Below are 230,686 nucleotides of genomic sequence, written 5' to 3'. Positions count from 1 at the left end.
CCGGATTTCATCCATCATTTTTGGCTGCTCAAACTGATCTTTCAGGGCATTTTTTACAGCCTCACTCTGGCTGATTTCAATGACAGATTCTTGCATCTTCTCTACAAAAGGTTGTTTCAGTGGTTGCAGGGCATCGGTACCACCAAACATAGCTAACATCCCACCGAATGGTGAGTTAGCAATTACTTCCACAAGAGCATCGAATGTCGGGTTGAAGTCGATACACTGGATAACTGGTTGCAGATCAATTTTAATATTGCCGGCCATCTCTTTATTCAGAAAACGGTCGATGTTATCACCGGTAAAAAATTGTTCCATCATCAGGGTCTTGATGGCTGTTTTAAATTCCTCGAAGCGAGCCGGGATAACCCCAGAGCCATAAAGCCCCGGGACTTTCTCAAACAACATATGAATGGCAAGCCAGTTAGTAATGGCTCCGGAAAAGGCAAATAGCCCGGCGTAAAGAACCAGCTGACTGTCAGTCTGATAACCTGCTGCAAGCAGCAGGATTGCGATGATATTGGTAAGGAAACTTTTGTTCATGTTCAAGCCGTTATCTGATTAGATGAAAATTGATGAGATTTTAGAAAAGATAATGGGATAAAGGAAGGGGGTAACGCTCTGTGGCTGCTCAGTTTCTCGTTTGAGTGATGGGATAATGTGCAGTTACGTTTTTATTTTTTCTCAGCAAGAATATTCCCAATCATTACTTATGCCCCGGTTATACCAGGGCTTTTTTAGTATGAGAAAATGTATAGAGTTATTCAATATTAAAGTATAGATGAACACATGGACTGTTCGATATCTGCGATTAAATCAGTGACTGATTCTAAACCAATATGAAAACGTATCATCTGGCCGTGGTTACTCCAGTTAGTTTGAGTTCTGATAGCTACAGGATTGACAACAGACGCTAGGCTTTCAAAACCTCCCCATGACGCACCTATGCCGAACAGCTGTAAATTATCGACAAAAGCTACGGCTTGTTCTGCAGTTACGGTCTGTTCAAACTCGATAGTGAGCATACCATTAGAGCCAGTAAAGTCCCGTTTCCATATATCGTGTCCTGGGTGATGGGGAAGTGCTGGGTGATAAACAGTTTTAATAATGTCTTTTTGCATGAAAAAATCTGCAATAGTGAGTGCGCTTTGTTCGTGAGCCCGGAGTCGGATATCTAGAGTCCGCATTCCCCTAAGAACTAGATAGGCGTCATCAGGAGAAGTCGTCATCCCCAGAACTTCTGAGGCATTTCCAAAATTTGAGAATTCCTGTTCATTACAAACTACAGCTCCCATGACGACATCAGAATGACCACACAGGTATTTGGTTGCCGCTATGATTGAAATATCAGCACCATGCTTGAGAGGGTTAAAAAAGTATCCTGAGCCATAGGTGTTATCAATGGCAACAGGTACACCATATTTATGAGCGATGGCTGTAATTTTCGGCAAATCAATCAGTTCGTATAGTACTGATGCTGGAGATTCACACAACACCAGACAGGTTTCCGGACGAATTTTTTTATACAGATCGGAACAGTCTGCATTTAAGAATTCAATCTCAGTATTGTATTTTTCCAGATACGTGTCACAGATTTGTCTTACTGGAGCATAAATGCCATCAGTAATTAGAATATGACCGCCGTTTTTAGCATAGTGAAGTAAGACTGTTGCAAGGGCGGCTAGCCCTGTCGGAAATAATTGAGTCCGGTAGCCACCTTCCAGAGTCGTAATCATATTTTCTAGTTCAATATTAGTTTGTGTCCCTCTTGCGCCATAGCTTAATACTCGTTCAGTTTTACGTGCTTCGCGGTAATGGTTCCATGTGGCTGTATCTTTAAATAGGATAGTACTTGCCCGCATTACAGAAGGGTTAACAGGGTATCCTGTTGTTGTATCATTTATTTGTCGTCCACAATGAATCAGGGCTGTTTTTTTAGTTGTCATATAATGATCCTATTAATTATTTTCAGCAGAACATAGATGAATATTGGTACGGGTTTTATTTATAAATTTCATTATTGGTAGTAATGTAAATAAAATGCTGGCTATCATTAGACTGGCGCTGATGGGGTGATTGTAAAAATCAAAGAATATTAATAAATTTCCATCAGAAAGTGTCATTGAATTTGAAAATGAATCTTCTAGTTGTTCTCCTAAAACTAAGGCAAGAATAAGTGGGGATGTCTGTATGCTAAACTTATTAAGAAGATAACCAAATATTCCGGATGCTACTGCAACCCATATGTTGAAAATAGAGTTACCGTCAGCATAAGCACCACTTAAGCATAGTAATATAATGGTTGGAACCAAAACAAATTTAGGTAGCTTGTAAATTAATCCAGAGACATATTTTACTACAACAATCGCGAAAGGTCCCATCACGAGATTAGCAACAAAAAATGCACAAATTATCATCCATGCAATATCTGCGTTGTTCATAAATAGAAGGGGGCCGGGCACCATGCCATGAATCATCAGAGCGCCAATAAATAGTGCAGAAACTGAGTTTCCCGGAATACCGAGTGCCAATAGTGGTACCATAGAGCTTGCCACAACGGCATTATTAGCGGCTTCGGGTGATGCGATACCTTCTGGTGTACCTTCTCCCCATTCAGTGGCATTGTTATTTTTAGAAAATTTATGTTTATATCTATTTGCGGCCTGATTATAAGCAAGATAAATAGCCATAATCATTCCTGCACCAGGCAGGACACCAACAACGTTACCAATAGCGGAAGCTGTGCACCAGGTTGGTAGCAGGCGTTTAATTAGTTGAGAGTCCGGTAGCAGGCTTCCTTTGATTCGGGGGATCTCTTTTAATGCTTGCTGATTTCTTTTTGAACTAAGAATGTCTTCTACCAGTTCAAGAGCAGCAGTAATGCCGAATAAACCAACTAACATTGGCACAAAAGGGACGCCCTCATATAGGTTTGGGTTATCAAAGGTAAAGCGTGGATAACCGGTTTCGAGGCTCAGGCCCACAGTTGCTATCATTAGCCCCAGAATTCCGGAAAGGAAGCCCTTCAGAACATTTTTTTCCAGCATTCCGATTACGGCTGACAAGCCAAGAACGCAAAGAGCGAAGTTTTCTACATAACCGAATCGGAGAGCAAATCCAGCTAAAGTGGGTGCAAAAAACAGGAGTACCAGTGAAGAGGTTAATCCCCCGAAAACAGAGGACGAAACAGCAATAGAGACAGCGGTATTGGCTTTGTCTTTTCTTGCCATTGTATTTCCGTCAACAGCGGTTAATACAGCTGATGCGGTTCCCGGTACCTTGAGCATAATTGCTGGAATCGAGCCTCCGACTGCTGTTGCACAATATACTCCGACCATTAGAGCCAAAGCTGATCCTGGTTCTAGGGCGAATGAGAAAGGCAAAAATACAGCAAAGGCAATATTTTCATTTAGACCCGGAACTGAACCAATAATAAGTCCTAAAAATACCCCTAATAGTAAAAATGCTATTGTGATTGGGGCAAATAAAGTTGAAAAACCGAGTAGAATAGTATCCATAATATTATCCTGCCTTTACATTAAAAAGTGTTCTGTTAGCGTATTTAATGGAAGAGGAACATCGAAGATGACTCCGAATAGAATAAAAACAGAAAATACAATTAAGGTGGTGATTTTAATATTATTTACCTTATTTTTTTCGCTAATAAATATGAGTATTAAGAAAACAGAAATAAGACTCGATAATAGATAACCAACGTTAAGAGAGAGAAATGTTACCCATATACACATTAGACCGATAATCAGGAAAGGGCCTCTTATTTTAACCAGTATTTCTTTGATATTTTCTTGTTTTTTGCTTTTATTCTTCATGGCTTGAATTATAAAAGACAGACCTAAAATAATAATCAGAGCAGACAGCAGCATAGGATACGCTCTGGATGTAGAATCAAATCCCTGACTCTGACCGTAGCTCCATCCGCCACATAACATTAAAAAAAGACCAAGCCAGATATCTTTTGACTGTAGTGGTTGCATCCTTTCCTCCTAAATCATTAAAGGGGCACGGATAACCCCGTGCCATATATTTATTGCTATTCTGTTTTTGCGATTTTCTTAATCAGGCTTTCTGTTAAGGAATCATAGCCATCGATAACGGCTTTGTATCCGGATGCATCCTGATATGACAGAGGGAAGCCTTGAGCCTTCATTTTCTGAATATAACCCGGGTTTTGGTTTACTTTACCCATTAAATCAGAAAGATAGGTTACAATTTTTGGTGAAGTTCCTTTAGGAACCGCCCAGCCACGGAATGTTGCCCATTCGTTGACATTGAGTCCGCTTTCCTTCCAGGTTGGAATATCAGGCTGGTCAATCATTCGCTCTGGAGTTGCGATTGCCAGTAAGCGAATTTTACCTGCATCTATTTGTGGTTTGGCTTCACCATATGGCCAAAGCGCTGCATCGGCATGCCCACCAAGTAGAGCTTGTAATTGTTTACCAAACCCTTTGGTATGGATGAATTTAAGATTCAGACCCGCATTTTCGATGATAGCCATGCCGGACAGGTGGTGAGACGTGGCGTTTCCTGCTTCAGTAATGTGAATATCTTGTTTTTTTGCTAATTCGATAAACTCTTGTATGTCATCAATATCTGAATCGGATGCTACTGCGATTACTTCTGGATCGTAGTTGTAGAGTGCGACAGGTTCGAAATCACTGACTTTATACGCAACCGGTTTTAACTTTGGGTTGGTGACTACGGAGCTTGTCATTGCCAGAATCGTGTAACCATCAGGTTCTGCTCGTGCAGCATAGGTCTGGCCTACCACCCCGCCTCCACCGGCGCGGTTCTCAATTTTTATTTTAGTGTCATTCAGTTCTTCATTTGCGTATTCAGCAATAATCCGGGACGTTGTATCAACACCGCCCCCAGGAGTGAATGGTACAATAATACGAATATCTTTGGACGGATAGTCGGCAGCCTGCGTTTGCGAGAATAGAGTGCAAGAGATGGCAATAGTGAGAATTTTGATGATTCCTGCTTTTTTCATTACGATTTCCTTTTCGTTTCATTCAATGAAATACGTTTGGTCTGATGACACTCTAGCATTAAGGAAAAAATAATTTCAATAGAAAATTTGGATATATTTACATCACCCAATTTTGGTGCGCTTGTGTTATTTTGGTGCGAAATAATATTTTTTATATTAAATGCGGAGTTAGAGAGATATATTCATATTAAGAGCAACAAGAAAGAATTTATTTGGTGCAGAATATGTTTCTTCGATCTGATTAGATAAATGATAGATTTTTCTTAGGCAACGATAAAACGTCAGCAGATATATAAATGTTATCTGCTGAGCTTTGTATAAAGATTAAGCTTGTGTGTGCAGTCCTCCCCGGATCATTTCGGCACATATCAATTGATAAATATCCGCCATCCGTTCTTCAGATAGTCGGCTGATTACTCCGGCAACCACGATGGCTCCTTCGAGTTTTCCATTCGTACCAAAGACAGGGACGGAAATAGAAGTTTGTTCTGATTCTCGTTCACCAGCGGTAACACAATACCCTTTTTGCCTGATGTCCTCTGCTTTTGTCGTTTTTTTACCGAGATAGTAACGTAGGATATGGGAGGCCGAACCACCTTCGCTAAGAGGAATACGATCACCGATCAAAAAACGATGCTGAATGACACGGTTGGAGTTTCTGGCGTAAATACACAGCCTGTCATCACCTTCGTCGACATAATAAGCGACGCTTTCATTGATACTTTCGCTGATACGTCGGACGACAGCTTCAATCTGTTCAGATGATTCAAACAGTGCGTTGTAACGAGCCCCTAATCGGCTGGGAAGTATTCCTACTGAGTAAGTTCCATCGTCATTTCTTACGATGTAATGATAATCTTGCATCACTGCGAGTATGCGCAGTATGGTGGATTTATTCAGTTCAGTGCTTTCCGCAATATCTTTCAGCTCTAGCTTTAATTGACTGGAAGTAAAACAGTTCAGAACCAGCAATCCTTTTTCTAATGCGCCAATGGTGCTTTTTTCTGTTGTCATTGTGATTTTACCTGGCAAATAACATTTCATCATACAGAATCCAAACAGTGACTACCACCTGAGAAATATTGCAGTAGGAGTAATCATAGGGTTTATGGTGAAAAGTATCAGGATACATATTGCTTGGTAAATTCGATAAATGCTCTGTCAGCGTATGACAGGTATGCATTTTTTCTCCATGCCAGCGCCAGATCTAGATTCACCGTAGGATGGAAAGGTATTCCTGTTACTCCGGGTTCATTATCGGTAACGAGTTTCAGCAGAGCTGTAATAGCATGTTGGTGTCGAACCAGACTTAATATCATTGACAATAAGTTGGTTTCGTAAGCGATGTCAGGCTCAATATTCTCCTCCCGACAGGCGTTATCCATGAATTCCCGATGGAAATATCCAGGCTTGAACATAACCAGCTCATGGGAAAAAAATGTCCGGAAATCGATCTGTTTGTGCCCAGCTAAAGGGTGATTATTACTAACTGTCGCCACCATTTGAGAGGAGAACAGTGGGTCTGTTTCCAGACTATTCGGAACATCCTGATTAAGGATTACACCGATATCCAGCTCACCATCTAATAACATTTTTCGGACTGACTGTATCCCGGCATCAACAACGGATATCTTCAGGTGAGGGTGTGTCTTTTTAAAGGCCATGATGACCTGAGGGAAAAAATAGGAACCCATCATGCTTGGAGCACCAAGCCGGACTTCCCCTTTCATCAAACCTTTCATTTCATCAATGGCTAATCTAGCGTCTTCTACTTGTTGAAGTATCCGAACGGCGTGTTCGTAGAGTACTTTACCCTCGTCAGTCAGATTCGCTTTGCGCTCATCCCGCTTAATCAATTGTACTCCTAGCTGCTGTTCGAATTTTTTTATAGAGATGCTGAGTGCAGGCTGTGCGATATGCAGTTGTTGTGCTGCATGAGTAAAGTTGCTCACGTTAGCCACAGTAACGAAATGTTTTAACTGGCGTACATCCATAATAAATAAAATATATCACATCGATAAGTTTAATATATTTTATTAATTTAGTGGCTGTTGATAAATTTGTCCACATTCTTATGTAGTAACGGAAAATTATTATGGTTGGTACAGGTTCCAGGCATTACCGGGTTATCGCTTTATGCTTGGCGTTCGCGTCATTTATTGTGTTTTGTAATATTTATCTTTTTCAGCCAATGCTTCCGCATATGGCAGAGCATTATCAGGTATCATCAACCATAGTGAACTGGCTATTTGCTGCTGCAACGTTGACTTTGTCGATCGCATTACTACCCTGGGCGATAGCTTCAGAAACTTATGGCCGTCGCCGTATCATGTTAATTGGTCTGATGATGTTACCTTTTCTGGAAATTAGCATGGTATTTGCTGATTCCTGGTGGTTTTTAGTATTTGCCAGAGGCTGTATCGGAATAGCGGCTGCTGCATTTAATGCTGTTGCGGTTGCATATATGGTTGAAGAGTTGACACCGGATGCTTTTGTGAAAGCGATTGGTATGTATATTGCGGCTAACTCTTTGGGAGGGATTAGTGGTCGCTTGCTAGGCGGCATCATGACAAGCCTGTTAAGCTGGCAAATGGCTGTGATAGTGATGGCTGCGGTCAGTGTTGTTGGTGCTATAATGGTGTTCTGGTTATTACCAGAACAGAGAAACTTTAAACCAACTAAGAGAAAGTTATCACTGCATATGCAGTCGATTCTGGAAAATTATTCTAACCCTATTCTCAGTTTAGCCATGCTTATTGGAGCAATTAATTTTGCTCTGTTTGTAAACCTATATTCCGTTATGGGCTTTCGTTTAGCTGCCGAACCTTACTCCTTACCTGTCGGTTTAACTTCATTGATTTTTATATGCTATCTGGGTGGGACGGTCAGCTCTAACATGACAGGTATCTGGAAGAAAAAATACAGCTCTATGACGGGGATGGTACTTGGAGCATTAATCAGTATGTCCGGTATGATTATCGCAACTATTGAGAGCATTCCGGCAATGTTAGCTGGTTTGCTTCTAATTAGTTTTGGTGCTTTTTTTACCCATACGCTTGCTTATGGATGGGTTGGGCAACATGCAATAAAGGCAAAGGCGACAGCAACGGCTCAATACTTGGTGAATTATTATATTGGGGGAAGTGCTGGTGGTTTTTATCTATTGTTCTGTTGGCAGCAAGGTGGCTGGGAGGTGGTCGCTCTTGGAGGCGGTGTACTTTATGCATTATTGTTTATCGTGGTCTGGTTGCTCTGGCGAATTGAATTGAAGGCCAATAGAGCACAGCATATACCTGTTGAGATTATTTAAATTTATAAATGGGATGTTGCTTAAATCGACATCCCATCCATGTCTGCCATTGGATTACACTCGAATTCTGCGGCTTAGCAACATAGCGATAAAAATCAGACACACTACCGCATAAAGCGCATTTACCAGGCCAAATAACTCAGAGCCAAAACCAACCAAGGCCGGACCGGCTAAGACCCCTATGTAAGCAATGGTCGAAACAGCCGTTACTGCTAAGGATTCCTTCATCACATTTTGTTTTCCGGTAGCAGAGAACATGATCGGTACTATATTTGAGCAACCAATGCCAATTAAGGTATAGCCAATTAAAGTGCTTTGCCAGTAATCAAATGAAAGGCTGACGAAGAAGCCAAGCATTGCGGTTGTTGTTCCCAGAATTATCATGCGCTTTGCACCGATAAAACTAACAGCGCGGTCACCCAGTAACCGGCCAATGGTCATCGCTACTGAAAAACAGGCTACCCCTAATCCAGCTGAAGTCGCAGGAATAGAACGGTATTCGCTTAGGAAGATCCCACTCCAGTCAAGAACGGTACCTTCGGCCAGAAAGAAAATAAAGCAGACAATACCAATAATAAGCACGGGTCCTTTCGGTAAAGCAAACAGTGGACCTTTCTCTTTCGATTTGTCGGTTCGTAAACCGGATTGGGTCGTAACCAGAAGCATCAATACAAACAACGAACTCAACAGACAAGCCGCCATCACGGTTAATCCCAGTGATAGTAGCATGGTCAGAATCAATGCTCCGCACATGCCACCTAGACTATAAAAGCCATGGAAACCAGACATCAGGGGTTTTTGTGCCTCTTTTTCTACCACAACCGCCTGGATGTTCATGGTGCAATCAGTTATTCCGATAAAGACACCAAACAGAATCAAAGTGATAGCCAGAAAAAACCACGAATTGATCAGGAGCAATAGTGGGAATAGTGTCACAAACCCCACTATGGATATAAGTAATACAGGTTTACATCCATATTTACCGGTACAGATCCCAGCCAGAGGCATTCCCAATAATGCGCCGGATCCCAAACACAGTAACATTAATCCCATGGTGCCATCGCTGATTTGCACGTTTAATTTCACAAAAGGAATTATCGCCGCCCAGGCTGCGGTGACAAATCCGGTACCAAAAAACGCTGAACGTGTTGCAATTCTGTCCAGATGAGCACGAGGCATTAGCAGTGCTGACAACATAGGATCTCCTGTTTTTAAGTGAAAATTGAGTTAAGACATGCAGTGGCATGATTATACATAAAAATCGGTCAATATGAACACATAAAAACATTTTAATGTTCATTTGTTGATGTTTTAGTTTGTCTGTGTTCTTATGGTGAGCAATTAAACCGTTTACAGAAACAGAGGTACACAATGATCAAACTTATTATCACTGATATGGATGGCACTTTCCTGAACAGTCAGGGTGACTACAACCGTGAATTATTCCAGAAAGTCGTGGCAACAATGTGTGAGCACAGCGTAAAGTTTGCACCATGTACCGGTAAACAAGTTGAGCGGGTTGAAGAGTTACTGGGTGAACAAAGCAAAGATTTTTGGATCCTGGGAGACAGTGCAACCCGTATTAAGCATCAGGGAGAATATGTTTACCAGTCCTTACTTAATAATGCGTTAGGATTAGATATTATTGGCCAGCTAGAGGCCATAGACGGTTCGCATATTGTTATCGCCTGTACCCCCGAATACGCCGTTATCAAGCAAGATACGCCTGAGCATCTACGTACTTTGGTCCGGCGTTCTTATGCTAGAGTAAAATTGGTCGATGCCTATGATGAGATTGATTCTGACTTTGTGAAGATCACGGTTTATGATGAAAATAAACAATGTCCCGCTATCCGACCTCAATTATCTCACTTTGATGATTTAGCGTATATCGTGGTTTCTGAAGCTGCGTGGATAGACATCGCAAACGCTGGCGTGCATAAAGGTACCACCGTAGAAAGGCTGCAATCTATGGTAGGGGCAACAAAGGCGGAGACCATGGTATTCGGAGATGGTTTCAATGATATTGAATTGATGGAATGTGCGGATTTTAGTTTTGCCATGCGTAATGCCTTTGATGAAACTAAAGCTGTTGCAAACTACATTACCCGTTCTAACGATGAAGATGCGGTGATGCATACAATATTACAAATTCTGGCTCTACAGGAAAAAGGGTAATTCATCTATTCCGGTGACATAACGAAAAGTATAACTGCTTGAATAGCCTAATTCTTGTTCTATAAAACGAACAGATATGAACATTTATGATGAGCAGTTTATACTGCACGCAGTACATGAATGACGGAGATCGGATAATGGATAAATTTTCACCAGAAGAACGCTATCAATTGATTCTCAATCTACTCAAATCTCATAACAAAGTGATGGCTGCCGATTTAGCCGTTCAATTGAGCACCACAGAGGCTACGATTCGTCGGGACTTGCGTTTTCTTGCTAATGAAGGGTTATGCAAACGTATCCACGGAGGGGCTCTATCGCTTGCCCCTCCAACAGGGACGCAGGAGCAACGGCTGGAAAATCATAACAGTGAGAAGCAGGCGTTGGCTGTTGCGGCTTTGTCTATTATCAAAAAGGAACAGGTGATTTTTCTTGATGCGAGCAGCACTCATATGTTGCTCGCCAGCCTCCTTCCAAACAACATTGGATTAACGGTTGTCACCAACAGCCCGGCTATCGCTTCCCGTTTACTTGAGCGGCAGCATATCAGGACGATTCTTCTTGGCGGGGAGCTTAACTATGCAGTGGGTGGTGCAATTGATATTACCGCCGCAGAAGCGTTGAATAAATTCCGTTTTGATCTGTGCTTTATGGGGATTTGTGGCTGGTCTTCAGATGTTGGATTCACGGCGATTCATTATCAGGATGGGGAGTTTAAACGTCTTGCTGCTTCTCGCTCCGGTGCCATTATCGCTCTTTGTACCGATGACAAAATTGAAGCATTAGCTTCTTATCCGTTTTTACAATCTCAGGATATCGATTATCTGGTTTGTTCTCCCGGAAATGTAGAATTACAGGATCATTTTTCCCAGTTAGATTGCACTGTTATTATCAGTAATGAGATCTGATAATGATACGTGAACCGCTGTTGAATTCTCTACTTAGCCAAAATTTATTCAGTTAAAGGAGATACCGAATGTATATTGATTACCATGTTCATACAGATTTTAGTGATGATTCTATTTACCCAATAGAAGAGGTTGTGCAAAAAGCCATTTCTCTGGGTATTGAGGAGTTGTGTTTTACCGAACATGTTGATCATGGTGTAAAGCCTCAAGCACTTTCCTATCAGAAAGGGCTGATGAATACAGGAACAAACTGTCATTATGAAAGCTATCAGAAAGAATATTTATCTCTAAAGGAAAAATATTCTAGGGCGATTTCTCTGAAATTTGGTATTGAGTTTGGCATGCAGACACATACGATTGCCGAATTCCAGAAAGATTTTGACCAATATCCATTTGATTTTGTTATTTTGTCCTGCCATCAGGTTGAAGATAAAGAATTTTGGACACAAGAATTTCAACAAGGAAAAACTCAGGAAGAGTTTCAGACACGTTATTATGAAGAGATACTCAGAGTTATTAGTGTCTATAAAAACTACAGTGTGCTCGGGCACTTGGATATGATTAAACGTTATGATGAATATGGCAATTATCCATTTAGTAAAACACGGGATCTGATAACGAAAATCCTTAATATGGTTATTGCGGATGGTAAAGGTATCGAGATAAATACCTCTAGCTTTAGATATGGACTAACCGATTTAACACCTTCCCGCGATATTCTTCGCTTATATAAAGAACTTGGCGGTAAAATACTGACAATCGGTTCTGATTCACATCAAGAAGAACATCTCGGCTATCAGATTCAAGAAATCAAAGAAGAGCTAAAATCATTGGGATTCCGGTCATTTTGTACTTTTGACAAAATGGTTCCCATGTTTCATTGCCTTTAACGCTAAGTGTTCAATATTAATGCCTCAACATTATCTATATGATGGATCGACTGAGGATATCTAAACCTGATAAAACCGGTTATTATTCACAACAACATAGTCGGGGTGCCGAAAGGCTGAGATTGCATAGAGCGAGACCCGTTGAACCTGATTCAGTTAATACTGGCGTAGGGAACTATCAGTCTTATCGGCAGGAGGGGTTCTTCGGTCGGTAACACAGGTTCCGGTAGTCAGTACAAGGAGCCTACATGTCAGATCCTACCCAGCCTTCTCCGTTACATTCGTCTTTTGTTCCCGTGGTATTGACTATTGCAGGCTCTGATAGTGGTGGTGGTGCTGGTATTCAGGCGGACATTAAAGCTATTTCTGCGACCGGAGGCTATGCCTGTTCGGTAATTACTGCGATTACCGCGCAGAATACGGTGGGGGTTTCTGGAGTATTCCCGGTGCCTGCTGAGTTTGTTGCGAAGCAACTGGATGCTGTATTTACGGATCTGAATATTGCCGCAGTAAAAATCGGAATGCTGGCTGATTGCGCTATTATTCGGGTGGTTGCTGATAAGCTCAGGCAGTATCGTCCATCGTTTGTTGTGGTTGACCCAGTTATGGTCGCAACCAGTGGCGATCCGTTGTTACAGGATTCTGCCATTCGGATCCTGAAAGATGAATTATTCCCTCTTGCTGACTTGGTTACACCAAACATTCCTGAAGGAGCGGTATTGACAGGGATGCCGCTGCCGGTAACCGTGAATCATATGACGAAGATGATTTCCGGATTGCGTCAGCTTGGCGTGAAGGCAGTATTACTGAAAGGAGGGCATCTGGAGCAGAATGAGAACAGCAATGATTTACTGATTTTTCCAGAATATACAAAATTGCTGACAGCAAAAAGAATTCATTCAACGAATACACACGGTACAGGGTGCACGCTTTCTTCTGCTATTGCTTCATATTTTGCTCAGGGATATCACATGTTGCAGGCAGTGACATTGGGCAAGATATATATTTCTCAGGCAATCATTCATGCTGACCAATTAAAAGTAGGTCATGGACATGGGCCGGTTCATCATTTTTTCTGTAACGATAGACAGACAGGCATCAAGAATGAATAAAGTATCTATGTATTATTAATTATCTGACATAAGATGAGTGCTTATTAGGTTAGATATATGTGGGAATTATGAATTACGTTGACTTATTAGCAGAATGTGATGATCTCCGCACAGTGATCCTTCATCCGGATGGATACGGTCATGTTCAGGTTGAAGAACGTTTTTTCGGAAATGAACAGGAAGATCCTGGTTATTTACTGAGAAAAATAGCCGAAACCAATCAATGGGATGGATTTTATACCATGGTTAAAAATAAGCCGGTGAGTTGGTTATCAGAATTGATTCAGCATTTCCCTATGGATAAGCCTTATAGTACTAAATGCTTTATTAAATTACTTACCCTTCGGTCTGAAAGGGATTTTTATATGTTTATGATCTCGCATGCTCATGAGTGGTACTGGGATGAAAATAGTCAAGAATTGAAAAACCAACTTATTAGTATCATCAATACTTGCCTGATATCCGAAAGCCCGGAGTCCATTGAAGCTGAAATTCTGGCAGACCAGCTTGAATGGTTTCAGATGCGACAAAAATAAACCGATAGCAGCCAATCAAATTTTTTAAATATTCATCCTTTAACACTATTTTTATTTTTCATCAGTGGAACGATACCGTTCTGTTGATGAAAAATATCGAGAGTGTTTTGTGAACCAGTACATAAAAAAACAGGATTTGTGAATATTATCATACATTGAATTGCACCGGTGAAAGCCCCCCTTGCATCGGTGCTATTTTGCTATTTCTTATTCAGAGTAGAGTTGAACGCAACTTATACAGAAAGAGACGTTCAACGATGCTTAGAAAAGAGATTTTAACACCTCAACAGGCAGCATCCAAACTTAAAGACGGAATGACAGTCATGGTCGGTGGATTCATGACAGTTGGTACGCCAGAAGGTCTGGTGAATGCCATCGCAGAGTCGGGAGTGAAGAACCTGACTATCATCTGTAACGATGCAGGATTACCTGAAAAAGGTGTCGGCAAGCTGATTGAAAATGGTCAGGTTTCCAGACTGATTGCTTCTCATATTGGCCTGAATCGTATTGCCGGAGAAAAAATGAATTCCGGAGAGATGGAAGTGGAGCTTATCCCTCAGGGGACGCTGGCTGAACAGATCCGTGCTGCAGGTGCAGGACTGGGGGGCGTACTGACCAGAACCGGGCTGAACACCCTGGTGGAAAAGAACAAACAGAAAGTCATGGTTTCTGGTGAAGAATTCCTTCTGGAGAAGCCTCTGAAAGCCGATGTGGCTCTGGTGAAATCCTCTATTACCGATGTGTTTGGTAATACTTCCTTCAATAAAACGACAGCGAATTTTAATCCGGCAATGGCGACAGCAGCAGAGATGGTTTTTGTTGAGCCGGATATGTTGACTGAGCCTGATGAAGCGGATCCTCGTCTGTTTACCCTTCCTTCAGTTCTGATTGATTACATAGTGAGGTAAACAGTATGTCGATGAAAGATTTAATTGCGAAGCGTGTTGCTCAGGAACTGAACCTTGGTGATCTGGTGAATCTGGGAATTGGGATGCCGACTTCTGTAGCTGATTTTGTCCCGGCTGAAAAACATGTCGTGTTTCAGTCTGAAAACGGCATGGTGGGTCTTGACTCAACACCTGCGGCAGGAGAAGAAGACTGGGATCTGACTAATGCCGGGGGGATGCCGGTTACAGCAAAACTCGGAGCTGCCTATTTTGACTCAACGCTGTCTTTCAGCCTAATCAGAGGCGGGCATGTAGATGCAACGGTGCTCGGGGCGATGGAAGTGGATCGTCACGGTAATCTGGCTAATTACATGATCCCTGGAAAAATGGTGGCCGGGATGGGTGGAGCCATGGATCTGGTTAACGGAGCCAAGAAGGTGATCATTATGATGACTCACTGCAATAAAAATGGTGAGCCTAAGATTCTGGATAACTGCACACTGCCACTTACAGCAGCTAACTGTATTGACCTTATCGTTACCGAGCTGGCAGTTATCCAACCTACAGACACAGGACTGCTTCTTAAAGAAATTGCCTACAACACAACGGTTGAAGAGGTGCTAAAGAAGACAGGGACTGAACTTATCGTATCGGAATCATTAAGTACATTTGGAGAAGAATAATGCAAGTAACCCGATTAGAGGATGTCAACGAATATCAGCCACCGTGCCACTTTGGTGTTTCCTGCCTGAAAATTCAGGGAGAAGATTCCGGGCTGACAAAATTCTGGCAGGGCCTGTCCACTTTTTCAGCCGATGGCGGTGCGGACTGGCAGTACGGTGAAGGTACTTTTGGTGCCGCGACAGAAAAAACCTATTTCGTGGTTGACGGACAGATTTCGGTTGAGAACGAAGCCGGAGAGGTATTTGTGGTGAACCGTCTGGAATCCATTTCTATGTTACCGAACGAAAAAAGAAAAATGTGGAACAGCGGTGGTAAAGATGCCGTGGTTCTGGTTACGGTTTCAGCATAAAGAATCAATAAGTTAGAGGTATTTAAATATGACTATGACAGCGACATGGAGCGACGATTTCGCGACCAACTGTTTTGATCTTAAAGATAAGGTAGCGGTAATCACCGGTGGCAACGGAACCCTTGGTGCGGCTTATGCTCAGGCATTTGCCCTGCACGGAGCCAAAGTAGTGGTGACTGCCCGCCGTAAAGAAACACTGGAAGAAACCGTGAAATCGGTTGCGGGTATCGGGGGCGAATGTACCGCTATTACCGGTGATGTAACCAGTACAGAAGCACAGCAGGCCATTGTGGATCAGGTTCATGATATGTACGGGCGTATCGATATTCTGGTGAATAACGCAGGTATGGCATTCCGGGCTCCGGCAGAAGAGATGCCGGTGGATAAATTTAATCAGGTTCTGAATGTAAATGTTACTGGTACGCTGGTGCCGTGTCAGGTATTCGGCAAATATTTTATGAAGCAGGGGCACGGTAAGATCATCAATACCTCCAGTGTTCGTGGTTTCTGTGGTCATCCTGACGGTTACACCGCCTATTCTGCGTCCAAAGCAGCGGTGGACTCTCTGACCAAACAGCTGTCTACGGAGTGGTCTCTTAAAGGGGTTAAAGAAGGTTTTACTATCAATGTAAATGCCATTGCTCCGACTTTGATCAAATCACCACTGACACAAGAAATCTGTGAAGATCCGGTACGTATTGCGCCATTTCTTGCCCGTCTGCCGATGGGACGAGTAGCAGAAACCAGAGATATGATTGGTCTGGTGATGTTCCTGGCCTCCCCGGCTTCTGACTTTATCAATGGTCAGATTATCTACGTGGATGGCGGCTGTACCGCTGGTTAATCAGAGCACTGACACAGGAAGAAAAATATGGATCAAACAGATATTAAAAACATCACGATTGTCGGTGGTTCGGGAATGATGGGCGTAGGGATTGCCCAGATATTTGCAGGTGGTGGCCGCAATGTCACCATTAAAACCCGCAATGTTGCTAACTGTACAGCAGCAGAAGATATGGCGTCTCAGCTGGATATGTTTATCGCTGAAGGCTTAATGGACAGCGTTAAGAAGGATGAGATTCTGGATCGTATCTCAATTACGGCAGATGTGATCGAAGCGTATTCCGATGCGGATCTGATCTTTGAATCGGTTCCTGAGGTGATGGATATCAAGCATGCCACTTTCCGTGAGATGGAAGCTCATGCTCGTCCCGACTGTATCTTTGCATCGGGCACATCGGTGAAATCTATCACTGAGATTGCGCAGGCTGTAGAGAAGAAAGATCGAGTGATAGGTATGCACTTCTGGAACCCTGCTGTGCTGATCCCTCTAGTTGAGGTGATCCGCACTGAAGACAGCCGGGACGATGTGATTCAGGCTGCCATGGGGCTGCTGAGTGAATGTGGTAAGGCTCCGGCTGAATGTAAGAAAGATGTACCAGGATTCCTGGCAAACCGACTGCAACACGCCTTGTGGCGGGAAGCCTTTTACATGGCAGATCAGGGCATTGCGGATCCGAAAACCATTGATGAATGCATTAAAAATTCGTTTGGTTTCCGTATTCCACAACTGGCTCCGTTTGAAAATGCCGATATGGTTTCAACTGAGCTGAGTCTGAATATTCATGACTATATGTTTGAACATCTGTACTCAGGGACAGAGCCAAGTGAAACCCTTAAACAACTGGTGGCAGAAGGAAAGTCCGGATTTAAAACCGGGGAAGGTTTCCAGACATGGACTCCGGAACAGATTGCCCGCTCTAAAGATGGTTTGTTTAAGTATCTGATTGATCAGACCAAGTACCGGCGTTCAGTGGCAAGCTGAACCAAACCGATTTCAGACCGGCTGAGTCGCACCGGAAGGTGAGTTTTGCAGGGCTCAGCCGTTAATACAGTAAAATTCAGGAGTAGTCATTATGACTAAAAATCATAACTTTTTTGCAGGTAAAGTCATTGTCGATCTTTCACATCCGGTTGGTTCCCAGTCACCGCAATGGCCTTATTTCCCTCAGCCGGAAATTACCCGGGCTCATGGCCTGGCTAAGTCAGGTGTTCTGACACAGTTCTTTAAAATGCCAATGCACTGCGGTACGCATGCCGATTCGCCTCGTCATGTTATCGAAACTGAATTCGATGGCCGCAGAGCCCGTTATACCCATGAAATGGATCTGAGTGCTTACTGTGGTGATGCGGTCTGTCTGGATCTTTCTCATCTTGAACAGTGGACGCTGATCAAAGCGGAACATATGGATGAAGCACTGGCTAAAACGGGTGTTACTCATGAAGAGCTAAAAGATATGATCGTTATTATCTATACCGGCATGGCCGGGAAGTGGGACGATTCCAAACAGTATTACCACTATGCGACCGGAGTCGGTGCTTCTGTTGGTAAATGGTGTATGCAGCATGACATTAAGGCTCTGGGTGTGGATCAGCAGGCGCTTGACCATCCTCTGCATACTTCTATCGCAGAGCGCTGTGCCGGAAAGTTGTCGATGAATCTGGAAGGTTACTCAGGTTTGCCATTGAAAGAAGAATATATTGCGAAATTTGGCATTGAAGAGTACGCCCATTTTGACCGTGAACTGTACAAAGAAATCCATGGTGAAGAAGCGTATCAGGAGCTTTATGGTTTGGTGGAAGAAAAAGGCCTGTGTAACGGTGTCTGGGAACCTTGCCACAAGCTGCTGCTGGGTAACGGTAAAGTTGGCTGGGAAAACGTTGGTGGTAATGTCGCCAAGATTGCCGGTAAACGCTGTACCATCATCGGTGTCCCTCTGAATCTGTACTGTGGGGATGGTTCTATGGCTCGTCTGATGGCTGTGATCGATGAAGATCAAGTGAATAATGTGCCGGATCGCGTGTATCCATACGGTGACCACTAACAGGTAATTCCTCTCGTAAGTTTGATTTCATCACCTGACATTTAAGTTCTCCTACCTACCTACTTTGATTTAGGGTGGTGAAATCATTTTTTTTAATATTCTGAGGTTAAGAAAATGAAAGATGTAGTGATTGTCAGTGCGAAACGTACGGCCATCGGGGCTTATCTCGGTGCGTTTGCTGATGTTTCTGCGATTGATTTAGGGGTTGCTGCCGTAAAAGCTGCGATTGAAGCCGCAGGGATTACTCCGGAGCAGGTTGACCACGTTGTATTGGGGAATGTGCTTTCCGGTGGTCTGGGACAGAACCCTGCCCGTCAGGTTGCCAAATATGCCGGGCTCCCGAATGAAAAAACGGCAAATGTGGTGTCGATGGTATGTGGCTCAGGCTTAAAAGCGGTCACAGATGCTGTAAATCAGATCCGTCTGGGGGAAGCTGATATCGTGGTTGCCGGTGGTATGGAATCTATGTCCAATGCCGGGCATGTACTCGGTTCTCACCGTAATGGGGTGAAGATGGGACATTCACAATTGACGGATACCATGCTGAATGATGGCCTGACCGATGCTTTCGGTGGATTCCATATGGGGATCACTGCTGAAAATCTGGCGAAAAAATATGCTATCAGCCGTGAAGAGCAGGATGCGTTTGCGGTGCAGTCACAAAACCGGGCAGAAGCGGCAGTTACCTCTGGCCGTTTTAAAGATGAAATCGTGCCTTATATTATTTCCGGTCGTAAAGGCGATATTGTGGTTGATACGGATGAGTTTCCTAAATTCGGTGCCACGATGGAAAGTGTTTCCCGCCCTAAACCAGCCTTTATTCGCGATGGCAGCGGGACGGTAACGGCGGCCAATGCTTCCGGTCTGAACGATGGTGCGGCGGCTCTGGTACTGATGAGCCGTGAAAAGGCAGAACAGCTTGGCCTGAAACCTTTGGCAACCGTTGTGTCTCAGGCTGCTGCGGGTGTTGATCCTGATATTATGGGTTATGCCCCGGTACCTGCATCTCAGAAAGCGCTAAAAGCAGCGGGATTGAGTGTCGCAGATATGGATCTGGTGGAGGCAAATGAAGCTTTTGCTTCTCAGGCTCTGTCTGTCTGTAAAGGGCTGGATCTTGACCCGGATATTACCAATGTAAATGGTGGTGCAATTGCTTTGGGTCATCCGATCGGTGCTTCCGGTGCCCGTATTCTGGTTACTCTGGTACATGAGCTGAATAAACGTGAACAGCGTTATGGTCTGGCTACATTATGTATCGGTGGTGGTCAGGCTGTCGCCGTTATTATTGAGCGCGGTTAACCGGCGCTATTACAACCCGCATTATTTAATCGATGGATATATTTCAGGCTGCTTCCACAGGAAGACAGTTGCGGATAACTTCACGCCAAATTTAGGATTTTGATTATTTTTGGCGTCATAAACCAGTAAGAGGTAATTCTATGTCTCTAGAAAATAAACGTATTCTGACGGTTGCATGTACAGGTGCATGGCCGAAGAAAGAAATGTTCCCTGATGTACCAGTAACACCTCGTGAGCAGGCGGATGAAATTATTGCCTGCCATGCAGCAGGGGCTTCCATTGCACATATTCATGTGCGAGATGAGCAGCAGAACGCATCCATGAATATCAATGCCTTTCGTGAAACGGTGAGCTATATTCGTGAAGCGAAGTGTGACATCGTTATCAACCTGACCACATCCGGTGGTCTGGGTCTGGAAGATGAAATCCGTATGCTGCCTTTTAAAGAACTGCGTCCGGAAATTGCTACTTTTGATGCGGGCACCATGAACTGGGCAAATACCTGTATCTTTGAAAACAATCCGGTTTTTTTGGGTAAATTAGCGAAAGAAATGCCGCTGGTGAATGTCACTCCGGAAATTGAAATCTTTGATATCGGTATGATCCATAACGTACTTTTTTATAAGAAATCAATTGAAAAAGCCAACGCCAAAGCACGTGAAGCTGGTGAGGCGGAAGCGCATAACCCGTTTGTACGTCCTCACTTCCAGTTTGTGCTGGGGGCTCCGGGGGGAGCACCGGCGGATGTGCATATTCTGCTGCAGATGCTGGATGAAGTTCGCCGTTACTGGGGGGATAACTTTACCTGGGGTGGTTTGGGCATCGGTCGTGGTCACCTACCGATTATTAATGCCTGTATTGCACTTGGTGGACATATCCGTGTTGGTATGGAAGACAACGTTTACTACCGTCGCGGGCAATTGGCGAAATCCAATGTTGAGTTTGTCGAGCGTACTAAGCGCATGCTGGAATGCAATGATCTGGAGATCGCCACACCGGATGAAGCCCGTCAGATCCTGAATCTGAATAAAGCCAACTTCCCTGGCTGGAAGACTTATTCATAGTACCGGTTATGTGTGGCTAAGGCTGCACAGAAATTGTTAAAAAGATCAATAAGCAATAGATAAAAGGGAGCGCTATGACAATACCCGCTCCCTTTTTTGATTATTAAGTCTCATATGTATGAATAAAAAAACAGCCGGTATTCATGTTTTGCTTAGAATAGGAAGTTTGCTGAAAATTTCGGATAAGAGACACAACAATGTTAGACGAAGAATTTAAAAAAAGTTGCGGATTAAATGGAAGCTCTATTATTGATCCTCAACAACTGGTCAGAATGTTGTTTTTTATTGAGCTGATTAATGCAGGTTCAATAACGAAAGCAGCAGAAACTATGGCGATCTCCACCAGTACCGGTTCTCGCTGGCTGAGTGATTTGGAAGATGAGCTGGGTATTTCTTTATATCAGAGAAACAACCCTAATGAGCGCCTGACAGAAGCCGGATCTTTTCTCTACAGTAAATTTTCTGAAATCTCAGATGAAATTCATCTGATGATTAATGAACTGACCGGGTTTACCACAGAAACACGAGGTAATATTAAGGTTTGCTGTACGCCTATGTATGCGGAAAATGTGGTATTACCGATCATTAGCGAATTTGTAGAAGATAACCCACTGGTGAATGTGCAATTGACACTGACACCACGAGGAATGGATTATTATAAAGACCATGATTTTATTATTTCTGCAGTAGCAGGCAGTGCAGCAAATAAAGATTCGGATCTTTTGTTGGTTCGACGGAATCTGATGAGCCAGAAGTTTGTAACTGTCGCCTCTCCCGATTATATAAGGAAAAATGGAGAACCTTTGGTTCCGCAGGATTTAGTAAACCATCGTTGCTTGTATTCGAAGGCTTTGCAGAATCAAAATCAATGGGTGTATAAGAAAAATGGCGAACAAATTCCGATCCGGATAGTGAAATCAATAGAAGTTTCAGATGCCAAAATGATGCTATCTGCTGCATTGCACGCTACCGGGATTACCTACTTACCTGAATTTGTAGTTTATAAATATATTCAGGAAGGGCAGTTAATTACACTATTGGATGAATATGAAACGGATGACTGGTTTCTGAATATTTATTATCTTCCACAGCGTTTTATGACCCATTGTATTAAATCATTTAAAGATTTTTTTCTGGCGAATCACAGAGATAAAGTAAATAATTTCAGAGAACTTGGATAAGTGGAAAATAAGATTTTAAATAAAAGGCCATTAGAATGTTCTGATGGCCTTTTGTTTTTTAATTTCCTGATTTATTTAAACTTTTTATCAATGAAACAGGGCTTTCTATTTATGGAACGATGCGAAAAATGAATAGTGATATACCTCTGTTTTTTAGTTGGTTTTATCAGGCAATATCATTGTTAGTTAATCCAATAATCATGTGAAAATAAGAGGTTTCGTTATGAACTCGGTATTATTTATGGTCATTCTCTATAACGTTATCGTTATAGGCGGAATAGGCTTGTATTTAAGATATCAGGAGAAAAAGTCCGGTTCAGTCATGGACATGGCAATGGGGGGGCGGGATGCTAACCTTGCACTCTTCTCTATTACGCTGGCGATTACTTATCTGGGGTCGGCGCATGTCTATGGCCTGATGGAAATGTCGTTTGTGGTCGGAGCCGTTGCGTTGTGGTTCTGCTTTGCGCATACCATTCTGATGTGTGTGATCTGTCTGGGAACCGGGCGCTGGGTTCGTCGTATGGGCTGTTCGACCATTCCTGAACTGATTGGCACCATGTATGGTAAGCAATTGAGAACCATTACTGCTTCTGTGGGAGCCATGGTGGTCTTCGGTCTGGTTACTCTGGAGACTCAGACCCTGGGTATCGGTATTTCAGCCATGAGTGGCTGGTCACTTGGCTGGTCTGCTGTTGTCGGAGCGATTATCGGTACAGCTTATGTGACCATGGGAGGCATTAAGCAAACCATGTGGGTTAATCTGATTAACGCTGTCGTGATGTACGGTTCTATTATTATTGCCGGTATTTACCTCTCTTTTGTGTTACCTGAAGGCTGGGACGGGGTGAAGCAGTTTTATGTGGAACATGATCAGGCTTTTAAGCTAAGTGCATTCGGAACACCAAAATTGCTGACCAGTTTTGCTCTTGCTGCGATATTTTCCGTGGTATTTGCGCAGTCGGTGAATCAGCAGGGTATGGCGGCGGCCATGTCGGCTAAGGATGAAAATACCATTCGCCGTTCACTCTGGATTGCAGCACCTATTAACGGTTTGTTTGGCGTGTTTCCGGTGCTGTGCGGACTGGCTGCAGCAACCATACCTGAATTTGCGGCTCTGGGTCCGAAACTGGCGGGAGCAACGCTGGTTGTCAAACTGCTGCCAACCTGGCTGGTGGTATTGTTGCAGGCCGGATTCCTCGGAGCACTGCTTTCTACATTTGCTATGTCGGCACTGGCACCGGCGACTATTTTTGCTAAGGATATTGTCGGAGCTAACGTCAGAGGAGGCCTTACTCCTGTGGGCGAGAAAAGACTGATACAGCGGATGATCATTATTATTGGTGTGATAGCGGCCTTGCTGACCTTTTTTAATCAGCCAAATGTTATTCTGGCGATTACCTGGTTGTTTGCCTGGTTAGTTCCCTTGTTCTTTATTATTGTTTCCGGACTATTCTGGAAAAGAAACGCATCTGCAGCGGCTGGTATTGTGGTGTCTGCCTGGATCGTCAATATCGCCTGGTCTGTGCCAGTGGTTAAAAATGCAATCATCAACATAGTACCGGTAATGAGTGTGCTGGAAAATGCTCATATTGTTGCCATTGTTTCACTCATTATGACTTTCCTGCTGCTGGGTATGGCAAAAGAGAGCAAGCCAGCTGTATTCAGTCGTAGTGGTGTAAATCGAACATTAGAAGGAGGTATCGCATGAATCTGGCCAGTGAACTGTTTTTAAGTGGTGTTGGTATTATTTTCACTATTGTTATCCTTGCCACTATCGTATCTAAACTTATTACCTTATCAACAGGAGCCAAATGATGGATCAGACAACAATATGGATGCTTGGTGTTATTGCTTTTGGTGTGGTGTTTTACCTGTTTGCCCGCTATTACGCAGGAAAAGGCAATATTGAATAAAAAATAGTATACAAAAAAGAGGTGAAACATCGTCATGTTGTTTCACCTCTTTTTTTACCCGGTAGTATTCCAGTCCGGCGATTCTTACTATTGAAGTTTAACGAGTGGTGTTATATCCGCGGAACTGTTGCAGATGGTCTGATTCCGGGCGATCCAGAAGGAACAGGCCGGCAATGTCCCGGTAAGGTTCAAAATAGGGAAACCTATCGTAGGTTGCCCACTCTGGTTTGCGTATCTGCCCGGCAACCGTCCTGATCGCCGCTTCCCATTCCTTACTATTTTCAAACCAGATTTCCGTGAGTCGGTGAAAAGGTGACTTACGCGGATTATCCAGTACCCGGCTGGAGAGCGCCCGGGTCACCTGTGGCAGTTCACAGAAGGCTGGCATCAGTTCAGACAGGAACCATTTATCCCCTTCATCGGGGCTGATTCCCTGTGGGTAGGTTATTGCAAACTGCCAGCGGTAATTGGGACCGTCTTCGATGGAACGGGGACCTTTAAACTCATGTTCCCAGAACATAGGCAGAAACAGAAATACGGTCGGATGGTAGCCATCCTGTGAGCCCATCCATTCAGTCGGACGCAGGCCCAGACCCGTTGGCTGACGTGTTATCTGCATATATTCATCGGAAAAAAATTCGTTAAATGCGACGCCTTTTGGGCTGTCTGACTGGCAGAAGGGATCCACCAGCCAATAATGTTCCGTCATAATAAAATTATAGGTGCCGAAATGGATCGCACTGGAAGAGAGCGGTAGAGCTCGGTAAGTGGCATATTTGGTTACATAAGGAGCAAACTGCGAGATGCTGTCAGAAACGTGGTGTTTATACAGCCAGCGGTATGCGGCAGGAAGGTCACTGTCATCTCTGACGCTGACCATGATTACACTTCTCATTGGTTGCCATGCGGGCATGTAGGGTTGCATAGAGAACCTCTTTTCTCATTATTGTTAAAACTGGCGGGGGGATGTTTCAGCCATAACCGGTTGCTCGGACGGAGCGGTACGAGCCCGTTTTTCAGCAGCGGAAAACATACTGACGGAAAACAGAACGATCAGTATCGAGGCCACAGAGATGGCACTGTAGCCGATGAACTGAACCAGAATACCGGCAAATATTGGGGATAATGCGGAGCCGGACATCAGAATGGCCGGCGTGGCAGAGACTGAACGTCCACTGGGATCCTGCTGTGCCATAAAACCGAAAATAAAGGTATGACAGAAGATCATGACGGCAACGAAAAACGTAGTTGGTATCGCGTAGACCCAGAAATCATCAGCGATAAAAATAACGGCTCCGATAAGCCCCATCAGAACGGAGCCAGTCTGTGCTACCTTCATTGGTGGTAACTTATGCTGGAGAACTGCTGCCAGAATAGGAGGAAATAAATTGACAAACCCCAGGACGATCAGCACAACCTCTATGCGGGATGCTGCAAATCCCCGGGCATGGCCGACCTCAACCAGAAAGCTGAATACCATGTTCTGGATAAATCCCATTCCCATCAGCCCTAAGATGGCATACCAGACTGCTGAAGGGATATCTTTTATGCTGGTTTGGGCCTGTTTTTCTATGGGTTTTTCTGGCATAAAAAACGTCATGATCAACGCGGCAAACCCCATCACTCCGCTGAATGCGTAAAAGAACCAGACAGGACCGAGATGACTGGTCAGTTGAGGCACTCCGGCCAGCATCAGGATGGAAAATATTCCCAGCCCCAGCCCGGCAGCAGCAAAAATTCCGTGCGCATTGGATGTGCGTCCCATCATTCCGTGTACAACAGAGACACCGGTTCCGGCTGCAAGGCCACCGACAAAATGCAGGATCAACTGTACCGGGTAAATTTCTATGGAGGTAAACCCATAAAAAGTGAGTGCGGCAAACCAGAAACTAACCGGAGCGAGTATTCGGCCTCCGACTTTATGGAAGCGGCTGGATATGGTCAGGGACGCTATTACCGCTCCGATAAGAAATAACGTTGGTAAGGCTCCGGCTTTTGCGGGGGAATAATGATATCCGGCAGTCAGGGCGTTAATCCACAACGGAAGACAGACCAGAAATATCAGGCCGGCAACATGTCCGGATATAAGAGCCAGCTTTCCTTTTTTTTCGTTAAGATGAGCCATTTATTTAACTCCTGCTCAGAGTTCAGATTCTATAATAATAAATAGACATTATAGAATCTGAAATATTGATATTAAGAATAAGTTGAATAATAAAAATCAGAATTTGAAATTAATTTTCCCGTAGAATTGATCGCCCTGACCATGATTTTTTGCCTCAAGATCATGTACCCAGGCGAAAAGAATCTCACCCGGACCCATTTTGTAAGTTATTGTTGGTCCGAAGCCTATTGCTTCACTTTTAAATCCATCAGGTAGATATATGTTTGTTCCATCGGCCCATTTATCATCTGTTAGTTGTTTATAGACATAGCCATGAATACCAAGACGATAATTATCAAAGTTATATCCTAGTGATATATCGGCATTGAATTCATTACCTGTGGTATAGTCGGTGTCGGTGTTTTCTGTATTAAACATTAACCGGGATAATATATGCCCCTCGAAGCCTTGTGGATTTTTATAAGAAAATCCCATTACTGGCTGGAAAGACCAATAATTACGGCCGATATTAATAGCATCATCTTCATCATAGGCACCGACTGGAATTGAGATATCTAATCCGGCTGAAAGCGAGTAGTTGTTACCTAAATCCCAGTCCAGAATAAACGGAGATATAGTGATATCGCCCTGAGAAAAACTGTCGCCATCAACACCGTCAGGATCATCTCCGGGGACCGTGCCCTCAGAATATACGACCGGAAGAATCGTTGCGTGCAGCAACTTAGCACCAAAAATTTCGGTTTCTGTTACCCACAGTCCACGGAATGTCAGACTATAGGCATCTACCTCTAGCACCTGACCGGAATCGTGACCGTCCGGGTCGTTGTTTCTTCGGTAGCGGGTATAGTTACCAATAAGTTCGCCAAACACGCCCGGAATTCTTGGAATGGCAGCACCAGTATACAGGGAGGATCCGGGCATATAGGCGGTATTACCATTCTCTGCTGCTTCTACTGTTGATGTGGCTAACAGGATGGCGGTAGAAACAGCTGTTGCGACTATTTTACTTTTCATATTCTTTCCTTTTATTCACGTTGGTTTTATGGATATGTTGTGTTATTGAAATAAATAAGGAGAGAACGGTTTACAGAGGGAATAAACGGTTTACATAAATTGATATGAATCAAAATGAGGGCATAACAATTATATTGCAAATAATAACTATTATCATTATTATGGCGTCTCTCTGACATTCTCTTTATTTTCTGTGTTCAGAGTAAAAGCCAGTTCTTATTTTAAAGAAATACTTTTTATGTATACCCCTATACCTTGAATATATTTCTGGTCTTGCCAGATCACAAAATAGATGTAAAACGTAATATAGATCGCTTTATTTTTATTTGCTTTCTATTAATAAAAACTGCCTTTCCATCAATAAAACAAATAAGTGCTTACCTATACCTTTCAGGTATAGCGATCTCTGAATAAAGTATTTCCAAATAATAAATATCAATATTAATCTTTTTGGCAGTGATACTTTTGTTGATTATATAAGATATTTGATTGTTTTTGTTAATGTGGAATACATCACAGAAATCTAAAACTTTTTAATACCATTCCGTGTTTATTACGTAATAAATAATATTTATCGGAAGCTATAAACAGCAATGTCGAATTATTAATACCTACATCATTTTAAATTGTAGCAGGATAAAAATAAGGAAATAGGTATGGCAAAGTTATTAACGGGAAATGAAGCTATTGCCCGTGGTGTATGGGAGGCAGGGGTTTCTTTTACCTCGGCTTATCCGGGGACTCCCAGTACAGAGATCGTTGAAAATATCGCTACCTACAAAGGTGATATCGTCGCAGAGTGGGCTCCGAATGAAAAAGTAGCCCTGGAATCAGCCATCGGAGCTTCTATTGTCGGTGCCCGATCATTTTCTGCCATGAAAATGGTCGGGCTGAATGTGGCTGCGGATCCGCTGTTCAGTTTTGTGTATAGCGGAGTCAACGGCGGTATGGTTCTGGTATCGGCCGATGATCCTAGCCTGCATTCGTCGCAGAATGAGCAGGATAACCGTTATTATGCCCCTTTTGCCAAGCTCCCTATGTTGGAACCTGCCGATAGCCAGGAATCTCTGGATATGGCGAAGGAAGCGTATGAAATCAGCGAACAGTTCGATACACCGGTTATGATCCGGATGACAACCCGTGTCTGCCATTCAAAAACACTGGTTGATACAGGAACACGTCAGGAAGAAGCGTTAAGAGAATACAAAAAATTACCAAAATTTGATTTGATTCCGGCCAATTCCCGTAAGTTACGTATCAATCTGGATAAGCGTCTGGAGAAGCTTGCCGAATATTCAGAAGGCAGCCGTTTTAACTTTATTCAGTGGAACAGCAAGGAGATCGGGATCATCACGTCAGGTGTCGGTTATCAGTATGCACTTGAAGTTTTTGGACAAAATGCTTCTTACCTGAAATTGGGAATGACCTTTCCGCTGCCGAAAAATAAGATCCGTGAATTTGCGGCAGAAGTAAAGACGCTGTATATCATCGAAGAACTGGAACCCTATCTGGAAGATCAGATCAGACAAATGGGCATTGCCTGTATCGGTAAAGAAAAATTGCCGAATATGTTTGAACTGAATCCGGATATCATTCGCCGTGCATTTCTGGAATCTGAAGCGGAACTTATTGATGTTACAAACATTTCTGATTTTGTTGTTCCCCGTCCTCCCGTACTTTGTGCCGGATGTCCGCACCGCGGATTCTTTGTTGAACTCGGAAAAATAGCGAAACGAAAAAAAGCCATTATCTCAGGAGACATCGGCTGTTACGGGCTGGGTGGCTCGGATCCTCTGGATGCTAAAGATACCTGTATCTGTATGGGGGCCGCTCCGGGTATTGCGCATGGTGCACAGAAAGTGATGGAAAAATTCGGTGAATCAACCCGTCTGGTTTCTACTATCGGTGATTCAACGTTTTTCCACAGCGGCATGAATGGTCTGACCAATATTCTGTACAACAATTCTAACGCGATTACCTGCATTCTGGATAACCGTATTACCGGTATGACCGGACAACAACAAAATCCGGCATCAGGAATGAGTCTGCAGGGAGATGTTTCCTCTGAGCTGTCTATTGAAGAGGTGTGCCGTTCTCTGGGAGCGAAACATATCAGAACGGTTAACCCTAATGATCTTAAAGAAACCAGTAAGGCACTGAAATGGGCATTCGATCTGGATGAGCCATCAGTCATTATCACCCGCTGGCCATGTCTTCTTAAACAGCTGTCTGATGATGAAGTGAATACTTACACCCGTAACGGCAAGGTGTGCGAAGTGGATGAAGATGTCTGTGACGGCTGTGGTGTGTGTCTGAAAATCGGTTGTCCGGCAATGGCTCTGAATCGGGATCTCGACATTGTGGAAATCAACCCGGCCAGTTGTGTGGCCTGTGAAGTTTGTGCACAGGTCTGCCCGGAAAGTGCGATTAAAACATTGGAGAGTCGAAAATGAGCAAAGTGACAAATATTATGCTGGTTGGTGTCGGCGGGCAGGGAACCATTCTGGTCAGTACCCTGCTGGCTAAAGGACTGATTGAAGCCGGATATGATGTGAAGATGTCTGAAATTCACGGCATGGCTCAGCGGGGAGGAAGTGTCAGTACTCAGGTGCGTTTTGGTAAAAAAGTGTATTCGCCGCTTATCGGTGCCGGTGAAGCTGACTATCTGGTTTCGTTCGAAAAAATGGAAGCATTGCGCTGGCTGGAACAGGTAAAGCCTGATGGTCAGGTTGTGGTTAACGACTACCAGATTGATTCTTCTCCTATTCTTGCCGGTAAAGCGGAATATCCGGACAACGCCCTTGAGCTGCTGCAGAACAAAGTCAGTACCAATGTGGTTGATGCAGCATCGATAGCGGCTGAACTGGGTAACCTGCGGGTGATGAATGTGGTTCTGTTTGGTGCGCTGGTGGCAAAGCTGGGTCTGAAAGATATCGACTGGGAAAGTGTGGTAACCACAACCGTGAAGAAAGCATTTGTAGATATCAACCTGAAAGCATTTAAAGCGGGTATGGCATCCGCTCAGGCTTAAGTTGAGCGGTATTGCAACGATTTGTGAGTATTTAAGAGGTAATTGTGTTTACGACTCCTATTCAATCTTTTGCGGAACTGCGTGACTGCGCAGTTCTGGCTGGCCCGAAACGGGTATGTGTGGTTCAGGCCGATGATCCGGTTGCTCTGGAAGCGGCTGCCGGTGCGCTGGACCTGGGCATGGCGGATATCACTCTGGTGGGTGATAAGAAAAATATTATCTGTATTGCTGAAAAGCATGGTCATTTTGAGCTGCTGGATCGAGCGACACTGATTGACAGTGAACTTCCTCAGGATACTGCGGCCAGACTCGCCGCAGACGGTGCGGCAGATATTTTGCTCAAGGGGCATTTGCGTACGGATCAGTTGCTTAAATCTGTTCTGAATAAAGAACTGGGGCTACGTACCGGTCGTCTTCTCAGTGATGTTCTGCTGTATGAAGATCAACTTTCTCAGCATAAACGTCTGGTTGGCATTACTGATGGAGGCCTTAATGTGGCTCCGACACTGGAGCAGAAAAAAAGTATTGTAGAGAATGCGATTGAAGTGATGCATAGCATTGGACTGCGTGAGCCACTGTTGGCGGTACTGAGTGCAACGGAGGCTGTTTCCGAAGGTGTGCCGTCCACCCTGGATGCGCAGGCCCTGTCTGCCATGTCGCAGGCCGGTGAGTTTGGTGCTGCACAGGTTTTTGGTCCTCTTGCGCTGGATAATGCACTTCTGATTTCTGCTGCTAAGGCTAAGGGAATCAGTAATCCGGTGGCTGGCCGGGCTGATTGTCTGGTGTTGCCAAGTGTTGAAGCCGGTAATGTGCTGGGTAAATCAGTGAAATTTATCGCTCAGTCGGCCTGTGCTCATGTGGTGGTCGGAGCAAAAGTGCCGATCCTTATTCCGTCACGGGTCGAAAGTGCGGAAGACAAAGTCAACTCCATTGCTCTGGGGGTTCTCAATGTCCGTAACTGACCCGCGTATTTTGGCAATTAACCCTGGTTCTACATCTACCAAGTTTGGTTTGTACGAAAACGGCGCACTCAGTCGTGAATGGACTCTGAATCATTCCGAGCAGGAACTGGAGCCGTTTCACTCTCTTCCGATTTTGGAGCAAAGAAGTTTTCGTACTGCTCTTATACTGCAAAAACTGGAGGAGGAAGGGATAGAAACCGACAGCATTGATGCGTTTGTCGGACGAGGCGGCCTGTTGCCGCCGATGTCCAGCGGAACTTACCGGGTTAACCGCGTCATGCTGGAAGAACTCAGAAAAGCAGAGAAAGGTGAACACGCTTCAAATTTGGGCGCCATTATTGCGGATGCTCTGGCGAAATCCGTAGGAGTGGAAGCCTATGTCGTGGATCCGGTCAGTGTAAATGAACGCTCACCTTTGGCAAGAATATCTGGTTTTAACGGTATTGAGAGAGGGCCTTTCTGTCATGCTCTGAATTCCAAAGCTGTTGCTAAACGTTATGCACTGGAACATGGAAAAATCTACGAGCAGGAAACGTTGATTGTGGCCCATCTGGGGGGAGGGATCTGTATTTCAGCCCACCACGAAGGACAAATGGTCGATGTTACTGATGCTTCTCAGGAAGGTCCTTTTTCTCCCGAACGGGCTGGAGCTGTACCGGCACTGTCACTGATGAAACTGTGTTTCAGCGGACAATATTCCGAAGGAGAAGTGCGTCAGATGCTGATGGGGCAGGGAGGGATCTATTCCTATCTGAAGACCAAAGATCTGCGAGAAGTGATCAGCCGTATGAATGAAGGCGATAAGAAAGCGGAGCAGATTTTTCATGCAATGGCCTATCAGATAGCAAAAGAGATTGGTGCAATGGCTGCTGCTCTGCAAGGTACGGTCAATGCCATTTTGCTTACCGGAGGAATGGCACATTCAGAACTGTTGATAAAAACCATCCGCTCCTACATCGAATGGATAGCGCCTGTGCATGTGTATCCGGGGGAAGAAGAATTGGTGGCGTTGTCGGAAGGCGCTATCCGGGTACTGCAAGGCAAAGAAGCCGTCAAAGCGCTGGGAGAGTCCAGTTTTATCCGCTGTGCAAATCAGCTCTGATATCGGTACGGAGACAATAATAATGCAATTAAAAATCGGTGATGTTATCGGTGCTGGCTATCTGGCAGGTATCTCATTATTGCTGCTGATCTTTTCTGAACAGGTCGGGGCGTTCTCAGCAGCGCATAGCAATATTGCCGGATTCTGCAAATTTGCCTTACTGGCCAGCTATGGTGAGTGTCTGAAATCCAGAATATCCGGAGGGAGCTGGAAAATTGCCCATCTTCCGCTGAGGGCTTTTGTCTGGGGCTGCTTCGGGATCTGGATCAGTTGGGCATTTGTACTGATTGATAATGGTGTGAATGGGGTGATCGGAGCCGGACTGTGGGGAGGGACTGCCCGTCCGCTGTCATTAAGTGTCTGGATGAATATTATCAGCGGTTATCCGTTTGCCATGATGTTTGTACACTACTGGATAGATAAAACCATTGAAGACGGTTTTGTCTGGCCGTGGCATCTGTTTGGTATGGAATCGACAGTGCGCTGGGCAAAGATTGTCTTCATCAGTCTGATCGTGTTCTGGGTGCCAGCCCATACCTTTACTTTTTCTCTGGATCCGCACCTGCGGGTGATCTGCGCTGCTTACCTGAGTATTGCTCTGGGACTCATTCTGAGCTTTGCGGCACGTGCACGGGTGAGCGAAACAGAAAACAAACTTTCTACTTTCCAATAATGAAGAAATTTGTCCGCCTGACGGGCAATGTGAGGTTACTTATATGAATGTAATAAAGATAGATGAAGAACGTTGTGAAGGGTGTAAAGCCTGCTTTAAGGCGTGCTGGATCGATGTAATTCGCTGGGATGAAGAGAATGATCGTCCACTGATTGCTTATCCAGAAGACTGCGTTGAATGCGGTTTTTGCGAAGTGAGCTGTAAGGAGAATGCTCTGACAGTGAATCCTGATTTCAATAAAGGCTGGCCGGATGTGTATCAGTCTCAGTTTTTAACCAAAGTGGAACCTGCGCTAGGGGAGAGCAAATAATATGACAAGTCTGAATAAAATCGGCAAGGTACATGAAACGGACCTTTTAATTGTAGGCTCTGGCTCAGCCGGTCTGACGGCAGCAATGGCTGCCAAAGATGCACAGCCTGATCTGAATGTATTGGCTGCAGATAAATCTTTTGCCGGATTTGGCGGTAAGGCTAACAAAGGTGGTGGTCACTGTGCATTTATACCGGAAGGCGGGGAAGAAACTTTTGTGGAATATCAGGTACACAATCTGGGGGATTACCTGAGTGAACAGACACTGTTGCGTGATTATGCAGAGTCAACCCGTGATGTGATTGACCGGGTAGAGTCTTATGGCGTTAAATTCTACGGCAAAGAGAACCCTTTCAGCGGACATAAACTGATCCCATGGAAAGTCATGACGGTGGATTTGGACTTTATGACGGTGCTGACTAAAAAAGCCAAAAGAGCGGGGGTGAAGTTTCTGGAGAAGGTCTCTATTGTTGACCTGCTGACAGAAGGTAACCGTGTTGTCGGTGCGATTGGTTTTGACTTGCTGACCGGTAAGACCATTATTATCAAGGCAAAATCTGTGATTCTGGCAAATGGCAACCAGAACTGGCGGATCATGCGGATGTGGGCGAGCGGCCGTGGTGATGGTATCGCAGCCGCGTATCGTGCCGGTGCAAAAATGCGTAATGCGGAGTTTGGTTCTTTTATCAGTATGACTAGTATGGATCACGGACACGTAGCCTACGGTGCGGAAGACGCGCTGTATAATGCAAAAGGGGAGAGTCTGTCTGAGTTCGCCCGTCCGTTTTTGAAAAATAATCCTAACTTAGGGGCTCTCGGCGGGGTTGACCTGGGGGGAAATCACGCTCTGCTGATGCACTGGGAAGTGCAGAAAGGTAATGGTCCTATCTATCAAAACACCAAAGAAAACGGTTTTGTCTTCTCTCCGGTTGGCCGTAATCTGGCTCCTGAAGTGGGTGAAGCGGATCCGGAATGGTATCGGCCGGTAGCGCATAAGTTCTGGCATGGTTTATACGAGAAAAAATTGCAGTCGTATAAAGATGACAACGTCATGAAAGAGATCGTTCCCGGATTTATCGGTGAATGTGGACCTATCTATGTTGACCGTCAGATGGCAACCAGTATCGAAGGTTTATATGCCGCTGGTGATATTTGTGCTTGTGGTAATGGTGCAACAGGTGCAGTACCGACGCCTCCGGGGCGTAACCGCGGAACCGGAATCATGTGGTCATGGTTTATGGGGCTGCGTGCCGGTGAGTCTGCGGCTAATTTTGCAGCAGAAACGGTGCAGGGTGAAGTCAGCCTCGAACAGGCACAGAAGCTGGAAGAACGCTTTACTGCACCGATGAAACGTACGGCGGGTATCCCTGTCGAAGCAATTCTGAAACCTCTGCAGAATGTGATGAGTGCAATCGATTTTTCAGCATGGAAACATGAAGAACGGATGCAGAAGGCTTTGGATATTGTGCTGGATCTGAAAGCCAAATTGCCGGATATGATTGTGGATGATGCGCACTATATGTCAAGTGCGAATGAAGTGACCAGCATGGTGCTTTGTTCAGAAATGTTCTTCCGCTCGGCTCTGGCCCGTAAAGAGAGCCGGGGCTGGTTTATCCGTGAGGACTATCCGGACAGAAATGATGCCGAGTTCCGTAAGTGGGTTGTTGTTCAGGATAAAGAAGGTGAGATGTCTCTGGAGCTTGAATCTTTGCCGGTTGAGGATTATCGCTACCATCCTGAGGTAGGTTCAACACTGGAAAGTCTGGATCCGACAGCGGCGTAGCCGGAAAAACCGCCGGTCAGGCATGACCGGTGGTGTATAAAACAATATTTATCAGAAAAAGAACAGATGTAGGAGTGAAAAAATGGACTATACCGTTACGTATGATGGCAAAGCAACTGTACTGGACTGGGCGCTGGAAAACCTGACTCCACGCATGGTGGATTGGTTCTGGAGCAATATGGAGAAATGTTTTCTGCTCTGGCACCCGAGTCAGCATGAGCCGTTGGAATGGGCAAAAGCTCCGGTGCACGGCAATCCTATCGGTTCTATTCACATCGCCCCACAGACATGGAATGACGGCACACGCCAGAATTTGTATATCCGTTTTGAGGCGCTGGAAGAGGTTCCGGTCTGGGTTAAAGAATACATTACTTATGAGCATTGTGTTGTGGTTGCAGCCATCGGTTTCGGCGAAGAGGCACTGAATAATCCACAGGTAATGGGATACCGTATACACCAGTGGCAAAAAACGGATGCCGGAGTTGAAGGTAAATCAGTTGCGATTGGTATTAAAAAAACGGAATCGAAAGAAGAAGGTGAAGTGTGGGCTGCGCACTGTGGTGAAGAGATTAGTAATTGGGAAGTTTTTCTGGCTGATATTTATAAGTTATATAAAGTGGTTGAAAATACAAATTATAACCCGTATGCCGATCTTTCTTTAGAAGGTAAAGGTGAAAGCTTGAGATATAAATCCATCTAGATCTATAAAAATAACAATTGAAAAAAGCTGTCATTAGACAGCTTTTTTAACAAATCTATTTTAAAAAGTAATTTAATTTAATTTAATTTAATTTAATTTAATTTAATTCATGAATTAATTTAAGTGCTGAAGAGGAAGGACTCTGTTGTGAAGTAATAAGTACCAGCTCATGATCAACATTAAATAATCCATTCTCAGTATCAAGCTCTTTAATTACCACATTATTAGGTGCAAAATAAGCCTGAAAATCAAAAACAAAACAGCAGCCTCCTTCATTCATACAGATAGACTGCATTGCGGACATTGCGCTGTCACAAAATATGCTTGAATTTAAATGTTCCGGAGCAAAATGAGAGAGTAGATGCCTCAATGCAGATTTATAAAACGGAGAATCTTCATCTTTTGGCAGATAAAGTGGCATATTGGTCAGGTCTTGCAGGTTAACCTTTTCTTTTGAAGCCAGAGGATCGGTTTCAGCGATAGCAACTGCAACTTTTTGTTTACAGACAGGGTGATAATTCAGGTTAGGATCCAGTACCGGACCGATAAGAAAACCGACATCTAACGTACCATCTTTGACATTTTCAACTAATTCAACTTCATTTTTAGACATTAAATTGACGGATAAATCCGGATATTTTTTTTTGGCAGGGATAAGTACTTTGTCAAAAAAAGGCTGCTCTGTACCAGAGAATAGGCCGACATTAATTTTATTGCCGGCAACCATAGCGGCTTCCAGTGCCTGAGATTTAGCCTGCTCGAACTGGCGGAGTATAAGTTTAGCATGTTCTAAAAACACTTCTCCGGATTGTGTGAGTTCCAGCTCATGTGGGGAACGGATAAAAAGCGGAGTGCCTATTATTTCTTCCAGTTTTTTTATTTGTCTGCTGATAGAAGGTTGAACTGTATTCAATTTTTCTGCCGCCCGGGAAAAATTCCGGTACTCTGCAACCGTTATAAAATAACGCAGGTATTTTAGGTACATGTTTATGCTCTTTATATTTATCATTGCTCTGTTCATACTTTAAACAGAAGCTCAGAAATATGCACCTAAAACAGTAATCATCCGTGATCGCTGTCATCAATAAAAATAGATTGAAAAAACATAATTATTATGTACAAATAATTCCTGAAATAAATAATTTTCCTCCGGATAGAAGCAGAAGGAAATAGCAAATCTTGTATACCTGATCCTGAGAGGTAATTTTCAGCAGATGGATCCCCATCCTGACACCAACAGGAGCCAACGGCATCAGGAGCAGAGATGTCATCATATTCTGGCTGTCAAACTGACCAAAATAAGAATAGGGGATCAGTTTTATCAGATTCATAATCGCGAAGAACACCGCCATGGTGGCAACCAGAATGGACTTGTCCAGTTTTTTGGGCAATAGATACATACTGATCGGGCCGCCACCGGCATGTATCATGGTGCTGGAGATCCCGGATAGCAGGCTCCAGAAATAGCCGAGAATCGGCGTGCTCTTTTGGGGATTGCCTTTGGTGTAATATTGCAGGCAAAAGAGCAGGGAGATACTGCCGACAAGCAGTTCAACGACCTGATCAGCAACATACTGCATCAAAGCCGAAGCAATCAGAATGCCTAGTATAGCCGACGGTAGCATTTGCCTGATTTCATGGTAATCCGTATGTTTATAGTGGTAGCGCACTGCAAACAGATCCATGACACATAAAATCGGAAGCAGTATAGAGGCAGCCTGAAAAGGCGGCATAGTCAGGGACATAACAGGAACCGCAATCACTCCCAGTGCGCCTCCAAATCCACCTTTTCCTACACCGTAAATTAATACCGCCGGTATGGCAGTCAGATAAAAAAAGAGATCGGTAATCATAGTCAGTCCGTATCTTGAGGAAATATTGATATGCAATGATAAGTATAAGAATGAACGTTGTGATATGAAGTGCACCAGAGAAAAACGGCTTTGCATCTATACCGAAGTGGTCGCTGCTTAACAATTTAATTTCATCGACAGGATAAAATTTATTTGTTTTTCATTACCACGAATAGCGTATATGGTCACGCCAAATTTATCCATTCAGTTACTTGGAATCGCACCATGCGCATCGCTATCTTATCTGTTGAGCCTGCTTCATATTCAACCCGAAGATTAAAAGAAGAAGGGGAATCCCGCGGACATCAGGTTGATGTTATCGACACACTGCACTGCTATATGGATATCACCAGCAGTAATCCTAAAGTTCGTTATAAGGGAGAGGAACTGCCTCTTTATGATGCTGTTATTCCCCGAATTGGCTCCTCTATTACTTTTTACGGTACCGCAGTCGTTCGTCAGTTTGAAATGATGGGCACATTTTGTGTTAACGAGTCACTGGCGATCAGTCGTTCCAGAGACAAGCTGAGATCTCTGCAACTTCTGTCGCGTAAGGGTATTGGTCTTCCCCGGACCGGATTTGCCAGTAAGCCGGATAATGTTAAAGATCTGATCAATAATGTTGGTGGTGCTCCTTTGGTGATTAAATTACTTGAAGGAACGCAAGGGATAGGTGTGGTTCTGGCGGAAACGACCAAGGCAGCAGAAAGTGTTATTGAAGCCTTTATGGGATTAAAAGCTAATATTCTGGTGCAGGAATTTATTCAGGAAGCAAATGGTGCGGATATCCGTTGCTTTGTGGTAGGTAATAAAGTTATTGCATCCATGAAGCGACAGGCTGAAGAAGGCGAATTTCGTTCTAATTTACATCGTGGCGGAGCCGCAAAAGTGGTCCGGCTAAGCAAGGAAGAACGCATGACGGCAGTGAATGCAGCAAAAGCAATGGGGCTGAACTTGTGTGGTGTCGATATTCTGCAGTCACACCGGGGACCCGTTGTGATGGAAGTCAATTCATCTCCGGGTCTGGAAGGGATTGAAAAAGCGACAGGTAAAGATGTTGCCGGAACTATTTATGAATTCATTGAAAAAAATGCCAAGCCATATTCAGGCCGGGGCTGGGGACAAGGCTGATGCCAGGTGGTCTGATCATTGCTGACCGGCGCATTCTGCCGGGAGAAAAATGCCAATTGGATATTCCGGTAGCCAGTCTGTACACCAATACGGATGTTTCTATTCCGGTGTATGTGCAAAAAGCAAAACGTAAAGGTCCGACAGTCTTTGTCAGTGCGGCCATCCATGGTGATGAACTGAATGGTATTGAGGTTATTCAGCGTCTGATCAAAGCCAATCTGTCTATTATCAGAGGCACTATTATTCTGGTGCCAATGGTTAATGTGTATGGTGTTCTCAACCAAAGCCGCTACCTGCCGGATCGCCGGGATTTGAACCGCAGTTTTCCCGGTTCGGCAAAAGGCTCTCTGGCTGCAAGGCTGGCTCATACCTTTATGACGAATATTGTTAACCAGTGTGATGTCGGTATCGACATGCATACCGGAGCGATTCATCGCTCTAACTTTCCTCAGATCAGAGCCAATCTGGAAGATGAACAGACCCTGGAACTGGCTAAGGCGTTTGAAGTTCCGGTTTTGCTGAATGCGTCTTTACGTGACGGCTCCCTTCGGGGCGAAGCGATCGAACATAAAATACCGGTGCTGATCTATGAAGCCGGGGAAGCACTCAGGCATGACGAGCTTTCCATTCAGGCCGGATACCGGGGTGTAATTAATGTACTTATGCATTTGGGACTTATGAGAAGAAGCAGAAGAAGAAGGCGTATTGATCCTTTTGTTGCCAACAAAAGTGAGTGGATACGAGCCCCGGGCAGCGGGTTTGTGAATGAATTCGTGAAGCTGGGGGAACAGGTAGAAAAAGGTCAGGTTCTGGCGGAGATTAATTCACCATTGGGCGAGTTAATCCAGCATGTGGTATCGACCCGTTCCGGGATCATTATTGGTAAGCAGAATATTCCTCTGGTTCAGGAAGGCGATGCGATGTTCCATATAGGCTATTTTGGTAAAGATGCGGATGAGGTTGCCGGGCATATTGAAATGATGCGGGATTCGTTATTACTGTAGAGTATCCCGGCAAAGTCCGCGATTAATACGCAGGTATTACAATTTACCTGCGTTTTATTTTTCTTCTGTCATCTGTTCTGCTGCCAGTGAGGCTGCCATCTTGACAAACTCCCGGCAACCGGCTTCGCTCTCACGGATATCGGTACAGTAGACAGAACCGGTTTTTTGATGAAATTGCTGCAACAGCTCTTCTGCTTTTTTCTCATCACCAGAAACCAGTAATGCCGAATAGATAGCCCCGCAAATCCCACCTTCAGCCCTGCCTCCGCCTAATGCACTCGCCTGATAAATGGTCATCTCTGAAATATTTCGTTCCTGCTGGAAGGTTTTCAGCACAGATTGTGCGCAGTTATATCCCTCTTTACCATGAAAGTAGTCTGCGGCTTGTCGAGATTTCATCGATTCATCTCCATATTCATTTTTTCCACATTAGCAAAAATAGTGGAAAAGTAAATGCGCATTTAATCTAGTAAGGCCTTATTCAGCCTAGCTGATTTCCACATTCCACGGAAGACGTTGGTTAAATTATCATTTAGTGAACACAGTGGTAGCTCCCTGAGTAGATGCATAAAATCGAAGTAGGAATTGATCTCATTGATTCGACAGGTCATATTCTCATAAATTTAGTTACCACTATACAATTTATTGCCTATAGGATGTTTTTTGTTCGGACTGTGCTAATGATTTGATTTTATTGGTATGCATGTACTGTAAATTAATGTAAATATGCTTGAAATGTCTCAATTGTAATACTTGCATACGAAATATGTATTTTGTAACATATGCACATTGACAAATAACAACTCGTGTACTCAGCGTCAAGACTGAGGCAGTGATTGTATGTGCTAGGTTATAATATCAATGATAAAATGGGCTTTTCAGTGGTTCGGTTTGCCTGTCGGACTGATGGTCAGTTCGTGGACTGTTTATGCGGCGGTGTCTCCGGAACAGTTAGAAAATCAAAAAGAAATTTTTGAACGGCTGGAGAAAAATCAACAACAGGATATTTTATATTTTGATGTGGAAACGCCGTCTTTACTGGATACGGATACAAAGGAAGGCGAACGTTGTATCTTTATCAAAGAAATTAAAGAAGAAACGTTAACCCTTCTTTCCCGACAAGAGAAATCTGCGCAGTTTACTCCGTTTGTAAATAGCTGTCGCACTATCACCGAACTGAATAATCTTGTTAAATCTCTTTCAGCTTTGTATGTAGATAAAGGGTATGTGACTTCAAAGGTCTACCTTAAACCTCAGACTCTTAAAAACGGTATCGTTGAGATTCAGGCTGTAGAAGGGCGAGTCAGCGAAATCTTACCGGATGAATCTTATATTAAGAATGCCTTTTTAGGGCAGTGTGGCGATTATCTGAACTTAAGAGATTTAGAACGCAGTATTGAGACTATTAATAGTCTACCTTCTAACCATGCTAGTATGAAATTGCTCCCAGGAGAAAAGGTTGGAGCGACGAATATTCAAATAGAGAATAATCCAACCCGTCGTATTAACGGGATGGTGGCTCTGGATAATTATGGAGAAAAAAACACAGGGAAAGGACAGGGCAGTTTGAGCCTTAATCTGGATAATCCTCTTGGCTTAAATGACCGTCTAAGTGTCAGCCTGAATAGTACGGAAAACAATTACAGTGCTGAGAATACCAGGGGTAGCGGTATTCAATACAGTCTTCCTGTCGGAAACCGCTTTACTCTTGGCTTAAAGTACAGAAAAACCAGTTATAAACAGTTAATTCCAGCCGGGATTACTGACTATGTTTCTAATGGTGAAACCCAAACCTATACTCTAAATTTGGGTTATGAAGTTTTTCACAATAAAAACCACAGGGTTAATATTGGAAGTTTTGTGAAGCATTATCAGGCGGAAAACTATATCAGTGATTCCCTGATTGAAACATCCAGTTATAACCTTTCTAAGGCTGGAGGTAGTGTCGATTACCTCTATCAAATTCCGGGATTTTATACATTCACAGCCTTTACTTATTCCAAAGGAACTTACTGGTTCAACGACCACAATCCCACCGAACTGGATGCTCAGGCTTCATTTTATACGGTTGATCTTTCTTTAATGAAAGCATTTCTGGGGCTTAAATACTCACTCAATTCCCACTATCAAAAAGCTCAAAACGCACTTTTCAGTACCGATCAAATCAGTATTGGAGGCCCATACAGTGTGCGTGGCTATAAAAAAGAAGGACTGGTGGGAAATACGGGGTATTACGCACGGCATGAGATTTCTAAGACCCTTGAAACCAAACTCTTTGATCAGGTTGAACAAACCTATTTCGTCGCTTTTGATCACGGGCATATTAAAAGTGAAGAGGATGTGAAGGGCGGAAATCTTGTAGGAAGTGCCATTGGCGCTAAATACGCTTATAAAGATGTGAATGCTCAGCTCTATTATGCCATTCCTCTTCACCATAAAGATGTGACTGAAACTGGAAACTTTTTTGGAATTTCAATTAGCTATAGTTTTTAAAAGATGAAGCTGAAAATAATAAAACGCTGGGCTTTGACTGTTTTTGTGTTTCTGACTGTCTGGTCAGTTTGGTACTTTAATCAAGACAGAATGACATTGTATATTCAAAGCGGGATTAATTCTTCTATATATCATTTCACATCATTTAATGATGTACAGAATATAAAAACCCAATTTGGCAATGTATCGTTTGAATTTGATGAATTTAACCGAAGAAAAACAAAATGTCTGAATGGTCAGATCATTGAAAAATATTCCTGGCAGGGTGAAAACCGACTCCATCTTGTGACCGATAAAAATGACAACGTAGTAAGAGAATATTTATACCACAACGAGCTCGACGATCTCCCTTATGGTATGACGACTCAGGGAAGCACCTATTTGTTCATCTACAACGAAATGAAAAGCCTGAGAGTGGTAGTTGACGAACAGCAAAACCTTGTCAAGGTAATTGATTACGACAGTAATGGTAGCCGGGTTAGAGAAAGTAACAACAATCTTACTGTAGATTTCTCCTATGCTGGTGGGCTTGAAGAACCAGTTTCCGGATTACTGTTGTTTCTGGAGGGAGTCTATAACCCTTCAACGGGGAAATGGCTCACCCGAATAAAAAATGATGATGTGATCCAAAATCTGAAAGCACTGAATCAGCTCAAAAATGATGAAGTTTATCGGTGTGCAGACACATTAGATACCTACTACCATTCTTATCTTTGCGTGAAAGGTAAGTGTGGTGGATTGTACGCTACCGAATATCTGCATTACTTTAATGGTAAAGGATATATGTTAGATAACTCTAACTATTTTACCCCTTCACGCTGCACTTCGGTTTCTGTTCCTACCGATTACAACAAGCAAGAATTTGCCTCTTGCGTAAAAGAAAAAATAGAGCCCCGCCATGTCCGATTATTCGATGCCATTAAACATAATTGTCATCATGAGGTCGAGGACATCCTTACTTTTTGTAAAAACAAGCAAAATAAACGCATAGAAGGTCACTTATGAGTATCCGTTCGTATCTATTTATTCCGGTGAGTTTGTTTTTTGTCCTGATCCCGGCTCTGACATTGGAGGCCGCAGATATCGAAGTGGACACTTCCGCAGCGAAAGCCAATCAGGCAATCTTAGGTAATGCGCCGAATGGGGTGCCAATTATAGATATCGTCAAACCGACCTCTCAGGGGCTTTCTCATAATAAATTTAAAAATTATAACGTGGCTGAGCAGGGGCTAATTCTCAATAACTCCAAAGTGGTGACAGATACACAGTTAGCGGGTTACATCTCCTACAATAAAAACCTGACCGGTGATGCGGCGAAGCTTATTCTTAATGAAGTGACGGGCACAAATCGAAGCCTTCTCAAAGGCTATACCGAAGTTGCCGGGCAGGCTGCTGATGTTATTGTTGCCAACCCGAATGGAATCAGTGTCAATGGTGGTGGTTTTATTAATACGCCAAATGCGACGTTGACGACAGGAAGTCTTCTTTTTGATGGAAGTCTACTTAAAGGGTTTGATGTCAGTGGCGGCGATATTCTCATTGAGGGGGAAGGATTCAATACCAGTAACATCGATCAGGTTAATCTTTACACCAAAGCGCTACAGCTTAATGCCAAACTCTATGCGAAAAAACTGGCAGTAGTTACCGGTGATAACGACATTGCGATGGATGGAACTGTTACTCCTAAAGGGACTATAGATACGGGAATTGCCATTGACTCATCCCAATTGGGTGGGATCTATGCAAACACCATTACTCTTGTCAGTAATGATAAAGGCGTCGGCGTGAATTTACCTCCGGAAGTTTATGCAACAGACAGCTTAGAGATTAGTGCCGATGGCAATATTGTCATGGCGGATGTGTCCGCTGCTAATAATGTTGTGGTCACCTCAGAAAGTCGGGCAATCACCAGTACGTCAGATGTTGTTGCTAAAAATATTAATATTGATGCGAAGACGGATTTTCTTATTGATGAGGACAGTATATTAGAAGCGGATGACACCTTAGAAATAAACGCCGATAAAGTCGACAATAAAGGTAAGTTAACCGCTCCGGAAACAAATGGAAAAGTCGTAATAAACGCGCACACCGAAGTCAATAATAATGGTCATATCAATGCCGATAACATCGAAGTGACGACCGCTACACTTAAAAATCAAAATGAGATTTACTCTGAAAATGATGTTGTTGTGACGGCTGATGAGATTGATAACCGCAAACTGATTCAGGCCAATGATGATCTTGATATCAGCTCAGACACACTGACTAACCGTATTGATGGTGTCATTTATGCAGAGGATAATATCGACGTTGTTGCTGAAACTATGGAGAATGATGGCGCTGTCGTAGGGAAAAATCTCGATATTAACGCAGGTAATATTGTTAATAAAGGCGCATTGTACTCTAAAAATGACATGACTGTCCGGGCAAAAACATTGCTCAATCATGAAATGATCCGCAGTAATGATGAAATTAACCTGTTGATTGAAAAGAGCCTGACCAATAAAAAAACGGGAGTTATATACAGCGACGGTGCGATGACGATTGCCGCCAATGACGCTCATGACAAGATCAATACCGTCACCAATAACGGGTTAATACAATCTCACAGCACCATTAACATTACGGCGAAGACTCTGGATAACGTAACGTCTGCGCCAGTCTATAAAAATCAGACCATCAGTTCGACTCAAAAAATTTCCCGAGGTGGTTCAAACGACTTTGATACCGTCACAACAACGAAAAAAACACAGGTGATCGATATTCCTTCTGATCCGTCTCTTATTCTGGCGGACAGTGACATTACGATTGATGTTGAGACGCTGAACAATTTTTACTCACTGATTGCCTCCGATGGTGATATTAACCTACTTGCGGATGAAGCGAACAATGTAGGAAAAATCATTGTAACGACAACGACTACGGTAACAAAACAATATCGTAATGAGCGCTACTGCTCTATTAGCGGACCTTCCGGATCGTGTCTTCACCATAAACACCGGGCCGGGTACAGAGGTTCATTTACCAACACGCAGACCGGTAAGCTTCCGGTAGTGAACTATGGAATCCAGGCAAGAGGAAGCATCACTGGAAATGTGGTGAACCTAAACAACTCCAGTAGTATTGGTGGGGTGCTGACCGATGCGGAAGTGGCACAAAAAGAAACGCAGATAACCGAGATAGAAACGAACAGCGTGGATCTGCAACAAAGTCAGGAAAGTCTGGATGACAGCAATGAGAACGTGGTTCGCGCTCTGGGTGAAGTCCCGGATATGGATGCATTGATCGCGGGCATTGTTACTGAAGAGGATTTGACGTCCTTTAAAGACGATCTTGCCACGCTGGAAAATTCTTTACAGCTCTCCATCGATAATGACAAGCTCAATATTGAAACGTTAGCCGCAATCATCGCTTACAGCAAAACGCTGGATCTGACTGCAACAACGGCAGATGATCTTGCTGCTTTGGAGAGTTCATTAGCGTCGTTGAAGACAAATCTGGCAGAAAATGAAGCCAATATGGAGGCTTTCAAAACTGTTAATGATGCGATTGTTGTTATTGAAGATGTTGCCACTCAAAAAGAGGCGTTGCTTGATATCGATACCAATGTCAGAGCTATTATCACCGACAACACTCGTATTCTTGATGAGCTGGTGGCTGTCGGGGCTGTTGATACACTGGTGGGTGAGTATGAGGCGCTCAGTAATGGTTTGAGTTCGGAAATCAAAACCTCGTCAGACTTACGGGCCAGTACCACGAAAAGTGAAATAACAGCGGACGACGGTCTGTATCAGACCAACAGCAGACCAAGCCTGCAACCGACCGATGATGTGACGTACAGCACCAACACCAGCAGTGATGCCTTTGCTTCTACCCTGACTCTGCCGGAAGGCAAATACGGGTTATTTGTGGTGAACGCCGACAGTGAGCATCCGTATCTTATCGAATCCAACCCGATATATACCAATTACGCCACCTTTATCGGGTCGGACTACATGATGAGTAAGCTCGATTTTCGTCCGGAAAAGACCGTACAGCGTCTAGGCGATGCGATGTATGAGACCACGCTGGTTCGTGACAGTGTTATGAAGTTAAGCGGGCAACGTCGGTTAGGCGACTACGCGACGGATTTAGAGCAGTATAAAGCGCTGATGGATAATGCGATAGCGCTGGAAGAGTCTTTAAATCTTCAGATAGGCATTAGCCTGACTCATGCACAGATAGCTAATTTAACCAAAGACATCGTCTGGATGGAAGAGCGGGTGATTGACGGACACTCTGTTCTGGTTCCGGTGGTGTATCTGGCGACTGTTGATGAAGAGAGAATGAAAAACGGCAGCTCGATTCAGTCAGGCGAAGCGCTGGAGCTGGCGGCGACGGGTGAGGTTAATAATCAGGCCGGTCTGTACGCTGGCGGAGACATGCACATTGCGGCGGACAGCATTACTAACCAGGGCGGTGAATTAAGCGCCGGTGGTGATATGGCGCTTGAGGCGACTACTGGCATTGACAATGTCAGCGGTCAGCTTGCCTCAGAAGGCGATATGACGCTCAGTGCTGATACCATCAATCTGGAAACGGCGCAAACGCAGAAGCAGTATCACTATGCTCAGGGCAGCCAGAGCATCACCGCAACAGGCCGTCAGTCTCAAGTTAAAGCAAACGGCAATGTCACATTAACGGCTCAGGATGGCATCACGCTTAAGGGCGCACAGATAGCCGCAGGACAGGATGCGCTACTGGTCGCGGCCAATGGCGATATTCAGGTCGACACTGTTCAGGCGCAGGAAGAGTATGCATTTAACCTGAATAATGGTTATAACCGTGGCAAACGGGTAGTGAATACGGGGTCGGAGGTCAGTGCCCAAAATATCAGTGTGAAAGGGAATGAGCTAGCCGTGACGTCTTCTACGCTCAATGCGGATGAGGTTATATCTCTTGAAGGTGCCGGGCAGGTCAGTATTCTGGCGGCGAATGACTCGGATTATCGTGACACACAAATCACCTCATCCAGTGGTTTTATGGGCTCAAAAACCAAACGTAACATGAGCTACAAAGAGACGGTGGTGGGCAGTGAACTTAATGCAAAAAATATTACGCTTAACAGTAAAGACGAAGGAGTAACGTTAGAAGCGGCGAAACTTAAAGCTCAGGAAAATATTGTTGTTGCTGCTAAAAAAGACATCGAAGTTATTGCAAAACAGTACCGTGAAGGGGAGCTTCACTACACACAAAAATCCTCCTGGGGTGGGCTCAGTCAGAGTGCGTCGATGGACAGAAAAGAGGCGCTCAGTTTACGAGAAGCCAGTCTTGAGACGGAAGCACTTAACGTTATCTTAAAATCCGGTAATGACATTAAAGTTATCTCTTCCAATATTGATGCTGCATCGGATGTTCAGCTCCAGGCCAGTAATGATGTGCTTATCAGTGCTGCACAGGAGTTTTCGCAGCAAGAGAAATGGTCGAAATCCAGCAGTTTCAATCCACTGAATGCGCTGGCTTCCATTTCAACATTCGGCCTCATCAATACGGGGCCGGTTTATGAAATGGGATCCCACCTGAGACAGGGCACAAACACCAAAGCAAAATCATCTTTGGTTCAAAGTGGTGGCAATATCGACATTGATGCCGGCCGGGCAAAAGTCGTGGGCTCAAAGCTTCAGGCTGACGGTAATATTACCGCGAAAACGGATGTCGGCTCGATTGAAGTTCTGGCGGCTCAGGAAGAGAGCAATACTTACGCTGAAGATAAAAAGATTGAGATATCACTGGGGAGTGTTATCGATACGCTCAAAAATGCTATCCCGCAAGATACCAGTGACACCAAGGGTAAACTCACGCTTGCAAAAGCGACCTATGACCAAGAAGGCATCAGTGCACAGGGTATCCAGAACAAAAGCGCCAGTGTTACCAGTCATGGCAATATTGATTTTGCTTCCACCGAAAACATCACCATTCAGGGCTCACATGTTCAGTCTGACAATGGCGATATTACGCTGACGGCTGAGCAAAACGTCAACATCACTGAAGCGACGAACACTCAGTCAAGTGAAACCAGAGAAACACATGCGAGTGCTGAAATCAGTGCGACGGTTCAGAATGAATATGCGGAAGCAGCGAAAGCTTATCTGCAAGTGATTGAGGCGACGAAGCAACTTCAGAATACGAAAAAAGAGTACAAAAAATACAAAAGTGATTTGGATGAGTTGGAAGCCAATCTGGCGACACTGAAACAGGAATACGCAGATAACGTCCCGGGGATAGATAAAGACGACCTGGATGAGATGCAGGAGCTGATTGATGATATCAAGGGGGATGAGAAGTACTATCTTGCAGCGATTGCGGCGGCAACGGTCAATTTAACCAGTAAGACGACCCTGGCAGTGCAGCAAAGTGCGACGGCGGCTTCGAGCAGTGGAACCTATGGTTTCTCAGTCGGACTAGCCCTTGATGTCGAGGGCAGTAAAACCCACACCAATACAACTCAGACGGAAAGTGTCGGTTCAACGGTCTCCGCGAATAACATCAAGATAGCCACAAATACTGCCATGAGCAGCCAGACCACCATTCAGGGCTCTGATGTTCAGGCACAGAATGCATTGAGCATAGAAACCGGTGAGCTGAATGTTCTGGCCTCGTCGGATACCTCTTCTCAAACCACCGCTGAGAAAAACATGAATGGCAGTGTGTCCATGAGTGTTTATGGTGCGGCCGCCGGACCACAGGTTGATTTGGGATACGGCGAAAATAACGCACAGAGCAGCAGCCTGACGCATACCAATTCGACCCTGAATGCGGCGACCATCCGAACAGAAACCACCGGGGATACTAATATCAAAGGCGGTAATGTTGATGCCTCTGATTTATTGAGCATGGTGGTTGGTGGTGATTTAAATATTGAATCACAAAAAGACTCGTATGACCGTTCATCCAAAGGAATGAATGTCAGTGCTGGATTTGGATTTGGTAATGATCCTGATTATACCAGTGGTAATAAAGCAGAACAGAGAGCGTTAAATAATACTGTTGGTATCAGAAAAGGCAATGGTGACATTGCTTCGATAAATGGTGGTTATGGTGCCAGCGTTGGGCGTATCAGGCAAAAAGAAACCGTACTTTCCAGTGTTACCGGGGGGGAGGTAGATATCGAGGTTGCCAAGAACACCCATCTGAAAGGGGCCTTGCTTGCCGCCGGAGAGCAACAGGCTGACGGACATTTTGCAGATAACGGTAATCTATATCTGAACACCGATACGCTGACCTACACCAATACGTCAAACAGTCTGTACAGCAGTGACAACAGCTTTAATGTCAGCACCAGTGTGGGCTTCTCTGAAGGAAACGATGAGCAGGGCAACCCGGAAACGAAGGCGAGTCTGGGGACGGTGAACGCTTCGTTCTCAATGGGCAAAACCAATGAGAAAAGCAAAACATTGGCCACGCTGGGGCAGGGAAATATCGAGGTAACGGATAAAGAACATTCCGATGACCCTGAGCGGCTGAACCGGGATACCGATAAGGTAGAAAAAGGGTTGTATGCGGTGAGCCAGCATGCCGGAGCGGAGATGGCGCTGGATACGCGGATATTGACGGAAGAAGGCAGGAAGGAGATAGCTGAGGATGTCGAGAGAACGGAAAGATTAGGCCAAGCCATCAGTGATGTGGCAACCAAAGATTCAATCGTTCTATCTGATACTTTGGATCACATTGGTGACGTGCAAAAAGATCTGGATGTACAGAAATCTCTGGCATTAGAAAATGGTGGCAAGTCTGTCGATATTTTAGAGAACAAGCAGAACTATAGTGTTGAAGAATATGACCAAGCGTTAGATCAGTATGCTAAGGCTTATGCAAGTGTTTATGGTGTCACTATTGAGAGTGCCAAAGCGGTTGCGACTGAGAAGTTCCGAGGAATGACATATTCTAATTCAGAGGATGGTAAAGCGACAAACTCTAGGGTTTCCATTGACTATAACAATAATGGTGGGGTGAAAGATGTTGCGGAAACCATGGGACATGAAACAGCCCACGTACGGATTGATCAAGGGCAAACAAGGTATCGCGAAGGGGCATTGGCCGAGGAATACGCAGATACATTTGGTGAGTATTCAGCGGATGGTATGGAGTTCTCCGCTGGTACTTATGCCAATGTACAACTTAATAAGCCTAAGGCACCAACAGTTAATTTAATAGATGATGATAGAAACCGGTTAGTTAAAAATACGAATGAGCTGATTAATGATGTCGATAGAGCTAATAATGGTGATGGTGTAGTAAATCCGTTAACAGCTCAAGTGAAGCAGGACTATCAGTCTTTAGTCGAGGGTAACCCCAACCTGAAAGATAAATTAGAAAGAGAAAAGAAAATTGCTCTTAGTCTTTACAACATGGACATCGACGATATTCCTGATGCTTTAGACAATACATACCCTCCGTTAACAGATGATGCTAAAGATAGAATTCTCTCGAGTTTAACGAAAGCAAAGGAGTATGACGAAGAAAATACGCTGGAGCGGGTATATGAGAACTTAATAACCGATGGCGTTGCAGCAGATACTGCAAATGACTTGAAAGAAGTGCCAGCGGTAGGAACTGCTTTAGCTGTAATTAACGGTATAAAAGACGGTTCTGTCGTGACAATGGTAGTAGAAGAAGTTGTTGCTAGAAAATTAGAAAAAGTATTGGGACCTGTTGGAGACAAAGTTGTTGAATATGGTGGGAAGTACTATGCAAAAATAAAGGGTCGCCTGGTTGAAGTTAAACAGGCGATTAGTCAAATTGAAGTAAAAGTTGAACCGGGAACTCTTGGCAGTACTGGTGGAAATATCAGGATTGGATTGAAGAAAGAAGTTTCAAAAATCACTGATAAGAACAATTCTTCAAATGAAGGAATTTATAATTCAGACGAAATCAAAAAATATTTTGAGAATAAATATGGAGTGGAAAATGTAGCACGTGTTTCCGTTGATAAAGAGACAGGTCGTACTATTATTGAAACCACTCAAGGACAAAAAGGTGGATGGAATAAATTTTTAAATGAAGTAGAACCAAATACCGATTATAAATTTAATGATAGCGTGTATAAAACAGATGAACTAGGAAGAGTAAATTCTGTTTCTACTGATTTGAAAAAATTAACAAATGACAGAAATACTCATCAGCAAAGAAAAGCCGGTGCGACCGGTGGAATCAAAGATGGTTTAGAGGATGACCACGGAGGTCACCTTATTGCAAGTATGTTTAATGGTTTAGGTGAACAGATTAATTATGTTCCAATGAATAAAAAAGTAAACGGTTCAGGAGGGGATTGGTATAAACTGGAACAGATATGGAAAGCAGAATTGAAGAAAGGAAGTGATGTGAAAGTCAATATTAAACCTGTTTACTCAGGGGACAGTAAACGGCCTGATAGCATAGAAGTTCGTTACATCATAAATGATGGGGATGAAATCATTAAGAAAGTTGACAATATTAAAGGATAGAATGCAATATGAATCATACGCAAGACCCTCAAGAAATTTACGAAAAAATAGGTCAACTGATTTGGTCAATTTTTCCAGATAACGGTTTGGAAGCATATTTTTATATGCAGATCTATAAAACATCAACAGAGAAAGTCTATAACTGGTTAACTGAAAATGGTGATAAAGCTCGATATGGGTTTGGGGACGCTCCGTATAATGTATATGATAAAATAGAAGAGCAACTAAAAGTTCTTCAACAACATGAAATTTTTAAAAAAGAACCTTGGACTCACTGTAAAGTGACAGTGACAGATGAGGGAAAGCTAACAATTAATTTTGCTTATATTGAAAATGAAAACTCGTGGCCAGGACTGTATATGCGAGGAGTTAGCGAGCTGACAGTAGAAGAAGCAGATGAATATGGTATTCCATATGAAGATTGGGTGAAACAACAGAATAAGAAAGCAAAGGCTTGAATATCGATTTATAAATCCAGATATTTATCGAGTCGGCCTTCGAAGTGGATGCTCAGTTGAGACCGCGTCAGATTCCAGTTCTGGACTGAATGTGTCCACTTTTCACTACCGACATACAATAGTTTAGCAAGCTGGTTTCATTGGCGAAGCCACCTTTAGTTTTGGTCAGTTTGCGGAATTGACGATACCTCTTCTCAAACCACCGCTGAGAAAAACATGAATGGCAGTGTGTCCATGAGTATTTATGGTGCGGCCGCCGGACCACAGGTTGATTTGGGATACGGCGAAAATAACGCACAGAGCAGCAGCCTGACGCATACCAATTCGACCCTGAATGCGGCGACCATCCGAACAGAAACCACCGGGGATACTAATATCAAAGGCGGTAATGTTGATGCCTCTGATTTATTGAGCATGGTGGTTGGTGGTGATTTGAATATTGAATCACAAAAAGACTCGTATGACCGTGCATCCAAAGGAATGAATGTCAGTGCTGGATTTGGATTTGGTAATGATCCTGATTATACCAGTGGTAATAAAGCAGAACAGAGAGCGTTAAATAATACTGTTGGTATCAGAAAAGGCAATGGTGACATTGCTTCGATAAATGGTGGTTATGGTGCCAGCGTTGGGCGCATCAGACAAAAAGAAACCGTACTTTCCAGTGTTACCGGGGGTGAGGTAGATATCAAGGTTGCCAATAACACCCATCTGAAAGGGGCCTTGCTTGCCGCCGGAGAGCAGCAGGCTGACGGACATTTTGCCGATAACGGTAATCTACATCTGAAAACCGATACGATGACCTACACCAATACGTCAAACAGTCTGTACAGCAGTGACAACAGCTTTAATGTCAGCACCAGTGTGGGTTTCGCTGAAGGAAACGATGAGCAGGGCAATCCGGAGACGAAGGCGAGTCTGGGTACGGTGAACTCTTCGTTCTCAATGGGCAAAACCAATGAGAAAAGCAAAACACTGGCCACGCTGGGGCAGGGAAATATCGAGGTAACGGATAAAGAACATTCCGATGACCCTGAGCGGCTGAACCGGGATACCGATAAGGTAGAAAAAGGGCTGTACGCGGTGAGCCAGCATGCCGGAGCGGAGATGGTGCTGGATACGCGGATATTGACGGAAGAAGGCAGGAAGGAGATCAAGGAAGATGCAGATCGCACGGTACTTTTAGGTGAAGCTCTTCATGATGCAGCGACGAAAGGATCTGTTGCGGTTACAACGGATGCTCAGGATGGACAAACCGGGGTCTTTGAACATATCCAGAGAAAGCAGGATTTTTATACAGCAGCGAAGAGTTTTTACAACGATCCGGATAATGATAAAAACAGAGATATTTTAGCTAACCCTGAGAATTACAGTCCGCAAGAGAGGGAAGATGCCAATCAGGCAATGATTTTTTACATTGCGAAAGCGACTGGCGTCAAACCTTCAGAGGTTGTTCAGGTACTGGATGATGAGCGAAGAGGCTTTTATTCCGATGAGACCGGGAAAATTTATGTTTCAGATAATGCGAATCAGAATGCCAAAGAAACCGCAACGACGGTGGCTCATGAAGCCAGTCATAGTATAGATGCAGAGGCATTCGGAACAGAGAATAAATCGGACACATATAAAGAGAACAGAGAAGAATATGCACAGCTGATTGATGATGCCTTCGCTGATAAACTGGATCAAGAGTACGCCAGTGACGGGTATGATCTCTCTACCATTACCCATCAAAATTCGAATACGCAGGTTAATTCCGTTACAAATCAGCCACGGCAGGTGGATAATGTTCTGGCGTCTAATACAGAAGACTATAACAAGCTGGATAAAAGTAAGGGGGAGAACTTTTTACCGGCTCTAGTTGCTGTTCCTGCAGTTGCTGGTTTGGTTACAGCGGCAATTGCCAATCCTAAAGTTCAAGAAGTCACAAAGCAGGCTTTGAATAATGCAATGGAAGGGTTAAAGACGGTCAGTCGTGGAATTGTAAATTTCTTTGAGCCGGATGCTCAGTATACAGATGAAGAACTTGCTATTGCAGCAAAAACCTATCTTCAGATGAGGGAATACAGAGATACAAGTACGAACATGGGCGATTGGGTTGCGATGGATAACTTGATGCAACAGATTAGCCCGGAAGTAGCTGCGGCGGCTGAGAAGCTCAGAGCCGAAGGTATATCTTCCAATACTGGCGGTAGTGAAATTGTTGAAGGAGGAGTTAGCAATTATACTAATCCGGTTCATGAGGGAATGGATTCATCGACCGTATCAGTAGCCGATAAAGACCAAGATGTCTGGACAACAGAAACACATGTTACAGATGAAAAGGGATTAGGGACAACGGAATCACCTGCAGATTCTGGTGTGGAGCCGTTGTTGGTTGTCAATTCTAATACCCATAACAATGATAATAATAACTTTGACTCAACAAGGAGAGCTGTACCTGGAGAGATTTTCTACAAAACTACTAAAGAAGCTACTGAGGCTGCACAAATACTTGGTTTTGTAAAAATTAAGGAAAAATCACATGGTGAAGTAGTTTATTACAATAAAAAGAGGAAGCTATATATGTCTCGGGATGTGGGCAGCGGTGATGGTAACGGTGCCCATAATGGTGGAGTTTGGAAACTTGCTAAATCGCCAAAAGAACTAGGTAGTAAACAAACCCGACTTGGAACATTTGATGCTGATTTAAAGCAAATTGGAGATTAGATATTGATTTTAAGTAATTTAATTAACATATTAAGCAACCATAATTTCGAATTACCAATGGTGGCAAGTATTGCCACCATCAGTAGTTCGGTTCTCTATGTTGATATTTTTGGTAACTCAGGTGGAAATCCTACTATCTTTGTTTCTGAGGAAAGACCAATACCTGAGGAAAAAAGGTGTGGAGTCTTGTTAAAAGAATTAAACATATGGAAGGATGAGAGAATTTACGTGCATCAGGATAGTACTCTCTATTTGTCTGCGATATTTGAATATGATGATGAAAGTTATGATTTTAGATTTTTTGAATTAGTAGATGTGGTTGAAGAAGAGCTTTGTATACGACTTGTCGGTAGCCTTGAAGAGAGCACTATTCTCCGAGAGCATTATGAAGCTGTTGATGACGATATGTTTGATAGCAATGAGTAAGCCGTTGTGAACGAGAAGAAATAAGGCCCTCCCCGAAACTAGATCACAAAATCGAGGCCAGTTGAAACAGCAACGACGGTGGCTCATGAAGCCAGTCATAGTATAGATGCAGAGGCATTCGGAACAGAGAATAAATCGGACACATATAAAGAGAACAGAGAAGAATATGCACAGCTGATTGATGATGCCTTCGCTGATAAACTGGATCAAGAGTACGCCAGTGACGGGTATGATCTCTCTACCATTACCCATCAAAATTCGAATACGCAGGTTAATTCCGTTACAAATCAGCCACGGCAGGTGGATAATGTTCTGGCGTCTAATACAGAAGATTATAACAAGCTGGATAAAAGTAAGGGGGAGAACAGTCTTGTTCCCGGAGCACCGTACATGCGATGGGTCGCCCTTAAGGGAAAAGTTCCTCTTCATGATCTGAAAGCTCAGGAAATCGCTCAGAATTCACGTATTGTTGCCCTAACGAAAGAGAAACTGAAACAATACGGAGCAGATGCAGTCGAGATGGTAGAAAACATACCAGAGGCTGTTGAATTCTTAGTCAACAATCCAGAGCAATTCAAAAAACTGCCGGGATATGTCCAGCAGGCTTTTGTTCAATATCTGGAGAAAGCTTACAACAATGTGAAGGCGGTAGGAAATGGCCTTATAACTAATGACCCACAGGCCATAGAGGCGCAGGCACAGGCCGAATCGGATTTGGTCGCTGATTTGACTTCCACCTTAATCGGAGCAGGGATAGGAAAAATAGCGGTTAGTGGTGGAGTGATTGTTGTCAAAGAAACAGGGAAAGTAGCGAAAGCGGTAAGTAAAGCTAAAGGTGGTGTGGATGAATTAGCGGAAACTACAGCGAGTGGTATAGGGAAAGCTGTTGATGATGTGGTGGATAGTGGTAGTATTTCGAAAACTGCGGGTGTGGCGCAGGGTGAGAGAGTTGTTCCAAACAATACCCGCACTTATGCTCATAACATGGTCGAGAATCCAGGGCCATTAGCGAGCTTACCCAACAATCCTGCTGCGAACTTCGCAGGAGGAAAATACAACACCATTACTCTCGGAGATGATCTTATCTTGTATAGAGCTGGTGAGGCCGGAGGTGGTCGTAATGCTCTAGGCCAATGGTTTACACGTGAACCTGCTGAATCTGTTGCTCAAGTCCGTATTGATCTTGCTGTGAAACCTCAGTGGAAAGATGCGGATGGCGTATTAACCGGTTTGTCTCCTGTTGAATCTGTTTATCAAATAAAAATACCGAAAGGTACAACCGTCTATGAAGGGCCTGTTGGCAACCAGGGCGGCATCTATCTTGGCGGTCAGGATGTGATGCAAATCTATGTTAATCAACCTTGGAATATTAAGGGTGTGCAGGTGCTTGACGAGTTGTCAATAGGAAGCAATTGAGATGAATAATGTTCAGAAGTCTAACGATTTGCTTCAGCTCTTTAATGAGCTTAAGCAAATCATGATCAAGGAAAATGAAAACAATTGGGTTCGAGGAGTTAACCTGATTATTGAAGCCTTAACCCCGCCGGATTATGGTGGAAAAGGGAGTGCTGATGAGGCTGTCAGATATGTTGAGACTACCTATCGAAATATGGTTTCTGGTAACGGCAGTTTCTCTGATTTTTTTATATGGCGAGATGATTTTGATGAAAGAGAAAAAGCCAATAAAAAATTAGATAGTGTAAGAACAGATATTTGGAATTTAATTGATAATTGAGAAAAGCCCAGCCATCGAGCTGGGCTTTTTAGTTATTCTGTCTTTAATGTTTTAAGTGTTTCTTCCATCTGTTGCTTAGCCACCATAGCGTCAATCACATTGATGATGGTCTCCTGCTGGTTGGCGTCAAAACTCTCCAATAGTTTGAACTTCTGCAATAGTCGTTTGTTATGTAGCGGCGTCTCTTCCGGCGTTTGTCCGGTAATCAGATAATCGGTAGTGGTGTTCAGTGCATCGGCAAGTTGTACGAGTTTGTCTAATGGTGGTGCATGAATACCGGATTCATATTTATTGAGCTGTTGATAGCTGCCTTCCAAAAATAACGAGGACACGCCCCCGAAGCTAGATCACAAAAGGGAGTGTGTTCACTTTTTTCATATCCATTTTATGACCTATCAATCGGACTAGCCCTTGATGCCGAAGGCAGTAAAACTCATACCAATACAACTCAGACGGAAAGTGTCGGCTCAACGGTCTCCGGGAAAAACATCAAGATAGCCACAAATACAGCCATGAGCAGCCAGACCACCTTTCAAGGCTCTGATGTTCAGGCACAGAATGCGTTGAGCATAGAAACCGGTGAGCTGAATGTTCTTGCATCAGCAGATACCTCTTCTCAAACCACTGCTGAGAAAAACATGAATGGCAGTGTGTCCATGAGTATTTATGGTGCGGCCGCCATCGGATTTGGTAGCTGATTTGACTTCCACCTTAATCGGAGCAGGGATAGGAAAAATAGCGGTTAGTGGTGGAGTGATTGTTGTCAAAGAAACAGGGAAAGTAGCGAAAGCGGTCAGTAAAGCTAAAGGTGGAGTGGATGAATTAGCGGAAACTACAGCGAGTGGTATAGGGAAAGCTGTTGATGATGTGGTGGATAGTGGTAAACGCGATCTCCAACGAGGAACTAAAGGGGATTGGAATAAATTAGCCAATAACCCAGAACCAAACACAAATTATCAATTTGAAAATGGTTACAGTTACAAAACAGATTCTAATGGGCGTGTTGACTCAGTGGAAGCAGATCTCCAGCTATACCCTTGGGATCGTAACACTTACCAGCAGAAAGTTTCTGGTCGTGAATGCCGGAATCCCGATGATTGTGGTGGACATTTGATTGCTTCAATGTTTGGTGGTCCCGGAGAAGGCATTAATTTGGTACCCATGAATGGAAAATTAAATGGTTCTGGTGGCGAGTGGTACAAATTTGAAACACAATGGCGTAATATTCTTGGCAAGGGCGGTTCTGTAAAAGTGAAGATAGAACCTAAGTATTCAGGTAACAGTAAGAGACCTGATAGTTTTAAAGTGAGTTACTCGACTAATGGCGGTAGAAAGATTACTCGTATTCTGAAAAATACTCCTACAGGTGAATGATGACTGATGATCAAAAAGTTTATGAAGAAATAGGTAAAGCTCTTTGGAATATAATGCCAGACACAGCGTCTGAAATTTATTTTTATGGTGATATTTTCCCTAATTCAAAGGGGTGTACAACAGAATTTAAGTTGAAACAAGATGGATCAATTTCTTGGTTTAAGTTTGGAGAAAGCCCGGAAGATGTTGAACTATCCATCCTCAACAGAGCTGAAATATTACAGAAAAATGAACCGTATAAAAGAGAGCCTTGGACTCATTTTAAAGCGACATTGACAGAAGCTGGTAAGTTTAAAATGGAGTTTGCATATATACCAGAAGATGATTCCTGGCCAGGACTGTTTATGAAAAGAGTCAGTGAATTGAGTTTGAGGGAAGCGGAAGAAAAATATATACCAGAGGAAGACTGGAAAAAATGTGTTGATAAATATGGCTCTTGAGAAAATGTCACCACGTATAAAATAAGTTAGCTCCGGGTATATCTGTTGGCTTCGGGGAGTGGTCATTATCATAATCCATTTTGCTGTGGTCTAAATAACGAGGACACACAGATTAAGAAAATAAAAAATGAGCTGAGATTTGGCTCGTTTCTTTTACTCTGATTTTTAATATGTATCGTAGTGAATCGTTCAATCGCCATACTAAATAATGGATTTGTAAACAATGGGTTTGAAGGGCTAACTTAGGGTAACGATTTAGGTAGATTGGTATGCTGTGGGGCGGGGCTGTTAGGAAATATGAATCCCAACCATCCGCTGTCGGTTCAGTAAAGAAATAAATGGACACACACCGAAGCTAGCTCACAAAACGATTTGTTTTGAGCGCTTTCCTTTCTTAACTTATTAGCCTGTTAATCCGATGAATTTAGCGGATTAGCAGTAAAAAATAGGAAAGTGCTAAGAAACAAAGTGGTTATCTTGAATTTCAGACGAGCTGATACAGTGGAGATGGAAGGGAGTATTTTACTGCATGGATGTTTATGAAATATGAATCCCGACGATTCGCTGTCGGTTCAGCTTCTGTTTTGCATGGGTCAGATGTTTGGTTGAACCAATCCATAAACGTGGTTTGGTTTCCAGCTCAGTACAAAGTTTTAAACATTCCTGCTGGGGAAAAGAAAGACGTTCCAGAATATCTGGTTGTCTTTCATCAATATGACCGCGTTTATCTTCACGAACTTGCCTGCCAATCCAGTCAACCAGCTCGATATAATCCATTAACCGGAAAGGAATTCCGTGTGATTTATTTTTATGCTCGTAGCCTGTGAAATCGAGTAGAGAACGAGTGGTGGTTTGTCCTTTATTCAGTGAAGTTAACCGGGTTTTAATGGAGGTGTGGTCGGATTGTTCGGGAGTATCCGCTATTTTTGCCCGAATAGGATTCAGGTCGACATAGGCCATATCTATCTAATAGGTGCATTTTGTAATTATGATATTGTAATCGTTGAGTACTACTACAAGAATCATTGATTAATATTCAACATACCCTAATTAATTGAATTTAAATAAAATAATTTACCACTACCACATATAATAACTGGCATAATCTTTACTAAGTAAAACCTTACAACTATCATTGAATTGAATTCAACTTCGTGAGTACCTCAATGCCTGCCAGACCCATTTCTAAACTATCAAGACTAGAATTGTCCAATCTGAATGCATTTTTAATGGTTGAGCAAGAACGGAGTTTCACCAAAGCAGCGGTTGAGCTAGGTGTTACCACGTCCGCATTAAGCCATAGCATAAAAAATTTAGAGCAAAATCTTGGCGTACGATTATTACACCGGACCAGTCGCAACGTCGCCCCTACTGAAGTAGGTTCGCTATTAGCAGAACGATTACGACTGAGCTTGGGTGATATTTCTGATGCACTAGACGACATCAGTGCTTTTCGTGATAAGCCTAAAGGTCGGCTCCGACTCAGTGTATTAGGCGACGGAGCCAACCTAATTTTGGCGAAACATTTACCTTCTTTTTTGAAAAACTATCCGGACATCGAAGTAGAAATCGATGTGGACAACAAAATGGTGGACATTGTTTCTGCTGGATTCGATGCAGGTATTCGCCACGGTGGTTCCATTCCCGCCGATCTAGTCGCAATCAAACTAGGAACGCAACTCAAGTGGGTCACTGTTGCTTCACCCGTATATCTTGCCCAGGCTGGTATCCCACAAATTCCTGAGGATTTAAAGCAGCACAACTGTATTCAAATGAGAATTGGCAGCGGGGCAATGTACAAATGGGATTTTGAGAAAGAGGGAGAAATCAGAGTTATCGAGGTCCCTGGGCAAATTTGTATGAATGAAACCAGTTTGATCTTGGAAATGGCGCGTGCCGATATTGGCATTGCCTATGTTCTGGAAAAACTCGCTCGTCCATATATTGAAAAAGGCGAACTGCAAGAAGTACTTCCTGACTGGTCAACAATTGATCCCCCCATGTTTCTCTACTATCCCGGACACCGCACAATTCCCCCCGCGTTAAAAGAATTGGCTGCTTTTCTAAGAGAAGCCATATCCAATGAAGAATGATGTAAAACCACCTATTTCAGCTACACTAAAAAGAAAAATCAGAGGTCACTATGAAAAAAGTAATCGTTGCCTGCGGCGGCGCTGTCGCCACATCCACTATGGCCGCAGAAGAGATTAAGGATCTATGCGCAGAAAATAATATTCAAATTGAGATTATTCAGTGTCGTGTAAACGAAATTGAAACCTATCTGGATGATGATATCGCATTGATTTGCACGACGGCAAAAGTAGATAGAACGTTTGGTGACACACCGTTATTCCATGGAATGCCGTTTATCTCTGGTGTCGGCATTGATAAGTTAAAAGCCAGCATTCTGGCCATTCTTAACTAATAAAAAATGGAGGTCATACGACCTCCAAAACTTGTGAGCCTAAAACATAAGACCTAAACATGATGGAACATGGCTCAAGAGCACGCAAACGGGGGGGGGGGGGGGGGGCTATTATGACTCCCAGCTTAACATCACTTTTCCGCGCATCGGATCTTTCGGTAAGCTAGCGATGCGATCAATGTACTGCTGCGCATCATAGATACCATCAAGCAGAATTTCGGTATTGATTTTCCCCTGACCAAATAACTGTGCTGCCAATTCCCACTCTTTACCCGGATAGTATTTAGAGTAGTTCATCCAGCTGCCAGTAATGGTCGCTTCTTTACGCAGAATCTGTTCATATTCTTTGTACGCAATATCAAAGTCACGGTGGATAGTTCCGACCAAATAGATATGAGCGCGAGGGCCAGCAATTTTGAGTGCTAGTTTGAAGGTTGCCGGAACACCCGCAAGTTCAATAATCAATTGATTACGCGTGATATCCAGGTTCTCCATTAATGCTTCAATATCTGCTTCTTTGGTCGAATTATAAATATAATCCGCGCCTAGGTGTTTGGCGGTCGCTAGCTTGTCATCGGCAATATCAATAACTGTTACCGATTTTGCACCAAGCGCTTTAGCACACTGTAGAGTCAGTAATCCGATGGTACCAGCACCAATAACAACGACGTTTTGATCTTCACAACCACCATTCATTACCATTGGGTGCAGACCAACCGTTACTGGCTCAAAAAACGCACCTTCTTGCATCGATACATCATCGGGTAATACGAAACAGCTAACTTCAGGTACAGCTACATACTCAGCGTTACCACCCTGTCTTCTTGAACCCACGAAAGAGTAATGTTTACACAGCGAGTAGTTACCATCTTCACAGTCTGCACATTTCATGCAGGGTACCAGTGGAGCACAGCTGATTTTATTGCCAACCGCAACTTTTTTAACATCACTACCCACCTGTATTACCTCGCCAGAAAACTCATGGCCCAAAGTAAGTGGATAAAAATGCGCTCCGTTATCAAAAATACGCGGCACGTCTGAACCACATAAACCGGAAAAACTGACTTTAACTAATGCTTCATTGGCTGCGATTTCTGGGACTGGCTTTTCATCAATTTTAAGCACAGCACCTTCGTGAACTTCTACATGACGATTCATTTTCATGAATTTACCTCACAACGATTCCCACATATAAAACAATACGTGTTAATTAAATACCGAATAGAAAATAAGGGCAGAGGAAACTGCCCTTTAATAAGTTAACTTTTTAAGCTTGTTTAGCGGCTTCCGCAGCCATTTCCTGTGCACGTAACTCAGCTTCCGCTTTATTATAAGCACGAGCGCGATTCCAGGTAACAAACAGAGCTAGCGCATAGATACTTCCGATTACCAACAGACCCGCTACGTTTTTCATAGTCAGACCTTCAATTAATAGGTAAGTAATTGGAGCACCACCCTGGTCCATAGAGCCAATCAGTTTGTCGCCAGTGATATGACCGGTTGTTTGGCCAAGTTTAGTCAGGTAAGGGATGGTTTGCGTTGCAATCCATAATGTACCAGCCATGATCACAGAGCCTGAAATGATGGTTCTGAACAGGTTACCACTGTGTACTGCTACCGCCATTGCTACGAAGAAGCCGATAGTTGCCAAGTCACCGAAAGGCAGAACTGAGTTACCAGGCATGGCTACTGCAATCAGGATTGACATTGGAATAAACAGTAAACTTGCTGATACAACGTTGGTTTGACCAAGTAATAGCGCTGGATCCAGACCGATTAAATACTCTTCGCCACCAAATTTGCTTTGCAGTTTCTTACGAGCGTGTTTAGCAATTGGGTTCAGACCATCCATGATTGGCTTGATAACGCGAGGCATCAGTAGCATTACCGCACCTGTTTTTACTGCAAGTTGCAGAACATCTTTTGCATCATAACCCGCAAGAACGCCGATGATCAGACCCATGATAAAACCGACAGTTACCGGCTCACCCAGCGCACCAAATTTCTTTTGGATCTCTTCAGTTGAGAAGTGGATATCGCGCAGACCAGGGATCTTTTCGATAATCATATCCACTAGTACTGCAATAGGACCACAGTAAGCTGATGTACCGTGAGGAACCGCAATGCCTTCCAGACCGAAATAGTGTTTCGTATCTTTTGCGAACCAGTCACCCAGTTTGTAAGCAAATGCCGCGTGAATAACCACACCTGCAATACCCAGCATATAGCTGCCAGTAGCCATGTGAACCATCGCACCGGTAAAGGTCATGTGCCAGATATTCCAGATGTCCACGTTTACTACGCGGGTCATCTTAGTTACCAACATCACGATATTGACCGCAATCGCGATTGGAATTGCGATAATCGCAATTTCACTTGCCCAGGTGATAGGAGCGGTACCCGGCCAACCCAGGTCCACAACGTTAAGTTGAATACCAAAAGTTTCCGTCATATGCTGTGCCGCAGGCCCAATGGAATCAAGCATTAAGCCGATAACCAAACCGATACCGACGAAACCGATACCAATATGCAGACCAGATTTAAACGCATCACCAAACTTCATCCCAATGCCCAGAGAGAAGAAAATGATCACTATTGGGAGCATTACCGTTGGACCTAAGTCCAATATATATTGAATTACTTCGCTAAACATAGTAGGGTCTCTCTGTAGTTATTAATTATTAAGCACTGCAAGCATTTTGTCTTTTAACTCATCGGCTCCTACACCAGAGATAAAAGGCATGCCGTGGAACAAAGGAGTCTCGCCAAAGGTTCTGTCCACTTTTGCAGTCGTACAAATGAGTACAACGTCTTCATTTAAGTATGTGTCAATTTCATTGACTCGGCATTGGACAATTTCAATGCCGATACCATTTTCTTCTGCTAATTCCTTAATTTCTTCTGCAGCCATCGTCGATGTCGCAACGGCTCCGCCGCACGCTACAATTACTTTCTTCATGCTACTTCCTTCTCAGTGTTTAGGATTCTATTGTTAAAGATATCGGAAATTTCCGATTTAGATTCGCTGTTAGCCAGCGCGTTAAAAAACTCTTCATCTTGAAGCGATGAGAACAACGCTTTCAATAATTTAAGTTGTTGTTGAGGGTCAGTAACCACTAAAGCAATAATCACTTTCGCTTCTACTTCACCATCATCATCAGCACGGTTAAATGGCACTGGCTGATCAGGTTTGATCACATAGATGCAAGGCTTATTAGCATGACTGGCATCGCAATGTGGAATAGCCACCGCACCAAAGCCCAAATCAATACCTGTCGGAAAGCTTTCTTCACGCTCAAAAATTGCTTTCAGATAGCTCGCCTTCACATAATCCATACTGCTTAAAAAGTTACCAATATGGGTCAGAGCGTCAGTACTGGTTTTGAAATCAAGTCCGGTATCAACAAAAAGTTGTGTTTCAATCATTGTTCTTTCCTAGTGCATTCATTTGATGGTGCTAATTTATCGTTTTCTTTCGATTAAAACAGTGACCAAATCCACAAAACGAAAACCAACGCAATTATTCGTAAATTAGCGAAGACATTTGCATATTTTGTTGCTATATTTTCGCCAGGCACGAAAGATATCGTAAATAAAACTTCCGATATTTTCCGAAACATCATATGCGCAACAAATTTATGAAGCTTGGAGAAAAAAGATGAAAGAGATCATTAACCAACATAAAAAAGATGCTAATATAGGTATCTATTCTGTTTGTTCTGCACACCCTTTAGTGATTAAAGCGGCTATGCAGTATGAACTGAAGACAGGTAATAAAGTGCTTATCGAAGCAACATCAAACCAGGTAAACCAATTTGGTGGTTATACCGGTATGCAGCCGAAAGACTTTGTTAGCTATGTTCAAGCGCTGGCCAAAGAAGTCGGTTTCCCGGTTGAACGCATTATTCTGGGCGGTGATCACTTAGGACCAAACTGTTGGCAGAAAGAAAATGCAGCGGAAGCAATGGAAAAATCTAAGGTATTGATTAAAGACTACATCGAAGCGGGTTTTACCAAAATTCACCTAGATGCTTCAATGTCTTGTGCCGATGATCCGGTACCACTTGACCCTAGTGTTGTTGCTGATCGCGCAGCCATTCTGTGCGAAGTGGCTGAAAAATATGCAACAGAAGAGCAAAAACAATCACTGACCTATATTGTGGGTACCGAAGTACCGGTACCTGGTGGTGAAGCTCATGAAATCGATACTGTACATGTAACAGAAATCGCTGATATTCAAAATACTATCGACACTCACTTAACCGCTTTTGAAGCACATAACGCGGGTGATGCGATTCAACGAATCATCGGTGTAGTGGTTCAGCCTGGTGTTGAATTTGACCACAGTAAAGTGATTCGTTTTGAAAAAGATAAAGCAACTGAAATTTCGAAATTTATTGAAAATACAGCATGGGTTTACGAGGCACATTCAACTGATTACCAAACCGAAGCCCATCTGAAAGATTTAGTACAAGGCCATTTTGCTATTTTAAAAGTTGGCCCGGCATTAACGTTCGCATTGCGTGAAGCACTGTTTGCGTTAGCTGAAATTGAAAAAGAGCTGGTAAGTCCGGAAAAACTGAGCCAGTTCAAACAGGTCGTTGATTCGGTACTACTTGATGATACGAAATATTGGAAAGCGTATTACGGTGAAAAACATTCAACCGCGATGACGAACTTGCACTATAGCTTCTCTGATCGCATTCGCTACTACTGGACAGACAAACGTATCCAGGCAGCAATCGATAAAATGACAGCGAATTTGCAAGAAGTGGGGATCCCGCTTTCTGTATTGAGTCAGTACCTACCAAATCAATACCTAAAAGTCAGTGCAGGTGAATTGGTGTCTGAACCGACCGCTTTAATTATCGATAAAATCGGTGAAGTCGTCGGTCAATATGCCAACGCATGTAAATAAAACAGACTAAAAGCAAGGGAGGCTACGTTGATGTGGCCTCTCTAGTCAGATAATAAATTGCTCAAGGCTATGTTATGAATTTAATCTTACGTCGACAAAAGATCTTAGAACAGCTTGAATCTCACGGCACCGTCGAGGTTAAAAACCTTGCGACTCTACTTGACGCGTCAGAGGTAACAGTAAGAGCTGATTTAAGGACTCTGGAACAAGAAGGAAAACTGATCCGCTTTTTTGGTGGTGCTCAACTGCCTGAAAGCAGCAAACAAACGGTGATGACAGCCGAACCGCCTGTATCCCGAGAGTTAAAAGATGAAGTCTCGATCAGTAGCCGCTATTCGATCAACAGTGATGAGAAAGTACGTATTGCGAAACGAGCGGCAGAGCTTGTTCCAGCCAATGCCACCATAATTCTCGATAGCGGTAGTACTACTCATTTGGTTGCTGAAGAGCTGACGCTCCGTGGCAATATCACCGCGATTACCAATAACCTATCCGCGGCGATTGCCTTATCAGATTCGCCCAACACAACATTGGTTATTTGTGGTGGTGTCTACCGACCTAAAACTCAGTCGATGCACGGTCAAAAAGCCGAACAATGCCTGGATGGAGTGAGTGCTGATTTTCTTTTTATTGGAGCTGACGGACTTGATCCGAAAAGAGGGATCACTACGTTTAACGAGGGATACAATATCAGCCGGGTAATGGCAAATTGCGCCACAAAAATTGTTGCGGTCGTCGACTCGTCTAAATTTACTCGTGCAGGCTTTAATCAGGTTCTTGATATAGAACAAATCGATATTTTGATCACCGATACAGGCATCCAACCAGAGACAAAAACTCAATTCCAGCAAGCTGGCTTGCAGGTGATTACGGTTTAACGCTCTCTTACCCATTTTTGCCTCTATAGCCATATAGGGGCAGCCTCTCTTTATTCTTCCTAATATTTGCTTATCCATCTTCCTTCGCATTGCATTCTCTTCGCCAAAAACATGTTCCCCTCCTCACAATTCGTAATTTTTCGAAAGAAATAATAAAATTTGAGCTAGATCTATTTCGTTTTCTTTTATTTCGATCTACAATCGAAATATATCGTAAGACTTCAAAGATTGATGGTGGAAAACGATGATATATACGCTCACGTTAAATACAGCTATAGATATGAATATCCAATGCCGTTCGTTTGAACCTGATTGTGTTATTCGTACCGATACGGTTGAGTTCTCTCCTAACGGAAAGGGAATCAACGTTTCATTGGTATTGGACAAGCTTAACGTAAAAAATCAGATAGTTGGCGTATTTGGTGGTTTTACCGGCCGCTACATCTTAGATCAACTGGCTAATCTTAACATTCCGACTAAAACCTATTTCGTTGATCACCCAACTCGAGTCAATGTCTTCATCAACGACTATCAGAATGAGTACAAGTTGGTGAATCCCGGCTCATACATCAATCAAAAAACGTTAGATGGAATTTATGATTTCTTTCGAAATCTTACTAATGAAGACACATTAGTGGTTAGTGGCAGTCTTCCTCCCGGTGTATCCATTGAATTTATCGAAAGATTAGTACAACTCAGTAGTGAAATTGGCTTCAACATTATCCTGGATATCTCAGATAAATCGTTAACCTCGGTGCTAAAACACAAACCACTACTGATAAAGCCAAATGATGAAGAGCTGGAAAGCGTATTTGGCTTGAAAGCACGCACTACCCAAGAGGCTATCGACAGTCTCAAACAACTGCATGATTTAGGTGCTCAGAATGTACTACTTACGCTAGGCAGTAAGGGGATGTACTTTTCCAATGGAACAGATATCTATTTTGCCACTGCAGCACCCATCAATTTAATCAGTTCGACCTGTGCAGGCGATGCCACGCTAGCGGCATTTCTTAGTCACTGGCTGAACGCCCCTGACAATATCGTTGACGCACTAAAACTTGCTGGTGCCGTAGGCGCTGATGTAGCCGCATCTTCGGCGCTGGGAGAACTGGCTCGCATTAACCAGCTTATCCACAAAATCAACGTTACCTGCGTGACCAACACTGCCGCTCTATTTTCCTTACCTAAAGGTAGGAAGAAGACCACGGGCAGTATTAACCAACTCGATTCAGTTAATGGGTTTGAAGAAAGCCACCTTAACGCCGTACCCTAGGAGAACCGAAACATGAATAACATTATTAATAGCAACTACTGGTTGCAGAAAGCTCAAAAAGAAGGCTTTGCTGTACCCGCTTTTAACTTCCATAATTTAGAAACTGTGCAGGTTATTTTAGATACGGCCAAACGATTTGAATCTCCGGTCATTCTTGCTGGTACACCTGGTACTTACGGGTACGGTGGTTCAAGAGAACTATTAAACCTGGTGAATGCCGCCGCTCGCGAGCGTAATATGCAGGTAGTTATTCACCTTGATCACCACCACGATCTTGACGATATTCACCACAAAGTAAAACTGGGCGTTCGCTCCGCAATGGTCGATGGTAGTGCTTTGCCGCTTGATGGCAACATTGAGCTAACCAGAAAAGCCGTTCAGATTTGTCATCACTACGGATGTTCAGTTGAAGCCGAGATTGGTCAGTTAGTTGGCCAGGAAGATGATCTGATTGTTGATGCGGTAGCTGATCCTTATACCAACCCGGATGAAGCTGTTAAACTGGTTCAGGCAACAGGAATCGACTCGCTGGCCATCGCTATCGGTACGGCTCACGGATTATACAAAGAAGAGCCTAAACTGGATTTTGACCGTTTAGCAAAAATTCGCTCTATGGTTGACATTCCTCTGGTTCTGCACGGAGCTTCAGGTGTCTGCGTAGCCGATGTACAACGTTGTATCGACTTGGGCATTACCAAAGTAAACGTAGCAACCGAATTGAAAATTGCTTATGCCGATGCGCTGAAAAAAGTACTGGCTGAACAACCAACGGCCAATGACCCACGCGTTTATAATGACCTACCGAAAAAAGCAATGGCCGAAGTAGTTGAAAGTAAAATTCGCATGTGCAGAAGCGAAGGGAAAATTTAATTACTGTTAAAGCAATACTGTTTTCTCTTCATAGTTATAAAATAATTTCTGATAAGATATTAGAATTATTTAATAGTTAAATAAAAAATCAATGATATAGTCATTGTTCTAGTGGATGATGGCTATATCTCAATTTTATCTAAAAATAATCCTTCCTCATCTTTGAATTTCATTCAACGTTACACATACATTTTCTAATCAAAGTCCATATAAAAAGTGATGTAATATAGTTGCATCGCAAGGATTAAAAGATAATGGTACATATAACCTGACCTTGCACAGTAATTTTTATTTCCATCCCAATTACCGTGAGGTCATACTAATGTCTGCTTCGAAAACAGCGTTGAAAAAACATCAATCCGGATTCAACTGCTGCCAATGTGTTCTGGCATCAGCCGTACGAAATTCAGATGTCGACATCACAACCCTAATGTCGCTTTCTGCTGGATTTGGCGGTGGCGTGAAACGAGGAGAACTCTGCGGAGCATTGTCCGGTGCCATTATGGCGTTCGGTTTGATAAAAGGAGAAACACCAGATAGTGTTGTATCCCTTTCAGATTTAACCAAACAGTTCATCACGCAATTTGAAGATAAAAATGGAGCGATAACCTGCCGGGACATTCTCCACTACGACATTTCTCAACCGGAAGGTTTAGAGAAAATTAAACAACAAAATTTGTTTATTAATATTTGTAGGCCACTGATTACTAAAACGGCAGAGCAAGTGGATGAATTTATTAAAATAAACTTAGTTTAATAATAATTAATTAGTTACCTCATATTATTAGGATATCCATCATGTTAAATATAGTTGAAATATTAGGGTTAATTGCTGCCTGCTTAACAACATCGGCATTTATTCCCCAAGTACTGCAAACGTTGAAAACTAAAGATGTATCGGGAATTTCCCTTCCTATGTACTCCATGTTATGTACTGGCGTCACACTCTGGCTTGTCTATGGATTACTGAACCAGCAGATCAGTCTCATCTTAGCTAATGGAATAACTCTTATATTCGCCCTATGTGTTTTATTTTTAAAAATCAAATATAAGAACAAAACAACATTATTGGTAAGTAATTAAATTTCAATCACATATATCTCAAAAGTAGTTGGAGCCTAAAATGAATCATCCTTCAATCCAAAAAGACAATGTAGCCGTTATCACCGGCGGAGCAGTAGGTATCGGATTTGCGATTGCCGATATGCTGTGTTCTCAAGGAATGAATCTTATCTTACTAGACTGTGATAAGAATAAGCTAGCTGATGCGGTATCGACGTTGCAGACCAAGTATCCCAGGCAACGACTCACTGCCCTCAATGGCGATGTAACGTCTTCTGCCGATCAACAGGCGCTTTTGGATGAAGCCCGTAAAATGGGAAAAGTGTCTCTGCTGGTTAACAATGCTGCTATTGTTGAAAAAGCAGGCCCCTGGCAACAGTTGGATAAATGGCAAAAAAACCTGGATGTCAATTTCTGGAGCGTTCTTGCACTACAGCATCTTTTCGTCACTTATTTTGTTGAGCAGGACTTCCCGGCTGCCATTGTTAATCTAGGCTCAAAAGAAGGAATAACCACACCTCCGGGAAATACTGCGTATTCAGTGGCTAAAGCTGCTTTAAAAGTGCTGACAGAGCATTTAGAACATGAATTGCGAGAATCAACCAATGGCAGAGTCAGTGCTCACTTATTGATCCCAGGTTATACCTATACTCCAATGAATTTTCCGGACATGACAGCAACATCAAAAAAACCGGAAGCACCCTGGACAGCAGCGCAGGTTGCACAACGCTTGTTGGATGGTATGGCCCAAAACGATTTTTATATTTTCTGCGAAGATAACGAAGTGACTAAAGAACTAGATCAAAAACGTATGCAGTGGTCTGCAGACGATATGATCAAAAACCGTCCGCCACTTTCACGCTGGCATCCTGATTATCGAGATCAGTTTGCAGCTTATATTTCTTAAATATGCTCAAGTATATTTAAGGCAAATCGATCCCCAATGTCATTGGTTCCACCAATGAGAGGGTTACAGTTATAAACCATAGAGGATGTTATGAACATTAAGCAATTATATTTAGAACTTTCTGACGGTAATACCATCCCTCAAATTGGACTGGGAGTATGGCAAGCCAGTCAGGATGAGGCTCGCAGCGCTGTCTGTCACGCACTAAAATCAGGATATCGCCATATTGATACAGCAGCAATCTACAAAAATGAAGAAGGTGTAGGACTGGGGATTAAAGATTCAGGCCTGCCAAGAGATGAGATTTTCGTTACAACGAAAGTGTGGAACGATGTTCAGGGATTTGACGCAACCACAGCGGCAATTGATGCAAGTTTAGAGCGCCTCGGATTAGATTACGTGGATATGCTACTTATTCACTGGCCATGCCCAACGCAAGATCTGTACGTAGACACATGGAAAGCGATGATTCACGCTAAAGGACAAGGTAAGGTTCGTTCAATTGGGATATCCAATTTTAATCCAGAGCATCTGGAAAAACTGATCAAAGAAACCGGCATCAAACCTGTAATAAATCAGGTCGAACTACACCCGTATTTTCAACGCAAAGAGTTACGAGAAAGCCATGCGGGGCTAGGAGTATTAACTCAGGCCTGGAGTCCACTCGGCCAAGGACAGGTTCTGAGCGATAAAGTAATCGCTGCCATTGCTAATAAATATGGCAAAACTCCAGCTCAGATTATCATCCGTTGGCATTTGCAACTGGGTAATGTGGTCATTCCAAAGTCTGTAACACCATCACGTATTGAAGAGAATCTTAATGTCTTTGATTTCGAAATAGATTCTGCAGATATGGAACAAATCGCCACTCTGGAGCAAGGACTCCGCATCGGACCTGACCCTTTAAAATTTGGTTAAATTATCCTACATAACGACGTTTGCTTTAGCTGAGGTAATAGAACTTCGCAATTCCAACCAAGGGGACTGTTTTTATCTCAGCTGAACAAACTTCCTTAAACATAACGGAAAGAGAATGTTTTAGTTGATCTCGCAGGGTGAGAACGGCTAACAACTCACATAAAGCGAAACTGGACAGAACGCGCTAGCTGTCTGAGGTCAAGCTAGCACGTCAATGGACATTAATGAGTCCGTGACTTTGCTAAATTAGTAAATTATCTATTACTTCAGATATAGAAAGGCCGCTCAACTTTGTGTCGCGTCTGAAATTACAGTGAGGATCACATGGTTTAATCGTGTCAAAAGATTACTATTTTCTTCAATATGTTAACGATATAATGCACACACTTTATACCAATATAACTCAGACGGAAAGTGTCGGCTCAACGGTGTCCGGAAAAAACATCAAGATAGCCACAATAGCCATGAGCAGCCAGACCACCATTCAGGGTTTTGATGTTCAGGAACAGAATAGTGGTCTGTGGTGATTTAGAAGTAAGATCGTCACTCGGATGTCTGCTTTTCCGGAACAGTTTTCAGCAGAACAGAGGCCACAATAAATGAGACTGCCATTGAGCCAAAAATTGAGCAGAGTACCCCGATAAGGGACGACTTAGGGGTCATTAGCAATACGGCAAAGATTGACCCCGGGGAGGCGGGAGACACCAGACCAGCATCAAACAGCGTCAGAGTGAACACACCCACCATACCACCGGCAATCGCGGCAAAGATAAGACGGGGAGTCATTAAAATATATGGAAAATAGATTTCATGGATCCCACCGAAGAAATGGATCACACTTGCTCCCATACCGGTTCTTCGGGTTGCACCGGGACCAACCAGAATGTAGGCCAGAAGGATCCCCATTCCAGGACCAGGATTGGCTTCGATAAGGAAGAATATAGATTGCCCTGTATCATTCACTTGTTGGATTCCCAATGGGGAAAACAGACCATGATTCACTGCATTGTTCAGAAACATGATTTTTGCAGGTTCAACAAAAATAGAGGTCAGAGGAAGCAGCCCTGCATCAATAAGAAAACCGACGGCTCCGGTCAGAAAGGTATTGATAATGGTCAGTGCCGGTCCGATTAGATAATAGGCCAGTACCGCCATTCCCATCCCGATCACACCCGCGGAAAGGTTGTTAACCAGCATTTCGAAGCCGCGCTTTACTTTACCCTCAATATGGTTATCGAAGCTTTTAATCAGGTATCCACCCAGAGGACCAAGTACCATCGCTCCTAAAAACATCGGGATATCTGTACCTACAATGGCTCCCATGGTTGCCGTTGTGCCGACAATTGCTCCACGTTCTCCGCCAACCAGTTTCCCGCCGGTGTGTCCAATCAGCATAGGCAACATATAAGTAATCATAGGGGAAATCAGGCTTGCCAGATCTTCATTCGGGAACCAGCCGGATGGGATAAACAGAGCGGTGATAAAGCCCCACGCAATAAAGGCTCCGATGTTTGGCAGTACCATGTTCGACAGGAAACGACCAAAATTCTGTAGTTTAACTTTTGTACTTGGCTGTAGCATAAGAGTTGCCTGTAGCTGAGAATAATAATTATACCAAAGCATCTTGAGCTCACTTCGGTATAATCAGTATACTGTTTTGATATTGCATTTCATTATAATTGAGAAACTGCCTGTGAAAATAGATAATCCTGCCCGTTCCTGGCAGACTCCGCAAAATTTCCTGATTCTTATTTCTATCGTTGTACCCATGGCTTTCTCTACCTGGATGGCGTTGTTGAATAATTTTGCCGTTGAACGTGCTAATTTTACCGGTGCCGATATCGGTTTACTGCAGAGTGTACGAGAAATCCCAGGTTTTTTGGCGTTTTCTGTGGTGTTTGTGCTGCTGTTTATCCGTGAACAGCGTTTTATCATTTTGTCGCTTATTATGCTGACTGCAGGGACTATGATCACAGGTTTTTTCCCGTCACTGGGTGGATTGTTGTGTACGACACTGCTGATGTCTACTGGGTTTCACTATTTCGAAACGTTAAAACAGTCTTTGTCATTACAGTGGTTAACAAAAGAAGAAGCTCCAGAGGTGCTGGGAAAGCTGATATCGATCGGAGCGCTGGCGTCGTTGTTTTCTTATGGGGGATTATGGCTGCTGCTTGAATGGTTCCGGCTGGATTATGTATGGGCCTATGGTATTAGCGGTGGCGTTGCTCTGTGTGTCGTGATTCTGATTGCTTTTTCTTTTCCTGGTTTTGAGGCTCATACTCCTCAGACAAAAAAACTGGTTCTGCGTAAGCGTTACTGGCTGTATTATGCTCTGACATTTATGAGTGGTGCCCGCCGACAAATTTTTACCGTATTTGCCGGTTTTTTGATGGTTGAGCAATTTCACTATTCTGCTGCAGATATTTCCCTGTTGTTTTTAATCAATTATTTATTTAACTGGTTGTTTGCCAAAAAAATTGGCCGTCTTATTGGTAAGATCGGGGAGCGTAAGGCTCTGGTGTTTGAATACATAGGCTTAGGTATAGTGTTTACCGGGTATGCTTTTGTGAAATCGGCAGAATGGGCGGCGACTTTATATGTTATGGATCACCTGTTTTTTGCATTGGCATTGGCGATAAAAACTTATTTCCAGAAAATTGCTGATCCGGCCGATATGGCTTCAACTGCGGGAGTCTCATTTACTATCAATCATATTGCAGCTGTGGTTATTCCGGTTACTTTTGGTATTGTCTGGCTGGTTTCCCCGGCAGCTGTATTTCTGATGGGAACGGCAATGGCACTGCTGTCGTTACTGCTTTCACTGAATATTCCGGATCACCCACAGGAAGGAAATGAGGTCAGACTGTTTCGCTGGGACAGCAGGAGGTCGTTATCCACAGAAGATGTGTAGTTAATCCTGTTCATAGGATAAAAAACGATATGGATCCAGATAAATCGTTATCTGGATCTGTTGAAAAAAGGCGGACTGAGTTAAGAAGATAAGGGAGGTGAATAGATGAATATTGCGCTGTTAACGGTTTTTATACCGACGTTTTTCTTTGTATCGATTACTCCCGGTATGTGTATGACTCTGGCGATGAGTCTGGGGATGAGTGTTGGTTATAAACGGACGCTCTGGATGATGGCCGGAGAAGTGGTTGGGGTTGCTCTGGTTTCTGTTTCTGCTGTGGTTGGTATTGCTGCGGTGATGTTGAATTATCCCTGGTTGTTTACCGGCTTTAAAGTAGCCGGTGCGGGTTATCTGTTTTATCTCGGTATTCAGATGTGGCGCTCCCGGGGAAAACTGGCATTAGGTGCGGGTGATGCATCGGTTCGGGCTGGTAAAGACTGGGATTTGGTTGTTCAGGGGTTTGTCACCGCGATTGCTAATCCTAAGGGGTGGGCTTTTATGATTTCTCTGTTACCGCCATTTATTGACCAGAGTCAGTCAATTTCCCATCAGCTTCTGCTGCTGGTTTCTATTATTATGGTTTCTGAATTTATCTGTATGACTCTTTATGCAACCGGGGGGAAAGGACTCAAAAAGGCGCTGGGGCAGGCAGAGAATGTCCGTCTGATGAACCGTATATCGGGAACATTAATGATGGGCGTCGGGATCTGGCTTTTTGTCAGTTAAAAATTATCAGATTATTTTTTATACGGGTGGATCTGTAACTCTTGATGATATATTATGTATATACATTGTATATGAATGAACGGAGATATCTTATGAAACCTGAAATGATTGAGTACCCGGTTTTGGGGTTGTTGGAGCGTATCTGCCTGTTTTCGCTGGTAGGTATGATTTCGGTTTTTGCTCTGGTGTGATTATTCACCAAAGTGAAACGCGAAAACGGCTATAGCTAAATTAGACAGGCTATAGCCGTTTTTCTATATAGGTGCGGGTATTGTTCTATATAAATGAGGATGTCAGAACGGGCTGTCTTTATTCAGTTCATTACATATTTCTATGATAGCCAGTGACAGACCGGACTTAATAATTCGCTGTTGTCTTAACAACTGTAACTGGTAAAACTCTGAATCGGTTTCTTCACTGGGGGAAGCGACATTCAGCTGCGCCATATTCATGCTTTTCAGCAGAGACATCTTCTTTATCGCAACCAGAATTGCGGGGTCGGTAAACTGATATTCCTGAGCATCATTATTCAGTTCATTCCTTAGCCTGATGATATCCTCAATGTCATGATAAATATCGTCAGGGATCACTCCTAATCCATAAAGAAGTTTTAAGCGAACAGGAAGGTTGCCCAGCGGACCAGAATCATGCAGAAGAGGGCCAACAACAGACTGAACCGCAAAATTGTCTTTGCGGAAAATTCTTTGCATAAGAGCATCAATAGCTTCCTCCAGTATTTCTACTGTAGTGATAAAAAAACCACGTACTGAAGGCGTACTATTGAGTTTTTCGATGATGTCTGTTTCGTTGAATACGTCTGTCATAATTGGGTGCTGATTCTATTGTTGTTGTATTCTAGCGCAACTACAGTACTTTTTAGCAGTGTTTTTTGCTCCCTCTGGCGCAGAATGGATAGATTTTCACCGCAAAGAATACCTGAGAAGTCATTAATAGAGTAATTATACCAAAGTAGCCTCAGAATATTTGTCCTGTGAGATTTTCTTTAAGACAGAGTTTTTCTGAAGATATCAATAGCCATTCTGCGGAGAGAAGCAGTAATTTTGTCAAAGAGATGCGCTTTAGCTGTAGTGTTGATTGGAGAGAAACAAGGATGAAGAGTGATATTTTTATCAAAAATATCACTCTTTGCTCTGTTTATTTTATGGTTCCTGAAAGTTCAATTTCTTCAATCTGTTGCACTCTTTTTAAATGCCTCTCTCCCTCAAATGATGCGGAAAGCCAGCTATCAACAATCATCTTGGCTAAATCCAGGCCAACAACTCGTGCGCCGAAACTGAGGATATTGGTATTGTTGTGCTGTTTTGACAGACGGGCACTGTAGGGCTCGCTGCAGACAACGGCTCTGATCCCTTTAACCTTATTTGCCGCAAGGGATATGCCAACACCCGTCCCGCAGATCAATATACCTTTATCTGCCAGCCCATCTTTGACGGCATTTGCTACGGCCAGTCCGTAAACCGGATAGTCTGTTCTTTCTTCTGTATGGGTTCCCATATCAATGATCTGAATCCCCTGATTTTCAAGATACGCCATGATGGATTTTTTCATGGAATAACCGACATGGTCATTACCTATTGCAATTTTCATAAAACCTCCGTTTTTAACTAATTCTAGTTTAAAAGTTAAAAAATAAAAAAGCAAAGATGATTATTTGTGCGTGAAACCGATTTCAATCAATGAGTTATGTGTTATTTGGATTTTATGGTTTATATTATTGAATTATTTTGTGACATAAAGGGTGTTTTTTATACGGAATAATGGCTAGATTATGACAGTCATCAGTGTGGTTTTTCATCTGATGATGAATAAACGTGAAATAACTAATCCTAATGAGCTTGGAGTACACAATGAAAATGACATCTCTAAAAGCCTCTGCCCTGGCCTTACTAATGAGCTTTACGGCTTCGGCTTCAGCAGCAGACTACGCCGTGATCCTGAAAACCCTCAATAATCCATTTTGGGTTGATATGAAACAAGGCATAGAGAAATTTGCCAAAGAAAAAGGTATCGACGTTGATATCTATGCATCTGCAACAGAAGGTGATATGCAAAGTCAGATGCGTCTGTTTGAGGATATAACCAACCGTGATTATAAAGGGATTGCATTTGCTCCTTTAAGTTCTAACAACCTTGTGACCCCTGCAATAAAAGCATACAAGAAAGGCATCCATCTGGTTAATCTTGACGAGCGTATTGATATTGAAGGTATGCGCAAAGCCGGTGCAAACGTAGCCGGATTTGTTACGACAGACAACGTTCAGGTTGGAGGCATTGGTGCTTCTTACATAGTGGACACGATTGCAGGTAAGAAACCAAGTAAAGTCGCAATTATTGAAGGTAAAGCAGGTAATGCTTCTGGTGAGGCGCGTAAAAAAGGTGCGGAACAAACTTTTAAAGCAGCAATGAATGTTGAGTTGGTGGCTTCTCAGCCAGCAGACTGGGATCGCATGAAAGCTCTGGACGTGGCAACCAATATCATTCAGAGAAATCCAGATATTTCAGCAATTTATTGTGCTAATGACACCATGGCTCTGGGAGCGGCTCAGGCCGTAAGAAACGCCGGGAAAGTGAACGATATTCTGGTTGTTGGTACAGATGGTGTGCCTGAAGCGAAGAAAATGGTTGCGGCAGGAAAGATGTCTGCAACGGTAGCTCAGGATCCGGCAAGAATTGGTGTGATGGGGATGGAAATCCTTGTTGAAGCTGTTGAAAGCGGTAAGCAGATTGCGGTGGATACAGAACCCAAAATGGCAATGGTGCCTGCATTGTTACTTACTAAGGATAACCTGTAACTAGTGAGCGGCGTTAGCCGCTCTTTGGAAACCGCTATGACTGAGCCAATTATTGAAATGACGAATATTGCCAAACACTTTGGAAAAGTGAAGGCATTAGACGGTGTTAATTTAAAAGTCTATCCCGGAGAAGTACATGCTTTGCTGGGGGAAAACGGGGCAGGTAAATCAACCCTGATGAAAGTATTGTCCGGGATCCATGCACCTACTGATGGTCACGTGATCGTTGATGGCAGGGAATATCCCGGCCTGACGCACAGTGAGGCTGCCGAGCTGGGGATCAGTATTATCTACCAGGAACTGAGCCTTATTGAAGAACTGAGTGTACTGGAAAATATCTTTATCGGGCGTCTGGAAGTTAAGAAGAAACTGGGTATTGCGTGTGTAGACTGGGATTCTATGCGCCAGAAAGCTAGCCAGATAATGCGTGAACTGGGGATGGATATTGACCTTGATGAGAAAGTCGAAAATCTGGCTATCTCTTATAAGCAGATGGTTGAAATTGCCAAAGCGCTGGCTACACATGCCAGAGTTTTGATTATGGACGAACCGACTTCGTCGTTAACGGATAAAGAAGTGGATAAACTCTTTGACGTCGTCAGGCAATTACGATCAAACGGAACTGCTGTGGTTTATATTTCGCATAAGCTGAAAGAGATCCGGCAGATCTGCGACCGGTATTCAGTATTACGTGATGGCCGCTCTATGGGATCAGGTCTGGTTGAAGATACAACGGACAAGGATATTATCCGCCTTATGGTGGGAAGAGACATTGCAGATGACCGGTATCACTCTGCAGCCAGCGATGCTATTGAAAACTCAGAAATTCTTTTCTCTGTTAAAGGTATAACATCCAGTAATAAAAAATCGGTCATCGATGTTTCATTTGATATCCGGCGCGGAGAAATTATGGGATTCGCCGGATTAGTTGGTGCAGGAAGAACCGAAATCATGAACTGTCTTTTCGGTATTGATTCTCTGGCGTCCGGAAAGCTTTTCTACAGAGGTCGGGATATTACGCCTAAAGATCCTCTGGATGCGATTAATAACGGTATTGCTTATGTTACCGAATCCCGACGTGAAAACGGTTTTTTCGATAATTTTAATATCAGTCAGAATATTGCTATTGCCCGCTCCCTGAAAGATGGCGGACGTGGTGGCATGATGGGATTATTCTCAAAATCGAAAGAAGATGAACTATCGCATAAATATAAAGAAATGCTTGGTATTAAATGTGATTCAATTTATCAAAAGATAACAGATCTATCCGGAGGAAATCAGCAGAAGGTTATTATTTCAAAATGGATGGCATCTAATCCGGATATTATTATTTTTGATGAGCCGACAAGGGGTATTGATGTCGGTGCTAAATCAGAAATATATAAAATTATGCGTAAACTTTGCGACGATGGAAAAGTTGTCATTATGGTGTCTTCAGAACTACCAGAAATCCTGGCTGTAAGTGACCGGGTTGCTGTAGTTAAAGAAGGAAAAATTTCTAACATTCTAAATAATACCGGAATTTCCGAAGAGGAGATAATGAAATGGGCACTGCCACAATAGAGCAATCGCAAAAGAAAGCGAAAATTAATTTCTCCGAAACTTGGGAGAAATATGGAACAATGGGAATATTGGCGCTGATTGTTATGATATTTGGCGTCAGTTCACCGGAATATTTCCTTACCAGCAACAATATTTCTCAGATTTTTACTCAGTCAGCAGTGACGGTATTAATTGGTATGGGGGTGTTCTTTGCCATATTAATAGCCGGTATTGATCTATCTGTGGGGGCTGTTCTGGCTCTGTCTGGAATGATCACTGCCAAGCTGATGATTGCCGGTATGAACCCGGTTCTGGCGGCATTAATTGGTGGTGTTTTTGTTGGTGGTGGTTTAGGTGCCATCAATGGAGCATTGGTCAATTACACAGGCTTGCATCCATTTATTATTACACTGGGAACTAACTCTATATTCAGGGGATTGTTGTTAATTATTTCTGATGCAAACTCTGTATATGGCTTCCCTTATGAATTTTCAGATATATTTGCCGGTACACTGCTTGGTATACCGACACCCGTTATACTGGCTCTTGCCGTTGCTGCGTTGTTATGGTTTATGACTACAAAAACCCGTTTGGGAAGAAATATTTATGCCATCGGGGGGAATCAGGAGTCCGCACACTTCTCTGGTATTAATGTAAAAAAACACACGCTAATCGTATTTATTATTTCTGGTGTCTGTGCTGGCTTAGCGGGTGTGGTATCAACGGCTCGTTTGGGTTCTGCTGAGCCATTGGCTGGTATGGGATTTGAAGTGTTTGCTATTGCCAGTGCCATTATTGGCGGAACCAGTTTCTTCGGTGGTAAAGGCCGAATTGTAAGTGTTGTTATTGGTGGTTTAATTATCGGAACCATTAATAACGGATTAAATATTCTTCAGGTTCAAACTTATTATCAATTAGTCGTTATGGGTGGTCTTATCATTGCAGCTGTTGCTCTTGACCGCTTTATTTCAAAGAAAGGATAGACGTAAATGAAAAAGCCATTAATTGCACCATCACTGATGTGTATGGATTTAACAAAATTAGCGGAACAAGTGTCGTTTTTTGATGATAAAATCGGTTATTACCATGTGGATATTATGGATGGACATTTTGTTCCCAACCTAACTTTATCACCATATTTTGTTGAACAATTAAGTAAGATATCCAGTGCTCCATCAGATTGTCATCTTATGGTAACGAATCCATCCATGTATATTGAGCCTCTGGCTAAAGCCGGAGCTGCGATGGTAAGTTTTCATTCAGAAACAGCTAACGGGCAGGCATTCAGACTGATTGATACTATCCGTTCATATAATATGAAATGTGGGCTGGTATTAAACCCGGAAACCCGTTTAGAAGAAGTATCTTTATATCTGAATCGTATTGATAAAGTTACTCTGATGACTGTTGATCCGGGGTTTGCAGGACAGCCGTTTATTCCTGAAATGCTAGATAAAATTCGAGCCTTCAAAAAGTACAGAGATCTGCATGATCTTGATTTCCAGATAGAAATCGACGGTTCATGTAATGATAAGACATTCGGCTCTCTGATTGAAGCCGGGGCTGATGTCTTAATCGTAGGAACGTCCGGCCTGTTTAACTATCACTCCGACATAGAAGTTGCGTGGAGTATTATGGATAAGCAGATTGATGCGCACATGCTGGAGGTTGCTCATGAGTAAGACTGGGGTTTATCTTGGTGTGGATATGGGAGCAACTCATACCCGGTTATGTGTTCTGGACGGAAATAAGAACATTATTGAACTGACAAAAATAAAAACAGAAGAGATTGTCAGTAATAGTTTAAGTCTGGGGCTGACAAGCTTTGTCCGAAATATTCTGGACAAGCATAAGCTATTTATACATCGCGCTGTAATTGGTCTGCCGGCTACCATATCAAAAGACAGAAAACAGGTGCTTTCTACACCTAACCTGAGTGTTGAAAAAGAAGAATTTTCACAACTGGTGATCGGAATGCAATCAGAGTTTGAATGTCCGATTGAATTAGAAAGAGATGTGAATCTTCAGTTGGCTTATGACACCTACCACCTGAAAATAGCTAAAGACAATGTCCTGGGATTTTACTTAGGTTCTGGTTTTGGATTTTCTATCTGGCTTAATGGTGACACTTATGTGGGAGCACATGGTGTGGCCGGTGAACTGGGGCATATTCCGTATGGTGAGCAGGGTGTAAAATGCGGGTGTGGTAACTATGGTTGCCTGGAAAGCCGGGTCTCCGGTGTCAGACTTAAACAATATTTTGATGAACAGAATTCTGATTATTCAATTGAGGAATTTTTTAAGCAGAAATGCAATGAAGCTTTTATTCAGAATTATATTGATGATGCAGCCAAAGCAATGGCTGCTGCAATAAACCTGTTTGATCCTGATATTGTATTGTTAGGCGGAGGTGTTATGGATATGAAAGGTTTTCCGGCGTCTTTACTGAAAAAACAAATTAGTCAGCACGTCCGAAAGCCGTTGCCTCATGATGAACTTACTTTTTTAAAAGCAACATCATCAGCATTTAATGGTGCCACAGGTGCGGCTCTTCAGGCATTAAACTGGACACATTAACTATTTCATTCTGAAATTTAAAGGTGTAAATTGGCTGTCTATACGATAGCCTTTTTTTGTTGGATGATAGTTAATGAAGTTACATAACGATCAAGTTTATCCCCGTATCAGAATGTTACTACCCTCACTTACCAAGACAGAACAACATATAGCAGAATATTTTCTGACTCCCCACGCTGTAACTAAAGATACAACGATTAATGAATTAGCGGCAGAACTGGATGTATCAAATGCATTGATTGTTAAGCTAGCAAAAAAATTTGGTTATGATGGATTTCGTGAACTAAAAATAAAATTATTGCAGGTTGAAGCTCAACATGATTATTTTCCGAATCAGCCATTAACCCGGAGTGATGATTGTGCTCAGGTGATGCAAAAAATATTACAGAACTCGGTTAATTGTCTTCAGGAAGTATTATCTCTCTCTATTGTGCCTAAGATAGAAGAAGCGGCAGAGCTGATTACGGAAGGAAAAAAACTGTCTATATTTGCTGTTGGGGGAACGTCTGTTATCAGTGATGATTTTCATCATAAGCTTATCAGTATTGGTATTACTTCCTATGTTCCTAAGGATTATCACCTGATGCTGATGTCAGCCAGTCAGATGTCTTCTGAGGATGTTGTTCTGGTTATTTCTCATTCAGGGCAGACGGTTGATTTATTAGATGCGGTGGAAGAAGCCAGAAATGCTGGCGCTAAAATTATTACTATCACCAACAATTACAGTGCTGCTCTTGCTGAAATGTCAGATATTTCTATCTTTGCTCCTGCTTCTGTTGAGCCTATTCTTGGTGCCGGAGGCTCTGCCAGACTGGTTAAACTTGCGATAATAGACTGCCTGTTTGTCACGATTGCCAACAGCCAGCCGGATGTGACGGAAACTAATATAGAAAAAACCATGCAGGCAACCCGGAAATTGCATGTCAAATAATATGTGATGGTGACTTCCCGGGTTGGGTTATACAAAAACAGCCAGTTTAAGCACTAGAAACAACCCCATACTGACAACGGTTGTCAGCAGTACATTTTTGGTTTTCCAGGCAATCAGAGCGGCTAATATGGCTGCCAGCAAATAAGGGTTGTCCGGGCTGATACCAAGTTTACCTTCCGGAAGAAAAACGATGGGACCCCAGATCGCTGTCAGCACAGCCGGGCTGGAAAAACTGAGCAGGTGCTGAGCCTTGGCATTGAGTTTTAACGGCAGTCGGGGCTCAAGGAACAGATAACGGCTCAGAAAAACAACGCCCGTCATTGCCAGAATATAGAACATAATCATAAGACTCTCCGCTGGCTTTCTTGTTTTAGGCGCAGGGTGTCACACAGATAGCCGATCACCATACCGGACACTGAGGCAATAATCAGTCCGCTTTCGATGTTCCAATAAGCAAACAGAACGGAAAGTAATAGTGAGCTGACTACACTAGCAAAGGCCGCTACGCTTTTGATGGTAGGAACCACGATAGCAATAAAGGTTGCGGCAACGGCAAAATCCAGTCCCATTGCGTTAAGGGAAGGAATATGGCTTCCTGCAACAATACCAAGCAGGGTTGTTGCGTTCCATACCAGATAAAAGGCAGTGCCGACACCCAAAGCGTACCAGGGACTAAATTCTTCTTTTGTCTGACTGCCACAAATGGCAAATAACTCATCGGTCAGCCAGAAACCTAGTCCGAGCCGCCATTTCAGAGGCAACGGACTAATTTTACTGCGCATAGAGACGCTGTACAAAAAATGACGGGAAGTAATGAAAAATGTTGTCAGCAGTAAAGTAGCAAGCCCTGCACCGGTTTTAAACATACCGACGGCAACCAGTTGTGCTGAACCTGCAAACAGAATGGCTGACATTGCCTGTGCTTCATAAGGGGTCAGTCCTGCTTCAATGGCAAAACTTCCGGCCAGAATCCCCCAGGGGATAACGGCAATACATAATGGCAGACTGGCCACCGCTCCCCGCCAGAAATGATGCTGGCTGGAATAAGATTCCGAAGATATAGCGGTATTTGTATGCATAGCTGAATAGATACCCCCGATAGAGCCGCTGATAATATAAGCATAGACTTAGCTAGTATGAGACCACTTAAGTACAAATAATATGGGGGTTAACAAGGGTGATCACAATACTTTCGGTTTAAAGAGAAACAGGCTGATTGAAAATAAGTGAGAAAATCTGTGAGCTGCGCAGTAGAATAGCTAATTGGTTGTGTAGTTAGTGGTATATTTGTGAACAGAAATCAGTTTGAGTTATTAGCACCGGGAGGTGATGCAGAGTCAATCAAGGCTGCGATAGCAGCAGGAGCCGATGCAGTGTACTGCGGGCTGGATCGATTCAATGCCCGTAACCGGGCGACTAACCTCTCGCTAGATGCTTTGAAAGAACTTCTGGTTCTGGCTCATCAGCATCAGTGCAAGATTTTTATTACATTGAATATCATTATTCTTGAAAGCGAACTCAGTGCGTTGGTTCGTCTACTGAATCAGTTGGCTAACACTGATATTGATGGCGTGATTATTCAGGATCTTGGACTGGGATATATCCTTAAACATTATTTTCCGACACTGGATGTTCATGCTTCGACACAAATGAACACGCACAATGAAGGTCAGATCCTGTTCACCCGGAAACTGGGGGTCAGCAGGGTTAACCTGTCTCGTGAGCTGAATATCCGGGAAATCAAGCACCTGACTCAGTTTGGTCGTGAACATGATGTGTTAATGGAAGTATTCATCCACGGTTCTTATTGTATCGGTTTTTCCGGGCACTGTTATATCAGCTCGGTACGTAACGGTGCATCCGGTAATCGGGGGCGGTGCAGTCAGCCATGCCGGGATACTTATCAGACAACGGAAATGGGTGTTGACCATCCGCTGAATATGAAAGATAACAGTGCATTCACGGATCTGGATGCCTTGGTGGACGCCGGTGTTTATTCCCTGAAAATCGAAGGCCGGATCAAGAAGCCACATTACGTGTACACTGTTGTCGATAACTGGCGCAGACAAATTGATCATTATTGTACTACGGGTCAGTTACTGACGGATATGACCGAGCTTCATACTGTCTTTAACCGTGATTTTTCCACCGGTTACCTGAATGATTCGATCGGACAGGAAATGATGACTGATAACCCCAGAGATCATTCTGCGGCTTATTTCATCCGACAGGAAGGCGCAGAATCCTTACCGGATATACAAAGAATCAAGCGACAGGTTTTTGATAAAAAGACCGAAATTATCCAGATAGTTGATGAAAAAATTCACCAGCTTATGGCGGATCTTACGCCAGCCTGCACAGAAAGCAAACGAGTAGCCCACAGGACGTTGCCAAAACAGACTCGTCCGGATCCTGTGTCTGAATCTCCGAAATTATCGGTATTAATCTCATCTTCAGTGGATATTAAATTGGTTGAAAATCGTCAGGCCGAGATTTATTACCAGCTACCTTCGGCTCTTGCCCGTAACCTAGATTCGCTGGTGGCGCTATTTAATGCCGAGCCGTCATTATTGCCCTGGTTTCCTGCTATTCTGATAGGTGAGGACTATTCAGCCGCAGCGCAATTTCTGCAGAAAATAACGCCCCGGCGAATAGTGACCAATAACACGGGTGTCGCGTATCTGGCCGGTAAGGCTGGCCTTTCGTGGGTTGCTGGGCCGGAGCTGAATATCACTAACTCGTATGCTCTACGTTGTATTCAAGACGAATTCTCAGCAGATGGCACTTTTATTTCTAATGAAATTAAAGCGTTACAGATGCGGCAAATTGTTCGTCCGGATAACTTCCGTTTGTATTACAGTATCTACCATCCGATTACGCTGCTGACCAGTCGCCAGTGCCTGTTCCAGCAAACAGAGGGGTGCCGTAAGAAACGGGTAAACAGAGGGTGTCTGCCGAACTGTGAAAAATCCACTTCCATTATTAATCTGAATGGTTCGGAGTATGTGATTCACAAACAGCGGGGAAGCTATAACCGTATGTACAGCAGCCATAATTTTCTGAATACCGGGGTATTGAACGATATTCCGGGGCTGTATACGGATGTGCTGATTGACCTGCGGGACATCAAAACAGAAACTCGCCTGAGTATTAATAAACAGCAGGTCATCGATTTATTCACCGGGCTGGTTCAGGGCAGAGAAGAGTCTGTAACGAAGCTCAGAAATGCGATCACACCAACGTCTAATGCACAGTATATTAAAGGACTATGAGTTCCGAACACTTACAGGTTAAAGAAAAATTGCTGCCTGATGTGGTTTGGCACTATACTCCGCGCGTTTGGTGGTGTAGTCAGGGCGTCAGCTCGCCCTGATAACTCGGTGTTACATCGCTGTCCTTTAGAAGAATGTTACACGAGGTTGTTATGTCTTTTGCTTCTCTTAATCTGCATCCATTATTGCTGCAGGCTGTATCCGATGCCGGATACTCCAGACCGACTGATATCCAGAATAAAGCCATTCCTCAGATACTGAAAGGCCGGGATCTGATCGCGGCAGCACAAACCGGAACGGGAAAAACAGCCAGTTTTGTGCTGCCGGTTCTGCATCAGTTGCTGAACGGAAAGACACAAAAGAAAAAGCGCTTTCGTGCTCTGATCGTTGTACCGACCCGGGAACTGGCGATTCAGATAGAACAAAAAGTAGCTCTGTATGCCCGGCATACAGAGCTGACCTGTACAGCAGTTTATGGTGGAATCGATGAGAAATTGCAAAAGCAGGCACTTATCGAAGGTTGCGATATTTTGGTTGCGACTCCCGGCAGACTGCTTGACCTTTATACTCAGCGAGCTCTGTACTTTGAAGAGGTTGAACTGTTTGTATTAGATGAAGCTGATCGTATGCTGGATATGGGCTTTATCGATGACATTAACCGTATTGTTACCCGTCTTCCTGAGAGTGCTCAGCATCTGCTTTTTTCGGCCACTTTATCTAATAAAGTACGAGATCTGGCTAAATCAGCGACGCATAATCCTTATGAAATATCCATTGCAGCAAAGCAGGCATCAAAAAGTTCTATTGAACAGTGGATCGTTACTGTTGATAAAGATAAAAAATCGGCGCTTCTCAGTCATATGATCCAGACCCATCAATGGCATCAGGCTCTGATTTTTATCGAAACCAAACACGGAGCTGCTAAGCTGGTCACTCAACTGGAAAAGCGGGGGATAGCTGCGGAGGCTTTTCATAGTGGTCGTAGTCAGGCGGTACGGAATCAACTGCTGGACGATTTTAAAGCCGGAAAGGTGCCATACCTTATTGCAACCGGAGTGGCTGCCCGTGGTATCGATATAGTTAATCTTCCACTGGTGATTAACTATGATCTGCCGTTTCCGGCAGATGAATATGTTCACCGTATCGGGCGTACAGGACGTGCTGATGCTCAGGGAGAGGCTATTTCTCTGGTATCAAAAGATAACTTTAAGAACCTGTGTATGATTGAAAGCCGTCTGGGTCATCTACTAGAAAGAAGGGTGATTGACGGTTTTGAACCTAAAAAACCGGTGCCTGTCTCTATACTGAATTATGTACCTAAACATAAAAGACAAGAGAGCTGATAAAAAAGAAAATAAAGAAAAAGAATAAAGACACACACTGCCAGTGTGTGTCCTTGTGTCTGCTAGTGCGGGCTTACGCCAGCTTAAACCGGGTGACCAGAGCATTCAGGTCATGATTGATCTGGCTAATATTACGTGACAGAACCTCAGAGGTTTCACCATTACTGCTTAACTCTCTGACCATATCATTTATTGCATTCATATTCCGGCTGATATCATTGGTGACACTGCTTTGTTCTTCCGCGGCGGTTGCAATTTGCGAGCTAAGGTCATTGATACCATCAATACTGGTTACCAGTTGTTGCAGCATGCTACTGACCTGCTCGGTATGCTGGAAGGTATCCTGACAGCGTCCCTGAGTACCGCTCATGGACGATACGACCGCTTCAGTTCCACTCAGAAGGCGGCTTAGCGCACTTTCAATCTCCTGGGTACTGGCCTGTGTCCGGCTGGCCAATGCCCGAACTTCATCTGCCACAACCGCGAAACCGCGTCCTTGTTCACCCGCTCGTGCAGCCTCAATAGCTGCATTCAATGCCAGCAGGTTGGTTTGTTCAGCAATATCGCCGATGACCTGCAGGATCGAGGTAATAGATTTCGCTTCTTCACTCATGTTTGTCAGACGCAGGGACGTTTCTTCCACATCAGTGACCAGTTCGGTAACCTGTTCCTGTGCTTTAGAAACCACCTGCATGGATTCGGCACCGTCTCCGGTTGCCCGTGTCGTAAGAGCGGCGGCTTCATTGGCGTTATGAGCAACGGATTCGGCAGTAGCATTCATCTCTTCGATAGCGGTGACGACTTGTTCTGTTTCAACCACATGTTTTTCCAGAATAGAAGAGTTGTTACTGGATTGAGACTGAAGCGCAATGGCATCTTCCTGCAGGCGTTTGGAGGCATTATCAATTTCCAGCATCATATTTTGCAGGTTTTCGATAAACAGGTTAATACCATGAGCAATCTGACCCAGATCATCGTCAGTTTTGACCTCAAGCCGCTGAGTCAGATCACCGTTACCAGCAGATAAGCCCTGAATTGTGTTCTTCAGGATCAGGATTGGACGGTAAAGATATCCCAGAATCAGTAACGTCAGGATAATACAGCCGATAGTCAGACCAATGGTCAGGAAGATAGCATCGTTCCTCGAGTCTGCCAGATCAGCAAACACGGTGGATTTATTCAGTCCCACGACCAGATACCAATTTTTGTCACCGTATTTGATCCGCTGGGTGAACATGACTTTATCCACCCCTTTCAGGTCATAGTGAATGATGGCGGAATCTGTGCTGGTTGCCTGCCTTACCGGGTCGACCAGTGAACTGACATCGGTGAGCTTAGTGCCGTTAGGGACTGCCGGAGAAGTACTTGCCAGTACGGAAGAATCTTCTGTCATGATCACAGCAAGGGCTCCGGGCATATCAATGGATTTTACTGTTTCATCAAGTACAGAAAGAGAAATGTCCGCCAGAATGACACCATTCTGGAATTTTTTTGCAATACTGACCAGAAGATCACCGTTATTGGCATCAATGTAGGGTTCGGTGTATATCAGTGAATTGGTTTTCATGGCATCGGTATACCATGGTCTTTTCCTGGCGTCGTAGGAGGCGGGATTTTTGTGATCTGTCCAACCGTCGAAATCAGCAGAGGCGTATGAATCACCATTTTCAAATCCGACCATCAAATTAGAAACCGAAGAAAGATTTGCCCCGATACGCACCCGTTCCGCATGTCCGTCGGTGTACTTATAGGTCTGGTAATCTCTGGCCATTTCATCAACCGCCTGAGATTTTGTCTGGATAAAATATTCAAGAAGCTCTGATTCAGTAGATACAATTCTTTTAGTATTCAGATAGATACTGTCTTCTAACGTTTGTCTTTCGTGGCGATAAGCCAGATAGTTTGATAAACCGACTGACAGCGAAACCAGTATGCAAACTGATACCAACAGTGCTGTTTTAAATCCAAGCGTTTTCATTATTTATTCCCTTAAATCTTATGGTATGGGGAGTCGTACAATTTAGAGTTATATGCCTAGTTTTCATAGCTTAGCCAATAAATTTCTGTCTGTCACGATGGCGACATCTCACTGCTGGTTTAATGTACCAATGCCTGCTACAAGCTGCACTGTAACCGGTGCCGCATTTTATGCTGAAATACGGTGTGACTTTGTTTTTCACCTAGAACAGAAGACGTTAATTGGTATGGCGTATTCTTCTTTGTTTGACCCTCAAATGATTTCCTGATAAATTCATCGAAAATAAAAATCGTTATCATTACTATTTGGTTTTGGGTTTATTATGCGCTATGTACAAGGACTGTTTTTAACAGTGCTACTTTCTCTTTCTGCTTTTCCGGTCTTTGCTGCTATTGTCGACTATCAGGCTGCCGTGGAAGATATTAATGCCAGGCTGGACAAAACATTTGAACTTTATCAGGCCGGTAAGATCCCTGAAGCCAAGTCAGCGGTTCAGATGGCTTATTTCGATGTGTATGAAGACATCGAAGGCCCTATCCGTATCAACTATTCTCAAAAATACAGCTATCAGCTGGAGGCTAAGTTCGGTGAAATTCGCAAGCTGATTGCAGATAAAAAACCTTTGGATGAAGTACAGCAGGAAATCGAATGGCTGAAATCTGAAGTGGCAACAATTCCGGATATTCTGGCTTCTGGCCATCAATTAGTTGCAGAAACACAGGATCTGTCTCAGGAGAGTATTCTGCCGTTCTGGCGCACACAGGTGCAGAATATTGAAACGACACTTAATCAGGCTTTGACGGAATACCGCGAATCTGCGCCCCAGACGGATAGTACCGCAGACAAACAGCAGAAATCCTACCAGCTAGTGCAGCAGGCTCAGTTTACTTTCTATAAAAATTCTGAGCTGGAAATTGCAATCCGTCTCAATCGTTCTACGTCGAAAGCGGCTGATTATAATGATCGGTTTAAGAGTATGCTCACTATTGCCAAAACAGCGTACAACCAGCAAAAACTGATCCAGTTCAGCTATGAGCTGTCGACCCTGGTTCAGGATCTTAAAGATGACCTGCCTGGCCTTCCGGCCACTCGTGATGAGCAGAAACCTCAGCAGCAAGATGAAGAAATGCAGATCGCTGACAAGAATTGGGATCAGGTGGTAAATGATGTTGTGGCAGCAATAACGGCAGCGCTTGGTCAGTACCAGAGTGGACAGGCCGATATTGCTGTTATGAGCGTTCAGGACAGCTACTTCGATATATTCGAAGCTTCCGGAATGGAAAATGCTCTGGGTGCCCGTGATGCCAGTTTCAAGGCGGAGCTGGAAGGCTACTTCACCCGTATCGTCGGTATGATGAAGGCGGATTCCGGCATGGACGAACTGCAGGCAATGCTTGATGAGATGGAAACCGCGCTGCAGCAGGGGGCGGATACGTTGTCTCAGGGGGGAGATGGCTGGTGGGCTATGCTGATTGCCAGCCTGACCATTATTCTGCGTGAAGGGCTGGAAGCGCTGCTGATAGTGGCAGCGATCACGGCTTATCTGATCAAGAATGAAGCACAGGACAAGCTGTATGTGGTAAAGAACTCTGTGATTACCGGCCTGATTGCCAGCCTGATCACGGCGGTAATATTCCAGTGGCTGTTTACCAATTCTGGAGCAAACCGGGAACTGCTGGAAGGGCTCACTATGATGGTTGCGGTAGTTGTGCTGTTCTTTATGAGTTACTGGCTGCTGTCTAAAGTGGAAGCGGTACAGTGGAAACGGTATCTGGAGAAAAAACTGTCAGCGTCCATGACGACCGGTTCTCTGTTCGGGCTCTGGTTTGCCAGTTTTCTGGCCGTTTATCGTGAAGGTGCAGAAACCGTACTCTTTTACTATGCGCTGGCCAGTGACGCTTCATCTGCAGCAATGGCCGGATTGTTCAGTGGTCTGGCGATTGGCGTGGTTATCCTCCTTATTATCTTCTTTATCATGCGTTACAGCGTAGTGAAGCTGCCGCTCAAGCCTTTCTTTATCTTCACCGGCGGCTTTATGTATCTGATGGCTTTTGTCTTTGCCGGAAAAGGTGTGCTGGAGCTGATTGAAGGCAAAATGTTTGAACCGACACTGATGTCGGGAGTACCGGAAATCAGTTTGCTGGGTATTTATCCGTATATGGAAACCCTTATTCCGCAGGGCATTCTGCTTCTGGCGGCTGTATTCGCCCTTATCGTGATTAAAAGCCGGGGAGCCAGACTTGAGGCTCAGATGGCTTCTGGTCATTAACAATTTATGTGGTAACACAAAGTAACAATAACAGGCTAAAAAACTACTTATACAAAAAGGAAACTAAAGTATGTCTAAAACAATCTTAGCATCAGCTATTGCTGCCCAAATGCTGATGGCAACGGCAGCCTATGCCGGTGAAGTACCGGCAGGTGAAACCGTAGAAATGAACGGTATGGAGATCGCGGCGGTTTATCTTGAGCCGGTCACAATGGAACCTCAGGGTATGATGAAAGCGGCTTCTCAGTCAGATGTTCATCTGGAAGCCGATATCCATGCTCTGCAAGGTAACAAGAACGGTTTTGGGGCGGGTGAATGGATCCCATATCTGACCATTCACTACAAACTGAAAAATGTAGACACAGGGAAAACTCAGGAAGGCACTTTCATGCCAATGGTTGCGGCTGACGGTCCTCACTATGGTTCGAATATCAATATGCTGGGTGTGGGTAACTATGAGCTGACTTTCAACATTGAGCCACCATCAAAAGCCGGTCTGCTGCGCCATACAGATGAAGCGACAGGTGTTGGCCGCTGGTTTAAACCTTTCGATGTGAATTATAAGTTTAAATATGTTGGTCTGAACTGATCCCGCCTTTCCTTTTAGGAAAACAAGGTGTGATACGGCTCATTTCTGGGCCGTATCCTTTCTGTTTATATCATAGGGAAAAGAATGAGTTTTTATCTTTCGCAGGTGATATCCGTCTTTTTACTTCCTGCAATGATCTTGGGGCTTCTGTGGGAGCAACCGGTTGATAAATGTTATAAAAAACAGTTCTGGCTATTTTTGTGCGCCTTACTGACCGGCGCGGTATTGTTCCGGCAGTTGCCTTTCAGTCAGGTCAATATTTTGCTGGTATCCGGCAGTTATGCCGGAGTGCTGTTTCTGCTGCTTATTTATGCACTTTTGTTCCGGATTAACCGTTACACACTTTTATGTATGCAGACACTCATTACCGGGCTGGCTGGTTTTATGTGGGCGAAGGTGGCTAAGCTGGATATGCTCAGTGCCACTAATGTTATTAATACCGAATTTATCCTCAATATTAGTGCTCTGATCTGCGGATTCCTCCTGATTGTATTTATTCAGACTACGAGCGCAAAAATATGGGCGGGTTGTAGCCGGTCTATGGCTAAATTGGCACTTTTTATTTTGGTGGTGATTACCTCGCTGCCGTTGTCCGGTGAAATCATTCTTGCTGCCATGAAGCTGCAAGTGATTGGTCTGACGCAGGGTCTGCTCACTTATGTTTCCCGTGTGACTAATTTCTACTGGGTTTATCCCTACTGTGCAACGGCTTTGGCTGTGCTGTGTATTCTGACCCGTTACCGCACTATTGTACCGCTGAAACAGCAGATAAGCAGAGAGAGGCATGCGATCGAACGACGTAAAAAACAGGCTAACTTCAACCGGCAGTTTGCGCTGATCCGTCATTATGCTGCTGGTGTCGTGCTGGTTTTTGCCAGCCTGCTGTACTGGGATCTGGTGGCTTCCCAGCCTCTGGAACGCTCACCGGCCACACGGATGGTACTGGCAGAAGATAACTCGGTTCATATCCCCGTAACAGAAGCATTGCAGGACGGGCGTATTCACCGTTATGACTGGGTAGCCAGCGATGGCAAAGTTGTGCGTTTTTTTGTGATTGACCGCTATCCGGGCGAGCAGAAGTTTGGTGTCGTGTTTGATGCCTGCATGTTATGCGGGGATGCAGGGTACGTTCAGTCAGGCGATCAGGTGATCTGTCTGGCATGTGGCGTACATATCTTTATTCCATCCATTGGTAAACCCGGAGGCTGTAACCCGATCCCGATTGCGGAATGGACACAACAGGGAGACGAGATCCTGATTTCACAGCAGATGCTGGAAAGCGGTCTGAAATATTTCAGTGAGATTGTCGAGATCACAGCAACGGATCCGGTTAATGGTAAGCAACTGAGCAATATAGGAGCGGAATATACCTATTTGTTTGGCGGGAAAACCTATTTCTTCACTTCCGAAGCCTCTTATGAAGCATTTCGGGCGGATCCGTGGGCTTATACGGATCATGAGCCGCTTTAGCGACCAGGAGAATCATTATGCTATGGACTATGCTTCGCCAGTCCTGGGCGCACGATACCGGGCGCAAATTACTGGCTACCACGACGGTTTTTTTGGCTGCAGGGCTGATTTCGGCGCTGTTGGCTATTTCTGTCAATATTGGGGACAAGATGTCTCAGGAGATGAAAAGTTATGGGGCGAATATCGAAATTTCTCCTGAAGGGCAGATAGAGCTGCCGGAGATGCTGGCTTCGCATCGTACGGATCTGGCAAAAGGCGATCTGTTACGGGAGAAAGAACTGCCCAATATTAAGGATATATTCTGGCGTAATAATATTATTGGTTTTACTCCTTTTGTCCGTGGACAGGTTCAGGCTCAAAAAAGTAGCGGGATGTTACAGCAGATTAATCTGACGGGTACTTTTTTCGATCAACATATCCCGGTTCCGGATGAACCGGACTACCGCACCGGTAACCGCTATATTGCCACTTACTGGCAGGTGCAGGGGCAATGGCCGGATGATGAAAAACCTCAGGCTCTGGTTGGTCAGACACTGGCTGCGTCGCAGGGATGGTCTGAAGGGGATATCATTCAGCTGTATGGAAAAAATGCTACCTCAGTCTCAGTGACTATTACCGGTATCCTGAGTAGTGGTTCGGATGATGAAACATCTTTACTTGTGCCTCTGCATATTGGTCAGCAATTGTTGGATCTGCAAGACCGGGTACAGACAGTTAATGTTTCAGCTCTGACCGTACCTGAGAATGCGCTATCGAAAAAAGCCCGTGAAGATCTGGAATCGCTCGATTCTGATGAATATGACCTCTGGTTTTGCACTGCGTTTGTTTCTTCTATCTCTTTCCAGTTAGAAGGGGCGATGAATAACGCGTTGGTAAAACCTATCTGGCAGGTTGCCGCATCGGAAGGAATCGTTATCGGGAAAATTCAGAGTCTGCTGTTTGTTGTGACGTGCGCAGCCCTGGTGGCTGCGGCGATGGGTATCGCGTCACTGATGACAAATGCCATTTTGCAGAGAGCGAAAGAGATCGGCCTGATGAAATCGCTCGGAGCACATAACTGGCAGGTGTATCTGCTGTTTTATTCCGAATCGGTTATCTGCGGACTGCTGGGTGGTTTGCTGGGCTGTCTGGCTGGTTGGGGGCTGGCAAAAGTGATGGGGTATGCCCTGTTTGATTCTGCGGTCAGTTTTAACTGGATTATCGTGCCTATGGTATTGGTGATTTCCGTCATCATTACGCTTATTGGCACCTATTTCCCTTCACGACGTATTGCGTCACTTTATCCTATCGAGGTGCTGTATGGGCGCAAATAAAGGTTCGTCTGTTAACCGGGGTGCGATGAGCCGTCTGTTGGTATGGCGTTCGCTCAGACTGCGGATCCGTCGGGTGCTGGTCGTATTTGCGGCTTTGACCGTTGGAGCGGCAATTATTACTGCGATGGCGGGTGTCTATTTCGATATTAATGAAAAAATGAGTCATGAATTGAGAAATTACGGAGCGAATTTCTTTGTCGGGCCGGGAGAGACGCAGGAATATATGACGGCTGAAGAGTATCGTCAGATTCGCGGACTGGCTCCGCAGGACAGTCTGGTGGCATCCAGCCCTTATCTTTACGGTATGGCACAGTCTGATCTGGAAAAAGTGGTATTGATGGGAATCGATTTCTCACAGCTACAGAAACTGACGCCGTACTGGCAGGTGAAGGGCGAATGGATCAATGTCACTTTTGACCAGCGTAATGCCATGATTGGCAGTAAGCTGGCACAAAAACTGGAGCTGAAGCTGGGTTCATCGATCAATATCATTAGAGATGGGCTGAAACACAGCTTTACCATAAAAGGGATTATCGAATCCGGTGAAGCGGAAGACAATTATCTGATTGTAAACCTGCCCGTAGTGCAGACGTGGCTGGAAAAAGAGGGGCTGGTGAACTATGCCATGTTCAGTTTAGCGAACGATACAGGACAGGTGGAGCAGTTCGCTGCAGTATTGAATCAGCGTTATCCACAACTGAATATCCGCCCGATCCGTAAAGTTTCGGCCTCAGAAGGTAAGGTGCTGGATAAAATCAAACTACTGATGGGGGTTGTGGCATTTGTCATTCTGCTGTTGTCTACGCTGTGTGTAAATACAACGCTGACGGCAATGATCTCTGAACGGAAATATGAGTTTGCATTGCAAAAAGCACTCGGAGCTTCTCATCGTTCGATTACCCGGCAAATCCTGACTGAAACCGTGCTGATGACACTGGCTGCTATTGTTGTTGGTCTGGCTCTGGGTTATCTGCTGGCTCAGGTTTTGGGACAGACCGTATTCAGTGCCAGTATCGATCTGCGTAGTCCGGTATTTACCATCACGTCTGTACTTTCATTTCTCGCAGCTATGGTTGCTGCGACGGTTCCTACGCTAAGGGCGATCCGTGTCGATCCCGCCAAGGTGCTGAAAGGAGAATAAAATGTCAAATTATGCAATTGAAACTAAAGGGCTTTCCAAGCATTTTGAGCAGGTTAAGGCGCTGGATAATATTAACATCTCCATTCGTCACGGTGAGTTTGTTGCCATTATGGGAGCTTCTGGTTCCGGTAAAACTACGCTGATGAATATTCTCAGTTGTCTGGATACGGCCACCGAAGGGCAGATTTATCTGGATGGCCAGGACGCTGCACATTTGGATGAGGATGGTCGGCGTTCATTCCGGGCTGAGAAGATTGGTTTGCTATTCCAGCAGTTCCATTTGATCCCGTATCTGACGGCACTGGAGAATGTCATGCTGGCTCAGCATTATCACAGTGTAACTGATAAAGCGGCAGCGATTTCGGTGCTGGAACAAGTGGGCCTCGGACACCGTATTGATCATTTGCCGAATCAGCTTTCTGGTGGTGAGCAGCAGCGGGTATGTATTGCCCGGGCTTTGGTAAATGAGTGTCCGATTATTTTTGCCGATGAGCCGACCGGAAATCTGGATGAAGAGAATGAGCGGATTGTTCTGGAGATTTTCCAGCGCCTGCATGCCCAGAACCGCACCATTATTATGGTGACCCATAACCCGGATTTAGGGCGTTATACCGACCGGATTATTCGGCTACAGCATGGTAAGTACGTGGGAGAGGAAAGGCCGAATGAGCAATTATCTCAATAGTTATTATCGTGGCAATAGGGCATGTTTTAGCATACTGATACTGCTGTTATTAGGGGGGGTTAGTGGCTGCAAAGAAGAGATAGCGAAAGTAGGAGCAGAGGCCCCGCCTGTGGCGGCCTTTGATGTACGTCATCAGGAGATCAAACTGGAAACATACCGGGGTAAACCACTGGTACTGGAGTTCTGGTCCGAGAGTTGTGGTGTGTGTCTGCTGATGATGAAAGACTGGCAGAACCTGGTGCAGGCGCGGCCTGATGATCTAACGGTCATCGGTGTCAATATTGATGATAAAAATGTCGATTTTAATGCGGTGGCTGATGAGCTTGGTATCACTTTTTTGCTGGGTAAAGATCAACTTGGTATTACTCAGGAACGTTATCTGGTGTCTGTAACGCCAACAACCTTCTTTATCGATAAACATGGCGTGATAGACAAAATGCATGTCGGCTATTCCACCGGAATGGATTTAAACAATTATATCAATCAGTTAAAGAATCAAAAATAAGGGTGGTTATGCTAAACAAATATGTGTCTGTTTTTCTTACTGTTGTCATTTTCAGTTGTGTTTCTGTTTTTGCGCAGGCAAATGTAAATACTCTGCAGCAGCAGGTCGAAGTGGAAAATCCGGTGATTTTTCAGCTTGCGCAGGGAGCCAAAAGCACCGGAAGTAAAATGACAATCCATAATAATACCGGTAAAGATCTGGTGATCACCGGACTGAGCAGTGAAGTGTTCGGTATGACCATGCTGCACAGCAGTAAATTTGAAGGTGGTCAGCGAGTGATGTTTCACATTGATGAAATTAGTATTCCGGCGGATAAAATGCTGGCGCTGACACCGAATACTCATCATTTGATGCTGTTTAATCCAGTACGGACTCTGGAGCTGGGAGAGTTGATTACTTTGCATATCCGGAGTAATCAGGGGGAATTCGATATTATTGCTCAGGTTGTTCCCCGTCGTCTGAAGTAGAGGTGATCATGTTATTTCTTAAAAAATCAGGTGCGACGCTGTTGGTACTGTTGTTATCCGGTTGTTTTGGCTCTGAGTCGGCGGATACTGACTCTGCGAAAAAGCTGAAATCTTCTCTGAGTCAGAATGTTTCTGTGCAGCATGAAACTGTTGTGCTGGATAAGCGTCTGGTGTTGGTAGAAACGGCCGGGTTGCTACAAAAAAAAATCAGTATTGTGAAGTTAATGGAGCAGTATGTTGAACCCAAGCTGGTGGATCTGAATACCGGTCTGTTTATTGATGATGCTGATCGTCTGGCTGGCTATGATGCAGAGTTATCCCGTACGGATCCGACACAGTCGGTCGCTCTGACACAAGCGGATGATCATGCCGGTCTTAAACGCCGGGAGAGTGTTGCCAAGGTATTTCTGATTAAGAATGATCATGGGAAGGGAGCATATGATCGGGTGGTTCTGCCTGTGCGGGCATTTGGTAAATTCTCTATGTTGCACGGTTATCTGGCTTTGAATCTGGATGATATGACTATCAGTGGTCTTGGTTTTTACCAGCATGCAGAAACACCGGGACTGGGAGGAAACATTACCGACGATCCTGAATGGACTCAGCAGTTCACCGGTAAGCAGATTTTTAAACATGAAAAGCCGGATTTTCAGGTTGTCATGAACCACAGTGAAATTTCTGATGCTTATAGTGTTGATGGTATCTCAGGAGCGACATTGACCAGCCAGGGGGTACAGAATGCACTGAACTTTTGGTGTGGAGAGCAGGGTTTTGGCCCTTTTCTGCATAACCTGAAGTCACTTCAACACAGTCATAGTGGATAGCTTAATGATGATCGCCTTCCACTATAACCTCATTGTTGTGTGATTCTGGTGTTTCAGCCGTGCTTTTTAACGACGGCTTAATATGGTTATTCGAGTGGCTAAGCACAGATTTTAACCATATATGAATATCTGCGACGATCTTCTTCTTTTTGCTCTGGCCGGAGCTATTTTTCCAAGCGTGATCAAGACCATCATATAGCCTGTACTTAATATTGTCTTTTCCTGATTTACTGAGAGCCAAAAGCATTTCGTCAACTTTATCAGGGGATACGGACAAATCCCTTGAACCTTGCAATATCAGTAAAGGTGAATTGACTTTTTGCAGAATCGCCAACTGATCCATTGACAGCATTTGATGCCACCAATTGTAACCGTGGTCACTAATCTTAAGCTCAAAAGGCTCGCTTGTTAAGATGTGCTCCGCAAACTGTTTAAGTCCCTCACGACTTGCTTTGGCTTCTTCCGGATTTTGTTGAGTGGATACCATGCTATGTAAAATATCATCAAAGAACCAACGCCCGCCTCCGTTAAAGGAAATCGTCGCATCCACGTAATCAATATTTGCTGCAAGAAGGTTTGCAATAACAGCACCTTCACTTCCGCCTAAGACTACCAAGGTTCTGTATTTTTGTTGTTTTCGTACTTCCTTGAGCACCGTCTTAATATCGGATATTCGCTGCTCTGGACTGTCATTGTGAATATACTCTTCGGGGCAATCCTTCCTTTCTGCTCCGGTGTGATAGCTTAATTTTTTGCTAATGCTGTATTTTTCAATGAGAAGAAGATCCGCTTGAGGCCAGATATTTTTGTAGTCGCTCTTGATTGAGTCTATATAAAAAATACTATTGCAGTCAGAGCCCTGTAGAATCAGGAGCAGTACTTTTTCAGTCACGGGAGCAGGCTGCTCAATTAAGTAATAATTTATTTTTGATTTATCCGGCCTTTCTAAGGTCAGTTCCTGTGCTTCGGATATTCCAACTCGAGTCATGAAAATCCCAAGTAGCAATATCCAGAATGTGGTACGAATATTCATTTAGTAACCCTAGAATTTATTAAGCCGATTAAATCTGCCTGATATCCTCACCATAATGCTACTGCTTATTCTTATATTCAAAAAAGAATCATATAGTTATCTATGTTTGGACAGGGTTACTTAGCATTTATATTGCATTCCCATGCAGAAAACATGGGAATGGCGGGTCGTTTTTTTACTGGCTTTGGTTCAGTTCCGGAGCGATATCACTGCCGCCCAGAGCCTGATACAGGGTGGCCTGAATAACATATTGGTTATAGCGGTTTTCCAGCAATGAGGCTTCAGCATCACGGCGATCCTGCTGTGCATCCAGTAAATCGGTAATCCCAATCGCACCATTGTTGTACTGGCTGGTATAAATTTCTTCGGCTGCTTTAGTATCTTCATATTGTACTTTTAGCTTTTCTCCCTGATACAGATACTGCTGGCGTGCGGACAAGGCATTATCTACGTCTTCAAATGCTTCGTAGAGCGTTTTCCGGTAGCTGACAATGGTACTTTGGTATTGCACGTCTGATATTTGTTTGTTTAGTTCCATCTGATTCCACTGCAAAAATGGCAGAACCAGTCCGGCTCCCAGGGTTCCGAGCGGATTTTGCAGCAGGTTTTCAAGTTGAGATGATGAATCGCCAATTGATCCGGTCAGAGTCAGAGTCGGTAAATAACTGCTGGCGGTTTCATCTTTACTGGCCAGTGCGGATTTCAGCTCGTACAGAGCGGATTTCACATCCGGACGTCGTGCCAGAAGATCTGCGGGGATCCCTGCAGCAACTGCTGGAAGTGGTGCATTCGGCAGCTTATGGATATTCAGTTGCATGTCTTTCGGTGGTTGGTTAAATAAAATCGCCATTGCATTGTTGGCTTCCGTTAATTCTTGCTGCAACTCGCTGTGACTGATTTCAAGGCTGGTGACGCTTTGTCTGGCTTCCAGTACATCCAGTTTTGATGCTGCACCGCTTTGATACTGACTCTGAGTCAGTTCCAGGGTTTGTCTGGCATCGTTCAGGTTTTCTTCACTTAAGGTGAGGTGTTCATTCAGATAGCCTATTTGCCAGTACAGAGACGCCGTTGTTGCTGCCAGGCTCTGGGCGGTGCTTTCCCTGTCTTCTGCACTGGCCATGGCCGACCATTTTGCTGCATCAATGCTGGCAGATACCCGTCCCCACAGATCCAGTTCATAGCTGACAGATACGCTGGCTTTGTAAGTGTCAGAGGTATCATTGCTTCTCAGATCTCGTTCTTTTTCGGCAGATAAAGAAGAAGAGAATTGAGGTAATGCATCGTCATCAGCTAGTCCCGCTTCCAGTCTGGCTTCGCGCAGAGTCAGGGTTGCCAGTGCCAGATCATTGTTGGTTTGCAGAACCTGCTCGATAAGTTGGTTCAGTTGCGGATCCTGAAATTGTTTCCACCAGAAATCCGTCAGTACAGACTGTCCGGAGCGGAGTGGTTGCCATTGCTGAGGCACGTCAAGTTCCGGAGCCTGATATTCTGTACGGGTGAATGAACTGCATCCGCTTATCAGTGTTGCGCAGATAGCCAGAGTGGTGAGTTTGTAGCGAAATTGATTATGCATAAATTATTCTCTTGCCAGTGCGTCTACCGGATCCAGTTTTGCTGCATTACGTGCAGGGAGGAAGCCGAACAAAATACCAATCAGAGTGGAGCAGCCAAAGGCCGCCACAATAGAGCTGGTGGAGTACACCATCTGGAAACTGCTACCTGTAGATGCGAAGATGACCCCGATCAGATACGCAAGGGAAACCCCTATCACTCCGCCACATAAGCAGACCAGTACCGCTTCAATCAGAAACTGGCGCAGAATATCGTTCTGCCGGGCTCCAACCGCCATGCGGACACCGATTTCTTTGGTGCGTTCTGTTACGGAGACCAGCATGATGTTCATAACGCCTATGCCGCCGACAACCAGTGAAATAACGGCAATAGCAGAGATCAGTAAGGTCATTGTGGCGGTTGTTTTCTCTATATTTTCCCGGATGGTATCCGTATTGATGGTAAAGAAATCTTCAGTGCCATGGCGCATTTTCAGTAGCGTGATAATCCCTTGTTCAGCCGCATTACTGGGGGCTGACTCCGATATACGAACAGTGATACTGTCAAGATAGCTTTGTCCGACCATTCGTCCGGATACCGTTGTGTGAGGGATCCAGATATTCAGAGAATCACTGTTACCGAATGCACTTTCTCTGGGTTCTGTCACGCCGATGATCCGTACTGGCAAGCGTCCAAGGAAGATAATTTTTCCTATGGCTGATTCATCCGGAAACAGTTCTTTACGGGTATTGTCATCAATGACCGCTTCCTGAGCCAGTGCATCTACACTGTCATTATCAAAATATTGCCCCTGAGCCAGTTCATAGCCACGAACCCGAAAATATTCAGGTCCGACACCTTGTACCGACGCAGTCACCGCCAAGTTGGTATAGCGAATAGTAACACTGGTACTGATTGACGGTGTTACGCTGTCCACATACGGAAGATTTTGTAATGCTTCTGCATCGTTTGCTGTCAGGGTGCGAACTCGCCCTGAATGTCGGTCACCAAACCCGCTGCCAGGTCGGATATCAATAGTATTGGTTCCCATTGAAGCAATATTTTTAAGGATAGCTTGCTGCGAACCCGTACCCAGTGCGACAACAGAAACGACAGAGGCGATACCGATGATAATACCGAGCATTGTCAGAAACGTTCTTAGGCGATGGCTCGACATCGCCAGCAGTGCCATTTTCAGAGCCTCAATGTAGTGTCCCCAGTCAAACCAGCGGGGTACTGATACTGGTGCTTTATCTAGCTGGGTGACCGGGACAGAGGATATTTGCGGCTCTTTTTTCTTATCACTGATGATCTCGCCATCTTTGATTTCGATGATCCGGTCGGCGAACTGAGCGACATGCATATCGTGGGTAACCAGAATAATAGTGTGACCATCAGCATGCAGTTCACGCAGCAGCTTCATCATCTCTTCACCACTATGGCTGTCCAGTGCGCCGGTTGGCTCATCTGCCAGAATTACATCACCACCATTCATCAGGGCACGGGCAACACTGACTCGTTGCTGCTGACCACCACTGAGCTGATTCGGTTTATGATCCAGACGTTCTTCTAGTCCGAGACGGCTCAGCAGAAGTTTTGCCCGTTCCTGTCGTGAGTGGCGATCTTTTCCTGCATAGACGGCCGGTACTTCGGTATTACCGACAGCTGTTAGATCTCCCAGCAGATGATAGCGCTGGAAGATAAAGCCAAAGTATTCTCTTCGCAGGGCTGCAAGCTCATCAACTTCCATACGGGAAGTGTCTTGTCCGTTAATAAAATAAGAGCCGGAAGATGGCTTATCCAGGCAGCCGAGAATATTCATCAGGGTTGATTTACCAGAACCCGATGCACCAACGATTGCGACCATTTCTCCGCGCTGGATAGACAAATTTACGTTATTCAGAACAGTCAGTTCTTCATCCCCGGCAGGGAAGGTTCGGCTGATCCCGGAGATTTCAAGTAATGCTTCACTCATTTTTTATAGCCCCATTGGTGGTCCCGGGCGACGAGAAGAACGGGTGCTTCCGGCAGCCGCAGGCATGCCGATGATAACCTGATCACCGTCGTTCAGACCGGAGATAATCTGAGCATTTACCTTGTTATTGATACCTACTTCAACATCACGGTATTCAACTTGTCCGTTGATCAGTACCGGGATTTGATAATGCTCGCCGGTTCCCGGTTGTTTTATTAGTATCTGCGACGGGATGAGCAGGGCATCATCAGCATTATCCAGAACAATTGAAACCTGAGCAGTCATACCGATTCGTAACAGATGATCCGGGTTCTCTACTTCAAACAAGCCGTTGTAGTAGATGGCATCGCTGTCATCGGCACTCAAATCGCTGTCATCACCATCCATCAATGTCGGTCCCGGTTCAATGGCTCGCAGTACCCCTTTATAACGCTGATCCGATGAACCCAGAATAGTGAAATAGGCCTGCTGACCGGGATAGACATGAATGACATCCGCTTCCGAAATCTGGGCTTTTACCGTCATGGTATCCAACTTTGCCAGCTCGATAATCGTCGGTGTTTCCTGATTTGCGTTTACGGTCTGTCCTTCCGAAACAGAGGTATAGACGACGGTGCCGTCCATCGGAGCATTGATTGTGGTATAACCAAGATCCAGTTTTGCATCATCAACACTGATGACGGCTTGCTCCCGTTCTGCTTTCAATTGATCGAGCTCTGCTCTGTAAACGGCCAGATCGGCTTCTGCTGTTTCGTAATCAGCCTTTGAACTGGCATTGTCAGCCAGCATGCGTTTCTGCCGTTCGAATTCCAGTGTAGCCTGATGGATTTGAGCTTGTTTTGCCCGGTACTGTGCATTGATGCTGTTTAGTGATGCCTGAGCTTCTTTCAGACTGTTCTGCTGGGTCAGACTGTCAATCTGGGCGATTAAATCTCCCTGTTTGACTTCTTGCCCAAGTTGAACTGCTAATTTATTGATTTGTCCGGACACCTGAGAACCGACGCTTACCAGCTTAGATGGATGGAGCATGCCGTTGGCCAGAACGGTATTTTCTATTTTTCCTCGCCGAACCGGCTCAGTAGCATAATCCGGCGCTGGTTCCGGCTGGTGATAAACATAGAAAGTTGCACTGGCAAGTAGCAGTACGCCGGTCAGTATAAAAAATAGATTACGTTTGGAATTTTTTTTCATATATAACTACTTAGCAAAGCACCGGGTTGTATACCGAATGTTGATAATTTCTCTCATTATAATGATTTTGTTTGTAAAGTAGGTCACAGCGAATGTAAAGGTACGTAAAGGAGAATGGGTCAAAACAACGTATTGTTCAAAAATTTTGAAGTCGTTCCTCTAATTATTCCAATATTTTTCGTGGTTATTTTCCGGTAGAGTAAAATGACAAACTGCATAAGAAATAAGTTGAAAAGGAAGAAATATGTCAAGTGTACTCGTACTGAAATCAAGCATTCTTGGTGAACATTCACAATCTAACCAGCTTCTGAACATTGCTCTGGAAGGCAGCCGCAACATTATTGAACGTGATTTGGCGGCGAATCCGCTTCCGGTCATGGATTTGAATGTGATTGGCTCTCTGGGGGGAAACGAATCTGAGCTTAGCGAAGAGCAGAAAGCAATACTGCAATTGTCTAACCAGCTTATTGAAGAGCTGAAAGCGGCGGATTCTGTTGTTATTGCCGCACCAATGTATAACTTTATGGTACCGACTCAGTTGAAAAACTGGTTTGATCTGATTGCCCGTGCAGGAATCACTTTCTCTTATACTGAAACGGGTCCGGTTGGCCTTATTGACAATAAGCCGGTTACTATTGTTACTACTCGGGGTGGTCTGCATAAAGGAACGGCTCACGATATTGTTTATAGCTATCTGACAACCATTCTTGGTTTTATCGGACTGACTGATGTGAACTTTGTGTTTGCTGAAGCGCTTAATATGGGTGAAGAAGTCGCGGAAGAAAACCGCAAAGATGCTTTGCAGCAACTGAGCGGCGTATTTGGCTAATCAGTGGGTCTATAACGGCCAGCTGATTTTGCATAACCGGTCGACAAACCATTCCAGAGCGCGGCCTTCCTGCTCTTTATGCCAGGCGATATAAATATCTTGTCCTGGCCGGGGGAAGGCGCATTCTTTTGCAATCAGCTGACCGGAATCCAGATAGGGTTGTGCCAGATGTACCGGTATAAAACCTACCCCTAGTCCACGCAGTTGAGCGGCTATTTTGGATTCGATACTGCTCACCTGGATCACTTGTTTGCTGGCGAACAGGCCGCTGTTCTGAACAGGTAATATCTGTGAGGTATCAGCAACAACGATGGATGGATAGTGAACTAACTGTTCTTGTTCAATCGGTTGACGGATATTGGCCAGCGGGTGGTGCGGACTGACGGCAAAAACGAATCTCACCTGACCTATTTTGTGGGTATGAAATAATCCTCTGGGTAGTTCACCAGTAGCACCAATCACAATATCGGCTCGTCGGCTGTGCAGGGCATCCCAACCTCCACCTAAAACTTCAACGCTTAGTGATACGTTTACGTTATGATCTAATTGGTTGAAATCAGCGATTAGATCAAATAAATAGTCACTGGGAATTATGGTATCCCGGGCGATTCTTATACCGCTTTCCCATCCTGATTCCAGTTGTTTGACTGAATCGAGCAGACGATTGGTTGCCAGTAGAATGTCCCGCCCTTGCTCGAGAACCAGCTTTCCTGCCGGAGTCAGTTGTGCCCGCTGTTTTGAACGGTCGAACAGAGGTACACCAATATCATCTTCCAGTTTTTTGATGGTGTAGGTTAAAGCGGATGGCACTTTATACAGTGATTTTGCTGCGGCAGAAAAGCTGCCTTTTCTGTCGATGGCGTCTAATGCCCGGAATGCTTCTATTGTGATTGCGTTATACATCTGAACTCCATATGTTGCTATCCAGCCGGGGTCACTTTATACAGTTCTAACGGCAGGCCATCCGGATCCTGAAAAAAGTAAACCAATAACCAGTATAGGGATCAACCTGTACGGATTCGACATTAATATTAAATGATTACAGGTGCTTGATGTATTTATCAAGGTGCTTACCGAGAAAGAACGGTGTTTATAGAGAAAGCCAAGCGTTGTAGTTCCAGTATTTCGGTAAAATCGGGTCTTAGCTGAGGATATACAATCTCGTCAGCATAATTATAAACTATGCTTGATATGAAGGTATTTCAGTCAGGGGCATACTTATGCGTATACAAAAACTGATGTTAACGGGTGGTCTGCTGGCCGGGTTGCTGATGCCTGTGGTAGTAGCTGCAGAAGACTGTCTGGCAGTGGTGATTTCAGGCAGTGAGTTAAGGCCGTTCTGGTCTGAAGTTATTCAGGGGGCGGAACGAGCCGGAAGCGAACTGGGGATCCGGTTATACATCCGAGGAACGATTAATGACAAAGACTCGAACGGGCAAAAGATAATCCTGCACCGGTTTATTAATGAGCATGGTTGTCGCGGTGTTGTTATCGCTCCATCGGATCCATCCCGGAATGAAGATATTTCTTTGTTTAAATCGAAGGGAATTCCGACGGTCTATATCGACAGAGACACCGGAGGTGAGCGGATTGCTTCAGTTACTACTGATAATTATGCCGCGGGGCAGTTAGCCGCAGCCAAGATGGCAGATGCTGTGGGACGAGGAGGCAAAGTAGCATTATTCCGGCTGGAAAAAGGCGTGGCTTCCACTGATGCCCGAGAAGACGGGTTCCTCTATGAAGCAAAGAAAAGAGGATTAGACATTGTCGCAGACCCTTATCTTGGTACAAGAGTGGGTGATGCAAGAAGTATGGCTCGCAAGACGTTACAGAATATCAATAACCTGGATGGCATTTTTACACCGAATGATACTACAACGATAGGCACCATTATTGCTCGTGAAGTGCTGAAAAAACACAAGAATGTTGTGCATATTGGCTTTGATGATGATCCCTTTATTATGGAAAGCCTGAATAAAGGGAAGTTGCTGGGTTATATCACCCAGTCACCGTATGAAATAGGCTATCAGGGAGTATATGCGGTCTATCAGGCTATGGACGGTCAGATGCCGGAGGAAGAGATACATACGCCGGTTGTGTATGTGGATGAAAAATAACATCAGATAGATTATTTGTTGAATAAGTATCCTGAGGTACTTTGGGATGAATCGATTTTTATAGTTATGAAATAAGTCACACCAGAAACAAAAATTACTGACCAAGCTATAAGCATTGTTTTTGTTTATGGATCTACTGTGCATATATCGATTCGAAAAATGACCTGGAAGACGGGCTGGCGGCTTAGCTGCCGCCCGCATGTGGATGATGTCTTTATCTTTGTCACTACACTTTCAGGAGCCTTATATGCCAGTTAATAATATTCGTAATATTGCTTTTGTCGGTCAGACCGGTACGGGAAAGACCAGCCTGATCGAACGTTTACTGTTTACTGCCAGTGCCACAGAACAACTTGGTCATGTGACCTGTGGTAATACAGTTACAGATTTTGATTCCCAATCCATTCAGTATCAGCACAGTATTGAAGCTACTCCGGTGACTCTAAGCTGGAATAAGCACCGGATGAATATGATTGATACTCCGGGACAGGCTGAATTACTGGGTCGCACACTCAGTATATTTCCCGCTATTGAAACTTCTGCACTGGTTATTGACAGTGATACCCCACTGAATCAGATCTCTGACCGTTTATTTGCTTTTGCCAGAGAGCAACAAAAATGTCAGATGATCGTCGTTAATAAAATGGATCAGGAAGCGCAAAAGATTTCCGGCATTATGGCTGAGATCGAAGCGCATTTTGGCAGTCACTGCCTGCCCATAAATCTACCGGATAAAGATGGGAAAAGTGTTGTCGATTGTTATTTCGAACCGGAATACGATAAACCCACTCTGTTTTCTGATGTGTCATCCGCGCATGAAAGTCTGATCGATCAAATCATTGAAGTCGATGAAGAACTGATGGAACTGTATCTGGAGCAGGGTTCTGAATTGAATCCGGAGCAGCTACACGATCCGTTTGAAGAAGCGCTGAGAAGCGGGCATGTTATACCGGTCTGCTTTACTTCAGCAGAAACCGGTGCCGGTTGTGAGTTGCTGTTACAGACAATAACGGAAATTATGCCGATCCCTCTTGAAGGTAACCCGCCTCTGCTGGAGAAAGAGGGGAAACAGATTCGGGTTGATTGTGAAACACTGGAACACACGGTTGCGCATGTGTACAAAATCAGTGTCGATCCTTATATGGGTAAACTGGCTTATCTTCGGGTTTTTCAGGGGGGAATAAATACCGGTAGTCAGCTTTATGTAGGAGAAAGTAATAAAGCCTTTAAAGTTGGACACTTGTACCAGTTGCAGGGTAAAGAGCGGATGGAAATTCAGCATGCGATTGCTGGTGATTTTTGTGTACTGGCAAAAGTAGATGAGCTGGAATTCGATTCTGTTATTCATGATTCACATGACGAAGATAATGTAGTGATGCGTACACTGAATTTTCCCGAGTCCATGTACAGTCTGGTAGTCAAACCTAAAAAGCGGGGTGATGAGCAGAAGTTGTCAGAAGTACTGAACCGTATTGCAGCAGAAGATCCGTCTTTGAAGATTGAACACCGAACCCGAACCAATGAAACATTGCTGAGTGGTCAGGGCGAGTTCCATTTAAAAGTTGCTCTGGAGAAAATGGAGAGCGTGTATAAACTGGACGTGGAAACCAGCCAGCCGAGCGTGGAATACTTTGAAACGATTACCCGACCTGCTGAAGGGCATTACCGGCATAAGAAGCAGAGTGGTGGTGCTGGTCAGTTTGGCGAAGTCCAGCTAAAGGTACGCCCGCTGGAACGTGGTACCGGGTTTAAATTTGTGAATAAGGTTGTTGGGGGTGCAATCCCGACGGCACTTATTCCTGCTGTGGAAAAAGGTGTGCGTCAGGCTCTGGATGAGGGAGCGATTTCTGGTAACCCTCTGAAAGACATTGAAGTGACGGTCTATGATGGAAAGTTCCATTCTGTCGATTCTAAAGAAATTGCCTTTGTTATTGCCGGTAAGAAGGCTTTTCTGGATGCCGTCAACAATGCAGGTCCAATTGTACTTGAACCTATAGTGCAACTGGATTTGTTTATTCCGACCTCTGCGGTAGGGGATGTTTCCGGTGATTTGTCTGGTAACCGGGGATTAATTGAAGGAACGCATCCTCAGGCGAATAATTTTACTCTGCTTAAAGCCAAATCACCGGTTAATGAGTTGTTGGATTACTCACGTCGATTACGTTCATTAACAGGAGGTGAAGGCAGTTTCAGTATGGCATTAAGCCATTACGAACCGGCTCCTCCGGCCGTGCAGAAGAAGGTATGCGCAGAAGCAGCCGAAGGCTAAATGGAGCCTTTAAGGTCATTGACTATAATTAGGCAGGAACGGCTTAGCCGTCCTGCCATGGGGCAGGGATTCTGGGTATAAATGTGCAGTTTGCCGGGGAATTGGCTTAAATTTTTTTACCAAAACTGTTACTAATCAGTTCTGCCAGCAGGCTTGTTGCCCGGTAGACATAGGCTCCGCTGGGATAAAGTAATACTAAAGGAACAAATTCTTTATCTTTACCGATAGAGTAAGTCATCATATCGGACTGATTTCCGCAACAGGAACGGTAGTTGAATGCTATCCCCAACCCCGCTTTTGCAAGTGCCACTGCCATTTCAGCAGAACAGTTTTCATTGACACAGTTAATACTGCCAGCCTGCTGACTGAATAACCTTCGGGAAATGGTTCCCAATATTGTATTTGCCGGGCTCAGAATAAAATCATATTCAGCGACATCAGATATATCCAGCCATTGACCGTCAGACGTATTTGTACTTTTTCTGGCAAACTTACTGACGGGATGATTCTGATCGGTAACAATCACGACTTCATCGGCAAGTATTTTTTCGTGTGCATATTTTTCATAATCTGTTTTCGCCACGAGCGCAAGATCCAGTTTCCCATCAGCAATCATAGTTTCGAGTTTTTTAGAGTCATGTTCATGAATGATGACATCAACATTGGGATAACGATCATGAAACTGCTTCAGAATATCAGGTAACAGATAGCTGCCTCGATAGGAACTGGTACCAAAGTCAACGCGGCCATTTTCTAAATTTTCTATATCTCGCAACTGATTTTTAGTTCGTCGGTACTGTTGAAGAATGCTCTGTGCATTTTGAACGTATATCTCACCGGCATAAGTAAGCCGTACACCGGAAGACGTTCTTATAAATAGTGGTGTACCAAGCCTGTCTTCTAGTTTTTTTAAAAACTTACTGATGCTTGGCTGAGATAAATACAGACGGTCTGATGCCGCAGAAATGGATCCTTCTTCCGCGATGGCTATAACATATTCGAACTCTTTAAAATCCATATCTTATATAAACTCTTTTCTTTATATAGCCTGAGTGCATACCTATTATTCAAAATCGATTATAGCGGGAATGGGGGGATATAGATACACTTTCATTGTAGGAATGACCCTAAGTATAAATAACTAAACATGTCGTATAGAGAGGTGATTAAGTGAAACATATAAATACACCATCTTCCATTACTGGGATTGATACACACGCACATATTTTTCGCACGGATTTGTCTCTAGTAGCAAATCGTCGTTATGCGCCACAGTATAATGCCCTGCCAGAAAGCTATTTGAATAATTTAGATAGTTATGGATTATCTCATGGTGTTTTAGTTCAACCCAGTTTTCTTGGTACAGATAACAGTTATATTATTTCTGTAGTCAAAGAAAATATCAACAGGCTCCGTGGTGTTGTAGTAGTAGAAAAAGACATTACAGATGAAGAACTAGATGAAATGAATAAATCTGGCATTGTTGGAATAAGACTAAACCTTATAGGCAAAGAATTAGAGGATTATTCTTCTGTCGAATGGCAGAATTTTTTTAGAAAAATAGCCAAAAGAAATTGGAGTGTAGAAATTCATCGTTCTATAGAAGATATGGATAAAATATTACCCGATATCCTAAAGTCAGGTGTAGATATTGTTATAGACCATTTCGCTCGGGCAGAATCAGTCATTGATGCAGGTAAGCCTAGCCATCGTATGTTTTTAGCGTTATTAAGAGGTAATCCAATATGGATCAAACTCTCAGGTACTTATCGTACAAATTCTACGGTTGAGCAGGCCAGAAGCATGATCGATGTGTTACGTGATGCGTATGGAAGCTCTGATTATTTTCTATGGGGAAGTGACTGGCCACATACACAATTTGAAGATCAAGTTAGTTACGAACAACAATACAAAATCATGGAGGAAATTATTGTAGATCCAAATGAAAGAAAAAAAATACTCATTGATAATGCTGCACGTTGTTTCAATTTTGACGTTAGCAATTAAATGCCATAAAAATCATAAGCGCACTTTAAACCATTGCATTAAGAGTGTAATGTCAATAAAAACACAATTACTATAGATAAGTTGTTATTTGTGAAATTTCAACAAAATAATAATATCAAAAATATCAATTGGAATGATTAAAATTTTCAATAATCGAAATATATAAGGTGAAGAAAGAATGGTAAGTTTTATTATCATTATGGCTATAGCCATATCGATAGCTTTGGGTTATCGGACAAAAATAAATGTCGGTTTTTTTGCAATGGGATTTGCATATATTATTGGCTGTTTTATGTTAGATATGTCTGCTTCAGCAGTTATAAAAACATGGCCAATTAAAATCTTCTTTATTATATTCTCTGTTTCTATTTTTTATAATTTTGCTATAAATAACGGTACGCTAGATAAATTAGCTCAACATCTGCTGTACAGAACCAGGAAAGTACCAGAAATGCTGCCGATAGCAATATTTATTTCGGCTACAATTATTGCTGGTCTTGGTGCCGGTTACTACTCAGTTCTCGCATTCTTTGGTCCTATTACCCTTATTCTTTGTGAAAAAACAAAAATGAATAAGTTAACGGGTGTTATGGCTGTTAACTTTGGCTGTCTGGCAGGATCTAACTTTATGACGAGTGCCAGCGGTATCATTTTTAGTGGGTTAATCGAGCAGGTTGGGTATGCACAGAATGCTTTTTCTTATACCTTTACCATTTTTGCTGTTTCTATTGTGATCCCGGTTATTGTTCTGTCTGCACTTACAGTTAAAGGGCGTGGTCAGATGGATCTGTCCAGTTTTTCATCAGAACTTCCGGAGCCGTTTACCAGAGAGCAATCTTTAATGCTGAAATTGATTATTCTTATGGTGGGTACGGTACTTTTCTTCCCTATTATGCATAAGGTACTGCCGGCGAATGAAATGATTACTTTTATGAATTCAAAAATGAATATCGCATTAATCGCCATCATTTTCTCTATCTTTGCTTTGTTGATGAAACTAGGTAATCAAAAGGATATCATCGCTAATGTCCCATGGCCTACCATGATTATGATTTGTGGTGTTGGTATGCTGATTTCTATCGCAATAAAAGCAGGAACCATTGAGTTACTGGCTGACTGGATCAGTGGCAATATTCCAAAACTGGCGGTTCCGATTGCGCTTTGCCTGGTGGGTGGCTTCATGTCATTCTTTGCAAGTACCTTAGGAGTGGTTGCTCCGGCGCTGTTTCCAATCGTTCCGTCAATTGCACTTTCAACAGACTTAAATCCGGCAATTCTATTTACAGCAATTATCATCGGCGCTCAGGCAACCTGTCTGTCACCTTTCTCTTCAGGAGGGAGTCTGATTCTGAGTGCGGAAAAAGAGGAACACAAAGATGTATTGTTTAATCAGCTGTTATTCAAGGGAGCACCAGCTACATTGATATTTTCGACAGTATTTTGCATGGCAATCAGTACTATTTTCTAAGCAGAATATAAAAGTTTAATCTGCACAGGCCACCAATTCGTGGCCTGTACTCGTTTTACTCGCATGTGCTTACTGTTATTGTTTTGCATCTGTTCCTGTTTTTATATTGTTTCGGGGGATATTTATAATCTTGTCAATTGGCTGAAATTTGTTGTCATCCGTTATAAACTGTTAGTAACAGAACATATATTTTTATAAATCAGACAACAGGATGCCTATGATTTTCAAAGAAATATCAGTTAGTTGGGCTGTTCTCATTATCTTTTCCAGTGTGCTTTCCCTTTACGTATCTGCTTATGCCTATCATCGGAAACAGGTACAGGGGGCTAAGGCATTGTCATTCTTTATGTTGTCAGTTGCTTTGTACAGTCTTGGGTATGCACTGGAGATTAATAGCGAATCTTTGGTGAAAATCCTCGACTCATTGAAATTCGAAGTATTCTGGGCCACTTTTACTGCCCCTGCCTTCTTCCTCTTTGTGGTGGAATTTCTTAACAGAAAAACATTACCTAACAGTCTGTATATCGTCCTGTTTGTTATACCTGTGGGGATCGGTTTGTTGGCATTGACGAATGACCAGCATGCTTTTCTGTATAGTCGTTACTGGATTGAGAAAGGTAGTTATTTTCCTGTGATAAGATATGAACCGGGTATGGGGTATATTATTCAACTGGCATATCTGATCCTTGTTTCATTATGTGCTGAAATTCTTCTTCTTATCCATTTGTTCCGTGGATCTGAAACAACGAAAAAGAGAACCGTTCTTGTACTGATTGCTGGAATTCTGCCAACTCTGAGTGCCATCTTGAATCCGGACAGGGAGACATTTTCTGGACTGGATATACAACCTTTTGTATTTTCTATTACCGGTGTATTGCTGGCTGTTGCTTTATTTCATTTTAGAATGCTGGACTTAAGAAAGATTGCCCGGGAATATGCTGTTGATGTGATACATGATTACCTGCTGATTATTGATACAAAAATGGTTGTCATTGATATTAATGATGCGGGAAAAAACTCATCTCTTCTTGATTTTTGTGAGATAGATAGGCCTCTGACAACGGATAATGTTTTTGTTTCCAGTCTGATCGATAACATAGCAATGAGTGGTAAGAATGACCCTAATAAAAAATATTCGATTCAGGTAAAAAATAAACATTATCAATATTCTTTAGCCCCTATTCATGACACTTTTCATCATATTCAGGGATATGTGCTTCTGGTGAACGATTATACAAAAATGGCGAATCTTCTTGCTGAAATGGAAGAGATGGCAATAAAGGATGGATTAACCAATATATTTAACCGCAGGCATCTGTTTCATCTGGCTAAGCGAGAGATAAAGATTGCCGCCAGAAATGGTTCTTCTCTGTCGGTTATTCTGTTTGATCTGGATAATTTCAAAAGTGTAAATGATACTTTTGGTCATCTGGCTGGTGATGCCGTACTAAAGAAAATTACAGAGGTTGTACAGAGTCAGTTGCGTATTACAGAGATATTTGGTCGCTATGGAGGGGAAGAATTTTGTGTAATATGCCCGAATACAGAAAAAGAGGAGGCTCAGCTAATTGCAGAACGACTGCGGGAACATATCGAAAAAATCGATTGGACGGAATATGGCATCTACACTCAGACAGCCAGCTTCGGAGTCTGTACCGGTTCCCGATTGGCTGATTATACCATTGAGGAGTTATTGTCCAGAGCCGATGCCGCATTGTATCAGGCAAAATCTGACGGTAAAAACAGGATTTCTGTATATGAACAGACAGATCATCTTAACGATTTGTCCGTTCATACATGTAAGCACAGCCCTGAATAATTCAGGGCTGTGCTTTATTTATATTTTTGTTTCAGAATTTATAGACAAGAAGGGATCAGATTTTCCACAGAGAAAATCCGGGCTAGTTCGTGTTCTGACAGATAGCCTTGTTCCTGAGCTACCTGAGGAACGCTTTTCCCGGTTTCTGCACATATTTTACCGATTAAGTCTCCGGCATGGTGGCCGATAATCGGATTCAGAAAGGTCACAATACCAATAGAATTGAGAACATTTTGTCGGCACACATCTGGATTGATCGTAATACCATCAATGCATTTTTCCTGCAGATTGATGCAGGCATTTCCCAGCAGATCTATTGATTCAAACAGGCATTGGGCAATGACAGGTTCCATAACATTGAGCTGTAACTGTCCGGCCTCTGCGGCAAAAGATACCGTAGTATCATTGCCGATCACTTTAAAACACACCTGATTCACCACCTCAGGAATAACAGGGTTTACTTTGGCTGGCATGATGGATGAACCTGCCTGTAGTTGCGGCAGATTTAATTCATTTAGTCCGGCTCTCGGACCGGATGACAGTAAGCGAAGGTCATTGCTGATTTTGGATAGTTTTAAAGCGAGACGTTTGAAGGCACTATGTACCATAACGTAAGCACCACAGTCGGAAGTCGCTTCAATCAGGTCTTCGGCCGGGACACAATCTAACCCGGAGATGTCAGACAGATATTGTACGGCCAGTTTCTGATAGCCTTCAACCGTATTGATACCTGTCCCGATTGCTGTAGCACCTAAGTTGACTTCCAGCAGCAACTTCGCGGTATAGCGGATATTACGGATCTCTTCCTTGAGGGTAACGGCCCAGGCTTTGAACTCCTGCCCGGCAGTCATGGGTACAGCATCCTGAAGCTGAGTCCTACCCATTTTCAGTACACTGGAGAACTCTTTGCCTTTATTGTGAAAGGCTTGCAGCAGGGTTTCGACAGATTGGATCAGTATTTCGATGCTGTTATACACCGCGATACGAAAACCGGTTGGGTAGGTGCAGTTGGTTGACTGGCATTTATTCACATGGTCGTTCGGGTGGATATAGTGATAGTCCCCTTTATTCTTCCCCATGAGCTCCAGTGCAATATTGGCGATGACTTCATTGGTGTTCATATTGACTGAAGTACCGGCTCCTCCCTGAAAAACATCAACGGGAAACTGGTTGTAATAATGGTCGGAACTTAAAAGAGTGTCGCAAGCCTGAATGATGTAATCCACTGCTTCTGGTGGGATAGTTCGGAGTTCTTTGTTTGCTAGTGCGGCTGCTTTTTTGGTCATAACCATACCGCGGATTAGCTGGGGAATATCAGAAATAGTGGCAGGGGAGATGTTGAAATTTTCACTTGCTCTGAGGGTATGTATTCCCCAGTAAGCATGAGAAGGAATCCGCCTTTTACCCAGCAAATCTTCTTCGATTCGGTAAGTGTCATTAACCGGAGGTTCCAGCTCAGCAATATTGGTTGTCATCTTTTCTTTCCCTGTTGTGAAATATGGTTGAATCGGCAATTGGCCAGTGTTTGATCCGGTATAACCGTATCAGATGCAGTTTAATATGACAGTACCAGAGCCGTTTAGCGTATAGAGCCAGTCAATGGTTGGTTAATTTACTTTGCCGGATTCTCAATTCAGGACATCCGATCTAAACAGTCTCGCAGGCAACGTCTACAGTTAAGGGAGCTAAAGCGATTGATCTTAAGGAATAACCATGCGCTCTGTTCCCTTTTTATTATGTCTGCTGTCTGTATGTTTTAACCCAGCGGCTCTGGCGGAAAATAATGCTACGGATATTGTAGATAAATCCGATCAACAGATGCGGGGTGAATCCAGTTATTCTGTTGCAACAATGAATATTATCCGGCCAGACTGGACACGCAGTATGAGCATGAAAAGTTGGAGCAAGGGGCGGGATTTTTCTCTGGTACTGGTGACGGCTCCGGCTAAAGATAAAGGGAGTGTTTCCCTGAAAAGGTATAGGGAAATGTGGAGTTGGATCCCTGCGATAGAGCGGGTGATTAAAATTGCACCGTCAATGCTGAGTCAGTCATGGATGGGGTCAGATTTTACCAATGATGATCTGATCAATCAGTCTTCCATTGTGGTGGATTACGGGCACACATTAGTAAGAGAAGAACCTTTTGACGGGGAAAATACATATGTGATTGATGCGGTTGCCAAACCGGATGCCCCAGTTGTTTGGAGCCGTATCCGGCTGTGGATTTCCCAAAAGACGTATCTGCAACGTAAGGTCGAGTTTTACGATGAATTTGAAGAACTGGTAAATACCATGCAAACCTTCGAGGTGCAGCGTATGGGAGGACGGATGCTTGCAACACGGTTGGAAATGATCCCAGCGGATAAGCCTGGTTACAAAACGGAGTTTATTACGCTTGAAGCACAGTTTGATTTTGATATCAGTACCGATTTTTTCTCTCAGGGTCAGATGAAGCAGTTAAGGGATTAGCCTATGTTGATTAAGCTGGCATGGCGCAATATCTGGCGGCAAAAAAGGCGTACTTTTCTGACAGCCGCTGCACTGGCTCTGGCCTTGTTTCTCTCTCTGCTGACCCGAGCGATGCAGGAAGGCAGTTATGCGATAAGCATTGATAATGCAGCACGTTTTTATACCGGGTTAATTCAGATTCAGCATCCGGATCATGCAGAGAGCCTGAGTATTAATGACTTGTTGCCTATGACGGATCGTTTTATCCGCCCGCTCGCAGAACATCCGGATGTGACATACCGTCTACCTCGTCTGGAGTCTTTTGCTTTGGCTGCTGCAGGTGACCGTTCCAAAGGTGTCATGGTGATGGGGGCAGTTCCGGAGCAAGAAGATGCGTATTCTCATCTGAGTGAAAAGCTGATCTCCGGGACATTTCTTGCAGCAGATGACAGGCAGGTACTGGTTGGAGAGACGTTGGCACAATATCTCCGTGTGCAAATCGGAGATGAATTGATTCTGTATGGGCAGGGATACCGGGGACAGACTGCTGCCGGGCTGTATCAGGTGAAGGGTATCCTGCATTTTCCCATGCCACAGCTCGACAATCAGTTGGTTTATATGCCGCTTCGGTTGGCTCAGGAATTGTATTCCACTGGTGAGCAGGTTACGGCCTGGGTTCTGCATACTAAAGAGCTTAACCGTCTGGAGCAAACGGCAGATGAACTCAGTATAGAATATGCTGATCTTGCAAACGTCAGAGACTGGCAGGAACTGGCACCGGAGATGGCACAGCAGATCCTGCTGGATAAGGTAAGTGGTATCATTATGCTTTATTTGCTATACGGTGTGGTCGGTTTTGGTCTGTTTGCCACGATCCTGATGATGACACTGGAAAGGCAAAGGGAATTTGCGGTAATGCTGGCAACCGGGATGTTACGTATCCGGTTGTTACAATTGATAGCCATTGAATCACTGTTTATTGCCGGCTTGGGCATCCTGCTGGGGAGTTCTGTTTGTGTACCGGTTCTGACGTATCTGTATTTCTACCCGATTGAAATGACAGGAGATGCTGCCCGGATGATGGTTGAGTCCGGTTTTGAGCCGGTTCTGCCTGTATTGCTAACGTCGTCTCTGTTTATTAATCAAATTATGGCCGTATTGATACTATTGGCCGTTAGTCTTATTTATCCAATGTTCCGGATCTTCCGGCTGCAGCTGGCCGATGCCTTAAAAGGAGGAGCGAATGCTTGTTAAACTGGCATGGCGTAACCTTTGGCGCAATAAACTGAGAACCGGCATTATGCTTGGTGCAATGGTATTCGGTCTGATGGGGATTGTTGTGATGATGGGCTTTATGTCCGGCATGGTAGACAACATGGTACATAACGCGATTGCCTGGCAGATAAGTCATGTTCAGATCCATAATAAACGTTATCTGGAAAATTCGGATATTAATGCCACTATTGTCGGATCCGATGTTCTGATGCAGAAGATTGCGGATGATCCTCAGGTACAGGTATTTTCAGGCCGTTTTTTGGTGGACGGGATGATTGGTTCGGCTCGCAGTAACAAAGGCGTACGGATTAATGGGGTCGATACAGATGCAGAAGCCAGACTGACTCCGCTGGCCGATTCTATCCGGGAGGGGGCCTGGTTTTCCCCACAGGATAAAAGGCCGATACTCATTTCCCGTAAAACGGCAGACCGCCTGAAGCTCAAACCGGGGTCTAAAGCCGTACTGACTTTTACCAATGGTGACGGTGACGTTACCGGAGCAGCTTTTCGGGTAAAAGGAATTTTTTCATCACCCTCCTCTAATTTTGATGACAGTAATGTCTATGTCCGCATATATGATTTGAAAGAAGTGGCTGGCGGACAAGGAGTGCATGAGATTGCTCTGTTAATGCATGAAAATCTGAAGGCGAGTGACCGTCATCCTCTGGTCTGTTTTCAGCAGCAGATAGCTTCTTATACCACGGATGAAAATATGGTCAGAGATTGGACACAGATTCAGCCGTTGCTGGCATCCATGCTCGCCACTATGGGGGTCAGCAGTGCCATCATGCTGGGGATTTTTATGCTGGCGATGGGGTTTGGTATCATCAATGTGATGCTGATGTCCGTGTTTGAACGAACCCGTGAGTTTGGTGTTTTGATGGCGGTAGGAATGCAGAAACACAAGGTATTGCAATTGATTATGCTGGAAAGCTTATGGCTTGGTATTTGTGGTGCCACATTGGGATTACTCGGTTGTATCTGTGTGATTCGGATCCTGCAAGTCACCGGACTTCCTTTGGGTTCTATGGCGGAAGGTCTGGGGGCTTATGGTGTTGACACCGTTCTTTATCCACGGGTTTCTGCTGTGGAATATCTGAGTATTTTTATAACGGTAACCGTATCTTCACTGGTCGCAGCGTTGTACCCGGCCAGACAGATCTTGAAACAGCATCCGGCAGAAGCGATGGCGGAGAAACACTGATGAGTATTGAGACCCACCAATTATGTAAAACCTACAATAAAGATACGAATTTTCCGGTTCATGCTGTACAGGCATTAGATCTGATTATTGAACCGGGGGAGTTTATCGCTGTGATGGGGCCGTCCGGTTCCGGAAAGACAACACTGTTGAATTTATTGGGGGGAATCGACAGTCCGACATCGGGTGAGGTCAGGATTGATGGTTGCAATATCTGTACATTGACGGAAAAAGAGCGTATCGCTTTCCGGCGTGACCATATCGGCTTTATCTTTCAGGACTACAGTTTGTTACCGGTACTGACCGCTCTGGAGAATGTAGAGTTTGTGATGCAGTTACAAGGGCGAAGTGAAACTGAATGTCATCGTCGAGCCAGTGAGCTCTTATGTCAGGTCGGGTTAAAAGATCAACAACATAAGCGTCCTTCTGAACTATCGGGAGGGCAGCAGCAGCGAGTTGCCGTGGCAAGAGCGTTAGCATCCCGGCCACGTTTTGTGATGGCGGATGAGCCTACTGCTAATCTGGATGCAGATAGCGCAGCAGAACTGTTGGATATCATGCAGAAGCTCAATGAAACAGAGGGAACGACATTTATTTTTTCCACTCATGATCCGCGGGTGATCACCCGGGCAAAAAGGGTCATTGTATTTGAGGACGGATGCCTGAGTGCTGACCGCCGTCTTACGGAACAAGTGGTGACGGATGTCTGATTTTTTTCTCTGTCTGGTATGCAGTGTCGTTGGCGGCAGTGTGTATGCAGCGTCAATTCCCGGGCTTGTTCCTGAAAAAAACTGGGATCTTGACGGATATATTAGCTATACCCTGAGTTCATCGTTTACGGATAATCATGATGATTCGTTGGATCATCTTTTCTGCCAAAGGATAAATGGTGAATATCGTCTTAGCCCGAAATTACGGTTTAACGCTGGAATGCGTAATCGGCTTATCTGGGGAGATATGGCTGAAAACAGCAAATATGCCGCATGGATTGAACAGGATAGTGGGTATCTTGACCTTTCTGCAAACTGGGAGGAAACATCGGATAGGGTTGGAAACAGTCAGCTTGACCGTCTGTATTTTAGCTGGCAGGACGATGACTGGCTAGTGCAGGGTGGCCGTTTTCGGGTTAACTGGGGTATGACAACAATCTGGAATCCTAATGATATATTTAATGTGTATTCTGTTTATGATACCGAATATGCTGAAAGGCCGGGGGCGGATGGTTTTCTTTTCAGCAAGCAACTTGGTTTTGCCAGTGGGATGGAATGGGTTTTTAGCCCTGCCAGTGACCCTGCTTTTAACCGTTATGCCGGCCGTTATTTTTTTAACCATCGGGGTTGGGATATTCAGCTGATTGGCGGAAAATCGGAATCGGACAGAGTGCTGGGTTTGGGAATTTCCGGGGCGATCGGCGGAGCAGGCATTCGTGGAGAAAGCAGTTATTTTGAGCCGGTTAGAGAAGCACAGGTATCGTTGTCTGGCTATAGCATGGTTTCTACTGTTGAGACGGAGTACCGCTTTCGCAGCGAAAGAAACTGGACAGTCAGAGCCGGCATATTGCATACGGCTGCACCTTATACCTCACAAAATCAGGAGGCGTATCTGAACCAGATCCAGCATGCCCGGACTCTGAGTTTTACCCGTTTTACTGCGTATGTGGAAACCGGTGTGGATCTGACGGCTCTTAACCGTGCTCTGTTTTCTGCTATTTATTATCAGGATCAATCGTTTTATTTTAATCTTACCAATCAATATTCTCTCGCTGACAACTGGTTACTGAGTGCAAGCATCCAGCATTTTAATGGTGCAGACGACAGCCTTTTTGGTATGCAACCATCGACTTTGATCTATACTAAGGTTCGATGGAGCTGGTGACTTTGATCACATTTTTCCCTACGCCCCTCAGCTAAGCCTGTTTAACTTACCGGAAAGGGGGAATTCAGTTCTTATCATGAAATCTATAATGCCGTCAGTTTGCCAATAATGCCGGATCCGATTTGCATTCATATTTCTCATCAGTAACGGGTCAGGCAGACGGTTCAGGAGAGTAAAAATGAGTACATTCTCAACAGAAAATAAAAGCGATGTGATTCTTCATGCCTTTGACTGGCCGTATTCAGACATCGCAGATCATGCCGAGACAATCAGTGCTCTCGGGTATAAGACAGTACTGGTTTCACCACCGATGAAATCATTAAAACGTAAAGACGGAACACCTTGGTGGCAAAGATATCAGCCACAGGATTACCGGGTTATTGACAATCAATTGGGTAACACGAAAGATTTTTTCAGTATGGTTAAGGCGCTGGGACGACATGATGTCTGGGTCTATGCAGATGTTGTCTTTAATCATATGGCGAATGAAGCGTCAATCCGGCCGGATCTGCACTATCCGGGGCCAACGGATATGCAACATTATCTGCAACAGTGGGAAAGCTATCAGGCGCTTACACTGTTTGGTGATCTTAGAGAGCCTTTGTTTACGGAGGACGATTTTGTTGAAGCGTTCGGTATTGAGAACTGGAAAGATCGTTGGCAGGTACAGAATGGCCGGATCACTGGAGGAGCAAGCGACCCCGGATTGCCGACATTAAAAGACAGTGACCATGTGGCAGAACAGCAGAAGCGTTATATCCGGGCTTTGAAAGGAATGGGGGTTCGGGGATTCCGTATTGATGCCGCAAAGCATATGACTCTGGAGCACCTGAAGAAGGTGTGGACCCCGGAGATTGTCAGTGATGTTCATATCTTTGGTGAAATCATTACAGATGGCGGTGCGACAAAAGAGGAGTATGGGTTGTTTCTGCAGCCATATCTGGAGCATACCCGGCTGGCAGCTTATGATTTTCCGTTGTTTAACACTGTTTATCACGCATTTCAGCCGGAGGGAAGTCTGGAATCGTTAGTGAATCCTTACAGCTTGGGACAGGCTTTGTCTAATTCGAGAGCAATTACCTTCGCTATTACACATGATATTCCAAACAATGAAGTGTTTCAGGAACTGATCCTGTCAGAGGAAGAAGAGTGGCTGGCATATGCCTATATTCTTGGCCGGGATGGCGGTGTTCCACTGATTTATACAGATTTAAATCCAAGCGGTATTATGAATAAACAAGGGATACCCCGCTGGAAGAACAGCTGGAAAGACCCACGTATGACCCGCATGATAGCCTTTCATAACCTGATGCATGGTGAGCAGATGTTTCCTATTCTGGCTGCTTCGGATTGCCTGATTTTTTCCCGGGGGAGCAAAGGGTTGGTTGCCATTAATAAAGGCAGAAAAACACTTCAGGTGAATATTGATCGGAAATCTTCCATGCTTAATTTATTGGATGATGAACGGTATTTCTGCCGGAATGGTGAGGTTATTTTTACCCTTCAACCCAAGTCCTGCATGATGCTGGCGGATCTGGAGTGGGTATCTGAAGGCTCACAATCAGTGCAGGATGAGACACACCGGTCAATTTCATGCATGGTCAGACAAGTTTGAGATCATAAGTGAAACGGAGCCCGAATGGGCTCCGCTGACGGGTTTTGATGTTGCAGTGGGCGTTAAACGGTGAATGTATCCAGAACGTTGTTCTGATCGCGTACATTCTCTGTTTGTACCTGCATGGCCATATTGACCTGCTGTGAATCTTCAGCAACCTGAACGGCAAGATCCTTTATTTTTACAGTATTGGTATTGATTTCTTCGGCAACCAGACTTTGTTCTTCGGCGGCGGAAGCGATTTGCAGGTTCATATCGGTAATACTTTTAATTGCATCAAAAATACGCTGCAGCGCTTCATCTGCCTGCTGAGCTTTTTCGACCGTACCGGATGCGGCATCTTTACTCTGATTCATGGTAGAAGCAACGGCTGTTGCCCCTGCCTGTAGTTGTTCAATCATGCTGCGGATCTCTGTTGTAGACTCCTGAGTACGCTGTGCCAGCGTGCGAACCTCATCAGCAACAACAGCAAAGCCGCGTCCCTGCTCACCGGCACGAGCTGCTTCGATAGCCGCATTCAGAGCCAGCAGGTTAGTCTGGTCTGCAATATCGTTGATTACCTGAAGAACCGTTTCAATACTGTTTGTTGCATCTTCCAGTTTCTGAACTTCTGTAACAGCCTGATCGATCTGAGCCGATAACGAATCAATAGAAGCTGTTGTATCTCTGACGACGCCGGCTCCCAGTTGTGTGGCATCATCGGCTTCCTGTGCCGCCGCTGCCGCATTTTGAGCATTGGTTGCTACGTCAGAAGCCGTGGTCGCCATTTCATGCATGGCTGTTGCCAGTTGTTCCAGTTCCTGGAGCTGAACACCCATCGCTTGTGCAGAGTCTGATGCACTTTGAGCCGTCGATTCTGTACCACGCATGATTTCTTCGCTGATGGCCTTCAGATGCGTTATCTGTCCCTGAAGCTTTTCGCTGAAAGTATTAAACCCACCTGCCAGCTCAGAGAATTCAAGATCTGTATCCGTACTGAGGCGTTTGGTCAGGTCACCATTACCGGACGCAACATCCTGAATCGCATCGTTCAGATCATTCAGCGGAGACATGAGCTTGCGGATAATAAACAGCAGGATAATGATACTGATAATCAGGCCAAGAATACTGTAGACGATAGATGTTGTGCGCAGATTATATACTGATTCGTAAGCTATTTTTTCATCCAGTAATACACCAACATACCAGTTCTGCCCCGGAATTTTTGCATAATCAAGCGTGTAGTTGAGGCCGTCTTTCAGAGTAACCTGCTGGTGCTCATTTTCCCGGATCTGAATACTAGGAAGGAAGGCTTCCATTTTCTGACCATTAAGCTTGCTATCCGGGTGGGCGATAATTGTGCCGTCCTGAGCAACGATAAACAGATAGCCTGCGTCAAACAGGTTAACGTTATTAACCATTTCTGACAGGCCGGCCAGACTCATATCAAAGAAGATAGCGCCGATGAAGCGGCCATCCTGTTTTATTGGCGTAGCGATAGAAATCAGGATATCTTTTGTTACAGAATCTGCATATGGATCGGTGATAATCAGTGCACCATTATTCTTGGCATCCTTATACCATGGGCGCTTGCGTGGATCCCAACTTGCTCCTGGGTCCCAGTTTGGATCACCAGTGAAGAAGGAACCGTCTTTTTCATACCCACCACCGACAAGCAGGAAGGTGTTGCTCAGCTCTGGCTGGCTGATCACTTCTGTAATATGCTCATGGCTTGGATCCTGGGCGGCAAGAGTGGTCGTATAATTGGCCAGAACTTTTTTATTGTTCAGCTCAGCGGCAACGGCATTACGGACACCATTAACGATATCTGTGATACTTTCATTGATAGTGTGGTTCATTTCTGATTGAACAGTGAAAAACTGCTTCGTGCTTAGCAGACTGATTGTTATCAGCAGCAGAACAGAAGAAGCAGCAACAATCTTATGGCTAAATTTCATAGTGACTCCCTTTACCTAAATAAATACAAACTAGCCGTGCAAATGATAATTATTGTTATTTTTATGTTTCCGAATGGTTACATTCGTACGATGTATATCATAAGTTATCTATTATTGATAATAGAATCTATAGAGGAAATATGACAACTGCTGCTTTTATACGCAGAGAAATATTTCCATCATCAGTTCAGTTTTGGATTCAATATTACATTTGCTGATGAAAAATGCAGTAACGCAAACACAATAATGGCGTACAAGGCAGCCCATTGCAGACAAACAAAGACTAAAATCGTAATGATTAAGGCAATGAATGCCAGTAATTTACGGATGCCGGTCAGTAGTCTGAAGGCAGACAGCATCGCGAACAGATAGACCAGAACAAAAACACCGTTAGCCAGTTTTACCAGATGCTCCAGATTTAGATGCAGAATCTCGCCGGTGGCGGAGCAAATAAGGAGTATCACTGTCAGCAGCAGGGTCGCATTTGCCGGAATACCTCTGGCTGAGATGGCGGCCAATGAGCCGGAAGGTTTGCGTTCTTTGGCCAGTGACCAAGTCATTCGTGAGAGGCTTTGCAGATACAGATTCAGGCTGGCAAAGCAGGCCAGATAGCCGAGCAGACTGATTAAAAATGAAGCCTGATCACCAATCAATTGTTCAGACAGCCAGGGAATCGAGCCGGTATCCAGCGCCGGAGTTCCATAAGCATGAAACTTCAGGACGACCACAGTACATGCCCAATATATCAGGCCGGCAAACAGACAACCTAAAACAATAGAAACTGGAAAATCCCTCTGTGGGTTTTTAAATTCCTCTCCCATATGCGCAAAGGCTTCAATACCGACGAAACACCAGAACATAACGGATAATGCAGAGGCAATATCTGGTAAATTACCGGTGCTTAATGATGGCATGGTGATATCCTGGGTACTGACATCACCATAAAACCACAGCAGCGACACCAGAGTGCAGATCCCGAGAGCAATGACTGCCTGAATTCGTGCTGATGATTTGCTGCCGGTCAGATTGACGGCGGCTAAAATTGCAATGGTAATGATCTCAGCCAGAAGAGGCGAACGGATCGGTTCTGGAAGCAACTGCTGGCCAAAGCTACCGGCCAGTACGATACCTGCAGGAATACCGACAGGAATAACACTGAGAAAGAGCCAGGCGACGCTGTGCTCTGTTCGTTTATTAAAAGCTTTACGTACAAAATAGGCTGTTCCACCTGCATTTGGGTAGCGTTTTCCGAGTGAAGCAAAAGTAAGAGCAATAGGAACAACGGCGATAAACAGGATCAGCCAGGCCCAGAGTGAAGCATTACCGGCAATTCCAGCAGCCAGTGCCGGGATCATAAACAACCCTGTACCCAACAGAGTGGTAGACAATTGGCCGATACCACCAAACAGGGTGATCTCTTTTTTTAGTGCGTTCACGGTTATTTTCCAGAATAAAATACCCCGCATAAGCGAGGTATTTGATGTGAGGTCTTAATATAGAGAACCAGTTATACTCTGATTTTTTAGAAAATCAAATGAGCAATACCAGCAATTACAGGAAGAGTAATCAGTGTCCGCAGAATGAAGATGAAGAACAGTTCAAAGATATTAACCGGGATCTTACTGCCCAGCAGCAGAGCACCGACCTCAGACATATAAATAAGCTGCGTAACGGACATCGCTGCAATAACAAATCGCGTCAGTTCACTGTCAATGGATGCTGCCAGAATGGCTGGGATAAACATATCCGCAAAGCCTACTACCATAGTTTCAGAAGCAGCAACTGCATCCGGAATAGACAGCAGTTCCAGGAATGGGATAAACGGTTTACCTAAAATTGCAAATACAGACGTATATTCGGCAATAACCAGAGCAATGGTTCCCAGTCCCATAACTACAGGCAGTACTCCGAATACCATGTCAGCAGCATTTTTCAGACCTTCTGTCAGTACGCTTCTGGCATTTTTTACCTGAGCGGCTTTATTCAGAGCCAGTTCCATGCCCCAGGAAAAGGTAGAATGTCCTTCAGGTGTCAGGTGGTTTTCTTCTTCCAGAGTTGTCCCGTCAATAAACAGATCTTTCTTTCTGCTCAGCGGAGGAAGGCGGGGAATAATGATCGCAGCCGTAATACCCGCCAGACAAATTGCACCATAAAAAGGCAGGAAATATTGTTCGAGTTTTACCTGTGCAAGCACTACGAGGCTGAAAGTAATCGATACGGCGGAGAACGTTGTGCCTACAACAGCGGCTTCCCGTTGGGTATAGAACTTCTCTTCATATTGTTTACTGGTCAGAAGAATACCTACACTACCGTCACCCAGCCAGGAGGCAATACAGTCGATGGCTGAACGTCCGGGCAGGTTAAACACCGGCCGCATAACTTTACTTAGCAGAGTACCGAATAACTCCAGTAAGCCGAAATTCAGCAGCAGAGGCAATAGGAGGCCGGCAAAAATAAACACTGCAAACAGCGTTGGCAGCAGGCCGTCGAGTACCAGCCCACCGGTATTGGGTTCCCATACGGCTTTTGGTCCCAGTTGAAAATAGGTCATCACTACAGCAATACCGCCGATAACGCGAACTGTCAGCCAGAGAGGAGATGGACTGAATAAATTATCCAGAAAAGGATTATTGGCGATAACAGTTGGTTTCACGACTTTGTACAGTACAGACAGCAAAGCCATAAGGCTGATTACTATGGTTACAGTTGCTGTCAGATAGCCGTCAAATATTGCCAACAGAGACTTGGCCAGAATCGCAACAGGAATGGTGAGATCACCCTGATAACTGACCGGAGCCATAAAAAGAAAAACCCCCAGAAGGGAGGGAATAAAGAATACCCAGAACGTGCTGCTTTTTTTGGGCAGTTCTGCGGTTTGAGTTGTATTTTGCATGTCTATTCTCAATGTGTTTGTGTCTGTATTCCTGATCCTGATTGGAATAAATATGCACCTGACTACCTTGTCTGGTTTTAGGTGCGCAGAATACCTGCTGTATGAACCTATTGCAAGACTATTCACTAAAAAGTGTGAATTATTCAGATTTTGTTATGGTCTGGCTGGCATTCTTCGGACAGAGCAAGCATATATTTATGCAAATTGATCCATTTCGGAGTCAAATTTAATCCAGCCTCCGGACGTTTCTTCATAGGTCGATACGCCGTGAACCGGAAAATCCAGTTCGCTGAACAGACCCAGAGGAACAATAACATAATCGGGAGCAGAATCTGTTTTCAAAAGCATGGTATCGCCACATCTCGGGCAGAAATGAAAAATAATGCGGCTTCCGTCATCGTAGAGACGTGTATAGGTCAGAATGTCACCATCACTCCGTAGTTGTCTGGTATGAAAACCAACCTGTACGCCAAAAACACTGCCAGTGCGTAGCTGATTTTGCAGACACTGAAATGGAATAGTACTTGCCGGGTCGCCACTGCAGCGAAGAGTGACCAGATTACAGGAGCACGTGGCAATTCGAATTTTACTCATATCCCCCCCATAAACGTTACTGCCTGATTTTACTTTAGAACTGAGATGAATTTTCTCAAGTTTTTATTCGGTGCTAAGAGCAATATTTTGAAGTAGAACGTAGATTTATCTGCGTAAAGAAGCTGGTCAGCGTTCCAGAAAGAAGACGAAGTAAGGTATTGTTTATTCTTGCTATGCTTATTTTGCTCTTCTACTGTTATTAAATAGCAAAAGATGATTCGTCGTGTGTGACACTGTCACTGATGCAGGCCTTGCCTGCAACGAGAATATCGTCGGTAAACATGAAAGATAAAGGATGCTCTTATGATTAAAAAAGGTGTGTTGGTTTGCTCTTTGCTATTGGGAATGGCACCGATAGCGATAGCAGATGAAATCAAAATATACACATGGGAAGAGTATTTTTCTGATGAAGTCATCCGGCAGTTTGAACAGGATACGGGGCATACTGTCAGACAGATCTATTTTGAAAGTGAAAAACTCAGGGATGAAGTCATTGCGAGCGGCAGAGGCAATGCCTATGATTTGTTTGTCATGGATGGCTATACGCTGAATGTATTTGCAGGGAATGGTCTTCTCAGCAAGGTTGAATTTAACCAACTGAAAAACAGCGGAAATATTGATGAAAAAGCTTTACAGGCATGTGGCTCATATGGTGTGCCCTATACATGGGGTACGATGGGGATCGGTTATCGGGAAAGTAAAGTGACTGCACCGATAACTTCCTGGAAGGCATTGTTTGATTTTTCAGATAACAACAAAAACAGAGTAATTATTCCCTTAGATGATATTGATACGGTTGCTGTTGCACTGCTTGCTCTTGGTTTTGAGCCGATGACCAATGATGAATCGGAGTTAAAACTGGCCTATCAGCTCCTGAGTTCAGCTAAGAATAATTTGTTAGGATTCCGGACGGCAGAAGGATATGCGCTGGAAAAAGGAGATAAATCAGCCATGGATTTGGCCGTCGTATATTCCGGTGAAACCTATCTGATCGCAAAGGAAACCGGTCAGGATGACTGGGTTTACACGGTTCCCGAGGAAGGCACGCTGCTTTGGTATGAATGCTTTGCTGCTGTTAAGGAGCAACCTTTCAGTGATGCCGTTATTGCTTTTCTGGATTTTATTCACCGGCCGGAAATTGCTGCAAAAAATGCGGAAGACATTTGGTATGCGACTACGAATAAATCAGCTCTTGAAGTGGCTGATGACGAATACTTACAGGACAGAGATTTGTTTCCGCCTCAAGCAGTTGTAGAGAGAAGTTTTTTATATAAACCTGTTAGCAATGCTGCATTACGGCAAAGAAACCGTATAATAAGTGTATTAGGGAAAAAATAGGGATAATTGTGAGACTATCACTAAAAGTAAATTACATATTATTCCCGGTGATTATTATCATATTCTCTCTCGCCGGTGTGTATTTTTACTATTCTCAAAAATCTATGTTAATAGATTCTGTTGAGGATAAGCTTAAATCTGATTCTGAGTATATAATCAGAGATTTGGAAAAGAATATTCTTGAATTAGAAGGGCTTACGGAATTATTTTTGAATAGTTCTGAAGTTACTCAATTGGTAAATAACTCAGAAAGTAATTTGTCAGTGATGATTGTTGAAGCACAATTATTCAGATATATTGATGGTTTTAAAACCTCATTTGGTGAAGTGAAAGATTTCAACCTGCTTGACCAAGATAAAAACAGTATTTTCTATTTTCATGTGACAGAACCATTTGCAGAATCTTCATTATCAGAAAATGTAGTTAAGCATATAGATAATATTAATGAAAAAATGAAAGCGAAAGGGTCTATTGAGCTTAAACATACATCCTATGAGCTGCTTTTTTCTGCCGGTAGTAAAAAAGTTTCACTAGATATATTTAGAACATTTTCTCCGGATATTCCTATCACAGAAAATCGTTTCCCAAATAATATTCGTACATTTACGGCTGTGATCGAATCAGTTATGGATATTGACGGAAAGTATCTGAATTTGTTGAAAAACAACTTCTCAGAAAATGTAGAACTAGAAATTTTATCTGATAAACCAGTAAGTCAACTTGGATATGGAATCAATCATAATATAGATTTTTCTGATGAGCAGTTAACCATTATTTCTGATAACAATTTTCTTTCAGTTAGTATTAAGATACCAGAGGATTATATGGGTTCTGTAATGATGCCTTACAGGAATACCATTGCAAGTGTCGTCATTAATATAAGTATTATTACATTTATACTGCTGAAGTTATTAATACAAAGGCAAATAATAAGACCTATTGTGTCATTGACGGAACAGGTAGAAGATGCAATTTCTGGAGATTATAATCTGTTGACTAAAATAGACAGAGGTGATGAGGTTGCATCATTAAATAATAATTATATGGATCTGTTTGACGAATTAAATAAGATGGCTAAATATGATCATCTTACGGGATTAACTAACAGGAAATTCTTTAATAAATCTATACTACATTCAATTGAACATTCAAAAAGGTATAGAACCCAATCAGCGTTATTATATATTGATCTGGATAATTTTAAGCAGGTGAATGATACTTATGGTCATCATATAGGCGACTTAGTATTACAGTCCTTCTCCCGTCAGTTAGAGGATTGCCTGAGAGAAGAAGAGCTACTGATTAAAAGAAATACCGACTATGATATAGCAAGACTTGCTGGTGATGAATTTGCGGTGATCCTTATGGGAATGCCAAACATAGATGCGATCGCACATGCCGCCAGACGAATTACCAATATCTGTCGTAATGGTTTTAATCTTGATGGTGCCAATTATGATATCCGGGTTAGTATTGGTATTTCTGTTTGTCCGGATGATGCAACCACTTCAGAGTCCCTTCTGCTCAGGGCTGATTCAGCAATGTATCAGGTCAAAAAAACCGGAAAGAACGGATTCCATTTTTATTCTGAAGCACTGGACAGTGAGTTAAAACGTCATGCATTAATCGAAGATGAGCTGAAAAGGGCTCTGAAACAGGAGGATTTTTATCTGGTATTTATGCCGGTATTTGATTGCCGGAATGGTAGTTTAGTTGGTGCCGAAGCGTTATTGCGTTCTGATTCCCAATTGTTGTCTGCTGTTGGTCCCGCTGAATTTATTCCGGTTGCTGAAGGGAGTGATTTGATTCGGGATATTGATTACTGGGTAATTGAATCTGCTATTAAAAAATTAAAGATACTAATAGACGATTATCAGTTTGATGGAATTATTTCTGTGAATTTTTCTTCCTGGCAATTGAGGAATAAAGACTTTGCCCGTGATGTTTCACAACTGATAGATAAGTATATGGTTCCTGCAAACCAACTGGAGCTGGAGATAACAGAGACACACTTGGTTATAGACGACAAGGATAATATAGATATATTGAAGGAGCTTAAATCACTAGGTGTGTATCTGGCACTGGATGATTTCGGAACGGGATATACAGCATTTCGTCAATTAATTAACTACCCTGTTGATACATTAAAAATCGACCGTTCTTTCGTTGGAGCACTTAACCAGAATAACCGAGATGAAAAATCACTTGTAGATATTATTGTCGAGTTGGCAGCATTATACAAATTAAATGTGATTGCTGAAGGAATAGAAGAACAATATCATTTTGATTATGTGAGAAAAATTGGTTGTGATAAGGCTCAGGGTTATTTTCTTTCCAAACCGATTAACTGGGAAGAATTTACCCGTCTGTATAAGGAATATCTCCCGGAAACGAGAGTCGTCGGGGAACGTAGTGAACATGAATTTATATTCAGATCCTTAACCGGAAGTGTTTCTATTAATACAGAGAGCAATATAATTATTATTGATTACCGAGGATTGATTACAGCGGACTTAATCCGGTATGTCATTAACTCAATCGAAATGTGTGTTGCTCATCTTAATCAGGAAAAATGGGGAGCGCTTGTTATCAGTGATGATGTTTATGATTTTACGGAAGAAGTCGCCCAGAACATAGGCCTGCTAGTAGACGTTTGTGTGGAAAATGGCTGTGTGGAAAGTGCTTATGTGATTAAAAAAGCAGAGACACTGAAACAGATAGGGCACTTCAGGCAAAACTCTGGTTTAAGAAATGACTTACAGGAAAAAGTATTTCGTTCAGCAGAAGAGGGTAAGGCATTTCTGAGTCACAGATTAAATGAGTCCGGAGAACGTACTGCTTTATAAGAAGTTATCCGGAAATCTGGATTTACCCATATTTTTTACCGTGTCATCGGCTAAGAATCAGGCTGTTCCTCGGTCTGAGACATCACTTTCGTATCGTATCTGTGAGTCCTGTTCCCCGTTTATTGTGTGTCTCGGGGCGACAATTTTTCTTGAGATTTTATAGTCAAACTGTTTTCATATAGAGCGAATTTTAGGGAGAGGGTATATGAATTTTAAAGGTTTGTTGTTCGATCTTGACGGGACATTGGTAGATTCTGGCGCTGTGGTTGACCGTTCCTGGCTGAAGTGGTGTCAGAAAAATGGACTGAATTTTGATGAAGTATCCAAGGTATTGCATGGACGTCCGGCTATAGAAACCGTCAGGATGTTTTTGCCGGATGCAAGTGAAGAGATTATCCAGGCCGAGTTTCAGTGGTTGTCAGATTTGGAGAGCTCTGATGTCGAAGGTGTTGTTGCCTTACCGGGAAGTATTGAGTTTATTAATCTGGCTGTTGAACTCAACATTCCCTGGGCGATTGTGACTTCTGGAACCATACCGGTTGCTACTGCACGGATTAAAGCCAGTGGTATTCCTGACCCGGAAATTCTTATTACTCCAGAACTGGTAAAACGGGGTAAGCCATATCCTGACCCATTTCTCCTTGGGGCTGAAAAACTGGGACTGGATGCCAGAGATTGTATTGTTTTTGAAGACGCACCAGCAGGGCTGAATGCCGGTAAGGCAGCACGTTCTATGACGGTTGCTATTATGAGCCGTTATACTGAATCTGAGCTTCCGGTTGCAGATGACTACGTAAATTCACTGGCCGATTTGGATATGCAGAAAACTGAAAGTGGGTTTATCCTGCATCGTAAAGGATAGGATCCATTGCGGATCTGAAAAGTAGACGGATGTTAAAAAGCCCTATCCGAAATCCGCGTTAAGCGGCTTTTGAATAGGGCTCTTTGCCTCTGTGTTTTGTTTTTCTCTGGAAGCTGCCTTTCCCCTTTTTTGCTTTTTCTACTTTTGTCTTAAACAACGGACTGGTTACCAGTGCTTTAAGTGCATTATCGTTAATCTTACCTCTTCCTGTTTCCACATCGTTGCGTTGAGCCTGATGGGATTCAACAGGAGTTAAATGGCATTGTTTTTTACCCATTATGATTTCTCCTCTGATTGGACGGCCGATTATTAATCAATCAGAGACAGAAATCAAATATCAGATCTTACGGCATCCGTGCAGGATAAAGTTACTTTATGCCTGAGAAAATAGTTGAATATTCGTTGAGTTTGTCTCTATGTGTGGTGTTGATTATGACCTGTACACCAGAATTTATCTGGCTGCCGATTTATTTCACGCTTATAAAAAAAAGTGACCCTAAGCAGAGATGGAAACGGAACAATGAGGCATGGATCTCAGAATTGAGTAAAAATAATCGGTATTAATAGGAACATCTTAAGTAGGAGTATTTACCATGTATCAAAAGAAAGTAACCATCACTGCGCCTAACGGCCTACACACTCGTCCAGCTGCTCAGTTCGTTAAAGAAGCCAAACAGTTTGACGCAGAAGTTGAAGTAATTTCTGCTGGTAAAGCAGCTTCAGCAAAAAGCCTGTTTAAATTACAGACTCTTGGCCTGACTCAAGGTACAGAAGTGACTGTACAGTCTTCTTCTCAGCAAGCGGTTGATCATCTGGTTAACTTCCTGGCGAATATCAAAGACTAATTGGTTTTTAAGGCAGATTTAAAAGAGAGAGCTGCCTTGTGAACAGTATCAAAGAAAACCCCGGGTATTTTCCGGGGTTTTCTGTTTCTGAGCGGGAATGAGCAGGGGAAATCGTATCAGAAAAAGTGGAGTAGGCCTCTTTTGAGTTGAGTGTCGATCTCAATAATCTCTTCAAATGGGACAGGCTTGGAAATCAGATACCCCTGATAAAGCGGACAGCCCAGATTCTTGAGGGCATGTAGCTGACGGGACTCTTCAACGCCCTCTGCAACCACTTCATATTCATTCGCCTGTGCAATAGAGAGGATGGATTCAATGACGGCCATATGATTCCTGAGGTGCATTTTATCTACAAAAGAGCGGTCGATTTTTATTTCGTCAATAGGAATATTCATTAAATGCGAGAAAGAAGTATAACCGGTACCAAAATCATCAAGAGAAATTTTACATCCGAGTCTCCTTAACTCATCCAGTGTTTCATAGGAAATTTGGTTTATATCAATAAAAAAGGTTTCTGTAACTTCTAGACAAATGCGTCTGGCTTCAACATTATAATCTGACAATATACTTTTAAAATAAGCCACAAAGTAAGTGTCTAATAATTCCCGGGAAGAAATATTAATCGAAATGACAAAATTATTATCCAGATATTCTTTATTTTCATTCAACGTTTTAACGGCATTTTCAATTACCCAAAAGTCGATTTTACGGATGATTCCATACTTTTCTGCAATGGGAATATAGGTATCGGGATAGACAGAAGCCATACTGGGTAAGTCACAGCGGATTAATGCTTCGGCTCCTGAAATTCGGTTATTTTTAATATCATACAGAGGCATAAATACCAAATGAAATGCCTCTGTAGCCAGCGCCTTGATGAGTTGATTGCTGATACGGATTTCTTCTCTGGCCTGCTCATGAATACGGCAATTATATATCTGCAGGGATGTGCTTGTGTTTAGTATGGAATCGATAGTTCGGTAGGCTTTATCTAATAAAGGTTTGAAATCTTCCGGTAGCGGGGCATCCTCAACAACGGCCAATTTAACTCTGAGGCGGAGATGCGCATTGCCCTGAATGGTTCGGCTTTCCTGAAGTGCCTGGATCAGGAACGATTCTACCGATTGATCAAAACGTCTTCCTTGCGTCAGTATCACCATTTCATTTTTGGAGAACCGCGCGTACAAACAATCTTTAAGGTGATGATGCTGGATAATCGCCTGGTTTACCGTTTTGATTAGCTGATTGGCCAGTTCCGGGCCAAAATGATTTTCAATGGTTCTCCAGTTTGTTATTTTTATCAGGTACAAGGTACCCTTTTGATTTATATATCGGGAATAGTATTGCAGGAACCCATTTCTATTCAGAACCTGGGTTCCGGAATCAAAGAGAGCGCTCTCTGTGATGATTTTTAACTGTCTGTTTTTTGTATAAATAAAATGCAAAAGAAGGACAAATATAAAAACTGGCCAAAAATAAGCAAAAAATAGAAACACACTATTTTTGTTAAGAATGTCGTCTATAACCTCAAGCTGATATATATCTATTTTATATAGTCCTGGTGTTTTTATCGGCACATCTTCAAGGTGGACTTCAACATTGACTATTTTAGAAAAATCTTTTTTTGCCTGCTCATAAGGAATTTTGTATAAGGTTTCCCACCAGGTTTCTACTTTAAAATCTTCAAGGGGAATAACATTTTTTCCGTTGGCGGTAAATCTGACAGCATTAAATTTTATATCAGAGTTATCATAATTGTTCCAGGCATCTTCATGGAACAAGGTTTTAATCAAGATCCGGGTTTTATGGTCAAAATCCGGTATGTCTGCATCAGATTGAACATCAAAAGTTATGTATGCATGTTTGCTAAAAGAGACAAACTGTTTTTCATCCAAATTAAGAGGAAAGAAGAAAGCCGCACCACACATGACAAATTGCTCGGTATTTTTTATATCACAGTAGACAGAAACGTGATTTTTTCTGTGGGTTACTATGGTTCCTTCCCGTATTTCTCCTGACTGGCTGAGGCGGATATCCGGATTATCCAGCAGGTTGTATGTTTTCTGATTAAGTGGTGAGTAGAGAAATAGAAGCAAGGAGATACTGATGGCAAAAGCAATGATAATTATGCGTGTATAGAGGTTTAATGTTTCTGAATCGTCAAATTTACTAGCCATAAAAATACCGTGACATAAGTCAAACTTTTTAATTAATCTACGCTGATGAAAAATGTAAGAAGATGTTATCTTTTTAATATAGCATATTGGCGGTCATAAGAAACAATTAGTTAAATTGATAAAAATTATAAAGAACATAGTGAGAGTGATCATATTAATTATGAGCTAATATGAGAACGCTGTTCTGGCCCAGATCTTTAGGGAATGGATAGGAAAAATCTACTGCAAACAGATAAATTTAAATATTATATAAATTAAATGGTTAAAATATAGACGCTCAGCGTCAGTATGTTAAAGTCAGCATAACCGTTATATCCCAATGGTTACAAACTTACTTAGATTTTAGTCAACTCTCGATGAGCCAGGTGCGGTTTGCACCTGGCTATTTTTTTATTTCAATCCTGCTGCAGAGCACTTATGAAAAGATTTCGTGGGGAACTTTAATCACGGCTTTTTTTATTGGCATTGGAGAACTGACGGCACATTGCGGGCGATGGATCTGCTCCGGATAAAATACGACAAAATCTCCGACAGAGAGATCGACGAAATTTTCATGGTCTACGTGGTCAATAAACAGAACATCATTATCCGGATTATCAATCGCTTTAAAGGATGCATTAAGCTGATTTGAGTAACCAAAGCGTTCCTCACCTTGCAGGAGGATCTGAATATCAATATATTTTTTATGAATTTCTGCCGCTCGATCCTCTGTGGCTTCTGTTGCGGTTGAACTGACCATAACAAAAATACGCTCATCAGAAAGAGGATATTTTCCTTCCGGGTTTTCTTGTGCAATGGCAACTGCTTCTTCGATACATTTACGCAGTTTTGTGTAGGTATAGGGGATAAGATCCAACTGGTGGATGTTTCCAAATAGCATAGTAACGTTCTCCGTTTTTAGTCGATGAGTGCTGCTTTTAATTGATAACTGCGGCGACTTCTGCAACCAACTGCGCCAATTCATCCCACCGTTCTTCGTTTATCAGGTTATTCGGTACCATCCAGGTACCGCCACATGCCAGAACGGAAGGTATGGCAAGATACTCTTTTACATTAGCAGGATTGACGCCGCCGGTCGGCATAAATGTTACCGGATAAACCGCAGACAGTGCTTTTAGCATAGCTGTGCCGCCAGAAGGCTCGGCAGGGAAGAATTTAAGGGTACGCAAACCCATTTCCATGGCCTGCTCAGCAAGACTTGGGTTATTGATACCTGGAATAATCGTCACCCCACGCTGTTGGCAGTACTTCACGGTTGTCGGGTTAAAACCCGGGCTGACAATGAAGTCCACTCCGGCTTCGATTGCCTGATCCACTTGCTTACTGTTTAAGACGGTACCGGCACCAATCAGCATATTTGGATAGGCTTCGCGCATATTTTTTATGGCCTGAGCCGCCTGTTCGGTTCGGAATGTCACTTCAGCACATGGCAAACCATTGTCGATCAGCACTTGTGCCAGTTTAACGGCTTTTCCCGCTTCTTTGATGGCAATGACGGGCACAACTTTTAGTTTCTGAAGCTGTTGATTCAGATCGTTCACTGTGTTCTCCTTTAAATGGTCGGCATCGCATCTTGCGGAATGATTGCACCGCGATGCTGAATAACGGTTCCTGCGACTTTATGTCCGGATGCTCCTGATTCCGCACATGACCCACCCAGAATACGTTTGGCCAGATAACCGGCACTGAACGAATCTCCGGCAGCAGTAGTATCAATAATATTTTCTACTTTAGCCGGTGTAACGGAGTAGGTCTCTGTACCCGAAATTATCAGACAGGCATCACCACCTCGTTTAATCACAATTTCGCTGACGCCCAGTTTCTGAGTTCTGGTGATTGCATCCTGTTCTGACTGGTCCTCCCATAGTGCCTGTTCATCATCAAATGTCAGAAATGCAGTATCTGTGATACTCAAAATTTTTTGGTACCAGTGTCTGGCAGTGTCTCTGCTTTCCCATAGAGCCGGCCGGAAGTTATTATCAAACGCAACTTTGACTCCCTTACTGCGGCAAAGAGTCAGAGTATCAAGTAATTTCTGTCGGCTGTCGGCAGGTAGTATCGCCAGACTGATGCCACTGATGTATATCAACTGATGCTGTGTCAGATCGTTGACCAATGTGGCAACAGAAATATTTTCCAGCCAGAATTTTGCAGCGGCATCATTGCGCCAGTAGTAAAAGCTGCGTTCACCGTCAGCCGCTGTCTCAATAGCATATATCCCAGGCAGCTTATCAGCAGACAGATAAACCATTTCGGTATTGATATGCTCGGTGTGCCAGTTATCCAGCATTTCTCTGCTGAACGGATCTCTGCCAAGTCCGGTGATATAGGAAACATTAACACCTGATTCATGGGTCAGACGAGACAGATAGATTGCTGTGTTTAAAGTATCACCGCCGAATCCCTGCTGCAGTCCGGATTCGGTTTTTCTGAGCTCGACCATACATTCCCCAATGATGGCAACGCTGTTGACGGGCATAAAGTTTCTCCTTATTTTCCAGTCAGGTCATTATTATCATTGTGGTTACTTTAATCAATAAAAATGAAATAGTGTTTTGTAAAGTTTGTGACTTTGATTTTACTTTTATATGCAGTTCCGTAGACCTTTTATTTTGAGTTATTTCAGATTCAGTCTACAGATAAGTCGGTGAAGATTGTCATTATCCAGTTTTAACTGGCGTGCTGTTGCAGATCAATTGTTATGATTTTGCTGATAACACTTGCTCAGCTACTCGGTGATGAAGGAGAGATTAGACAAGCCTTTCTTCTATTGCGAGAAGTGCAGACGGCATGCATCGAAACTAGAACGGTTATATAAATCAGTTGTAGTGCATATAACCGGGAACAGTTCTGTTCCCGGTTTGCTATGACTGGGTTATTTCGGTGCTCTAAGCAGGTAAAGTACCATTTTTAGTGGAGTTTTAGCGATGACGCTGTGTGGAAGATGTGCATCCATATGTGCCCATGCCCCCTGACTCAGTTCTTTGGTTTCAGATTCAAAAGTAAAGGTTGCGTCACCTTCCAGAATATGAACGATTGCCGGAACAGCCGCAGTGTGTTCTGTCATTTCTTCTCCTTCGGCAAAACCAAAAACAACAGCTCTTACCCTGTCACTTTTGTATACCGGACAACTGGTGATTCCTGACTTAGGGATATCAACTTCGTGAGTCAGGTTATCAAGTAAGGTATATTCGAACATACTTTATTTTTCCTTCTTTTTGGCTACTAATGTAATGGCTGCCAGATTATTTCTGTGTTTTCTGAAGATGCGGCGCATGCCAAAGACCCGTTTTCTGGCCCCTGGCTTAAAAAACAGGTTTCTGACTATTTTAAAAAATCCAAACAGACCCTCGTCATCAATCATGCGTTTAGGCTCCAGCAAGTGCATCGGAGCGACAGACTTGTATTCGATATCAAAACCGCATTCTTCTAGCATTTTCTCCCATTCTTTCGGGGTTAATGGTTTTGCTGGATGCTGAATGGTTTCGGTTATCTCTTTTTGAATCAGACGTTTTTCTTCCGGGTCGATTTGATCCGGGCAGATACATAATTCGTGAATTCCATAACGACCACTGGACTGAAGGATCCGTGCAGCTTCTGTAATAATTTCCTGCTTCCGCGAATCAGATTGCATGGTCAGCATAGCTTCGCCATAGACCACCGTTGCTATAGCGTTTTTTAATCCTGTCTCTTGAGCAGATCCAAGACAACATGTCTGATTTACTCCGTTTAAATATGAACGGACGATAGCAGCAGCTTGTTCATTCTGTTCGATAGCTGTGTAGTTAGCTGGAGAGTTTTGCAGACACAAACGAGTGGTATATCCCATTCCCGGTGCAAATTCGACAACCTTGTCTTCTGGGGTAATGTTCAGGTGATGTAGCATTTTATTAGTCAGTTCTTTTCCTCCTGGGCGCAGTACTTTTTTCCCAAGTTGAGCAAGAACCCAGTGACCCGGTGTTTTTTCTATTAAACGGTTTTCACCTGGCATTGTCAGCTCTTCCGACATATGTGTCTCCTATACCCAAATGACTGAAATAAAAAATAGTGCCATAGAGGCGATTGCAATGGTTCTGAAACAAGGGCTGATTGTTTGCATAAGTTCTAATTTAAATTACCAATGATAAGTATTACTATTTGTATTTTAGGATTAAGTGGATGATGTAGCGCTTGATAATTATCAAGGCAGGAGAAGTGTTGTGTCAGAATCAATCATTTCATTGTTGAATGAACAGCAAAAACAGACTCTTATTTCTTCTGGGCGGGAAGTACGTTTTTGTGCTGGCGAAACTTTGTTCCGGCAGGGGGATCCTGCGGAACATATGTACTGGGTAGAGAAAGGAAAAGTGTCACTGTATCGTCTGATGCCAAACGGAGATGAAAAATTATTTAAGGTATTCTTTTCTGGCGGTATAGTGGCTGAGATGGCTATGTTCATGTCACCACGAGAGTATCCGATGAGTGCTCGGGCTGATCAGGACTCCGTTTTACAGGCATACAGCTACAAGAGTATGACCCATATGGCTGCCAGTTCACCAGAGCTGGCACTAAAAGTAATGGGATATATGTCTAACCGTATCTGTTCTCTTATGGATACACTGAATATTTTGACTCAGGTGAATGCGAATCAGCGTCTGGTTATGAAATTAGCGGAAATATACCGTTTGCAGGATATAAAAGAAGATAAGGTCGCTCTTCCGGTTACCAAAAAACTACTGGCGACCCAATTGGGAATGACCCCGGAGACTTTATCCAGGGCAATTAAAAGGTTAAAGAATAATGGCTATCTTCAGGAATCAGGAAACAGTCTGGTGCTGATGGATATTCCCCAATTGTGTTATGCCGTAGATCTGACTCCGGATATCTTTGGGAAGGTGTCATAATTACACGTGTATGTCATTAAGACTCTTTTTTGAGGCCAAAATAATACGACATTATAGTTTGATATTATCTAACTCATTTAAAAACAAATAGATATACATTAGTATATTCACTGATTAAGTTTGCTGTTACTGAAAATATAAGATGAGGAATAAATCTCTATCGGAATCAGTTTTGCAGATCCGGGACGATTAAAAGCCGTGCGCCTTCGGGACACGGTTTTTTTACCTTAGTTTCTAAGGTCACTTGGGCATACCGGCTGACCTGTGTTAGGTTAGGCGTGATAAAACACTAAGATGGAAAAAGCATAATGAACCCATGTTTACCCGCAATGACAGCAGATATTCTGGAAAGTATTTCTGATGGTGTTTTTACGGTTGATAAACAGTGGCGTATCAGCTTTTTTAACCGTGCAGCAGAAGAGATCACCGGCATTCCCAGACTGGAAGCGATTGGGAAACTCTGTTCCGAGGTGTTTAAATCCAGCATGTGTGAAGCCGATTGTGCACTGCGCAGTACACTCAGTAGTGAGACTCCGATAGTCAACAAACCTTGTTTTATTATTGATGCTGAGGGCGAGCGGATCCCGATTTCTGTTTCTACTGCGGTTCTCAAAGATGCAGAAGGCCGGATCATTGGCGGAGCAGAAACATTCCGGGATCTGAGTGAAGTTGAAGCACTAAGGAATGCATTAAAAGGACGTTCTCAGGCAGGTGATTTTATCAGCCATAGTCCGATTATGCGTAATCTTTTCGAGTTGCTTCCGGCTATTGCTCAGAGTCCGAGTACGGTATTAATTCAGGGAGAAACCGGTACAGGGAAGGAACTGCTGGCACGGGCGATTCATGATATGAGTCCCCGGGCAAATAAACCTTTTGTCGCAGTGAATTGTGGTGCTTTGCCGGACAATTTGCTGGAGTCGGAACTGTTTGGTTACAAAAAAGGGGCATTTACCGGCGCAACGCATGATAAGCCTGGACGTTTTGCTTTAGCGAAAGGAGGAACGCTGTTTCTGGATGAAATTGGAGAAATCAGTCCGGCACTGCAGGTTCGTTTGCTTCGGGTACTGCAGGAACAAATTTATGAACCGTTAGGGGCGATTCATTCAGAAAAAAGTGATGTCAGAATTATAGTCGCAACTCACCGTGATTTGATGCAGATGGTCGCCAATGGTGATTTCAGGCAAGATCTGTATTACCGGATTCATGTTGTGGATTTGAAATTGCCGCCACTACGGGCAAGAAAGGAAGATATTCCTTTGCTGGTGGATCAGTTTATCGGTAATTTTAACCGGTTACAGAAACGTGCTATTGAGACTATTACACCAGAAGCTGTTTCTTTACTTATGTCTCATGACTGGCCGGGAAATGTGCGTGAGCTGGAAAATACAATAGAGAGAGCTTTTGTGCTTTGTGGTAAAGATGAAATTACGCCAGCTTATTTACCAGCAGAGTTGGGGGGAGGGACTGTACCGGTAAAATTACGTGAAAGTATTGGAGATGTACGTGATGTTGCTGAAAAACAATCGATACAGGCCGCGCTGAAACGCAATAATTATAATCGTGCAGCAACGGCCAGAGAGCTTGGCGTACATAAAACAACACTGTATCGCAAAATGAAGTCCTTAAATATCCCTTTCCCCAAACAGAATGGTCGTAACCGTCTTATTCAGGGGTGACGGGGTGTAATAACCCAATCCATTTTTGGTTTGCAGATTAAGCAATCCACTGAAAGCTGATCAGGGTAACAACTGTTGCAGTGACAGCAAACATGGTTAGCACTGACGCGAATTGATAAGCCGTATCAAACAGCGCTGATTTTGTTTTGTTATCGATTTCGGTTGTTTTTACCTGAGAGATTAGAGTTGCGCTCATAGTTGTGTCCTCGTTGTGGTTATGATGTGTGATTCACGTCACAAATATAGCTCTAATTGTGATGTGGATCAACATTTGAATAGAAAATTATTTTCATAAAAAATCTGCCGGAAAAACGTCTGACAGACGTTTAGCTGTCAACGGGACTATGTGATAAGAGCATCCTTCTGATTTGATGATAAATTTCCGTTTTTCTGGCGGGTTAGTCAGGCAATTTGCAGTAAAAGTGTCTGATTATAAATAACTCACTTCCTTATAAGCTCAATCTGTTTTAGTATTTTTCGATTAAGTCTTGGACATCCAATCTAATCGCCTGCCCAAACTTAGTAGGACATCTCTTTGTAATTTTATTTAGTAGGAAATCATAATGGCGGCTTTTGGTAGCGTGTTTATGCCGAAAATGGCATTAGCAACATTCGACAATAATCAATGGACTGACGCTCAGATCGTTTCATCAGACAGTATCTCACTACATCCGGGTGCGCACGTCTTGCATTATTCAAGTACTTGTTTTGAAGGCTTGAAAGCATTTCGTCACGAAGACGGCAGCGTGCATGTGTTTCGAATGGATCAAAACGTTGAGCGTTTCGCGCAAAGCAGTAAGCTGCTCTCTTTACCTGAAGTAGATAAAGCTCAGGTGTCAAAAATGATTACTGACATCGTGGCTGAGTTTGCTGCAGACGTCCCGCTGCCGCCTAGTTCTATGTATATCCGCCCAACTCATATCGGCACAGAAGCGGCTGTGGGTAAAGCTGCTGCACCTTCTGAGTCATCGATGCTTTATATTTTACTGTCTCCGGTTGGTGATTATTTTGCGGGTGGTGCGCACGCACTGCGTTTGCTACTGGATGAAACCGGTCAGCGTTGTGCACCGCACATGGGGATGATTAAAAGTGGTGGTAACTACGCCAGTGCTTTGTTCCCAACGCTGGAAGCAAAAGAAAAATATCAGGCGGATCAAGTGCTTTTCTGTCCCAATGGTTATATCACTGAAACCGGTGCGGCCAACTTTCTACTGGTGGATGGTAATGAAATTATCACTAAGGCACTGGATTCAAGTTTTCTGCATGGTGTGACTCGTTCAAGCATCTTAACCATTGCCAAAGATCTTGGTATGACGGTAACAGAACGAGAGGTATCTGTAGAAGAGCTATTGGAACGGGCAGCAAAACCTGGTGTAGAGGCGATGTTGTCTGGTACAGCTGCTGTACTGACTTCTGTTGGTACTCTTATCCATAACGGAAAGGATTGTAAAGTTGGTTCAGGTGAGATCGGGCCGGTAGCACAGAAATTGCGTCAGGCACTGAACGATATTCAGTGGGGTAAGGCTCCGGATACGCATAATTGGTTAACGAAAATAGCGTAACTGATTTTTATCCGCTTGTAAGACCAGCACACTGTTGCTGGTCTTTTTTTTAGCTGTTTTCCTCCTGGTTTCTATCGTTGCAATCGCTGCACGAATAAGTCTATATGCAATGGTTATAGTTGCATTTTTGCATTCATATCGTTTCTTTTTTATCCCTTTCCTTTAAAAAATCTAATAAAATCAATTAAATATAAACATATCATTACTAATTTAGATCTGGAACGTTTGTTGCTCTGTATAAATAAACCGAAGCAATCTCTGAATCCTGAGGTCACTTCGGTATATCAGCAATGGAGTTCAGTATGAAAGTCGCATTAACCATTTGGAATAACCGAATCTCTCCGGTTTTTGATGTTGCGGGATACGTACTGCTGCTGGAGGCGGAGCAGAAAGAGATCCTGCATCAGAAGGTATTTGATTTACCTGTGGATTCAGCGATGAACAAACTGACATTTTTATCCGCACAGAAAGTTGATTTGCTGATATGTGGGGCTATTTCCCGCTCCTTGCAGTATGCGATAGAAGAGAGCGGTATTCGGGTTTATCCCTTCTGCTCCGGTGAGATCAGTGAGTTGATCCAAGCCTGGCAGAATGATCAACTGGAACAGGCGTGTTTCGCTATGCCCGGTTGTGGTATGGGGCGGCATCGGGGTAACCGGGGAAGAGGAAATGGCTGTCGATATTCCGATACATCGTGTCGAAGACAGAATCTGAGAAACAGGAGGCAATAATGCCTGGATATGACAAAACGGGGCCTATGGGTAACGGGCCAAAAACAGGGCGTGGTCTTGGTGTCAATGTAACAGACAATCAGGTAAACGGAGATAATACTTCTCAGTGTAAGCGAATGAGACAACGCAGAAATATACAAGATGGCTTTGGTGGAAGAGGCTGCGGCAGAAGGCAAGGTGCAGGTTCAGGAAGAGGCCAGAGCCGTAATCAGGAAATGAATGTCGGCATGGGACCGGGACGTAATTGTACCGCTCAGGGTCGTAAAGGCATGGGGCAAGGTCGTCGTCGAGCTGGTTTACGCGGAAATGGAATGGGACAAGGCCGTATCGGATTTGTCGATGCAAAATAAAGTAAGTTTTAGATAGCTCATTTCTTATAACACAGAGTGCTGACAGATGGGGCTGCACTCTGTTGAGGATAACAATATGAAAATCGTTTTAACCACCTCTTCTACCACTCTGGATGGTCACTTAGACAAACGTTTTGGCCGGGCTCCCGGGTTTCTTATTTACGATACTGAACAGCAAAGCTGTGAGTTTGTTGATAATGAGCAGAACCTTAATGCGGCTCAGGGGGCTGGAATTCAGGCGGCTCAGAATATAATTTCGACGGGAGCTAAGCATCTGATCACTGGTTTTTGTGGTCCTAAAGCGTTTAAGGTGCTGCAGAGTGCGGGTGTGAAAATTTATGATACTGATGCAGTAAGCCTGAAAGAGTGTATTGAACGGTTTAACAGTGGAAGCCTGATGGAAATAAATAGTGCCAATGCTGAATCTCACTGGGGCTGATGAAGCATGAGAAGTACCTTGGATTGTATACCGTGTTTTTTACGTCAGGCTTTGGAAGCCGGACGTCGTATTAGTCAGGATGAAGAGTTGATTGGTCAGGCTATGCGGCGAATTTTAAGTCAGATATCGGATTTCGATCTGAACCTTTCTCCCCCGGAAATGGGGCAGAAAATCCATCGGATCCTACGTCAGGAAATAGGGAATGATGACCCTTATCGGCAAATCAAGAAAGATTCGACTCAGATAGCTCTGTCCGCCGTGCCACAGGCACGTAAACAGATAGAACAAAGTGCTGATGCGTTTGAAACGGCAGTACGTTTTGCAATCGCCGGGAATATTCTGGATTTCGCTCTGATTTCTGTCTGGAATGACGACAACATTAAGGCATCGTTTGCCAAGGCTCGGCATCACCCGTTGGATACCACTATGGTTGATCAACTGGAGCAGGCTCTGCAACAGGCTGAAACCGTGCTCATTCTGGCTGATAATGCCGGAGAAACGGTATTTGACCGATTACTGATCGAACAGCTTCCCGAACATCTGGAGGTGATCTATGCGGTAAAAGGGTCTCCTGTTATTAACGATGCCGTAGAAGCTGATGCGATTGAAGCCGGAATTAATGAATTTGCAAACGTGATTGATAATGGTACGGACGCTCCGGGAACACCGCTGCATCAATGTTCATCTTCTTTTATCGAACATTTTAATACCGCCGACATTGTGATTGCCAAAGGGCAGGCGAATTTTGAAACCCTGAATACAGCGGAAAGAGAAATCTATTTCCTTACTCAGATTAAATGTCCGGTTATTGCGAAGGCATATGATTATCAGGTCGGTGATTGGATTGTGAGTACTACATCAGCATTGGCTGAACGTTCTGAAGCTGATGCTGCTGTCGCGGGAGAACGGGTATGAAGTTAGCGATTGCTTCCGGCAAGGGAGGAACCGGCAAAACAACTGTATCTGTTGCTCTGGCGTTGTCGGCAGATAAAGAAGTGGTCTATCTGGATTGTGATGTGGAAGAGCCGAATGGAAAGCTGTTCCTGCATCCGCAAATTGATGTCACGGATACGGTGTCAGTCCCGGTTCCTGTCGTTAATCGTGAACTCTGCAACGGTTGTGGTGACTGTGCCGATATCTGTGAGTTTAATGCCATTGTTTCTCAGGGAGAGTATGCCATCGTTTTTCCTGAGCTCTGCCATAGCTGTGGCGGGTGTATGTACGCCTGTCCTGAAAATGCCATTATTGAAGAAATGCATCCTATCGGCTCGCTGATTCACGGACGAGCAGGAAAGGTTCAATATGTTGAAGGTGTGCTGAATATCGGGGTGGCCATGGCAACACCGTTGATTAAGGCAGTGAAGGAGCATGTAGCTGAAGATGGCCTGTCGATCATTGATTCTCCACCGGGTACGTCCTGCTCCATGGTGACAACGGTACGTGATGCCGATTTTGTTCTGCTGGTAACGGAACCGACACCATTTGGTCTGCATGACTTGAAAATTGCGGTTAAGACCGTTGAAGAGTTAGGTCGTCCGTTTGCTGTGATCATTAACCGTTTTGACCAGCTCGATAACTGTGTGGATACGTATTGTCAGGAAGAAGGCATTGCTGTTTTACTGCGTATTCCGGAAAACCGGAAAGTTGCTGAGGCTTATTCCCGGGGTGAACCTCTGCTGTCAGCATTACCTGATCTTGAAGTGGATTTCCGTCAGATGTTATCGGCGATTGAAGATGGATTAAGAGCAGGAGCAAACGGATGAAAGAAATTATCGTTCTGAGCGGTAAAGGTGGCACGGGTAAAACCAGCCTGACAGCCTCCTTTGCTTCTCTGGCAGAAAAGGCTGTATTAGCTGACTGTGATGTTGATGCGGCTGATCTGCACCTGATCCTTAAACCGGACATCAGAGAAAAGCATATTTTTACCAGTGGTCATGAAGCATCAATTCGTACAGCAGACTGTTCTCAATGTGATTTGTGCACGGATTACTGCCGGTTCGGAGCCATTGTTCGTGATGAAGACAGTGGTGAGTACAGCGTAGACCCTGTTGCCTGTGAAGGCTGTGGCGTGTGTGTGCATTTCTGCCCGGATCACTGTATCGATTTTCCTGATCGCGAATGTGGTGAGTGGTATCAGTCTGATACCCGGTTCGGGCCTATGGTTCATGCCCATCTGGGGATTGCCGCCGAAAACTCGGGCAAGCTGGTGAGTCTGGTACGCAGTGAGGCGAAGAAAAGAGCGCAGGAAACCAAAGCAAATTTATTGTTGGTGGATGGTCCTCCGGGGATCGGCTGTCCGGTGATTGCATCCATTACCGGTGCGGATCATCTGGTACTGGTGACTGAGCCGACCTTATCCGGTAAACATGATATTGAGCGGGTTCTGGAGCTGGCCAGACATTTCGGACTTCCTGTCTCTTTATGTGTGAATAAATGGGATATCAACCCATCTGTAACGGAAGACATTGAAATGCTGGCGAGGACTTATCGGGCCAATATTCTGGGGCGAGTTAGCTATGATAAACGTATCACAGAAGCTCAGATTGCCGGAAAAAGTGTGATCGAGATGGGCGATAGTCTTGTCTCGCAAGAAATTCAAACTATATGGAATCAGGTGCAGGAGATAGCCTGCGTATAAACAATAAAACAAAAGGAAAATTGAGCATGAAAATAGCCATTCCTGTAGCTAACGGGCTACTAAACTTACATTTTGGTCACTGTAAGAGCTTTGCTCTGCTGGATGTCGACCCGGACAATAAACAAATTACGGCAAGAATAGATATTGATGCCCCCCCACACGAACCGGGACTGTTGCCGGCCTGGCTTGGTGAAAAGAGTGTTGATCTTGTGATTACCGGCGGTATGGGGCAGAAGGCCAGACAACTGTTTGATGAACAGTCAATTAGCGTAGTAGTTGGAGCTCCGGCAGAAAGTCCCGAAGCTTTGGCCTTGTCTTATATGAATGGAACTTTGGTTTCCGGCATGAATGCCTGTGATCACTAGACCATCTAGTTGCGGATTAATATTGTGGTTAGCGATCTTACATTTCGTATTTTGATTGATAACACCAGTAATACCGGGCTCTTAACGGAGCACGGTTTTGCTGTGTGGGTTGAGTGTGACGGTAAAACGATTCTGTTTGATACCGGGCAGAATACAGATGATACCGGAATACTGTTTAAGAATGCTGAAGTTCTCGGATGCGACCTGACTAAAGTGGATATTTTGGTGCTTAGTCATGGCCATTATGATCACACTGGGAGCATTCGTGAGTTTCTGGCTATCAATCCTAGGGTAACTGTGGTCTGTCATCCGCAGGCTCTTCTTGAGCGGCGTTACAGCATCTATCCGGATAAGGCTCCGAGACAGATTGCGATGCCGGAAAAACACCGATTGGCTATTCAGTCATTACTGGATGAACAGGTGTGTTTGCTGTCCGGATCTACGGAACTGTTTCCTGGGGTTGGTTTCTCCGGAGATATACCCAGAGGGCACTGGCTGGAAGATACCGGTGGGCCGTTTTTTCTGGATGAATTCAAGAAGATGCCAGATCCTATCAGTGACGATATTTCTCTGTGGTTTGAGACCCGGCGAGGGCTGGTTATTTTAACCGGTTGTTGCCACTCCGGTTTGATTAATACTGTGCAGCATATTCAATATGTCACAGGAGAGCAAAAAATAGCCGGTATTATCGGAGGACTACATTTGAACCGTGCTGGCGAAGAAAGGTTAAGAAGCACCGGTGATGCCCTAAGAGATTGGTATCCGGAGTTTATTATTCCCTGCCATTGTACCGGAGAAGCTGCTATTGGTTTTCTGAAAACTTTACTTGGGGACAGAGTTTCCGATGGTGGTAGTGGTTTTGTTAAACGAGTCTGTTAACGACCGGAGAAACGATAAATGGATGATTATTACGCAATGAAACAATCCCACAAAGGCTGCATGGTATGTGGTCTCTCTGAGTTCAATTCTGATTCATTACAATTGGCATTTAATTGTGATTCGGAGAACAGAGTGACAACCCGGTTTCTGGTAACAGAACAGCATCAGGGTTATACCGGCCTGTTGCATGGCGGGATGACGAGCACATTGCTGGACGCGGCAATGACTCACTGTCTGTTTTCCCATGGTATTCAGGCTCTGACAGCTGAGCTGGTAGTGCGTTTTATCGCTCCTATTCCTCTGGGTGCCGAACTTGTGGTATCGGCGGAACTGACCGGAAAGAGAAGGGGAATTTATCAGTTGGAAGGTATGATCACTCATGGTCAGCGGCTTCTGGCGCGCGCTACTTCAAAGTTTATCCAGCCGAAAGAGAAAATGTGATTTTATAACGTATATTATGTGCTATTAATTACCTATGATTTTTTATGAATTATTGCTTTCTGGCATAAATGTCATTGACAGATATTATTAGCACATGCTAATTTTCAAAGTGGCATATGCTAATAAATTAAGATGAATATATTGATGATTTATAAACAGTTGTTCATCTTAATATATTGAAAATTAATGCTTATATAACATTGGGTACGAGTATGAAAAAGAAAAAAATAGTGGTTATCGGTGGTTCTGCTGCAGGTCCAAAAACTGCCGCTAAAGCCAGAAGACTGGATGAACACGCTGAAATTATTCTGCTGCAAAAAGATAAAGATTTGTCCATGGCATCATGTGGTTATCCATATTATGTTGGTGGGGTATTTGATGATCGTAATGAGTTAATCAGTACACCGACAGGTGTGGTTCGTGATCCTAAATTCTTTTTGAATGCAAAAGGTATTGATGCCAGAACAGAAACTGAAGTGGTCGCTATTGATCCGAAAGAACATACTGTGACCTGTAAGCATCTTCAGTCTGGTGATATTGACACTGTCAGCTATGACAAGCTGGTGGTATGTACCGGCGCTAAGCCTATTATTCCTCCCATCCCGGGAACTGACCTTGAAGGGATCACGACGTTACAGTCAATGAAAGATGCTGATTTTCTGCGAAAAATCCGGGACGAAAAGAATATTAAAAAAGCAGTAGTTATTGGTGGTGGTTTGATCGGTATCGAAACCTGTGAGGCGCTGGAACTGGCAGGTATTGATATTACCGTGGTTGAGTTGGCACCGCAGCTATTGACGTTCCTTGACTGGGAAATGGCTGAAATTGTTGAGAACCATGTACGAGCCAAAGGTGCTAACGTTATTACTAATAACGGTGTGGCCGCTTTCCTTGGTGAAGAAGGTAAGCTTACCGGTGTTAAACTGGCTAATGGTACAGAATTACCATGTGAACTTGCTGTCGTGGCTATCGGTGTTCGACCAAATGTTGAATTGGCTAAAGCGGCGGGTCTGGCAATTGGTGAAACTGGTGGTATCGCTGTGAATGAATACATGCAGACTTCTGAGTCTGATATCTATGCGGCCGGTGACTGTGTAGAATCGTATAATTTGATCACAGGTAAGAAAGTTCATGCCCCAATGGGAGATCTGGCGAACCTGCAGGGCCGTGTTGCCGGTGAGAATGTTATTGCAGGTAATTCAGCTACATTCAGTGGCGTACTGCAAACCGGTATCTGTAAGGTGTTTGACTTCTCTGCCGGATCTACCGGTCTTTCAGAAGCAGCAGCAAAACGTCTGGGTTACGATACCTATGAAACAGTGGTAAATGCCAGCCCGGACAAACCGGGATTTATGGGCGCTAATTTGCTGATCAGTAAGATGCTGGCAGATAAAAAAACCGGTAAGGTGTTGGGTGTCCAGTGTGTAGGGCCTGGTGATGTGAGTAAGCAGATTGCAACTGCTGCCATGGCATTGAAAGGCGGCTTTACGGTTGATGATCTTATCAATCTGGATATGCCTTATGCACCGCCGTTTTCTCTGGCAATTGATCATTTTGTCGCAACAGCGCATTTGATGCAGAATAAGCTAAAAGGACGTCTGCAGGGGATTTCTCCATGTGTTGTACATGAAAAACTGTCAAATAATGAAAAACCATTTATTTTGGATGTGCGTGGTCCGGATGAGTTTGAGCAGATGCGTCTTGGTATTGGTGAAACGTTGATCCCTCTGGGTATGCTGAGAAAACGTCTGGATGAACTGCCAGAAGATAAAGATACAGAAATTATCTGTTACTGTAAGATCTCTTTACGTGGTTATGAAGCTTCTCTCATTCTTCAGGCTCATGGCTGGAAAAATGCCAGAGTTATGGAAGGCGGCGTAATGGCATGGCCTTATCCAAGAGAAAAATAAGCAGGCTGTAAGTTAAGCGTACGCAGAAACACCGACAGGATACCTAAAGATTACCAGTCGGTGTTTTTTATTCGGAAGGGGGGATTACTTTACGCCTAAGCTGAGTCTGGAGACAAAAATAACCGATATCCCCAGTTCTTTTTCATAGTGTTTATTGTGCAATTGGTTATACATCGAATAGATGCCATAGTAGCCGATATTAAATGGATCTTGTTTAATATAACCGAACAGTTGCTCTCGCCGGATTTTCTTGTCCAGATAGTCGGAACCATCGAAACCTATATGCACAGGCTTTGTGGGCAATACTCTACCTTCTAATATTCTCAGTACTACTTCGGTAGTGGTTCCTGTCGGAGTAAAAATACCATCAATATCGGGATTGGCAGCAAAAATATCAGTGGCACACTTTCTGCTTTCAGCCATGGTCAGTCCCAAATATTTGTCTATGACAATATTCATTCCCAGTCGCTGAGCTTCCTGTATAAACCCTGCTTCTCTGGCTTCGGTCGAAGCAACCCCTTTTTTAACCCGGAGCAAAGCGATATTCTTTCTGCCGCTAAGCTGTTGTTTCATTAGTTGAGCGGCAAGTACTCCGGCATAGAAATTATCCGATTTAACTACCGCGCCTCTGTCTCCACCTATGTCCCGGTCAATATAAGTCACGTCCAAACCACCATGGATAAGGGAATCTATCGTTATTTTGAGATCGCTGGTTGCAGGAGCAATGACCATACCCGTGCATGGGTAAGCCTTTACCATATAGTCGATAATTAATTTTTGACGCTCTGCATCCGAGCTTCCACGGAAATAAAGGTCGATGTTTAATTCATTGCTGGCCGACATTGCTCCTTTGATGACTTCACCCCAGAATGGGTTTGGGTCATCTCCTGCAGTCACCAGACTGATGCACTCCTTCGCCGGAATAGTGACTGAAACAAGCAATAGAAACAGCGCAATGATAGGGCGTAGCATAAGCACCTTCCTACATTGGTTATCTATTCGTTTAAATTTTAAATATCAATACCTCAGGGTAACTATAGGTCAGTCTTTTTGTAACTGCTGGCCTTTATTTTAATTTTTTGGTGGTATACAAAAATAACCTCAGATTTGCTCCTCTTTTTGTCGGAAAAGAGCAAGTTGCTGGCGGAAAAAATGGAGGATGCCTTCGAAATCAGACTGAACGATAAAAGTGTCTGATGTCGCATTATAATGAGCAGCCAGAGACTGTCCCGGCCGAAAAGTCAGAATATATTCATCTCCATTTTTATGGATAGAAAATTCGTCCGCGCGATATTGACGCTGTTCGCCATTGAAACATTGGTTGAAGAACTGTAACAGTTCGTGTGCCTGAGGTGATTTAAATCTTTGTTCACCGATGGTGGCTGCATTTCTGTCCGAAACAATAATAAGGTAATCATGCTCGCTGTATTTCATAATATCAAATAGCTTGCGACGCTGTGCCTGGGTTGGTTCAGAGGCGACATGGACTCTCCCCTTTGCTTCATAACGAATTGCTCCGGTTGCTATCATCAGATTAACGATGGTTATTTCATCACAGGCACCCTGCATCTCTTTCGGTAAAAGTGCAGCAACTTCACGGTGATACTGCTTGTTGCTTTTAATCGAGCGCTGTAAATTAAGCAAGCTGCCATCCGGCAGGAGATAGCCCCCATCTTTGTTAGAACTGGTTACACCGAAGCGTTTTACCAGTTTACCCAGCAGTTCATCTGTACGATTGTTTTCTGTTTCAGTCATATGAAATCATCTATTTTTTAACAGGAAAGTAACACTGTACACATCGGTTTCTATACGGACGAACAGAATATATCAATATGTTGTGTATAATTTAATTATATGTTAACTAAATAGTTTGTAGATGTATAGTTTTGGCGTGTCCATTACATTTCAGAGATATCCGGTGGGCTATACTAAACCATGTCGGTTTTTAAACGGATAAGAACGAGCATTGTGGCAGGCGTAAGCATAGAGAAGTGGCAGGAATTAATATGCGAAAGAATGAGATGAATACCCAGTCATGGATGTGGAAGGCAATGGTCAGGAGTGGCCTGATACCACTGGTTCTGGTTGAATCTGTATTGATTGCGACTTATCTGCTCAGTAACCATCTGATAAGCTCAGAGAATATGAGCTATATCTATACTCAGGCTAATGCTGAATTAAAAAATTCCGCCGAAAGAGAAGCCTCGATTATCAGAGAGAAACTTATTTCTATCTCCAATCTGACCAATTTATATAAAAATGAGACCGAAAGAGTATTTGCAGACGATATTGATTTTAATCAAAAGGAAGATACGAATCTGGTTTTGAGTGACAATGGTGTATTGTATTCAAAAGAAGATTTAGGCGGAGCTGCATCATTTTATTCTTCTTACATAAAAGATAACGGTAAGGATAGAGCTAAAATATATAAGCTGGCCAGACTTGACCCATTGATGAAAGAAATAAAATCAAATAATGAACTTGTGGCAGCGGTTTATTTTAATGGTTGGGATTCATATAATAGAATATATCCATGGTTTTTAACCATCGATCAATATCCACCAGATATGAATATACCTGAGTATAATTTTTACTATTTGGCAACAGATGAGTTTAATCCGAAGCGTAAATCAGTTTGGACGGATGTGTATATTGATCCTGCCGGTCAGGGGTGGATGATGTCATCGATTGCACCGGTTTATAATAAAAATTTTCTTGAAGGTGTTGTCGGTTTGGATATTACAGTTGGTACCATTGTTGATAGTATTCAAAAATTGAAAGTTCCATGGGGTGGGTATGCAATACTGACAAGTCAGAATGGTAATATTATGGCTCTTCCCCCAAAAGGTGAGCAGGATTTTGGTGTGAAAGAATTAACGGATTACACATACCAACAGGCAATAACAAAAGAAATTTTCAAACCAGAACAGTTTAATTTATATAAACGTAGTGATACCAAAAATCTTGGCTCCGCACTTGGAAAACAGGCGGAAGGATTCAGAGAGTTGACACTGAACGGCAGTGATAAACTTACGGCCTGGGCAACGATACCAGAAACGGAGTGGAAACTGCTGCTGATAGTGGATGAAGGTGATATGTATGCGGAATCCCGGGCGCTGGAAGATAGGTTCCGTAATATTGGTTATATTCTTATTATGGGATTGGTTGGTTTTTATACATTATTTATAATTTATATATGGTTTTCATCGAAACGAATGAGTAAATTAATTGCTGATCCTCTTCTGGAAATACAGGAAATGATATCCAGAGTCAGTAATGGAGAATTTAACCTGACGTATAAAGATTTTTTGATCAGAGAAATTAATGAAACATCCCGTTCGATTACTAGCATGGGGGGGAAATTGGACAAGCTCACCAGTGAGCTTAAAAATGCTAAAATTGAAGCGGAAAAGGCCAACTATGCTAAAAGTCAATTTTTATCTAATATAAGTCATGAGATAAGAACACCTATGAATTCTATCCTCGGTATGTCGAATATTCTTCTTGAGGATGGTCTGACACTAGAGCAACGTAAATATATTTCTAAAATTGAAAAGTCTGGAAGGCATCTTTTATCTTTAATAAACAACATCCTGGATTTGTCAAAAATAAATTCAGGTAAAATAGAACTTGAACAGATTAAGTTTGATATGGAATCAATAGTTCAGGATGTTTATGACATTTTTGAGCATAAAGCGAAAGATAAAGGGTTGAATTTTAATATCCAGATAGATAAGGGTATACCGCCATTTTTGAATGGTGATCCACTCCGAATTAAGCAGATTTTATTAAACTATGTGTCTAATGCCATTAAATTTACTGATACCGGCAGTATCACTATGTCGGTCAGAGTGATCACTCAGTCAGAAGATATGGTTGGATTGTATTTTTCGGTGCAGGATACCGGTATCGGGTTGTCTGAAGATGATCAGGAAAAGGTATTTGATAGTTTTCAGCAGGCGGATGCTTCCACAACCCGCAGATATGGCGGCTCGGGGTTGGGGTTAGCGATTTGTCAGCATATCGCTTATATCATGGGAGGAAAGGTTGGAGTTAAAAGTAAGCCGGGTGATGGCAGTACATTCTGGCTGACACTCGATGTTAAATCTGAACGCTCTTCACCTGCTGAAGCCGATTGCAGGCTGGAGCATTCCCCTGGCATTAGTCAGGGAGAACCTGTGCCGGAATTTAAAAATGTCGATATTCAAGAGCTGTCTTTAAAGCTCGACAGATTGTCTGTCCTACTCAATGAAAGTGATTTGGAATCGGAGTCCTGTTATTTTGCCAATAAAGAATATCTGGGCCGAATTTTCCCTGAATGGAATACCCGGCTGGCAGAATGTATCGCTGTCTATGACTTCGAACAGGCTTTGGATATCGTCTGGCAAATGAAAAAAGAACATAATATTCGCTAATAATATATTTGAGGGATTAGATAATGAACATAGTCTGGGCTACGAGTGAAGCTGCGCCATATGCAAAAACCGGAGGACTGGCGGATGTCTCTTATTCTCTGCCTTATGCGTTGGCTGAGAACGGTCATCACGTATCGGTTTTTATGCCATATTATCCTCAGGTTATGGGGGAACGATGTACGGATACAGAGCTGATTTATGACTTGTTGGGCGTTCCTATGGGAGACGGACATGAACAGTGGGGACGTATCCGGCGGCATAAAATCAGCGATAGCTTGTCGTTCTATTTTATCGAGTGCGACAGATATTTCGACCGGCCAAAACTGTATGACTGGGGCGGAAGTGAATATGCAGATAATCCTGAACGTTTTATTTTTTTCAGCCGGGCGATTATGCAGTCGGTACTGGCTCTGGGTATCAAGGTTGATGTGCTGCATGCAAACGACTGGCATACGGCATTATGCAATGTTTATCTGAAAAGCCATCTGTATGATTCTTATGAGCAGTTCAGTGATACTAAATCTGTAATGACGATTCATAATATCGGCTATCAGGGGGTGTTTCATAAATCAAATTTGTATTGGACCGGTTTGGGTTGGGATTACTTCAATTTTCAGTGTCTGGAGTTCTATGACCAGATGAATTTCTTAAAGGCCGGTGTATTGACTGCGGATATTGTGACAACGGTTAGTCCGACTTATGCCGAGGAGATTCTCTCCCGTGAGTACGGTTTTGGCCTGCAAAACTCACTTCAGCACAGAGCAGTGCAGGGTAAACTACGGGGTATTATCAATGGTATTGATATTCATGAATGGGATCCGCGGACCGATTCTCTGATCCCTCAAAATTACTCAGCGCAGGATTTGTCAGGTAAGGTTGTGTGTAAGGAAGCACTGCAAAAAGAGTTTGGCCTGGCAATCAGGCCGGATGTTCCTGTCTATGGTGTGGTCTCGCGGCTTGCCGGTCAGAAAGGACTGGATGTTTTTATCGAATCTATTGCTGAAATGCTGGAGGAGGATGATGTTCAGTTTGTTGTTGTCGGAGCGGGAGAGCAGTGGCAGGAATCTGCGTTATCTGATTATGCCCGTGACTATCCGGGTAAGTTTGGTTGCTATATAGGTTATAACAATAAACTGGCGCATATGGTTGAGGCCGGTTCAGATTTCTTTGTCATGCCTTCCCGGTATGAGCCTTGTGGGCTGAATCAGATGTACAGTATGCGATATGGCACGGTACCTATTGTCCGATCAACCGGTGGCCTTGAAGATACGGTGAATAACTATTCCGCCAGTAATATTAATAAAGCAACCGGATTCAAGTTCTACGACCTGTATCCGGATGCTTTGAGAGGAACGTTGCGATGGGCTGGCTCTATCTATCGTAATGACCGAGCGGCTATCAACCGATTGATCCTTAATGGCATGACGACAGATTTTTCATGGCATCATACTGCGGTTGAGTATGAAGATCTGTACAAACATGCGAAAAGTCGGTTCTGACCGTATCCAGAACTTTCTTGGTTTCTCTGGAAAATACCAGCTCTTCCGTATCGCCGGTTAACTGGAGAAACCTTACTTTCCCTGAATTAAGGCAGTAGGAGATAGCTTTAAGTACCACATCTGTTTCCAGTGCATACGGAGGTGTTGTTCTTATTCCCCTGACTATGGCTCTTAAGTCTATATTCAGTGCTACAGAGTCATAATTGCGTGTAACCTCATCAATTGCTTTAAAAATGTTACTTTCATTGAGTAGATTAAGCTGCAGATTATTTACCCAGTTTATACCCATGTTTTGGGCCATAGCCAGTTCTCCGGGCAGAGTGTTATTTTCATCAACACCCAGATTGAGCATACTGACGTTGTTTCTGCCGGAAAAGTTGGAAAGATAATTTTCCAGTGGCTCAAATGTTTTACCGGATGTAATATCGAGTTTATGGCTGATATTAATGATACCGGTAGCTGGTATATCATCATTAGACAAATACGTGGTGAAGCTCTGGCTGCAATTGGAGATCACAATAGGAAAGTGATGCCGGATAACTGCATTATCTATATGTGTACAGAACTGAATAATATCAGACGAATTATCGGTGACCACAGGGTAATATCCGCCATTCTTCAGCGGTACAGCTGAACTTTTCTCACTACTTTCATACCAGTAGTAACTGTACTCGATCGCTTGTTCCGCATCTTCAAACCAGAACTGATCTTCAATTGATTTAAAGCAGGTTCCGATCAGCAGTACGGAATGATCTTGAAACAAAGCTCTTTTCTTGGCGATATAAGTTTTAATATTGTTAAACATTACCCATTCTCCTTACTCAACGATATCGCTGCTTCTTTTACTGAATCGATCAGTCTCTGTTGCAGTGAATGCGCTCTTTCTCCCGGAGCCATAATAGTTAAAGCCCCCACAAGCTGGTTACGTCTGATAACCGGAGCGCTGATACCGATAACTCCATTATTAATTTCTGATGAACTGACGGCATACCGTTCTTCCCTGATCTTTTTCAGCCCATCTCTCCATGTATTGCCTGTAATATCGAACCCATAAAAATCGGCGATTTTTTTCTGCCATTCTTCGGACATATACGTCAGGATCACCTTTGACGATGCTCCCCGACACAAGGGCTGTGTCTGACCAATTTCAAATGAACAGCGCAGTGCTTCACTGCTTTCATGAGTCGCAATACACATGGCATGGTAGCCGGAAGGCACCATAAATGCGGTTGTTTCACCGGTGGCATCTGTCAGCCGTTTCAGCACAGAATCGATTTCTGCATCAATGTCGCAGTTACGCTGATAATTCTGCGATAACAGCAGGGAGGTCGAACCTATATACACTTTCTTACTGTATGGCTCTTCTTCTACCAGATTCCACTCTTTCAACAAGGCGATATACCTATAAACACTACTCAGAGGCATTTTGAGGTCGGCACTGAGTTCTTTAATACTGATCGAACCGGTATAGGTCGCAATTTGCGTCAGTATATGTAGTGCCTTGTCATTTTTGTTGCTCATAGGTATATGTTCCGCCTGACTTTGTTTTCTCAAAAAATGGGAATAAGTAATTACTTTATACATCGATATTATCATTTTATGGAAAAATGCCAATATAAAAATGATAAATTATTTTTTTATGGTGAGAGGATGCTTTAATGCTGTGTGTGTGATTTTGATTGTATTAATACAAAAAATATAAAACGCTGTTTACTTTTTGGTTGCGGACGGGAATGATATCTACAATAAATCACTAACTGATAAGGAATGGTATGCAATTTCCTATGACTGATATGGTGTCTCCGGATGAGAAGTTTTGTTTGACTACTGAAGGTGATGCCAATCATCTGCAAGGTGAATGGCCGAACAGATATTACACTCAGGTTACACGTTTAGAACTGCATTATTTTCGTGCCAGAAAGCCTGCCCGCGCACAGGCACTGGTGTATGGTGGTGGCGGTTATCTTGAGCTAGTTTATGATAAAGAAGGAGTAGAGGTTGCACTGTGGCTGGCTGAAATGGGTATCGATGCTTATGTTGTAACACACAGGTTGCCTGGTGCAGAAGATAATTCCGGTGGTGTTTATCCGGCTGATATTGCGTTGCAGGATGGGCTGGCTTGTCTGGATTTTATTAAAGGAAGAAGTGAATTACCTCTGCTTCATGTCGGACTTTCTTCCGGGGGGCATTTGGCCGGTGTTATGGCATGCCAGAAAAACCCGCTGGCTGCAAAAGGTGCATTGATTGCCTATGCGCCTATTAATGCTAATCACCGAAAATATAAGTCTCCGGTAGGTAAACCGGATTATCCTCCTGCAGAAAAGCAGAATTTTTATGATGCATGGGCAATAGGTATTCAGAATGAACCACATGCAATTCCGTCTGTACCGGTTTTTTTGGTTTATGCACTGCACGACCAGTCGGTACCGGTTGATCATGCTTTGAATATGATAAAAACAGCGCAAGAGAACGGAGGGGATGTCGAAGCACATATCTATCCGCAAGCACCACACGGGTTTGCATTACGTGACACATCAGGGACTCACGATCAGTGGCCACATCTGGCTGCCCGCTGGATAGATAATCTGTTAGCGTAAGCAAGGAGAGAGACTGGCAGCGACAAAGATTGCTACCAGTCTGCTGGTGTGTGTATCTGTCATCTGACAGATGTCATCCCATTAGTACTTCTTTACTTGTCGCTTCATTTAATACAATGCATTGAGCACGTTTAAAGAAGTTAAAGTCAGTGGCCGTTGCGCTGGTGTAGGCGCCCATCATGCGGCCAATAATGAGATCACCGTTTTCCAGTTTTGGCAGCATAATGTTTTCTGATACCACATCAATACTGTCACAAGTCGGCCCGGCAAGTACGCTCGGATAACGCTCTGTGTCCTGTCTCAGTGTTACAAGCGGATAATTACCTGAATCAAACATCAGTCCGCTGAAAGAACCATAGATACCATCATCCAGATAGTACCAGGTTTTTCCGTCCCGCTCAGCCTGGCCCATAACAGAAGCGACGCTGGTGACAGCTTGTGCCACGATAAACCGTCCGGGCTCTGCCAGAACCATGACAGTTTCGGGTAGTTGTGCCAGAGCGTCATTAATTGGCTCACAGAATTCATCAATTGGCATCATCTGGTCTGAATAGCTGACAGGGAAACCACCGCCGATATCCAGAGTGCTCAGTGCTGGTAAGTTAAGAGAAACCACTTTATGCATCAGTTCATTACAAACGTTAATCGCATCAACATATTTTTGCGGGCTTGCAGTTTGTGAGCCGACATGGAAAGACAACCCTTTGATACGGATACCAAGTTCTTTTGCCTTCGTCATAATTTGTATCGCTGATTCCGGACTACAGCCAAATTTTTTGGATAAGTCAGCAAATGCTTCTGCATTACGGAAACTCAGACGGACAAGCAGTTCAGTTTCGTCTTTGTATGCAATAAATTTTTCCAGTTCATTCAGGTTATCAACCACAAATACACTGCATCCGTAAGCCAGTGCATCCCGGATATCCTGATCACGCTTAATCGGGTGAGTATGAATGGTTTTTTCTGCCGGTACGTTATGTGCTGCAACCAATGCAACTTCACCGGAGGTGGCCAGATCAAAGCTGGCACCTTCTGACAGTAAAGTTCTTACTACTGCCGGGTGTGGTAATGGCTTCAGAGCAAAGTGCAGCGTTACGTTCGGCAATGCATTACTCAGTGCTTGATATTGTTGTCTGACAATATCACAGTCCAGTAAAAGCAACGGAGCACCGAATTGTGCAACAGAAGATTCAATAAGTTGGGTTTCTTCAGCAGTAAGAGCTGAAGATGAGAAAGCAGAAAAGTCTAACACGGTGTGTGTCATAGCCACCTCCAAGGATAGTCACTTTTCATTCCATGATGAAAAGTTGAGCGTCAATAAGCGCGGAAACCGCAGTCAAAGTCACTCTTGGATAGTTGCTCTATCGCCTTGTCACAAACAGCCTGTGATGTACTCGGATTGGCTATCATCAAGAAGCGCGCAGATAGTAATATCCGATCCCTATCTGCGCAATAAAAATTTTCAAATTTTGAGAAAATAATTAGCAGGTTTTTTCCACCGCAGAGGCGGCAGAAAAATAAGGTTAGATCCCGGCGCGTTTTAACAGGCCGGCCATCAGTGGAGAACTGGTTTTTACTTGTTTGGCTTTTTGTTGCAAGGTTCCGGCAAGTGCGGAATCACCAATACTTTTTGCGATATGAGCCATGGACTGATAGGCATTTTTTCCTGACTGGCCGGAGGCGGATTGTTGTAGTGGAGCCAGCAGAGCTGACATGGCTGAACCTGTCATCTTTTGTTTGGTAGCATAAGATTCAACCGAATCCAGCAACTGATCCAGATCGGCCATAACTTCGGTATTTTCGGCACCGAGTTTTTTCATCTCTTTAAGGTTACGTCTGCGGATTTGCTTGATCACAAAGCGGGGAGTATTCGCTTTTTTAATACCATAATAACCACCTGCAGCAATCAGAAGGATCCCTCCGATTGTATAGCCCCAACCAGAGTTCAGGGTGTCGAGTACAGTTTGCAATAGTGGTGAGTTCGTTACATTCGTGGATACATCAGACATGAGTCATCCCAACCTTTTCCAGATACTTAAAATACAATTCATAACGCCAATTCTCTATCTTTTGAGGCGTCCGGGTAAGGATACCGTCGGGAAGACTAAATAGATACAACTCCGTATACAAAAGTGAGAGGTTGATCTGTCAGGTCATCGCCATCCATCCACCACATGGCCTTTGCGCTGTGGTGACTCTTAGAGTATTACCACGATAAGCCGGTTAGTCATACAGGTCGTAAGCGCCTTCGATTGCGTGTATAAGAGCAACGATTAAAGTGTTATACGGTGTGGGGACGCCATATTGTTTAGCCTGTTCCACAATAGCGCCATTGATGGCATCAATTTCCATTTTTATCTGATTTTTTCTGTCCTGATACATGGATGAATATCCGTCCCCTGCGGTCTTGCAAACCTCTTTAACCATGTTCAGGGCTTCACGTCTGTCAAAATAAGTACCATCAGCTTCAGCTACTTCAATTGCTTCATAAATGAGTCTTTTAGCAAAATCCCAGGCATACTGATTTTTAATCATATAGCCAATAGGAGTTTGTGTTATGGCTGTAAATGTGTTGACCGAAAGATTTACCAGTAGCTTACTCCAGATAATTCTTTGAATATCATCGGTGACAACAACATCAAAACCGGCTTCGGTTAGAATATCTGATACGATGTTAACCTCTTTTTCTGCATTATAGTTACTGCCAATGGTCGTCTCTCCTTTGGCTGGGTGCTTGATTTTACCCATTCCAAGATTAACTGCATTATGTCTACTTGTACCAATAATGATGTTCTCTTTTTTTACATACTTTTCAATTTTTCTGTCATTTCCGGCTCCGTTTTGCAGACTTACTACTAAGGTTGATTCTTGAAAAAGGTGTCGATTTTGTTCTAAGGCCTGTTCTGTGTAGGTTGATTTCACAAAAACAATGACCATATCCACTTTTTCTATACATGTCCCAGAAAGGAAGGCCCTTGTATTCTGGAAAAGTGCAATTTCACTATTAACTTCTTTTACTGATATCCCATGGTCTTTGATTGCCAGCACTTGTGTTTCCTGAGTATCAATCATATAGACGCTATTGTGTTTACTTAGATAAGCACCATATAAACATCCCATAGCACCGGCACCAATTACTGCTATTTTCATGGTAGTTATCCCTTCATTCGTTTGGTTGATACTAGACACACACTTAAAGATGAGCAGTATCCTTATACAAGTCGATGTTCAGTATATACCTAAATAACCTCAAGATGCAGAATGGCGAACTTCTGTCTGGAAACTTGAAGAAATATGCGTTCTATGGATTATTAATTTGAAAAATAGAGTAAAAATCAGAGTGTTTTTTCTGTTATGAATGACTATTCAAGATAAAAAACCTAAAGAAATCCATATGGTGGTTTTTTTGTTTGTTGTCAAATTGTATAAGAAAAAGATTGTATATCTGACATGTTTTTGAGTGTATTATTACAATTATATTAAACATAACTATTTATTACATTATGTGCAGAGTTATATTATTGACAATGAGTTATTTATGGTTAGCAGTATGCAGTAATTTTGCCTATGCTAATAGCTATTCATCTCTCAAAGTTTATAACATAGCTGTTGAAGCGGATGACATAACCACACGGGCATTATTCAATGCTGCATCGAAACATTTCAATTTCATTGTTAAGTATGTTACTTACCCAAGCTTTGATGCGATCTTGAAGGCAATTGAAACAGGAAACGCTGATTTTGCTGCAAATGTTACTTTTACGGAAGAAAGAGCGAAACTCTTTGAAATATCACGTCCAACTAATATCGAATATACCTATCTTTTTAGTAAAAAAAGAACCCGGTTAAATGAGATTAAAATTGTGGGAATTCCTGAAGGGACGATTTATGGAAGTTTAATTCATGAGTATTATCCTGAGCTTTTACAAGTGTCTTACCTCGGACATGATGCTGCAGTAGCGCTTCTAAGGAGTAATCGAGTTGATGGTGTAGTTGATGCCATAAATCAGCTTAAACCCATGGTTATGAAGGGGTTTGAGGCCGAAATCTTGAATGATCAGATTCCTATTAAACCGGTATCAATTGTAGCACCAACGGGACGACATACCGATTTACTGGAACAGATTCAGAAATATGCACACAGTGAAGCTGTGCAAAAGATATTGAGTGCTGCAATTAAGGAATATCAATTTACTATTCGCGAACAGTCTTTACGTCAGACCGTGAAAAAAAGTGGATTAGACTTAAACCGGACATATAAGGTTAAATCAGAAAACTTGGATGAGTATACAATGTATAAAGAGGATGGTAGCGTCGAAGGTATTAGTGTAGATGTTGTCTCTCAGGCATGTGATATATTATCTATTAAGTGTGAAATTATTAGTAAAAAAGATGAGACTTGGGAAAGTATGTATTCCGATTTGTTGGAAAATCGAATTGATATTCTTTCTCCTATGATTATTTCTCAGACACGAAAACCTTATATGTATTTTAGTGAACCATTTTACTTTCCTGAGGTAGTTTTAATAAAAAGGGAAAATTATAAAAATAATGTATATGGTAATATTTCTGAGCTCATCACGGAAAAAATTGGAGTTATAAAGAATGATTTTTATGATAATTTATTAACTCGAATGTTGCCGAATAAGGTTTTGTATAGATATACAAACCAAGATGATAAAGTCGAAGCATTACTAGAAAATAAAATTGATTATATGGTATTAAGTCGAGTCAATTATAATCATTTATTATTAAATTCAGAGAAGCTATTGCCTATTGAAGAGGAAACACTCATTGGCAACTTTTATTCTCCTCAGGTAGCAGTTGCATTTGCTATGAATGAAACGGGAAAGAGGCTTGCGCCTTTGTTTTCTGAAGCAATTCAAATGCTTAATCTACCTAAGATCGTAAATAAATATAATATTATTCCTGATTGGCGTGCTACTTTGTTAGCAGAGAAAAAATTTAATCGTTATCGATTGTGGTTTCTTTTCTTACTTCTTACTTTAGTTGGTGTTGTTGCTTATTATCTTCATGTCCAGTCAACGACCGACAATTTGACAAGACTTAAGAACCGTCGTGCATTGTACCGAAAATATGCACGAGGAATACCGGCTTGGCATACAGTTGTATATCTGGATGTGAATAAATTCAAATCGATTAATGACACATTAGGACATGCTGTTGGTGATAATGTGTTAAAAGTGTTAACGGATAGGATTAATCTTTATTGGAAGGGTTCTGCTTATCGTATGGGAGGAGATGAATTTATATTAACCAGTGATGATCGAGACGATAACGTATTAAATTCTATTGCGAATCTTGAGTATTTCGTTTTTGTTGATTCACAAAGAAAATTAAAATTTTCTGTCACGACGGCAATAGGTATATCACAGCGAAGAAATAAGCACATGACACTGGAAGAAGTGCTGCTGCATACAGACGCTGAAATGTATAAAGCTAAGCATAGATCTCGTGAATTACCTCCTTCTGAGATGGAAACAAGCGAAGAATTTACCGATTCAGATTCACTTGTATTTTTGGGAAATTAGTAGTCCGGTTCCGGTGTGAGTGGTTCCTCTCTGGTTGACCACCAACACATAAGAGAACCCAGAGTCACCATAGCGACACCCAGCCAAAAAGATTCTGGGAGTAAAACGGATAACGTTAACGATGAGAGTATGGCTGAGAATATGGGGACGAAGTAAGATAAGGTTGCCAGAAACATCATATTCCCGCCAACGATAGCAATATTCCATAACCCATAGCCGCCGGCCATCATAATACTGGAGATGGCCAGATAGCTAAGACCTGACCAGGAAAACGTCATAATGCTGTCGGGTGTTAAAAGAAACTTAACCCATAACGTGATGGCTGTAACAATAAAAAAAACGGTGATCAGATTACCGTTATTTTTTTGCTGTTTGGTCAGATTACAGTAGCCAGCCCAGATAAAAGCACCGGTCAGAGCCATTAGGTATACGGATGGATTACTGCTGACATTCGCAATCCATCCGTTGACAGAAAGATTTTTTCCGCCACTAATGCTTAATATTACACCGGAAAAAGCAAGAAACAGGCTGGGATAAATAAAAATCTTAGTTTTTGGCTTGGTGAGGATTATGGCAAATAAAACCGTTAGAGCTGGCCATAAATAATTAACAATTGAAACTTCAATTGCCTGCATTCGAGAATTGGCCATACCGAAAGAAAGGGAGAACAGTACTTCATAACTGGCAAACATCAGGCTGCCGAGGATAAAATAGCTCCAGCCAAAAGTTCTGAGTTTAGGTAATCCGACAAATTTAATCAGTAGCAGCGAACTTAGACTATATAAGCATGCAGCACCACCTAGTGGGCCAAACTGTTCCATACCTAAACGGGCACAGCCAACCAGTCCGCTCCATAATAGGATCGCGAGACCACCGTAGAGAGTGTATCGGGTCTGTTTTATCATAAAGATTATTAGCCTTTTAATATCAACTGCTCACATGCTTTTTGACTTGTAGCATATCTGCTGATTAATATCCATCAACTGCTTTGGAAAGTAGCAGAACTGGAGTCGCAATTTGGATTATATGCTCGCTCAGAGTTATAATCTCGTAATGGAATGTCTCTGATGGAATTGTTATGACAAAAACTTTTTATTTAATGCGTCATGGAGAGACCCTGTTTAATACCAGACGTAAAATCCAAGGATGGTGTGATTCACCATTAACTCAAAATGGTATCCGGCAGGCACAGGAAGCCGCAAAATTTTTTGATACGATAAAGCTGGATCACTTATACAGTTCTTCTTCTGAACGCGCCTGTGATACCGCTGAACTTGTTACTCGAAACCGAATGTCTTATAAGCGGTTAAAGGGTCTGAGGGAAATGAACTTTGGGGTGTATGAATCGGAAAGTGAAGACCTTCATCCTGAGTATTCCTCGCGGGATAGTCACTATGTGCAATTCGGTGGCGAATCCCGGCAGCAATTGCGTGAACGTATGCTGGAGACCTGTACTCATATCATGGAGCAGGATGAGCATGATTCTGTACTTGCTGTATCACATGCCGGAGCCTGCAAGCAGTTCCTGTCTCATTGGCATGACCCGAATAAAGTACTAAAAAATGGGATCCCGAATTGTTGTATTTTTCAGTATCAGTACAGTGACAGAGTATTTAAGCTGGTTGACATTTTTCATTTTCCCGACTTGAAAGAGTGAGTATAATATCTATTACTATAGTATTTTATATAGCTCTTTTTTAGATGGTGAAAAGCCAAATTTATTTTTAAATGCTTTACTAAAATGAAAATTATCATAAAATCCCAACTCTCTTGATATTTGATTTATAGTACAATGTTGATGGGATAGAGATGCATAAGCATAATCTAATTTAGCATCAAGCAAATATTCTTTTGGGGATTTTTTTATATATTGAATAAACAATTTACGTAGATGTGATTCGCTACAATTTACAATAGATGCGAGCTCCTTTATTGTCCATTTTTTATCTATTTTTAAATGAATTTCAGCTACAACCTTTTTTACTTTTTCTAATTCAGTATTTGATTCAGCTGATAAGTCGGCAAAGACTAACCATTCATAAATTAATTTGTTAATCATGGCTACACCTAATCTATCGAATTTTAAGTCATTTTTTTTAAGAGAGTCTATGGCTGTTTTTATTTCATTTTTCATGCTTTCCTCTTCTAATGTAATTACTTGTTCAAGCGGAAAAACACTAGCCCCGGTAGAAATGAATTCCATCCAGTTTAACTCCCATATCAAATCACAACAGAAGTAATGAGTAATGTCTGCTGGAACCAGAAATACTACACAATGTCCATCAAGACTTATTATTTTATTGTTTTTTAAGTGAATCTGGCCGTGGCCCCGTCTTGAATAAACGGCGACAATGGTATTATCTCGCAAAGGTAACAGACGGTCTTTAGGCCAGATAACCCGGTAAGTACTGGGATCTCCAATAGTGTCCCAGAGTGATAATAGAGTCAGTCCCGAGATATTAATGTTTTGGTTGATCGAAATCACATCGTTGTGAAGTGAATCGTTTTTTACATCATTCATGACATTTCTTCCATTGTGATATCTGTTTTTAAGTTCAAAATCTGAAACACAAAGTAATTTGTAAGACATAAATATAGCAATAAGTAGATATTATTACTGTGAGAAGGATAGAACAATGTTAAATATTAATCATAATCAAATAAAGGGAGGCACAACATGTTTACTTTAGTCTCATTCTTGTTTTTTACATGTTTAGTTGCTTTAATCTCTTACTTAAAGACTCGCAAGGAAAATCTTAATCAAGTTGAAGGATACTTCTTAGCTGGAAGAAGCCTACCATGGTACATTATTGCCGGATCCTTATTTTTAACTAATATTTCAGCTGAACAGCTTACGGGTCTTAATGCCAATGCCTTTATGAACGGTGCCAATGTTATGGCATGGGAAGCTACATCGGCGTTAACTCTTATTGTTCTTGCTTTTGTTTTCTTACCCAGATATTTGAGATCGGGTATTAGTACAGTTCCTCAGTTTTTAGAGAATCGTTTTGGTAGAAGAATGCGGTTGGTTTCTTCATTTATTTTTATTTATGCCATTGTAATTGGTTTTCTCCCTTTTGTACTGTACGCCGGAGCGATTACTTTAGGTAAGTTATTTAATGTTAGTGATATTTTTGGACTTACCTTCAATCAAACAATCTGGGTTATGGTTATTAGTATTGGTGTGATCGGTGGTATATATGCAGTTTTTGGTGGTCTAAAAGCGGTTGCTGTTTCTGATACCATAAATGGCGTTTCTCTTTTGATATGTGGTTTGTTAGTCCCCGTTTTAGCTCTTTTTAGCTTAGGTGAAGGTAGTTTCTCACAAGGGGTTAATATACTGATTACAGATGCACCTGAACGCCTAAATGCCCCAGGGATTACAGAGAATGCTAATATTCCATGGCATGGGATGATATCTGGTGTGATTATAATAAACTTGTTTTATTGGTGTACAAATCAGGCTATTGTACAACGTGCACTTGCAGCTAAGAATTTGGCTGAAAGTCAGAAGGGAGCTCTAGCGGCAGGGTTACTAAAAATTGTCGGTGTTTTGATGTTGGTGCTTCCGGGCATTGTCGCCTGGCACCTACACCAGCGGGGTATGTTACACATACCTTTTAAACTTCAGGATGGGGTATCGACGAATATCATTAATGCTGATATTTCTTATCCAACCTTGGTACAAGCGGTATTACCATCATGGCTGACAGGACTATTTGGTGCAGCTATGTTTGGAGCCATCCTCAGCTCATTTAACAGTGGCATTAATAGTCTGTCAACATTGATTAGTTTAGATATATATAAACAAATAGTTAATCCTGAAGCGAGTGATATTCAGACAGTAAGAGTTGGAAAAATATTTGGCATTGCTACCACGGTCATCTGTATTATTGCAGCACCATATATCGCGAATGCCAACTCATTATATACTCTAATGAGAACCATTATGGCTGTAATCAATGTGCCCATTTTTGCTGTAGTACTCCTTGGTATTATATCAAAACGAGCTCCGGCTCTTAGCGGATATGTTGGATTGGTTTTTGGCATGGTATTTTTCTATATATCGCATTTTATTTTTAAAGATGATTTTGGTTTTATTAAGTTACATTGGCTGAATCTTGTTGGATTAAATTTGATATTGATGCTGGGGATTATGCTAACTATTCGTTATTTCAAACCAATGGAAGAAGAATATCAACAGGCTGTTACAAATGATGTTGAGATGACGCCATGGAAATATGGTTCTTTATGCGCCTGGGGGTTAGGTTGTTTGTTCCTGTTGCTCTATCTGATTTTATCACCTTTAGGCATTACTTCACCTTATGGTTCTGTTATTCAGGCAATTCTTATTGCAGTTGGAATAACAGTGGTTATCTATGGAATACAAAAATGGATTAGGAGTAGGCATCTTCCTGTCACAGAACAAGAATTGGCAAATAATTAGGTATAGTTATGAATATAAAACCGAACATTATTTTGATTATGACTGATACTCAAGCCACTAACATGGTGAGCTGCTATACAGATCAAAATCTTAATACAGACAATATTGATGCATTGGCAGAAGAAGGGTATCAATTTACATCGGCTTTTACTTGTGCACCTGTTTGTACACCTGCTCGGGCTGGTATCTTCACGGGTATATATTCGAGTCAGGCTGGTCCCTGGGCGAATAATATTGCATTAGGCCAAAATATTTCAACGATGGGGCGATATTTTAAAGATGCAGGGTATGATACCTGTTACATAGGAAAATGGCATCTTGATGGGCATGACTATTTTGGTACAGGGGAATGCCCGGAAGAGTGGGACCCTGAATATTGGTTTGATGGAGCCAGATATTTGGAAGAACTTACTGATAATGAAATAAGTTTGTGGAGGAATGGACTTAATTCCGTTCAGGATCTTATCGATAATGAAATTACTTCTGAATTTACTTGGGCACACCGAATTTCAGACCGTGCGATTCGTTATCTGGGAGAAAAACATCGTGAAGAATCACCATTTTTAATGGTTTTATCTTATGATGAACCTCACCATCCGTTTACCTGTCCAATTGAATACTTAAATAAATATGGTGAATTTAAGTATTCTCTTGGAGAAAAAGCTTTTGATGACTTAACAACAAAACCAGATCATCAAAAATTGTGGTCTGAAGCTATGCCTGCTCCTGTTGATGCTGAAGGGAGATACCATCATCCTCTTTATTTTGGATGTAATGATTATGTTGATGACCAGATTGGCAGGGTGATTGGTAAACTAAATCAGACGGAACTAGAGAATACCTGGATTGTTTATACATCTGATCATGGTGAAATGATGGGTGCGCATAAGCTGATCAGTAAAGGCTCTGTAGCTTATGATGACATTACACGTATTCCTTTAATTATTCGTCCGCCGGAAAAAATAAATAATCAGAAAATTGATGTTCCTGTTAGTCATATTGATATTTTACCTACATTGATGTCATTAGCAGGTATACAGCAACCAGATATCCTTCAGGGAAGTAATATATTGAATTTTCAGTCAGATCAGCAGCGTGGTGTTATGATTGAATTTAATCGATATGAGATTGAACATGACAGTTTTGGTGGATTTATTCCAATGCGGGCATGGGTCGAGAATGATTATAAGCTGGTTATTAATTTATTTACTTCCGATGAACTTTATGATCGAAATAAAGATGTCAGTGAAATTTATAATTTAATAGATCATCCTGATTATATTGAAATAAGAAACAAAATGCATGACAACTTGTTGGCCTATATGGAAAAAGTCCGAGATCCATTTCGGACTTTCGAGTGGGCAACACGACCATGGCGGATGGATAAGCAGCCTCAATGGATGGGTTCTTTCAGACCAAGACCGGAGGACGGCTATTCGCCAGTTGTCCGGGATTATGATACAGGTTTACCAACCCAAGGAATAAAGGTTGAGGACAAGAAATTGAAATTTTAACATAGATATGCAGCAATCATAATGGTTGCTGCGATTTCAAGAAGATTTTATGCAAAGACAACCAAATAAAAACTGGAGACTGCAAGGCGATGAACCGGATTACCGGTTTTCTCTTGCTAATGAACGTACTTATTTAGCCTGGATAAGAACAGCTCTTGCGTTGCTTGCAGGAGCTATTGGTATTGATCAATTAGCACCCGATTTAGCTAATCAGGATCTCAGATTGGTATTGTCTGTTTTTTTATGTTTATGCTCTGGAGCATTAGCTATTTTTGCTTATAGACGCTGGGCCTTGAATGAACGGGCAATGAGAAATAATAAACAACTGAGATATACAAAATTTCTTAAGGTCATAAGTGGATTATTATTCGCCTTAACTATTTTTATCATTATAATGGTTCTTTTATGATACGAGATCCTGGTCTTCAGCCAGAACGTACTTCACTCTCTTGGGTGAGAAGTCAGCTCTTGCTTATTATAATATCTACTGTCTTTTTTAAGATGGGTGTAAAATATGCTTACCATGGATTAAATATTGTTTCTTATGCTCTATTTGTATTTTCTCTTGTGATTGTTATTTATAATAGATATAAGTTTAATAAAGAATGGAATGAACAATTCACCGTTACGCAATTAGATGTAACAATCAAGGCTATATTTTCTATATTGATAGTGTTGTCGTGTGTCGTCCTTATGTCCTACTTTATTTTTAAGCTTATATTGGAATGAGGTATTAATATGAGCATAACAGTGAGTGGCTGCCATGTTATGGCTAAACCATCGGGTTCAATTTGTAATATTGATTGTAAATATTGTTTTTACCTTGAAAAGGAGAAGTTATACCCTGAACGCAATCTGAACTGGAGAATGGATGAACGAACACTAGAAGCTTATATACAACAACATATAGATGCCCAAGAAGGTAATGAAGTGATATTTGCATGGCAAGGTGGTGAACCAACGTTATTGGGAATTGAATTTTACCAGCGAGTTATTCAGTATTGTGGACAGTATGCACAAGAGAAAACCATCCATCATGCTTTTCAAACCAATGGCATTTTAATTGATGAGAGATGGTGTGAATTTTTTAAACAGAATAATTTCCTGGTAGGGCTTTCGATTGATGGTCCGCAAGAATTACATGATTATTACCGAGTGACACGCTCTAAAAAAGGAACTCATGAACAAGTGATGAGAGCTGTTCATTTGTTTCACCTGTATGATATTAGTTTTAATACATTGACCGTAGTTAATGATAAAAATGTCCATGAGCCAATAAAAGTTTATGAATTTCTGAAGGAGATTGGTTCAACATATATTCAGTTTATTCCATTGGTAGAACGGAAAATTAATGCTGGTGAACATTTGGCAGGTCCAAATGAACCGTTTGCATCAGTCACATCATGGTCGGTAAATGCTAACGATTTTGGACAGTTCCTATCGGTTATTTTTGACTACTGGATAAGAAAAGATGTCGGCAGTGTTTTTGTACAACTGTTTGATTCTGTATTCGGTTCCTGGTTAGGTCATTCCGCTGGTCTTTGTGTTTTTTCTAGGACATGTGGGCATGCTTTTGCACTTGAAGCTAACGGTGATTTATATCAATGTGACCATTATGTTTATCCGGAATTTAAACTTGGTAATATTCATGAAATGACGATTAAAGAGATGAATAAGAGTAAAGAAGCCATACAGTTTGGATTGAATAAACAGAACTTATTAGATACGGACTGTAAGCGATGTCGTTTTCTTTTTGCATGTAATGGAGGCTGTCCAAAACATCGGTTTGAGATATCTTTTTCTAGTTATCCAAATCATAATTATCTGTGCCGAGGTTATTATCATTTCTTTTCTCATATAGAGCCATATATGGGAGTTATGGTACAACTGATTAAGCACGGGCGACCACCAGCAGACATCATGAAATTTGTGAGATAGCTATTATTCGGTCAGTCGATCACTTTGGTATCTCAAAGATCGTATCCGTTGATAGAGTGACATTCGATGTCATCGGAAGTCATTAGTATGCTCCTATTGCAAACTTGTATAAGTTCGTTATCGTTGATCTGTAACTATAGTCTTTATGCTAGAGCGACAGCGTTTATATTAGAACAATAGTTTTTATGCTCTTCACCGGATGTGTTATCCGCAGAGCAGATTTTTATTGTTAATATTTATTGGGTAGTGACAGTCTGCCTTTTAGTTCCTGTATCCGATTTCTTGCGACAGGTATTTCAGTCTCTGGCTGATAGGTTAGGGCAAACCAATTTCTTTCTTTGCGTTTAAGGCTCTGTACGGAGGTCAGGTTAATCAGATAACTTCTGTGAATCCGTATAAATCCATGTTTTTCCAGCTTCTTACAAAAGCTTTCTAATGTGTCTTCTGTTATCAGTGTCTGATGCTGATAGCGTTCATTACCCTGCTGTTTAAAAGTAATACGCTGGTAGCGTCCCAAACTTTCGATATAAGCAATGGCGTTAATATCGATCGCATGTTCCTGTTGTCCGTCGCCGATTAATATAGTCTGAACAGATTGGTGACGATGGGTACTCAGTGTTCCCAGTGTGAGATGTATTTTATCGATACATTGTCTGACTCGCTCGGGACGAGCGGGTTTAAGTAGATAGTCAATAGCCTTGGTAGTAAATGCATCTACGGCATGTTCGTGGTAGGCCGTTACAAAAACAAGATGATAGGAAAGGTGTTTGGTCGCTTCCGCTATATCAAACCCATTGCATTCCGGCATCTCAATATCCAGAAATACAATATCTGGCTGCTGCTTTTCTATCGCAATAATCGCTTCATATCCATTAGTGGTGGTTGCAATGATCTCTATACTCGGGATTGTGTTAAGTACCCGCTCAAGGGCGATAATTCCGGCAGGCTCATCATCAACAATAATCACTTCAAATCTTTTCAAGCTGGTTCTCCATGTTGTAATGGGATGCCGACATGTATGGTGGTTTTCTGAGCATTATTGGTAAACGTAAATGTATGTCGATCAGGGTAGTGTAGTACCAGCGTTTCTTTCAGTATTCGGAAACCTTGTCCATCCTGAATGTTGTTATCTGATGGGGATGTTTCCCTGCTGTTAGTGACATCTATGGTTAAGATATCATCGGTTATCTTGGCTGTAATCGATAAGGAGGTTTGTTTTATGGATTTAGCTACGGCATGTTTTATTGCGTTTTCTACCAAAGGTAATATCAGCATTGGTGGAAGCATCGCTTGTTCTGCATCTGGGGTGGTTTGAATATCAATAATCAGCCGATCTTCAAAACGATTTTTTTGTATATTCAGATAGTGTTTGATTAAAAGAAATTCTTCACTGAGTGATACCAGCGTTTTTTTGCTCAGTTGTAAGCTAAAACGCAGTAGGTCACTTAGGTCGTATATCAGCATTTCCGCTTTTTCAGGGTTGGTCTGTATATCCGTTACAATCAGATTCAAAGTATTAAAAAGAAAATGAGGGTCATTTTGTAGTCTGAGCATCTGAATTTCAGCCTGTTTAAGGTTCATCTGCAGAGCAAAATTATCTAGCCTGAGTTGCCATAGATGTCCGAGAGTAGTGATGACGACAACTTGAAACAGAAAATTGGCTCCGGTAAGCATATTGGTACGTAATTCAGGAAGCTGAGAATATTGGCTGCTGATCTGATATTCGATAAGCAGAGCGAAGACCATAAGGGTTACATTACTTAAGGATTTTCTCAAAAGGTTATGATGTTTCTGAAAAAACAGGTTAAATCTTCCGAAGAGTTGATATAAAAACCAGAACAGAACAAATAACGTATAAAGGCGCATAATTACACACCACATATGATTAGGCAGTCCGGTTATATCAGATAGTGATGTAGCGATACTCAAGCCAACCAGATACAGCAGAATATTAAAAACCGGCCAGATAACAAGTAGTACCAGATGGCTTTGTAACGGTGTTTTTAGGGTATTGACGTTGACCACATTTTTTACCTGCAACAGGTTATTATTCGACATCATACAATAAATCAAATCCTTTATTGTTAATAAAGACCATTGATACGCGAAAACGTACCATTGATTCTCTGTGCCCGATTGATGCCGGAAAAATAAACTATATTGGCACTCCAGTTTTGTATGTCGGTGAGAGAGCTCTGTTCACAATGAAAAAATGGACCTTTTATATGTTGCTGATCGTGGTGCTGCTGTTTGGTAGTGTCATCGGTTTTAACCTTTTTAAACAAAAGATGGTTGCTCAGTATCTGGCCAATATGCCAGAACCCGAATATCCGGTTACGGTAACGACGGTCAACACAGCTAACTGGGTGCCAACCATTGAGTCTATTGGTTTTATCGAACCGAACCAGGGGGTTACCCTGACTACAGAGTCCAGTGGTGTGGTAAAGCATATTGCTTTTGATTCTGGTAGTTCAGTAGCACAAGGTCAGTTATTGGTTTCTCTTAATTCTGATGTCGAAAAAGCGAATTTGCGTAGCAGCAAGGTTCGTTTACCTGCAGCAGAAGCTAAATATCAGCGTTATAAAGGACTGTATCAAAAAGGATCTGTATCAAAAGAGGCTTTTGATGATGCTGAAGCCAGTTATTTTTCTCTTCAGGCTGATATTGAGAGTCTTAAAGCAGCGATTGCCCGCCGTGAAATTGAAGCACCGTTTGATGGTGTGGTGGGTATCCGTAATGTTTTTCTGGGACAATATTTGCAACCGGGAACAGATATCGTTCGCCTGGAAGATACCAGTGTTATGCGTCTTCGGTTTACTATTCCCCAAACAGAGATATCAGAGATTTTTCTGGGGCAACAAGTGAACATTGTTGTGGACTCTTTTCCTGACAAAATCTTCAATGGCAATATTTCTGCAATCGAACCGGCTGTTGATTATCAGAGTGGTCTGATCCAGGTTCAAGCTGATATCCCGAACAACGGTGGTAAATTGCGTAGTGGTATGTTTGCCCGAGCCAGTATTGTTCTTTCTCCGTTAACGGAGCAGATGGTCATTACCCAAACTGCAATTTCTTATACCTTATATGGTGACAGTGTTTTCGTGCTTTATGAGGAAAATGGTGTAAAACGAGTCAGGCAACAGGTCATTAATATTGGAGAACGTAAGGCCGACAAGGTTCATATTTTGAGCGGAATAGAGGCTGGAGATATTATCGTTACATCAGGTCAGGTTCGCCTGAGTAATAGCGCTAAAGTCCGGGTTGTTGAGAGTGATGCAACTATCTCTCCAGCCACAACCCCGTTACTTTAGAAAGGAGGTATTATGCGTTTCACAGATACCTTTATAAAACGTCCTGTTTTGGCTGTCTCTATCAGTTTTTTGATCGTATTGCTTGGACTTCAGGCTATTTTTAATATGCAGGTGCGGGAATACCCGAAAATGACCAATACGGTTGTGACGGTTACTACCAGCTATTATGGTGCCAGTGCTGATTTGATTCAGGGGTTTATTACTCAACCCCTGGAGCAGGCTATTGCGCAAGCAGATAATATTGATTATGTGACCTCTCAGTCGGTGTTGGGACAGTCCACTATCACTGTTACGATGAAGCTGAATACGGATCCGAACAGTGCACTTTCCGACATTTTGGCTAAAACGAATTCGGTGCGTTCACAACTGCCGGGTGAAGCAGAAGATCCTGCAGTGACGATGTCAACTGGTTCGACGACAGCTGTACTTTATATTGGCTTTACCAGTAAAAAACTGGCATCCAGTCAGATCACGGATTATCTGCAGCGGGTGGTTAATCCACAGTTGTTCTCTGTTGACGGTGTATCTAAAGTCGATATCTATGGTGGGGTAAAGTACGCCATGCGTATCTGGCTTGATCCTGCCAAAATGGGGGCGCTCAGGCTCACAGCGAGTGAAGTGATGAATGCTCTGCAAGCCAATAATTATCAGTCGGCAACCGGTCAGTCTACCGGAGAATTTGTGTTATATAACGGTAATGCTGATACACAGATCTCAGAAGTAACAGAGCTGGAACGTCTGGTGATAAAAAATGAAGACGGAAATCTGATTCGTTTAAGCGATATTGCCAAAGTTTCTTTAGAAAAAAGCCATGATAGCTATCGTGCCAGTGCAAATGGCCAGGAAGCGGTTGTAGCGGCGATTAATGCAACACCAAGCGCCAACCCTATTAATATTGCTGCGGATGTGCTGAGTATTTTACCTCAGCTGAAAAAAGATATGCCGGACACTATTGATATGAATGTGTTGTATGATTCAACGGTCGCGATAAATGAATCGATTCATGAAGTCATTAAAACCATCGTAGAGGCGGCAGTGATTGTACTTATTGTGATTACTCTGTTTCTTGGGTCATTACGGGCTGTCATTATTCCTGTAATTACCATCCCTCTTTCTATGATTGGTGTGGCAATGGTGATGCAGGTAATGGGCTTTTCCTGGAACCTGATGACATTGCTGGCTATGGTTCTGGCTATTGGTCTGGTGGTTGATGATGCTATTGTGGTATTGGAAAATGTAGATCGCCATATTAAGAGAGGAGAGTCCCCTTTTCGGGCTGCCATTATCGGTACCCGGGAAATCGCACTTCCGGTAATTGCAATGACTCTGACTCTGGGAGCCGTATATGCACCTATTGCGATGATGGGAGGGATCACCGGATCTTTATTTAAGGAGTTTGCATTAACTCTGGCTGGTTCAGTATTTGTTTCCGGCATCATTGCTCTGACGCTTTCGCCGATGATGTGTTCAAAAATGCTTAAAGTGCATGAAAAGCCAAACCGTTTTGAACTGGCCGTGCATCATATATTAGACCGTATGACCAACCGTTATGAAAGAATGTTGGCTGCGGTAATGCAGAGAAGGCCGGTTATTCTCTTTTTTGCTGTGATTGTGTTTACCGCTCTGCCGGTTCTGTTTAGCTTTATTCCCAGAGAACTGGCACCGGCGGAAGACAAAGGTGTGGTTATGTTGATGGGGACGGGCTCATCCAACTCAAATCTGGATTATCTGCAAAATACGATGGATGAAGTGAATACTATTTTGTCAGAGCAGCCGGAACTGCAATATGCACAGTCATTCGTTGGGGTTCCGAATTCTAATCAGTCGTTTGGAATTGCAACTATGGTTCCGTGGAGTGAAAGGGAAGCCAGCCAGGCAGAAGTAACGGATCGGGTCAGTAAATTGGTTAAAGATATTCCGGGAATGGCGGTGACAGCTTTCCAGATGCCGGAATTACCCGGTGCGGGTTCTGGTTTGCCAATTCAGTTTGTGATCACGACCCCGAGCGCTTTTGAAAGCTTGTATCAGATCGCAACGGACGTCTTAGTTCAGGTCGCGAACAGCCCATATTTTGTCTATTCCAATATCGACCTTAATTATGATTCGGCTACGATGAAGATCAGCATAGATAAGGATAAAGCAGGGGCTTATGGAGTGACCATGCAGGATATAGGAATCACATTAAGTACGATGATGGCGGATGGTTATGTCAACCGTATCGACCTGAACGGACGTTCTTATGAGGTGATTCCTCAGGTTGAACGTCGCTATCGTCTGAATCCGGAGTCAATGAACCAGTACTATGTTCGTTCCTCTTCAGGAAAGGCTATTCCTTTAGGAAGCTTACTCACTATAGAGGTGGTATCAGAACCTCGTTCTTTACCTCATTTCAATCAGTTGAATTCAGCTACCATTGGGGCAGTACCGACTCCCGGAATTGCGATGGGTGATGCCATTAGCTGGTTTGAAGATATCGCGCAAACTACATTGCCGAGTGGTTATCACCATGATTACATGGGGGAATCCCGGCAGTTTGTGACAGAGGGGAGTTCTCTCTACACCACTTTTGGGTTGGCACTGGCGATTATTTTTCTGGTGTTGGCTATCCAGTTTGAATCAGCAAAGGATCCATTGGTGATTATGGTATCGGTACCGCTTGCGATTTGTGGAGCATTGGTGGCTTTGGCATGGGGTGCCGCCTCAATGAATATCTATTCTCAGGTTGGTCTTATCACCTTAGTTGGGTTGATTACTAAACACGGTATTCTTATTTGTGAAGTAGCCAAAGAAGCACAGCTTAATCATCAGAAAAGTCGTACGGAAGCAGTTGTGGAAGCGGCAAAAGTACGTTTACGTCCGATTCTGATGACGACTGCAGCCATGATTGCGGGGCTTATTCCGCTTTTGTTTGCTTCAGGAGCAGGGGCTGAGCAACGGTTTAGCATCGGTATTGTTATTGTAGCAGGGTTGGCTATCGGAACCTTATTCACTTTATTTGTTTTACCGGTGATTTATTCCTATGTAGCTGAAAAGCATCAGCCTTTACCTGTGTTTATTGAAGATTTATCTGCGAAATAATCTGGCAATATAAATAAAATCTGAGTGGGTTAGTATCCACTGGTAACAAAAAGCTAATTTTTTATTGGGGAACAGAAACATGATGATAGCAAAATCATTTTCTTCTAAAACATTGGTAATGTCATTACTGGGGTTATGGGGTTTTAATGCGGCAGCGAATAATTCTATTGGTATCGGTGCTGGTTTTGGTGTGTCTGAGTACAAAGAGTATGAGAGCGATACACAAGCAATACCGGCTATCAATGTAAGTGGTGAACGGTTCTATTTTCGTGGAATGTCAGCGGGCATGTACTTATATAAAGATTCCGTTAATGAAGTGGATCTGGGGCTCTCTTACGCGGCTAAAAAATTTAAAGCTGAGGACAGTGATGACGTTCATCTGCAGGCACTGGATAATCGCAGTGATACCGGTATGGCAGATATCAGTTATCGTTTCAATCATCCCGACATCGGTTCATTGTCGGTGACGGCATCAGCCGATGTTCTGGATAAAACAGATGGTGGCTATAAAGTAGATATAGGCTACCGAAAAAACTTCCGTATAGCCGAATTTGTGGTTGTCAGTCCGGGTGTTGGTGCTATCTGGTTCAATGATGCACTGAGTGAACATTATTATGGTATCAGTGGTGCGGAATCGGCGGTATCTGGTCTAGATGAATATCATCCGGAAGATAATATCTCTACTTATGTAGGACTGGGATGCCGGGTCTTTCTGTCTAAGCAGCTAGCTCTGTTTGCCAATGGGCAGTATCTTTTCCTTAGTGATGAAATTACCAGCAGCCCTATGGTTGACAGGGATTACTCAATTTCAGCGTCTGTGGGACTGAGTTTTAATTTTTAATCAGAAAAGTTGTAGTAACAGATTAAAAATAATGAATTTTTTGAATAGGCAAATGGCGTGATTTAAGAAGATAAATAGTAAAATGTACTAGACTTAACGTTGAATTAGGGTTATTACTTATATTAGTTAATTCTAAATAACAACTTTAGGATCTGGGCTATGCGTAAATTTCTGGTTTTTATCTTCTTTTCTATTTTATCCGGACATGCCTTTGCTGCAGATGGACAGGAGCCGGTATTCACTGTAACGGCTCAGACTGTTCCTGAATGGTTTGTGATGGACGCACAGGTCGAGCCTGTAGATCAGGGGACTGTGTCGGCACAAACCAGCGGGCGTGTCAGTGCCATTGGTGTTGATGTCAATGATGTTGTGCCCGAAGGCCATCTGCTGATTGAAATAACCAATACATCGCAAACTGCCGGATTAGATCAGGCAAAAGCGGCTCTCAAAGCGGCAGAAGCACGAGTCGTGTATGCTGAACAACAGCGTAAACGCCTTGCTGATTTGATCAAAAAAGGTTCAGTTGCTAAGAGAGAATATGATGCGGCACTGACTGAATCCAAGTCGGCAGCCAGTGCTTTGAAACAAGCAAAAGCCGGTGTTGTGCAGGCAAGTGAAAATTTGGGGTATACCCGGATAACTGCGCCTTATGCTGGAGTGGTTTCCGGGAGAATGGTTTCTCTGGGAGAAACGGTAAATCCGGGGCAGGTTCTGTTAAGCGGTTACTCGTTTGAACGGATGCGGATCGTTGCTTCTTTACCCATCCGGTATGCTACCCAGCTACAGGATTCCACACCACTGAGAGTTACCTTTCCGGACGGTCAGTCACTGATGTTGTCAGAACATGAACTGTTTCAGTTTGCTTCTCCTGAAAGTCACAGCTTTGTTCTCCGGGCTAACCTGCCTAAACAGGATTCACCGGTTTGGAAAAATGGTATTTGGGTGAAACTTGCCATGCCGTTAGCCGCAAAGACCAGACTGCTTGTTCCTGAAAGTGCTTTATTAAGGCAGAATGAACTATCTGCGGTTTATGTACAGGAAAGTGGTCATTTTATTTTACGGCAGGTTCGGCTGGGAAGAACAAGTGAAGGTAAGGTAGAGATCCTTTCCGGTCTTAATGAGGGAGAAAGTATTGCTTTGGATGCTTATGCAGTTCTGAGTAGTCAAGGAGGCCGTTATGCGCAGTGAGCTTGGTATCTCCGGGAGAATTGCCAGACAGTTTTTGCATTCGCCGATCACACCATTATTAGCTTTAATCGGGCTGCTGATGGGAATTGGCGCGGTACTCATTACACCTAAAGAAGAAGAGCCACAGATAGAGGTAACTTTTGCTGATATCTATATTCCTTTTCCGGGTGCAGATCCTGAGGAAGTTGAGCAACTGGTCACTATTCCGGCAGAACAGGTGCTGTCAGAAATGAATGATATCGACACCATGTATTCATTTTCTCAGCCGGGACAGGCCATGTTGATTGTGGCTTTCAAAGTCGGTAAACCCCGCCAGCAGGCTCTGGTTGATTTGTACAATCAGCTTGATTCAAATCAGGACTGGCTTCCGTCTGGTCTTGGTGTCGGCCAGCCTTTAGTGAAACCCAGAGCAATTGATGATGTTCCTATTATGAACCTGACACTCTGGAGTAAACAGGCTGATATCACGGCAGAGCAACTGACCCAAGTAGCAAACGGGCTGGAAAGTGAGCTGAAGCATTTACCCGGAACGCGGCAAATTGAAACCGTTGGCCGGCATGACAGGATCGTTCAGGTCACGGTTGATCCGGTGCGATTGAATGCTTATGGTCTGACCTGGATGGGGATGACTCAAATTCTGCAGAATGCTAATCAGCAGAGTAACGGTTTGTCACTGACTCAGGACAACCGGCAGATCAGCTTGCAGATTGGTCATTTTCTGACTTCTGCTGATGAAGTAGGACAGTTAATCGTCAGTACCCAAAATAATCAACCCGTTTATTTAGCCGATGTTGCAGATGTTAAAGAAGTTGCCGATGTTCCCTCACAGAATGTCTGGATGAGTCAAGATGGACAGGTTTTTCCAGCGGTTACGCTATCTATTGCTAAGCAACCCGGCGTCAATGCGGTTGATCTTACCCGTGCGATTACTGCCCGTGTGGAACAGGTGCATAATGTTCTGATCCCGCAGGGAGTGGAAATTACGGTTACCCGTGATTATGGTCAAACAGCAAGTGAGAAAGCCAATAAACTGATCAGTAAACTGATTTTTGCCACTACGGCTGTTGTGATCCTGGTTATCTTTAGTATGGGATGGCGTGAGGCCATTGTTGTTGGTGGTGCGATTCTGCTGACACTGGCGATCACTCTGTTTGCTTCCTGGGTGTGGGGCTTTACCCTGAATCGTATCTCATTGTTTGCACTTATATTTTCCATCGGAATTCTGGTGGATGATGCGATTGTGGTGGTAGAAAATATTCACCGGCATCAGAAGGGGGGGAGCAACTGGAAAGAAGCCATTCCCCAGGCTGTTGATGAGGTGGGCGGGCCGACTATTCTGGCTACTTTTACCGTTATTGCGGCCTTACTGCCGATGGCATTTGTGACGGGTATGATGGGGCCTTATATGAGTCCTATTCCGATTAATGCCAGTACCGGAATGCTTATTTCTCTGGCTGTTGCGTTTGTCGTGACTCCCTGGCTGGCAATGCACCTGCTCAAATCGTCATCCCATGCAACTCATGATCCGGATGGTAAGGCAGGAAAATTCCGCCAGTTTTTAAGTATGTTTCTGACCGGCAGTAAAGCCAAATCATCCCGCCGTCTGCTCAGTCTCGTCGTGGGGATAGCTCTACTTGGTGCGCTTGCTTTGCCTATGGTGGAACTGGTTGTTCTTAAGATGCTGCCGTTTGATAATAAATCGGAATTTCAGGTAATGCTGGATATGCCGGAAGGAACTCCGGTAGAGCAAACCCAGATAGTGCTTCATAATCTGGCAACTGAAGTGGAGAGCTTGCCGGAGGTGACTTCGGTGCAACTTTATGCGGGTACTTCTGCTCCTATGAATTTCAACGGGCTGGTTCGTCATTATTTTACACGCCAGTCTCAGGAACTGGGAGATTTGCAGGTGAATCTGCTGGGTAAGCATGAACGAGACCGAGCCAGTCATGATATTGCGCGTGAAGCACGAGAACGATTGACTCCTATTGCTGAAAAAGCCGGAGGTGTATTAAAAGTAGTTGAAATTCCACCGGGTCCTCCAGTCTGGTCTCCGATACTGGCTGAAGTCTATGGTCCGTCTCAAAGTATGCGGGAAGATGCCGCTATGCAGGTTCAGAATGCGTTCAGAGCTACGGCTGACATTGTGGACATTGATGTCGATGTTCCGGCTACACAGGAACGCTGGACTGTAACTATTGATCGTGCCCGGGCGTCCAAGGCTGGTATATCCGAAGCGACGATACGTCAGACTATTGCTGCTGCTATCAGTGGCTCGGATGTGTCTTATCTGCGGGCTCCGGGACGGAAATATGCTGAGCCAATTCGGTTACGTGTTCAGGATGGAGAAAAAGTGAACTTACAAGGGATCCTCAGTATGAGTATTCCTGCCTCTGGCGGCTCCCGTATTCCGTTGAGTGAGCTGGTACAGATCCGTTCAGGAGCACAGCCACACAGTATCATGCATAAAAATATGCGTCCGATGATTATGGTTACGGCAGATATGGCAGGCGATCTAGACAGTCCGCTTTATGGTATGGCTGATATTTCCGCTAAGCTGAGTCATGACTATCCGCAATGGGACCAATTTCTTGTCAGCCAGCCGGATGGCCTGTCGCATGTTGCTCTGAAATGGGATGGGGAATGGAAGGTAACTTATGAGACCTTCCGAGATATGGGTATTGCGTATTCGGTTGGTATTATCCTTATTTATCTGCTGGTGGTGATGAATTTTAACTCTTACAGTGTGCCGCTGATCATTATGGCACCGATCCCGCTGACCTTAGTCGGGGTTATGCCCGGACATGCCCTATTAGGCGCACCGTTCACGGCGACTTCTATGATAGGGATGATTGCTCTGGCTGGGATCATTGTGCGTAACTCTATCTTGCTGGTTGATTTTGTGAACCAGCAACTGGAGCAGGGGGTTGAACTGGCGGATGCTGTGGTAAACAGTGGAGTAGTCAGAGCTAAGCCCATTATTCTGACGGCACTGGCTGCGATGATTGGTGCGATGTTTATTTTGGACGATCCTATTTTTAACGGATTGGCAATCAGTCTGGTATTCGGTCTGTTTGCTTCCACATTACTGACGCTGGTAGTGATCCCCGTACTGTATTATTTGTATATGCGTCGTAAAATCGCTTAGATGTAAAAAAACCTTCCGGTGGTGTTTGCACCGGAAGGCTACTCAGGTATTAATACCTCAATTAAATCATGTATTTTCTGTTGGTATATTAATCTGGAGCGCACTTTCTGCGCTGGCGTGGACTCCTCGTCCGGAATGCTTATTTGATGGAATGGCTACCGCAATTATAGCTATAAGACATAATCCGATAACAGTACCTACAATTGCATTTCGTTTTAACTTATCCTTATTAAAATAGGAAACAAGCATTTTCCAGTTTATTATTACATGGAATATACCTGCTGCGACGAACAGAAGACCACCCCATTCATGAACAGGGTACAACCCCGGAAATTTTATGTGAAATAACATAAATATTCCCGTGACAGATGTGGATATATAAGTTATTAATAAAAAAGGACTTAACCATGATTTTTCCATTGGCTTAAACATAAGATTTTCCTGATGTATGCTGCTATATTATAAATATATTATCGGAAGTGTACTTAATAAATGGGAATTACATATATTTACAAAAAGGCGCTATAACTTTACATAGCTAATAGTAATGATAATGTTTCAGATTTTATTTATACATTAGGTAGGTTTTTATTTTATAATATGATTCGGTGTGTTTATTTAAGTATGTTTAAGCGAAGGTGTGTTCTCCTTCGCTTAAACATAAACGGTGGTTCTTCTATTGGTTTTAGTTCTTGTCAGAATTTATAAGCGACAGAAAGTCTGAAGTCTCGTCCTGGTTCATAGACTGCTGTTCCATCTTCTCCGATACTGGTCTGGTCAGCATAATTCTCATTAAAGAGGTTAAAAATAGACAGAGACAAGGTCAGGCCATCAAACTGAACAGGATTCCAGGCGGCATTCATATCGTGGACGGCGTAGCTGTCACGATCAATTTCGTCCGCATGCAGACTGTCTACGTATTTGAATGTGTACCCAAGTTTTATCGTGTCATTGGTGCTTGACCACTGGGTATTCCAGACATACTGATCACCAGTGGAAGCACCGATACGGCGGGTTACCGTAATACGATTGCCGTCTTGATCAACAGTTTTAGCATGAGTAAAGCTGATGGATGAAGCAAGTTGGCCTCTGGCTAGCTGAATATTGGCTTCATAACCTTTGCTGGTGATAGGATCGTCATTATAGAAACCGGTTACAGCTGCTCCTTGGGAACCACCAATTTGCTGGATTAGGTTTTTAATCTCGGTGTCAAATGCGGTTAGTTTGATTCTGAACAACTCAACGTAATCAGAATGATAAGGTACTTTGTAGTCTATTCCGTATTCTGTCCGTTGTGATGTCTCAGGTTTAAACGCTTTGTTGTAACTGTTTTTACCTGTCTGGGTATTAAAGGTTGGTGTTCCGGTAATGCTGGATAACCACTGAATCGGAATGACTCCGGTACTGCGCACCGATTCCCCGTAGCCGGCAAACGCATTGAATCCTGAGAGCAATTCATAATTGAAGCTCATACTCGGAGACCATTCTGTTCCGTCAAAAGTTGTTGTGCCATAATCAGTATTATAGCTGTCGAAACGAGTTCCAAGTGCGAATTTGGCCTTACCCCAGTTCATTCTTTCCTGAATAAATAATCCTAGATTATTCGATTGACTGTCTATACCGGTTTGGCTGCCATCGGTATAAGTCTTACCGCTTTCAACATAATAATCAATGCCATAGGATAAGTCGTGTTGGGTGTTTTTAATGTGGAACCTTGAGAGGTTTTTGATATCTCCCCCGATCGACTCACTTTTTACCAGAGTATCAGAAGTCTGATTTTCAAGAGTGCTTTTATTGTAGTAAAGGGTATCTTTAATATTCACCAGTGAGTTTTTGGGTGAAGAATATGCGTGATTCATGGTGATGGTATTTCTTTCACTGATTTGATAAACCAATGTTGCATCGGCATCATAAGCAGTGTCACCACCTCCGTAGCGATATAATCCGCTGTTTTTATTCTGTTCTAAAGACAGACTAATATCATGGTTGTTGAGGTCCAATGCACTGATCTTTAAAAAATACTCTCGATCCTGACCCGCAGAGCCTTTGATTTCAGTCCCATCACCCGTTTTATAGTTTTCAAAATTTTCTGTCGCAACATGTGCCAGAATCCCTACTTTTTCTCCGGCGGCGTATAGGCTGACGGAACCATTTTCCGAATTATCGACACTACCGTAACCGGTTTTTATTTTGGCTCCAATATGCTTATCTGCTGAAAGTAAATCCTGTGCATCAACGGTCTGGTACTTGATACTTCCGCCGAGAGAACCGGCACCTTGATCTGAACTTGGCAAGGTAGAAACTTCGACGGATTTTAGAAGTCCTGCATCAATGCCAGAAATATTACCTCTATGCTGGAATAAGTTACGGCCTTGCTTAGCACCATCGATCGTTACGTTCAGGTTACTGGACTCAATACCGCGAACATAGATTCTTTGAGCCTGACGTGAGCCACCACCAACAGACACCGATGTTTGGTTACGGAAGAGATCCGCTGTATCTTGTGTCTGCATGAGTTGTATTTGTTCCTGATCCAGAGCAGTCAGTGAAGTATCATTGGTTGCTGCCCCTGTCACTACGATTGTTTCTGCATCAGTTATTTCAGAATTCGTTTCAGCATCGGTAGTCCCTAATGCGTCAGGTGTTTTTACATCATCAGAGCTGTGTGCATAGGGTGCAGTAGAGATAGTAAAACAGACTGCAAGGGCTATTTTACTTAATGGATATTTGTTTAAGTTGATCATACTTTCCTCAATAAGAATGCGAATGATTATCATTGAGGGGGGATGGTACTTCTTTACATCAGTCTTTTATATGTATGATAACGAGACAATTTGTTCCATTTTATACAACAATCCTCACTGTCCTGAGTCTATTTCCATCTGACTGGGATATCTGAGAGCAGCCACTGGCGCAGGGTGGTGGTAAAAAGGGATTCTTTTTCTACTTTATAATGCAGCCAAAGTTCGACATCTTGACCACTGAACTCTGGAAAAACTCTTTGATAGCGTTTTATCCCATGTTTTTTACATTCAGCGATCCAGCGGGGAAGCAAACCGATACCAAACCCCTGTGAAATAGCATCCGCTCGCATATGCAATGAGCTAATCAGTGTTTTGTGTTTTGGAATAAGTGTTGCTTGTTCCGTTTCTGAGTGTAGGAAAATAGAGGTACCTTGTTCCTGGCCACAAATCCAGTGTTGTTCTTCTAGTTTATCAAAGTTGAATGATTGTTCATCGGTAACTGAAGCATAAAGCGCTTGTTGCCATATGCCGAGTTTAATGGATTTAACGCCTTTCTCATTTCGGTTGCAGCAGCTCAGCCACAAGTCTACAGGGGCATCTGAAGCCAGATTTGAGCATTCCATGATTTGAATTTCAAGCTCAATACCCGGGTGTTTATTTGCAAACCGGTGCAAGGATTCAGTTGACCAGCCACGGGATAGCTCTGTTGCGAGTCCAACGCTTACATGGCCAGATAACTCTGATTTTAAGGTTCGGACGGCTTCTCGCCCGTCACTGTCGAGCTGTAATATCTGTTCGCATACATCGGCGTAGCACAGACCTGCCTGAGTCAGAGATAAACGGCGTCCTGTCTGGCAGGTTAAACGTGCATCCAGTTCTGACTCAAGAATACAGATTCTCCTGCTGAGAGTTGATTTTGGCTCATCTAAATATTCTGCAGCCATGGTCAGGCTACCATAATCTCTGATGGCTAGCAGGGTGCGCATCGCTTTTAAATTACTCATGACTTTTCAGTATTCCTGAACATATCGTTTACTGTTAAACCCTCTTTAGAGGAAACAGAATACTATAAAATCCCACAAATGATAATAAGTATCATTTTATTTCTGTGTTATATTATTGCTATCTTTACGAGGTGAAAAGTGAGTCAGACAAATGTACAGATAAATGCTAAGGGGCAGTTTTTTCTGGTCAGCGCAGGTATTGGAGATGCAGATAACATGACTCTGCGGGCGGTGAATACGATTAAACAGGCCGATGTACTGATCGCTATGTCATTTGTTGTTGAACAAATAAAAGAATATGTGCCAGAAAACGCTCGTATTCTGGATGCAGGACATGGTCTTTTTACTGAACTTGCCCGGCATGACAATAATTCGGAAGAAGAGATTCTGGCTCTGGAAAATGAGTATCGGCTGCTCATCCGCGCTGCGGTTGAGCAGGGATTGAATGTTGTACTGGTTGAATTTGGTGATCCGCTTATGTTTGGGCCACAAGTCGGGTATTTAAAGGAGTTTTCTGACCTTGAGCCTGTCATCATACCGGGAATATCCAGCTTTAATGCAGCAAATGGAGTTATTGGTCAGTCTGTATTGGGAAAAGGGGTAAATACTTTAATGCTGACCAGCATTAAAGTTCTGGATCAGATGCATACACCTCCGTCGGATGTTCTGGTGCTTTTTACCATGCGACTGAATTTAAATCAGTTAATTGATAAATTATTGAATATTTACCCGGCAGACACACAGTTATCAATCGTGTTGCATGCCGGATTTAAAGATAAACAGCAAGTGATATCGACAACACTGGAGATGAGTAAGTCATTAATTAATGAAGAAAATATTCCATGGGAATGTTTAATCTATGTTGGAAATATTAGCAGGTAAAAGAAATGATGAAATATTGGTTTATGCTAGGCATCGCTCTTGTAAGTTCTGTTTTACAGGCCAAACCGGTTACCGATAATGAACGTTTAATCATTGCAGATGAAAAGGGCGACTGGGGGTATTTGGCCCCTTATCTTCATAGTCCGAAGGGGCCGGGTTATGTCTACACCAGTTTTATATACGACACACTCGTCTGGAAAAATACCGAAGGAAATCTGGTCCCTATGCTTGCTACCGAATGGAATCAGCTATCTGATAAGCATTGCTATCAGTTGTCGATGAATCATGATGCAAAATGGCATGATGGTAAGAAAGTGACAGGAGAAGATGTGGTATTCACCTTTCACTATATGCAGAAACATTTTTATCAGTTTGCAGATTTGACTAACATCAGCCATATATCAAATAAAAATGGCACCCTTGATATTTGTACTAAAGAAGTCGATGCATTCTTCATGGAAAGAGTCGCAGGGGTGCTTCCTATTCTTCCTAAGCATGTGTATGATCATATTGGTGATCCTGTGTATATAAAGGATCATGCGAATCTAGTTGGTAGTGGACCATATAAAGTTAAACTATATAATAAAAATCAAGGTATTTATCATCTGGAAAGAAACGATGATTGGTACATGGGAAAATCAATATACAAAGACATTATAATTACTAAATTATCCATGCAATCAGCGGTGAATGCGATTAAAAAAGGAGATATTGATATAATAAACATTCCTTATGGTTACATAGATAAGTTTAATAGTAACAATGTGGATGTTATAAGTTCGCTTTCTAATCACCCGTATCGGATATTATTCAATCATTCTGGTTTGTTAAGTAATAAAAAGTTTAGGCAAGCACTTGCTTATTCAATGGATAAAAAATTATTAGTCGATTTAGCTTACGAGGGACATGCTGAAGTAGCTCGTCCTGGATTTTATCCAACAGGAAACATTGATGGACTAAATGAATATGCTTTTAATCTGGAACAAGCAACAAAATTATTGATAGATGCTGGTCTGCATAAAAAAGAAGATGATCATTGGTACGATAAAAATAATACGCTGATTTCTTTGTCTCTAGTCGCATCAACACAAGCTGAATTATTGAGCAAAATCGTATCTAAGAATTTGAATGATATTGGTTTCCCTGTTAGCCTGAAATTGATGCCGGATGCGTCTTTACAAGAGAGGTTAAGCAAAAATGAGTTTGATCTGGCTTTATTAACTCAGAGCCATCAGGGTGATTATGATCGTTTCAGAATTATGCTACATGGCAAGCAAAAAACCGGTGATCATTATTATTCAAATCCGGATTTAAATAGTATTCTTGAAAAATTAAGATTTTCTGATGATAAAAAAGCCAGTAATAAACTTATGCTTAAGGCTGAACAGATATATAATGAAGATCTACCTTCTTATCCGTTGGTCAACCCCTATAACTATAGTGCTGTAAGAAAAGGTATTTCTGTTAATTATACGGAAGGTGGAATAGCTACAGGTATTCCTATGATTTTTAATAAGCTGGCATTGTTTCTGAAAAAATAATTTATGTCTGAAGTTAAAAAAAATAAAAAAACTATTGTGCTTATCTTTGATAATATAATAGCTTTGTTTTTATTGTTGATTTTTTGTTTTGTCTTAATAAGGCTTCTTCCTGGTAATCAAGTAGATATTCTATTTAACACTGATGTAGGCCTTGAAATGAATCAAGATGCTTATAGTAGCATGTTGAATAGACTTGGTTTGCAATATTCGATATTCGATCAGTTTATTTCCTGGGCTAAAAAAGTACTTTCAGGAGATTTGGGATATTCTTATATCCATTCGGCGTCAGTAACGTCGATTATAGCTTCATCCTTGTTTTGGAGTTTATTACTTGTTGTTATTTCTTTACCTATATCAATAATTATTGGTTCTCTTTCTGGCATTTATATAGGATTAAAGAGTGAACGGCATATGTCTAGAACAATATATATGCTAGTTACTATTTTAAGTAGCATTCCCGGTTATGTCATCGCTTTACTATTACTTAGTTATTTTGGTTTTTATTTGCAGTGGTTCCCAAGTGATGGTGGGGCAATGAGTTTATTAGCTCGGATTGATGGAACTATTGATGTTATTGACATTATCCATCATGCAATATTACCTGTTCTTAGTTTGGTTGTTCTTGGTAGTTTCAGATATTTTTATTTAAGCTATGGTTTGTCGATACAGATAAAAAATAGGCCGTTCGTTTTTTTTGCTATACAGAGAGGTATTAAAGGCTTTCATCTTATCCGATATTGGATTTTTCCAAGTGCATTGCCTGAAATATTATCAAGATTAAGTTCAACTATTCCTGGTGTTATTACATCAACGATTTTTGTTGAGATTGTTTTCTCTTATCCTGGAACTGGAGGGATTCTTATTGAAGCTATTAATAATAGAGACTATGCCTTAGTGCAAGGCACATTATTTGTAATTGGATGTGTTATTTTATTGTTGAATACAGTGATAGATATAATTAGTGCAAAAATGTCGGAAAGGGGATAGTAATGAATTTTCCCATGAAAGTATTGATATTTTTAGCTTTTTTATCTTTTTTCTTGTATTTCTCAGGTTGGCCTGATATTTCAATGTCTACGGATGTTCTAAGTGCTCCATCCTATTTACATTTTTTAGGTACAGATGCGATGGGGCAAGATGTGTTATTCAAGTTGCTTTCAGCATTACCTTATACGCTATTAATATCTCTTATGTGTGGTATTTTACCTGTTATAATTGGATTAATTCTGTCCGTTACCAGTGTTTGGTCCGGAGGTTGGATTGATCGTATTATATCAAAATTTATTGATATTTTTCTTTTGCTTCCTTCTTTGCTCATACTAATTGTATTTTCCGGAATATTAGAAACAAGTTTTATATCGACAGTGTTACTGATCAGTTTTTTGAACTGGGCTGATGATTATAAAGTTCTTAAAGCATCACTTTATAAAATCAAGCAGAGTGATGCAATATTAACCTGTATGAGTTTTGGTGCAAGCAGGTTTTATCTCTTAATTAATTATATTTTCCCGCCATTGCAGCCTGTTATCCTGATGCTTTTTTTACAAAATGCCCGACATTCAGTAATTATAGTAGCGGGTCTCTCTTTTCTTGGATTAACCGATCCAAGGCTCTTGACTTGGGGAACTCTGCTGATGGAAGCACAACAGCAGATACATCATCAGGTTTTTTGGTGGCTGATTTGTGGTCCAGTAGTTGGTATCAGTATGCTGGTTATTTTGCTGACTTATTCTGGTAGAACGAAAAATTAACTATGCTTGAACTTTATTTTCCTGAAATTATGGGGTATGCAGATTATGAATAATAATCAGATAGAGGAAATGTGCATTCCTGCCGTTGAGATAAAAAACTTTAGTCTGAGTAAAGATGGTTCCCCTATTTTGAAGCAGATTAATCTATCGGTAGCAGTTTCTGAATGCGTGGCTATTTTAGGCAAAAGTGGTTCAGGAAAGACAACGTTACTAAATATGATAGCCGGTGTGGAAGAGAATGACTACACGGGGGAAATAAGAGTATTTGGCAAGGTCCCTGAACATAAGAAACATGATCCTCATGTAGGCTGGTTGCCGCAAGGTCTTGGTGACAACCTTAATCCACATATGACGGTGGAACAGCACCTCCAGGAAGCGATAATTCTGCTGAACAAGGACTCTAAGCATAAAACTGATTTTATCTCAGAATCTATTTCCGAACTTATGTTATCTCTTGATATTTCTAAAGATATATTATTCCGTTACTCGAAAAACCTTAGTGGTGGTGAGATTCAGAGAGTCTTATTAGCTTTAGTTCTGATTGGTAAACCCAAATTGTTGCTTCTGGATGAGCCAACGGCATCACTTGATGAATATACTAAATCGGTGATCACCCAGACTCTCAGGAAAATAAAAAAAGATACGACTCTTATTTTAGTTACTCATGATTCTAAGTTTGCTAACAGTTTAGCTGATACCGTTGTCTATATCTCTTCTGGTGTTATTTCATCAGGTGATTTTTTGCAGGTGAATAATGAAAAATCATCTAGGTTGGAACGGTATGAAAGACGCGGTCACTCTTTTTCTGAAGTGATTCTTTCTGTAGAAAACTTAAATATTAGTTATCATAATCGAGAGTTGTTTCATGATTTTTCTCTCAACATAAAACAAGGGGATCGGCTTTTAATCTACGGAAAAAGTGGTTCTGGAAAGTCAACGTTAGCAAAGATTTTATCTGGATGGCTAAAGGAACCGGATGATTGCATCTTAACCCGAAAAGGAAAATGTTTTTATTTATCCCAGTTTCCGTCTATGGCGTGTGCAGCTCATTATTCTCTTTTTGATATTTTAGCTGAACCCATGAAGCTTAGCCGAAAACCTGTCGTTAGAGAGAAAATGGATTTTTGGTTAAATAAAGTCCATCTGGAGTATAGTGATGATTTTTTGGCACGTAAGCCGGATAGTTTAAGTGGTGGCGAGTTGCAACGATTACTATTAGTCCGGGCGTTGTTATTTGAACCTAGTGTTATTGTGGCTGATGAACCCACATCAGCGTTGGATTGTATGATTAGAAATGAGATAGTTAGTTGTATTGAAGAAGTACAACAGGTGAGTAATTGTGCATTTGTTATTTTCTCTCATGATTCTGATTTAGAAACATTACTCTCTGTTAATGGTTATCATCTGACACCATATGGGGTGGTGAACTACACTTAGGCAGCCAGGTAGATTTATTCAGGTAAGGTAAGGAAGTAATATGGCAACCGGATTTAGGTTTAGTATAAAACAGAGTGTGCTTATTGTTGCGATTGTGGTGGCTACTTTTGTTGCTTTTGTCCCTTTCTCAGGGCAAAGTGCTCAATTTTCACATAGTGCAGCAGTGGTGTTGATCACGCTTGTTTTTTGGAGCACTGGTTTAGTCCCCCCTTTTCTGGCCGGGCTTATTTTTTTCGCTTTGACGGCGATTTTTAGATTGATAGAACCCACGTTGCTTTTTTCAGGCTTTGGTTCAACGGCTGTCTGGCTGATTACATCCGGATTTGTTATTGGATCTGCGATTTCTTCTACTGGTCTTGGTAAAAGAATGGCGTCAGTGATCGCTCCTCACCTGACGGGAAGTTATACCAAACTTATTGGTGGTCTGGTGATCAGCGCTGCCTTACTAGGCTTTGTGATGCCATCTTCGGTTGGAAGGGCAGTCGTTTTACTTCCAATTGGTATGGCGTTAGGGGAGCAAGTTGGATTTAAAAGAGGGGCTAATGGTCGTATCGGTATTGCGGTCGCTTTGGCTCTTTCCTGTAATCTGCCGAGTTTTGCGGTATTGCCTGCTAATATACCGAATATGATACTTGCCGGTGCAAGTGAAACACTCTATGACGTTCAGTTTAGTTATACAGATTATTTGTTGTTGCATTTTCCTGTACTTGGAGTGCTTAAATCTTTTTTTATTGTTGTATTGGTTCTGAAAATGTTCCCGGATGAAATTGCGGTCGGATCACACGCTTCTGCGGAAGATACCGAGACAAACGTTGACCCGAAATTGCAGAAGAGGCTGGCAATTTTGCTTGGTATAACACTTCTATTTTGGGTAACTGACAGTATTCACGGAGTTAATCCCGCATGGATTGGTCTGGTGGCGGCAATCATTCTGCTTTTGCCTGGGATAGGCGTTGTCGCACCAAAGTCTTTTAATGGCTCAGTTGATTTTGGCACGGTAGTTTTTGTTTCCGCTGCACTTGGTCTGGGGATGTTGGTTAATGAATCCGGTATCGGTAGTTATATGGGGGAAGTGTTTAGTCAACTTCTGCCATCCTCATCCTCTGGTTCGTTCCTCAGTTTTATGGCTCTTTCTCTTACGTCAGTCATTACCGGGCTGGTTACGACTATTCCGGGTGTACCGGCTGTTCTTTCGCCGCTTGCCTCTGAATTTGCACAGGCGACGGGTTTACCGACAGCATCTGTATTGATGACTCAGGTATTGGGATTTTCAACGGCAATTTTTCCTTATCAGGTGGCTCCTCTTGTTGTCGCCATGCAGTTGTCTCAGGAAAAACTGATCAATCTGGTTAAAGTAACTCTACCGCTCACTGCGATAACTGTATTTTTTCTTTTTCCGCTGGATTATGTGTGGTGGCTTTTGCTTGGCTGGATTTAGGGTCTCCGCTTGGCGAGAAAGCCAGGTAACGATAGATGATTTTCCCGTTAAGCGATTTACGGGAAAATCATAGTAATAGGTCTATATTAACAGGCTTCTCACTTTGGCGGATAACAGTTCAGAAATGATCACTGTTAATAGGATAACCAAAATGATCAATGTTACTTGTGGCCAAGCTAGTATGTTGAGGGAAGATGACAAAAATAGTCCGATACCGCCAGCGCCTACCAGACCCAATATTGTTGACTCTCGAATATTGACATCCCAGCGAAAAATAGCAATGCCTAAGAATGTTGGTAGAATCTGGGGAATAATCGCATAATTAATAACCTGAAATCGTGATGCACCGGTGGATTCTATTGCTTCAACGCTTGTACGGTTGATCTCTTCAATGCTTTCGTAGAGTAGTTTCGCGACAAATCCAATTGAGCGAAGTCCTATTGCAATGATACCGGCAAGTACGCCTGGCCCCAGAATTGCTACAAGTAGTAATGCCCAAATCAGTGAATTGATTGACCGTGAAGCAGCAATGATGAAAAGAGCAACAGGGCGGATAAATAAAGTTGATGGTGTGGTATTTCTGGCGGCCAGAAAAGCAATGGGAAAAGCCAAAATAATACCGAGAAGGGTGCCTAGTGTTGCAATATTCAGCGTATCCCATAATGCTTTGTAGAGTTTATTGATATAGAACCAGTTAGGAGGGAACATCCTGCTGAGTAAATCAGCAGCCTGAATCGGAGCATCATAAACAAAGACCCACATAGTTTCTTCGGTCATAACTGTCCAGCAATAAGTGGTGATTAGAATGGTTATAAACCATCCTCCCCATACTATCCAAGCCTTACGGTTAATCCTACTGTGCCATAGTTGATTTTGATCTAACTGACCCATTTTCTAATCCATCCTGAAAGATACTCACATGCCATAACAATTAGGATAATTATTAATAATACAGCACCGGCTGAGTCGTATTCATAGCGATCAATCGCTGTATTTAATGTTGCACCTATGCCCCCGGCTCCTACAATACCAATGACGGCCGATTCACGGAAATTGATATCAAACCGATAAAATGACAGTCCTATCATGCGTGGCATGACTTGGGGCCAGATAGCAATATGAACTCTTTGCAGCCAAGACGCACCGGTAGATATGATTGCTTCCAGCTGTTTTTTATCAATGCCTTCGATCTCCTCGGCCAGTAATTTACCCAGAAAACCAATAGTTGCATAAGTTAGAGTCAGAAATCCGGCAAAAGATCCGAACCCAAATAGAGCGACAAGAAATATGGCGACGATAATCTCCTGCATGGAACGAGATACGGCAATAAACGCCCGACAGAACAGGTAGACCGGTTTTGGGGCTATATTTCGGGCAGCTCCCATCCCAAAAGGGAGTGATAGCAGGATGCCAGCTACTGTAGACGTTACTGTTATGGTCAGGCTTTCTAGAATACCTGCGTAAATGTCATTGGCTCTGGTGGTGAAATCCGGCCTGATAAATCCTTCGAGGAAACGTAAACCACGTTCTAGACCTTCATAGACTCGGTTCCAATTGACATCGATACTACTTACACCAATAGATAAATAGAGTAAAAATAGCAGCCACAGAAAGAGGCGCCAGCGTTTATCCGGTACGAGGTAATGAGGTCGTTGCCAAATTTGCATTAGGTATTATCCTCACTATCATCATTATGTTTCACTGCCAGCCAATCTTCATCACCGTAAATTTTCGTTAATACTTCTTCGTTCAGCTCATCTGGTTTGCCGTCGAATACCAGTTCTCCTCCCTGAAGACCAATAATGCGATCCATGAATTGTGTTGCTAAAGGGACATCATGAATATTGACGATAGCCGGCAGACCTTTTTCACGGCAGATGGACTGTATAAGACGCATAATTTGTCGGGATGTTTTGGGGTCTAAGCTGGCTGTTGGTTCATCAATTAACAGTAATCGGGGATCTTGGGCTAAAGCTCTGGCAATTCCAACACGCTGGCGTTGTCCGCCGGAAAGTTCATCAGCACGTTTGTTAGCATGATCTGTTAGACTGACCCGGTTGAGATATTCAAAAGCATTGTTGATATCTTTTTCTGGATAACGGCGTAGAAAAGTTCTCCAGAAAGGAAGATAGCCAAGTCGTCCAGATAAGACATTTTCCATAACACTAAGACGCTCAACCAGAGCATATTCTTGGAATATCATTCCTATATGGCGTCGTTGGGCTCGGATTTGCCCTGAAGATAGATGACTAAGGTGGATATTTTCCAGATAGATATCTCCCTCAGATGGATCGATTAAGCGGTTTATACACCGGATCAGAGTTGATTTACCGGCCCCACTTGGACCGATAAGTCCGACAATCTGGCCTTCAGGTACTGAAAAACTGATCTCTTTTAGTACCCAAGGCCCCGTTTTATAACGCTTTTTTAAATGTTCAATTCTAAGCACTCGTTTTCCTATTTACAGCTGTATGATACGCCGTTCGCAGCATCAATTTTACGGATGACATCCCAGTGCTCTTTGAATGAGATTGGCAGGAACTGGCCTTCAGTTTTAAATTCCTGTTGTAATTTACTGCCTTCCCATTGGTAAGAAAAAAATGCTTCTTTAATTTTTTCCTGAAGTTCGGGTTTAAGGTTGTAAGCCACACCATAACCGGTTGTTGGGAATGTCTGAGATTTATAGATAGACTTGATTTGACTTGACTTAACGACATCACGAGCAATCATTCGGTTCATTACCGAGTTAGCAACAGCAGCAGCAGGATAATCTTTATTTGCAACGCCGAGTACTGAATTATCGTGCTTTCCTGAAAATGTTGGTTCAAAATCTCGTTCTGGAAGCAAATTAAAATCAGCTCTTAAGATGGCAGAAGGGGCTTTGAAACCAGAATTAGATGTCTGAGAGGTAAACGCCAGTTTTTTACCCTTGAGATCGTTTGGTGAATGAATTCCTGAGCCAGGGTAAGTAATTATCTCCATTTCATAACCGAATGAGCCATCTTTTGCCGCCATCATGGTGAAAGGACGGAAACCGGCACAAGCAACGGCAAGAGGATTCGAACCTGTATTGAATCCGGCAACATGCAGGCGACCGGCACGCATAGCTTCAATTTGAGCAGCGTTTGACTGAACCGGAAAGAATTTTACTTTTTTACCGGTTACTTTTTCCATATGAGCAAGAAAATCTGACCACACATCGGCATAAACAGCAGGATCTTCGACGGGAGTATAGGCAAAAACTAGTGTATCTGGATCAACTAATTTAGAAGCATCAGTCGGAATATCTGCTATTAAATCATGGTCATTATCGGTGTAACGGCTATCCAACGAAAATTCAGCGTGGGCTGTGTTTATTGTTACTAGTGAGGCAAAAGCCAGAGGGATCAAGCGCTTCATTGTAATATTCTCCTGAATAAATATTGATCAAGTTGTAACTAAATTAAATTGCAGAATTATTACGATTTGTATTTAAGTTGTCGCTAATGCATGGAAGTGCTACAGAGATCATGCGTACGGATGTCATTGATAATAATCAAGCCTTTCTCAGCACCTCATCGGTAATAATTATCAATATCACAGCATTCTGAGAACAACAGAGTGTGGCTTAATTATCAATAAGAGCAATCATAAGAGGCTAACCAATCAATATGAAATTTATAACAATTGCAGGGCCGCCATCGTCTGGAAAAACACTGGTACTGATTCACTTGATTAAACTTCTGAAACAGGATCATATTCGGGTGGCTGTTGGGAAAATTGATTGTCATCAAACATCTGATGGCCAACTGTTTAAGGAAAAATTAGATATTCCCGTTGTTGTAGGTATCAGTGACTATGTCTGTCCAGATCACTATGGTGCTGTGAATGCAGAAGAAATTTTTCGTTTTGGACGGCTTAATAGTGCCGATATTACTTTGGTTGAAACCGCTGGACTCTGTCATCGTTGTGCTCCGGCAATAAAGAATTGTTTGGCGATCGCTGTTGTCGATTGTGTTAGTGGTATAGATACCCCACAGAAAATTGGTCCTATGCTGACAACAGCAGATGTGGTGGTCATCACTAAAGGGGATATGGTTTCTCAGGCTGAAAGAGAAGTTTTCAGAAGTAATGTATTAGAAGTAAACCCAACCGCAAAAGCAATCGAACTGAATGGATTGACCGGAATGGGGGCATTAAATCTAAAAAGATTAGTGCTGAAAGCAAATACGACCCAGTCTCTTAATGGTATGGAACTACGACATGATATGCCTTCTGCCGTTTGTTCTTATTGTGAAGGTGAAACTAGAATTGGTCTGGAATATCAAATGGGAAATGTAATTAAAATGGATGTGATTGAAGTATGAATATAGAAGAAATTAAGATCATATCCGGAAGAGATAAACATGGTAACAAAGAGTCCGTGGACGAATTAGTTATCAAAAAAGGTGATGTTATTATTTTGGCTGGTCCGACAGGTTCGGGTAAAAGTCTACTTCTTTCTGATCTTGAACAGCTGGCAAACGGAGATTCTCCTTCAGGAAGAAAAGTTCTTATTAATGGTTCTGAAATTGATTCTCTGGATATGCCAATAACTGCTTCTCTTTCACAAAATATGCATTTTATGATGGATTTAGATGTAGGAAGTTTTATTTGTTTGCATGCTAAAAGCAGGGGGATAAAAGATACGAAAATTACCCAAAGAGTACTTGATATGGCTAATAGTTTAGCTGGAGAGCCTCTGAGTGCTTCTTCTAACCTTACCTCGCTCAGTGGTGGTCAATCACGGGCTCTTATGATCGCAGATACGGCGTTGATAAGTAATGCGCCTATTGTTCTGGTCGATGAGATAGAGAATGCGGGTATTAATAAAACAAAAGGGATTGAGATCCTTGCATCAGAAGGAAAAATGGTTCTGATAGCTTCTCATGACCCGAATCTTATCATAACTGCTCAAAAGAGAGTGATAATGAAAAATGGTTCTATGTCGAAACTCATTATATCAGATGCGATTGAAAGGGAGCATCTGAACTACTTTCTTAAGATGGATAAAATTATTGAAGAATTCAGAGAAAGGCTGAGAAACGGGAATAGTCTGACTGAAGAAACATTAGAATTATTAAAAGAAAACATGGGTGAACAATATGAAAAATAACCAGATTTATATTTCTATGCCAGTCAATATTTCCAGAAGTATAATGACAAAAGCAAAAGAAATTTGTCCTGATTCCGAAGTGTTTAATTCAACGAAAAAATGTTCTATGGATGATTTGGATTATTTAGATAAAATAAAAAATCAAGAATATGAAGAATTACCTGATGTTTTGATTACTCTCAGACCAGAATATCACTGGAATAAAGACGTGATTGTTAACAGTAGTGCGTTTGAACATGATTATCAATATGAAATTAGCCGGGAATTACAAGGGAAAAAGGTTCTGGATAAATCATGGGTATTAAAGCCGTTATTTATTATGCCTTTGGTAATTCTTTATCATCAGGATCTGGAAAGCCCCCCTTGTAGCTGGAATGACCTCCTTGATGAACGTTTCAAAGGAAAGATAGTGACAACAGATGACTCAACATCTCCGGCGGTGTTGCTAAAACATTTCTTCATGCAGACCAAAGGTGAGAGAGGAAAAGAATTTGTAGAGAGTATCGATTTCTCGGGTGTTCCTATCGATGTTAACCGTGCAGTATCAGATAAAATATACGATATTGGTATCTTGCCTCTATCGTTTGCCATGTTCTCAAAAAATAATGAAGCCAGAGTCTGCTGGCCTGAAGAAGGGGCGCTGTACCTCACACAGGTTATGCTGTTGAAAAATGGTTTTTCAGAAGATGCCCGAAAAATTGCGCATTACCTGACTTCGGATGAAGCACAGAAGTTATTCAGTACAAGTGCCGGTTTCGTACCTGTACGACCCGATATTGAGATACCGAAAGTATGTATGGAAAATCAGATGTCTCTTTTGACTTATACAAAAGAGCCTATTGATTAAATTAGTAATTTTAAAACCGCTCGACTGTGTCCCTTGATTATTATCAAGCGTGTTCAGTTACTCTGTGAATTATAATGAGAATTGTTATCATTAATTTTGTCGGTTATATGTGGGACAGGATTCATGATTACTCAATACAACTCCGATTAAAAAAACACATTGAGTATATAAAGGGACGTAACATGACTAAGCACCTTTCCAGAAGCAAATTTTCGCTTGCGGTTTCGGCCGCATTGATGTTTGCCGCTTCTGTTGTTCAGGCGGAAGAATTTATTCCTAGCCTGTCTGCGCACGCGAAACCCGCTCCTTATGATGTCATGCCTCTGTATGACTTAAATCAACCCGGTGGTGAAATGCCGTTAGTTCAGGCTCAGGCAGATCAGCCCCAAGGGGCAATCGATACGGTTGTGAATTCTACTTCAAGGAAAACTCTGATAGGTACGTCATATAGTAGCGCTACTCACGGACATGAAACTTTTGCTGATGTACGAGCTAAAGGGAGTAAGCTTTATGGTCGGGCAGTGGTTGTTGATGAATCTGCTGGTAGCTATGATGGAGCTTCTGGTGAAGAGGTTCGATTTGGTTATGATCGGCAAGCTGGACAGTTGCTTCTTGGGGCGACCCCACGGAAAAGCACGGATATTAAGCTGATTTATCTACGTGATATTATTAAAGATAATAAAGTTCCAGAAGCTTCTGCTGTGTCCTATAGCAGTGGTTCGTTAGCTGTAGCAGAAGGATATGGTCTGGATCCCGTAGATACGGATCGTCAGGTTACCAAATTAATGTGGGATGAAAACATTAATGGGTCAGCGATAAAAAATATGCATGTTGAGGCGTATTCTATTCGATTGGATAGAAAAGCGGATAACTACACTTTGCGCAATGATACGGAAGAGCAAAAGCGTCAGAGAACTAAAGTTGAGCGTACGATGTCAGGTTTGAAGTTGGGTACAAATCTTGATGTTTCGGAAGCAGAGATAGACCTCGCACTAGATTATAACCGTATTGAACATGACGCAAAACGTTACGGTGGTCCGACAACCGCTGGGTTGGACAGTATTTCTGCTTATCAATATCCGGGTGTTGAGATGGATGAATGGCTTCTGTCTGCAACTGCAGAATATCCGCTTACAGGTCGGCAGCAGATAACGTTCGGTATCAATTATAAATATGTTGAGGCGGATGCCACAAAGGCGGAGTTAGCTACTGATACACCGAGTGCTGGTAGTATGAGTGCATTTGATCTTTATCAGACGTACTATGGGGATGTTGATCTGAGTCAAAAAGAGGGACATTTCAGTGGGAAACTGGAGTGGAGCTTTACCGATCAAACTGATTTGAGTGCTTATGCATCCATAGCCAACGTCTTCCGCTCTCCAGATTCGCAAGAACGTTATTTTGCTGCTACTTCCTATATGGGGGTGAGTGCGTCTGCAATGGGAACCAGTGCACGGGCTGTGGGTAATCCGGAAATCGGTTGGGAACAACATCGTCGCTTTGAAGCGGGTGTAGGAACATCGAGTCAGAATTGGGTGGAGTATGGTCGCTCACGGGGAAGAGATCTTGCGTGGCGTATTAACACTAGGTTCTATTACGATGATATTAAGGATTTTATTACCCGAGATCGTGCAACAGGGCAAACCGTGACTGGAGTATCAGACTATGCGCGTATCTGGCGTAATGTTGATGCCACAATGTCTGGCTTTGAAATTGATGCTAAGACTAATCTGACGAAGAGGGTGGCATCCCGTCTGGTTCTGGATATTACCCGGGGAGAAAATACTTCAGACGATAGATCTCTCTATTATATTGCTCCCTTTGAGGCAAATCTGTTTTTGGATTATTTCGATTATCTGAATACGGGCGGAACCTGGAATATAGGTGCTCAGATTCGTTATGTGGCTGACCAAGATAGCATTGATGCCGACCCAACCAGTGGAAGTGGTTATGATGGGGGTGAAACGGATGATTTTACCGTGGTTAATCTTTATGCATCCGCTCAGTTGTCTGATCGGTATGGAATCAAAATCGGGGTAAATAATCTGACTGATGAATCCTATTTCGATTCAATGGCGAAATATCCACTGGAAGGTAACCGGGTTTTGTCGGAAGCCCCTGAACGCAGCATTTATGTTGCCGTAGTAGCCAATTTTTAAGGAGAGTTTGAAATGAGTAAAACAAGACGTCAGTTTTTACGTGATTGTGGACTGGTTGGTGCAACGGTAGCTGGTAGTAGCCTGTTTCCTGGTTTCGCTTTTGCCGGAGGAAAAACGATTCGGCAAGATCTGACCATGTATGGTCCGCCAGCAGGACCTTCGGTGATTCTGGCTCATGCTGCGGAAACAAATGTGCTATCCGGAGTGGTAGAAAATCTGAATTTCAATGTATACCGTGATCCGGATGTTTTACGAACCAATTTTATTAGTGGACGTTGGCATTTGGCAACAACCCCCAGTTATGTTGCTGCTAATCTTTATAACCGGGGATTAAAGATCCGGTTAATGAATATTATGGCTTGGGGGCTGTTGTATGTTATTTCTGCTGATGAACATGTGAAGCGAATAGAAGATTTGAAAGGTCAGGACATTATTATGCCTTTTAAAGCGGACATGCCTGATTTAGTTTTTCAGCACATAGCAAAAGAGAAAGGCATGGTTGTTGGTCAAGATTATCGTCTTAATTATGTGGCGACACCGTTTGAAGGGTTGCAACTTTTGTTGTCTGGGCGAGCCAACCATGCGGTATTACCGGAACCTTCCGGCACGGCGGCTTTGTTGAAAGGGATGAAGTCATCTAAAAAAATGACCCGGGTTATCAATCTTCAGGATGCGTGGGGAGAAGTGACGGGGGGGCCGTCTCGCATCCCTCAGGCAGGGATGATGGTTTCTGATGCATTACTGGATGAGATTCCGGATTTACCAAATCGCCTTAATAATGGGCTTGCACGTTCGACTCATTGGGTGGTGAATAATCCGACCAGCGCAGGCCGGCTTGGTGAATCTTATATGCCGCTAAAAGCACCTATTATTGAGCAGTCTATCCCTTTTTCTAATTCAGACTTAGTCAGAGCGAAAGATGCTCAGCATGAGTTAGAAAGCTTCTTTTCAATTCTGGCGGAATCGAATCCTGAAATTGTTGGCGGGAAACTGCCGGATGACGGTTTTTATTTGGGTTAGCAGAAGTCGTATCACGGGTGTTTTCTATAGCACTCATATTAATAGGGATAGATGGCAGATGAGTTGGCTTAGGGCTGCTTTTTATTATATGTGGAGCGGATTTGGGGCTTTAGCCAGTATTCTGGTCTTTTTTGCTTTTTGGGATTATGGAAATCAGCTATACGGAGATCTTATTCTTCCGTCTCCGCAAACCTCTCTGGCACGGTTGCTGGATCTGTGTATACACGGTAAGGGGCTGGAGTTTTTATGGGTGACGACTTACAGAGCATTGATAGGATTTGGCTTGTCAATTACGGTTGGAAGCCTCCTAGGAATTATGGCTGGGCTTTCGGTTACATTATCTATGGCACTAAGACCTTTAATTACCATACTTATTGGTATTCCACCTATTGCCTGGATTGTTCTGGCTATGCTCTGGTTTGGTGCTGATGATAGTACACCTATTTTTACTATTACAGTAACGGCACTGCCGATTACTTTTATTGCTGGTGTTCAGGGCGCCAGAACCCTGGATAAGAGTTTAACTCAGATGGCTCATAGCTTCGGAGCATCGCGTTGGATTACTTTTTATGATGTACATCTTCCCCATGTCCTTTCTTATTTGTTTCCTTCCTGGGTGACTGCTCTCGGAACATCATGGAAAGTTGTGGTTATGGCCGAACTACTGGCAAGTAACAGTGGTGTGGGAGCGGGTTTGGCCATGGCTCGGGTAAATATCGATACTGCGGCTACAATGGCATGGATTGTAGCGATTGTGTCTGTCTTGTTGATTGCGGAATACGCCATTTTTGAACCGATTAAGCGTAGAGTGGAGAGATGGCGTGAATAATGTTAAACGACTGATGATTAAAGATTTGAATCATAGTTTTGAGCAAAAAACCGTATTACAGGATATCAATATTGAACTGCAGCAGGGAGCCGTAATGGCGGTTGTAGGTCGTTCCGGTTGTGGTAAATCAACGTTGCTGAATCTTATCTCTGGGTTGATTGAAGTGGAAGGGGGGGACATTGTTAACGACTTTATGACTACCGCTATATTGTTTCAGGAGCCACGTCTGTTGCCCTGGAAAAATACGATAGAAAATATAGGTTGGGGGCTGAAAGCTTTGGGTGTTTGCCACAGGGAAAGAGAGTTGATAGCTTCCGAATTGGCGATGGAAGTTGGTCTTGAGCACGATGATCTTGAGAAGTATCCGCATGAGCTGAGTGGAGGGATGAAACAACGAGTAGCAATGGCTCGTTCATTCGCAGTAAAGCCAGAGCTATTGCTGATGGATGAACCCTTCAGTGCTCTGGATATTGGCCTGAAAGAAGATCTTTACTCTCTCCTGATTAATGAGATAGAACAGCGGGAATTGACGGTTCTGTTTATTACTCACGATATCATGGAAGCGGTCAGGTTGGCTGATCAGATCTTAGTATTGGATGATAATCCGGGTCGACAGGTATATACCTACCAGTGTGATAAACCAAGAGCCGAACGACAGCAGGAATATTGGTATACCACGGCTATGAATCTGCTTCAAAAAGAGGTAGTAAATCGTGCTTTTCAGATCAGAGGAAACAATGATTAGCCTGCTTAAATTATCGGATAAAAATTCACCGGTTTATGCCTGTGGCTTCAGGCCTTTTTTTCTTGTGGCTGCAATTTATACGGTGCTACTTAGCTTACATTATTTTATTTTTGGTTATGTTGTTTACCGTGATGGGTTTAATGGTTTCAACCTAGTTTGGTATCAGTACGAATTTTTGTTTGGCAGCGGGCTGGCAGCCCTTTCTGGTTTTTTACTGACAGCGTTTCCTGCCTGGACAAACACTGAAAAAGTTCAGTTTGGTCGTTTATTTACACTTATTGTTGTTTGGGGTATTGCTCGCATTTTCTCGTGGTTTTATATCTATTGCGGAATTTTGCCGTCCGTTTTCTTTGGAATCGCCTATCTGGTTATGTTGTTGGCCTCTTTAACCCCCTCGGTTCTGGACAAGAAACACTGTCGACATCGGATTTTTTATTATCAGTTATGGTTGCTGCTTGGGGCTCAGAGTCTTATGGGTCTGTTTTGGGATATTCAACATCCTGAAGTGATACTATCTTGGCTGAAGGTCTGCCTGGGTCTTGTTCTTGTCATGTATATGACGGTTTTTAGTCGGATGTCTAATGTTGTGGTTAACTTAGCACTAGATAAGTATGGAATTATAGATGAACGTCATTTTGCTAAACCACCGCGCAGGAATTTTGCTATTGGAGTCATTGCCTTATATTTGCTTTCTGATTTTGTATTGCCTTCTAGCACGGTCAGTGGTTGGTTTTCCCTTGCCAGTGCTGCTGCTATTTTAAATATCCTTAATGATTGGCATATGAAAAAGGCATGGCGGGATTTTTATTATCAGGCACTTTATTCGGTTTACCTATTTGTTGCGGTTGGTTTTTGTTTGATTGGGACATCGAATATATGGGGAATACCTGATGCAGGTTTATCATTATTTTCTGTGATGAAGGGGGCGTTATCTTTGTCGATACTGATGGTTTTACTGGTAGTTGGTCAGAGACATACAGGTAGAAGACTCGCCAATAGCTGGCTTATCAGACTGGCAATATTATTGATGTTCGGTCTGGAAATCTTGCATATTGCCCAAGCTTATGAGTTGCTACCTTCCAGTATGACTTTAATAGGGAATAATATGTTTGTGCTATTCAGCTTTCTTCTGTATTTGTTTATGGCAACTCATATGCTGACTCAACCACGGGTAGATGGTCAGCCGGGTTAAAAAACAGTCTGTTGTTAGCTAAACGGAAGGTGGTAATGTTTTTCGTCATGCATATTAATTGAATGTATCAGTATGGTTTCCGCCTGAAGTTCACAGAGTGTCAGACGAGGATCGGGAATAAATTTACTGCTATTGTAAGCGGCTCCGGTATCTATAAATAGCTTATTTTGCTTCAGTTGCGGAGTCACTAATGGTGTATGCCCACAGATTACGAGATCAGTGTGATTGATGTGGTGGCCGGTGTTTTTCAGAATATCATCGCGTCCCCATAGCATTTCATGCAGGGATTCATCAGAGGTGTTTCTTTCATCGGGGGGCCAGACGGAAAAAGGATAGGAGGCATGTATCAGCCCGATAACTAACTTTCCGACCGTAACTGAAAGTGTCAGGCTATAACAGGAAGATACGATATTCCGGGCTAACGCTTTTTCTTCACGGGATAATGAAAACCACCATTCTCCTCCATTCATAATCCATACATTTTGCTTGTAAATATCGTTGTCGTACTTTTCCAGAATAAAGCTTTCATGATTACCTAAAACGGGGAAAAACCATTTTTCTCGGGCAAGTTTCAGACAGCGTAGTGAATCTATTCCACGATCGGTTAAATCGCCGACGGAAAAAATCCGGTCATGATACTTATCAAAATGAAGGACTTTCAGGGCGTGGATTAGGAGAGCATATTGGCCATGAATATCTCCGACAAACAGATCTCTTCCCTGTGAATTACAGGGGAAGATCTTATGCACCGGGATATCTGACAGTATGGTCATAAATATAAGAACGGCAGAATAGTTATCTGTACTCTTGAAAGAATAGCATAAGGGGAGACTTTTAGTAAAATTGATACAGGTCAAATTACTTCAGAAGTCAGTGTGAGAGACTCCAGCCCGTTATCTGGTATAAAGTGAATTAGGTGAAAATCCTAAACTGTACCCGCAACTGTAAGTGACGTCGGAGTTATTTTGGCCGTTGTCACAAGTCAGATCCTACCAGATAACAATTATATGTTATCTGGGCGGGAACACTCAGAATGATTATCCCCCCGGATTTATTAATATCAATAGCTATTAATATAAAAGCGTGTTGAGGATAATTAATTGCATATCGTTGATGGGGTACTCAGTGTACCTGTTCTTGCTGCTGGTGCTGTGATCACATTGGTGGGTTCTGTCATTGGTTTACGTCAATTGACGGATGATAAAATTCCACAGGCTGCCGTACTCGCTGCCTGCTTTTTTGTTGCTTCTTTGATTCATATACCAATAGGACCATCAAGTGTTCATCTTATTTTTAATGGATTAATTGGATTACTCCTTGGTTGGGGAGTATTCCCGGTTGTGCTAATAGGGCTCGTACTGCAGGCTGTTTTTTTCGGTTTCGGTGGCATTGTCGTGTTGGGTGTCAATACGATTAATATTGCTGTTCCGGCAGTGATTATCGGAATGTGTATACGGCCATATTTTTCCAGATGGTCCTCCTACGTTGTCGGATTTATCTCCGGATTTGGTGCTGTATTCTTGACCAGTCTCATGGTTGCACTGGCTTTGACTTTATCTGGGGATGTCTTCCTCAACAGTGCTTCTCTAGTTATTGTAGCGCATATTCCGGTGGCTTTACTGGAAGGTTTTATATGTGCGTATTCTGTCCATTTATTAAAGAAAATTCGTCCTGAGCTGATAAATAGCCAGAAATAGTAAGAGTTAGATACTTATGAATAAATCAGTCTTATATACAGTTCGATCTGTCATTTTATTTTTTCTTTGTATGTGTATCAGCTTATTTGCTTGTGCCCATCAGATCCGGATGTCTGTCTACCTTGAAGGCAATCTGGTTGAAGGTGAAATTTACTTTGTTGGTGGGGGGAGTCCACCGGCATCAGGTGCGAAGATAGACCTTATCAAAGGTGAAGAAGTTCTCCATTCTATCGTGGCAGATGAAAGCGGTTGGTTTAGTTTCGGCTCAATTACTCCTGATACCTATACTGTGCGTGGAGATGGAGGGCAAGGACATGTCGCTTTTTATGACCTGAACAAAAGTGAATTTATAGAAAATGAATCTGGTTCTCAGGATGTTACTTCATCTTCTGCTCCCCAGAATCGGATTTCTGGTGAAAATCAGTGTTCTTCATCGTTAAGTCAGCAAGATCTCCAGATAGCGATTACTAAAGCAATACGCCCTTTGAGGGAAAAAATAGATCGTTATGAAGCGAAGACACGTATGCACGATATTCTGGGAGGAATTGGCTATATCCTAGGTTTATTTGGTTTGTTAATTATATTCAGAAACCGGAAGGTGGCAGGAAAAGTATAATGGAAGCGACATTAGTGACCTTAGTTAAGCAAACGAAGGCTCATTCTCTTCCTGCTCATCTCAGGATTATTCTTGCTGTTACTTTGATCGTCGCAATAGTCTTATCCGGACATATTTATTCACTTATCGGATATTTCCTGATCGCGCTAATTTTATGGATAAAAAGTCCAATGAGCTTACTCTTTGGTCTGAAAAGATTAATGTTGGTAGATAGTATGGTTGTTCTGACAATTATACCGTTGCCATTTTCGTTTATTGATGACCGAGTGGTGCATTTGGGAGGATTGGTATTATCGGAAGTTGGTATACTAAAAGCTCAGGAAGTTTTTATTAAAGCGACGATTTCCGCTATTGTCATGATGAGTCAGAATTGCGGAACATCAGGGGTGGAACTTTCCAGGGCCCTTTCTCTTCTTAGGGTGCCTATAAAATTAATTCTGCTACTACAGTTTTGCATTCGGTATATTAGTGTCATACAACAGGAAGTGTCCAGCCTCAGAATAGCAATGCGTGCACGTGGATTTGGTAATGGTTCAACGTTGCATAACTGGCGTAGTTATGGCTATTTATTTGGAATGTTATTAGTCCGCGCATTAGAAAGAGCAGATCGCATATGGTTTGCTATGAAATGTCGGGGATATCAGGGAATTTTTCCCGTGATAGCTCATCCTGAGCCCGTACGGTATCTGAATTTTCGTTTTCTTTTCTGGGTATTCATTTCCATATTTCTTTTGGTATTGGATCTAATGGGTATTTGGCCTAAACCGGTGTACTTCTGAGGAATGGGGTATGGATAAATTGATTGAACTCCGAAAGTTGTCCTATCAGCGATCAAATGGACAATTCTGTGTTGAACAACTGGATTTCTGTTTAGTGAGAGGTCAGAAAGTAGCGATAACAGGAAGTAATGGTAGTGGGAAAAGTACCCTTTTAATGATGATGTTAGGCTTGTTACAAAATGTGAAAGGTGACGTCAGACTGTTTGGTCAGCCTTGTAGAACAGAAAAAGATTTTGCTAGGTATCGTACCCGAATAGGGCTGCTTTTTCAGGATTCAGATGACCAGTTATTCTGTCCAACAGTGATTGAGGATGTCTGCTTTGGCCCGGTTAATCAAGGTCATAGCCAGGAAAAAGCGCAAGAACTGGCATATCAGACCTTAAGAAAGCTTGGTATTGAACACCTTGCCCATAGTGTCAGTCATCTGTTATCCGGGGGGCAAAAAAGATTGGTTTCTCTGGCGACCATTTTGGTGATGGAACCAGAAGTATTGCTTTTGGACGAACCTACGAACGGCCTTGATGAGCAAAACTACCAAATGCTTATCGATATATTAATTACTGTCGACTTACCTATGGTATTGGTCAGTCATGATAAAAAACTCCGGCAGGCATTGACCTCGATTGAATACCGTCTTGAAAATGGCGTGTTAACTTTTTAGGTTAGGATCGATTTGAACATATCGGATTTTGTGCTGAAAAATCAGTAAATCAGACAGTTTCCCAAATTGTTGAACTCTTCTTTAACTCTGAAGCTATCTCTTCAGTCGGTGCAAAATCAGCTACAACTAAATTAAAGTCGCGAATATGGCCATTTTGGCAACTGGCGATGATGCCTTTTTTTCCGCTATCAACGACTAATATTGTAAGTTGTGCGTATTTACATAATGCTTCTCTGGCCATCACTTCACTATCTTTGTAATCATATAAGTAGCCTTCAGCGTCGATACCGCCTACGGATACAACACCCACTTGTGCCCGATAACGTTGGAAAAAATTCAGAGCATCACCGCCGATGATATCCCTGTCTCTCTTACGCAGTAAACCGCCGGCAATGGTGATATTGATATTCGGGTAATCACAAAGGTGTGAAGCGGCATAGAGATTATTGGTATAAACATCAAGAGTGATATCTTTATTTAATGCGTGAGTAACCATCTCTACCGTAGTACCTGTCCCCAAGAAGCAGTGGCTTCCTTTGGATAAATGGGAAACTACGGCTGCGCCTATTCGTTCTTTACCTTCCCGGTTATGTAATTCACGGGAATGATATTCTACGTTTTCCCGTTGAAAAGCGGCGACACCACCGTGGGTTCTAAAAACCTTGCCTCTTTCGGTTAGAAAGCGAACGTCTGCACGAATGGTTTGCAGTGAAACCTGAAAAAGTCGGGATAATTCGTCGACACTCTTTTCACCTTCGGTAACGACTTTCTGCACAATGGTATTGCGGCGTTCATCTTGATTTAGCATAGCTATTTAACCGTTTCTTCCGGGGGATTTCCGGTTCCTGTTTATCTGTAGTTTAGCCCTGTATATCTTTACTATATCAGCTTATTTCGATTGTTTTAAAGTTTCTTTTGGAAATTAATTTAATATTAAAACGAAATCAAAATGCAGTATTTGTGTCACATAATCATGGTTTACTGGTATGGACGAACAGCTTCTTGGTACTGAAACTAAGTATTTATCTAAACGAGGGATGTATGAAAAAAGTAACTGCTTTTTTATTAACACTGGTTTCCGCTTCTGCGAGTGCCCAAACAACATTAATGCTATATACCAGTCAGCCTAATCAGGATGCACAACAAACGGTCGCCGCGTTTGAAAAACAAAATCCAGAGATTCGAGTGAACTGGATTCGTGATGGAACCACTAAATTGATGGCGCGTTTCCAGACCGAAAGAGAAGCGGGAGTGAAAAGTCCGGATCTGCTTCTGATTGCTGATAGCGTTACCATGGAGTCATTAAAAGGAGAAGGCCTGCTTTATCCTTATATATCGCAGTATAAAAGTGATTATGATTTGGCGTTGTACGATGCCAAAGGCTATTACTATGGTACAAAAATGATTACCACAGGGATTGCCTATAATACACAAGCAAGCTTTAAGCCGGATTCATGGTGGGATCTGACGAAACCGAATCTGAGAAACCTAACCGCTATGCCTAGCCCTTTATACTCTGGTGCAGCATTGATTCATCTGGCGACTTTGACAGAAAATAACAATATCGGCTGGGATTACTATCAACAATTAAAAGACAATCAGGTTCAAGCTCAAGGGGGGAACGGTGGTGTGTTGAATGCGCTTTCCTCTGGTACCAAGGCCTATGGTGCGCTTGTTGACTATTTGGCTATCCGGGAAAAAGCGAAAGGTGCTCCAATAGAATTTGTTTTTCCGAAAGAAGGGGTGAGCATGGTAACAGAGCCTGTTGCTATCCTGGCTGATAGTAAAGAAAAGCAAGCGGCACAAAAATTCGTTGATTTTCTACTTTCAAATCAGGGACAAGAGTTGGTTAAATCCCAGGGCTATTTACCCGCATCAAATATCGTTGGTACGCCAGCAGGGTTCCCGCCACGCTCTGAAATAAAAATGATGGCGTTTAACCCTGAAAGTGCATTGCAGAACGCCAACAACAACAAAGATCGCTTTGCCAAAATTTTTAATTAACATTGTCTGTTAGCAAATTATGAACTCTGTGGGTATGACATATAACACAAGCCTCTATAAGGGGCTTGTTATTCTCTTATTAGTAATGGTTGGTATTCTTACTGTCCTGCCATCACTACAGCTTTTTATTACATCTCTTTCTGATATTAGTGATGGGGGACAGTCCAGCTTGTGGCGGATGCTCTCTCAGTCATCAACCTGGAAAGCTCTCTGGCATAGTTTTTATACCAGTAGCCTCGCGATGTTACTTTCGTTACTTATCGGAGGGACATTGGCGTTTCTGATTGCTTTAACCAATATTGGTTATAAGTCTCTGTGGGCTTTTCTTTTCATGCTGCCAATGATGATACCTCCTCAGGTGATGGCATTATGCTGGATACAATTGTTTGGACCGAGCAGCACAATTCTAAAAAGTCTGGGGATGGCTCCGGCATTAGGAAGTTCCAATCCTATCTATTCTGCAGAGGGGATTGCTTTTTTACTGGGTATTCAACATGCACCTTTAGTCTTTCTTGCGCTACGAACTCAGCTTATTGCTCTGCCTAAAGAGCAAATAGAAGCGGCTAGGTTGTGCGGTGCTTCTAACCGGCACCTGATGTCAGACATTATTCTGCCGCTATGTTACCCGGCTTTGCTTGCGGCAGCGGCATTGGCTTTTGTTTCTGCCCTTGGAAATTTTGGTATCGCTGCCATGATCGGTATTCCAATTTCCTATTTGGTGCTACCGACACTGATTTATCAGCAGATGGCGAATTTTGGCACTAGTGTTCTTAATGATGTTGCCAGTTTATCTATTTTGATGGCGATATTGGCGTATCTGATTGTGTATTTACAGAATAAAGCTCAGCAGGCCAGCTCTTTACATCTTATCGGGGGAAGTGGACAGACTCTGTTTATTCCTTTAGGACAATATCGTAAGGCTGCTGAACTGGCTTTGGCTTTACTGCTTTTTATTATCTTGATTCTTCCTCTGCTGGCTCTGATATTCAGCTCTTTGATCCCAACTATGGGGGTTCCGCTGAACTGGCAAACATTAACATTTGAGGCTTATGCAACGGTTTTTTCTAAACAGAGTGCGACTTATACTGCATTAATTAATAGTTTGCTGCTTTCTGTCAGTGCTGCTGTTACGTTAATGGGGATCTGTGTTGTGCTTGCCTATTTGGCGACACGCTATGCGGGGAAAAAATCTCAGTTACTGATCAGTATGATAGATATTCCATTTACGTTGCCAGGTATTGTATTGGCAATCGCTTGTATTTTACTGTTTGCTCGTCCGCTGCCATGGTTGGGGTGGAGTCTGTACGGCAGTTTAGCCATTATATTTATTGCTTATCTGGCTCGTTTTATGGCGGTTTGCTTTAAGCCGGTTTTTACCCAGATGAAACAAATTGATCCTTCAATGGAAGAAGCAGCTCAGTTATCCGGGGCTAGTCTGTTGGTACGTCTTAAAGATATTATTTTTCCTTTGCTTACACCTTCCGCTTTTGCCGGTGCTTTATTGGTGTTCCTAACGGCAGTAAATGAACTGACGGTTTCGGCTTTGCTGTGGAGTGCAGGTACAGAAACGTTGGGCGTTGTGATCTTTAATTTAGATGAAAGTGGTAACAAGGTTCTTGCTTCTGCCGTTTCAGTGTTAGTTGTCTTTTTAGTAGCGATCGTCATGTGGTTGCTGAACAGTTTGTCTCGTTTTTTACCTAAAGGAGTAATCCCATGGCAGAGTTAATTCTTGATCATGTTTGTAAACATTTTCACAATCAACCGGCTGTTAATCAGTTATCTTTGACGATTCCTAATGGTGCATTCTGTGCGTTAATAGGGCCAAGTGGCTGTGGTAAAACAACGACTCTCAGAATGATTGCTGGCTTAGAAAATTTGACGTCTGGCGCGTTGGTGATGAATGGTCATGTGCTGGATGATGGTAAGCAATTTGTACCGCCAGAACAGCGTCGGATGAGTATGGTTTTTCAGTCGTATGCGTTATGGCCCCATATGACGGTATTGGAAAATGTCTCGTATCCTTTAAAAGTTCAGGGAAAACCGTCGGCTTATATTCGGCAGAAAGCGAAAAAATTACTTGAGACTATTGATATGCGTGGGTACGAAACACGCAAAGTTCAGGAACTGAGTGGCGGACAGCGCCAGCGTGTAGCACTTGCTCGTTGCCTGATTGCAGAACCTGAAGTCGTATTACTTGATGAGCCTCTGGCTAACCTTGATCGCCATCTACGAGCCTCGATGGAGCAAACATTCCGAGAGTTTCATCGTGAGACGGGAGCAACGTTTGTGTTTGTTACTCATGATCAGGCCGAGGCGATGGCATTAGCTACGCATATTGCTGTGCTGCATCAGGGGAAATTGGTGCAGTGGGGAACACCAGAGTCTCTGTATCAGCAACCGGATACTTCCTGGGTAGCTAATTTCATCGGTAAAGGAAGTGTGTTGAATTTACCTGTGAAAGGGCACAACCATCGGGTAATTAAAGCAACAGATTTTGATTTAAATGCTTCCACAGCATCGTTGCCAGTGCTATTACGACCTGAACATATTTATCTTGCTGAAGATGGAGTAGAAGCACAGGTAAAAGACTGCGTATTTCTTGGGGAACGGTATCTGCTTACCCTGAATCTGGTTCACGATGAGCAGACTTTTATCTGTTATCATCATTCGCCACAGTTATCTGGTTCTTTGGTCAAAGTCGCTTTTACGCAAGGCTGGCGAGTAAAAGTAGCATGAGTATCTCTATCGAAGTTCTCAGTGGGTTAGCGGCAAAGGCTCCTGCTGCCATAGTGTTACAGACTGCACAAAAACGATTTCTATTAGATAGTGGTGCCTGTATTGGTACGGCTCATGTCCCGTGGACATTTCCTGCAGATATTGATGCCGTATTTATCAGCCATGATCACATTGATCACATTGGTGGAGTAGCAAATATTCCTGCACATATCCCAGTCTATTGCTCCGAGTTTGTGGCATCTCGCCTTCCGGCACACTGTCATGCCATTACTCTTCCGATCCAGGGCTCTACCCATGTGATGGGAATAACTGTAACGACCGGGGCGGCGGGACATGCCTTAGGGGGCATTTGGTTCCATTTTTCAGTCGAAGGAGGGGTCTTCTACAGCGGCGATTTTTCTTTTGAATCGGAGCTTTACCGGTTTGATTTACCACCGGCCGCTAATATCGCTTTGTTAGATATGTCTTATGGCAATTACGATACCGGGATGGAAATGCAGAAACAGCGTTTATCTGCAGTGCTGCATGCACAGTGTGGCTCTGGATATGTACTGTTACCTGTTCCTGCATCCGGGAGAGGTATTGAGATGGCTATATGGCTGATGGATCGATATCCCGGGCAGGTAGGAATAGATAGGAATGGTTTTCAGCACATCAATCAGGCTATGTTGGGATTGGATATGGGGCTTAAAATCGAAAGTGGTCGATGTCTGCGTGCAATGCATCAGTCCGTCCGTATTATCGATGATCCAATCGATATTCAATCGAATGATATTATTTTAGCAGGTTCGCCGGACTTGGACTGTGGGCTGGCAAAGACACTTATTGACCATCATAAAAAGTGTTTAAGAAATATCGTATTTACGGGGCATATGGGACCGTTAGTTCGAGAGGTTCAGGAACAACACAGTTGCAGCTTTATTCGTTGGAATGTTCACCCAACCTTATCGGATAACTTAAGAATGATACGTCATTTGCAGTGCCGGACAGTTATTCCCTTGTTTCATCCTGATCTGATTACTGTTCAGGAAGAACAGTATCCATGTGATATGCATATCTATCCTAACTGGGAGTCTGCTTATGTTACTGATTAAGAAGCCATTTATCTTTATGCGTCATGGGGAAACTCAGGCTAATCAAGGCAATTTATTTTGTGGTGCAACGGATATACCGCTGAATGAATCAGGTCGGGAACAGGCGATTAAGGCGAGGAGGGTTTTAAAAAAATTGGACATCTCTAATCTTAATGTTATATCCAGTAGCATGCAGAGAGCGCAGCAGACAACACAACTTGCGCTGCCTGATGTGAATTTTGTCACCAATGCGGATTTATCTGAGCGCAGTTGGGGAGAGTGGGAAATGACGGCAATTACTCATTCGGTCAGTTATTTTGATACTCCACCGGGAGGAGAACCGTGGTCGGCTTTTATTCATAGAGTTACACAGGCACTCAATAACATTCTTCTTGCTAATGAATTTCCGCTGATTGTTGCTCATTCCGGCGTTTATCGGGTCATTCAGTTTCACGCTACAGGCTCACCGAATGGAGCAAGAGTTCCGAATGCAACTCCGGTTCGTTTTTGGCCGGAAGCCGATAGTTGGCAGCAACAAATAGTACAGGAGTAGAAATGAACAGAAGCTGTATTGTCGTGGATGTGGATGGAACATTAGCGGAATTTAATCCTGAAGCAGTGAAATCTTGGGTGTTAGGCGACACTAAGGATTGGGATCCTTTTTTTAATTATATGCAGGATGCACTTCCCGTAATTAATATTGTCAAGCTGGTGAACTATTTGGCAGAAAAAGGTGAAGCGATTGTGATATGTAGTGGCCGACCAGACAGTCACAGGCAGTATACGTTAGACTGGCTGGATAAACATTGCATTCCTTATGATCGGGTTTACCTTCGTCCTGAAGGGCAAGATGCTATATCAGATGCGCATGTGAAACAGGCATTATTACTGAACATTCAGAACGATGGCTATGCTCCATGGTTGGTTTTGGACGATAGAGACCATGTGGTTAACTTCTGGAGAGAGGCAGGACTGACTTGTTTGCAGGTTGCCCCGGGGAATTTTTAATTGCCGAATCTTTAGTCCGTTTAGGCCGATTCAGAATGTTTGGACTTATATTTATGTAAAAGATCCCACGGAATATGGCATAAATAGTGGTCTTCAGGAAAATGACTCAGGTGATGCTGGTGCTCTGCATCACTTGGTACAAAATTAGTTAAAGGTAAAACCTCGACCGCGATCTGAGCGGCATCTTCTCGGCAGGAGATATAATGTTGAGCTATTTCCAGATGAGCGGGATTCTCACTGTAAACCCCCGAACGGTATTTTTTTCCGATGTCTGAACCTTGTTTGTTCACGCTGTATGGATCAATGATTTCAAACAAATATTCCATCAGTTGGCAGACTGATACAACTTGCGGGTCAAACTGGATACGCACACATTCAGCATAACCATCGTATTCGCTTTTGGTTGTATCTGAGATGCCATTTGCACGCCCGGCTTCTGTCTCTATAATTCCCGGAACATATTTAATAAATTCCTGTACCCCCCACAGGCAACCGCCGGCTAAAAAAATTTCTTCCATACGGAGATCCTTAACTTCGGTATTTTCTCTTATTTGAATATCAGGTTCGGTCATGTGTATTCGTTTCTATCACGATCAGTTCTACATCGTGCCATTGCATCTGTTCGGTAATATTTTTTGGGGGATGCTGGTTGGTGATAACCAGATCAATATCAGACCATGAGCATGACTGAAACATGGATTGAGTATTAAATTTACTCTCTTTAGTGATGCAGATAACCTGCTTCGCTTGCCGGGCCATCGCTATTTTAAGATTCGCATCCGTTTCTGTATCTGTTGTAATGCCTGATTCGGACAGAGCACTTACACCAATAAATGCTTTATTAGCCTGATACTTTTTGATTTGTTCAATGGTAGTATCACCCAGTATGGTATGCGAAAAGTCATCGAACATACCTCCGAGCACACACTTTCTGATCTGGTTTTTATTACTGAGATTATTCAGGCTTTCCAGTGAGTTAGTAATAACACTAGAGGTGATATCCAAGCAATCTGCCAGAAGAGCACTGGTTGTTCCTGCATCAAGGAAAATAATATCGTGTTCATCGACCAGCGATGCACCGTAAGCGGCTAGTTGTTGCTTTACCGGATCTGATGCTGTTCTCTGATTGTAGGAAAGGGTCACTTTTTTCTCATCAAAAATAGCGCCTCCCCGGATACGCAGAATGCCCGGACGTTTAGCGAGTTTGACTAAGTCTCGTCGTGCGGAATCGTAGGAGATCTGATATTGCTGACAGATATCCTCTAACGTGACTTTTCCGTGACTTTGAATTCGCGCTTCCAGCTCAATTAAACGTTCATCCTGAGTCATTATTATTTCCTTACGTACACTAAAACGTCTGGTAGTGTATAGCAAAACAGGTAACCAGACACTTAACTTGGCGTAGAATTCCGTATTTTTCGCACATTTAGTGCTCTTTTGTAAGTCTTAGTACGTTTCGATTGCACATTTAGTTTGTGTGCTTGACAAAAAGTTCTAATGCAGTAGATTCACTTACGCGATATTAAGTCTTTTAGGGGGTGGTATGCGAGTTGGAATCGTTGGAGCAGGAAATATTGTTAAATGGTGTCTGGATGCACTTAGCCATATTGAAGAAATACGATGTGAAGCGATTTGTGTCAGAGAGAGTAGTGTGCACAAAGCGCAGCAGCTTTGCGATGAATATCGTATTAATAAGCTCTACACTGACTATGCGCGAATGCTGAATGACCCGGATGTTGATTTTATCTATTTGGGTATACCTAATAAACTTCACTACGAATATGCTTTATTGGCATTAAAGACAGGAAAGCATGTGATTTGTGAAAAGCCATTCACATCTGAAGTGCAGGAGTTGATGACGCTGGCAGAATTAGCCAGGAATAATCAGTGTTTTCTATTTGAAGCTATTACTAATATTCACTCTCCGAATATCCAGATCATGAAGGAATGCCTGAAAAAGGTTGGTCAGGTTAAGTTTGTTCAGAGTAATTATTCACAGCTTTCCAGTCGTTATCATCAATATCTGGAAGGGCACGTTCATCCGGCCTTTGACCCAGCATTATCAGGTGGAGCACTGTATGACATTAATGTCTACAATATCCATCTTTCCTGCTATTTGTTTGGTTCTCCGAAACAGATTACATACACCTGTAATAAAGGATTTAATGGTATCGATACTTCTGGGGTGATGGTCATGCAATATCCTGATTTTATCTCTGTCTGCACGGGAGCAAAAGACTCAGCCAGTCCGGGTCAGGTTGTTATTCAAGGTGTTGATGGATGCCTGACACTGACCAGTGCCCCCAATGTGGCGGCTTCCGTAGAATTAGATGTTCAGGGTAATAAGCAGTGTTTTAATGCGAATCATGCAGATAACCATATGGAATATGAATTCCGGCATTTTTATCAGATGTATTCAGAAAATGATTTTACCGCGTGCTACCGTTATTTGGATCATTCTATTTCAGTGATGCAGATATTGACACAGGGACGAGAACAAGCCGGAATTATTTTTCAGTAAATTAAATTGAGGCAGTGAACAAATATCTTATATACTCGATGAATTGAGACTGCCAATATGGTTACACCTCTCACGGTAGAAACTCTTACCGTGAGAAGTGTTTGTTTGATTAATAACGGTTCAAATAGGATCGTGATTAGTCGTGGATTTTAACGCCAAGACAACCACGAACAAAGGCTGGATTGAAGTGCTTAACGGCTTCACCCACATAACCTAAATCAAGTGAATTAATTTGTTCCATTTCTTCATCTGTCAGCACGAAATCCCAGATCGCAAAGTTTTCTTTAATGCGTTCCTGCTGAGTCGATTTTGGAATAACTGTTACGCCGCGTTGTACGTTCCAGCGTAGAATAACCTGTGCTACAGTTTTTCCGTGCGCAGACGCAATACCCTGAAGCATTTCATTTTCAAAAGGTTTATATCTGCCGCCACCTAATGGTGCCCAAGCCTCTGGCTGAACGTTGTAATGCTGCATAACTTCTAAAGCGGCAGGCTGCGCAAAGTATGGGTGTAACTCAACCTGATTCACCATGGGTTTGATTCTTACTGTTTCGCAGAAATTAGTGAGTACATGAGCATAAAAGTTAGAAACACCGATAGATTTTAGTCTGCCTTCTTCATAGGCATCTTCCAAAGCGCGCCAGGCACTAAAGTAGTCTTTCATGGCCTGGTGCAGCAGGTAGAGATCAAAATACTCCAGCCCTGATTTTTCCAATGATACGTCGATAGCTGCTTTGGCCATGTCGTAGTTAGCCATGTCCTGAACCCATAGCTTGGAGGTAATAAACAATTCCTCACGACTACAAAGTCCCTCAGCGATGGCTTCACGTACCGCGTCGCCGACAGCATCTTCATTGCCGTAAACCGCGGCGGTATCAATAAGGCGGTAACCTGTGCGGATAGCAGTGAGTACAGCCTGTTTGCATTCTTCTTTGTCTGTTACCTGAAAAACGCCAAAGCCTGCTATCGGCATCTTAAGGGCATTATTTAATACTGTATATTCCATTGTAGAATATCTCCATTACGATGATTGGACTTAATTCTGACGAAAATGCTCAAATAGCTATGTTGTGATAAAGGTGAGCCGTAAATGGCATTTTATTGCCACAGGACTTATAACATCATGAGTCACTTCCACCATGCGGAAAACTCTTGTTGTGGGTCATCCAGCCTGACCGTTTCTCCTATCATTGGTGTCATTAGCTGATAATTCTTATCTTTACTCACCTCAGCAACTCGCTCTAGAGGTTCATACCATGCGTGTTTAGAGAGTTTGAATTTGCTGTTATGCGATGGAATGAAAGCTTTTGCCTGCAGATCAACAGCGGCTTGTACGGTTTCTTCCGGCATCATATGGATAAAAGCCCAGTTTTCGTTGTACTGACCGGCTTCCAGAATCGCAACATCAAATGCCCCGAGTCTGGAGGAAATATCTTTGAAGTGCTCACCGTATCCGCTGTCTCCGCCCAGGTAAATTTTATGGTTCGGAGTGATAAGTGCGAATGATCCCCACAGAGTCTGATTACGAGTTAGCAGGCGTCCGGAAAAATGCTGAGCCGGAAGTACATGGATTTCCAGATCCTTTTCTTTAAAAGCGCTGTACCAGTCACCTTCAAAGATACTTTCCTCAGAGAAACCCCACTTGGTCAGGTAAGAGCCAACACCAACCGGCGTGATCACTTGCTTTATCTTATGCTGTAGTACATTCAGGGTCGGGTAATCGAGGTGATCCCAATGGTCGTGTGTAATCAGCAGGTAGTCAATTTCGGGGATATCGTCAGCGGTATAGATATTACTACCCTGAAAAGCGACGTTAGTATAAGGAACCGGTGATGCGTTTTCGCTGAATACGGGATCAACCAGAAAACGCACGCCGTCCAGTTGTAAGTAGTAGGAGGAGTGTCCCATCCAGACAATGGTATTGTCAGTCAGGCTGAGGTTATGCAGGTCAGTTTTTACGGAAGGAATCGCTGATGATGGTTTGACATCGTTATCTTGTTTATCCGTAAGAAACTTGTATAACCCGACAAAGAAACTGTCGTTACCGCTCATCACCGGGGCATCGACGAGGTTATGGAATTTTCCGTCATAGAATCTTGCCTGATAAGGTTGCGGTTCCACTTTCGGAGAGGCGAACTGTGGCAGTTGTAAGTAACCATACATAGCTGAACCAAGCGCAACAGTAAATGTACCCAAATATTTAATGGCAGATGTCAGTCGGCGACGGGGAGGGGTATTATTTTCGGTTGGAAGAGTTTGTGTAATGATTTTGGTATTTTCCTGCTGCATCTTTCACCTGAGTTATTGGGGCAGGAAGTAGCCTGCCGGAGTACACAAGCATACTTTATCTAAATTTTGTTATGAGCAATAGCGCGTTAGTACAGGATTCTTGCCTATTCTTCCTGAAAGTCTGGTTTTCTGAAATTAGGCTATCAGGCTACATCAAATGATGTTTGCTATATCGCCATTGCTTCACGCAATTGTTTGATGTCTCTTGATGGTGGAGCACCAAATAACCGGCTGTACTCCCGGCTGAACTGAGAGGGACTTTCATAGCCGACTTTAAAGGTTGTGGCAAGTGCATCAAGGTTTTCCGTAAGCATTAATCTGCGAGCTTCGTTTAAACGTAGTTTCTTTTGAAATTGCAGTGGAGTCATTGATGTCATGGTACGGAAATGGGTATAAAAAGCAGACTTGCTCATTCCCGTGTAAGAAGCCAGTTCTCCTACACTCAGAGGAAGGGTGTAATGAGTTTTTAACCAGTCAATCGCTTTAGAAATCTGATGACTATGGCTACCGGCAGTAACAATCTGGTGCAGGCGTGGCCCTTGTTCCGTTATCAACAGGCGGTAAAAAATTTCCCGTTTAATAACAGGGGCAAGTATATGTATGTTATCCGGTTCATCAAGTAAGTTAATCAGGCGCTGAAATGCGTCAAGTATTGATGACGAGAGTTCGCCAATAGCCATGCCGTTCTGAGCTTGTCTGGTCTGATCAAATGAAAGTTCACTGTCTACGATTAACTGCGAAATCTCCTGATGATCCAGCTCAAGAATCATACCTAAGTAAGGTTTTTCGTCGGTTGCTTCCACAATATTCGCAACGACAGGTAAGTCGACGGATGAAATTAAAAAGTGGTTGGCATCATAAATATAGTTTTGTTCTCCTAAGATCACCTGTTTTGTGCCTTGAGCAACAAGGCAGATGCTGGAGTTGTGAGTATAACTCGCTGGTGGGGTCGGGGAACACCATTGACTCAGTCTCAGCCCCTGGATTGGAGTATCAAAATGATTCGTATTGTTCGTCCATTTTTTTATGCTGTCTGCCAGCTTATCAGAGGCTATCGCCATGTTGGGTTTATTCATCGAAATCTTACCGGACATCCAATCTTATATATTTTGCATGTTAGCACAAAAAATCCGGTTAAAAAGATTATCAGGCAATAATCAGAAATGAATAGGCTATCAAAAGAAAGGGGGAGAAGTGTAAATTTGTATTCTCTAACTCAAAGGACGGGAGTTTTATAATGAAATACACATTTCTCAGAAAGATATTGGTTCTGTTCTTTACACTGATAAGTATATCGGAGGCGTATGCAATGCAACAAAAGTTTACTAGCAAGCAGAAGGCAATAATTCCTATCGCAGCTTTTACTGCAAGTGGCGAACTAGGTAAGTTAAAAGAAAGCCTGACTACAGGGCTTGATGCCGGTCTTACGGTAAATGAAATTAAGGAAGTACTGGCTCAGATGTATGCGTATGCAGGTTTTCCAAGAAGTTTAAACGGACTTGGTATTTTTATGGGTATTCTTGAAGAACGCAAAAGTCAGGGCATTAGCGATATCGCTGGAAAAGATGCCAGTCCGTTACCGACAGGCAAAAACAGTCTGGAGTTTGGTACTGAAAACCAGACTAAATTGGTGGGACAGATTGTTGCCGGGCCTCTTTTTGATTTTTCTCCGGAAATTGACCAGTACCTTAAAGCTCATTTGTTTGGCGATATTTTCCAGCGAGACGTATTGACCTGGAAAGAACGCGAATTAGCAACAATTGCTGCTCTGGCAAATATAAAAGGAGTCAATCCACAACTGAAAGCACACTATGGTATTAGTCTGAACAATGATATTTCTCCGGAAGAACTCCAGGGGTTCGTTAACATACTGGAAAATGAATGTGGGGCGGATGTTGCTGCTAATGCACAATCGGTACTTGATGAATTATTGCGAGTGATAACTGACTGAAATTAATTAAGTTAGTCAAACAGAGCAATACATCTCATTAAGTGGGATGCATTACGTTGGCTTATTATAGGAGCAGTTATGTCTGCAGGTTTAAAGTATATATTGGCAATATTGTGCTGCTTAATTCTGGCTAATTTATATTATGCACAGCCGATCATTTCAGATATAGCTTCCGATGTGGGCATTGCTACATCAGACAGCGGCATCATTGTTACGGTTACTCAGATAGGTTATTGCCTCGGTGTGTTATTTTTAGTTCCGTTGGGGGATGCTGTTGAAAGCCGGCGATTGATCGGCTCTTTGATTCTGGGGGTATTTGCTGCATTACTTTCTGCAGCGGTTAGTCATAGCGAAATTTCGTTCCTTGTATCCATGTTTTTTATCGGGTTGTTCTCGTGTGCGGTGCAGATCATTATTCCTATCAGTGTGGGAATGGCGGCGGAAAAAGAGAGAGGCCAGGTCGTGGGGTTGATCATATCTGGCGCTTTACTTGGCATTGTTATATCCCGCCCGTTAGCAAGCTTTATTACCGGTTTTGGACACTGGCGATTGACCTACTTTTTTGCCGCAGGGTTAATGGTGCTTGTGGGGCTGTTGGTCAGAAAATTACCACGTAAAACACCGACTGCAACAGGGTTAAGCTATCCGAAAATGTTGTTGTCGATGATAAAGCTATTTGCTTTGCCGGGTATCAAAAAGCGTCTGGGGGCAATGGCTCTGGTGTTCACCAGTTTCACCATGTTTTGGGCGGCAGTACCGATTGCACTTAAAGATATTCTACATTTTTCTCACTCAGAGGTTGCGCTTTTTTCTCTAGTAAGCCTGGTTGCACCACCTTGCGCCATTATGGCTGGTAGAGTTATTGACAAGGGGCGGGGATTTGGCCTGACAGTGTTAAGCATCAGTATGGTTGGATGTGCATTTATTGTGACTCCTATTTGGGGAGCATATGTCCTGACCTTTGTATTGGCTGCGCTGTTGTTCGACCCGGGTGTTCATATGACCAATGTGGTTATTCAGCAGTCGGTTATTTCACTCGTGCCAGAAGCGAGAAGCAGGCTAAATGCATTATGTATTGCCTGTACTTTTACTGGAGGGGCCACAGGATCGTGGCTTGGTCCGTGGCTATATAGTCATTATGGCTGGTTGACTACTGTGCTGGCTGGTGCATCGATGGTGTTCATTGCTTTAATTTTGCATCTGTCTTTACGATTTACTGTCGGTAAACATATTACGGCTACAGAAACTAGTTAGTTTTTCAACTGCTATTCAGTCGTATTTGAAAATAGATTAAGAGTAACGATTTTATCTGTACTCTGCGACCTAATATTTTTATTTCCAACTTTTAACATAGTTCAGGTTAATAATGTCAGATATCATGCAAGTAAAAAATGAAATTAGCGATCGTTTCTATGAAGGGGAGCGTCCGTTATATGCTTTGAAAAATACAACCTTAAATAAGGTTCGTTTCTATCCGGGGGAATCTGCATTAAAACATTCTAGTAATATTACTGCAGAGCAATGTGAATTTATGTGTAAGTATCCTTTCTGGCATAGTGAACACGTAGAGATAGATAATTGCCTGTTTACCGTTTATGCACGTGCAGCTATCTGGTACACCAGCCATTTAACCATGCGTAATAGTGTTGTTGAGGCACCCAAAATGTTCCGCCGGATTTCTCATCTGATTATTGAGAACACTCGCTTCCCAAATGCAGGGGAAACATTGTGGACCTGTAACGATGTTAAGCTGAAGAATGTTGAGCTTCATGGAGCTGACTACGTGTTTATGAATGGTGAAGATATCATTATTGACGGCATGATGCTGGAAGGTAACTATTCATTTCAGGACGCAAAGAATGTAACCATTAGAAATTCCCATTTAAAATCAAAAGATGCGTTCTGGGGAACAGAAAACGTCACCGTTTACGATAGTGTGTTAGATGGCGAATACCTTGGCTGGCATTCAAAGAACCTGACACTCATTAATTGTACTATCCGCGGTGAACAGCCATTGAACTACGCAACCGATCTGGTGATGGAAAACTGTAAAATGGAAGATACCGATTTGTGCTTTGAGTATTCGACCCTGGAAGCGGAGATATCTTCCGACATCGTGAGCGTTAAAAACCCGAAAGGTGGTTTTATTCGGGCTCGCTCCATTGGCGAAATTATCATTGATGAAAACTGTATTAACCCTGGTGCCTGCACTATTGAGATTACAGACTGAGAGGTGTGAGTGATGTCATTTGGTTTTGATACCGTTGTTTCTCGTCGGGGGACAGGGAGTTACAAGTGGGATTCTTCCGGTGATCCTGCAAGTTTGCCTATGTGGGTTGCGGATATGGATTTCAGAACCGCGCCAGCCATTATTAAAGCTCTGGAGCAACGTGTTCAGCATGGAGTGTTTGGTTATACCAAGGTAACTGATGCTTATTATGACGCATTAATCAGTTGGTTTCAGCGCCGCTATCACTTCACTATTGATCGTGACTGGGTGTTATACACCTCCGGGGTGGTTCCTGCTGTTTCCGCCATTTTAAAAGCTCTGACTAAGCCTGGTGATGGTGTCGTCATTCAGACTCCCGTGTATAACTGTTTTTTCAGCTCTATTCGTAATATGGAATGTTGGATAGCTGAAAGCCCTTTGGTGTGGATAGATGGACATTATGAGATGGATTTCGATGATCTTGAACGTAAGGTATCGAAACCGGATGTATCAGTCATGCTGCTGTGTAATCCTCATAATCCGGTAGGAAAAGCATGGACGGCTCAGGAACTGCGAAAAGTGGGGGAAATTTGCCATCGTCATGGTGTCGTAGTCGTCAGCGATGAGATTCATTGCGACTTAGTTTTTCCTAGGGAGCAACATCAGCCTTTTGCCAGCCTTGGCGAGACGTTTCTGCTTAATTCCGTTACCTGCAGTTCCCCGAGTAAAGCATTTAATATTGCTGGTCTGCAGATTGCCAATATTGTTGCTGCCGATCCGGACATTAGGTCAAAAATAGATAAGGCGCTCAATATTCATGAAGTGTGTGATGTGAATCCCTTCGGCGTTGAAGGTCTTATTGCTGCTTATAACGATGGTGAAGAGTGGCTTGATGCCTTGAGAGACTATATCTATGAAAACTATAAGACGGTGGAACGCTTTATTCAGGAACAGTTGCCTGAACTGGCAGTAACAGCACAGGAGGCAACGTATCTTGCCTGGATAGACTGCCGCAGCTTAGGCCTATCGTCAGAAGAAATAGTCAAAGAACTGGAAGCTGAAGGGCACCTGCTTGTCAGCTGTGGGACAATTTACGGTGATGCGGGAGAAGGCTTTATCAGACTGAATATGGCCTGCCCAAAAGATGTTTTGCTTGATGGCTTAATGCGAATTAAGACTACGCTGAGCAAATAGAGATCTGGATAGTTATAATTAAGGGATGAAAAGACA

The 230,686-nt window shown here is 43.0% G+C and carries 210 protein-coding genes, 2 pseudogenes and 2 riboswitches (2 of these 214 only partly in view); of the genes and pseudogenes, 141 read left to right on the top strand and 71 right to left on the bottom strand.

The window, feature by feature from the left end:
• From CSW98_RS07555 to CSW98_RS07525, 7 genes are all read right to left on the bottom strand, one after another.
• Window positions 1-543, bottom strand: partial view of a DUF445 domain-containing protein gene (locus tag CSW98_RS07555; RefSeq protein ID WP_100799859.1) — the 5' portion only. 162 nt of this gene lie to the left of the window's left edge; 543 of the gene's 705 nt are visible here — the first part of the coding sequence; it begins with the start codon at window positions 541-543; its stop codon lies beyond the left edge, outside the window.
• 227 nt (window positions 544-770) lie between these two features.
• Window positions 771-1,946, bottom strand: a complete 1,176-nt coding sequence (gene metC, locus CSW98_RS07550) for a cystathionine beta-lyase (protein ID WP_100799858.1) — start codon at window positions 1,944-1,946, stop codon at window positions 771-773.
• Between the two features lie 12 nt (window positions 1,947-1,958).
• The gene (locus CSW98_RS07545; protein ID WP_100799857.1) at window positions 1,959-3,518 is read right to left on the bottom strand and encodes a tripartite tricarboxylate transporter permease; all 1,560 of its coding nucleotides are present in this window, start codon (window positions 3,516-3,518) and stop codon (window positions 1,959-1,961) included.
• A gap of 15 nt (window positions 3,519-3,533) precedes the next feature.
• Complete coding sequence (locus tag CSW98_RS07540; RefSeq protein WP_100799856.1) at window positions 3,534-3,995, bottom strand: tripartite tricarboxylate transporter TctB family protein; 462 nt, start codon at window positions 3,993-3,995, stop codon at window positions 3,534-3,536.
• A gap of 56 nt (window positions 3,996-4,051) precedes the next feature.
• On the bottom strand, window positions 4,052-5,011 hold the full coding sequence (locus CSW98_RS07535) for a tripartite tricarboxylate transporter substrate binding protein (RefSeq protein ID WP_100799855.1): 960 nt from the start codon (window positions 5,009-5,011) through the stop codon (window positions 4,052-4,054).
• 324 nt (window positions 5,012-5,335) lie between these two features.
• The gene (locus tag CSW98_RS07530; protein WP_198517306.1) at window positions 5,336-6,025 is read right to left on the bottom strand and encodes an IclR family transcriptional regulator; all 690 of its coding nucleotides are present in this window, start codon (window positions 6,023-6,025) and stop codon (window positions 5,336-5,338) included.
• A gap of 107 nt (window positions 6,026-6,132) precedes the next feature.
• Window positions 6,133-7,005: a LysR family transcriptional regulator gene (locus CSW98_RS07525; RefSeq protein ID WP_100799853.1), complete on the bottom strand. Its 873-nt coding sequence runs from the start codon at window positions 7,003-7,005 to the stop codon at window positions 6,133-6,135.
• A gap of 101 nt (window positions 7,006-7,106) precedes the next feature.
• Between CSW98_RS07525 and CSW98_RS07520 the strand changes: the two genes are divergently transcribed.
• Window positions 7,107-8,321 (top strand): MFS transporter, encoded by a 1,215-nt coding sequence (locus CSW98_RS07520; protein WP_100799852.1) that lies wholly within the window; start codon window positions 7,107-7,109, stop codon window positions 8,319-8,321.
• Between the two features lie 54 nt (window positions 8,322-8,375).
• On the opposite strand, the gene CSW98_RS07515 is transcribed toward CSW98_RS07520, so the two are convergent.
• Window positions 8,376-9,518: an MFS transporter gene (locus CSW98_RS07515; protein ID WP_100799851.1), complete on the bottom strand. Its 1,143-nt coding sequence runs from the start codon at window positions 9,516-9,518 to the stop codon at window positions 8,376-8,378.
• A 174-nt stretch (window positions 9,519-9,692) separates the two neighbouring features.
• Between CSW98_RS07515 and CSW98_RS07510 the strand changes: the two genes are divergently transcribed.
• The 15 genes from CSW98_RS07510 (at window position 9,693) to CSW98_RS07440 (ending at window position 24,005) form a co-directional block, all read left to right on the top strand.
• The gene (locus CSW98_RS07510) at window positions 9,693-10,499 is read left to right on the top strand and encodes an HAD family hydrolase (protein ID WP_100799850.1); all 807 of its coding nucleotides are present in this window, start codon (window positions 9,693-9,695) and stop codon (window positions 10,497-10,499) included.
• 137 nt (window positions 10,500-10,636) lie between these two features.
• Entirely contained in the window at window positions 10,637-11,407 is a 771-nt protein-coding gene (locus CSW98_RS07505; protein ID WP_100799849.1) for a DeoR/GlpR family DNA-binding transcription regulator, read from the top strand.
• A gap of 68 nt (window positions 11,408-11,475) precedes the next feature.
• Window positions 11,476-12,297 (top strand): histidinol-phosphatase HisJ family protein, encoded by an 822-nt coding sequence (locus tag CSW98_RS07500; RefSeq protein WP_100799848.1) that lies wholly within the window; start codon window positions 11,476-11,478, stop codon window positions 12,295-12,297.
• Window positions 12,298-12,388: 91 nt separating this feature from the next.
• A riboswitch (TPP riboswitch) is annotated at window positions 12,389-12,488 on the top strand.
• Between the two features lie 57 nt (window positions 12,489-12,545).
• Window positions 12,546-13,409 carry a bifunctional hydroxymethylpyrimidine kinase/phosphomethylpyrimidine kinase gene (thiD, locus tag CSW98_RS07495; protein ID WP_100799847.1) on the top strand — a complete coding sequence of 288 codons (864 nt, stop codon included), beginning with the start codon at window positions 12,546-12,548 and terminating at the stop codon, window positions 13,407-13,409.
• 59 nt (window positions 13,410-13,468) lie between these two features.
• A complete protein-coding gene (locus CSW98_RS07490) occupies window positions 13,469-13,945 on the top strand; it encodes a hypothetical protein (RefSeq protein ID WP_157810361.1) in 477 nt (158 codons plus the stop codon).
• 257 nt (window positions 13,946-14,202) lie between these two features.
• A complete protein-coding gene (locus tag CSW98_RS07485; protein ID WP_100799845.1) occupies window positions 14,203-14,853 on the top strand; it encodes a CoA transferase subunit A in 651 nt (216 codons plus the stop codon).
• Between the two features lie 5 nt (window positions 14,854-14,858).
• Window positions 14,859-15,515: a 3-oxoacid CoA-transferase subunit B gene (locus CSW98_RS07480; RefSeq protein ID WP_100799844.1), complete on the top strand. Its 657-nt coding sequence runs from the start codon at window positions 14,859-14,861 to the stop codon at window positions 15,513-15,515.
• Window positions 15,515-15,865, top strand: a complete 351-nt coding sequence (locus CSW98_RS07475; RefSeq protein ID WP_100799843.1) for a cupin domain-containing protein — start codon at window positions 15,515-15,517, stop codon at window positions 15,863-15,865. Before CSW98_RS07480 ends, CSW98_RS07475 begins: the two co-directional genes overlap by 1 nt.
• A 28-nt stretch (window positions 15,866-15,893) precedes the next feature.
• Window positions 15,894-16,709 (top strand): SDR family NAD(P)-dependent oxidoreductase, encoded by an 816-nt coding sequence (locus CSW98_RS07470; protein WP_100799842.1) that lies wholly within the window; start codon window positions 15,894-15,896, stop codon window positions 16,707-16,709.
• Between the two features lie 27 nt (window positions 16,710-16,736).
• Entirely contained in the window at window positions 16,737-17,690 is a 954-nt protein-coding gene (locus CSW98_RS07465; RefSeq protein WP_100799841.1) for a 3-hydroxyacyl-CoA dehydrogenase family protein, read from the top strand.
• 91 nt (window positions 17,691-17,781) lie between these two features.
• Complete coding sequence (locus CSW98_RS07460) at window positions 17,782-18,750, top strand: cyclase family protein (protein ID WP_100799840.1); 969 nt, start codon at window positions 17,782-17,784, stop codon at window positions 18,748-18,750.
• A 114-nt stretch (window positions 18,751-18,864) separates the two neighbouring features.
• Window positions 18,865-20,049: an acetyl-CoA C-acetyltransferase gene (locus tag CSW98_RS07455; protein WP_100799839.1), complete on the top strand. Its 1,185-nt coding sequence runs from the start codon at window positions 18,865-18,867 to the stop codon at window positions 20,047-20,049.
• Between the two features lie 140 nt (window positions 20,050-20,189).
• Window positions 20,190-21,113: a beta-keto acid cleavage family enzyme gene (locus CSW98_RS07450; protein WP_100799838.1), complete on the top strand. Its 924-nt coding sequence runs from the start codon at window positions 20,190-20,192 to the stop codon at window positions 21,111-21,113.
• Between the two features lie 197 nt (window positions 21,114-21,310).
• The gene (locus CSW98_RS07445; RefSeq protein WP_100799837.1) at window positions 21,311-22,294 is read left to right on the top strand and encodes a LysR family transcriptional regulator; all 984 of its coding nucleotides are present in this window, start codon (window positions 21,311-21,313) and stop codon (window positions 22,292-22,294) included.
• Window positions 22,295-22,517: 223 nt separating this feature from the next.
• On the top strand, window positions 22,518-24,005 hold the full coding sequence (locus tag CSW98_RS07440) for a sodium:solute symporter family protein (RefSeq protein ID WP_100799836.1): 1,488 nt from the start codon (window positions 22,518-22,520) through the stop codon (window positions 24,003-24,005).
• A gap of 302 nt (window positions 24,006-24,307) precedes the next feature.
• Here CSW98_RS07440 and CSW98_RS07435 read toward each other — a convergent pair whose 3' ends face one another.
• The 3 genes from CSW98_RS07435 to CSW98_RS07425 form a co-directional block, all read right to left on the bottom strand.
• A complete protein-coding gene (locus CSW98_RS07435; protein ID WP_157810360.1) occupies window positions 24,308-25,135 on the bottom strand; it encodes an acetyl-CoA hydrolase in 828 nt (275 codons plus the stop codon).
• A 24-nt stretch (window positions 25,136-25,159) separates the two neighbouring features.
• Window positions 25,160-26,335, bottom strand: a complete 1,176-nt coding sequence (locus CSW98_RS07430; RefSeq protein WP_100799834.1) for an MFS transporter — start codon at window positions 26,333-26,335, stop codon at window positions 25,160-25,162.
• 96 nt (window positions 26,336-26,431) lie between these two features.
• Entirely contained in the window at window positions 26,432-27,349 is a 918-nt protein-coding gene (locus CSW98_RS07425) for a SphA family protein (RefSeq protein WP_100799833.1), read from the bottom strand.
• 656 nt (window positions 27,350-28,005) lie between these two features.
• Between CSW98_RS07425 and iorA the strand changes: the two genes are divergently transcribed.
• The 8 genes from iorA (at window position 28,006) to CSW98_RS07385 (ending at window position 35,910) form a co-directional block, all read left to right on the top strand.
• Window positions 28,006-29,802 carry an indolepyruvate ferredoxin oxidoreductase subunit alpha gene (gene iorA, locus CSW98_RS07420; protein WP_100799832.1) on the top strand — a complete coding sequence of 599 codons (1,797 nt, stop codon included), beginning with the start codon at window positions 28,006-28,008 and terminating at the stop codon, window positions 29,800-29,802.
• Window positions 29,799-30,380, top strand: coding sequence for an indolepyruvate oxidoreductase subunit beta (locus tag CSW98_RS07415; RefSeq protein ID WP_100799831.1), 582 nt, complete (start codon window positions 29,799-29,801; stop codon window positions 30,378-30,380). Before iorA ends, CSW98_RS07415 begins: the two co-directional genes overlap by 4 nt.
• Window positions 30,381-30,424: 44 nt before the next feature.
• Window positions 30,425-31,342, top strand: a complete 918-nt coding sequence (locus CSW98_RS07410; protein WP_198517305.1) for a phosphate acyltransferase — start codon at window positions 30,425-30,427, stop codon at window positions 31,340-31,342.
• On the top strand, window positions 31,329-32,444 hold the full coding sequence (buk, locus tag CSW98_RS07405) for a butyrate kinase (protein ID WP_100799830.1): 1,116 nt from the start codon (window positions 31,329-31,331) through the stop codon (window positions 32,442-32,444). Before CSW98_RS07410 ends, buk begins: the two co-directional genes overlap by 14 nt.
• A gap of 22 nt (window positions 32,445-32,466) precedes the next feature.
• Window positions 32,467-33,117 (top strand): hypothetical protein, encoded by a 651-nt coding sequence (locus tag CSW98_RS07400; protein WP_100799829.1) that lies wholly within the window; start codon window positions 32,467-32,469, stop codon window positions 33,115-33,117.
• 43 nt (window positions 33,118-33,160) lie between these two features.
• On the top strand, window positions 33,161-33,427 hold the full coding sequence (locus CSW98_RS07395) for a 4Fe-4S dicluster domain-containing protein (protein ID WP_100799828.1): 267 nt from the start codon (window positions 33,161-33,163) through the stop codon (window positions 33,425-33,427).
• Between the two features lies 1 nt (window position 33,428).
• The gene (locus CSW98_RS07390; protein ID WP_100799827.1) at window positions 33,429-35,210 is read left to right on the top strand and encodes an FAD-dependent oxidoreductase; all 1,782 of its coding nucleotides are present in this window, start codon (window positions 33,429-33,431) and stop codon (window positions 35,208-35,210) included.
• A gap of 82 nt (window positions 35,211-35,292) precedes the next feature.
• Window positions 35,293-35,910 (top strand): hypothetical protein, encoded by a 618-nt coding sequence (locus tag CSW98_RS07385; RefSeq protein WP_100799826.1) that lies wholly within the window; start codon window positions 35,293-35,295, stop codon window positions 35,908-35,910.
• Window positions 35,911-36,007: 97 nt separating this feature from the next.
• Here the strand turns inward: CSW98_RS07385 and CSW98_RS07380 are convergent, their stop codons facing one another.
• Window positions 36,008-36,895 carry a LysR family transcriptional regulator gene (locus tag CSW98_RS07380; protein WP_198517304.1) on the bottom strand — a complete coding sequence of 296 codons (888 nt, stop codon included), beginning with the start codon at window positions 36,893-36,895 and terminating at the stop codon, window positions 36,008-36,010.
• Between the two features lie 127 nt (window positions 36,896-37,022).
• Window positions 37,023-37,763, bottom strand: coding sequence for a sulfite exporter TauE/SafE family protein (locus tag CSW98_RS07375; RefSeq protein WP_100799824.1), 741 nt, complete (start codon window positions 37,761-37,763; stop codon window positions 37,023-37,025).
• A gap of 225 nt (window positions 37,764-37,988) precedes the next feature.
• Here CSW98_RS07375 and rimK point away from each other — a divergent pair, with 225 nt between their 5' ends.
• Window positions 37,989-38,894 (top strand): 30S ribosomal protein S6--L-glutamate ligase, encoded by a 906-nt coding sequence (gene rimK, locus CSW98_RS07370; RefSeq protein WP_100799823.1) that lies wholly within the window; start codon window positions 37,989-37,991, stop codon window positions 38,892-38,894.
• Window positions 38,894-39,898, top strand: a complete 1,005-nt coding sequence (locus CSW98_RS07365; protein ID WP_100799822.1) for a succinylglutamate desuccinylase/aspartoacylase family protein — start codon at window positions 38,894-38,896, stop codon at window positions 39,896-39,898. The genes rimK and CSW98_RS07365 overlap by 1 nt, the downstream gene beginning before the upstream one ends.
• A gap of 54 nt (window positions 39,899-39,952) precedes the next feature.
• On the opposite strand, the gene CSW98_RS07360 is transcribed toward CSW98_RS07365, so the two are convergent.
• Window positions 39,953-40,297 (bottom strand): C-GCAxxG-C-C family (seleno)protein, encoded by a 345-nt coding sequence (locus CSW98_RS07360; RefSeq protein WP_100799821.1) that lies wholly within the window; start codon window positions 40,295-40,297, stop codon window positions 39,953-39,955.
• 462 nt (window positions 40,298-40,759) lie between these two features.
• Here CSW98_RS07360 and CSW98_RS07355 point away from each other — a divergent pair, with 462 nt between their 5' ends.
• Genes CSW98_RS07355 through CSW98_RS07340 form a run of 4 tightly spaced genes read left to right on the top strand, consistent with a single transcriptional unit; the run spans window position 40,760 to window position 52,331 of the window.
• Complete coding sequence (locus CSW98_RS07355; RefSeq protein WP_100799820.1) at window positions 40,760-42,391, top strand: ShlB/FhaC/HecB family hemolysin secretion/activation protein; 1,632 nt, start codon at window positions 40,760-40,762, stop codon at window positions 42,389-42,391.
• A gap of 3 nt (window positions 42,392-42,394) precedes the next feature.
• Window positions 42,395-43,396 carry an RHS repeat domain-containing protein gene (locus tag CSW98_RS07350; protein ID WP_100799819.1) on the top strand — a complete coding sequence of 334 codons (1,002 nt, stop codon included), beginning with the start codon at window positions 42,395-42,397 and terminating at the stop codon, window positions 43,394-43,396.
• The gene (locus tag CSW98_RS07345; RefSeq protein WP_100799818.1) at window positions 43,393-51,873 is read left to right on the top strand and encodes a two-partner secretion domain-containing protein; all 8,481 of its coding nucleotides are present in this window, start codon (window positions 43,393-43,395) and stop codon (window positions 51,871-51,873) included. The genes CSW98_RS07350 and CSW98_RS07345 overlap by 4 nt, the downstream gene beginning before the upstream one ends.
• A gap of 8 nt (window positions 51,874-51,881) precedes the next feature.
• Window positions 51,882-52,331: an immunity protein YezG family protein gene (locus CSW98_RS07340; protein ID WP_100799817.1), complete on the top strand. Its 450-nt coding sequence runs from the start codon at window positions 51,882-51,884 to the stop codon at window positions 52,329-52,331.
• Between the two features lie 8 nt (window positions 52,332-52,339).
• On the opposite strand, the pseudogene CSW98_RS07335 reads toward CSW98_RS07340, so the two are convergent.
• Window positions 52,340-52,527 (bottom strand): annotated as a pseudogene (locus CSW98_RS07335) (IS256 family transposase); the annotation flags it as partial.
• 20 nt (window positions 52,528-52,547) lie between these two features.
• Here CSW98_RS07335 and CSW98_RS07330 point away from each other — a divergent pair.
• From CSW98_RS07330 to CSW98_RS07315, 4 genes are all read left to right on the top strand, one after another.
• Window positions 52,548-55,040 (top strand): toxin C-terminal domain-containing protein, encoded by a 2,493-nt coding sequence (locus CSW98_RS07330; protein WP_100799816.1) that lies wholly within the window; start codon window positions 52,548-52,550, stop codon window positions 55,038-55,040.
• Between the two features lie 3 nt (window positions 55,041-55,043).
• Window positions 55,044-55,466, top strand: a complete 423-nt coding sequence (locus CSW98_RS07325; RefSeq protein ID WP_157810359.1) for a hypothetical protein — start codon at window positions 55,044-55,046, stop codon at window positions 55,464-55,466.
• Between the two features lie 78 nt (window positions 55,467-55,544).
• Complete coding sequence (locus CSW98_RS07320) at window positions 55,545-56,882, top strand: hypothetical protein (protein ID WP_100799814.1); 1,338 nt, start codon at window positions 55,545-55,547, stop codon at window positions 56,880-56,882.
• Between the two features lies 1 nt (window position 56,883).
• On the top strand, window positions 56,884-57,201 hold the full coding sequence (locus CSW98_RS07315) for a hypothetical protein (RefSeq protein WP_100799813.1): 318 nt from the start codon (window positions 56,884-56,886) through the stop codon (window positions 57,199-57,201).
• A gap of 32 nt (window positions 57,202-57,233) precedes the next feature.
• Here CSW98_RS07315 and CSW98_RS07310 read toward each other — a convergent pair whose 3' ends face one another.
• Window positions 57,234-57,533, bottom strand: a complete 300-nt coding sequence (locus tag CSW98_RS07310; protein ID WP_100799812.1) for a helix-turn-helix domain-containing protein — start codon at window positions 57,531-57,533, stop codon at window positions 57,234-57,236.
• A gap of 27 nt (window positions 57,534-57,560) precedes the next feature.
• On the opposite strand from CSW98_RS07310, the gene CSW98_RS07305 reads away from it, so the two are divergent.
• Genes CSW98_RS07305 through CSW98_RS07295 form a run of 3 tightly spaced genes read left to right on the top strand, consistent with a single transcriptional unit; the run spans window position 57,561 to window position 59,015 of the window.
• Window positions 57,561-57,899 carry a hemagglutinin repeat-containing protein gene (locus CSW98_RS07305; protein WP_100799811.1) on the top strand — a complete coding sequence of 113 codons (339 nt, stop codon included), beginning with the start codon at window positions 57,561-57,563 and terminating at the stop codon, window positions 57,897-57,899.
• Window position 57,900: 1 nt separating this feature from the next.
• Window positions 57,901-58,575, top strand: coding sequence for a DNA/RNA non-specific endonuclease (locus CSW98_RS07300; protein WP_198517303.1), 675 nt, complete (start codon window positions 57,901-57,903; stop codon window positions 58,573-58,575).
• Entirely contained in the window at window positions 58,575-59,015 is a 441-nt protein-coding gene (locus CSW98_RS07295) for an immunity protein YezG family protein (protein ID WP_100799809.1), read from the top strand. Before CSW98_RS07300 ends, CSW98_RS07295 begins: the two co-directional genes overlap by 1 nt.
• Window positions 59,016-59,552: 537 nt before the next feature.
• Here CSW98_RS07295 and CSW98_RS07290 read toward each other — a convergent pair.
• Window positions 59,553-59,975 carry a Mobile element protein gene (locus CSW98_RS07290; protein ID WP_100799808.1) on the bottom strand — a complete coding sequence of 141 codons (423 nt, stop codon included), beginning with the start codon at window positions 59,973-59,975 and terminating at the stop codon, window positions 59,553-59,555.
• Window positions 59,976-60,181: 206 nt separating this feature from the next.
• Between CSW98_RS07290 and CSW98_RS07285 the strand changes: the two genes are divergently transcribed.
• A complete protein-coding gene (locus CSW98_RS07285; RefSeq protein WP_100799807.1) occupies window positions 60,182-61,108 on the top strand; it encodes a LysR family transcriptional regulator in 927 nt (308 codons plus the stop codon).
• A gap of 50 nt (window positions 61,109-61,158) precedes the next feature.
• The gene (gene gatB, locus CSW98_RS07280) at window positions 61,159-61,440 is read left to right on the top strand and encodes a PTS galactitol transporter subunit IIB (protein WP_100799806.1); all 282 of its coding nucleotides are present in this window, start codon (window positions 61,159-61,161) and stop codon (window positions 61,438-61,440) included.
• A 111-nt stretch (window positions 61,441-61,551) separates the two neighbouring features.
• Here gatB (CSW98_RS07280) and CSW98_RS07275 read toward each other — a convergent pair whose 3' ends face one another.
• The 4 genes from CSW98_RS07275 to gatA form a co-directional block, all read right to left on the bottom strand.
• On the bottom strand, window positions 61,552-62,604 hold the full coding sequence (locus CSW98_RS07275; protein ID WP_100799805.1) for an alcohol dehydrogenase catalytic domain-containing protein: 1,053 nt from the start codon (window positions 62,602-62,604) through the stop codon (window positions 61,552-61,554).
• Window positions 62,605-62,707: 103 nt separating this feature from the next.
• On the bottom strand, window positions 62,708-64,093 hold the full coding sequence (locus CSW98_RS07270; protein ID WP_100799804.1) for a PTS galactitol transporter subunit IIC: 1,386 nt from the start codon (window positions 64,091-64,093) through the stop codon (window positions 62,708-62,710).
• A 21-nt stretch (window positions 64,094-64,114) separates the two neighbouring features.
• Entirely contained in the window at window positions 64,115-64,399 is a 285-nt protein-coding gene (gene gatB, locus CSW98_RS07265; protein ID WP_100799803.1) for a PTS galactitol transporter subunit IIB, read from the bottom strand.
• Window positions 64,396-64,866: a PTS galactitol transporter subunit IIA gene (gene gatA, locus CSW98_RS07260; RefSeq protein ID WP_100799802.1), complete on the bottom strand. Its 471-nt coding sequence runs from the start codon at window positions 64,864-64,866 to the stop codon at window positions 64,396-64,398. Before gatA ends, gatB (CSW98_RS07265) begins: the two co-directional genes overlap by 4 nt.
• 232 nt (window positions 64,867-65,098) lie before the next feature.
• Here gatA and gatZ point away from each other — a divergent pair, with 232 nt between their 5' ends.
• The 9 genes from gatZ to CSW98_RS07215 all read left to right on the top strand — a co-directional run bounded on the left by gatZ (window position 65,099) and on the right by CSW98_RS07215 (window position 72,796).
• The gene (gatZ, locus tag CSW98_RS07255) at window positions 65,099-66,358 is read left to right on the top strand and encodes a tagatose-bisphosphate aldolase subunit GatZ (protein WP_100799801.1); all 1,260 of its coding nucleotides are present in this window, start codon (window positions 65,099-65,101) and stop codon (window positions 66,356-66,358) included.
• 74 nt (window positions 66,359-66,432) lie between these two features.
• Window positions 66,433-67,236, top strand: coding sequence for a DeoR/GlpR family DNA-binding transcription regulator (locus CSW98_RS07250; RefSeq protein WP_100799800.1), 804 nt, complete (start codon window positions 66,433-66,435; stop codon window positions 67,234-67,236).
• 244 nt (window positions 67,237-67,480) lie between these two features.
• Window positions 67,481-68,512: a 1-phosphofructokinase family hexose kinase gene (locus tag CSW98_RS07245; RefSeq protein WP_100799799.1), complete on the top strand. Its 1,032-nt coding sequence runs from the start codon at window positions 67,481-67,483 to the stop codon at window positions 68,510-68,512.
• Between the two features lie 12 nt (window positions 68,513-68,524).
• The gene (gene gatY, locus CSW98_RS07240) at window positions 68,525-69,382 is read left to right on the top strand and encodes a tagatose-bisphosphate aldolase subunit GatY (protein ID WP_100799798.1); all 858 of its coding nucleotides are present in this window, start codon (window positions 68,525-68,527) and stop codon (window positions 69,380-69,382) included.
• 322 nt (window positions 69,383-69,704) lie between these two features.
• Entirely contained in the window at window positions 69,705-70,139 is a 435-nt protein-coding gene (locus CSW98_RS07235; RefSeq protein WP_100799797.1) for a C-GCAxxG-C-C family protein, read from the top strand.
• A gap of 41 nt (window positions 70,140-70,180) precedes the next feature.
• Window positions 70,181-70,465: a SemiSWEET transporter gene (locus CSW98_RS07230; protein ID WP_100799796.1), complete on the top strand. Its 285-nt coding sequence runs from the start codon at window positions 70,181-70,183 to the stop codon at window positions 70,463-70,465.
• Window positions 70,466-70,505: 40 nt separating this feature from the next.
• Window positions 70,506-71,351 carry an SDR family NAD(P)-dependent oxidoreductase gene (locus CSW98_RS07225; protein WP_100799795.1) on the top strand — a complete coding sequence of 282 codons (846 nt, stop codon included), beginning with the start codon at window positions 70,506-70,508 and terminating at the stop codon, window positions 71,349-71,351.
• 90 nt (window positions 71,352-71,441) lie between these two features.
• On the top strand, window positions 71,442-72,269 hold the full coding sequence (locus CSW98_RS07220) for an aldo/keto reductase (RefSeq protein ID WP_100799794.1): 828 nt from the start codon (window positions 71,442-71,444) through the stop codon (window positions 72,267-72,269).
• Between the two features lie 377 nt (window positions 72,270-72,646).
• Entirely contained in the window at window positions 72,647-72,796 is a 150-nt protein-coding gene (locus tag CSW98_RS07215; protein WP_157810358.1) for a hypothetical protein, read from the top strand.
• A gap of 19 nt (window positions 72,797-72,815) precedes the next feature.
• On the opposite strand, the pseudogene CSW98_RS07210 reads toward CSW98_RS07215, so the two are convergent.
• A pseudogene (locus CSW98_RS07210) lies at window positions 72,816-73,850 on the bottom strand (PTS mannitol transporter subunit IICBA); the annotation flags it as partial.
• 118 nt (window positions 73,851-73,968) lie between these two features.
• Here CSW98_RS07210 and CSW98_RS07205 point away from each other — a divergent pair.
• Both CSW98_RS07205 and CSW98_RS07200 read left to right on the top strand, forming a co-directional pair.
• Window positions 73,969-75,180, top strand: coding sequence for an MFS transporter (locus CSW98_RS07205; RefSeq protein ID WP_100800040.1), 1,212 nt, complete (start codon window positions 73,969-73,971; stop codon window positions 75,178-75,180).
• 105 nt (window positions 75,181-75,285) lie between these two features.
• Complete coding sequence (locus CSW98_RS07200; RefSeq protein WP_100799791.1) at window positions 75,286-75,906, top strand: LysE family translocator; 621 nt, start codon at window positions 75,286-75,288, stop codon at window positions 75,904-75,906.
• A 293-nt stretch (window positions 75,907-76,199) separates the two neighbouring features.
• Here CSW98_RS07200 and CSW98_RS07195 read toward each other — a convergent pair whose 3' ends face one another.
• Together CSW98_RS07195 and rpiB are read right to left on the bottom strand one after the other, a co-directional pair.
• Window positions 76,200-76,730 (bottom strand): MltR family transcriptional regulator, encoded by a 531-nt coding sequence (locus CSW98_RS07195; RefSeq protein WP_100799790.1) that lies wholly within the window; start codon window positions 76,728-76,730, stop codon window positions 76,200-76,202.
• Between the two features lie 331 nt (window positions 76,731-77,061).
• A complete protein-coding gene (gene rpiB / locus CSW98_RS07190) occupies window positions 77,062-77,514 on the bottom strand; it encodes a ribose 5-phosphate isomerase B (protein ID WP_100799789.1) in 453 nt (150 codons plus the stop codon).
• A 260-nt stretch (window positions 77,515-77,774) separates the two neighbouring features.
• Between rpiB and alsB the strand changes: the two genes are divergently transcribed.
• The 6 genes from alsB (at window position 77,775) to CSW98_RS07160 (ending at window position 83,769) form a co-directional block, all read left to right on the top strand.
• Complete coding sequence (gene alsB / locus CSW98_RS07185; RefSeq protein ID WP_100799788.1) at window positions 77,775-78,719, top strand: D-allose transporter substrate-binding protein; 945 nt, start codon at window positions 77,775-77,777, stop codon at window positions 78,717-78,719.
• A gap of 36 nt (window positions 78,720-78,755) precedes the next feature.
• Window positions 78,756-80,282 carry a D-allose ABC transporter ATP-binding protein AlsA gene (gene alsA / locus CSW98_RS07180; RefSeq protein WP_100799787.1) on the top strand — a complete coding sequence of 509 codons (1,527 nt, stop codon included), beginning with the start codon at window positions 78,756-78,758 and terminating at the stop codon, window positions 80,280-80,282.
• A complete protein-coding gene (gene alsC, locus CSW98_RS07175; RefSeq protein ID WP_100799786.1) occupies window positions 80,264-81,244 on the top strand; it encodes a D-allose ABC transporter permease in 981 nt (326 codons plus the stop codon). Before alsA ends, alsC begins: the two co-directional genes overlap by 19 nt.
• 6 nt (window positions 81,245-81,250) lie before the next feature.
• Window positions 81,251-81,943 carry a D-allulose 6-phosphate 3-epimerase gene (gene alsE, locus CSW98_RS07170; protein ID WP_100799785.1) on the top strand — a complete coding sequence of 231 codons (693 nt, stop codon included), beginning with the start codon at window positions 81,251-81,253 and terminating at the stop codon, window positions 81,941-81,943.
• The gene (gene alsK, locus CSW98_RS07165; RefSeq protein ID WP_100799784.1) at window positions 81,936-82,838 is read left to right on the top strand and encodes an allose kinase; all 903 of its coding nucleotides are present in this window, start codon (window positions 81,936-81,938) and stop codon (window positions 82,836-82,838) included. Before alsE ends, alsK begins: the two co-directional genes overlap by 8 nt.
• 73 nt (window positions 82,839-82,911) lie before the next feature.
• Complete coding sequence (locus CSW98_RS07160) at window positions 82,912-83,769, top strand: SIS domain-containing protein (protein WP_100799783.1); 858 nt, start codon at window positions 82,912-82,914, stop codon at window positions 83,767-83,769.
• Window positions 83,770-83,796: 27 nt separating this feature from the next.
• Here CSW98_RS07160 and CSW98_RS07155 read toward each other — a convergent pair whose 3' ends face one another.
• Entirely contained in the window at window positions 83,797-84,114 is a 318-nt protein-coding gene (locus CSW98_RS07155) for an AzlD domain-containing protein (RefSeq protein ID WP_100799782.1), read from the bottom strand.
• Window positions 84,111-84,848, bottom strand: coding sequence for an AzlC family ABC transporter permease (locus tag CSW98_RS07150; RefSeq protein ID WP_100799781.1), 738 nt, complete (start codon window positions 84,846-84,848; stop codon window positions 84,111-84,113). Before CSW98_RS07150 ends, CSW98_RS07155 begins: the two co-directional genes overlap by 4 nt.
• A 210-nt stretch (window positions 84,849-85,058) precedes the next feature.
• Between CSW98_RS07150 and CSW98_RS07145 the strand changes: the two genes are divergently transcribed.
• Window positions 85,059-87,041 carry a peptidase U32 family protein gene (locus CSW98_RS07145; protein WP_100799780.1) on the top strand — a complete coding sequence of 661 codons (1,983 nt, stop codon included), beginning with the start codon at window positions 85,059-85,061 and terminating at the stop codon, window positions 87,039-87,041.
• Window positions 87,042-87,193: 152 nt separating this feature from the next.
• Window positions 87,194-88,384: a DEAD/DEAH box helicase gene (locus tag CSW98_RS07140; RefSeq protein ID WP_100799779.1), complete on the top strand. Its 1,191-nt coding sequence runs from the start codon at window positions 87,194-87,196 to the stop codon at window positions 88,382-88,384.
• 73 nt (window positions 88,385-88,457) lie between these two features.
• On the opposite strand, the gene CSW98_RS07135 is transcribed toward CSW98_RS07140, so the two are convergent.
• Entirely contained in the window at window positions 88,458-90,362 is a 1,905-nt protein-coding gene (locus CSW98_RS07135; RefSeq protein WP_100799778.1) for a methyl-accepting chemotaxis protein, read from the bottom strand.
• A gap of 322 nt (window positions 90,363-90,684) precedes the next feature.
• Here CSW98_RS07135 and CSW98_RS07130 point away from each other — a divergent pair, with 322 nt between their 5' ends.
• The 9 genes from CSW98_RS07130 (at window position 90,685) to nqrC (ending at window position 99,625) form a co-directional block, all read left to right on the top strand.
• The gene (locus CSW98_RS07130) at window positions 90,685-92,631 is read left to right on the top strand and encodes an FTR1 family iron permease (protein ID WP_100799777.1); all 1,947 of its coding nucleotides are present in this window, start codon (window positions 90,685-90,687) and stop codon (window positions 92,629-92,631) included.
• Window positions 92,632-92,701: 70 nt separating this feature from the next.
• Entirely contained in the window at window positions 92,702-93,220 is a 519-nt protein-coding gene (locus tag CSW98_RS07125; protein WP_100799776.1) for an iron transporter, read from the top strand.
• An 84-nt stretch (window positions 93,221-93,304) separates the two neighbouring features.
• Window positions 93,305-94,690: a Fe-S-containing protein gene (locus CSW98_RS07120; protein ID WP_100799775.1), complete on the top strand. Its 1,386-nt coding sequence runs from the start codon at window positions 93,305-93,307 to the stop codon at window positions 94,688-94,690.
• 17 nt (window positions 94,691-94,707) lie between these two features.
• Window positions 94,708-96,003 carry an ABC transporter permease gene (locus tag CSW98_RS07115; protein WP_100799774.1) on the top strand — a complete coding sequence of 432 codons (1,296 nt, stop codon included), beginning with the start codon at window positions 94,708-94,710 and terminating at the stop codon, window positions 96,001-96,003.
• Entirely contained in the window at window positions 95,990-97,144 is a 1,155-nt protein-coding gene (locus CSW98_RS07110) for an ABC transporter permease (RefSeq protein ID WP_100799773.1), read from the top strand. The genes CSW98_RS07115 and CSW98_RS07110 overlap by 14 nt, the downstream gene beginning before the upstream one ends.
• 1 nt (window position 97,145) lies before the next feature.
• Window positions 97,146-97,829 (top strand): ABC transporter ATP-binding protein, encoded by a 684-nt coding sequence (locus tag CSW98_RS07105; protein WP_100799772.1) that lies wholly within the window; start codon window positions 97,146-97,148, stop codon window positions 97,827-97,829.
• Window positions 97,810-98,334: a TlpA family protein disulfide reductase gene (locus tag CSW98_RS07100; RefSeq protein WP_157810357.1), complete on the top strand. Its 525-nt coding sequence runs from the start codon at window positions 97,810-97,812 to the stop codon at window positions 98,332-98,334. Before CSW98_RS07105 ends, CSW98_RS07100 begins: the two co-directional genes overlap by 20 nt.
• 8 nt (window positions 98,335-98,342) lie before the next feature.
• Window positions 98,343-98,801 (top strand): copper chaperone PCu(A)C, encoded by a 459-nt coding sequence (locus CSW98_RS07095; protein WP_100799770.1) that lies wholly within the window; start codon window positions 98,343-98,345, stop codon window positions 98,799-98,801.
• A gap of 8 nt (window positions 98,802-98,809) precedes the next feature.
• Window positions 98,810-99,625 (top strand): NADH:ubiquinone reductase (Na(+)-transporting) subunit C, encoded by an 816-nt coding sequence (nqrC, locus tag CSW98_RS07090; protein WP_157810356.1) that lies wholly within the window; start codon window positions 98,810-98,812, stop codon window positions 99,623-99,625.
• Window position 99,626: 1 nt separating this feature from the next.
• Here nqrC and CSW98_RS07085 read toward each other — a convergent pair whose 3' ends face one another.
• The 4 genes from CSW98_RS07085 to CSW98_RS07070 all read right to left on the bottom strand — a co-directional run bounded on the left by CSW98_RS07085 (window position 99,627) and on the right by CSW98_RS07070 (window position 105,375).
• Window positions 99,627-100,658 carry an alpha/beta hydrolase gene (locus CSW98_RS07085; protein ID WP_100799768.1) on the bottom strand — a complete coding sequence of 344 codons (1,032 nt, stop codon included), beginning with the start codon at window positions 100,656-100,658 and terminating at the stop codon, window positions 99,627-99,629.
• A gap of 175 nt (window positions 100,659-100,833) precedes the next feature.
• On the bottom strand, window positions 100,834-102,231 hold the full coding sequence (locus CSW98_RS07080) for an efflux transporter outer membrane subunit (protein ID WP_100799767.1): 1,398 nt from the start codon (window positions 102,229-102,231) through the stop codon (window positions 100,834-100,836).
• A gap of 3 nt (window positions 102,232-102,234) precedes the next feature.
• On the bottom strand, window positions 102,235-104,184 hold the full coding sequence (locus CSW98_RS07075; RefSeq protein ID WP_100799766.1) for a MacB family efflux pump subunit: 1,950 nt from the start codon (window positions 104,182-104,184) through the stop codon (window positions 102,235-102,237).
• A 3-nt stretch (window positions 104,185-104,187) separates the two neighbouring features.
• Window positions 104,188-105,375 (bottom strand): efflux RND transporter periplasmic adaptor subunit, encoded by a 1,188-nt coding sequence (locus tag CSW98_RS07070; RefSeq protein WP_100799765.1) that lies wholly within the window; start codon window positions 105,373-105,375, stop codon window positions 104,188-104,190.
• A gap of 244 nt (window positions 105,376-105,619) precedes the next feature.
• On the opposite strand from CSW98_RS07070, the gene CSW98_RS07065 reads away from it, so the two are divergent.
• Window positions 105,620-106,204, top strand: coding sequence for an FMN-dependent NADH-azoreductase (locus CSW98_RS07065; RefSeq protein WP_100799764.1), 585 nt, complete (start codon window positions 105,620-105,622; stop codon window positions 106,202-106,204).
• Between the two features lie 9 nt (window positions 106,205-106,213).
• On the opposite strand, the gene CSW98_RS07060 is transcribed toward CSW98_RS07065, so the two are convergent.
• Window positions 106,214-107,107 carry a LysR family transcriptional regulator gene (locus tag CSW98_RS07060; protein ID WP_100799763.1) on the bottom strand — a complete coding sequence of 298 codons (894 nt, stop codon included), beginning with the start codon at window positions 107,105-107,107 and terminating at the stop codon, window positions 106,214-106,216.
• 317 nt (window positions 107,108-107,424) lie between these two features.
• On the opposite strand from CSW98_RS07060, the gene CSW98_RS07055 reads away from it, so the two are divergent.
• Window positions 107,425-108,321 carry a substrate-binding domain-containing protein gene (locus tag CSW98_RS07055; RefSeq protein WP_100799762.1) on the top strand — a complete coding sequence of 299 codons (897 nt, stop codon included), beginning with the start codon at window positions 107,425-107,427 and terminating at the stop codon, window positions 108,319-108,321.
• 247 nt (window positions 108,322-108,568) lie between these two features.
• Complete coding sequence (gene fusA, locus CSW98_RS07050; RefSeq protein ID WP_100799761.1) at window positions 108,569-110,590, top strand: elongation factor G; 2,022 nt, start codon at window positions 108,569-108,571, stop codon at window positions 110,588-110,590.
• A 106-nt stretch (window positions 110,591-110,696) separates the two neighbouring features.
• On the opposite strand, the gene CSW98_RS07045 is transcribed toward fusA, so the two are convergent.
• On the bottom strand, window positions 110,697-111,608 hold the full coding sequence (locus tag CSW98_RS07045; RefSeq protein ID WP_100799760.1) for a LysR family transcriptional regulator: 912 nt from the start codon (window positions 111,606-111,608) through the stop codon (window positions 110,697-110,699).
• 152 nt (window positions 111,609-111,760) lie between these two features.
• Here CSW98_RS07045 and CSW98_RS07040 point away from each other — a divergent pair, with 152 nt between their 5' ends.
• The 3 genes from CSW98_RS07040 to CSW98_RS07030 all read left to right on the top strand — a co-directional run bounded on the left by CSW98_RS07040 (window position 111,761) and on the right by CSW98_RS07030 (window position 115,884).
• Window positions 111,761-112,597 (top strand): amidohydrolase family protein, encoded by an 837-nt coding sequence (locus CSW98_RS07040; RefSeq protein WP_198517302.1) that lies wholly within the window; start codon window positions 111,761-111,763, stop codon window positions 112,595-112,597.
• A 178-nt stretch (window positions 112,598-112,775) separates the two neighbouring features.
• Complete coding sequence (locus tag CSW98_RS07035) at window positions 112,776-114,065, top strand: SLC13 family permease (protein WP_100799759.1); 1,290 nt, start codon at window positions 112,776-112,778, stop codon at window positions 114,063-114,065.
• A 217-nt stretch (window positions 114,066-114,282) separates the two neighbouring features.
• Window positions 114,283-115,884 (top strand): histidine kinase N-terminal 7TM domain-containing diguanylate cyclase, encoded by a 1,602-nt coding sequence (locus tag CSW98_RS07030; protein ID WP_198517301.1) that lies wholly within the window; start codon window positions 114,283-114,285, stop codon window positions 115,882-115,884.
• 38 nt (window positions 115,885-115,922) lie between these two features.
• On the opposite strand, the gene aspA is transcribed toward CSW98_RS07030, so the two are convergent.
• The gene (gene aspA / locus CSW98_RS07025; RefSeq protein WP_100799757.1) at window positions 115,923-117,359 is read right to left on the bottom strand and encodes an aspartate ammonia-lyase; all 1,437 of its coding nucleotides are present in this window, start codon (window positions 117,357-117,359) and stop codon (window positions 115,923-115,925) included.
• A gap of 238 nt (window positions 117,360-117,597) precedes the next feature.
• Here aspA and CSW98_RS07020 point away from each other — a divergent pair, with 238 nt between their 5' ends.
• From CSW98_RS07020 to CSW98_RS06995, 6 genes are all read left to right on the top strand, one after another.
• Window positions 117,598-118,353 carry an outer membrane lipoprotein-sorting protein gene (locus tag CSW98_RS07020; protein ID WP_100799756.1) on the top strand — a complete coding sequence of 252 codons (756 nt, stop codon included), beginning with the start codon at window positions 117,598-117,600 and terminating at the stop codon, window positions 118,351-118,353.
• 3 nt (window positions 118,354-118,356) lie between these two features.
• Window positions 118,357-119,586, top strand: coding sequence for an ABC transporter permease (locus CSW98_RS07015; RefSeq protein ID WP_100799755.1), 1,230 nt, complete (start codon window positions 118,357-118,359; stop codon window positions 119,584-119,586).
• Window positions 119,576-120,811, top strand: coding sequence for an ABC transporter permease (locus CSW98_RS07010; RefSeq protein WP_100799754.1), 1,236 nt, complete (start codon window positions 119,576-119,578; stop codon window positions 120,809-120,811). The genes CSW98_RS07015 and CSW98_RS07010 overlap by 11 nt, the downstream gene beginning before the upstream one ends.
• Complete coding sequence (locus tag CSW98_RS07005; RefSeq protein ID WP_100799753.1) at window positions 120,811-121,518, top strand: ABC transporter ATP-binding protein; 708 nt, start codon at window positions 120,811-120,813, stop codon at window positions 121,516-121,518. Before CSW98_RS07010 ends, CSW98_RS07005 begins: the two co-directional genes overlap by 1 nt.
• On the top strand, window positions 121,511-122,683 hold the full coding sequence (locus CSW98_RS07000; protein WP_100799752.1) for a hypothetical protein: 1,173 nt from the start codon (window positions 121,511-121,513) through the stop codon (window positions 122,681-122,683). The genes CSW98_RS07005 and CSW98_RS07000 overlap by 8 nt, the downstream gene beginning before the upstream one ends.
• Window positions 122,684-122,861: 178 nt before the next feature.
• Window positions 122,862-124,298, top strand: coding sequence for an alpha-amylase family glycosyl hydrolase (locus tag CSW98_RS06995; RefSeq protein ID WP_100799751.1), 1,437 nt, complete (start codon window positions 122,862-122,864; stop codon window positions 124,296-124,298).
• A 62-nt stretch (window positions 124,299-124,360) separates the two neighbouring features.
• Here CSW98_RS06995 and CSW98_RS06990 read toward each other — a convergent pair whose 3' ends face one another.
• The 4 genes from CSW98_RS06990 to CSW98_RS06975 all read right to left on the bottom strand — a co-directional run bounded on the left by CSW98_RS06990 (window position 124,361) and on the right by CSW98_RS06975 (window position 129,722).
• On the bottom strand, window positions 124,361-126,235 hold the full coding sequence (locus CSW98_RS06990; RefSeq protein WP_100799750.1) for a methyl-accepting chemotaxis protein: 1,875 nt from the start codon (window positions 126,233-126,235) through the stop codon (window positions 124,361-124,363).
• A gap of 182 nt (window positions 126,236-126,417) precedes the next feature.
• Complete coding sequence (gene yjeH, locus CSW98_RS06985; protein WP_100799749.1) at window positions 126,418-127,671, bottom strand: L-methionine/branched-chain amino acid transporter; 1,254 nt, start codon at window positions 127,669-127,671, stop codon at window positions 126,418-126,420.
• 86 nt (window positions 127,672-127,757) lie between these two features.
• Window positions 127,758-129,128 carry a YjiH family protein gene (locus tag CSW98_RS06980; RefSeq protein WP_100799748.1) on the bottom strand — a complete coding sequence of 457 codons (1,371 nt, stop codon included), beginning with the start codon at window positions 129,126-129,128 and terminating at the stop codon, window positions 127,758-127,760.
• Window positions 129,129-129,323: 195 nt separating this feature from the next.
• The gene (locus tag CSW98_RS06975) at window positions 129,324-129,722 is read right to left on the bottom strand and encodes a GFA family protein (RefSeq protein ID WP_100799747.1); all 399 of its coding nucleotides are present in this window, start codon (window positions 129,720-129,722) and stop codon (window positions 129,324-129,326) included.
• A 303-nt stretch (window positions 129,723-130,025) separates the two neighbouring features.
• Between CSW98_RS06975 and CSW98_RS06970 the strand changes: the two genes are divergently transcribed.
• The 3 genes from CSW98_RS06970 to CSW98_RS06960 all read left to right on the top strand — a co-directional run bounded on the left by CSW98_RS06970 (window position 130,026) and on the right by CSW98_RS06960 (window position 134,768).
• Complete coding sequence (locus CSW98_RS06970; RefSeq protein ID WP_100799746.1) at window positions 130,026-131,060, top strand: polyamine ABC transporter substrate-binding protein; 1,035 nt, start codon at window positions 130,026-130,028, stop codon at window positions 131,058-131,060.
• Between the two features lie 8 nt (window positions 131,061-131,068).
• On the top strand, window positions 131,069-133,906 hold the full coding sequence (locus tag CSW98_RS06965) for a putative bifunctional diguanylate cyclase/phosphodiesterase (RefSeq protein WP_157810355.1): 2,838 nt from the start codon (window positions 131,069-131,071) through the stop codon (window positions 133,904-133,906).
• A gap of 205 nt (window positions 133,907-134,111) precedes the next feature.
• Window positions 134,112-134,768: an HAD-IA family hydrolase gene (locus tag CSW98_RS06960; RefSeq protein WP_100799744.1), complete on the top strand. Its 657-nt coding sequence runs from the start codon at window positions 134,112-134,114 to the stop codon at window positions 134,766-134,768.
• A 58-nt stretch (window positions 134,769-134,826) separates the two neighbouring features.
• Here CSW98_RS06960 and CSW98_RS06955 read toward each other — a convergent pair whose 3' ends face one another.
• Entirely contained in the window at window positions 134,827-135,045 is a 219-nt protein-coding gene (locus CSW98_RS06955) for an alternative ribosome-rescue factor A (protein WP_100799743.1), read from the bottom strand.
• A 316-nt stretch (window positions 135,046-135,361) separates the two neighbouring features.
• Between CSW98_RS06955 and CSW98_RS06950 the strand changes: the two genes are divergently transcribed.
• Window positions 135,362-135,613: an HPr family phosphocarrier protein gene (locus CSW98_RS06950; RefSeq protein ID WP_100799742.1), complete on the top strand. Its 252-nt coding sequence runs from the start codon at window positions 135,362-135,364 to the stop codon at window positions 135,611-135,613.
• Window positions 135,614-135,729: 116 nt separating this feature from the next.
• On the opposite strand, the gene CSW98_RS06945 is transcribed toward CSW98_RS06950, so the two are convergent.
• The 6 genes from CSW98_RS06945 to CSW98_RS06920 all read right to left on the bottom strand — a co-directional run bounded on the left by CSW98_RS06945 (window position 135,730) and on the right by CSW98_RS06920 (window position 141,799).
• Window positions 135,730-137,541, bottom strand: a complete 1,812-nt coding sequence (locus CSW98_RS06945) for a GGDEF domain-containing phosphodiesterase (protein WP_198517300.1) — start codon at window positions 137,539-137,541, stop codon at window positions 135,730-135,732.
• A gap of 664 nt (window positions 137,542-138,205) precedes the next feature.
• Window positions 138,206-138,670 (bottom strand): NanQ anomerase/TabA/YiaL family protein, encoded by a 465-nt coding sequence (locus tag CSW98_RS06940; protein ID WP_100799740.1) that lies wholly within the window; start codon window positions 138,668-138,670, stop codon window positions 138,206-138,208.
• A 37-nt stretch (window positions 138,671-138,707) separates the two neighbouring features.
• Entirely contained in the window at window positions 138,708-139,331 is a 624-nt protein-coding gene (locus CSW98_RS06935) for a bifunctional 4-hydroxy-2-oxoglutarate aldolase/2-dehydro-3-deoxy-phosphogluconate aldolase (protein ID WP_100799739.1), read from the bottom strand.
• A gap of 11 nt (window positions 139,332-139,342) precedes the next feature.
• Window positions 139,343-140,269 (bottom strand): 2-dehydro-3-deoxygluconokinase, encoded by a 927-nt coding sequence (gene kdgK / locus CSW98_RS06930; RefSeq protein ID WP_100799738.1) that lies wholly within the window; start codon window positions 140,267-140,269, stop codon window positions 139,343-139,345.
• Window positions 140,270-140,665: 396 nt separating this feature from the next.
• Window positions 140,666-140,989, bottom strand: a complete 324-nt coding sequence (locus CSW98_RS06925) for a cupin domain-containing protein (RefSeq protein ID WP_100799737.1) — start codon at window positions 140,987-140,989, stop codon at window positions 140,666-140,668.
• Between the two features lie 3 nt (window positions 140,990-140,992).
• Window positions 140,993-141,799 carry a class I SAM-dependent methyltransferase gene (locus tag CSW98_RS06920; RefSeq protein ID WP_100799736.1) on the bottom strand — a complete coding sequence of 269 codons (807 nt, stop codon included), beginning with the start codon at window positions 141,797-141,799 and terminating at the stop codon, window positions 140,993-140,995.
• Window positions 141,800-141,989: 190 nt separating this feature from the next.
• Here CSW98_RS06920 and CSW98_RS06915 point away from each other — a divergent pair, with 190 nt between their 5' ends.
• Both CSW98_RS06915 and CSW98_RS06910 read left to right on the top strand, forming a co-directional pair.
• The gene (locus tag CSW98_RS06915; RefSeq protein ID WP_100799735.1) at window positions 141,990-142,673 is read left to right on the top strand and encodes a Crp/Fnr family transcriptional regulator; all 684 of its coding nucleotides are present in this window, start codon (window positions 141,990-141,992) and stop codon (window positions 142,671-142,673) included.
• 308 nt (window positions 142,674-142,981) lie between these two features.
• On the top strand, window positions 142,982-144,349 hold the full coding sequence (locus CSW98_RS06910; RefSeq protein ID WP_100799734.1) for a sigma-54 interaction domain-containing protein: 1,368 nt from the start codon (window positions 142,982-142,984) through the stop codon (window positions 144,347-144,349).
• 37 nt (window positions 144,350-144,386) lie between these two features.
• On the opposite strand, the gene CSW98_RS17540 is transcribed toward CSW98_RS06910, so the two are convergent.
• Window positions 144,387-144,545, bottom strand: coding sequence for a hypothetical protein (locus CSW98_RS17540; protein ID WP_157810354.1), 159 nt, complete (start codon window positions 144,543-144,545; stop codon window positions 144,387-144,389).
• 367 nt (window positions 144,546-144,912) lie between these two features.
• Between CSW98_RS17540 and CSW98_RS06905 the strand changes: the two genes are divergently transcribed.
• From CSW98_RS06905 to CSW98_RS06855, 11 genes are all read left to right on the top strand, one after another.
• Window positions 144,913-145,911 carry a branched-chain amino acid aminotransferase gene (locus CSW98_RS06905; RefSeq protein ID WP_100799733.1) on the top strand — a complete coding sequence of 333 codons (999 nt, stop codon included), beginning with the start codon at window positions 144,913-144,915 and terminating at the stop codon, window positions 145,909-145,911.
• Between the two features lie 302 nt (window positions 145,912-146,213).
• The gene (locus CSW98_RS06900; RefSeq protein ID WP_157810353.1) at window positions 146,214-146,642 is read left to right on the top strand and encodes a NifB/NifX family molybdenum-iron cluster-binding protein; all 429 of its coding nucleotides are present in this window, start codon (window positions 146,214-146,216) and stop codon (window positions 146,640-146,642) included.
• Window positions 146,642-146,992, top strand: a complete 351-nt coding sequence (locus CSW98_RS06895; protein ID WP_100799731.1) for a DUF5320 domain-containing protein — start codon at window positions 146,642-146,644, stop codon at window positions 146,990-146,992. Before CSW98_RS06900 ends, CSW98_RS06895 begins: the two co-directional genes overlap by 1 nt.
• A gap of 76 nt (window positions 146,993-147,068) precedes the next feature.
• Window positions 147,069-147,431, top strand: coding sequence for a NifB/NifX family molybdenum-iron cluster-binding protein (locus tag CSW98_RS06890; RefSeq protein ID WP_100800038.1), 363 nt, complete (start codon window positions 147,069-147,071; stop codon window positions 147,429-147,431).
• A gap of 18 nt (window positions 147,432-147,449) precedes the next feature.
• Complete coding sequence (locus CSW98_RS06885) at window positions 147,450-148,346, top strand: damage-control phosphatase ARMT1 family protein (protein ID WP_157810352.1); 897 nt, start codon at window positions 147,450-147,452, stop codon at window positions 148,344-148,346.
• Window positions 148,343-149,194: an ATP-binding protein gene (locus CSW98_RS06880; protein ID WP_100799729.1), complete on the top strand. Its 852-nt coding sequence runs from the start codon at window positions 148,343-148,345 to the stop codon at window positions 149,192-149,194. Before CSW98_RS06885 ends, CSW98_RS06880 begins: the two co-directional genes overlap by 4 nt.
• Window positions 149,191-150,069 carry an ATP-binding protein gene (locus CSW98_RS06875; RefSeq protein WP_100799728.1) on the top strand — a complete coding sequence of 293 codons (879 nt, stop codon included), beginning with the start codon at window positions 149,191-149,193 and terminating at the stop codon, window positions 150,067-150,069. Before CSW98_RS06880 ends, CSW98_RS06875 begins: the two co-directional genes overlap by 4 nt.
• A gap of 26 nt (window positions 150,070-150,095) precedes the next feature.
• On the top strand, window positions 150,096-150,434 hold the full coding sequence (locus CSW98_RS06870) for a NifB/NifX family molybdenum-iron cluster-binding protein (RefSeq protein WP_100799727.1): 339 nt from the start codon (window positions 150,096-150,098) through the stop codon (window positions 150,432-150,434).
• A gap of 24 nt (window positions 150,435-150,458) precedes the next feature.
• The gene (locus CSW98_RS06865; protein WP_157810351.1) at window positions 150,459-151,313 is read left to right on the top strand and encodes an MBL fold metallo-hydrolase; all 855 of its coding nucleotides are present in this window, start codon (window positions 150,459-150,461) and stop codon (window positions 151,311-151,313) included.
• An 18-nt stretch (window positions 151,314-151,331) separates the two neighbouring features.
• On the top strand, window positions 151,332-151,754 hold the full coding sequence (locus CSW98_RS06860) for a PaaI family thioesterase (RefSeq protein ID WP_100799725.1): 423 nt from the start codon (window positions 151,332-151,334) through the stop codon (window positions 151,752-151,754).
• Between the two features lie 212 nt (window positions 151,755-151,966).
• A complete protein-coding gene (locus CSW98_RS06855; protein WP_100799724.1) occupies window positions 151,967-153,664 on the top strand; it encodes an FAD-dependent oxidoreductase in 1,698 nt (565 codons plus the stop codon).
• Window positions 153,665-153,748: 84 nt separating this feature from the next.
• Here CSW98_RS06855 and CSW98_RS06850 read toward each other — a convergent pair whose 3' ends face one another.
• Complete coding sequence (locus CSW98_RS06850) at window positions 153,749-154,636, bottom strand: substrate-binding domain-containing protein (protein WP_100799723.1); 888 nt, start codon at window positions 154,634-154,636, stop codon at window positions 153,749-153,751.
• A gap of 129 nt (window positions 154,637-154,765) precedes the next feature.
• Window positions 154,766-155,419: a hypothetical protein gene (locus tag CSW98_RS06845; protein ID WP_100799722.1), complete on the bottom strand. Its 654-nt coding sequence runs from the start codon at window positions 155,417-155,419 to the stop codon at window positions 154,766-154,768.
• A gap of 389 nt (window positions 155,420-155,808) precedes the next feature.
• Between CSW98_RS06845 and CSW98_RS06840 the strand changes: the two genes are divergently transcribed.
• A complete protein-coding gene (locus CSW98_RS06840) occupies window positions 155,809-158,079 on the top strand; it encodes a sensor histidine kinase (RefSeq protein WP_232733488.1) in 2,271 nt (756 codons plus the stop codon).
• Between the two features lie 23 nt (window positions 158,080-158,102).
• Window positions 158,103-159,578, top strand: a complete 1,476-nt coding sequence (gene glgA / locus CSW98_RS06835; RefSeq protein WP_100799720.1) for a glycogen synthase GlgA — start codon at window positions 158,103-158,105, stop codon at window positions 159,576-159,578.
• On the opposite strand, the gene CSW98_RS06830 is transcribed toward glgA, so the two are convergent.
• Complete coding sequence (locus CSW98_RS06830; RefSeq protein ID WP_100799719.1) at window positions 159,493-160,383, bottom strand: hypothetical protein; 891 nt, start codon at window positions 160,381-160,383, stop codon at window positions 159,493-159,495. The genes glgA and CSW98_RS06830 overlap by 86 nt on opposite strands.
• Window positions 160,383-161,099: an IclR family transcriptional regulator gene (locus CSW98_RS06825; protein ID WP_100799718.1), complete on the bottom strand. Its 717-nt coding sequence runs from the start codon at window positions 161,097-161,099 to the stop codon at window positions 160,383-160,385. Before CSW98_RS06825 ends, CSW98_RS06830 begins: the two co-directional genes overlap by 1 nt.
• Before the next feature lie 251 nt (window positions 161,100-161,350).
• On the opposite strand from CSW98_RS06825, the gene CSW98_RS06820 reads away from it, so the two are divergent.
• Window positions 161,351-162,175 (top strand): alpha/beta hydrolase, encoded by an 825-nt coding sequence (locus CSW98_RS06820; protein ID WP_198517299.1) that lies wholly within the window; start codon window positions 161,351-161,353, stop codon window positions 162,173-162,175.
• Window positions 162,176-162,248: 73 nt separating this feature from the next.
• Here CSW98_RS06820 and CSW98_RS06815 read toward each other — a convergent pair whose 3' ends face one another.
• From CSW98_RS06815 to CSW98_RS06805, 3 genes are all read right to left on the bottom strand, one after another.
• Complete coding sequence (locus CSW98_RS06815; protein WP_232733487.1) at window positions 162,249-163,439, bottom strand: type III PLP-dependent enzyme; 1,191 nt, start codon at window positions 163,437-163,439, stop codon at window positions 162,249-162,251.
• Between the two features lie 259 nt (window positions 163,440-163,698).
• Window positions 163,699-164,184, bottom strand: a complete 486-nt coding sequence (locus CSW98_RS06810) for a hypothetical protein (protein WP_100799716.1) — start codon at window positions 164,182-164,184, stop codon at window positions 163,699-163,701.
• Between the two features lie 214 nt (window positions 164,185-164,398).
• Window positions 164,399-165,325, bottom strand: a complete 927-nt coding sequence (locus CSW98_RS06805) for a ketopantoate reductase family protein (protein WP_100799715.1) — start codon at window positions 165,323-165,325, stop codon at window positions 164,399-164,401.
• Window positions 165,326-165,702: 377 nt separating this feature from the next.
• Here CSW98_RS06805 and CSW98_RS06800 point away from each other — a divergent pair, with 377 nt between their 5' ends.
• Entirely contained in the window at window positions 165,703-167,727 is a 2,025-nt protein-coding gene (locus CSW98_RS06800; protein WP_100799714.1) for a GGDEF domain-containing protein, read from the top strand.
• On the opposite strand, the gene yddG is transcribed toward CSW98_RS06800, so the two are convergent.
• Window positions 167,724-168,632, bottom strand: coding sequence for an aromatic amino acid DMT transporter YddG (yddG, locus tag CSW98_RS06795; RefSeq protein WP_100799713.1), 909 nt, complete (start codon window positions 168,630-168,632; stop codon window positions 167,724-167,726). The two genes, CSW98_RS06800 and yddG, sit on opposite strands and share 4 nt — an antisense overlap.
• 173 nt (window positions 168,633-168,805) lie before the next feature.
• Between yddG and CSW98_RS06790 the strand changes: the two genes are divergently transcribed.
• Window positions 168,806-169,384 (top strand): histidine phosphatase family protein, encoded by a 579-nt coding sequence (locus CSW98_RS06790; protein ID WP_100799712.1) that lies wholly within the window; start codon window positions 168,806-168,808, stop codon window positions 169,382-169,384.
• Between the two features lie 15 nt (window positions 169,385-169,399).
• Here CSW98_RS06790 and CSW98_RS06785 read toward each other — a convergent pair whose 3' ends face one another.
• Entirely contained in the window at window positions 169,400-170,248 is an 849-nt protein-coding gene (locus CSW98_RS06785; RefSeq protein WP_157810350.1) for a helix-turn-helix transcriptional regulator, read from the bottom strand.
• A gap of 156 nt (window positions 170,249-170,404) precedes the next feature.
• Here CSW98_RS06785 and CSW98_RS06780 point away from each other — a divergent pair, with 156 nt between their 5' ends.
• From CSW98_RS06780 to CSW98_RS06760, 5 genes are read left to right on the top strand one after another with little or no spacing between them, the layout of a single operon-like run.
• Window positions 170,405-172,174: a solute:sodium symporter family transporter gene (locus tag CSW98_RS06780; protein WP_100799710.1), complete on the top strand. Its 1,770-nt coding sequence runs from the start codon at window positions 170,405-170,407 to the stop codon at window positions 172,172-172,174.
• Window positions 172,175-172,182: 8 nt separating this feature from the next.
• A complete protein-coding gene (locus CSW98_RS06775; RefSeq protein ID WP_100799709.1) occupies window positions 172,183-173,688 on the top strand; it encodes a sulfatase-like hydrolase/transferase in 1,506 nt (501 codons plus the stop codon).
• A 49-nt stretch (window positions 173,689-173,737) separates the two neighbouring features.
• Entirely contained in the window at window positions 173,738-174,097 is a 360-nt protein-coding gene (locus CSW98_RS06770) for a YidH family protein (RefSeq protein WP_100799708.1), read from the top strand.
• Window positions 174,094-174,417, top strand: a complete 324-nt coding sequence (locus tag CSW98_RS17885; RefSeq protein WP_100799707.1) for a DUF202 domain-containing protein — start codon at window positions 174,094-174,096, stop codon at window positions 174,415-174,417. The genes CSW98_RS06770 and CSW98_RS17885 overlap by 4 nt, the downstream gene beginning before the upstream one ends.
• 9 nt (window positions 174,418-174,426) lie before the next feature.
• Window positions 174,427-175,626 (top strand): anaerobic sulfatase maturase, encoded by a 1,200-nt coding sequence (locus tag CSW98_RS06760; protein ID WP_100799706.1) that lies wholly within the window; start codon window positions 174,427-174,429, stop codon window positions 175,624-175,626.
• A 229-nt stretch (window positions 175,627-175,855) separates the two neighbouring features.
• Here CSW98_RS06760 and CSW98_RS06755 read toward each other — a convergent pair whose 3' ends face one another.
• Together CSW98_RS06755 and CSW98_RS06750 are read right to left on the bottom strand one after the other, a co-directional pair.
• Window positions 175,856-176,608, bottom strand: a complete 753-nt coding sequence (locus tag CSW98_RS06755) for a LytR/AlgR family response regulator transcription factor (protein ID WP_100799705.1) — start codon at window positions 176,606-176,608, stop codon at window positions 175,856-175,858.
• Window positions 176,605-177,687 carry a sensor histidine kinase gene (locus CSW98_RS06750; protein ID WP_100799704.1) on the bottom strand — a complete coding sequence of 361 codons (1,083 nt, stop codon included), beginning with the start codon at window positions 177,685-177,687 and terminating at the stop codon, window positions 176,605-176,607. The genes CSW98_RS06755 and CSW98_RS06750 overlap by 4 nt, the downstream gene beginning before the upstream one ends.
• A gap of 143 nt (window positions 177,688-177,830) precedes the next feature.
• Between CSW98_RS06750 and CSW98_RS06745 the strand changes: the two genes are divergently transcribed.
• The 5 genes from CSW98_RS06745 to CSW98_RS06725 all read left to right on the top strand — a co-directional run bounded on the left by CSW98_RS06745 (window position 177,831) and on the right by CSW98_RS06725 (window position 187,189).
• Window positions 177,831-178,937: an efflux RND transporter periplasmic adaptor subunit gene (locus CSW98_RS06745; RefSeq protein ID WP_100800036.1), complete on the top strand. Its 1,107-nt coding sequence runs from the start codon at window positions 177,831-177,833 to the stop codon at window positions 178,935-178,937.
• A 12-nt stretch (window positions 178,938-178,949) separates the two neighbouring features.
• Window positions 178,950-182,015: a multidrug efflux RND transporter permease subunit gene (locus CSW98_RS06740; protein WP_100799703.1), complete on the top strand. Its 3,066-nt coding sequence runs from the start codon at window positions 178,950-178,952 to the stop codon at window positions 182,013-182,015.
• A gap of 79 nt (window positions 182,016-182,094) precedes the next feature.
• On the top strand, window positions 182,095-182,856 hold the full coding sequence (locus CSW98_RS06735; protein WP_100799702.1) for a MipA/OmpV family protein: 762 nt from the start codon (window positions 182,095-182,097) through the stop codon (window positions 182,854-182,856).
• Between the two features lie 159 nt (window positions 182,857-183,015).
• On the top strand, window positions 183,016-184,044 hold the full coding sequence (locus CSW98_RS06730) for an efflux RND transporter periplasmic adaptor subunit (RefSeq protein WP_100799701.1): 1,029 nt from the start codon (window positions 183,016-183,018) through the stop codon (window positions 184,042-184,044).
• Window positions 184,034-187,189 carry an efflux RND transporter permease subunit gene (locus CSW98_RS06725; protein ID WP_100799700.1) on the top strand — a complete coding sequence of 1,052 codons (3,156 nt, stop codon included), beginning with the start codon at window positions 184,034-184,036 and terminating at the stop codon, window positions 187,187-187,189. Before CSW98_RS06730 ends, CSW98_RS06725 begins: the two co-directional genes overlap by 11 nt.
• Before the next feature lie 66 nt (window positions 187,190-187,255).
• On the opposite strand, the gene CSW98_RS06720 is transcribed toward CSW98_RS06725, so the two are convergent.
• The 3 genes from CSW98_RS06720 to CSW98_RS06710 form a co-directional block, all read right to left on the bottom strand.
• Window positions 187,256-187,621 (bottom strand): DUF4405 domain-containing protein, encoded by a 366-nt coding sequence (locus CSW98_RS06720; protein WP_100799699.1) that lies wholly within the window; start codon window positions 187,619-187,621, stop codon window positions 187,256-187,258.
• Between the two features lie 263 nt (window positions 187,622-187,884).
• Entirely contained in the window at window positions 187,885-189,933 is a 2,049-nt protein-coding gene (locus CSW98_RS06715) for a TonB-dependent receptor domain-containing protein (RefSeq protein WP_198517298.1), read from the bottom strand.
• Between the two features lie 128 nt (window positions 189,934-190,061).
• Window positions 190,062-190,937, bottom strand: a complete 876-nt coding sequence (locus CSW98_RS06710; protein ID WP_100799697.1) for a LysR family transcriptional regulator — start codon at window positions 190,935-190,937, stop codon at window positions 190,062-190,064.
• 138 nt (window positions 190,938-191,075) lie between these two features.
• Here CSW98_RS06710 and CSW98_RS06705 point away from each other — a divergent pair, with 138 nt between their 5' ends.
• The 6 genes from CSW98_RS06705 to CSW98_RS06680 are packed head-to-tail and all read left to right on the top strand — an operon-like array spanning window position 191,076 to window position 197,986.
• Window positions 191,076-191,819, top strand: coding sequence for an SAM-dependent methyltransferase (locus CSW98_RS06705; RefSeq protein WP_100799696.1), 744 nt, complete (start codon window positions 191,076-191,078; stop codon window positions 191,817-191,819).
• 5 nt (window positions 191,820-191,824) lie between these two features.
• Entirely contained in the window at window positions 191,825-193,360 is a 1,536-nt protein-coding gene (locus CSW98_RS06700; RefSeq protein WP_100799695.1) for an ABC transporter substrate-binding protein, read from the top strand.
• A gap of 3 nt (window positions 193,361-193,363) precedes the next feature.
• On the top strand, window positions 193,364-194,347 hold the full coding sequence (locus CSW98_RS06695) for an ABC transporter permease (protein ID WP_100799694.1): 984 nt from the start codon (window positions 193,364-193,366) through the stop codon (window positions 194,345-194,347).
• Between the two features lie 2 nt (window positions 194,348-194,349).
• Window positions 194,350-195,111 (top strand): ABC transporter permease, encoded by a 762-nt coding sequence (locus tag CSW98_RS06690; protein ID WP_100799693.1) that lies wholly within the window; start codon window positions 194,350-194,352, stop codon window positions 195,109-195,111.
• Between the two features lie 45 nt (window positions 195,112-195,156).
• Window positions 195,157-196,548 (top strand): ABC transporter ATP-binding protein, encoded by a 1,392-nt coding sequence (locus tag CSW98_RS06685; protein ID WP_198517297.1) that lies wholly within the window; start codon window positions 195,157-195,159, stop codon window positions 196,546-196,548.
• A 40-nt stretch (window positions 196,549-196,588) separates the two neighbouring features.
• Window positions 196,589-197,986, top strand: a complete 1,398-nt coding sequence (locus tag CSW98_RS06680) for an SLC13 family permease (protein ID WP_100799691.1) — start codon at window positions 196,589-196,591, stop codon at window positions 197,984-197,986.
• 81 nt (window positions 197,987-198,067) lie between these two features.
• Here the strand turns inward: CSW98_RS06680 and phnE (CSW98_RS06675) are convergent, their stop codons facing one another.
• Genes phnE (CSW98_RS06675) through phnD form a run of 4 tightly spaced genes read right to left on the bottom strand, consistent with a single transcriptional unit; the run spans window position 198,068 to window position 201,385 of the window.
• Complete coding sequence (phnE, locus tag CSW98_RS06675) at window positions 198,068-198,877, bottom strand: phosphonate ABC transporter, permease protein PhnE (protein ID WP_100799690.1); 810 nt, start codon at window positions 198,875-198,877, stop codon at window positions 198,068-198,070.
• Entirely contained in the window at window positions 198,865-199,653 is a 789-nt protein-coding gene (phnE, locus tag CSW98_RS06670; RefSeq protein WP_100799689.1) for a phosphonate ABC transporter, permease protein PhnE, read from the bottom strand. The genes phnE (CSW98_RS06675) and phnE (CSW98_RS06670) overlap by 13 nt, the downstream gene beginning before the upstream one ends.
• Complete coding sequence (phnC, locus tag CSW98_RS06665) at window positions 199,653-200,435, bottom strand: phosphonate ABC transporter ATP-binding protein (RefSeq protein WP_100799688.1); 783 nt, start codon at window positions 200,433-200,435, stop codon at window positions 199,653-199,655. Before phnC ends, phnE (CSW98_RS06670) begins: the two co-directional genes overlap by 1 nt.
• An 8-nt stretch (window positions 200,436-200,443) precedes the next feature.
• Window positions 200,444-201,385 (bottom strand): phosphate/phosphite/phosphonate ABC transporter substrate-binding protein, encoded by a 942-nt coding sequence (gene phnD / locus CSW98_RS06660; protein WP_100799687.1) that lies wholly within the window; start codon window positions 201,383-201,385, stop codon window positions 200,444-200,446.
• Window positions 201,386-201,636: 251 nt separating this feature from the next.
• Here phnD and CSW98_RS06655 point away from each other — a divergent pair, with 251 nt between their 5' ends.
• The 8 genes from CSW98_RS06655 to CSW98_RS06620 all read left to right on the top strand — a co-directional run bounded on the left by CSW98_RS06655 (window position 201,637) and on the right by CSW98_RS06620 (window position 209,912).
• Window positions 201,637-202,332 carry a GTP-binding protein gene (locus tag CSW98_RS06655; protein WP_100799686.1) on the top strand — a complete coding sequence of 232 codons (696 nt, stop codon included), beginning with the start codon at window positions 201,637-201,639 and terminating at the stop codon, window positions 202,330-202,332.
• Entirely contained in the window at window positions 202,329-203,120 is a 792-nt protein-coding gene (locus CSW98_RS06650; protein WP_100799685.1) for an ATP-binding cassette domain-containing protein, read from the top strand. Before CSW98_RS06655 ends, CSW98_RS06650 begins: the two co-directional genes overlap by 4 nt.
• Entirely contained in the window at window positions 203,110-203,967 is an 858-nt protein-coding gene (locus CSW98_RS06645) for an ABC transporter substrate-binding protein (RefSeq protein WP_100799684.1), read from the top strand. Before CSW98_RS06650 ends, CSW98_RS06645 begins: the two co-directional genes overlap by 11 nt.
• A 182-nt stretch (window positions 203,968-204,149) precedes the next feature.
• Window positions 204,150-206,126, top strand: coding sequence for a TonB-dependent receptor domain-containing protein (locus CSW98_RS06640; protein ID WP_100799683.1), 1,977 nt, complete (start codon window positions 204,150-204,152; stop codon window positions 206,124-206,126).
• A 12-nt stretch (window positions 206,127-206,138) separates the two neighbouring features.
• Entirely contained in the window at window positions 206,139-207,146 is a 1,008-nt protein-coding gene (locus CSW98_RS06635) for a twin-arginine translocation signal domain-containing protein (protein ID WP_100799682.1), read from the top strand.
• 58 nt (window positions 207,147-207,204) lie between these two features.
• A complete protein-coding gene (locus CSW98_RS06630; protein WP_100799681.1) occupies window positions 207,205-207,975 on the top strand; it encodes an ABC transporter permease in 771 nt (256 codons plus the stop codon).
• Entirely contained in the window at window positions 207,968-208,720 is a 753-nt protein-coding gene (locus CSW98_RS06625) for an ABC transporter ATP-binding protein (protein WP_100799680.1), read from the top strand. Before CSW98_RS06630 ends, CSW98_RS06625 begins: the two co-directional genes overlap by 8 nt.
• Window positions 208,713-209,912 carry an NnrS family protein gene (locus CSW98_RS06620; protein WP_100799679.1) on the top strand — a complete coding sequence of 400 codons (1,200 nt, stop codon included), beginning with the start codon at window positions 208,713-208,715 and terminating at the stop codon, window positions 209,910-209,912. Before CSW98_RS06625 ends, CSW98_RS06620 begins: the two co-directional genes overlap by 8 nt.
• 14 nt (window positions 209,913-209,926) lie before the next feature.
• On the opposite strand, the gene CSW98_RS06615 is transcribed toward CSW98_RS06620, so the two are convergent.
• A complete protein-coding gene (locus CSW98_RS06615; RefSeq protein WP_232733486.1) occupies window positions 209,927-210,661 on the bottom strand; it encodes a metallophosphoesterase in 735 nt (244 codons plus the stop codon).
• Window positions 210,662-210,793: 132 nt separating this feature from the next.
• A riboswitch (cobalamin riboswitch) is annotated at window positions 210,794-210,923 on the top strand.
• Window positions 210,924-211,012: 89 nt separating this feature from the next.
• Here CSW98_RS06615 and cbiM point away from each other — a divergent pair.
• Genes cbiM through CSW98_RS06595 form a run of 4 tightly spaced genes read left to right on the top strand, consistent with a single transcriptional unit; the run spans window position 211,013 to window position 213,665 of the window.
• Complete coding sequence (gene cbiM / locus CSW98_RS06610) at window positions 211,013-211,609, top strand: cobalt transporter CbiM (RefSeq protein ID WP_100799677.1); 597 nt, start codon at window positions 211,013-211,015, stop codon at window positions 211,607-211,609.
• Window positions 211,610-211,625: 16 nt separating this feature from the next.
• Entirely contained in the window at window positions 211,626-212,225 is a 600-nt protein-coding gene (locus CSW98_RS06605; protein ID WP_100799676.1) for a NikL family nickel/cobalt ECF transporter subunit, read from the top strand.
• Entirely contained in the window at window positions 212,225-213,004 is a 780-nt protein-coding gene (locus CSW98_RS06600) for an energy-coupling factor transporter transmembrane component T family protein (RefSeq protein WP_100799675.1), read from the top strand. The genes CSW98_RS06605 and CSW98_RS06600 overlap by 1 nt, the downstream gene beginning before the upstream one ends.
• A 10-nt stretch (window positions 213,005-213,014) precedes the next feature.
• On the top strand, window positions 213,015-213,665 hold the full coding sequence (locus tag CSW98_RS06595; RefSeq protein ID WP_100799674.1) for an energy-coupling factor ABC transporter ATP-binding protein: 651 nt from the start codon (window positions 213,015-213,017) through the stop codon (window positions 213,663-213,665).
• Between the two features lie 49 nt (window positions 213,666-213,714).
• Here CSW98_RS06595 and CSW98_RS06590 read toward each other — a convergent pair whose 3' ends face one another.
• Window positions 213,715-214,473 (bottom strand): DeoR/GlpR family DNA-binding transcription regulator, encoded by a 759-nt coding sequence (locus tag CSW98_RS06590; protein WP_100799673.1) that lies wholly within the window; start codon window positions 214,471-214,473, stop codon window positions 213,715-213,717.
• A 233-nt stretch (window positions 214,474-214,706) separates the two neighbouring features.
• On the opposite strand from CSW98_RS06590, the gene CSW98_RS06585 reads away from it, so the two are divergent.
• The 6 genes from CSW98_RS06585 to CSW98_RS06560 are packed head-to-tail and all read left to right on the top strand — an operon-like array spanning window position 214,707 to window position 220,486.
• On the top strand, window positions 214,707-215,669 hold the full coding sequence (locus CSW98_RS06585) for an ABC transporter substrate-binding protein (RefSeq protein ID WP_100799672.1): 963 nt from the start codon (window positions 214,707-214,709) through the stop codon (window positions 215,667-215,669).
• A 34-nt stretch (window positions 215,670-215,703) separates the two neighbouring features.
• On the top strand, window positions 215,704-217,395 hold the full coding sequence (locus CSW98_RS06580; protein WP_100800035.1) for an ABC transporter permease: 1,692 nt from the start codon (window positions 215,704-215,706) through the stop codon (window positions 217,393-217,395).
• Entirely contained in the window at window positions 217,383-218,405 is a 1,023-nt protein-coding gene (locus CSW98_RS06575) for an ABC transporter ATP-binding protein (protein ID WP_100799671.1), read from the top strand. Before CSW98_RS06580 ends, CSW98_RS06575 begins: the two co-directional genes overlap by 13 nt.
• A complete protein-coding gene (locus tag CSW98_RS06570; RefSeq protein WP_100799670.1) occupies window positions 218,402-219,499 on the top strand; it encodes an MBL fold metallo-hydrolase in 1,098 nt (365 codons plus the stop codon). The genes CSW98_RS06575 and CSW98_RS06570 overlap by 4 nt, the downstream gene beginning before the upstream one ends.
• On the top strand, window positions 219,486-220,031 hold the full coding sequence (locus tag CSW98_RS06565; RefSeq protein ID WP_100799669.1) for a histidine phosphatase family protein: 546 nt from the start codon (window positions 219,486-219,488) through the stop codon (window positions 220,029-220,031). The genes CSW98_RS06570 and CSW98_RS06565 overlap by 14 nt, the downstream gene beginning before the upstream one ends.
• Window positions 220,032-220,033: 2 nt before the next feature.
• Entirely contained in the window at window positions 220,034-220,486 is a 453-nt protein-coding gene (locus CSW98_RS06560; protein ID WP_100799668.1) for a phosphatase domain-containing protein, read from the top strand.
• 20 nt (window positions 220,487-220,506) lie between these two features.
• Here the strand turns inward: CSW98_RS06560 and CSW98_RS06555 are convergent, their stop codons facing one another.
• Both CSW98_RS06555 and CSW98_RS06550 read right to left on the bottom strand, forming a co-directional pair.
• On the bottom strand, window positions 220,507-221,004 hold the full coding sequence (locus CSW98_RS06555; RefSeq protein WP_100800034.1) for a peptide-methionine (S)-S-oxide reductase: 498 nt from the start codon (window positions 221,002-221,004) through the stop codon (window positions 220,507-220,509).
• Between the two features lie 40 nt (window positions 221,005-221,044).
• Window positions 221,045-221,815 (bottom strand): DeoR/GlpR family DNA-binding transcription regulator, encoded by a 771-nt coding sequence (locus tag CSW98_RS06550; protein ID WP_100799667.1) that lies wholly within the window; start codon window positions 221,813-221,815, stop codon window positions 221,045-221,047.
• A 214-nt stretch (window positions 221,816-222,029) separates the two neighbouring features.
• Here CSW98_RS06550 and CSW98_RS06545 point away from each other — a divergent pair, with 214 nt between their 5' ends.
• Window positions 222,030-223,007 (top strand): Gfo/Idh/MocA family protein, encoded by a 978-nt coding sequence (locus tag CSW98_RS06545; protein WP_100799666.1) that lies wholly within the window; start codon window positions 222,030-222,032, stop codon window positions 223,005-223,007.
• Window positions 223,008-223,143: 136 nt separating this feature from the next.
• On the opposite strand, the gene CSW98_RS06540 is transcribed toward CSW98_RS06545, so the two are convergent.
• The 3 genes from CSW98_RS06540 to CSW98_RS06530 all read right to left on the bottom strand — a co-directional run bounded on the left by CSW98_RS06540 (window position 223,144) and on the right by CSW98_RS06530 (window position 226,372).
• Window positions 223,144-224,013 (bottom strand): aldo/keto reductase, encoded by an 870-nt coding sequence (locus CSW98_RS06540; protein ID WP_100799665.1) that lies wholly within the window; start codon window positions 224,011-224,013, stop codon window positions 223,144-223,146.
• 122 nt (window positions 224,014-224,135) lie between these two features.
• On the bottom strand, window positions 224,136-225,296 hold the full coding sequence (locus tag CSW98_RS06535; RefSeq protein WP_198517296.1) for an MBL fold metallo-hydrolase: 1,161 nt from the start codon (window positions 225,294-225,296) through the stop codon (window positions 224,136-224,138).
• A gap of 167 nt (window positions 225,297-225,463) precedes the next feature.
• Window positions 225,464-226,372, bottom strand: a complete 909-nt coding sequence (locus CSW98_RS06530) for an AraC family transcriptional regulator (RefSeq protein ID WP_100800032.1) — start codon at window positions 226,370-226,372, stop codon at window positions 225,464-225,466.
• A gap of 233 nt (window positions 226,373-226,605) precedes the next feature.
• Here CSW98_RS06530 and CSW98_RS06525 point away from each other — a divergent pair, with 233 nt between their 5' ends.
• The 5 genes from CSW98_RS06525 to CSW98_RS06505 form a co-directional block, all read left to right on the top strand.
• A complete protein-coding gene (locus CSW98_RS06525) occupies window positions 226,606-227,247 on the top strand; it encodes a carboxymuconolactone decarboxylase family protein (RefSeq protein ID WP_100800031.1) in 642 nt (213 codons plus the stop codon).
• Between the two features lie 78 nt (window positions 227,248-227,325).
• The gene (locus tag CSW98_RS06520) at window positions 227,326-228,501 is read left to right on the top strand and encodes an MFS transporter (RefSeq protein WP_100799664.1); all 1,176 of its coding nucleotides are present in this window, start codon (window positions 227,326-227,328) and stop codon (window positions 228,499-228,501) included.
• A 112-nt stretch (window positions 228,502-228,613) separates the two neighbouring features.
• Window positions 228,614-229,477 (top strand): DUF3737 family protein, encoded by an 864-nt coding sequence (locus tag CSW98_RS06515; protein WP_100799663.1) that lies wholly within the window; start codon window positions 228,614-228,616, stop codon window positions 229,475-229,477.
• A 12-nt stretch (window positions 229,478-229,489) separates the two neighbouring features.
• On the top strand, window positions 229,490-230,650 hold the full coding sequence (locus tag CSW98_RS06510; protein WP_100799662.1) for a MalY/PatB family protein: 1,161 nt from the start codon (window positions 229,490-229,492) through the stop codon (window positions 230,648-230,650).
• A gap of 35 nt (window positions 230,651-230,685) precedes the next feature.
• A protein-coding gene (locus CSW98_RS06505; protein WP_100799661.1) for a cyclophilin-like fold protein crosses the window boundary here: on the top strand, window position 230,686 shows a 1-nt sliver of it. 356 nt of this gene lie beyond the right edge of the window; a 1-nt sliver of its 357-nt coding sequence is all that appears in the window; its start codon straddles the right edge of the window (only 1 of its three bases is visible, at window position 230,686); the stop codon falls past the right edge of the window.

Origin of the sequence: Vibrio sp. HA2012, assembly GCF_002812955.1 — a bacterium.
In the GTDB taxonomy this organism is placed as follows: Bacteria; Pseudomonadota; Gammaproteobacteria; order Enterobacterales; family Vibrionaceae; genus Vibrio.
Note: the sequence above shows the minus strand (reverse complement) of the source record. Positions and strands in the feature narration are given on the sequence as shown.

Excerpts from the sequence above, each read along its gene's own strand:
- CSW98_RS07505 (WP_100799849.1), top strand. The coding sequence starts at position 10,637 with ATGGATAAATTTTCACCAGAAGAACGCTATCAATTGATTCTCAATCTA.
- CSW98_RS06710 (WP_100799697.1), bottom strand. The coding sequence starts at position 190,937 with ATGAGTAATTTAAAAGCGATGCGCACCCTGCTAGCCATCAGAGATTAT.
- CSW98_RS06780 (WP_100799710.1), top strand. The coding sequence starts at position 170,405 with ATGTTTACTTTAGTCTCATTCTTGTTTTTTACATGTTTAGTTGCTTTA.
- CSW98_RS07465 (WP_100799841.1), top strand. The coding sequence starts at position 16,737 with ATGGATCAAACAGATATTAAAAACATCACGATTGTCGGTGGTTCGGGA.
- metC (WP_100799858.1), bottom strand. The coding sequence starts at position 1,946 with ATGACAACTAAAAAAACAGCCCTGATTCATTGTGGACGACAAATAAAT.
- CSW98_RS07115 (WP_100799774.1), top strand. The coding sequence starts at position 94,708 with ATGCTATGGACTATGCTTCGCCAGTCCTGGGCGCACGATACCGGGCGC.
- CSW98_RS06940 (WP_100799740.1), bottom strand. The coding sequence starts at position 138,670 with ATGCTATTTGGAAACATCCACCAGTTGGATCTTATCCCCTATACCTAC.
- CSW98_RS06815 (WP_232733487.1), bottom strand. The coding sequence starts at position 163,439 with ATGACACACACCGTGTTAGACTTTTCTGCTTTCTCATCTTCAGCTCTT.
- CSW98_RS06830 (WP_100799719.1), bottom strand. The coding sequence starts at position 160,383 with ATGTTTAACAATATTAAAACTTATATCGCCAAGAAAAGAGCTTTGTTT.
- CSW98_RS06575 (WP_100799671.1), top strand. The coding sequence starts at position 217,383 with ATGGCAGAGTTAATTCTTGATCATGTTTGTAAACATTTTCACAATCAA.
- rpiB (WP_100799789.1), bottom strand. The coding sequence starts at position 77,514 with ATGAAAATTGCAATAGGTAATGACCATGTCGGTTATTCCATGAAAAAA.
- CSW98_RS07355 (WP_100799820.1), top strand. The coding sequence starts at position 40,760 with ATGATAAAATGGGCTTTTCAGTGGTTCGGTTTGCCTGTCGGACTGATG.
- CSW98_RS06875 (WP_100799728.1), top strand. The coding sequence starts at position 149,191 with ATGAAAGAAATTATCGTTCTGAGCGGTAAAGGTGGCACGGGTAAAACC.
- CSW98_RS06850 (WP_100799723.1), bottom strand. The coding sequence starts at position 154,636 with ATGCTACGCCCTATCATTGCGCTGTTTCTATTGCTTGTTTCAGTCACT.
- CSW98_RS07515 (WP_100799851.1), bottom strand. The coding sequence starts at position 9,518 with ATGTTGTCAGCACTGCTAATGCCTCGTGCTCATCTGGACAGAATTGCA.
- nqrC (WP_157810356.1), top strand. The coding sequence starts at position 98,810 with ATGTTATTTCTTAAAAAATCAGGTGCGACGCTGTTGGTACTGTTGTTA.
- CSW98_RS06750 (WP_100799704.1), bottom strand. The coding sequence starts at position 177,687 with ATGATGTCGAATAATAACCTGTTGCAGGTAAAAAATGTGGTCAACGTC.
- CSW98_RS07000 (WP_100799752.1), top strand. The coding sequence starts at position 121,511 with ATGTCTGATTTTTTTCTCTGTCTGGTATGCAGTGTCGTTGGCGGCAGT.
- CSW98_RS07105 (WP_100799772.1), top strand. The coding sequence starts at position 97,146 with ATGTCAAATTATGCAATTGAAACTAAAGGGCTTTCCAAGCATTTTGAG.
- CSW98_RS06730 (WP_100799701.1), top strand. The coding sequence starts at position 183,016 with ATGCGTAAATTTCTGGTTTTTATCTTCTTTTCTATTTTATCCGGACAT.
- CSW98_RS06590 (WP_100799673.1), bottom strand. The coding sequence starts at position 214,473 with ATGCTAAATCAAGATGAACGCCGCAATACCATTGTGCAGAAAGTCGTT.
- CSW98_RS07455 (WP_100799839.1), top strand. The coding sequence starts at position 18,865 with ATGAAAGATGTAGTGATTGTCAGTGCGAAACGTACGGCCATCGGGGCT.
- CSW98_RS07345 (WP_100799818.1), top strand. The coding sequence starts at position 43,393 with ATGAGTATCCGTTCGTATCTATTTATTCCGGTGAGTTTGTTTTTTGTC.
- CSW98_RS07470 (WP_100799842.1), top strand. The coding sequence starts at position 15,894 with ATGACTATGACAGCGACATGGAGCGACGATTTCGCGACCAACTGTTTT.
- CSW98_RS06805 (WP_100799715.1), bottom strand. The coding sequence starts at position 165,325 with ATGAAAATAGCAGTAATTGGTGCCGGTGCTATGGGATGTTTATATGGT.
- CSW98_RS06690 (WP_100799693.1), top strand. The coding sequence starts at position 194,350 with ATGAATTTTCCCATGAAAGTATTGATATTTTTAGCTTTTTTATCTTTT.
- CSW98_RS07120 (WP_100799775.1), top strand. The coding sequence starts at position 93,305 with ATGAGTTTTTATCTTTCGCAGGTGATATCCGTCTTTTTACTTCCTGCA.
- CSW98_RS07520 (WP_100799852.1), top strand. The coding sequence starts at position 7,107 with ATGGTTGGTACAGGTTCCAGGCATTACCGGGTTATCGCTTTATGCTTG.
- CSW98_RS07220 (WP_100799794.1), top strand. The coding sequence starts at position 71,442 with ATGAACATTAAGCAATTATATTTAGAACTTTCTGACGGTAATACCATC.
- CSW98_RS06945 (WP_198517300.1), bottom strand. The coding sequence starts at position 137,541 with ATGTGTGGTGCGGCTTTCTTCTTTCCTCTTAATTTGGATGAAAAACAG.
- CSW98_RS07100 (WP_157810357.1), top strand. The coding sequence starts at position 97,810 with ATGAGCAATTATCTCAATAGTTATTATCGTGGCAATAGGGCATGTTTT.
- CSW98_RS06920 (WP_100799736.1), bottom strand. The coding sequence starts at position 141,799 with ATGTCGGAAGAGCTGACAATGCCAGGTGAAAACCGTTTAATAGAAAAA.
- CSW98_RS07095 (WP_100799770.1), top strand. The coding sequence starts at position 98,343 with ATGCTAAACAAATATGTGTCTGTTTTTCTTACTGTTGTCATTTTCAGT.
- CSW98_RS06855 (WP_100799724.1), top strand. The coding sequence starts at position 151,967 with ATGAAAAAGAAAAAAATAGTGGTTATCGGTGGTTCTGCTGCAGGTCCA.
- CSW98_RS06570 (WP_100799670.1), top strand. The coding sequence starts at position 218,402 with ATGAGTATCTCTATCGAAGTTCTCAGTGGGTTAGCGGCAAAGGCTCCT.
- CSW98_RS07065 (WP_100799764.1), top strand. The coding sequence starts at position 105,620 with ATGTCAAGTGTACTCGTACTGAAATCAAGCATTCTTGGTGAACATTCA.
- CSW98_RS06880 (WP_100799729.1), top strand. The coding sequence starts at position 148,343 with ATGAAGTTAGCGATTGCTTCCGGCAAGGGAGGAACCGGCAAAACAACT.
- CSW98_RS07085 (WP_100799768.1), bottom strand. The coding sequence starts at position 100,658 with ATGAATATTCGTACCACATTCTGGATATTGCTACTTGGGATTTTCATG.
- CSW98_RS06740 (WP_100799703.1), top strand. The coding sequence starts at position 178,950 with ATGCGTTTCACAGATACCTTTATAAAACGTCCTGTTTTGGCTGTCTCT.
- CSW98_RS06975 (WP_100799747.1), bottom strand. The coding sequence starts at position 129,722 with ATGAGTAAAATTCGAATTGCCACGTGCTCCTGTAATCTGGTCACTCTT.
- CSW98_RS07055 (WP_100799762.1), top strand. The coding sequence starts at position 107,425 with ATGCGTATACAAAAACTGATGTTAACGGGTGGTCTGCTGGCCGGGTTG.
- CSW98_RS06600 (WP_100799675.1), top strand. The coding sequence starts at position 212,225 with ATGGAAGCGACATTAGTGACCTTAGTTAAGCAAACGAAGGCTCATTCT.
- CSW98_RS17885 (WP_100799707.1), top strand. The coding sequence starts at position 174,094 with ATGATACGAGATCCTGGTCTTCAGCCAGAACGTACTTCACTCTCTTGG.
- CSW98_RS07330 (WP_100799816.1), top strand. The coding sequence starts at position 52,548 with ATGAATGGCAGTGTGTCCATGAGTATTTATGGTGCGGCCGCCGGACCA.
- CSW98_RS06555 (WP_100800034.1), bottom strand. The coding sequence starts at position 221,004 with ATGGAAGAAATTTTTTTAGCCGGCGGTTGCCTGTGGGGGGTACAGGAA.
- CSW98_RS06630 (WP_100799681.1), top strand. The coding sequence starts at position 207,205 with ATGAGTTGGCTTAGGGCTGCTTTTTATTATATGTGGAGCGGATTTGGG.
- CSW98_RS07460 (WP_100799840.1), top strand. The coding sequence starts at position 17,782 with ATGACTAAAAATCATAACTTTTTTGCAGGTAAAGTCATTGTCGATCTT.
- CSW98_RS06790 (WP_100799712.1), top strand. The coding sequence starts at position 168,806 with ATGACAAAAACTTTTTATTTAATGCGTCATGGAGAGACCCTGTTTAAT.
- CSW98_RS06995 (WP_100799751.1), top strand. The coding sequence starts at position 122,862 with ATGAGTACATTCTCAACAGAAAATAAAAGCGATGTGATTCTTCATGCC.
- CSW98_RS06860 (WP_100799725.1), top strand. The coding sequence starts at position 151,332 with ATGGATGATTATTACGCAATGAAACAATCCCACAAAGGCTGCATGGTA.
- CSW98_RS07340 (WP_100799817.1), top strand. The coding sequence starts at position 51,882 with ATGAATCATACGCAAGACCCTCAAGAAATTTACGAAAAAATAGGTCAA.
- CSW98_RS06735 (WP_100799702.1), top strand. The coding sequence starts at position 182,095 with ATGATGATAGCAAAATCATTTTCTTCTAAAACATTGGTAATGTCATTA.
- CSW98_RS07445 (WP_100799837.1), top strand. The coding sequence starts at position 21,311 with ATGTTAGACGAAGAATTTAAAAAAAGTTGCGGATTAAATGGAAGCTCT.
- CSW98_RS07060 (WP_100799763.1), bottom strand. The coding sequence starts at position 107,107 with ATGTATAACGCAATCACAATAGAAGCATTCCGGGCATTAGACGCCATC.
- CSW98_RS06560 (WP_100799668.1), top strand. The coding sequence starts at position 220,034 with ATGAACAGAAGCTGTATTGTCGTGGATGTGGATGGAACATTAGCGGAA.
- CSW98_RS06685 (WP_198517297.1), top strand. The coding sequence starts at position 195,157 with ATGAATAATAATCAGATAGAGGAAATGTGCATTCCTGCCGTTGAGATA.
- thiD (WP_100799847.1), top strand. The coding sequence starts at position 12,546 with ATGTCAGATCCTACCCAGCCTTCTCCGTTACATTCGTCTTTTGTTCCC.
- yddG (WP_100799713.1), bottom strand. The coding sequence starts at position 168,632 with ATGATAAAACAGACCCGATACACTCTCTACGGTGGTCTCGCGATCCTA.
- CSW98_RS07140 (WP_100799779.1), top strand. The coding sequence starts at position 87,194 with ATGTCTTTTGCTTCTCTTAATCTGCATCCATTATTGCTGCAGGCTGTA.
- CSW98_RS06650 (WP_100799685.1), top strand. The coding sequence starts at position 202,329 with ATGAATATAGAAGAAATTAAGATCATATCCGGAAGAGATAAACATGGT.
- CSW98_RS07350 (WP_100799819.1), top strand. The coding sequence starts at position 42,395 with ATGAAGCTGAAAATAATAAAACGCTGGGCTTTGACTGTTTTTGTGTTT.
- gatB (WP_100799806.1), top strand. The coding sequence starts at position 61,159 with ATGAAAAAAGTAATCGTTGCCTGCGGCGGCGCTGTCGCCACATCCACT.
- CSW98_RS07130 (WP_100799777.1), top strand. The coding sequence starts at position 90,685 with ATGCGCTATGTACAAGGACTGTTTTTAACAGTGCTACTTTCTCTTTCT.
- CSW98_RS07195 (WP_100799790.1), bottom strand. The coding sequence starts at position 76,730 with ATGACAGACGTATTCAACGAAACAGACATCATCGAAAAACTCAATAGT.
- CSW98_RS07540 (WP_100799856.1), bottom strand. The coding sequence starts at position 3,995 with ATGCAACCACTACAGTCAAAAGATATCTGGCTTGGTCTTTTTTTAATG.
- CSW98_RS07200 (WP_100799791.1), top strand. The coding sequence starts at position 75,286 with ATGAATATTGCGCTGTTAACGGTTTTTATACCGACGTTTTTCTTTGTA.
- alsC (WP_100799786.1), top strand. The coding sequence starts at position 80,264 with ATGGGCACTGCCACAATAGAGCAATCGCAAAAGAAAGCGAAAATTAAT.
- CSW98_RS07135 (WP_100799778.1), bottom strand. The coding sequence starts at position 90,362 with ATGAAAACGCTTGGATTTAAAACAGCACTGTTGGTATCAGTTTGCATA.
- gatY (WP_100799798.1), top strand. The coding sequence starts at position 68,525 with ATGAATAACATTATTAATAGCAACTACTGGTTGCAGAAAGCTCAAAAA.
- CSW98_RS07010 (WP_100799754.1), top strand. The coding sequence starts at position 119,576 with ATGCTTGTTAAACTGGCATGGCGTAACCTTTGGCGCAATAAACTGAGA.
- CSW98_RS06800 (WP_100799714.1), top strand. The coding sequence starts at position 165,703 with ATGAGTTATTTATGGTTAGCAGTATGCAGTAATTTTGCCTATGCTAAT.
- CSW98_RS06525 (WP_100800031.1), top strand. The coding sequence starts at position 226,606 with ATGCAACAAAAGTTTACTAGCAAGCAGAAGGCAATAATTCCTATCGCA.
- CSW98_RS07235 (WP_100799797.1), top strand. The coding sequence starts at position 69,705 with ATGTCTGCTTCGAAAACAGCGTTGAAAAAACATCAATCCGGATTCAAC.
- CSW98_RS07015 (WP_100799755.1), top strand. The coding sequence starts at position 118,357 with ATGTTGATTAAGCTGGCATGGCGCAATATCTGGCGGCAAAAAAGGCGT.
- CSW98_RS06760 (WP_100799706.1), top strand. The coding sequence starts at position 174,427 with ATGAGCATAACAGTGAGTGGCTGCCATGTTATGGCTAAACCATCGGGT.
- CSW98_RS06785 (WP_157810350.1), bottom strand. The coding sequence starts at position 170,248 with ATGAATGATGTAAAAAACGATTCACTTCACAACGATGTGATTTCGATC.
- CSW98_RS07485 (WP_100799845.1), top strand. The coding sequence starts at position 14,203 with ATGCTTAGAAAAGAGATTTTAACACCTCAACAGGCAGCATCCAAACTT.
- CSW98_RS06950 (WP_100799742.1), top strand. The coding sequence starts at position 135,362 with ATGTATCAAAAGAAAGTAACCATCACTGCGCCTAACGGCCTACACACT.
- CSW98_RS07215 (WP_157810358.1), top strand. The coding sequence starts at position 72,647 with ATGCACACACTTTATACCAATATAACTCAGACGGAAAGTGTCGGCTCA.
- CSW98_RS07225 (WP_100799795.1), top strand. The coding sequence starts at position 70,506 with ATGAATCATCCTTCAATCCAAAAAGACAATGTAGCCGTTATCACCGGC.
- CSW98_RS07035 (WP_100799759.1), top strand. The coding sequence starts at position 112,776 with ATGGTAAGTTTTATTATCATTATGGCTATAGCCATATCGATAGCTTTG.
- CSW98_RS06715 (WP_198517298.1), bottom strand. The coding sequence starts at position 189,933 with ATGATCAACTTAAACAAATATCCATTAAGTAAAATAGCCCTTGCAGTC.
- CSW98_RS06720 (WP_100799699.1), bottom strand. The coding sequence starts at position 187,621 with ATGTTTAAGCCAATGGAAAAATCATGGTTAAGTCCTTTTTTATTAATA.
- CSW98_RS07110 (WP_100799773.1), top strand. The coding sequence starts at position 95,990 with ATGGGCGCAAATAAAGGTTCGTCTGTTAACCGGGGTGCGATGAGCCGT.
- CSW98_RS06515 (WP_100799663.1), top strand. The coding sequence starts at position 228,614 with ATGTCAGATATCATGCAAGTAAAAAATGAAATTAGCGATCGTTTCTAT.
- CSW98_RS07245 (WP_100799799.1), top strand. The coding sequence starts at position 67,481 with ATGATATATACGCTCACGTTAAATACAGCTATAGATATGAATATCCAA.
- CSW98_RS07480 (WP_100799844.1), top strand. The coding sequence starts at position 14,859 with ATGTCGATGAAAGATTTAATTGCGAAGCGTGTTGCTCAGGAACTGAAC.
- phnE (WP_100799690.1), bottom strand. The coding sequence starts at position 198,877 with ATGGGTCAGTTAGATCAAAATCAACTATGGCACAGTAGGATTAACCGT.
- CSW98_RS07430 (WP_100799834.1), bottom strand. The coding sequence starts at position 26,335 with ATGGCTCATCTTAACGAAAAAAAAGGAAAGCTGGCTCTTATATCCGGA.
- CSW98_RS07500 (WP_100799848.1), top strand. The coding sequence starts at position 11,476 with ATGTATATTGATTACCATGTTCATACAGATTTTAGTGATGATTCTATT.
- CSW98_RS07030 (WP_198517301.1), top strand. The coding sequence starts at position 114,283 with ATGATTTTCAAAGAAATATCAGTTAGTTGGGCTGTTCTCATTATCTTT.
- CSW98_RS07380 (WP_198517304.1), bottom strand. The coding sequence starts at position 36,895 with ATGTACCTAAAATACCTGCGTTATTTTATAACGGTTGCAGAGTACCGG.
- CSW98_RS06695 (WP_100799694.1), top strand. The coding sequence starts at position 193,364 with ATGTCTGAAGTTAAAAAAAATAAAAAAACTATTGTGCTTATCTTTGAT.
- CSW98_RS07385 (WP_100799826.1), top strand. The coding sequence starts at position 35,293 with ATGGACTATACCGTTACGTATGATGGCAAAGCAACTGTACTGGACTGG.
- phnE (WP_100799689.1), bottom strand. The coding sequence starts at position 199,653 with ATGCAAATTTGGCAACGACCTCATTACCTCGTACCGGATAAACGCTGG.
- alsK (WP_100799784.1), top strand. The coding sequence starts at position 81,936 with ATGAGTAAGACTGGGGTTTATCTTGGTGTGGATATGGGAGCAACTCAT.
- CSW98_RS06645 (WP_100799684.1), top strand. The coding sequence starts at position 203,110 with ATGAAAAATAACCAGATTTATATTTCTATGCCAGTCAATATTTCCAGA.
- CSW98_RS07020 (WP_100799756.1), top strand. The coding sequence starts at position 117,598 with ATGCGCTCTGTTCCCTTTTTATTATGTCTGCTGTCTGTATGTTTTAAC.
- CSW98_RS06775 (WP_100799709.1), top strand. The coding sequence starts at position 172,183 with ATGAATATAAAACCGAACATTATTTTGATTATGACTGATACTCAAGCC.
- glgA (WP_100799720.1), top strand. The coding sequence starts at position 158,103 with ATGAACATAGTCTGGGCTACGAGTGAAGCTGCGCCATATGCAAAAACC.
- CSW98_RS07290 (WP_100799808.1), bottom strand. The coding sequence starts at position 59,975 with ATGGCCTATGTCGACCTGAATCCTATTCGGGCAAAAATAGCGGATACT.
- CSW98_RS06530 (WP_100800032.1), bottom strand. The coding sequence starts at position 226,372 with ATGAATAAACCCAACATGGCGATAGCCTCTGATAAGCTGGCAGACAGC.
- CSW98_RS06970 (WP_100799746.1), top strand. The coding sequence starts at position 130,026 with ATGATTAAAAAAGGTGTGTTGGTTTGCTCTTTGCTATTGGGAATGGCA.
- CSW98_RS07525 (WP_100799853.1), bottom strand. The coding sequence starts at position 7,005 with ATGGATGTACGCCAGTTAAAACATTTCGTTACTGTGGCTAACGTGAGC.
- CSW98_RS07395 (WP_100799828.1), top strand. The coding sequence starts at position 33,161 with ATGAATGTAATAAAGATAGATGAAGAACGTTGTGAAGGGTGTAAAGCC.
- CSW98_RS07390 (WP_100799827.1), top strand. The coding sequence starts at position 33,429 with ATGACAAGTCTGAATAAAATCGGCAAGGTACATGAAACGGACCTTTTA.
- CSW98_RS07150 (WP_100799781.1), bottom strand. The coding sequence starts at position 84,848 with ATGCATACAAATACCGCTATATCTTCGGAATCTTATTCCAGCCAGCAT.
- CSW98_RS07475 (WP_100799843.1), top strand. The coding sequence starts at position 15,515 with ATGCAAGTAACCCGATTAGAGGATGTCAACGAATATCAGCCACCGTGC.
- gatB (WP_100799803.1), bottom strand. The coding sequence starts at position 64,399 with ATGAAGAAAGTAATTGTAGCGTGCGGCGGAGCCGTTGCGACATCGACG.
- CSW98_RS06870 (WP_100799727.1), top strand. The coding sequence starts at position 150,096 with ATGAAAATAGCCATTCCTGTAGCTAACGGGCTACTAAACTTACATTTT.
- gatZ (WP_100799801.1), top strand. The coding sequence starts at position 65,099 with ATGAAAGAGATCATTAACCAACATAAAAAAGATGCTAATATAGGTATC.
- CSW98_RS07125 (WP_100799776.1), top strand. The coding sequence starts at position 92,702 with ATGTCTAAAACAATCTTAGCATCAGCTATTGCTGCCCAAATGCTGATG.
- CSW98_RS06925 (WP_100799737.1), bottom strand. The coding sequence starts at position 140,989 with ATGTTCGAATATACCTTACTTGATAACCTGACTCACGAAGTTGATATC.
- CSW98_RS06745 (WP_100800036.1), top strand. The coding sequence starts at position 177,831 with ATGAAAAAATGGACCTTTTATATGTTGCTGATCGTGGTGCTGCTGTTT.
- CSW98_RS07425 (WP_100799833.1), bottom strand. The coding sequence starts at position 27,349 with ATGAAAAGTAAAATAGTCGCAACAGCTGTTTCTACCGCCATCCTGTTA.
- CSW98_RS07315 (WP_100799813.1), top strand. The coding sequence starts at position 56,884 with ATGAATAATGTTCAGAAGTCTAACGATTTGCTTCAGCTCTTTAATGAG.
- CSW98_RS06990 (WP_100799750.1), bottom strand. The coding sequence starts at position 126,235 with ATGAAATTTAGCCATAAGATTGTTGCTGCTTCTTCTGTTCTGCTGCTG.
- CSW98_RS06585 (WP_100799672.1), top strand. The coding sequence starts at position 214,707 with ATGAAAAAAGTAACTGCTTTTTTATTAACACTGGTTTCCGCTTCTGCG.
- alsB (WP_100799788.1), top strand. The coding sequence starts at position 77,775 with ATGAAAATGACATCTCTAAAAGCCTCTGCCCTGGCCTTACTAATGAGC.
- CSW98_RS07285 (WP_100799807.1), top strand. The coding sequence starts at position 60,182 with ATGCCTGCCAGACCCATTTCTAAACTATCAAGACTAGAATTGTCCAAT.
- buk (WP_100799830.1), top strand. The coding sequence starts at position 31,329 with ATGTCCGTAACTGACCCGCGTATTTTGGCAATTAACCCTGGTTCTACA.
- CSW98_RS07070 (WP_100799765.1), bottom strand. The coding sequence starts at position 105,375 with ATGAAAAAAAATTCCAAACGTAATCTATTTTTTATACTGACCGGCGTA.
- CSW98_RS07435 (WP_157810360.1), bottom strand. The coding sequence starts at position 25,135 with ATGCAACCCTACATGCCCGCATGGCAACCAATGAGAAGTGTAATCATG.
- CSW98_RS06680 (WP_100799691.1), top strand. The coding sequence starts at position 196,589 with ATGGCAACCGGATTTAGGTTTAGTATAAAACAGAGTGTGCTTATTGTT.
- CSW98_RS07005 (WP_100799753.1), top strand. The coding sequence starts at position 120,811 with ATGAGTATTGAGACCCACCAATTATGTAAAACCTACAATAAAGATACG.
- CSW98_RS06550 (WP_100799667.1), bottom strand. The coding sequence starts at position 221,815 with ATGACTCAGGATGAACGTTTAATTGAGCTGGAAGCGCGAATTCAAAGT.
- CSW98_RS07530 (WP_198517306.1), bottom strand. The coding sequence starts at position 6,025 with ATGACAACAGAAAAAAGCACCATTGGCGCATTAGAAAAAGGATTGCTG.
- CSW98_RS06810 (WP_100799716.1), bottom strand. The coding sequence starts at position 164,184 with ATGTCTGATGTATCCACGAATGTAACGAACTCACCACTATTGCAAACT.
- CSW98_RS06640 (WP_100799683.1), top strand. The coding sequence starts at position 204,150 with ATGACTAAGCACCTTTCCAGAAGCAAATTTTCGCTTGCGGTTTCGGCC.
- CSW98_RS06980 (WP_100799748.1), bottom strand. The coding sequence starts at position 129,128 with ATGCAAAATACAACTCAAACCGCAGAACTGCCCAAAAAAAGCAGCACG.
- CSW98_RS07365 (WP_100799822.1), top strand. The coding sequence starts at position 38,894 with ATGCCAGGTGGTCTGATCATTGCTGACCGGCGCATTCTGCCGGGAGAA.
- CSW98_RS06770 (WP_100799708.1), top strand. The coding sequence starts at position 173,738 with ATGCAAAGACAACCAAATAAAAACTGGAGACTGCAAGGCGATGAACCG.
- CSW98_RS06545 (WP_100799666.1), top strand. The coding sequence starts at position 222,030 with ATGCGAGTTGGAATCGTTGGAGCAGGAAATATTGTTAAATGGTGTCTG.
- gatA (WP_100799802.1), bottom strand. The coding sequence starts at position 64,866 with ATGATTGAAACACAACTTTTTGTTGATACCGGACTTGATTTCAAAACC.
- CSW98_RS07270 (WP_100799804.1), bottom strand. The coding sequence starts at position 64,093 with ATGTTTAGCGAAGTAATTCAATATATATTGGACTTAGGTCCAACGGTA.
- CSW98_RS06890 (WP_100800038.1), top strand. The coding sequence starts at position 147,069 with ATGAAAATCGTTTTAACCACCTCTTCTACCACTCTGGATGGTCACTTA.
- CSW98_RS07535 (WP_100799855.1), bottom strand. The coding sequence starts at position 5,011 with ATGAAAAAAGCAGGAATCATCAAAATTCTCACTATTGCCATCTCTTGC.
- CSW98_RS06535 (WP_198517296.1), bottom strand. The coding sequence starts at position 225,296 with ATGCAGCAGGAAAATACCAAAATCATTACACAAACTCTTCCAACCGAA.
- CSW98_RS06725 (WP_100799700.1), top strand. The coding sequence starts at position 184,034 with ATGCGCAGTGAGCTTGGTATCTCCGGGAGAATTGCCAGACAGTTTTTG.
- CSW98_RS06955 (WP_100799743.1), bottom strand. The coding sequence starts at position 135,045 with ATGGGTAAAAAACAATGCCATTTAACTCCTGTTGAATCCCATCAGGCT.
- CSW98_RS06520 (WP_100799664.1), top strand. The coding sequence starts at position 227,326 with ATGTCTGCAGGTTTAAAGTATATATTGGCAATATTGTGCTGCTTAATT.
- CSW98_RS06595 (WP_100799674.1), top strand. The coding sequence starts at position 213,015 with ATGGATAAATTGATTGAACTCCGAAAGTTGTCCTATCAGCGATCAAAT.
- phnD (WP_100799687.1), bottom strand. The coding sequence starts at position 201,385 with ATGAAGCGCTTGATCCCTCTGGCTTTTGCCTCACTAGTAACAATAAAC.
- CSW98_RS06655 (WP_100799686.1), top strand. The coding sequence starts at position 201,637 with ATGAAATTTATAACAATTGCAGGGCCGCCATCGTCTGGAAAAACACTG.
- rimK (WP_100799823.1), top strand. The coding sequence starts at position 37,989 with ATGCGCATCGCTATCTTATCTGTTGAGCCTGCTTCATATTCAACCCGA.
- CSW98_RS17540 (WP_157810354.1), bottom strand. The coding sequence starts at position 144,545 with ATGAGCGCAACTCTAATCTCTCAGGTAAAAACAACCGAAATCGATAAC.
- CSW98_RS06845 (WP_100799722.1), bottom strand. The coding sequence starts at position 155,419 with ATGACTGAAACAGAAAACAATCGTACAGATGAACTGCTGGGTAAACTG.
- CSW98_RS07440 (WP_100799836.1), top strand. The coding sequence starts at position 22,518 with ATGAACTCGGTATTATTTATGGTCATTCTCTATAACGTTATCGTTATA.
- iorA (WP_100799832.1), top strand. The coding sequence starts at position 28,006 with ATGGCAAAGTTATTAACGGGAAATGAAGCTATTGCCCGTGGTGTATGG.
- CSW98_RS06895 (WP_100799731.1), top strand. The coding sequence starts at position 146,642 with ATGCCTGGATATGACAAAACGGGGCCTATGGGTAACGGGCCAAAAACA.
- CSW98_RS07400 (WP_100799829.1), top strand. The coding sequence starts at position 32,467 with ATGCAATTAAAAATCGGTGATGTTATCGGTGCTGGCTATCTGGCAGGT.
- alsE (WP_100799785.1), top strand. The coding sequence starts at position 81,251 with ATGAAAAAGCCATTAATTGCACCATCACTGATGTGTATGGATTTAACA.
- CSW98_RS06635 (WP_100799682.1), top strand. The coding sequence starts at position 206,139 with ATGAGTAAAACAAGACGTCAGTTTTTACGTGATTGTGGACTGGTTGGT.
- CSW98_RS07275 (WP_100799805.1), bottom strand. The coding sequence starts at position 62,604 with ATGAAAATGAATCGTCATGTAGAAGTTCACGAAGGTGCTGTGCTTAAA.
- CSW98_RS07080 (WP_100799767.1), bottom strand. The coding sequence starts at position 102,231 with ATGCATAATCAATTTCGCTACAAACTCACCACTCTGGCTATCTGCGCA.
- CSW98_RS06580 (WP_100800035.1), top strand. The coding sequence starts at position 215,704 with ATGACATATAACACAAGCCTCTATAAGGGGCTTGTTATTCTCTTATTA.
- CSW98_RS07075 (WP_100799766.1), bottom strand. The coding sequence starts at position 104,184 with ATGAGTGAAGCATTACTTGAAATCTCCGGGATCAGCCGAACCTTCCCT.
- CSW98_RS07160 (WP_100799783.1), top strand. The coding sequence starts at position 82,912 with ATGAAGTTACATAACGATCAAGTTTATCCCCGTATCAGAATGTTACTA.
- CSW98_RS06840 (WP_232733488.1), top strand. The coding sequence starts at position 155,809 with ATGAGCTATATCTATACTCAGGCTAATGCTGAATTAAAAAATTCCGCC.
- aspA (WP_100799757.1), bottom strand. The coding sequence starts at position 117,359 with ATGACAACCAATATTGCTGAGCTGGAACCTCCGGTTAATGACACTTAC.
- CSW98_RS07545 (WP_100799857.1), bottom strand. The coding sequence starts at position 3,518 with ATGGATACTATTCTACTCGGTTTTTCAACTTTATTTGCCCCAATCACA.
- CSW98_RS07045 (WP_100799760.1), bottom strand. The coding sequence starts at position 111,608 with ATGGATTTTAAAGAGTTCGAATATGTTATAGCCATCGCGGAAGAAGGA.
- CSW98_RS07375 (WP_100799824.1), bottom strand. The coding sequence starts at position 37,763 with ATGATTACCGATCTCTTTTTTTATCTGACTGCCATACCGGCGGTATTA.
- CSW98_RS06510 (WP_100799662.1), top strand. The coding sequence starts at position 229,490 with ATGTCATTTGGTTTTGATACCGTTGTTTCTCGTCGGGGGACAGGGAGT.
- CSW98_RS07155 (WP_100799782.1), bottom strand. The coding sequence starts at position 84,114 with ATGATTATGTTCTATATTCTGGCAATGACGGGCGTTGTTTTTCTGAGC.
- CSW98_RS06910 (WP_100799734.1), top strand. The coding sequence starts at position 142,982 with ATGAACCCATGTTTACCCGCAATGACAGCAGATATTCTGGAAAGTATT.
- CSW98_RS06825 (WP_100799718.1), bottom strand. The coding sequence starts at position 161,099 with ATGAGCAACAAAAATGACAAGGCACTACATATACTGACGCAAATTGCG.
- CSW98_RS07295 (WP_100799809.1), top strand. The coding sequence starts at position 58,575 with ATGACTGATGATCAAAAAGTTTATGAAGAAATAGGTAAAGCTCTTTGG.
- CSW98_RS07415 (WP_100799831.1), top strand. The coding sequence starts at position 29,799 with ATGAGCAAAGTGACAAATATTATGCTGGTTGGTGTCGGCGGGCAGGGA.
- kdgK (WP_100799738.1), bottom strand. The coding sequence starts at position 140,269 with ATGCCCGTCAACAGCGTTGCCATCATTGGGGAATGTATGGTCGAGCTC.
- alsA (WP_100799787.1), top strand. The coding sequence starts at position 78,756 with ATGACTGAGCCAATTATTGAAATGACGAATATTGCCAAACACTTTGGA.
- fusA (WP_100799761.1), top strand. The coding sequence starts at position 108,569 with ATGCCAGTTAATAATATTCGTAATATTGCTTTTGTCGGTCAGACCGGT.
- CSW98_RS07250 (WP_100799800.1), top strand. The coding sequence starts at position 66,433 with ATGAATTTAATCTTACGTCGACAAAAGATCTTAGAACAGCTTGAATCT.
- CSW98_RS06960 (WP_100799744.1), top strand. The coding sequence starts at position 134,112 with ATGAATTTTAAAGGTTTGTTGTTCGATCTTGACGGGACATTGGTAGAT.
- CSW98_RS06565 (WP_100799669.1), top strand. The coding sequence starts at position 219,486 with ATGTTACTGATTAAGAAGCCATTTATCTTTATGCGTCATGGGGAAACT.
- CSW98_RS06620 (WP_100799679.1), top strand. The coding sequence starts at position 208,713 with ATGATTAGCCTGCTTAAATTATCGGATAAAAATTCACCGGTTTATGCC.
- CSW98_RS07450 (WP_100799838.1), top strand. The coding sequence starts at position 20,190 with ATGTCTCTAGAAAATAAACGTATTCTGACGGTTGCATGTACAGGTGCA.
- CSW98_RS06605 (WP_100799676.1), top strand. The coding sequence starts at position 211,626 with ATGAATAAATCAGTCTTATATACAGTTCGATCTGTCATTTTATTTTTT.
- CSW98_RS06900 (WP_157810353.1), top strand. The coding sequence starts at position 146,214 with ATGAAAGTCGCATTAACCATTTGGAATAACCGAATCTCTCCGGTTTTT.
- CSW98_RS06540 (WP_100799665.1), bottom strand. The coding sequence starts at position 224,013 with ATGGAATATACAGTATTAAATAATGCCCTTAAGATGCCGATAGCAGGC.
- CSW98_RS06820 (WP_198517299.1), top strand. The coding sequence starts at position 161,351 with ATGCAATTTCCTATGACTGATATGGTGTCTCCGGATGAGAAGTTTTGT.
- CSW98_RS06905 (WP_100799733.1), top strand. The coding sequence starts at position 144,913 with ATGGCGGCTTTTGGTAGCGTGTTTATGCCGAAAATGGCATTAGCAACA.
- CSW98_RS07510 (WP_100799850.1), top strand. The coding sequence starts at position 9,693 with ATGATCAAACTTATTATCACTGATATGGATGGCACTTTCCTGAACAGT.
- CSW98_RS06700 (WP_100799695.1), top strand. The coding sequence starts at position 191,825 with ATGATGAAATATTGGTTTATGCTAGGCATCGCTCTTGTAAGTTCTGTT.
- CSW98_RS07230 (WP_100799796.1), top strand. The coding sequence starts at position 70,181 with ATGTTAAATATAGTTGAAATATTAGGGTTAATTGCTGCCTGCTTAACA.
- CSW98_RS07360 (WP_100799821.1), bottom strand. The coding sequence starts at position 40,297 with ATGAAATCTCGACAAGCCGCAGACTACTTTCATGGTAAAGAGGGATAT.